At 43.8% G+C, this 230,686-nt stretch carries 250 protein-coding genes, 1 tRNA gene, 2 riboswitches and 1 other annotated feature (1 of these 254 only partly in view); of the genes, 202 read left to right on the top strand and 49 right to left on the bottom strand.

What is annotated here, in order from left to right; genetic code table 11:
• Window positions 1-11: 11 nt before the first annotated feature.
• The 21 genes from yqfC (at window position 12) to M3593_RS04645 (ending at window position 21,544) form a co-directional block, all read left to right on the top strand.
• On the top strand, window positions 12-296 hold the full coding sequence (gene yqfC, locus M3593_RS04745; RefSeq protein WP_079509795.1) for a sporulation protein YqfC: 285 nt from the start codon (window positions 12-14) through the stop codon (window positions 294-296).
• Between the two features lie 17 nt (window positions 297-313).
• Window positions 314-1,501 (top strand): sporulation protein YqfD, encoded by a 1,188-nt coding sequence (gene yqfD / locus M3593_RS04740; protein WP_251540934.1) that lies wholly within the window; start codon window positions 314-316, stop codon window positions 1,499-1,501.
• A gap of 2 nt (window positions 1,502-1,503) precedes the next feature.
• The gene (locus tag M3593_RS04735; protein WP_251540933.1) at window positions 1,504-2,463 is read left to right on the top strand and encodes a PhoH family protein; all 960 of its coding nucleotides are present in this window, start codon (window positions 1,504-1,506) and stop codon (window positions 2,461-2,463) included.
• Between the two features lie 203 nt (window positions 2,464-2,666).
• Window positions 2,667-4,847 (top strand): HD family phosphohydrolase, encoded by a 2,181-nt coding sequence (locus tag M3593_RS04730; protein ID WP_251541275.1) that lies wholly within the window; start codon window positions 2,667-2,669, stop codon window positions 4,845-4,847.
• Window positions 4,844-5,314, top strand: a complete 471-nt coding sequence (ybeY, locus tag M3593_RS04725; RefSeq protein WP_144476161.1) for an rRNA maturation RNase YbeY — start codon at window positions 4,844-4,846, stop codon at window positions 5,312-5,314. Before M3593_RS04730 ends, ybeY begins: the two co-directional genes overlap by 4 nt.
• A complete protein-coding gene (locus M3593_RS04720) occupies window positions 5,298-5,681 on the top strand; it encodes a diacylglycerol kinase family protein (RefSeq protein WP_144476162.1) in 384 nt (127 codons plus the stop codon). The genes ybeY and M3593_RS04720 overlap by 17 nt, the downstream gene beginning before the upstream one ends.
• A gap of 422 nt (window positions 5,682-6,103) precedes the next feature.
• On the top strand, window positions 6,104-7,033 hold the full coding sequence (gene era / locus M3593_RS04715) for a GTPase Era (RefSeq protein WP_144476163.1): 930 nt from the start codon (window positions 6,104-6,106) through the stop codon (window positions 7,031-7,033).
• Between the two features lie 170 nt (window positions 7,034-7,203).
• Window positions 7,204-7,347, top strand: a complete 144-nt coding sequence (locus M3593_RS04710; RefSeq protein ID WP_144476164.1) for a YqzL family protein — start codon at window positions 7,204-7,206, stop codon at window positions 7,345-7,347.
• Window positions 7,348-7,378: 31 nt separating this feature from the next.
• Window positions 7,379-8,131, top strand: coding sequence for a DNA repair protein RecO (gene recO / locus M3593_RS04705; protein WP_251540932.1), 753 nt, complete (start codon window positions 7,379-7,381; stop codon window positions 8,129-8,131).
• 72 nt (window positions 8,132-8,203) lie between these two features.
• Window positions 8,204-8,376, top strand: a binding site (T-box leader).
• A 91-nt stretch (window positions 8,377-8,467) separates the two neighbouring features.
• Entirely contained in the window at window positions 8,468-9,358 is an 891-nt protein-coding gene (glyQ, locus tag M3593_RS04700; RefSeq protein ID WP_144476166.1) for a glycine--tRNA ligase subunit alpha, read from the top strand.
• Window positions 9,351-11,426: a glycine--tRNA ligase subunit beta gene (gene glyS, locus M3593_RS04695; protein ID WP_251540931.1), complete on the top strand. Its 2,076-nt coding sequence runs from the start codon at window positions 9,351-9,353 to the stop codon at window positions 11,424-11,426. The genes glyQ and glyS overlap by 8 nt, the downstream gene beginning before the upstream one ends.
• Before the next feature lie 292 nt (window positions 11,427-11,718).
• Window positions 11,719-12,351, top strand: a complete 633-nt coding sequence (gene ccpN / locus M3593_RS04690; RefSeq protein WP_144476168.1) for a transcriptional regulator CcpN — start codon at window positions 11,719-11,721, stop codon at window positions 12,349-12,351.
• A 31-nt stretch (window positions 12,352-12,382) separates the two neighbouring features.
• Window positions 12,383-13,201: a pyruvate, water dikinase regulatory protein gene (locus M3593_RS04685; protein WP_251540930.1), complete on the top strand. Its 819-nt coding sequence runs from the start codon at window positions 12,383-12,385 to the stop codon at window positions 13,199-13,201.
• Between the two features lie 520 nt (window positions 13,202-13,721).
• A complete protein-coding gene (locus tag M3593_RS04680; protein ID WP_251540929.1) occupies window positions 13,722-14,171 on the top strand; it encodes a YaiI/YqxD family protein in 450 nt (149 codons plus the stop codon).
• A 15-nt stretch (window positions 14,172-14,186) separates the two neighbouring features.
• Window positions 14,187-15,992, top strand: coding sequence for a DNA primase (dnaG, locus tag M3593_RS04675; protein ID WP_251540928.1), 1,806 nt, complete (start codon window positions 14,187-14,189; stop codon window positions 15,990-15,992).
• 43 nt (window positions 15,993-16,035) lie between these two features.
• Window positions 16,036-17,166 carry an RNA polymerase sigma factor RpoD gene (gene rpoD / locus M3593_RS04670; protein WP_144476172.1) on the top strand — a complete coding sequence of 377 codons (1,131 nt, stop codon included), beginning with the start codon at window positions 16,036-16,038 and terminating at the stop codon, window positions 17,164-17,166.
• 88 nt (window positions 17,167-17,254) lie between these two features.
• Window positions 17,255-17,782, top strand: coding sequence for a hypothetical protein (locus tag M3593_RS04665; protein ID WP_144476173.1), 528 nt, complete (start codon window positions 17,255-17,257; stop codon window positions 17,780-17,782).
• Window positions 17,783-17,880: 98 nt separating this feature from the next.
• Window positions 17,881-19,020 carry an acyl-CoA dehydrogenase family protein gene (locus M3593_RS04660; RefSeq protein ID WP_251540927.1) on the top strand — a complete coding sequence of 380 codons (1,140 nt, stop codon included), beginning with the start codon at window positions 17,881-17,883 and terminating at the stop codon, window positions 19,018-19,020.
• Between the two features lie 182 nt (window positions 19,021-19,202).
• On the top strand, window positions 19,203-19,565 hold the full coding sequence (gene cccA, locus M3593_RS04655; RefSeq protein ID WP_144476899.1) for a cytochrome c550: 363 nt from the start codon (window positions 19,203-19,205) through the stop codon (window positions 19,563-19,565).
• Window positions 19,566-19,721: 156 nt separating this feature from the next.
• The gene (locus M3593_RS04650) at window positions 19,722-20,432 is read left to right on the top strand and encodes a tRNA (adenine(22)-N(1))-methyltransferase (RefSeq protein ID WP_251540925.1); all 711 of its coding nucleotides are present in this window, start codon (window positions 19,722-19,724) and stop codon (window positions 20,430-20,432) included.
• Window positions 20,429-21,544, top strand: a complete 1,116-nt coding sequence (locus M3593_RS04645; RefSeq protein WP_251540923.1) for a Nif3-like dinuclear metal center hexameric protein — start codon at window positions 20,429-20,431, stop codon at window positions 21,542-21,544. The genes M3593_RS04650 and M3593_RS04645 overlap by 4 nt, the downstream gene beginning before the upstream one ends.
• 107 nt (window positions 21,545-21,651) lie before the next feature.
• Here the strand turns inward: M3593_RS04645 and M3593_RS04640 are convergent, their stop codons facing one another.
• Window positions 21,652-22,605: a 4-hydroxy-3-methylbut-2-enyl diphosphate reductase gene (locus M3593_RS04640; RefSeq protein ID WP_251540921.1), complete on the bottom strand. Its 954-nt coding sequence runs from the start codon at window positions 22,603-22,605 to the stop codon at window positions 21,652-21,654.
• 107 nt (window positions 22,606-22,712) lie between these two features.
• A complete protein-coding gene (locus M3593_RS04635) occupies window positions 22,713-23,354 on the bottom strand; it encodes a YqfQ family protein (RefSeq protein ID WP_251540920.1) in 642 nt (213 codons plus the stop codon).
• Between the two features lie 246 nt (window positions 23,355-23,600).
• On the opposite strand from M3593_RS04635, the gene M3593_RS04630 reads away from it, so the two are divergent.
• Window positions 23,601-24,917 (top strand): DEAD/DEAH box helicase, encoded by a 1,317-nt coding sequence (locus tag M3593_RS04630; RefSeq protein ID WP_251540918.1) that lies wholly within the window; start codon window positions 23,601-23,603, stop codon window positions 24,915-24,917.
• Between the two features lie 21 nt (window positions 24,918-24,938).
• Window positions 24,939-25,829, top strand: coding sequence for a deoxyribonuclease IV (locus M3593_RS04625; RefSeq protein WP_251540915.1), 891 nt, complete (start codon window positions 24,939-24,941; stop codon window positions 25,827-25,829).
• A gap of 457 nt (window positions 25,830-26,286) precedes the next feature.
• Here the strand turns inward: M3593_RS04625 and M3593_RS04620 are convergent, their stop codons facing one another.
• Complete coding sequence (locus M3593_RS04620; protein WP_251540908.1) at window positions 26,287-26,541, bottom strand: DUF2624 domain-containing protein; 255 nt, start codon at window positions 26,539-26,541, stop codon at window positions 26,287-26,289.
• Window positions 26,542-26,692: 151 nt separating this feature from the next.
• Between M3593_RS04620 and M3593_RS04615 the strand changes: the two genes are divergently transcribed.
• Genes M3593_RS04615 through zur form a run of 3 tightly spaced genes read left to right on the top strand, consistent with a single transcriptional unit; the run spans window position 26,693 to window position 28,748 of the window.
• Window positions 26,693-27,487 (top strand): metal ABC transporter ATP-binding protein, encoded by a 795-nt coding sequence (locus M3593_RS04615; RefSeq protein WP_144476182.1) that lies wholly within the window; start codon window positions 26,693-26,695, stop codon window positions 27,485-27,487.
• A complete protein-coding gene (locus M3593_RS04610) occupies window positions 27,480-28,322 on the top strand; it encodes a metal ABC transporter permease (RefSeq protein ID WP_251540907.1) in 843 nt (280 codons plus the stop codon). The genes M3593_RS04615 and M3593_RS04610 overlap by 8 nt, the downstream gene beginning before the upstream one ends.
• A 12-nt stretch (window positions 28,323-28,334) precedes the next feature.
• Window positions 28,335-28,748: a zinc uptake transcriptional repressor Zur gene (zur, locus tag M3593_RS04605; RefSeq protein ID WP_144476184.1), complete on the top strand. Its 414-nt coding sequence runs from the start codon at window positions 28,335-28,337 to the stop codon at window positions 28,746-28,748.
• 41 nt (window positions 28,749-28,789) lie between these two features.
• Here the strand turns inward: zur and M3593_RS04600 are convergent, their stop codons facing one another.
• The gene (locus M3593_RS04600; RefSeq protein ID WP_144476185.1) at window positions 28,790-29,359 is read right to left on the bottom strand and encodes a 5' nucleotidase, NT5C type; all 570 of its coding nucleotides are present in this window, start codon (window positions 29,357-29,359) and stop codon (window positions 28,790-28,792) included.
• 159 nt (window positions 29,360-29,518) lie between these two features.
• On the opposite strand from M3593_RS04600, the gene M3593_RS04595 reads away from it, so the two are divergent.
• Window positions 29,519-30,073 carry a DUF308 domain-containing protein gene (locus M3593_RS04595; RefSeq protein ID WP_251540905.1) on the top strand — a complete coding sequence of 185 codons (555 nt, stop codon included), beginning with the start codon at window positions 29,519-29,521 and terminating at the stop codon, window positions 30,071-30,073.
• A gap of 49 nt (window positions 30,074-30,122) precedes the next feature.
• On the opposite strand, the gene ispG is transcribed toward M3593_RS04595, so the two are convergent.
• From ispG to M3593_RS04580, 3 genes are all read right to left on the bottom strand, one after another.
• Window positions 30,123-31,211, bottom strand: coding sequence for a flavodoxin-dependent (E)-4-hydroxy-3-methylbut-2-enyl-diphosphate synthase (ispG, locus tag M3593_RS04590; RefSeq protein WP_186326755.1), 1,089 nt, complete (start codon window positions 31,209-31,211; stop codon window positions 30,123-30,125).
• A gap of 126 nt (window positions 31,212-31,337) precedes the next feature.
• Window positions 31,338-31,685, bottom strand: a complete 348-nt coding sequence (locus tag M3593_RS04585) for a LysM peptidoglycan-binding domain-containing protein (RefSeq protein WP_251540903.1) — start codon at window positions 31,683-31,685, stop codon at window positions 31,338-31,340.
• Between the two features lie 174 nt (window positions 31,686-31,859).
• On the bottom strand, window positions 31,860-32,642 hold the full coding sequence (locus tag M3593_RS04580) for a DUF1189 domain-containing protein (protein WP_251540901.1): 783 nt from the start codon (window positions 32,640-32,642) through the stop codon (window positions 31,860-31,862).
• Between the two features lie 215 nt (window positions 32,643-32,857).
• Here M3593_RS04580 and M3593_RS04575 point away from each other — a divergent pair, with 215 nt between their 5' ends.
• Both M3593_RS04575 and M3593_RS04570 read left to right on the top strand, forming a co-directional pair.
• Entirely contained in the window at window positions 32,858-34,489 is a 1,632-nt protein-coding gene (locus M3593_RS04575) for a Na/Pi cotransporter family protein (RefSeq protein WP_251540900.1), read from the top strand.
• 79 nt (window positions 34,490-34,568) lie between these two features.
• Complete coding sequence (locus tag M3593_RS04570) at window positions 34,569-35,048, top strand: DUF456 domain-containing protein (protein WP_251540898.1); 480 nt, start codon at window positions 34,569-34,571, stop codon at window positions 35,046-35,048.
• 60 nt (window positions 35,049-35,108) lie between these two features.
• Here M3593_RS04570 and M3593_RS04565 read toward each other — a convergent pair whose 3' ends face one another.
• A complete protein-coding gene (locus M3593_RS04565) occupies window positions 35,109-35,801 on the bottom strand; it encodes a Crp/Fnr family transcriptional regulator (RefSeq protein WP_251540896.1) in 693 nt (230 codons plus the stop codon).
• 928 nt (window positions 35,802-36,729) lie between these two features.
• On the opposite strand from M3593_RS04565, the gene M3593_RS04560 reads away from it, so the two are divergent.
• The 8 genes from M3593_RS04560 to phoU all read left to right on the top strand — a co-directional run bounded on the left by M3593_RS04560 (window position 36,730) and on the right by phoU (window position 45,738).
• Window positions 36,730-37,338 (top strand): superoxide dismutase, encoded by a 609-nt coding sequence (locus M3593_RS04560; RefSeq protein WP_144476201.1) that lies wholly within the window; start codon window positions 36,730-36,732, stop codon window positions 37,336-37,338.
• Between the two features lie 140 nt (window positions 37,339-37,478).
• On the top strand, window positions 37,479-38,696 hold the full coding sequence (locus M3593_RS04555; protein ID WP_144476204.1) for an MFS transporter: 1,218 nt from the start codon (window positions 37,479-37,481) through the stop codon (window positions 38,694-38,696).
• Window positions 38,697-38,868: 172 nt separating this feature from the next.
• Entirely contained in the window at window positions 38,869-41,049 is a 2,181-nt protein-coding gene (locus tag M3593_RS04550; protein ID WP_251540894.1) for a peptidoglycan D,D-transpeptidase FtsI family protein, read from the top strand.
• Window positions 41,050-41,269: 220 nt separating this feature from the next.
• Window positions 41,270-42,223, top strand: a complete 954-nt coding sequence (locus tag M3593_RS04545; RefSeq protein ID WP_251540892.1) for a PstS family phosphate ABC transporter substrate-binding protein — start codon at window positions 41,270-41,272, stop codon at window positions 42,221-42,223.
• A 114-nt stretch (window positions 42,224-42,337) separates the two neighbouring features.
• Complete coding sequence (pstC, locus tag M3593_RS04540) at window positions 42,338-43,312, top strand: phosphate ABC transporter permease subunit PstC (protein ID WP_144476213.1); 975 nt, start codon at window positions 42,338-42,340, stop codon at window positions 43,310-43,312.
• Window position 43,313: 1 nt separating this feature from the next.
• Complete coding sequence (pstA, locus tag M3593_RS04535; protein WP_144476216.1) at window positions 43,314-44,198, top strand: phosphate ABC transporter permease PstA; 885 nt, start codon at window positions 43,314-43,316, stop codon at window positions 44,196-44,198.
• 18 nt (window positions 44,199-44,216) lie between these two features.
• Window positions 44,217-45,041, top strand: a complete 825-nt coding sequence (gene pstB / locus M3593_RS04530) for a phosphate ABC transporter ATP-binding protein PstB (protein ID WP_144476219.1) — start codon at window positions 44,217-44,219, stop codon at window positions 45,039-45,041.
• Window positions 45,042-45,078: 37 nt separating this feature from the next.
• Window positions 45,079-45,738 (top strand): phosphate signaling complex protein PhoU, encoded by a 660-nt coding sequence (gene phoU, locus M3593_RS04525; protein ID WP_144476222.1) that lies wholly within the window; start codon window positions 45,079-45,081, stop codon window positions 45,736-45,738.
• Window positions 45,739-45,988: 250 nt separating this feature from the next.
• Here the strand turns inward: phoU and M3593_RS04520 are convergent, their stop codons facing one another.
• Window positions 45,989-46,486, bottom strand: a complete 498-nt coding sequence (locus M3593_RS04520; protein WP_144476224.1) for an endolytic transglycosylase MltG — start codon at window positions 46,484-46,486, stop codon at window positions 45,989-45,991.
• Window positions 46,483-46,857: a hypothetical protein gene (locus M3593_RS04515; RefSeq protein WP_144476227.1), complete on the bottom strand. Its 375-nt coding sequence runs from the start codon at window positions 46,855-46,857 to the stop codon at window positions 46,483-46,485. Before M3593_RS04515 ends, M3593_RS04520 begins: the two co-directional genes overlap by 4 nt.
• A 329-nt stretch (window positions 46,858-47,186) precedes the next feature.
• On the opposite strand from M3593_RS04515, the gene M3593_RS04510 reads away from it, so the two are divergent.
• From M3593_RS04510 to M3593_RS04470, 9 genes are all read left to right on the top strand, one after another.
• Window positions 47,187-47,630, top strand: a complete 444-nt coding sequence (locus M3593_RS04510; RefSeq protein ID WP_144476230.1) for a DUF4912 domain-containing protein — start codon at window positions 47,187-47,189, stop codon at window positions 47,628-47,630.
• On the top strand, window positions 47,627-48,862 hold the full coding sequence (locus M3593_RS04505) for a glycosyltransferase family 4 protein (protein WP_251540891.1): 1,236 nt from the start codon (window positions 47,627-47,629) through the stop codon (window positions 48,860-48,862). The genes M3593_RS04510 and M3593_RS04505 overlap by 4 nt, the downstream gene beginning before the upstream one ends.
• Window positions 48,834-49,466, top strand: a complete 633-nt coding sequence (locus M3593_RS04500; protein WP_144476236.1) for a hypothetical protein — start codon at window positions 48,834-48,836, stop codon at window positions 49,464-49,466. The genes M3593_RS04505 and M3593_RS04500 overlap by 29 nt, the downstream gene beginning before the upstream one ends.
• A gap of 56 nt (window positions 49,467-49,522) precedes the next feature.
• Window positions 49,523-49,672: a 50S ribosomal protein L33 gene (gene rpmG, locus M3593_RS04495; protein WP_084221782.1), complete on the top strand. Its 150-nt coding sequence runs from the start codon at window positions 49,523-49,525 to the stop codon at window positions 49,670-49,672.
• Between the two features lie 247 nt (window positions 49,673-49,919).
• Window positions 49,920-50,489, top strand: coding sequence for a 5-formyltetrahydrofolate cyclo-ligase (locus tag M3593_RS04490; RefSeq protein ID WP_251540888.1), 570 nt, complete (start codon window positions 49,920-49,922; stop codon window positions 50,487-50,489).
• Complete coding sequence (locus M3593_RS04485; protein WP_251540885.1) at window positions 50,479-51,267, top strand: DUF92 domain-containing protein; 789 nt, start codon at window positions 50,479-50,481, stop codon at window positions 51,265-51,267. The genes M3593_RS04490 and M3593_RS04485 overlap by 11 nt, the downstream gene beginning before the upstream one ends.
• A gap of 163 nt (window positions 51,268-51,430) precedes the next feature.
• The gene (locus M3593_RS04480; RefSeq protein ID WP_144476242.1) at window positions 51,431-52,381 is read left to right on the top strand and encodes an L-lactate dehydrogenase; all 951 of its coding nucleotides are present in this window, start codon (window positions 51,431-51,433) and stop codon (window positions 52,379-52,381) included.
• Window positions 52,382-52,536: 155 nt separating this feature from the next.
• Complete coding sequence (locus M3593_RS04475) at window positions 52,537-52,734, top strand: hypothetical protein (RefSeq protein WP_144476247.1); 198 nt, start codon at window positions 52,537-52,539, stop codon at window positions 52,732-52,734.
• A 149-nt stretch (window positions 52,735-52,883) separates the two neighbouring features.
• The gene (locus M3593_RS04470; protein WP_349654824.1) at window positions 52,884-54,422 is read left to right on the top strand and encodes a rhomboid family intramembrane serine protease; all 1,539 of its coding nucleotides are present in this window, start codon (window positions 52,884-52,886) and stop codon (window positions 54,420-54,422) included.
• Here M3593_RS04470 and M3593_RS04465 read toward each other — a convergent pair.
• The gene (locus M3593_RS04465; RefSeq protein ID WP_144476253.1) at window positions 54,394-55,275 is read right to left on the bottom strand and encodes a hypothetical protein; all 882 of its coding nucleotides are present in this window, start codon (window positions 55,273-55,275) and stop codon (window positions 54,394-54,396) included. The two genes, M3593_RS04470 and M3593_RS04465, sit on opposite strands and share 29 nt — an antisense overlap.
• A gap of 166 nt (window positions 55,276-55,441) precedes the next feature.
• Between M3593_RS04465 and M3593_RS04460 the strand changes: the two genes are divergently transcribed.
• The 6 genes from M3593_RS04460 to M3593_RS04435 all read left to right on the top strand — a co-directional run bounded on the left by M3593_RS04460 (window position 55,442) and on the right by M3593_RS04435 (window position 62,150).
• A complete protein-coding gene (locus M3593_RS04460) occupies window positions 55,442-56,902 on the top strand; it encodes a spore germination protein (RefSeq protein WP_251541273.1) in 1,461 nt (486 codons plus the stop codon).
• Between the two features lie 166 nt (window positions 56,903-57,068).
• A complete protein-coding gene (locus M3593_RS04455) occupies window positions 57,069-57,284 on the top strand; it encodes a YqgQ family protein (RefSeq protein ID WP_144476256.1) in 216 nt (71 codons plus the stop codon).
• A gap of 6 nt (window positions 57,285-57,290) precedes the next feature.
• Window positions 57,291-58,268, top strand: coding sequence for an ROK family glucokinase (locus tag M3593_RS04450; RefSeq protein ID WP_144476259.1), 978 nt, complete (start codon window positions 57,291-57,293; stop codon window positions 58,266-58,268).
• Window positions 58,269-58,540: 272 nt separating this feature from the next.
• A complete protein-coding gene (locus M3593_RS04445; protein ID WP_144476262.1) occupies window positions 58,541-60,430 on the top strand; it encodes an LTA synthase family protein in 1,890 nt (629 codons plus the stop codon).
• 229 nt (window positions 60,431-60,659) lie between these two features.
• Window positions 60,660-61,811: a YqgU-like beta propeller domain-containing protein gene (locus M3593_RS04440; RefSeq protein ID WP_251540883.1), complete on the top strand. Its 1,152-nt coding sequence runs from the start codon at window positions 60,660-60,662 to the stop codon at window positions 61,809-61,811.
• Window positions 61,812-61,835: 24 nt separating this feature from the next.
• Window positions 61,836-62,150, top strand: coding sequence for an MTH1187 family thiamine-binding protein (locus M3593_RS04435; RefSeq protein ID WP_251540881.1), 315 nt, complete (start codon window positions 61,836-61,838; stop codon window positions 62,148-62,150).
• A gap of 62 nt (window positions 62,151-62,212) precedes the next feature.
• Here M3593_RS04435 and M3593_RS04430 read toward each other — a convergent pair whose 3' ends face one another.
• Both M3593_RS04430 and M3593_RS04425 read right to left on the bottom strand, forming a co-directional pair.
• Window positions 62,213-62,386 (bottom strand): DUF2759 domain-containing protein, encoded by a 174-nt coding sequence (locus tag M3593_RS04430; protein ID WP_144476271.1) that lies wholly within the window; start codon window positions 62,384-62,386, stop codon window positions 62,213-62,215.
• A gap of 115 nt (window positions 62,387-62,501) precedes the next feature.
• Window positions 62,502-62,981 carry a hypothetical protein gene (locus M3593_RS04425; RefSeq protein WP_251540873.1) on the bottom strand — a complete coding sequence of 160 codons (480 nt, stop codon included), beginning with the start codon at window positions 62,979-62,981 and terminating at the stop codon, window positions 62,502-62,504.
• Between the two features lie 150 nt (window positions 62,982-63,131).
• Here M3593_RS04425 and M3593_RS04420 point away from each other — a divergent pair, with 150 nt between their 5' ends.
• Window positions 63,132-63,767: an MBL fold metallo-hydrolase gene (locus tag M3593_RS04420; RefSeq protein ID WP_251540871.1), complete on the top strand. Its 636-nt coding sequence runs from the start codon at window positions 63,132-63,134 to the stop codon at window positions 63,765-63,767.
• 170 nt (window positions 63,768-63,937) lie between these two features.
• A complete protein-coding gene (locus M3593_RS04415) occupies window positions 63,938-65,029 on the top strand; it encodes a class I SAM-dependent methyltransferase (RefSeq protein ID WP_144476279.1) in 1,092 nt (363 codons plus the stop codon).
• Between the two features lie 56 nt (window positions 65,030-65,085).
• On the opposite strand, the gene M3593_RS04410 is transcribed toward M3593_RS04415, so the two are convergent.
• Both M3593_RS04410 and M3593_RS04405 read right to left on the bottom strand, forming a co-directional pair.
• The gene (locus M3593_RS04410; RefSeq protein ID WP_079509735.1) at window positions 65,086-65,331 is read right to left on the bottom strand and encodes a DUF2626 domain-containing protein; all 246 of its coding nucleotides are present in this window, start codon (window positions 65,329-65,331) and stop codon (window positions 65,086-65,088) included.
• Window positions 65,332-65,410: 79 nt separating this feature from the next.
• Window positions 65,411-66,112 (bottom strand): helix-turn-helix transcriptional regulator, encoded by a 702-nt coding sequence (locus M3593_RS04405; protein ID WP_144476282.1) that lies wholly within the window; start codon window positions 66,110-66,112, stop codon window positions 65,411-65,413.
• Window positions 66,113-66,305: 193 nt separating this feature from the next.
• Here M3593_RS04405 and M3593_RS04400 point away from each other — a divergent pair, with 193 nt between their 5' ends.
• On the top strand, window positions 66,306-66,659 hold the full coding sequence (locus M3593_RS04400) for a Spx/MgsR family RNA polymerase-binding regulatory protein (RefSeq protein ID WP_144476285.1): 354 nt from the start codon (window positions 66,306-66,308) through the stop codon (window positions 66,657-66,659).
• 54 nt (window positions 66,660-66,713) lie between these two features.
• Here M3593_RS04400 and M3593_RS04395 read toward each other — a convergent pair.
• A tRNA-Gln gene (locus M3593_RS04395) sits at window positions 66,714-66,785 on the bottom strand.
• A 159-nt stretch (window positions 66,786-66,944) separates the two neighbouring features.
• Here M3593_RS04395 and comGA point away from each other — a divergent pair.
• The 9 genes from comGA to M3593_RS04350 are packed head-to-tail and all read left to right on the top strand — an operon-like array spanning window position 66,945 to window position 71,663.
• Window positions 66,945-67,994, top strand: a complete 1,050-nt coding sequence (gene comGA / locus M3593_RS04390) for a competence type IV pilus ATPase ComGA (protein ID WP_283903834.1) — start codon at window positions 66,945-66,947, stop codon at window positions 67,992-67,994.
• A complete protein-coding gene (gene comGB / locus M3593_RS04385) occupies window positions 67,981-69,012 on the top strand; it encodes a competence type IV pilus assembly protein ComGB (protein ID WP_251540869.1) in 1,032 nt (343 codons plus the stop codon). The genes comGA and comGB overlap by 14 nt, the downstream gene beginning before the upstream one ends.
• Window positions 69,013-69,048: 36 nt before the next feature.
• Complete coding sequence (gene comGC, locus M3593_RS04380; RefSeq protein WP_144476293.1) at window positions 69,049-69,354, top strand: competence type IV pilus major pilin ComGC; 306 nt, start codon at window positions 69,049-69,051, stop codon at window positions 69,352-69,354.
• Window positions 69,351-69,803, top strand: coding sequence for a competence type IV pilus minor pilin ComGD (comGD, locus tag M3593_RS04375; protein WP_251540862.1), 453 nt, complete (start codon window positions 69,351-69,353; stop codon window positions 69,801-69,803). The genes comGC and comGD overlap by 4 nt, the downstream gene beginning before the upstream one ends.
• The gene (locus M3593_RS04370) at window positions 69,787-70,122 is read left to right on the top strand and encodes a hypothetical protein (protein ID WP_144476299.1); all 336 of its coding nucleotides are present in this window, start codon (window positions 69,787-69,789) and stop codon (window positions 70,120-70,122) included. The genes comGD and M3593_RS04370 overlap by 17 nt, the downstream gene beginning before the upstream one ends.
• Entirely contained in the window at window positions 70,076-70,549 is a 474-nt protein-coding gene (gene comGF, locus M3593_RS04365; RefSeq protein WP_251665100.1) for a competence type IV pilus minor pilin ComGF, read from the top strand. The genes M3593_RS04370 and comGF overlap by 47 nt, the downstream gene beginning before the upstream one ends.
• A 47-nt stretch (window positions 70,550-70,596) precedes the next feature.
• Window positions 70,597-70,920, top strand: a complete 324-nt coding sequence (gene comGG / locus M3593_RS04360) for a competence type IV pilus minor pilin ComGG (RefSeq protein ID WP_251665102.1) — start codon at window positions 70,597-70,599, stop codon at window positions 70,918-70,920.
• Window positions 70,921-70,935: 15 nt separating this feature from the next.
• A complete protein-coding gene (locus M3593_RS04355; RefSeq protein ID WP_251540860.1) occupies window positions 70,936-71,436 on the top strand; it encodes a shikimate kinase in 501 nt (166 codons plus the stop codon).
• Between the two features lie 41 nt (window positions 71,437-71,477).
• Complete coding sequence (locus M3593_RS04350; protein WP_144476310.1) at window positions 71,478-71,663, top strand: YqzE family protein; 186 nt, start codon at window positions 71,478-71,480, stop codon at window positions 71,661-71,663.
• 72 nt (window positions 71,664-71,735) lie between these two features.
• On the opposite strand, the gene M3593_RS04345 is transcribed toward M3593_RS04350, so the two are convergent.
• A complete protein-coding gene (locus tag M3593_RS04345; RefSeq protein WP_251540858.1) occupies window positions 71,736-72,527 on the bottom strand; it encodes a YqhG family protein in 792 nt (263 codons plus the stop codon).
• Window positions 72,505-74,193 carry a DEAD/DEAH box helicase gene (locus M3593_RS04340; protein ID WP_144476315.1) on the bottom strand — a complete coding sequence of 563 codons (1,689 nt, stop codon included), beginning with the start codon at window positions 74,191-74,193 and terminating at the stop codon, window positions 72,505-72,507. Before M3593_RS04340 ends, M3593_RS04345 begins: the two co-directional genes overlap by 23 nt.
• 172 nt (window positions 74,194-74,365) lie before the next feature.
• Window positions 74,366-74,453: riboswitch (glycine riboswitch) on the top strand.
• Window positions 74,454-74,658: 205 nt separating this feature from the next.
• Between M3593_RS04340 and gcvT the strand changes: the two genes are divergently transcribed.
• The 3 genes from gcvT to gcvPB are packed head-to-tail and all read left to right on the top strand — an operon-like array spanning window position 74,659 to window position 78,590.
• Window positions 74,659-75,765, top strand: a complete 1,107-nt coding sequence (gene gcvT, locus M3593_RS04335) for a glycine cleavage system aminomethyltransferase GcvT (protein ID WP_144476318.1) — start codon at window positions 74,659-74,661, stop codon at window positions 75,763-75,765.
• Window positions 75,766-75,787: 22 nt separating this feature from the next.
• The gene (gcvPA, locus tag M3593_RS04330; protein WP_144476321.1) at window positions 75,788-77,134 is read left to right on the top strand and encodes an aminomethyl-transferring glycine dehydrogenase subunit GcvPA; all 1,347 of its coding nucleotides are present in this window, start codon (window positions 75,788-75,790) and stop codon (window positions 77,132-77,134) included.
• Window positions 77,127-78,590 carry an aminomethyl-transferring glycine dehydrogenase subunit GcvPB gene (gcvPB, locus tag M3593_RS04325; RefSeq protein WP_144476324.1) on the top strand — a complete coding sequence of 488 codons (1,464 nt, stop codon included), beginning with the start codon at window positions 77,127-77,129 and terminating at the stop codon, window positions 78,588-78,590. The genes gcvPA and gcvPB overlap by 8 nt, the downstream gene beginning before the upstream one ends.
• Before the next feature lie 605 nt (window positions 78,591-79,195).
• Here the strand turns inward: gcvPB and M3593_RS04320 are convergent.
• Window positions 79,196-79,576, bottom strand: a complete 381-nt coding sequence (locus M3593_RS04320; RefSeq protein WP_144476327.1) for a rhodanese-like domain-containing protein — start codon at window positions 79,574-79,576, stop codon at window positions 79,196-79,198.
• 172 nt (window positions 79,577-79,748) lie between these two features.
• Here M3593_RS04320 and M3593_RS04315 point away from each other — a divergent pair, with 172 nt between their 5' ends.
• The 5 genes from M3593_RS04315 (at window position 79,749) to M3593_RS04295 (ending at window position 86,818) form a co-directional block, all read left to right on the top strand.
• Window positions 79,749-80,585 carry a lipoate--protein ligase family protein gene (locus tag M3593_RS04315; protein ID WP_144476330.1) on the top strand — a complete coding sequence of 279 codons (837 nt, stop codon included), beginning with the start codon at window positions 79,749-79,751 and terminating at the stop codon, window positions 80,583-80,585.
• 354 nt (window positions 80,586-80,939) lie between these two features.
• The gene (locus M3593_RS04310) at window positions 80,940-83,498 is read left to right on the top strand and encodes a vitamin B12-dependent ribonucleotide reductase (RefSeq protein ID WP_144476333.1); all 2,559 of its coding nucleotides are present in this window, start codon (window positions 80,940-80,942) and stop codon (window positions 83,496-83,498) included.
• A gap of 153 nt (window positions 83,499-83,651) precedes the next feature.
• Window positions 83,652-84,662, top strand: coding sequence for a DUF1646 family protein (locus M3593_RS04305; protein ID WP_251540856.1), 1,011 nt, complete (start codon window positions 83,652-83,654; stop codon window positions 84,660-84,662).
• 119 nt (window positions 84,663-84,781) lie between these two features.
• A complete protein-coding gene (gene splB / locus M3593_RS04300; RefSeq protein ID WP_251541267.1) occupies window positions 84,782-85,807 on the top strand; it encodes a spore photoproduct lyase in 1,026 nt (341 codons plus the stop codon).
• A 126-nt stretch (window positions 85,808-85,933) separates the two neighbouring features.
• Complete coding sequence (locus tag M3593_RS04295; RefSeq protein WP_251540854.1) at window positions 85,934-86,818, top strand: patatin-like phospholipase family protein; 885 nt, start codon at window positions 85,934-85,936, stop codon at window positions 86,816-86,818.
• Window positions 86,819-86,844: 26 nt separating this feature from the next.
• Here M3593_RS04295 and M3593_RS04290 read toward each other — a convergent pair whose 3' ends face one another.
• Complete coding sequence (locus tag M3593_RS04290) at window positions 86,845-87,210, bottom strand: SA1362 family protein (protein ID WP_144476342.1); 366 nt, start codon at window positions 87,208-87,210, stop codon at window positions 86,845-86,847.
• 310 nt (window positions 87,211-87,520) lie between these two features.
• Between M3593_RS04290 and M3593_RS04285 the strand changes: the two genes are divergently transcribed.
• The 4 genes from M3593_RS04285 (at window position 87,521) to efp (ending at window position 90,210) form a co-directional block, all read left to right on the top strand.
• The gene (locus tag M3593_RS04285; protein ID WP_144476345.1) at window positions 87,521-88,036 is read left to right on the top strand and encodes a YqhR family membrane protein; all 516 of its coding nucleotides are present in this window, start codon (window positions 87,521-87,523) and stop codon (window positions 88,034-88,036) included.
• Between the two features lie 79 nt (window positions 88,037-88,115).
• Entirely contained in the window at window positions 88,116-88,553 is a 438-nt protein-coding gene (gene aroQ / locus M3593_RS04280) for a type II 3-dehydroquinate dehydratase (RefSeq protein ID WP_251540852.1), read from the top strand.
• A gap of 15 nt (window positions 88,554-88,568) precedes the next feature.
• On the top strand, window positions 88,569-89,630 hold the full coding sequence (locus M3593_RS04275; protein ID WP_251540849.1) for a M24 family metallopeptidase: 1,062 nt from the start codon (window positions 88,569-88,571) through the stop codon (window positions 89,628-89,630).
• Window positions 89,631-89,652: 22 nt separating this feature from the next.
• Window positions 89,653-90,210 (top strand): elongation factor P, encoded by a 558-nt coding sequence (efp, locus tag M3593_RS04270; RefSeq protein WP_144476353.1) that lies wholly within the window; start codon window positions 89,653-89,655, stop codon window positions 90,208-90,210.
• A 91-nt stretch (window positions 90,211-90,301) separates the two neighbouring features.
• On the opposite strand, the gene M3593_RS04265 is transcribed toward efp, so the two are convergent.
• The 3 genes from M3593_RS04265 to M3593_RS04255 all read right to left on the bottom strand — a co-directional run bounded on the left by M3593_RS04265 (window position 90,302) and on the right by M3593_RS04255 (window position 91,774).
• The gene (locus tag M3593_RS04265; protein ID WP_251540847.1) at window positions 90,302-90,664 is read right to left on the bottom strand and encodes a rhodanese-like domain-containing protein; all 363 of its coding nucleotides are present in this window, start codon (window positions 90,662-90,664) and stop codon (window positions 90,302-90,304) included.
• A 189-nt stretch (window positions 90,665-90,853) separates the two neighbouring features.
• Window positions 90,854-91,525, bottom strand: coding sequence for an SIMPL domain-containing protein (locus M3593_RS04260; RefSeq protein WP_251540846.1), 672 nt, complete (start codon window positions 91,523-91,525; stop codon window positions 90,854-90,856).
• Window positions 91,526-91,621: 96 nt separating this feature from the next.
• Window positions 91,622-91,774 (bottom strand): hypothetical protein, encoded by a 153-nt coding sequence (locus M3593_RS04255; protein ID WP_251540841.1) that lies wholly within the window; start codon window positions 91,772-91,774, stop codon window positions 91,622-91,624.
• Between the two features lie 169 nt (window positions 91,775-91,943).
• Here M3593_RS04255 and spoIIIAA point away from each other — a divergent pair, with 169 nt between their 5' ends.
• The 8 genes from spoIIIAA to M3593_RS04215 are packed head-to-tail and all read left to right on the top strand — an operon-like array spanning window position 91,944 to window position 97,085.
• Window positions 91,944-92,867, top strand: a complete 924-nt coding sequence (gene spoIIIAA, locus M3593_RS04250; RefSeq protein ID WP_144476920.1) for a stage III sporulation protein AA — start codon at window positions 91,944-91,946, stop codon at window positions 92,865-92,867.
• Entirely contained in the window at window positions 92,868-93,383 is a 516-nt protein-coding gene (gene spoIIIAB / locus M3593_RS04245; protein ID WP_144476362.1) for a stage III sporulation protein SpoIIIAB, read from the top strand. It abuts the gene before it with no gap.
• Window positions 93,384-93,402: 19 nt separating this feature from the next.
• The gene (gene spoIIIAC, locus M3593_RS04240) at window positions 93,403-93,609 is read left to right on the top strand and encodes a stage III sporulation protein AC (protein WP_009794945.1); all 207 of its coding nucleotides are present in this window, start codon (window positions 93,403-93,405) and stop codon (window positions 93,607-93,609) included.
• Window positions 93,610-93,623: 14 nt separating this feature from the next.
• Window positions 93,624-94,013 (top strand): stage III sporulation protein AD, encoded by a 390-nt coding sequence (spoIIIAD, locus tag M3593_RS04235; protein ID WP_186326758.1) that lies wholly within the window; start codon window positions 93,624-93,626, stop codon window positions 94,011-94,013.
• A 32-nt stretch (window positions 94,014-94,045) separates the two neighbouring features.
• A complete protein-coding gene (spoIIIAE, locus tag M3593_RS04230) occupies window positions 94,046-95,245 on the top strand; it encodes a stage III sporulation protein AE (RefSeq protein ID WP_251540839.1) in 1,200 nt (399 codons plus the stop codon).
• A gap of 12 nt (window positions 95,246-95,257) precedes the next feature.
• On the top strand, window positions 95,258-95,887 hold the full coding sequence (spoIIIAF, locus tag M3593_RS04225; protein WP_144476370.1) for a stage III sporulation protein AF: 630 nt from the start codon (window positions 95,258-95,260) through the stop codon (window positions 95,885-95,887).
• Window positions 95,877-96,536, top strand: coding sequence for a stage III sporulation protein AG (spoIIIAG, locus tag M3593_RS04220; RefSeq protein ID WP_144476373.1), 660 nt, complete (start codon window positions 95,877-95,879; stop codon window positions 96,534-96,536). The genes spoIIIAF and spoIIIAG overlap by 11 nt, the downstream gene beginning before the upstream one ends.
• A gap of 3 nt (window positions 96,537-96,539) precedes the next feature.
• Window positions 96,540-97,085 (top strand): SpoIIIAH-like family protein, encoded by a 546-nt coding sequence (locus tag M3593_RS04215; protein WP_144476376.1) that lies wholly within the window; start codon window positions 96,540-96,542, stop codon window positions 97,083-97,085.
• 36 nt (window positions 97,086-97,121) lie between these two features.
• Here M3593_RS04215 and M3593_RS04210 read toward each other — a convergent pair whose 3' ends face one another.
• A complete protein-coding gene (locus tag M3593_RS04210; protein WP_251540830.1) occupies window positions 97,122-98,603 on the bottom strand; it encodes a methyl-accepting chemotaxis protein in 1,482 nt (493 codons plus the stop codon).
• A 208-nt stretch (window positions 98,604-98,811) separates the two neighbouring features.
• On the opposite strand from M3593_RS04210, the gene accB reads away from it, so the two are divergent.
• From accB to spo0A, 14 genes are all read left to right on the top strand, one after another.
• A complete protein-coding gene (gene accB / locus M3593_RS04205; protein WP_144476382.1) occupies window positions 98,812-99,318 on the top strand; it encodes an acetyl-CoA carboxylase biotin carboxyl carrier protein in 507 nt (168 codons plus the stop codon).
• A 12-nt stretch (window positions 99,319-99,330) separates the two neighbouring features.
• Entirely contained in the window at window positions 99,331-100,686 is a 1,356-nt protein-coding gene (gene accC / locus M3593_RS04200; RefSeq protein WP_144476385.1) for an acetyl-CoA carboxylase biotin carboxylase subunit, read from the top strand.
• A gap of 14 nt (window positions 100,687-100,700) precedes the next feature.
• A complete protein-coding gene (locus M3593_RS04195) occupies window positions 100,701-101,111 on the top strand; it encodes an Asp23/Gls24 family envelope stress response protein (RefSeq protein ID WP_144476388.1) in 411 nt (136 codons plus the stop codon).
• A 657-nt stretch (window positions 101,112-101,768) separates the two neighbouring features.
• A complete protein-coding gene (gene nusB, locus M3593_RS04190; protein WP_144476390.1) occupies window positions 101,769-102,161 on the top strand; it encodes a transcription antitermination factor NusB in 393 nt (130 codons plus the stop codon).
• Between the two features lie 53 nt (window positions 102,162-102,214).
• Window positions 102,215-103,087: a bifunctional methylenetetrahydrofolate dehydrogenase/methenyltetrahydrofolate cyclohydrolase FolD gene (gene folD, locus M3593_RS04185; protein WP_251540828.1), complete on the top strand. Its 873-nt coding sequence runs from the start codon at window positions 102,215-102,217 to the stop codon at window positions 103,085-103,087.
• A gap of 162 nt (window positions 103,088-103,249) precedes the next feature.
• Complete coding sequence (gene xseA / locus M3593_RS04180) at window positions 103,250-104,605, top strand: exodeoxyribonuclease VII large subunit (RefSeq protein ID WP_251540826.1); 1,356 nt, start codon at window positions 103,250-103,252, stop codon at window positions 104,603-104,605.
• Window positions 104,598-104,831, top strand: a complete 234-nt coding sequence (locus tag M3593_RS04175) for an exodeoxyribonuclease VII small subunit (protein WP_144476399.1) — start codon at window positions 104,598-104,600, stop codon at window positions 104,829-104,831. The genes xseA and M3593_RS04175 overlap by 8 nt, the downstream gene beginning before the upstream one ends.
• A 2-nt stretch (window positions 104,832-104,833) precedes the next feature.
• Window positions 104,834-105,727 (top strand): polyprenyl synthetase family protein, encoded by an 894-nt coding sequence (locus M3593_RS04170; RefSeq protein WP_251540817.1) that lies wholly within the window; start codon window positions 104,834-104,836, stop codon window positions 105,725-105,727.
• A gap of 301 nt (window positions 105,728-106,028) precedes the next feature.
• The gene (gene dxs, locus M3593_RS04165) at window positions 106,029-107,921 is read left to right on the top strand and encodes a 1-deoxy-D-xylulose-5-phosphate synthase (RefSeq protein WP_251540815.1); all 1,893 of its coding nucleotides are present in this window, start codon (window positions 106,029-106,031) and stop codon (window positions 107,919-107,921) included.
• A gap of 3 nt (window positions 107,922-107,924) precedes the next feature.
• Window positions 107,925-108,773: a TlyA family RNA methyltransferase gene (locus tag M3593_RS04160; RefSeq protein WP_251540811.1), complete on the top strand. Its 849-nt coding sequence runs from the start codon at window positions 107,925-107,927 to the stop codon at window positions 108,771-108,773.
• Window positions 108,774-108,941: 168 nt separating this feature from the next.
• A complete protein-coding gene (ahrC, locus tag M3593_RS04155; RefSeq protein ID WP_144476411.1) occupies window positions 108,942-109,391 on the top strand; it encodes a transcriptional regulator AhrC/ArgR in 450 nt (149 codons plus the stop codon).
• A 16-nt stretch (window positions 109,392-109,407) separates the two neighbouring features.
• Window positions 109,408-111,099 (top strand): DNA repair protein RecN, encoded by a 1,692-nt coding sequence (gene recN / locus M3593_RS04150; protein ID WP_251540810.1) that lies wholly within the window; start codon window positions 109,408-109,410, stop codon window positions 111,097-111,099.
• 124 nt (window positions 111,100-111,223) lie between these two features.
• Complete coding sequence (gene spoIVB, locus M3593_RS04145; RefSeq protein ID WP_251540809.1) at window positions 111,224-112,510, top strand: SpoIVB peptidase; 1,287 nt, start codon at window positions 111,224-111,226, stop codon at window positions 112,508-112,510.
• A gap of 264 nt (window positions 112,511-112,774) precedes the next feature.
• A complete protein-coding gene (spo0A, locus tag M3593_RS04140; protein WP_144476419.1) occupies window positions 112,775-113,569 on the top strand; it encodes a sporulation transcription factor Spo0A in 795 nt (264 codons plus the stop codon).
• Between the two features lie 202 nt (window positions 113,570-113,771).
• Here the strand turns inward: spo0A and M3593_RS04135 are convergent, their stop codons facing one another.
• Window positions 113,772-113,912, bottom strand: coding sequence for a YycC family protein (locus M3593_RS04135; protein ID WP_144476422.1), 141 nt, complete (start codon window positions 113,910-113,912; stop codon window positions 113,772-113,774).
• A gap of 39 nt (window positions 113,913-113,951) precedes the next feature.
• Here M3593_RS04135 and M3593_RS04130 point away from each other — a divergent pair, with 39 nt between their 5' ends.
• Window positions 113,952-114,686: a glycerophosphodiester phosphodiesterase gene (locus M3593_RS04130; RefSeq protein WP_251540808.1), complete on the top strand. Its 735-nt coding sequence runs from the start codon at window positions 113,952-113,954 to the stop codon at window positions 114,684-114,686.
• 5 nt (window positions 114,687-114,691) lie between these two features.
• Here M3593_RS04130 and M3593_RS04125 read toward each other — a convergent pair whose 3' ends face one another.
• On the bottom strand, window positions 114,692-114,955 hold the full coding sequence (locus tag M3593_RS04125; RefSeq protein WP_144476427.1) for a DUF2627 domain-containing protein: 264 nt from the start codon (window positions 114,953-114,955) through the stop codon (window positions 114,692-114,694).
• Window positions 114,956-115,168: 213 nt separating this feature from the next.
• Here M3593_RS04125 and M3593_RS04120 point away from each other — a divergent pair, with 213 nt between their 5' ends.
• The 17 genes from M3593_RS04120 to M3593_RS04040 all read left to right on the top strand — a co-directional run bounded on the left by M3593_RS04120 (window position 115,169) and on the right by M3593_RS04040 (window position 135,819).
• Window positions 115,169-117,229 (top strand): sigma 54-interacting transcriptional regulator, encoded by a 2,061-nt coding sequence (locus tag M3593_RS04120; RefSeq protein WP_251540807.1) that lies wholly within the window; start codon window positions 115,169-115,171, stop codon window positions 117,227-117,229.
• Between the two features lie 129 nt (window positions 117,230-117,358).
• The gene (gene yqiS, locus M3593_RS04115) at window positions 117,359-118,264 is read left to right on the top strand and encodes a phosphate butyryltransferase (protein ID WP_251540806.1); all 906 of its coding nucleotides are present in this window, start codon (window positions 117,359-117,361) and stop codon (window positions 118,262-118,264) included.
• A gap of 28 nt (window positions 118,265-118,292) precedes the next feature.
• Window positions 118,293-119,387 carry a branched-chain amino acid dehydrogenase gene (gene bcd, locus M3593_RS04110; RefSeq protein ID WP_041967922.1) on the top strand — a complete coding sequence of 365 codons (1,095 nt, stop codon included), beginning with the start codon at window positions 118,293-118,295 and terminating at the stop codon, window positions 119,385-119,387.
• A gap of 203 nt (window positions 119,388-119,590) precedes the next feature.
• Window positions 119,591-120,676, top strand: a complete 1,086-nt coding sequence (gene buk, locus M3593_RS04105) for a butyrate kinase (RefSeq protein ID WP_251540804.1) — start codon at window positions 119,591-119,593, stop codon at window positions 120,674-120,676.
• Window positions 120,677-120,732: 56 nt separating this feature from the next.
• Window positions 120,733-122,154: a dihydrolipoyl dehydrogenase gene (gene lpdA, locus M3593_RS04100; protein ID WP_144476439.1), complete on the top strand. Its 1,422-nt coding sequence runs from the start codon at window positions 120,733-120,735 to the stop codon at window positions 122,152-122,154.
• A 66-nt stretch (window positions 122,155-122,220) separates the two neighbouring features.
• The gene (locus M3593_RS04095; RefSeq protein ID WP_144476442.1) at window positions 122,221-123,216 is read left to right on the top strand and encodes a thiamine pyrophosphate-dependent dehydrogenase E1 component subunit alpha; all 996 of its coding nucleotides are present in this window, start codon (window positions 122,221-122,223) and stop codon (window positions 123,214-123,216) included.
• A 12-nt stretch (window positions 123,217-123,228) separates the two neighbouring features.
• Window positions 123,229-124,212 (top strand): alpha-ketoacid dehydrogenase subunit beta, encoded by a 984-nt coding sequence (locus M3593_RS04090; RefSeq protein ID WP_144476445.1) that lies wholly within the window; start codon window positions 123,229-123,231, stop codon window positions 124,210-124,212.
• Between the two features lie 46 nt (window positions 124,213-124,258).
• On the top strand, window positions 124,259-125,557 hold the full coding sequence (locus tag M3593_RS04085) for a dihydrolipoamide acetyltransferase family protein (RefSeq protein WP_251540803.1): 1,299 nt from the start codon (window positions 124,259-124,261) through the stop codon (window positions 125,555-125,557).
• Window positions 125,558-125,742: 185 nt separating this feature from the next.
• The gene (locus M3593_RS04080) at window positions 125,743-127,698 is read left to right on the top strand and encodes a methylmalonyl-CoA mutase family protein (protein WP_251540802.1); all 1,956 of its coding nucleotides are present in this window, start codon (window positions 125,743-125,745) and stop codon (window positions 127,696-127,698) included.
• Complete coding sequence (gene scpA, locus M3593_RS04075; protein ID WP_251540801.1) at window positions 127,685-129,865, top strand: methylmalonyl-CoA mutase; 2,181 nt, start codon at window positions 127,685-127,687, stop codon at window positions 129,863-129,865. Before M3593_RS04080 ends, scpA begins: the two co-directional genes overlap by 14 nt.
• Window positions 129,865-130,995 (top strand): methylmalonyl Co-A mutase-associated GTPase MeaB, encoded by a 1,131-nt coding sequence (gene meaB / locus M3593_RS04070; RefSeq protein ID WP_251540799.1) that lies wholly within the window; start codon window positions 129,865-129,867, stop codon window positions 130,993-130,995. Before scpA ends, meaB begins: the two co-directional genes overlap by 1 nt.
• Before the next feature lie 215 nt (window positions 130,996-131,210).
• Window positions 131,211-131,648: a BrxA/BrxB family bacilliredoxin gene (locus M3593_RS04065; protein WP_144476459.1), complete on the top strand. Its 438-nt coding sequence runs from the start codon at window positions 131,211-131,213 to the stop codon at window positions 131,646-131,648.
• 218 nt (window positions 131,649-131,866) lie between these two features.
• Complete coding sequence (locus M3593_RS04060) at window positions 131,867-132,664, top strand: transporter substrate-binding domain-containing protein (RefSeq protein ID WP_251540798.1); 798 nt, start codon at window positions 131,867-131,869, stop codon at window positions 132,662-132,664.
• Between the two features lie 83 nt (window positions 132,665-132,747).
• Entirely contained in the window at window positions 132,748-133,407 is a 660-nt protein-coding gene (locus M3593_RS04055; RefSeq protein WP_144476464.1) for an amino acid ABC transporter permease, read from the top strand.
• Window positions 133,400-134,122: an amino acid ABC transporter ATP-binding protein gene (locus M3593_RS04050; protein ID WP_144476467.1), complete on the top strand. Its 723-nt coding sequence runs from the start codon at window positions 133,400-133,402 to the stop codon at window positions 134,120-134,122. The genes M3593_RS04055 and M3593_RS04050 overlap by 8 nt, the downstream gene beginning before the upstream one ends.
• Before the next feature lie 165 nt (window positions 134,123-134,287).
• On the top strand, window positions 134,288-135,277 hold the full coding sequence (locus M3593_RS04045; protein WP_251540797.1) for an aromatic acid exporter family protein: 990 nt from the start codon (window positions 134,288-134,290) through the stop codon (window positions 135,275-135,277).
• A 26-nt stretch (window positions 135,278-135,303) separates the two neighbouring features.
• Window positions 135,304-135,819, top strand: a complete 516-nt coding sequence (locus M3593_RS04040; protein WP_144476473.1) for a L,D-transpeptidase — start codon at window positions 135,304-135,306, stop codon at window positions 135,817-135,819.
• Window positions 135,820-135,864: 45 nt separating this feature from the next.
• Here the strand turns inward: M3593_RS04040 and prli42 are convergent, their stop codons facing one another.
• The gene (gene prli42 / locus M3593_RS23985; protein WP_186326750.1) at window positions 135,865-135,960 is read right to left on the bottom strand and encodes a stressosome-associated protein Prli42; all 96 of its coding nucleotides are present in this window, start codon (window positions 135,958-135,960) and stop codon (window positions 135,865-135,867) included.
• Between the two features lie 219 nt (window positions 135,961-136,179).
• Here prli42 and mce point away from each other — a divergent pair, with 219 nt between their 5' ends.
• The 4 genes from mce to M3593_RS04015 all read left to right on the top strand — a co-directional run bounded on the left by mce (window position 136,180) and on the right by M3593_RS04015 (window position 140,277).
• Window positions 136,180-136,593, top strand: a complete 414-nt coding sequence (gene mce, locus M3593_RS04030) for a methylmalonyl-CoA epimerase (protein ID WP_251540796.1) — start codon at window positions 136,180-136,182, stop codon at window positions 136,591-136,593.
• Between the two features lies 1 nt (window position 136,594).
• The gene (locus M3593_RS04025; RefSeq protein ID WP_144476479.1) at window positions 136,595-138,145 is read left to right on the top strand and encodes an acyl-CoA carboxylase subunit beta; all 1,551 of its coding nucleotides are present in this window, start codon (window positions 136,595-136,597) and stop codon (window positions 138,143-138,145) included.
• A 74-nt stretch (window positions 138,146-138,219) separates the two neighbouring features.
• Window positions 138,220-139,341: a M20/M25/M40 family metallo-hydrolase gene (locus tag M3593_RS04020; protein ID WP_251540795.1), complete on the top strand. Its 1,122-nt coding sequence runs from the start codon at window positions 138,220-138,222 to the stop codon at window positions 139,339-139,341.
• 453 nt (window positions 139,342-139,794) lie between these two features.
• Window positions 139,795-140,277, top strand: a complete 483-nt coding sequence (locus tag M3593_RS04015) for a chemotaxis protein CheW (protein ID WP_144476485.1) — start codon at window positions 139,795-139,797, stop codon at window positions 140,275-140,277.
• Between the two features lie 46 nt (window positions 140,278-140,323).
• On the opposite strand, the gene M3593_RS04010 is transcribed toward M3593_RS04015, so the two are convergent.
• Window positions 140,324-142,036 (bottom strand): methyl-accepting chemotaxis protein, encoded by a 1,713-nt coding sequence (locus tag M3593_RS04010; protein WP_144476488.1) that lies wholly within the window; start codon window positions 142,034-142,036, stop codon window positions 140,324-140,326.
• Window positions 142,037-142,216: 180 nt separating this feature from the next.
• Here M3593_RS04010 and M3593_RS04005 point away from each other — a divergent pair, with 180 nt between their 5' ends.
• From M3593_RS04005 to M3593_RS03995, 3 genes are all read left to right on the top strand, one after another.
• Entirely contained in the window at window positions 142,217-143,509 is a 1,293-nt protein-coding gene (locus M3593_RS04005) for a DNA polymerase IV (RefSeq protein ID WP_144476491.1), read from the top strand.
• A 134-nt stretch (window positions 143,510-143,643) separates the two neighbouring features.
• A complete protein-coding gene (gndA, locus tag M3593_RS04000) occupies window positions 143,644-145,053 on the top strand; it encodes an NADP-dependent phosphogluconate dehydrogenase (RefSeq protein WP_144476924.1) in 1,410 nt (469 codons plus the stop codon).
• A gap of 131 nt (window positions 145,054-145,184) precedes the next feature.
• Window positions 145,185-145,928: an alpha/beta hydrolase gene (locus tag M3593_RS03995; protein ID WP_251540794.1), complete on the top strand. Its 744-nt coding sequence runs from the start codon at window positions 145,185-145,187 to the stop codon at window positions 145,926-145,928.
• Between the two features lie 41 nt (window positions 145,929-145,969).
• On the opposite strand, the gene M3593_RS03990 is transcribed toward M3593_RS03995, so the two are convergent.
• Entirely contained in the window at window positions 145,970-146,704 is a 735-nt protein-coding gene (locus M3593_RS03990; RefSeq protein ID WP_144476497.1) for a YwaF family protein, read from the bottom strand.
• A gap of 133 nt (window positions 146,705-146,837) precedes the next feature.
• On the opposite strand from M3593_RS03990, the gene M3593_RS03985 reads away from it, so the two are divergent.
• Window positions 146,838-147,044, top strand: coding sequence for a zinc ribbon domain-containing protein (locus tag M3593_RS03985; protein ID WP_251540792.1), 207 nt, complete (start codon window positions 146,838-146,840; stop codon window positions 147,042-147,044).
• A gap of 37 nt (window positions 147,045-147,081) precedes the next feature.
• On the opposite strand, the gene zwf is transcribed toward M3593_RS03985, so the two are convergent.
• Window positions 147,082-148,548, bottom strand: coding sequence for a glucose-6-phosphate dehydrogenase (gene zwf / locus M3593_RS03980; protein ID WP_222125067.1), 1,467 nt, complete (start codon window positions 148,546-148,548; stop codon window positions 147,082-147,084).
• A gap of 352 nt (window positions 148,549-148,900) precedes the next feature.
• Between zwf and rnz the strand changes: the two genes are divergently transcribed.
• The 4 genes from rnz (at window position 148,901) to M3593_RS03960 (ending at window position 151,701) form a co-directional block, all read left to right on the top strand.
• Window positions 148,901-149,830, top strand: coding sequence for a ribonuclease Z (rnz, locus tag M3593_RS03975; RefSeq protein ID WP_251540790.1), 930 nt, complete (start codon window positions 148,901-148,903; stop codon window positions 149,828-149,830).
• Window positions 149,831-149,848: 18 nt separating this feature from the next.
• Window positions 149,849-150,397: a histidine phosphatase family protein gene (locus tag M3593_RS03970; RefSeq protein WP_144476509.1), complete on the top strand. Its 549-nt coding sequence runs from the start codon at window positions 149,849-149,851 to the stop codon at window positions 150,395-150,397.
• An 87-nt stretch (window positions 150,398-150,484) separates the two neighbouring features.
• Window positions 150,485-150,769 (top strand): hypothetical protein, encoded by a 285-nt coding sequence (locus tag M3593_RS03965; protein ID WP_144476512.1) that lies wholly within the window; start codon window positions 150,485-150,487, stop codon window positions 150,767-150,769.
• Between the two features lie 302 nt (window positions 150,770-151,071).
• The gene (locus M3593_RS03960; protein ID WP_313959716.1) at window positions 151,072-151,701 is read left to right on the top strand and encodes a class I SAM-dependent methyltransferase; all 630 of its coding nucleotides are present in this window, start codon (window positions 151,072-151,074) and stop codon (window positions 151,699-151,701) included.
• Window positions 151,702-151,972: 271 nt separating this feature from the next.
• Here M3593_RS03960 and namA read toward each other — a convergent pair whose 3' ends face one another.
• The 3 genes from namA to proC all read right to left on the bottom strand — a co-directional run bounded on the left by namA (window position 151,973) and on the right by proC (window position 155,127).
• On the bottom strand, window positions 151,973-152,995 hold the full coding sequence (namA, locus tag M3593_RS03955) for an NADPH dehydrogenase NamA (protein ID WP_251540788.1): 1,023 nt from the start codon (window positions 152,993-152,995) through the stop codon (window positions 151,973-151,975).
• Between the two features lie 80 nt (window positions 152,996-153,075).
• Window positions 153,076-154,224: a glycosyltransferase family 2 protein gene (locus M3593_RS03950; protein ID WP_251540786.1), complete on the bottom strand. Its 1,149-nt coding sequence runs from the start codon at window positions 154,222-154,224 to the stop codon at window positions 153,076-153,078.
• Between the two features lie 57 nt (window positions 154,225-154,281).
• Window positions 154,282-155,127 (bottom strand): pyrroline-5-carboxylate reductase, encoded by an 846-nt coding sequence (proC, locus tag M3593_RS03945; protein WP_144476519.1) that lies wholly within the window; start codon window positions 155,125-155,127, stop codon window positions 154,282-154,284.
• 524 nt (window positions 155,128-155,651) lie between these two features.
• Here proC and M3593_RS03940 point away from each other — a divergent pair.
• Window positions 155,652-156,617: an MBL fold metallo-hydrolase gene (locus tag M3593_RS03940; RefSeq protein ID WP_144476522.1), complete on the top strand. Its 966-nt coding sequence runs from the start codon at window positions 155,652-155,654 to the stop codon at window positions 156,615-156,617.
• Between the two features lie 11 nt (window positions 156,618-156,628).
• On the top strand, window positions 156,629-157,420 hold the full coding sequence (locus M3593_RS03935) for an SDR family NAD(P)-dependent oxidoreductase (protein ID WP_251540784.1): 792 nt from the start codon (window positions 156,629-156,631) through the stop codon (window positions 157,418-157,420).
• A gap of 87 nt (window positions 157,421-157,507) precedes the next feature.
• On the opposite strand, the gene M3593_RS03930 is transcribed toward M3593_RS03935, so the two are convergent.
• On the bottom strand, window positions 157,508-157,699 hold the full coding sequence (locus M3593_RS03930) for a YqzH family protein (RefSeq protein WP_251540778.1): 192 nt from the start codon (window positions 157,697-157,699) through the stop codon (window positions 157,508-157,510).
• A 223-nt stretch (window positions 157,700-157,922) separates the two neighbouring features.
• On the opposite strand from M3593_RS03930, the gene M3593_RS03925 reads away from it, so the two are divergent.
• Complete coding sequence (locus M3593_RS03925; protein WP_144476531.1) at window positions 157,923-159,182, top strand: Y-family DNA polymerase; 1,260 nt, start codon at window positions 157,923-157,925, stop codon at window positions 159,180-159,182.
• Window positions 159,183-159,203: 21 nt separating this feature from the next.
• Window positions 159,204-159,542 (top strand): YolD-like family protein, encoded by a 339-nt coding sequence (locus M3593_RS03920; protein ID WP_144476534.1) that lies wholly within the window; start codon window positions 159,204-159,206, stop codon window positions 159,540-159,542.
• A gap of 53 nt (window positions 159,543-159,595) precedes the next feature.
• On the opposite strand, the gene M3593_RS03915 is transcribed toward M3593_RS03920, so the two are convergent.
• The gene (locus M3593_RS03915; RefSeq protein WP_144476537.1) at window positions 159,596-159,811 is read right to left on the bottom strand and encodes a CDGSH iron-sulfur domain-containing protein; all 216 of its coding nucleotides are present in this window, start codon (window positions 159,809-159,811) and stop codon (window positions 159,596-159,598) included.
• 146 nt (window positions 159,812-159,957) lie between these two features.
• Here M3593_RS03915 and M3593_RS03910 point away from each other — a divergent pair, with 146 nt between their 5' ends.
• Both M3593_RS03910 and M3593_RS03905 read left to right on the top strand, forming a co-directional pair.
• Window positions 159,958-160,287, top strand: a complete 330-nt coding sequence (locus M3593_RS03910) for an iron-sulfur cluster biosynthesis family protein (protein WP_144476540.1) — start codon at window positions 159,958-159,960, stop codon at window positions 160,285-160,287.
• 85 nt (window positions 160,288-160,372) lie between these two features.
• Window positions 160,373-160,918, top strand: a complete 546-nt coding sequence (locus M3593_RS03905; RefSeq protein ID WP_144476543.1) for a hypothetical protein — start codon at window positions 160,373-160,375, stop codon at window positions 160,916-160,918.
• A gap of 162 nt (window positions 160,919-161,080) precedes the next feature.
• Here the strand turns inward: M3593_RS03905 and M3593_RS03900 are convergent, their stop codons facing one another.
• From M3593_RS03900 to M3593_RS03895, 3 genes are all read right to left on the bottom strand, one after another.
• On the bottom strand, window positions 161,081-162,016 hold the full coding sequence (locus M3593_RS03900) for an alpha/beta hydrolase (protein WP_251540777.1): 936 nt from the start codon (window positions 162,014-162,016) through the stop codon (window positions 161,081-161,083).
• A 171-nt stretch (window positions 162,017-162,187) separates the two neighbouring features.
• On the bottom strand, window positions 162,188-162,319 hold the full coding sequence (locus tag M3593_RS23980) for a hypothetical protein (RefSeq protein ID WP_260983579.1): 132 nt from the start codon (window positions 162,317-162,319) through the stop codon (window positions 162,188-162,190).
• Between the two features lie 73 nt (window positions 162,320-162,392).
• A complete protein-coding gene (locus M3593_RS03895; RefSeq protein WP_251540776.1) occupies window positions 162,393-163,295 on the bottom strand; it encodes a hydroxymethylglutaryl-CoA lyase in 903 nt (300 codons plus the stop codon).
• Window positions 163,296-163,444: 149 nt separating this feature from the next.
• Between M3593_RS03895 and M3593_RS03890 the strand changes: the two genes are divergently transcribed.
• The 6 genes from M3593_RS03890 (at window position 163,445) to M3593_RS03865 (ending at window position 167,822) form a co-directional block, all read left to right on the top strand.
• Window positions 163,445-164,632, top strand: coding sequence for an acetyl-CoA C-acetyltransferase (locus tag M3593_RS03890; RefSeq protein ID WP_251540775.1), 1,188 nt, complete (start codon window positions 163,445-163,447; stop codon window positions 164,630-164,632).
• A gap of 82 nt (window positions 164,633-164,714) precedes the next feature.
• Window positions 164,715-165,404: a CoA transferase subunit A gene (locus M3593_RS03885; protein WP_251540774.1), complete on the top strand. Its 690-nt coding sequence runs from the start codon at window positions 164,715-164,717 to the stop codon at window positions 165,402-165,404.
• Window positions 165,405-165,433: 29 nt separating this feature from the next.
• The gene (locus M3593_RS03880; RefSeq protein WP_144476558.1) at window positions 165,434-166,102 is read left to right on the top strand and encodes a 3-oxoacid CoA-transferase subunit B; all 669 of its coding nucleotides are present in this window, start codon (window positions 165,434-165,436) and stop codon (window positions 166,100-166,102) included.
• A 152-nt stretch (window positions 166,103-166,254) separates the two neighbouring features.
• Entirely contained in the window at window positions 166,255-166,503 is a 249-nt protein-coding gene (locus M3593_RS03875; protein WP_144476561.1) for a YqkE family protein, read from the top strand.
• Window positions 166,500-167,024: a GrpB family protein gene (locus M3593_RS03870; RefSeq protein WP_144476564.1), complete on the top strand. Its 525-nt coding sequence runs from the start codon at window positions 166,500-166,502 to the stop codon at window positions 167,022-167,024. Before M3593_RS03875 ends, M3593_RS03870 begins: the two co-directional genes overlap by 4 nt.
• Window positions 167,025-167,087: 63 nt before the next feature.
• On the top strand, window positions 167,088-167,822 hold the full coding sequence (locus tag M3593_RS03865; protein ID WP_251540773.1) for a ZIP family transporter: 735 nt from the start codon (window positions 167,088-167,090) through the stop codon (window positions 167,820-167,822).
• A 65-nt stretch (window positions 167,823-167,887) separates the two neighbouring features.
• On the opposite strand, the gene M3593_RS03860 is transcribed toward M3593_RS03865, so the two are convergent.
• Together M3593_RS03860 and mciZ are read right to left on the bottom strand one after the other, a co-directional pair.
• Window positions 167,888-168,799 (bottom strand): aldo/keto reductase, encoded by a 912-nt coding sequence (locus tag M3593_RS03860; RefSeq protein WP_144476570.1) that lies wholly within the window; start codon window positions 168,797-168,799, stop codon window positions 167,888-167,890.
• A gap of 60 nt (window positions 168,800-168,859) precedes the next feature.
• Complete coding sequence (gene mciZ, locus M3593_RS03855) at window positions 168,860-169,006, bottom strand: Z-ring formation inhibitor MciZ (protein WP_144476573.1); 147 nt, start codon at window positions 169,004-169,006, stop codon at window positions 168,860-168,862.
• Between the two features lie 75 nt (window positions 169,007-169,081).
• On the opposite strand from mciZ, the gene M3593_RS03850 reads away from it, so the two are divergent.
• The 19 genes from M3593_RS03850 (at window position 169,082) to M3593_RS03760 (ending at window position 186,353) form a co-directional block, all read left to right on the top strand.
• A complete protein-coding gene (locus tag M3593_RS03850) occupies window positions 169,082-169,633 on the top strand; it encodes an NUDIX hydrolase (protein WP_144476576.1) in 552 nt (183 codons plus the stop codon).
• Window positions 169,634-170,800 carry an endonuclease Q family protein gene (locus M3593_RS03845; RefSeq protein ID WP_251540771.1) on the top strand — a complete coding sequence of 389 codons (1,167 nt, stop codon included), beginning with the start codon at window positions 169,634-169,636 and terminating at the stop codon, window positions 170,798-170,800. It begins immediately after the preceding gene.
• Between the two features lie 121 nt (window positions 170,801-170,921).
• Complete coding sequence (spoIIM, locus tag M3593_RS03840; RefSeq protein WP_251540769.1) at window positions 170,922-171,563, top strand: stage II sporulation protein M; 642 nt, start codon at window positions 170,922-170,924, stop codon at window positions 171,561-171,563.
• A gap of 115 nt (window positions 171,564-171,678) precedes the next feature.
• On the top strand, window positions 171,679-172,137 hold the full coding sequence (fur, locus tag M3593_RS03835) for a ferric iron uptake transcriptional regulator (protein ID WP_144476933.1): 459 nt from the start codon (window positions 171,679-171,681) through the stop codon (window positions 172,135-172,137).
• A 284-nt stretch (window positions 172,138-172,421) separates the two neighbouring features.
• A complete protein-coding gene (locus M3593_RS03830) occupies window positions 172,422-172,649 on the top strand; it encodes a YqzK family protein (RefSeq protein ID WP_144476585.1) in 228 nt (75 codons plus the stop codon).
• Window positions 172,650-172,654: 5 nt separating this feature from the next.
• Window positions 172,655-173,548, top strand: a complete 894-nt coding sequence (xerD, locus tag M3593_RS03825; protein WP_144476588.1) for a site-specific tyrosine recombinase XerD — start codon at window positions 172,655-172,657, stop codon at window positions 173,546-173,548.
• Window positions 173,549-173,785: 237 nt separating this feature from the next.
• Window positions 173,786-174,967 (top strand): phosphopentomutase, encoded by a 1,182-nt coding sequence (deoB, locus tag M3593_RS03820; RefSeq protein WP_251540768.1) that lies wholly within the window; start codon window positions 173,786-173,788, stop codon window positions 174,965-174,967.
• 12 nt (window positions 174,968-174,979) lie between these two features.
• On the top strand, window positions 174,980-175,804 hold the full coding sequence (locus M3593_RS03815; RefSeq protein ID WP_251540767.1) for a purine-nucleoside phosphorylase: 825 nt from the start codon (window positions 174,980-174,982) through the stop codon (window positions 175,802-175,804).
• A gap of 41 nt (window positions 175,805-175,845) precedes the next feature.
• A complete protein-coding gene (locus M3593_RS03810) occupies window positions 175,846-177,150 on the top strand; it encodes a pyrimidine-nucleoside phosphorylase (RefSeq protein ID WP_144476936.1) in 1,305 nt (434 codons plus the stop codon).
• Window positions 177,151-177,285: 135 nt separating this feature from the next.
• A complete protein-coding gene (locus M3593_RS03805) occupies window positions 177,286-178,464 on the top strand; it encodes a D-alanyl-D-alanine carboxypeptidase family protein (RefSeq protein WP_222125066.1) in 1,179 nt (392 codons plus the stop codon).
• A 143-nt stretch (window positions 178,465-178,607) separates the two neighbouring features.
• Window positions 178,608-178,958 (top strand): anti-sigma F factor antagonist, encoded by a 351-nt coding sequence (gene spoIIAA, locus M3593_RS03800; RefSeq protein ID WP_144476600.1) that lies wholly within the window; start codon window positions 178,608-178,610, stop codon window positions 178,956-178,958.
• 3 nt (window positions 178,959-178,961) lie between these two features.
• Window positions 178,962-179,402 carry an anti-sigma F factor gene (gene spoIIAB, locus M3593_RS03795; RefSeq protein WP_144476602.1) on the top strand — a complete coding sequence of 147 codons (441 nt, stop codon included), beginning with the start codon at window positions 178,962-178,964 and terminating at the stop codon, window positions 179,400-179,402.
• A gap of 13 nt (window positions 179,403-179,415) precedes the next feature.
• On the top strand, window positions 179,416-180,174 hold the full coding sequence (gene sigF / locus M3593_RS03790; protein ID WP_144476605.1) for an RNA polymerase sporulation sigma factor SigF: 759 nt from the start codon (window positions 179,416-179,418) through the stop codon (window positions 180,172-180,174).
• Between the two features lie 751 nt (window positions 180,175-180,925).
• Window positions 180,926-181,543, top strand: coding sequence for a stage V sporulation protein AA (locus M3593_RS03785; RefSeq protein ID WP_144476939.1), 618 nt, complete (start codon window positions 180,926-180,928; stop codon window positions 181,541-181,543).
• Window positions 181,533-181,955 carry a stage V sporulation protein AB gene (locus M3593_RS03780; protein ID WP_144476608.1) on the top strand — a complete coding sequence of 141 codons (423 nt, stop codon included), beginning with the start codon at window positions 181,533-181,535 and terminating at the stop codon, window positions 181,953-181,955. The genes M3593_RS03785 and M3593_RS03780 overlap by 11 nt, the downstream gene beginning before the upstream one ends.
• A 29-nt stretch (window positions 181,956-181,984) precedes the next feature.
• The gene (gene spoVAEA, locus M3593_RS03775; RefSeq protein WP_144476611.1) at window positions 181,985-182,563 is read left to right on the top strand and encodes a stage V sporulation protein SpoVABEA; all 579 of its coding nucleotides are present in this window, start codon (window positions 181,985-181,987) and stop codon (window positions 182,561-182,563) included.
• The gene (locus M3593_RS03770; protein WP_144476614.1) at window positions 182,547-184,025 is read left to right on the top strand and encodes a spore germination protein; all 1,479 of its coding nucleotides are present in this window, start codon (window positions 182,547-182,549) and stop codon (window positions 184,023-184,025) included. Before spoVAEA ends, M3593_RS03770 begins: the two co-directional genes overlap by 17 nt.
• Window positions 184,026-184,229: 204 nt before the next feature.
• A complete protein-coding gene (lysA, locus tag M3593_RS03765; RefSeq protein WP_251540766.1) occupies window positions 184,230-185,549 on the top strand; it encodes a diaminopimelate decarboxylase in 1,320 nt (439 codons plus the stop codon).
• Between the two features lie 426 nt (window positions 185,550-185,975).
• Window positions 185,976-186,353: a GNAT family N-acetyltransferase gene (locus tag M3593_RS03760; protein ID WP_251540765.1), complete on the top strand. Its 378-nt coding sequence runs from the start codon at window positions 185,976-185,978 to the stop codon at window positions 186,351-186,353.
• A gap of 43 nt (window positions 186,354-186,396) precedes the next feature.
• Here M3593_RS03760 and M3593_RS03755 read toward each other — a convergent pair whose 3' ends face one another.
• Window positions 186,397-186,921: a DUF309 domain-containing protein gene (locus M3593_RS03755; protein WP_251540764.1), complete on the bottom strand. Its 525-nt coding sequence runs from the start codon at window positions 186,919-186,921 to the stop codon at window positions 186,397-186,399.
• Between the two features lie 130 nt (window positions 186,922-187,051).
• Window positions 187,052-187,147: a YjcZ family sporulation protein gene (locus M3593_RS03750; RefSeq protein ID WP_144476626.1), complete on the bottom strand. Its 96-nt coding sequence runs from the start codon at window positions 187,145-187,147 to the stop codon at window positions 187,052-187,054.
• A 188-nt stretch (window positions 187,148-187,335) separates the two neighbouring features.
• Here M3593_RS03750 and M3593_RS03745 point away from each other — a divergent pair, with 188 nt between their 5' ends.
• From M3593_RS03745 to M3593_RS03665, 17 genes are all read left to right on the top strand, one after another.
• Window positions 187,336-188,079: a segregation/condensation protein A gene (locus M3593_RS03745; protein ID WP_144476942.1), complete on the top strand. Its 744-nt coding sequence runs from the start codon at window positions 187,336-187,338 to the stop codon at window positions 188,077-188,079.
• Window positions 188,080-188,083: 4 nt separating this feature from the next.
• Window positions 188,084-188,677: an SMC-Scp complex subunit ScpB gene (gene scpB, locus M3593_RS03740; RefSeq protein WP_144476629.1), complete on the top strand. Its 594-nt coding sequence runs from the start codon at window positions 188,084-188,086 to the stop codon at window positions 188,675-188,677.
• A gap of 136 nt (window positions 188,678-188,813) precedes the next feature.
• A complete protein-coding gene (locus tag M3593_RS03735; RefSeq protein ID WP_144476632.1) occupies window positions 188,814-189,233 on the top strand; it encodes a hypothetical protein in 420 nt (139 codons plus the stop codon).
• 81 nt (window positions 189,234-189,314) lie between these two features.
• Window positions 189,315-189,803 carry a YpuI family protein gene (locus M3593_RS03730; RefSeq protein ID WP_144476635.1) on the top strand — a complete coding sequence of 163 codons (489 nt, stop codon included), beginning with the start codon at window positions 189,315-189,317 and terminating at the stop codon, window positions 189,801-189,803.
• A gap of 165 nt (window positions 189,804-189,968) precedes the next feature.
• Entirely contained in the window at window positions 189,969-191,108 is a 1,140-nt protein-coding gene (locus M3593_RS03725; protein WP_251540763.1) for a D-alanyl-D-alanine carboxypeptidase family protein, read from the top strand.
• On the top strand, window positions 191,101-191,688 hold the full coding sequence (locus M3593_RS03720) for a nucleoside recognition domain-containing protein (protein ID WP_251540761.1): 588 nt from the start codon (window positions 191,101-191,103) through the stop codon (window positions 191,686-191,688). The genes M3593_RS03725 and M3593_RS03720 overlap by 8 nt, the downstream gene beginning before the upstream one ends.
• Before the next feature lie 6 nt (window positions 191,689-191,694).
• Window positions 191,695-192,228 (top strand): spore maturation protein, encoded by a 534-nt coding sequence (locus M3593_RS03715; protein WP_144476645.1) that lies wholly within the window; start codon window positions 191,695-191,697, stop codon window positions 192,226-192,228.
• 425 nt (window positions 192,229-192,653) lie between these two features.
• Window positions 192,654-193,379, top strand: coding sequence for a 23S rRNA pseudouridine(2605) synthase RluB (gene rluB / locus M3593_RS03710; RefSeq protein WP_251540760.1), 726 nt, complete (start codon window positions 192,654-192,656; stop codon window positions 193,377-193,379).
• Between the two features lie 64 nt (window positions 193,380-193,443).
• Window positions 193,444-193,965 (top strand): thiol-disulfide oxidoreductase ResA, encoded by a 522-nt coding sequence (resA, locus tag M3593_RS03705; RefSeq protein ID WP_144476651.1) that lies wholly within the window; start codon window positions 193,444-193,446, stop codon window positions 193,963-193,965.
• 26 nt (window positions 193,966-193,991) lie between these two features.
• A complete protein-coding gene (gene resB / locus M3593_RS03700; protein ID WP_144476654.1) occupies window positions 193,992-195,617 on the top strand; it encodes a cytochrome c biogenesis protein ResB in 1,626 nt (541 codons plus the stop codon).
• A gap of 12 nt (window positions 195,618-195,629) precedes the next feature.
• Window positions 195,630-196,817: a c-type cytochrome biogenesis protein CcsB gene (gene ccsB, locus M3593_RS03695; RefSeq protein WP_144476657.1), complete on the top strand. Its 1,188-nt coding sequence runs from the start codon at window positions 195,630-195,632 to the stop codon at window positions 196,815-196,817.
• 112 nt (window positions 196,818-196,929) lie between these two features.
• Complete coding sequence (locus M3593_RS03690) at window positions 196,930-197,646, top strand: response regulator transcription factor (RefSeq protein ID WP_079509602.1); 717 nt, start codon at window positions 196,930-196,932, stop codon at window positions 197,644-197,646.
• Window positions 197,643-199,430 (top strand): ATP-binding protein, encoded by a 1,788-nt coding sequence (locus tag M3593_RS03685; RefSeq protein WP_144476660.1) that lies wholly within the window; start codon window positions 197,643-197,645, stop codon window positions 199,428-199,430. The genes M3593_RS03690 and M3593_RS03685 overlap by 4 nt, the downstream gene beginning before the upstream one ends.
• Before the next feature lie 661 nt (window positions 199,431-200,091).
• Complete coding sequence (gene sigX / locus M3593_RS03680) at window positions 200,092-200,643, top strand: RNA polymerase sigma factor SigX (protein ID WP_144476663.1); 552 nt, start codon at window positions 200,092-200,094, stop codon at window positions 200,641-200,643.
• Window positions 200,618-201,859 carry a hypothetical protein gene (locus M3593_RS03675; protein WP_251540759.1) on the top strand — a complete coding sequence of 414 codons (1,242 nt, stop codon included), beginning with the start codon at window positions 200,618-200,620 and terminating at the stop codon, window positions 201,857-201,859. Before sigX ends, M3593_RS03675 begins: the two co-directional genes overlap by 26 nt.
• 238 nt (window positions 201,860-202,097) lie before the next feature.
• Window positions 202,098-203,060 (top strand): peptidoglycan DD-metalloendopeptidase family protein, encoded by a 963-nt coding sequence (locus M3593_RS03670; protein WP_251540758.1) that lies wholly within the window; start codon window positions 202,098-202,100, stop codon window positions 203,058-203,060.
• 68 nt (window positions 203,061-203,128) lie between these two features.
• A complete protein-coding gene (locus M3593_RS03665) occupies window positions 203,129-203,941 on the top strand; it encodes a histidinol-phosphatase (protein WP_144476672.1) in 813 nt (270 codons plus the stop codon).
• 63 nt (window positions 203,942-204,004) lie between these two features.
• Here the strand turns inward: M3593_RS03665 and serA are convergent, their stop codons facing one another.
• Window positions 204,005-205,579 (bottom strand): phosphoglycerate dehydrogenase, encoded by a 1,575-nt coding sequence (gene serA, locus M3593_RS03660; RefSeq protein WP_144476675.1) that lies wholly within the window; start codon window positions 205,577-205,579, stop codon window positions 204,005-204,007.
• Window positions 205,580-205,867: 288 nt separating this feature from the next.
• A riboswitch (FMN riboswitch) is annotated at window positions 205,868-205,999 on the top strand.
• Between the two features lie 163 nt (window positions 206,000-206,162).
• On the opposite strand from serA, the gene M3593_RS03655 reads away from it, so the two are divergent.
• Window positions 206,163-206,744, top strand: coding sequence for an ECF transporter S component (locus tag M3593_RS03655; RefSeq protein WP_251540757.1), 582 nt, complete (start codon window positions 206,163-206,165; stop codon window positions 206,742-206,744).
• Between the two features lie 110 nt (window positions 206,745-206,854).
• Here M3593_RS03655 and M3593_RS03650 read toward each other — a convergent pair whose 3' ends face one another.
• Window positions 206,855-207,103, bottom strand: a complete 249-nt coding sequence (locus M3593_RS03650) for a ferredoxin (RefSeq protein ID WP_079509594.1) — start codon at window positions 207,101-207,103, stop codon at window positions 206,855-206,857.
• A 368-nt stretch (window positions 207,104-207,471) separates the two neighbouring features.
• On the opposite strand from M3593_RS03650, the gene M3593_RS03645 reads away from it, so the two are divergent.
• The 5 genes from M3593_RS03645 (at window position 207,472) to M3593_RS03625 (ending at window position 211,913) form a co-directional block, all read left to right on the top strand.
• Complete coding sequence (locus tag M3593_RS03645) at window positions 207,472-208,503, top strand: YpbB family protein (RefSeq protein ID WP_251540756.1); 1,032 nt, start codon at window positions 207,472-207,474, stop codon at window positions 208,501-208,503.
• Complete coding sequence (locus M3593_RS03640) at window positions 208,494-209,996, top strand: RecQ family ATP-dependent DNA helicase (protein ID WP_251540755.1); 1,503 nt, start codon at window positions 208,494-208,496, stop codon at window positions 209,994-209,996. Before M3593_RS03645 ends, M3593_RS03640 begins: the two co-directional genes overlap by 10 nt.
• Window positions 209,993-210,595 carry a CPBP family intramembrane glutamic endopeptidase gene (locus tag M3593_RS03635; RefSeq protein WP_144476687.1) on the top strand — a complete coding sequence of 201 codons (603 nt, stop codon included), beginning with the start codon at window positions 209,993-209,995 and terminating at the stop codon, window positions 210,593-210,595. The genes M3593_RS03640 and M3593_RS03635 overlap by 4 nt, the downstream gene beginning before the upstream one ends.
• Complete coding sequence (locus tag M3593_RS24210) at window positions 210,588-211,328, top strand: LysM peptidoglycan-binding domain-containing protein (protein WP_251540753.1); 741 nt, start codon at window positions 210,588-210,590, stop codon at window positions 211,326-211,328. Before M3593_RS03635 ends, M3593_RS24210 begins: the two co-directional genes overlap by 8 nt.
• Before the next feature lie 126 nt (window positions 211,329-211,454).
• The gene (locus tag M3593_RS03625; protein ID WP_251540752.1) at window positions 211,455-211,913 is read left to right on the top strand and encodes a YpbF family protein; all 459 of its coding nucleotides are present in this window, start codon (window positions 211,455-211,457) and stop codon (window positions 211,911-211,913) included.
• A gap of 31 nt (window positions 211,914-211,944) precedes the next feature.
• Here the strand turns inward: M3593_RS03625 and M3593_RS03620 are convergent, their stop codons facing one another.
• From M3593_RS03620 to M3593_RS03610, 3 genes are read right to left on the bottom strand one after another with little or no spacing between them, the layout of a single operon-like run.
• Window positions 211,945-212,514 (bottom strand): manganese catalase family protein, encoded by a 570-nt coding sequence (locus M3593_RS03620; RefSeq protein ID WP_144476695.1) that lies wholly within the window; start codon window positions 212,512-212,514, stop codon window positions 211,945-211,947.
• Between the two features lie 26 nt (window positions 212,515-212,540).
• Window positions 212,541-212,801 carry a spore coat protein CotJB gene (locus tag M3593_RS03615; protein WP_251540750.1) on the bottom strand — a complete coding sequence of 87 codons (261 nt, stop codon included), beginning with the start codon at window positions 212,799-212,801 and terminating at the stop codon, window positions 212,541-212,543.
• Window positions 212,798-213,028, bottom strand: coding sequence for a spore coat associated protein CotJA (locus tag M3593_RS03610; protein ID WP_251540748.1), 231 nt, complete (start codon window positions 213,026-213,028; stop codon window positions 212,798-212,800). The genes M3593_RS03615 and M3593_RS03610 overlap by 4 nt, the downstream gene beginning before the upstream one ends.
• Before the next feature lie 144 nt (window positions 213,029-213,172).
• On the opposite strand from M3593_RS03610, the gene M3593_RS03605 reads away from it, so the two are divergent.
• From M3593_RS03605 to M3593_RS03575, 7 genes are all read left to right on the top strand, one after another.
• On the top strand, window positions 213,173-213,805 hold the full coding sequence (locus tag M3593_RS03605; RefSeq protein ID WP_144476701.1) for a CBS domain-containing protein: 633 nt from the start codon (window positions 213,173-213,175) through the stop codon (window positions 213,803-213,805).
• A gap of 59 nt (window positions 213,806-213,864) precedes the next feature.
• Window positions 213,865-214,257 (top strand): hypothetical protein, encoded by a 393-nt coding sequence (locus tag M3593_RS03600; RefSeq protein ID WP_251540746.1) that lies wholly within the window; start codon window positions 213,865-213,867, stop codon window positions 214,255-214,257.
• Between the two features lie 24 nt (window positions 214,258-214,281).
• Window positions 214,282-215,064, top strand: coding sequence for a metallophosphoesterase (locus M3593_RS03595; RefSeq protein WP_251541261.1), 783 nt, complete (start codon window positions 214,282-214,284; stop codon window positions 215,062-215,064).
• 63 nt (window positions 215,065-215,127) lie between these two features.
• Complete coding sequence (locus M3593_RS03590; RefSeq protein ID WP_251540744.1) at window positions 215,128-216,039, top strand: MerR family transcriptional regulator; 912 nt, start codon at window positions 215,128-215,130, stop codon at window positions 216,037-216,039.
• Window positions 216,040-216,105: 66 nt separating this feature from the next.
• Window positions 216,106-216,684 carry a genetic competence negative regulator gene (locus M3593_RS03585; protein ID WP_144476710.1) on the top strand — a complete coding sequence of 193 codons (579 nt, stop codon included), beginning with the start codon at window positions 216,106-216,108 and terminating at the stop codon, window positions 216,682-216,684.
• A 232-nt stretch (window positions 216,685-216,916) separates the two neighbouring features.
• Entirely contained in the window at window positions 216,917-218,194 is a 1,278-nt protein-coding gene (locus tag M3593_RS03580) for a Glu/Leu/Phe/Val family dehydrogenase (RefSeq protein WP_144476713.1), read from the top strand.
• Window positions 218,195-218,304: 110 nt separating this feature from the next.
• Complete coding sequence (locus M3593_RS03575; RefSeq protein WP_251540742.1) at window positions 218,305-219,276, top strand: YpdA family putative bacillithiol disulfide reductase; 972 nt, start codon at window positions 218,305-218,307, stop codon at window positions 219,274-219,276.
• Window positions 219,277-219,558: 282 nt separating this feature from the next.
• Here M3593_RS03575 and M3593_RS03570 read toward each other — a convergent pair whose 3' ends face one another.
• Window positions 219,559-220,530 (bottom strand): asparaginase, encoded by a 972-nt coding sequence (locus M3593_RS03570; protein WP_285847910.1) that lies wholly within the window; start codon window positions 220,528-220,530, stop codon window positions 219,559-219,561.
• A gap of 104 nt (window positions 220,531-220,634) precedes the next feature.
• On the opposite strand from M3593_RS03570, the gene prsW reads away from it, so the two are divergent.
• The 10 genes from prsW (at window position 220,635) to fni (ending at window position 228,742) form a co-directional block, all read left to right on the top strand.
• Window positions 220,635-221,306, top strand: coding sequence for a glutamic-type intramembrane protease PrsW (gene prsW / locus M3593_RS03565; RefSeq protein ID WP_144476720.1), 672 nt, complete (start codon window positions 220,635-220,637; stop codon window positions 221,304-221,306).
• A gap of 146 nt (window positions 221,307-221,452) precedes the next feature.
• The gene (sleB, locus tag M3593_RS03560; RefSeq protein WP_251541257.1) at window positions 221,453-222,199 is read left to right on the top strand and encodes a spore cortex-lytic enzyme; all 747 of its coding nucleotides are present in this window, start codon (window positions 221,453-221,455) and stop codon (window positions 222,197-222,199) included.
• A gap of 12 nt (window positions 222,200-222,211) precedes the next feature.
• Window positions 222,212-223,561: a germination protein YpeB gene (gene ypeB, locus M3593_RS03555; protein WP_251540740.1), complete on the top strand. Its 1,350-nt coding sequence runs from the start codon at window positions 222,212-222,214 to the stop codon at window positions 223,559-223,561.
• Window positions 223,562-223,767: 206 nt separating this feature from the next.
• The gene (locus M3593_RS03550; protein WP_251540736.1) at window positions 223,768-223,923 is read left to right on the top strand and encodes a hypothetical protein; all 156 of its coding nucleotides are present in this window, start codon (window positions 223,768-223,770) and stop codon (window positions 223,921-223,923) included.
• Window positions 223,924-224,050: 127 nt separating this feature from the next.
• Complete coding sequence (locus M3593_RS03545) at window positions 224,051-224,710, top strand: flagellar brake protein (RefSeq protein ID WP_251540735.1); 660 nt, start codon at window positions 224,051-224,053, stop codon at window positions 224,708-224,710.
• A 66-nt stretch (window positions 224,711-224,776) separates the two neighbouring features.
• A complete protein-coding gene (locus M3593_RS03540; RefSeq protein ID WP_144476731.1) occupies window positions 224,777-224,959 on the top strand; it encodes a YpfB family protein in 183 nt (60 codons plus the stop codon).
• A gap of 156 nt (window positions 224,960-225,115) precedes the next feature.
• A complete protein-coding gene (cmk, locus tag M3593_RS03535; RefSeq protein ID WP_251540733.1) occupies window positions 225,116-225,790 on the top strand; it encodes a (d)CMP kinase in 675 nt (224 codons plus the stop codon).
• A 2-nt stretch (window positions 225,791-225,792) separates the two neighbouring features.
• Window positions 225,793-226,374, top strand: a complete 582-nt coding sequence (locus tag M3593_RS03530) for a lysophospholipid acyltransferase family protein (protein ID WP_144476951.1) — start codon at window positions 225,793-225,795, stop codon at window positions 226,372-226,374.
• Between the two features lie 155 nt (window positions 226,375-226,529).
• Window positions 226,530-227,669 carry a 30S ribosomal protein S1 gene (rpsA, locus tag M3593_RS03525; protein WP_251540725.1) on the top strand — a complete coding sequence of 380 codons (1,140 nt, stop codon included), beginning with the start codon at window positions 226,530-226,532 and terminating at the stop codon, window positions 227,667-227,669.
• Between the two features lie 11 nt (window positions 227,670-227,680).
• A complete protein-coding gene (gene fni, locus M3593_RS03520) occupies window positions 227,681-228,742 on the top strand; it encodes a type 2 isopentenyl-diphosphate Delta-isomerase (RefSeq protein ID WP_251540723.1) in 1,062 nt (353 codons plus the stop codon).
• 72 nt (window positions 228,743-228,814) lie between these two features.
• Here fni and M3593_RS03515 read toward each other — a convergent pair whose 3' ends face one another.
• Entirely contained in the window at window positions 228,815-228,958 is a 144-nt protein-coding gene (locus tag M3593_RS03515; protein WP_144476742.1) for a YpzI family protein, read from the bottom strand.
• 213 nt (window positions 228,959-229,171) lie between these two features.
• Between M3593_RS03515 and M3593_RS03510 the strand changes: the two genes are divergently transcribed.
• The 3 genes in view from M3593_RS03510 to M3593_RS03500 are tightly spaced (each overlapping or abutting the next) and all read left to right on the top strand, a layout consistent with a single transcriptional unit that may run on beyond the window.
• Window positions 229,172-229,783: a YphA family membrane protein gene (locus M3593_RS03510; protein WP_251540716.1), complete on the top strand. Its 612-nt coding sequence runs from the start codon at window positions 229,172-229,174 to the stop codon at window positions 229,781-229,783.
• The gene (locus tag M3593_RS03505) at window positions 229,780-230,673 is read left to right on the top strand and encodes a YIEGIA family protein (protein WP_144476748.1); all 894 of its coding nucleotides are present in this window, start codon (window positions 229,780-229,782) and stop codon (window positions 230,671-230,673) included. Before M3593_RS03510 ends, M3593_RS03505 begins: the two co-directional genes overlap by 4 nt.
• Window positions 230,670-230,686: the start of a capping complex subunit for YIEGIA gene (locus M3593_RS03500; RefSeq protein WP_144476751.1), read on the top strand. 169 nt of this gene lie beyond the right edge of the window; the window shows 17 of its 186 coding nt (coding positions 1-17); the start codon lies at window positions 230,670-230,672; its stop codon lies beyond the right edge, outside the window. The genes M3593_RS03505 and M3593_RS03500 overlap by 4 nt, the downstream gene beginning before the upstream one ends.

Here is a 230,686-nt window from a genome sequence, read left to right as displayed (position 1 = left end):
TTCTTTTTTTTATGGCAAAAAAATGGGGCCAGTATGTACGCAAATGGATGACACAAAAAATGGATCTTCCTCAAGATGTCATGATGGATCTCCCTAGAATCACGATGATTGGGCAAGTCCATATTTATATAGAAAATCATCGGGGCCTGCTTGCTTTTTCAGATGGTGAAGTGAGGCTTATGATCAAAGGCGGCCAGCTTCTGGTCAAGGGCAAGGCGTTCGTTATCAAGACAATATTGCCTGAAGAGATACTGCTCGAAGGAAAAATCGATCAGGTTCTATATATAAATGATTGAAGTTGAGGGGGAGCCAAATGAAAAACCAATGGATACACACCTTTTCTGGCACTGTGAAGGTGAAATTGACAGGCAGGGGCATAGAAAGATTCCTGAACCAGCTGACACGTAATGGCGTGTCAATTTGGAATGTGAAGAAACATGGTTCAGAGGCGGTTACTTTTTATGTCAATCTGCAGGACGTGAAAAAGCTGCGGATCCCGGCGAGGGACAGTCACTGCAAGATCAGGTTCCTGGAGAGGGCGGGAGGCCCTTTCTTTTTAAAGAAGTTATGGACAAACAGTGGTTTTTTAGCAGGAGCAATTTTGTTTTTTGCGTTGATCGTGCTCCTCTCAAACATGGTTTGGGGAATTGAAATAAACGGTGCCAGCCCCGCGACTGAATATCAAATTCGCAAGGAATTGGACAAGATGGGAATTGGTGTCGGTAAAATGCAGTTTTCGATTGACAATGTCGAAAGCATCCAGAAGGAACTGACAGATAAGGTAGGGGCTTTGACGTGGATTGGTGTAGAGCTGAAGGGGACGACCTATCATTTTCAGGCTGTCGAGAAAAGTGAGCCGGAAAAAGCGGAAGCAATTGGTCCAAGGCATTTAGTTGCGAAAAAGAAGGCGGCCATTGTCAAAATTTTCGTGGAGAAAGGGGATCCGGTGGTGGAAGTGAATGATTTTGTGCAGCCCGGTCAGCTCCTTGTATCAGGCTTGTATGGTAAGGAGAATGAGCAAAAAGTGGTAGCGGCCACTGGTGAAATCCTTGGGGAGACCTGGTATTCAACCAAGGTGGAATTGCCTTTAAAAAGTACATTCCAGGTCTATAACGGAAATGAAAAAAGAATTTATTCTTTGAAAATAGCCGGAAAAGCAATACCTGTATGGGGTTTTGGGAAGAATGAATTCAAGGAGTATGAAACCGAAGTCTCAGAGCAGCCAATAAAATTTTTCAAATGGGAGCTTCCGGCTAAGATCGAAAAAAGGACGATCAGGGAGCGGGAACAGGTTACCCGCATCTATACAAGGGAAGAAGCGATCGAAAGTGCAAAAGAACTTGCCAGGAAGGATATAAAAAACATGCTGCCTGAAAATGCTATCATAAAAGGGGAAAAAATTTTACATCAGTCAATTGAGAATGATAAAGTAAGACTAATCACACATTTTACAATCATTGAAGATATTGCAGAAGGACAACCAATTATCCAAGGAGACTGAGAATGACAGAAGACCTAAAGACGACTGAAATCCAACTAGCGAATCCAACTGAAGCCGTTTCATTATTCGGCAATGCAGATATCAACCTGAAATTGATTGAACAGGAGCTTGGAGTCTCGATTGTGACACGCGGTGAGACGATAGGGATTTCCGGGCCTGAGGAGCAGGTCGCACTGGCCCAGGCTGTTTTGGAAAACCTGCTTGCGGTGATCCGTAAAGGCATAAGTGTTAGCCAGAGAGAAGCTGTTTACGCTATTCAAATGGCCGAAAAAGGGACCTTGGAATATTTCAGGGATTTATACGATGAAGAAATCAGTAAAAATGTAAAAGGTAAACCCATCAGGGTCAAGACACTTGGCCAGAGACATTATGTGAATGCCATCAAAAGCCGCGACCTTGTTTTTGGCATCGGACCGGCTGGTACTGGGAAAACATATCTAGCTGTCGTGATGGCCGTCACGGCACTGAAAAATGGAACGGTATCCAAAATCATTTTAACAAGACCGGCTGTAGAAGCAGGAGAAAGCCTCGGTTTCCTCCCTGGGGACTTGAAGGAAAAGGTCGACCCTTATCTCCGTCCGCTGTATGATGCTTTGCATGATATCCTGGGCACTGAACATACATTGCGTCTGATTGAAAGAGGAACGATCGAGATTGCACCCCTTGCTTATATGAGGGGAAGGACTCTTGATGATGCGTTCGTCATTCTCGATGAAGCCCAGAACACGACACAGGCTCAGATGAAGATGTTCCTGACGCGTCTGGGATTTGGATCCAAAATGATCATAACAGGTGATACCACCCAGATTGATTTGCCGAAAGGCGCTAAGTCAGGCCTGGTAGAGGCGGAGAATGTATTGCAGGATGTCTCCGGAATCTCTTTTGTGCACCTTGAACAGGCTGATGTGGTGCGTCATCCGCTTGTCGGACGGATCATTGAAGCATATGGAAAAAATGAATGAACAACCTCAGTCCGCTCCTGAAAAAATTGTGAGCGGACTTTTGCTTTTGCATGGAAAAGTACAATTTTACTCCTGTAAACGGCGGTTATTTCAATTAGTGATGAAACTTTGGATAAAAACTGATATGATGGTACTTAAAGTCAGGTGATTTCCCAGTTATTCTCAAACTGGCTCGATTTGTTTAGCGGGAGGGCAGTATGGATATGGAAAAGCTGCAGGTCCAATTAACAGCGATTTTAGACTTGTTGAATATAAAGATTTTCCGGGTTTTATTATTCTTGCTTATTGGTATTGTTATGTATTCTGCTATGTTCACCAATGTGAAGCCTGAAAAGCTTAATCTCGAGTTATTCTCTGTGGCAGAGAAAACCATCAGGTCCCCTATTACGATTGAGGATAAAGAAAGCACAGAAGCGAACCGCAGAGAAGCGGTCGAACAGGTCAATGACGTTTATCGGGTCAAGAGGGAATATGCCCAGAACAGGGTGGATCTGGTCACTTCGATATTTGGTTCTGTGTCTGAAGTCAATGCAGAAGCACAGGAAGAAATTGATAAACAGAAGACAGCCGCCGAGGCGGATGGGAAAGACGTTTCCGCACCTCAGGTCCCGACGATTGAGGAGAAAATCGAAAAGCTGAAAACCAAATTGACCGACAGTGAAACGAAGAGTCTTTCAGATGACGTATTCATTGCTTTACTGCAAGCCCCAAAGGAAGAACTGCAAGCTGCAAAGGACCTCACCGTCACGGCGATCAATAATACAATGAAGCATAGTGTTCCCGCGGATGAAGTGGAGAATGCAAAATTGAATGTTGAGGAAGAATTGAAGTATACCAGTCTAAACGGCGGCTTGAAAAGGGCTGTCATCGAAATTGGCCGTTATGCTGTCGTCCAGAATGAATTTTATGATCCTGAAGCTACCGAGGACCTGCGCCAGCAGACAATGGATAGTGTGGAACCAGTAAGGATTCTTGAAGGTCAAATTCTCGTGGATGAGGGACAACTGATCAGCAGGGATATCTATAAGAAACTGCAACTGGTCGGCCTGCTGGAAAGTGAAAATTCATATAAGCCGTTCATCGGGCTAGGGATGCTTACTGCATTAACCTTGTTTGGACTTTATGTCGTTTTTAATGAAATGGAAAACGCTGATAAAAAACAAAAGAACCTGTTGATTTTCAGTATTATTTTTATTACCGCGATTTTATTGATGAAACTGGTCAGCCTGTTCGATGAATTTGAATACTCCGAGATTGGATATATTTTCCCTGCAGCTATGGGAGCGATGCTGATCAAGATCCTGATCAACGAAAGGCTTGCCCTGCTGCAGGTGGCCATTCTTGCGGTGATCGGCACGATCATATTCAACGAAGGCATTACCGGGACATTGAATGTCTCCCTGGGAATTTATATTTTATTGAGCGGTTTGGCGGCGATCCTGTTTTTGCAAAAACAGAATCGGAGGTCCAAAATACTCCAGGCAGGTTTATTTGTCTCGGTGATCAACCTTATTGTCATTCTTTCAATTTTGTTCCTGAGGAATAGCCAGTATTCTGGATTGGAATATGGGTTTTATATTACTGCCGCGTTCGTTTCCGGAATTGTCTCGGCTGTACTGACAATTGGTCTGCTGCCGTTTTTTGAAGCGGGATTCGGCATTCTTTCTACCTTAAGGCTGATTGAACTGTCCAATCCTAATCACCCGCTCTTAAGAAAGATTCTTACTGAGGCTCCGGGAACATACCATCACAGTGTCATGGTCGCCAATCTATCGGAAGCCGCATGTGAGGCAATCGGTGCAAATGGCCTTCTTGCAAGGGTTGGATGCTATTATCACGATATCGGGAAGACGAAACGCCCGCAGTTTTTTATCGAAAACCAGATCAATATCGATAATCCTCATGATAAATTGCCAGCGCTGACAAGCAAAAATATCATCATCGCCCATGCGACGGATGGCGCAGAGATGCTTCGCAAACATCGTATGCCTAAAGAGATAATTGATATCGCTGAGCAGCATCATGGGACTACTTTGCTGAAATTCTTTTATCATAAAGCAAAACAAAATGGCCATGAAGTGAAGGAAGAAGATTTCCGCTATCCAGGGCCAAAGCCGCAGACAAAAGAGTCTGCGGTCATCGGAATTGCCGACAGTGTCGAAGCAGCCGTACGATCGATGAACCATCCAACCCATGAGCAGATCGAAACACTGGTCGACAACATTATCAGGGACCGGCTTCAGGATGACCAGCTGAGTGAATGTGATATCACCTTAAAAGAGCTGGACACCGTTGCTGATACTTTATGTGAGACATTAAAGGGAATTTTTCATTCCAGAATTGAATATCCAGAAATGAATAAACAGAAGGTGAAGCAGGCATGAGTTTAGAAATCGATTTTTTGGATGAAACAAATGAATTGGCAGAAGAGCAGATGATTGAAATTGAAAAACTTTTGAATCATGCTGCGGTGAATGAGAATGTCCAGGACGGAAGCGAGCTTTCTGTAACTTTCGTTTCAAATGAACGCATTCAGGAAATCAACAGGGAATATCGGGATAAAGACCGGCCGACAGATGTCATTTCTTTCGCATTAGAGGAAATGGGCGAAGGTGAATTGGAGATTGTCGGGGAGGATATCCCCCGCATCCTGGGGGATATCATCATCTCCATTCCTAAGGCAAGGGAACAAGCAGAGGAATACAACCATTCATTCATGAGAGAGCTTGGCTTTCTCACAGTCCATGGTTTCCTCCACTTATTGGGCTATGATCATATGAATGAAAATGATGAAAAACAGATGTTTGACAGGCAAAGGGAACTGCTCGAAGGATATGGCCTTGGACGCTGATAAACGGAGGAAGCATCCGTTGACTTCCTCCTTCAAATTTGGTTTTGAAGGAATTGCAGCAGCAGCCAGGGAACGAAATGTACAAATCCATTTCGGTATTTCAGTTTTCGTCGTTCTGTCTGGCTTCATTTTTGAGATTAACAAATACGAATGGATTGCGATTATTCTGTGTATTGGCGGAATGGTGTCGTTGGAGATGATGAATACGGCAATCGAGAGAACGGTTGATTTGTATACAGAAGAATTCCATCCGCTTGCGAAGCAGGCGAAAGACATTGCTGCCGGTGCTGTGCTCATTTTTGCGATTGCCAGCGTCATTATTGGTATGATCATCTTTTTGCCGAAAATTCCAGCATGGTTCAGTTAGTTGTCCGAACAGGGCAACTTTTCTTTTTTAAAGGCTGTTTTCGTAAAGATTGTTGTTAAAATCTTAAAGCCGATTTTAACGTGCTATAAGCAATTTTGCAGTTCGTTTTTAAGTGTGCAAGCTCTTTTCTCATAATAAGCTTGAATTTTATAAAGAAAACTAGGTCATTCAATCCAATTTAGTAGTCAATAGCAACAAAGTTTGAGAAAAGAGCCTTTTTAAAAGGCTCCTATCGCGACAATAGCCAGTTACATGTTAGAACGATTTGAAAATAGGAAAGAACTTGAGTAAAATATCATCACAGTGTACAAACAGTGCTTGAATGTTTTTAGAAAATTTAAAAATTTATATTTCATTTTCGCTACAAACGATGAAATCACACTGGAAATAAGTTAAAATAAAGTGGAGAAGGGAATTACAGGATGAACTTTAATAATCAAGACTCAAATAATAAATCGCACAAATCAGGATTCATATCAATCATTGGGAGACCAAATGTAGGAAAGTCGACCTTTCTTAACAGGGTAATCGGGCAAAAAATTGCGATCATGAGCGATAAGCCCCAAACGACCCGGAACAAGGTGCAGGGAGTATTGACACTCGATGATTCACAATTGATTTTCATCGACACTCCAGGAATCCATAAACCAAAGCACCGTCTTGGCGATTTCATGATGAAGGTTGCACAAAATACTTTAAAAGAAGTCGATTTGGTGTTATTTATGGTCAATGCCCAGGAAGGATATGGCCGCGGAGAAGAATTCATCATTGAAAAACTCCAAAATGTGAAGACGCCTGTTTTCCTTGTCATCAATAAAATCGATCTTATTCATCCGGATGAGCTGTTGAAACTGATCGAGTCCTACCAGCAGAAATTCAATTTTGCAGAAATTGTTCCGATTTCTGCGCTTGAAGGGAATAATATAGATCGGCTGCTTCAGCAAATCAAGGAAAAAATGCCGGAAGGACCACAGTTCTATCCAGCCGACCAGGTAACAGATCATCCGGAACGCTTCATCGTTTCTGAACTGATCAGGGAAAAAGCGTTGCACTTGACAAGGGAAGAAATTCCTCATTCACTCGCTGTCGTGATCGAAAAAATGGAACGCCAGCCTGAAAAGGAAATGGTGCATGTCATGGCAACGATCATTGTTGAGAGGGACTCCCAGAAGGGAATCATCATCGGCAAGCAGGGAGGCATGCTGAAGGAGATTGGCAAACGAGCCCGTCATGATATCGAAAGCCTCCTTGGATCAAAGGTATTCCTGGAGTTATGGGTCAAGGTCCAGAAGGATTGGAGAAACAAAGCCACTCAGCTTCGTGATTTCGGTTTCAGGGAAGACGAATATTAAGCCTGTTTGGCAAATGCTCCACCAATAACATATTAACGGATTCCAAATATTATTCATAAACAGGATTTACAATTTTTGCGTAACATGAAAATCTGATTGACAGGCTATGATATTCATAAGGATTTGGGATAGATGCATTGCTAGTGAAAAAATGAAAGGTGGGGTTTTCGATGTTGGATTTTACCTGGAAGGTGTTTTCGCAAACAGGTAACATTGACACGTATCTTCTCTTTAAGGAATTAGAGAAAGACAATCAAGAAATACCCGGTTATCAGGAGGATGAACTAGCACAAATTGATTTTCCAATCTCATAGGTTTGTCTGTAGTAATGGATGGTGACAACAGATGCTGCAGAAATGCGAAGGCATTGTCATTAGGACAACTGATTATGGCGAGAACAATAAAATTGTAACTTTATATACCAGGGAATTCGGAAAAGTTGGTGTGATGGCAAGAGGTGCGAAAAAGCCCAGCAGCAGGCTCGCTGCCGTCACCCAGCTTTTTACGTATGGCCACTATCTTTTCCAGGCAAGCTCAGGCCTGGGCGGACTGCAGCAGGGAGAGATGATTTCATCCATGCGGTCAATCCGGGAGGATATTTTTCTGACAGCCCATGCCAGTTATGTTGTAGATCTGACGGATAAAGTGACTGAGGATAAAAAATCGAATCCTTTTATGTTCGAATTGCTCCTTCAGACCCTCAACTATATGAATGAGGGCTATGATATGGAAATCCTCACATTTATCTATGAAATGAAAATGCTCAATGTCCAGGGACTGTATCCGGTTCTGGACAGGTGTACAAATTGCGGCAGCACAGAGGGAGAGTTCCACTTTTCAATCAGGGAGGGAGGGCTCCTGTGCCATCGGTGCTTTGAAACGGATCCGTACAGGATTAAAATCTCTCCTGGCACAGTCAGGCTGCTGCGGCTTTTTTATCTGCTGGACTTAAGCCGGCTGGGCAATATTTCGGTCAAACCAGAAACAAAAGCTGAATTGAAAAAGGTCATTTCCGCATACTATGATGAATATTCAGGTCTTTATCTAAAAACAAGAAAGTTTCTGGACCAAATGGATTCATTCAGGGACCGCCTTTAACTATTGACATTGCTGAATCTTTTCGCTATTATTCAAATCAATAGCTTTCTCAGATTTTTAATGACAATTACATATGTTGCTGTGAAGGAAAAGAGTACTTAACTCCCTCTGCATTAGCGAGTCCGGGTATGGTGTGAGCCGGGTGGCAGAAAGTAAGGAAGGCGTTCCGGAGCGACATCACTTTTAAAGTGGCTGCTTTCTGGCAGCAAATAGGGTGGAACCGCGGGTAAACTCTCGTCCCTATGCATGAAAACGATGCATAGGGGGCGGGAGTTTTTTTGTTGTAAAGATAATCGATCCATAAACTTGAACTGAAAATTTTCCGGAGGTGTAAAGATGAATATCCAAAACATGATTTTAACACTGCAAAAACACTGGTCTGAACAGGGATGCGTCCTTATGCAGGCTTATGACACCGAAAAAGGGGCAGGAACGATGAGCCCATATACTTTTTTGCGGGCAATTGGACCTGAGCCATGGAATGTCGCTTATGTAGAGCCATCACGCCGCCCGGCAGACGGCCGCTACGGAGAGAACCCGAACAGGCTTTATCAGCATCATCAATTCCAGGTGATCATGAAGCCTTCTCCAGACAATATCCAGGAACTTTACCTGGATTCCCTGAAAGCGCTCGGAATTGATCCGCTGGAACATGATATCCGTTTTGTAGAAGATAACTGGGAAAACCCGTCACTTGGCTGCGCTGGTCTTGGTTGGGAAGTATGGCTGGATGGAATGGAAATCACCCAATTCACCTATTTCCAGCAGGTAGGCGGGCTTGACTGCAAACCAGTATCTGTTGAAATTACTTACGGAATCGAACGCCTTGCGTCTTATATCCAGGATAAAGAAAATGTTTTTGACCTTGAGTGGACAAACGGTTTTACAGTGAGGGACATATTCGGTCAGCCTGAATATGAGCATTCCAAGTATACATTTGAAACTTCTGACAAAGATATGCTGTTCAACCTTTTCAATATTTACGAAAAGGAAGCGAATCGCCAGATGGATGAAGGGCTTGTCCATCCTGCCTATGATTATGTCCTGAAGTGTTCGCATACTTTTAACATTCTTGATGCGCGCGGTGCTATTTCCGTAACAGAAAGAACGGGTTATATTGCCCGTATCCGCAACCTTGCCAAGAAAGTTGCGAAGACTTTTTATGAAGAAAGAGAGAAACTGGGCTTCCCAATCATTAAAAGGAAGGAGCAGGTTAAAAATGACTAAACGGAATTTATTGCTTGAAATCGGTCTTGAAGAAATGCCTGCAAGATTCATTACCGACTCCATTAACCAGCTGGCTTCCAAAGTAGAGAACTGGCTGAATACAAATAATATTGGATTTGAGGGCATCAGCATCTTCTCGACACCTCGCAGGCTTGCCTTGCTTGTCGCGAATGTCGATGAGCGTCAGGAGGACAGCGAGGAAGAGGCAAAAGGACCTGCGAAAAAGATCGCTTTAACTGAGGATGGCAAGTGGTCCAAGGCAGCAATGGGCTTCACACGCGGACAGGGAATGACGGTCGAAGATATTTATTTCAAGGAAATCAACGGCGTAGAGTATGCCCATGTAAAGAAATTTATCAAGGGGCAGGAAACCTTTGATCTTCTTGTTGAGTTAAAAGCGATTATCACAGGGTTGACCTTTCCGAAAAACATGCGTTGGGCAGATCTTGAACTTCGTTATGTCCGCCCGATCAAATGGCTTGTGGCTATGTTCGGCAACGACATCATTCCTTTTGAAATAGCCGGTGTTCAAACAGGCAGTACGACAAGAGGCCATCGCTTTCTTGGAGAAGGGGAAATTCAGTTATCAGCTCCTGAAGAATATGAAGAAGTATTATTGGGCCAGTATGTGGTCGCAGATGCACAAAAGCGCAAAGACGCGATTACTTCCCAGCTTGAAAAAATTGAGGAAGAAAACGGATGGGTAATCCCAGTAGATGAAGACTTGCTGGAAGAGGTCAATAATCTGGTCGAATATCCAACAGCCTTATATGGCCGTTTTGAAGAAGAATTCCTCGAAATACCGAGTGAAGTCCTGATCACATCCATGAAGGAGCATCAGAGATATTTCCCTGTCAAGTCAGCAGAAGGGGAGCTTCTTCCTCATTTCATCACTGTCAGGAACGGTGACCACCTCCATATCGAAAAAGTGGCCCGCGGAAATGAAAAAGTATTAAGAGCAAGATTGGCTGATGCTGCGTTTTTCTATAAAGAAGATCAAAAAATGCAGATCGAATCAGCTTTAGAAAAATTAAAGAATGTTGTCTATCACGAAGAAATCGGCACAATCGCTGAAAAATCAGATCGTGTCCGCAAGCTTGTCAGATTGATTGCTGAAAGAATGGATTTTGCACCTGAGATCGTAAGCGCCGCAGACAGAGCAGCGGAAATCAGCAAATTCGACCTGGTTTCACAGATGGTCTACGAATTCCCGGAACTTCAGGGAATAATGGGAGAAAAATACGCTTTGCAAAAAGGCGAAAGCCGGGAGGTAGCAACTGCAATCAATGAGCATTATATGCCTCGCAATGCGGATGATTCTATTCCGGGATCACCTGCAGGTGCGCTGGTTGCAATCGCCGATAAGCTGGATACGATTGTTGCGTTTTTCTCACTGGGCATCATTCCAAGCGGCTCACAGGATCCTTATGCATTAAGGAGACAGGCGGCAGGGATTGTTCAGACGCTTATCGAAAAGCAGTGGGGAATTACCCTTGAAAACCTTGTCGGCTTATCGCTTAACCTTGTTTCTGAAGCAGGAATCGGCAAGCGCCCTGAAGAAGAGATATACCATGACCTTATCCAGTTCTTCAAGCTGAGGGTCAAGCACATGCTGCAGGAGCGGGGAATCCGCTACGATCTCATCGATGCCGTACTTGGCGGGGAAATCGGTAACGTTTCCGCCCTGGTTGATAAAGCAGCGGCACTTCAGGATGCCAGCGGCAGGGAAGACTTCAAGGAAAATATGGAAGCGTTGAGCCGTGTCTTGAATATTGCCAGCAAAAAAGAAGTGCTTGGTGAAATCGAACCGGAACGCTTCGAAAATGAGTATGAGCAAAAGTTGTATGAAAAGTATCTTGAACTCGGCAAGAAGGCTGATGACGGAATGGATGCAGCTTCCTATTATCAGCTGCTGGCTGAAATCAAGCCGGAAATCAATGATTATTTTGAGCATACCATGGTTATGGCAGAAAACCCTGATGTCCGGGAAAATCGCCTGAATCAAATGGCAGCACTAGCGGTTCTGATCATGAAACTTGGCAAGGTGAATGATATCGTCGTAAAATAGCATGCTTTATTCACAGAAACAGATCGGTGAACTGAAAGAGTGCCTTCCTGCATGGGAAGGCACTCTAATAAGTACTTTTTTATTAGGTATGATCTGTGAGTAGAGAAAAAGTCATTAGATTGATAAGAAGGTTATAAAAATTCTTTCTTTTGGTTACCTCATGTAGTATATAATAATCTTATTAAGCTTTTTTCGGGAAACCTGTAATACATAAATCCTCAGTGTCAGCTAATGAGGCTATCTCGGAAAAGCTGAAAACCAAGAATACGGGATAAATAGAAAATCCCGATGGGTGGTGAGGACAATCGAACTGAATAAACGACAGGAGCAGATCCTGCAAATCGTAAAGGATAACGGACCGATCACCGGAGAACATATAGCAGAAAAACTTAATCTGACCAGAGCTACCCTCAGGCCTGATCTTGCCATCCTGACAATGGCGGGATATTTGGATGCCAGACCTCGAGTCGGGTACTTCTATACCGGAAAATCCGGTAATCAGCTGCTTTCTGAGAATCTTAAAAAAATCCTTGTCAGGGATTATCAGTCCATTCCGGTCGTCGTCCCTGAAAATGTATCTGTCTATGATGCGATTGTTACGATGTTCCTTGAGGATGTAGGTACATTATTCGTGGTAGATAAGACTTCGAAACTCGTAGGTGTGCTGTCCCGGAAAGATTTATTGAGGGCAAGCATCGGGAATCAGGAGCTGTCCACGCTGCCAGTGAATATCATCATGACAAGGATGCCGAATATAACAGTTTGCAGGCGGGATGATCTGCTGATTGATGCTGCAAAGGAATTAATTGAAAAACAGATTGATGCCCTGCCGATCATCAAGGATACAGATGAAGGATATGAGATTGTTGGAAGATTGACAAAGACAAACATTACAAAGGCTTTTGTTGCCTTGGGAGAAGAATAAGAATCAAGGCGGAGAAGGGGTTGATTGGAGAATGAATAAAACACCTATTATTTATGTGGTTTCTGACTCTGTCGGCGAGACAGCAGAGCTCGTGACAAAGGCTGCCATCAGCCAATTCGAACATTTGGATGTATCTCTAAAAAGATTTCCTTATGTTGAGGATAAAATAAATATCGATGAAGTCATCTCCATGGCCAAGCATGATGACGGAATGATCGCTTACACATTGGTTAAGCCTGAAATCAGCGATTATTTGCAGGAGTCTGCCAGTAAAGAGGGAATTTATGCATGCGACATCATAGGTCCGCTCATGCAGCAGATCCAGGTAGTTAGCGGCGAGACACCATTATATGAACCTGGTCTTGTCCGTAAACTTGACGAAGATTACTTCAAGAAAGTCGAAGCCATCGAGTTTGCGGTTAAGTACGATGACGGCCGCGACCCAAGGGGCATACTTAAAGCAGATATCGTCCTTGTGGGGGTTTCAAGAACTTCCAAGACGCCTTTATCACAATACCTGGCCCATAAGCGATACAAAGTGGCGAATGTGCCGCTTGTACCTGAAGTTGATCCTCCGGAAGAATTATTCCTTGTTCCAAAGGAAAAATGCTTTGGCCTTAGAATTACGCCTGATAAGTTAAACCAGATCAGGCGAGAAAGACTGATTTCCCTTGGATTGAATGACCAGGCAATTTATGCCAATATCGAGAGAATAAAAGAAGAAATACAGTATTTTGACGGAATTGTTGAAAAAATCGGATGCCCAGTAATCGATGTGACAAATAAAGCCGTAGAAGAAACGGCCAATGTCATCCTCCATACCGTCCGAAACAGGCAGATAGGCAATTAGCACATATTTTGTATGTGCTTTCTTTTTGCTCTGTTAAATTTTATGTCCTGTTAATTTAGTGCAGCGCGGAGACTCCTCGAAAAGGTTTACGTATTTTCTTCGTTCGTGGACAAGTTCGTGGAAGTTTCTCATTGTCCTGCGGGTTAAGCGCCACCCTGAGGACAACTAAGTGGCTGGATTAAGAATCAACAGTCTTGTTTAACAGAGCATTCTTTTTATGAAGCCATTTTGTTCTCGAAAATTTCGCGCACCTCAGCTTCCACTTCTAAACACTGATGATTTTCGAGAAAAAATAATGGAAAAATAGGCGTTCTTATACTATAATAAAAAATTGTGATAAAAATGTATCTGTTTAGGTTTAGACTTGACAGATTACGAATAAACTATTTACTATCAGTTGTCAAGATGTAGACCGCGAAAAAATTCGACAAAATTCCCTGTAAAAAATACATTCCTGAAGAAGGAATATGCGGAGTGATGTAGAATTAATACTAGTGAAATCAACAGTCAGTCCCTTTTTGTGGATGCAGACTCTTGCCCGGTCATAAAGGAAATTGTCGAAATTGCTTCGAAGTTTTCCATCGAAGCTGTTTTTGTGGCTTCATACGCTCATATGAAGAATGATCTTCAGGGGCAGAACTGGGTTTTTGTCGATTCCAATAAGGAGGCTGTAGACCTTTATTTAATGAATCACGTTAAGAAAGGTGATTTTGCAGTGACGCAAGACATTGGGCTTGCATCTACACTCATTGCGAAAGGGGTTTACACAATCTCCCCGAGGGGAAGTTTATACGAAGAAAAAGGAATCCAGACTGCACTTGAGCTTAGGCATATTTCTGCCAAGGCCAGGAGGCAGGGTTTTTACGGGAAAGGCCCAAAACCTTTCACCGAAAAAGACAGAGAAAAATTCATGAAGGAATTGAACATGCTTTTGTCGAATTTTAAGATATGTTCAAGGAATCACAACTAATATGGGGTCATGCATATGGCAGAGAGGATTGCCGAGGAAAAAGTAAATGAAATCCGGCAGGCGGTTGAAATAGTCGATGTCATTGGTGATTATGTCCAATTGAAAAAGCAGGGCCGGAATTATTTTGGGCTTTGTCCATTTCATGGAGAAAATTCCCCATCATTTTCGGTTTCACCTGACAAGCAGATTTACCACTGCTTTGGTTGTGGAGCTGGAGGGAATGTGTTTTCATTCCTGATGGATATCGATGGACTGTCTTTTCAGGAAGCTGCAGTAAAACTTGCCGAATTGGCAAATATTGAACTGAAGCTAGAAGGCACAACAGCCAGCAGGAATCCGCAATTGCCTGAAGGTTCGAAGCAAATGATCGACGCGCATGAACTCTTGCGTAAATTCTACCATCATTTGCTGGTAAACACAAAAGAGGGCCAGGATGCCCTGGAGTACCTTCTGAATAGGGGATTCACCGAGGAATCTATAGACAGGTTCCAAATAGGCTATGCATTGCCGTCCTGGGATTTTGCAGTGAAACTTCTTGAAAAAAGAGGTTTTTCGCCTGGGGTGATGGCTAAGGCAGGATTGGTCATCCAGAGGGAAAACGATGGGACATACTTTGACAGGTTCCGGAACAGGATTATGTTCCCAATCCTGGACCATCAGGGTAATACGATTGCGTTTTCAGGGAGAGCAATGGGGGACGAAGAGCCCAAATATTTGAATAGTCCCGAGACGCAGATCTTTAATAAAAGTAAAATTTTATATAATTTTCATCTTGCGCGCGGCTCGATCCGGAAACAGCAGCAAGCTGTTCTATTCGAGGGATTCGCGGATGTCATCTCCGCCAACCGTGCAGGGGTAGAAAACGGAGTCGCCACGATGGGGACTTCGTTGACCGAAGAGCATATTTCCTTGCTCAAAAGAAATGTGCAGGCTGTAACGCTATGTTATGACTCGGATAAAGCCGGTATTGAAGCGGCATTCAGGGCCTCTAACATGCTGTCGAAAGCAGGGTTCGCTGTCAGGGTAGCGACCATGCCGGACGGGATGGACCCGGACGATTTCATAAAGATGCATGGCGAAGAAAAGTTCAGGAACGATATTATTGGGTCCAGCTCCACTTTGATGGCATTTAAATTACTATATTACCGTCGAGGAAAAAACCTTCAGAATGAAGGAGATCGCCTTCAATATATCGAAGAAGTACTTAAAGAAATCAGCAAACTTGATAAGGCAGTAGAAAAAGATTTGTATCTGCGTCAGCTGGCAAATGAATTCTCGCTGTCGCTTGATGCTCTGATCCAACAGCTTAACCAGTTGGATCAGGCTTCAGCTCCCAGAAAACAAAACCAGCCACGTCCCGAAACAAGACCAGCGGCCTATACAAGGAAAGCAGAGCTTAAGCCGGCATACCATACGGCTGAGAGACGGCTGATCTTCCATATGATGAGAGACGCAGACGTCACCTACAAGGTCCAGGGAATGCTGGCAGGAAGCATGATGAATATTGATGAACACCAGGCTATTATTACTTATTTATTTGCATACTATGAAAAAGGACATGACCCTGATCCAAGTGCGTTCTTAAATTATCTTCAGGATAATAAGCTAAAAAGGGTTGTTGCTGATATTGAGATGATGCCTCTGAACGAGGAAATCAGCGATCAGGAATTATCTGATTATATCAAGCAGGTCTTGAATTATCAAAAAATGTTAAAAATAAAGGAAAAAATGGCAGAACAAAAACAGGCAGAACGTCAAAACGACATTTTGCGCGCTGCGGCAATCGCAACAGAGATTATCCAATTGCGCAAGACATTATAAAGCTTATGCTGATTGTTTTTGATTTTTGGAAGGAGGGGGACATATGGCTGAAAAGTCAGCCCGTTCTAAAGAAGTCACCGAAAATGAAGTGACAGTTGAACAAGTGAAAGACCAGTTAACGGCACTGGGCAAGAAAACAGGTGTCCTTGCTTATGATGATATTGCAGAGAGGCTTTCAAGCTTCGAACTGGATTCCGATCAAATGGATGAGTTTTACGAATTCCTCGGTGAACAGGGAATTGAACTTGTCGGCGAAAGTGATGAAGAGGAAGATCCGGACATCAAACAGCTTGCCAAGGACGATGAAGAATTCGACCTGAATGATTTAAGTGTTCCTCCCGGTGTCAAAATTAATGACCCGGTAAGAATGTACCTGAAGGAAATTGGCCGAGTAGACCTTCTTTCTGCAGAGGAAGAAATCAACCTCGCTGAAAGAATCGAGCAGGGCGATGAAGAAGCGAAAAGACGGCTTGCTGAAGCAAACCTTCGACTTGTCGTAAGTATTGCGAAACGCTATGTAGGCAGAGGCATGCTATTCCTTGACCTGATTCAGGAAGGGAATATGGGCTTGATCAAGGCAGTTGAGAAATTCGACTACCGAAAAGGGTTCAAGTTCAGTACCTATGCTACCTGGTGGATTCGCCAGGCTATCACTCGTGCGATCGCTGACCAGGCGAGGACAATCAGGATCCCTGTCCATATGGTCGAAACAATCAACAAATTGATCCGTGTGCAAAGACAGCTCCTGCAGGACTTAGGACGCGAACCAACACCTGAAGAAATTGGTGAAGATATGGACCTTTCACCAGAAAAAGTTCGTGAAATCCTTAAAATCGCCCAGGAGCCGGTCTCACTTGAAACACCAATCGGTGAAGAGGATGATTCACACCTTGGAGATTTCATTGAAGACCAGGATGCTACATCTCCTTCAGAACACGCAGCATATGAGCTGCTGAAGGAACAGCTGGAGGATGTCCTAGATACGCTTACAGACCGTGAAGAGAACGTCCTGAGATTGCGTTTCGGCCTGGATGACGGGCGCACACGTACGCTTGAAGAAGTAGGTAAAGTTTTCGGGGTTACACGCGAACGGATCCGTCAGATCGAGGCTAAGGCTCTGCGTAAGCTAAGACACCCTAGCCGAAGCAAGCGATTAAAAGACTTTTTAGAATAGGATTGCCAAGGAATAATTTACTTTTTAAAATAAGAGTAAATTATTCCTTTTTTTCTGTATAAATGTTTGAGACAGGATGTGCCGATAAATGGATGACCATCGCAGGAAAATCATTACGAATGAAATCAAATACTGGAAAGAAAGCAGGCTGCTGCCGGATCATTATTGTGACTTTCTCCTGAACCTATATACTGAAGGAGGTTCAGAGGGGGAGCCAATCAGCAAAAATAGCCATAGACCTTTGAATCTTCTTAGGATAATTTTGATTGGATTGTTATCGCTTTCAGTTTTTTTATTTTATTTTACTGAATTGTCCCTTTTTTTGCAAATCGGTTTGACAATATTTTTTGGAATAACATCCGTTTTAATCGCTGTTTATATGCTGAAGAATTCTTATCTTGATTTAGTCATTTTGCTATCTTCGGGACTCCTCTTATTGATCACATCCATTCAGGCGGGTGAAATACTATTTCCAGACAAACATGCTATTCTCTATTTGATCACTGCTCTCAACTGTCTGTTATGGCTTGCAGCAGGCATGAAGTGGAAGATGGTGTCATTCAAAGTTTCGGGAATTGCAGGATTAATTGTCCTGCTAGTTGCTATATTCATATAATAATTCAAAATTTAAAAGTTTTTAAATGTTGAGAAAATTGTCTGTTCACCTTTATAATGTAGAATGTAAACGCATTCAATGTCTTGAGGGGGATGGAAATGAATTTTGATTTAACATCAGAACAGGCGATGATTAAAAGGACGATTAGAGAATTTGCCGAGGAAGAAGTAGCTCCTGGAGCGATTGAGAGGGATAAAACGAAACAGTTTCCGACAGAAATTTTTAAGAAGCTGGGTGAACTCGGTATGCTCGGGCTGCCTTTCCTTGAGGAATATAGTGGAGCAGGCGCTGATACGGTCAGCTTTGCCATTGTAACCGAGGAGTTGAGCAGGGCATGTGCTTCCACCGGCATTACTTATTCAGCACATATATCCCTTGGCGGAGCTCCTATTAACCTATTCGGCACAGAAGAACAAAAGCAGAAATACCTGACACCTATCTGTACAGGTGAATCTTTGGGCGCATTTGGGCTTACTGAACCTAATGCTGGCTCGGATGCAGGCGGGACACAGACTACAGCCAAAGAAGTGGATGGTGAATACATCATCAATGGAAGCAAGAACTTTATCACTAATGCAAGTTATGCGAAACATCTTGCAATGACTGCAATAACCGGCAATAAGGATGGAAATAAAGAAATCAGTGCAATTATTGTGCCTACAGATGCACCTGGCTTCACTGTCATCGATAATTATGAAAAAATGGGCCTGAATGCCTCGAATACAACACAGCTGGTGATGGAGGATGTCCATGTCCCGGTTGAAAACCTGCTTGGAAAGAAAGGGGAAGGCTTCAAGCAATTCCTTGTGACACTTGATGGCGGCAGGATTGGCATTGGTGCTATGGCAGTGGGAGTAGCACAGGCTGCTTATGAAAAGGCTTTGAAATATGCAAAGGAAAGACAGCAATTTGGAAGATCGATTTCCCAGTTCCAGGCAATCCAGTTCAAGCTTGCTGACATGGCAATGAAAATTGAACTTGCACGCAATATGGTCTATAAGGCGGCATGGCTGAAGGACCAGAAACGTCCGTTCTCGAAGGAAGCTTCGATGTGTAAGCTATATGCTTCAGAAATCGCGATGGAAGTTGCTGACCAGGCTGTACAGATTCATGGTGGATACGGATATATGCGGGAGTATGAGGTCGAGCGCTATATGCGGGATGCGAAATTGCTGGAGATTGGCGAAGGAACATCTGAAGTCCAAAGAATGGTGATTGCAAGATTAATTGGCTGCTAAAAGGGAAACCTAAATATGCCTTAATCATCAAAACTTCATCAATTGATGGAGTTTTTTGTCTAAATTGTGAACATGTGTGACAAAGTTTGCTTTTTTACTTTCCCTGTAAACGTTTTTCAAGTAAAATAATATCTGTGTGAAATCATTATTTAGTTGATGTTGTACATAAAGGAGGGTATATGATGAATCGTAATCCAATTATCCCGTTTGTATTGATCATGGTAATGGGGATCGGCTTGATGTTCCTGCTTTCTTTCAAAGGTCTTGGTGACGCTAAGGATCTTACGAAGGAAAAAGAAGGCGGCGGAAAGACCGAAGAAACTGCTGAAGTGAACCCAGAGGAGTTTTACCAGCAAACTTGTGCAGGCTGCCACGGCAACCAGTATGAAGGTGTATCTGGTCCCGCGCTAAAAGGTGTAGGCAGCAAGTACTCCAAAGACGAAATCAAAGACATTCTGACAAATGGTAAAGGCAACATGCCTCCTGGAATGGCTGCAGGCAAGGAAGAACAAATGGCTGAATGGATCGTAAAAGAATTGAAGTAATTTTTTAAAGGCTCTTTGCTTTTTGCAGAGGGCCTTTACTATTTTAAACAGTCCGCAATCCAGTTCTCTGCCATCATCTTTTTTCGATGATTGGACAAGGGGCGGGCGATTTTCATATACTTATAAAAGCAAAATATGATTTAGTAGGTGACTTTTATGAATGCTGGAAAGCTCTCAGATCGGCTGAATGCCGTTGCAAATAATATTCCGCAAGGTGCCAGGCTTGCCGATATCGGCTCTGATCATGCTTATCTACCTTGTTATGTAGTTAAAAAGGGGACTGTTCCGAAGGCCATTGCAGGTGAGGTCGCGAATGGACCGTTCCAATCTGCCCTTGAGCAGGTTCGGGTGGAAAATCTAACAGATTGGATCACAGTCCGTAAAGGTGACGGACTCGAAGTGATTGATCCAGGAGAAGTGGATTGTATTACGATTGCCGGCATGGGCGGAACATTGATCTCATCTATTTTGGAGAAAGGGAAATCGAAGCTCGAAGGAGTCGCCAGGCTGGTGTTACAGCCAAATGTGGGAAGTTTTGCAGTGCGCAGGTGGCTGATTGACAACGGATGGGAGCTTGTAGAAGAAGAAATCCTGAAAGAAGATGGAAAGATCTACGAAATCCTTGTTGCCGAAAAAGGCGAACCATTAAAAGCATATCAGGGCTTCAATCTCGAAAATGGCATTCTGTTTGGCCCATTTTTATTGAGTGAAAAATCTGCGGTATTCATGGAAAAATGGAACGCAGAGATAAAAAATTGGCAGCGGATATTAAAGCAGCTGGATGGAGCTGTACAAAATGAAGAAACAGAAAGCAAGAAGAGGGAATTAGAGAAGAAACTTAAAATGGCAGAGGAGGCGTTCCAGTGAAAAAAGTAAATGGACATGAAGTGATCCAGCTTTTCGAACAATTTTCACCCAAAGCCTTCGCGATGGAAGGCGACAAGATTGGCCTGCAAATTGGGGCATTGAACCAGACGGTTGAAAAGGTCCTGATCGCTCTCGATGTTACAGAGGAAGTGGTAGAAGAGGCGATCGCAAAGAATGTTCAGTTAATCATTGCCCACCACCCGCCGATTTTCCGGCCATTGAAAAAAATCGCGACGGACACACCAGCAGGCAGAATGATTGCCAGGCTGATCAAACATGACATCGCGGTTTATGCTGCACATACAAATCTTGATGTCGCAAAAGGCGGAGTGAATGACCTGCTTGCGGAGGCACTTGGCCTTAAGGATTCCCAGGTACTGGTTCCGACTTATGAAGACCAGCTGAAAAAACTGGTTGTTTTTGTACCTGAGGAAAATGCAGAGCAAATCCGTGAGGCATTAGGAAACGCAGGGGCAGGGGCGATCGGTGATTATAGCCATTGTTCCTTCACAGCCTCAGGAAAGGGACGATTCCTGCCAGGGGAAAACACGAACCCTCATATCGGCGAACAGGGAAAGCTTGAAGCAGTTATTGAAGTCCGGGTTGAAACGGTTTTTCCGCAGAGTATCGAAAAGAAGGTAATCCAGGCTATGATCAAAGCGCACCCTTATGAAGAGGTCGCCTATGATGTATATAGACTGGAGAATAGCGGAGAACAGCTTGGACTGGGCAGAATCGGAAAAGTCGAGGAGACAACTCTGGGAGATTATGCAAACTTTGTGAAGGAAGCGCTTGGTGTCAATAAAGTGCGAGTAGTCGGGGACTTGAATGCTAAAGTGAAAAAAGCAGCTGTCCTTGGCGGTGACGGGAATAAGTACTTCACTCAGGCAAAGTTCCGGGGAGCTGATGTGTACATAACAGGGGATATATATTATCACACTGCACATGACGCACTGATGGACGGCTTGAACATGATTGATCCCGGACATAATGTTGAAAAAATCATGAAAAAAGGAACCGCCAGCGTCATGGAACGGCTTAGTAAGGAAAAAGGGTATGATGTCCAGTTCTTGGCTTCAGAAATTGACACTGACCCTTTTACTTTTATCTAATGCATCTTTTGCAGAACTAGGAGCTAACCCAAATCCAGAATGGAAGTCGGGAGCAGTAGCCCCTGGTACCAAAAAAGCAGCCCGAATTCTTTCGGGCTGCTTTCATCTTATACACCTGCTTCGGTTTTCTTAACCTTCGGCAGAATTTTAGAGAGTGGCACCTTTTTCTCTTTTACCCAGGTTGCTTCGTTTTCCTGGTCAAACTGTTCAAGGAAAGTGATGACTTCTTTTGTGATTGGTGTCGGAGTCGATGCGCCAGAAGTGACGGCTACTGTTTCGGCATCCTTGATCCAATCAATTTCAAGTTCGGTAATATCGGCAATCCGATAGGCTTTTGTACCGGCGATTTCTTGTGATACCTGGGCAAGGCGGTTGGAGTTGTTGCTTTTCGGATCACCAACGACAATCAGGACATCCGCTACTTTCGCCTGCTCTGCCACTGCCTCCTGTCGTACCTGTGTTGCCATGCAGATTTCTCTGTGAACCTCTGCGTGTGGATACTTTTCTTTTACTTTTTCCATAATCTCGGCAACGTCCCACTGGCTCATGGTTGTCTGGTTGGTGACAATCAATTTCTCAGCATGTAAATTCAATGCTTCCACATCAGCTTCTGTTTCTACAAGATGGACGATTTCGGGAGCAACGCCTACGGCACCCTCTGGCTCTGGATGACCTTTTTTGCCAATGTAAATGACTTCGAAGCCTTCTTTTTCCTTATCGCGAATCAGATTATGGGTGTTCGTGACATCCGGACATGTAGCATCAATCGATACCAGCCCTTTTTTCCTGGCAAGCTCCCTGACCTCAGGGGAGATTCCATGCGCTGTGAAAATAACTGTCCCGCCCTCAACTTTTTCGAGGATCTCCTTACGGTTGTTTCCGTCCAGAGTGATGATGCCTTCTTCTTCAAATGCATCGGTAACATGCTTGTTATGGACAATCATTCCCAGTATATATATAGGTCGCGGCAAGCTTTTATCCAATGCAGCATTGCGGGCAATGACCATTGCGTCGACAACGCCGTAGCAATAGCCGCGCGGCGAAATTTTAATTACATTCATTGAGTCATCCTCCTAAGAATACCTCTGATTCTTTCTTTTATTATATAAGACTTATAGAAAGATTACAAAAGAGGATTTCCGGAAGGAAGAATTAACTATTCTTCAGACTAAATGAAAAGTTTTGGTGTTGATGCCCCGTTCTGCTTTTGGGCTGGTTTGTCTGATACAGCTGTGTTTTCGGCTTTCACTGGCTTCTTCTTGTTCTTACTCTTGCTCTTACTCTTGTTTTCGTTCTTGTTCTTTTCTGGCTGATCTGTCTCCGCTTCAGTTGTTTGTTCATCTGCATCCGGAAGATCCTTCAATCCTCGATAAAGCTTCCACATCGATGGCAGATTGCGGACAAGCGGACCATATTGCTGTACCATCGGACCGAACTGCTGCGCCGAGTTCAAAACTTTTTGCGTGTTTGTCAGAAAACCGCTCAGTGCGGATGGGTCAGCGAGTGATTTAAGGATTCCGCCGCCTGAGCCGGCTCCCCGTGTCGCTGTATTGGCTCCAGTTAAGAAACCTGCTGGACCATTTCGCTGGCCGGTGCCTCTTCCCAATATCTTCGAGAGCAGTCCGCCTCCCTGGCTTGAGCGCATATTCCTGCCCCCCATTCGCGGCATCTGGCCTGGCGGCATCATTGGGCCTTGGGCGAATGGATTGGAATACATCTGACGCTGGCCCATCCCTGGCCCTCCCATCATGCGGGGACCTTGAAAGCGATTCGGCATTCCGCCTGGATTCATACGGGGTCCTTGTAGCATTGAGACCCCTCCTTTCCCAATATAACTTCTCCTATTAGACTATGCGGGAAGTCCGGAATGGTTTAAGGAAAAAGTATGTAATGAAACAGGTTTGTTTTTTTCATAGGAAAGGTTAAGATAGTACTGATTGGAGATTTTCTGCAATCTTTATTATAATTACAGGATGAACCTGAAAAAGAACAGCTTACGGAACAGGCTGTAATCCTGGAAACACTTGCGGGACAGGGGAAAAGAAGGAGATTTTCAATGAGTGAAACGAAATTTACACGTTATGAACTGAAGCCGTTCATTATAGATGCAATCAATAAATTAGGCTTTTACGAGCCGACTGAGATTCAGGAACGTCTGATCCCGACTGTGCTGAAAGGTGACAGCGCGATCGGTCAATCACAGACAGGGACGGGAAAGACGCATGCCTATGTCCTGCCGATCATGGACAAGCTTGATCCTTCGCGCAATGAAGTACAGGCAGTCATCACGGCACCGACTCGTGAACTTGCCAACCAGATTTATCATGAAGTCCTTAAAATAGCTGAACATGCTCCGGAGGGAGAGCAGATCACTGCCCGCTGCTATATTGGCGGAACGGATAAGCAAAGAACAATCGAAAAGCTGAAGACCCAGCCGCAAATCGTGATTGGCACGCCAGGCAGGATCAACGACCTTGTGAAGGAAAACGCTTTGTTCGTGCATACAGCCAATATCCTTGTTATAGATGAGGCCGATTTGATGCTCGATATGGGATTCATCGAGGACATCGACCAATTTGCATCCCGAATGCCGGAAAAGCTTCAGATGCTGGTATTCTCGGCCACCATTCCTGAAAAGCTTAAACCGTTTTTGAAAAAGTACATGGAAAACCCTAAATATGTCCAGATCGACCCTAAGCAGGCCACAGCCGCGAAGATAGAGCATATTCTCCTTCCTGCAAGGCACCGTGATAAAATTGGCCTTGTGCACTCCGCCCTGCTCGCATTCAATCCATATTTGGGAATCGTTTTCGCGAATACAAAGAAAAAAGCAGATGAAATCGCGGATGGACTGATTCAAAAGGGCTTGAAGGTTGGCAGGATCCATGGTGACCTCAGTCCTCGCGAGCGAAAACGGGTCATGAAGCAAATCAAAGACCTTGAGTTTCAGTACCTGGTTGCGACTGACCTGGCAGCAAGAGGAATTGACATCGAGGGCATCAGCCATGTTATCAACTATGAGCTGCCTACGGACCTTGATTTTTATATCCACAGGGTCGGAAGGACAGCACGCGCCGGATCCTCAGGAGTTGCTTTGACAATTTATGAGCAAAGCGATGAAGATGCATTGATCCGCCTTGAAAAGATGGGAATCACTTTTAATAACATCGACTTGAAAAAAGGTGAATTCACCGAGATAGAGGAGCGCAACCGACGCCAAAACCGAAAAAAGAAGGAAACGGCAGGCGAAGCAAAGGCAAAGACACTTGTCTCCAAGCCTAAAAAGGTAAAACCAGGCTATAAAAAGAAGATGAAATACGAAATGGATAAAATCAAAAAACGTGAAAACCGTATCCAAAAGAGAAATAAATAAAGGGATTTAGGAGAGATCTAGATGTTAATTGGCTCACATGTTTCGATGAGCGGCAAGAAAATGCTGCTCGCAGCAAGTGAAGAAGCTGTCTCATATGGTGCAAATACTTTCATGATCTATACTGGAGCACCTCAGAATACTAGAAGGAAGAAAATCGAGGACCTGAATATTGAAGCAGGGCGCCTGCATATGGAGCAGAATGGCATCAGCGAGATCGTTGTCCATGCTCCATATATCATCAATATCGGGAACACCCAGAATCCTGCCACCTTCGATTTGGGAGTCAGGTTTTTGCGGAGTGAAATCGACAGGACTGAAGCCATTGGAGCGAAGCAAATTGTGCTGCATCCAGGTGCGCACGTAGGTGCAGGTTCAGACAAAGGAATCGAGAAAATCATTGAAGGCCTGAACGAGGTCCTTAGCGCGGAAGACAAAGTCCAAATCGCACTGGAAACCATGGCCGGAAAAGGATCAGAATGCGGGAAGTCTTTTGAGGAGCTTGCGATGATCATCGACGGTGTCAAATATAATGACAAGCTTTCTGTCTGCTTTGATACCTGCCATACCCATGACGCAGGTTATCGAATCGTCGAGGATTTCGATGGCGTGCTGAACGAATTCGATAAAATCATCGGACTCGACAGGCTTAAAGTCATGCACATCAATGACAGCAAAAATGAGTTCGGGACAAGAAAAGACCGCCATGAAAATATCGGTTTCGGCTATATCGGCTTTGAAGCATTAAACTACATCGTCCATCACCCGCAACTGACGCAAATACCAAAAATCCTTGAAACACCATTTGTCGGTCCTGACAAGAATAATAAAAAAGCGCCATACAAACATGAAATCAAGATGCTGAAAAACAAGCAATTCGAAGAAAACCTGCTAGACACAATCATGAATGACTAAACAAAAGCTGCGGACACTCCGCAGCTTTTTTCTTTTTGTTGGGTTAAACGATAATGAGTATTACCTTTTAGAGGAAATAATAACTGTGATGATGGACATAGAGGGTGGAAGTGTCCGTCCTCGGGTTGATGATGGACAGAAATAGTGGAGAGATGGAGAAAAGTGTCCGTCATCAGGTTCATGATGGACAAAAATGCTGGAGAGAAGGGAAAAAGTGTCCGTCATCAAGCTCATGATGGACAAAAATGCTAGAGAAAAGGGAAATAGTGTCCGTCATCAGGCTCATGATGGACAAAAATGCCGGAGAAAAGGGAAAAAGTGTCCGTCATCAGGTTCATGATGGACAAAAATGCCGGAGAGAAGGGAAAAAGTGTCCGGCATCAAACCCATGATGGACAAAAACCCTAAAGAAAGACGAAAAAATGTCCGTCATAGATTTCTACGACGGACACAAACCCTATTTCGTGAATTTCACAAACAATTTATTGACTTCCCTTGCGGTTTCCGGGTTGGTGATTCTGGCAATTTGCTTAATGAGTGCCGTTCTTTCTGAATCATTAAAGATATTGACCTTTTTACCGCGTAAGTATCCGGCGATCTTATCTGCTTGTGCCTCTGTTATGGATATATTGAATTGAGAGGCGTATCTCAGCAGCTCATCCGCCGTTATGCTGCTTATTTTATGGTTAATGATATTTTCAAAAATAGCCAAAGATCATCACTCCTTCATAGTAGGGTATGTGCCCAGTTCTAAATTCGTGACAATTTTCTGGCGTGGAAAGTTCTTTTGTTTACTTTATGGGCAGTAAGAGATATACTACTTAAAGTAAATCGGAATGATTCTTATTTTGCAGGTGATAAAAGTGGATACGAATGATTACATCGTCCAGGTACAGGATGTTTATTACCGATACGATAAAGAAAATGTACTTGAAAATATAAATCTGTCTATTCTTCGAGGGAGCTTTTTGGCAATCGTTGGTCCCAATGGATCCGGAAAGTCGACGCTGCTGAAGCTGATGCTTGGTCTCATCAAGCCGCAAACAGGCACAATCCGACTGTTTGGACAGGATATCAATAAGTTTAGGGAGCAGCATAAAATCGGGTTTGTGTCGCAAAAGGCCAATTCCTTCAACACGGGCTTCCCTGCTACTGTTTTTGAGGTGGTGGCCAGCGGGTTGACGAAAAAACTCGGGCTGTTCCATTTTTTAAAGAAGACAGACCATGCAAAGATTAAACTGGCGATTGAATCTGTCGGGATGGGAAAATTCCTGGACAGGAATATCGGTGAGCTATCCGGGGGCCAGCAGCAAAGAGTGTTCATTGCCAGGGCACTTGTGAGCGAACCTGAATTGCTGATTCTGGATGAGCCGACGGTCGGTGTCGACGTGCAGAATGTAAACTCCTTTTATGAAATGCTCGAAACACTTAACAAAGAGAAGGGAATTACTTTGCTTCTGGTGACACATGATATCGGCACGATTTCCGAAAAAGTCACAAATGTAGCATGCTTGAATAAAAATATGCATTTCCATGGAAGTGCCGAGGAATTCGAACAATTGAAGCTGAATGATGTATCAGAAATATATGGGCATGATGTGCATGTTTTGACTCATGACCATGATCATCATCACGGGGGAGGCCACCATCATGATTAGTGGACTGATGCAATACGAGTTTTTGCAGAATGCCTTTTTGACCGGCATGATCATTGGTGTGATCGCTCCCCTTCTCGGCGTTTTCATTGTTGTAAGAAGGCTTTCCCTTATAGCTGATGCCCTTAGCCATGTTACCTTGGCGGGAATCGCAGCAAGCCTGCTGCTTGAGAAAAAGTTCATGGTTTTCAGCGGCCTAAATCCGCTTTACATGGGGATGGCTTTTTCGGTTGGCGGATCGCTGTTCATTGAAAAACTCCGCACAGTTTATAAGCATTATCAGGAACTGGCAATTCCGATCATCCTTTCGGGTGGAATTGGACTCGGCGTTATTTTTATTTCACTTGCCGACGGCTTCAATACAGATTTGTTCAGTTATTTATTTGGAAGCGTCAGCGCTGTAAGCAGAGCGGATTTATGGACCATCCTGATTATTAGTATCCTGGTGATCGCACTCGTTGCTTTGCTGTACAAAGAACTGTTTCTGTTATCATTTGATGAAGAATATGCTAGGGCAACCGGAATTGCTGCAAAGTCATTGCACTTTATTTTCATCGTCATGGTGGCACTGGTGATTGCAGCTTCCATGAGGATCGTTGGCATCCTGCTTGTTTCGTCCCTTATGACTTTGCCGGTGGCAGCAAGCATCCGGTTCGCCAAAGGATTCAAGCAGACGATTTTCTTCTCCATCCTGTTCGGTGAAATTTCGGTGCTGGGGGGCTTATTCCTGTCATACTACATGGATCTCGCTCCCGGCGGAACCATTGTCATGATTTCTGTATTCATCCTTGTGCTGGCTATCTGGCTAAAAAAACGCAGTGCAACAAGATCCATTTAAAGAGGTGTTATCATGAATGTGAATGAAGCAATGAACCTGCTGAAGGAACAGGGGTATAAACATACAGGTAAGCGTGAGGACATGCTCCAGCTATTTTCCGAACATGATAAATATTTGACGGCACGTGATGTCCTTGAGCAAATGAAGGAGAATTACCCTGGATTGTCGTTTGATACGATCTATCGTAATTTAAGTGTGTTTGTAGAGCTGGGGATTCTGGAGATGACTGAGCTGTCAGGAGAAAAACATTTCCGTTTTACGTGTTCGCATAAAGAGCATCATCACCATTTCATCTGCCTTGACTGCGGAAAGACAAAAGAGATTGAGACCTGCCCAATGAGGAATATCGAATCAAGCTTTAAGGGCTATGATATTTCGGGCCATAAGTTTGAAATATACGGAAGATGCCCTGATTGCATACACTAGGGCATATTGAAATGGAAAAACGGCCATCCTCAAATGGCCGTTTAACTGTTTTCTATCCAATTTCTTACCCATTCATTGGCTTCCTGCCAGTTATTAACTCGAATGACGCCATCAGGGATTGGCTCCTGGTTATACGGGGTGTCAAAAAGGATGACTGGAATTTTCAGTTCTTCATGCAGATTGACCGCATTATCATGTTTATCCTCAAAGAAAATATCTACATCATACTTCCGTGCTGCCTGAATTTTATCATGTGAACCAATCAGGTGAATATCATGATATTTAAGTTCATTGGCAGTAAACCACTCTTGAGTTAGTTCAAGTAAATGTGTGCCCCTCGCGCTGATGAAATACAATTCATGTTCATTTTCCCAGCTCTTCAGGATTTCCTTTGCTCCTGCTGCTAAAGGGGATTTGGAATAGATAACCGGTTCCATTTTTTTGAACCAGGCTGCAAACTCTTTTTCACTTACTGTTACAAGCGGCATAAAATCATACTGCTTGATATCATCAAGGGTAATATCCAAATCGAATGCTTCGTTCAAATACGGTACAAATGTGGTGGGACAGGTGACTGTTCCATCTATATCTATGCCAAAACGTCTTTTCATCAGTCTGCTCCTTAACATTGATCTCCTATTAATTTTACCAAATATGGATAGCACGCAAAAGATTAACTTTTTCGTGCATCAGTCAAACATTGCCATGATGAAAATCAATCCACTCGTAAACAATAATAAATGCTCCACTTAAGAAAGCGAGGGATTAAAGTGGCAGACCAAGAGCGAAAACAGATTGGTACCGAATATATTACTGAACCTAAGCAGGATGTCATTACTATAAGGGATGCGCGTGACGAGATCTACCAGGAGGAAACAGCAACAGAGCTGTATACTCCTGAACGTGATGAGCATTATCAGGAAATGACGGCAATCGCCGGACCTGGACGTGATGAGCACTACCAGGAAATGACGGCTATCGCCGGAAGTGATCGTGATGATCACTATCAGGAGATGACAGCGATTGCGGTGCCTGTTCGTGAAGAACATTATCGTGAGGAGACAGCGGCTGAAATTGCTGCTCCTGCACCCCCTGCGATCAGAAGAAGGTCAGAAGAAGAAAGTACAACTGGAGGACGGGGGCTTGCATACTCGGCTCTTGCCCTATCGATCTTGTCGCTGTTTATTTTGCCTGTTCTTTTCGGAGCAGCTGGAATTGTCCTTGGCTTCATGGCCCGCCGTCGGGGTTCCGCTATCGGCAGCTGGGCGATTGGAATAGGGATAATCTCCATTCTGGTCGGCATCTTTATTCTTCCGTTCTTTTGACGGAAAATGCCAAAAAAATGCCCGGGATTCCCGGGCATTTTTTATATGCTTATTTTTGGAGGGCAGCTTCCTGAAGCTTCTCCTCGGCGATTTTATCGATTTCTTTCTTTAATTCTTCTACCATTGTTTCTTCAGGTACTTTACGGACAATTTCTCCTTTGCGGAAAAGCAGTCCTTCCCCTCTGGCGCCGGCAATACCGATGTCGGCTTCCCGTGCCTCACCAGGACCGTTTACAGCGCAGCCGAGCACGGCCACTTTGATCGGTGCTTTGATCTTTGAGATATATTCTTCCACCTCATTGGCGATGCTGATCAAATCGATCTCGATTCGTCCACACGTTGGGCACGAAATCAATGTTGCGGCATTGGCAGCCAGGCCGAAAGATTTTAACAGCTCTCTTGCTACCTTTACCTCCTCTACCGGGTCTGCACTTAGTGACACCCTAACCGTGTTCCCGATTCCTTTGCTAAGGATCGCCCCAAGGCCAGCGGCACTTTTTACAGTTCCGGCAAATAAAGTTCCTGATTCGGTGATTCCAAGGTGCAGCGGATAATCGAAGGCCTTTGCTGCTTTCTCATATGCTTCAATTGCAAGGTTCACGTCTGAAGCCTTCATGGAAACAATGATATTGTGGAAATCAAGATCCTCAAGGATTTTGATGTGGTGCAAAGCACTTTCCACCATGCCATCTGCAGTAGGGTAACCGTATTTTTCGAGGATTCGTCTCTCTAGTGATCCGGCATTTACACCGATTCTAATAGGGATACCCTTCTCTTTTGCTGCCTTTACAACAGCTTCTACCTTTTCGCGCTTGCCGATATTCCCGGGATTGATCCTGATCTTATCAGCTCCCCCTTCGATTGCTTTAAGCGCCAGGCGGTAATCAAAGTGGATATCAACTACCAAAGGTATATTGATTCGTTTTTTTATTTCAGAAATCGCATTAGCTGCTCTTTCATCCGGACATGCAACCCGGACAATCTGGCAGCCTGCTTCTTCAAGGCGTTTAATCTCGGCAACAGTCGCTTCGACATCATGTGTCTTGGTAGTTGTCATACTCTGGATGACAACTTCATTGTTACCGCCAATTGTTAAATTCCCAACCTTTATCGGGCGGGTTTTAGTACGATGTATGATTTCACTCAACAGTGATTCGCTCCTTTAAAAAATGGAATTCATGATAAATTTCCTTAAGATGCACAACCCCATTTTATCAATCTTTTGTTCAAATTGACAAGGAAAGACTTTCTTAGTTAGGCTTTGTTAATTTCGACTGCTGTAATCCGGGAATTTATAGGTATTGCCAAATTTGATTTTTTGGGGATCTGTCCCTCCATTAAGCTGTTTAAAGTCTTCTACCGCTTGGGAAACCGGGATTGCGAGAGGTTTTTTGGAATTGCTGTCGAGGACAGACAGTACTGTATCGCCAGGCTTGACTTCATGCTCGAAATAAGGAATCTTCTCCTCAGCCTGGCTTCCTGCTTCTTCCGATTCCGCTTCTACTAAAACTGGTTCTGACGTTCTCGCTGCGGGAAGCGTTCCTATGCTTAAATCATTATAAATCGCATATGCTAATACCAGGAAAACCAGGAATCCTGCCAATTTTTTCATGGAACCTTCCTCCTAAACAGCTTATACCATTATTTATGCAGGAAAAATAGAGTTAAGAACCAATTTGCTAGAAAAAATACCTATTAATTTATTTGGTCAGGAAGAAAGTGATTAAGATTTATTAAATCAGGGGAGATAGGTAGAAACTAAAAAAAATGCGCCCTTGGCGCATTTTTAAATCTCTTCATTCTTCTGTACAGTTGGTATTTCCTTTATAGCTAATAGAAGAATCATCGATGCTACAAACCAGTTAATCGCAAAACTAAATGGCACCGTCGTTTTAAGGAATGCCATCAATGTAAAAAATAGAGTAGGGAGAGTTGTACTATAGGCAGACATTCTCCATAAATGTCTGTATTGAAGTTTCCTTTCGGCAAGGTTTTTTAATAGTAAACCGAAAAGTGCAAGTATCGAGACCTCTATGAATTTCATTCCTGCAGAAAAGACAAAAATGATGATAAACAGTAATCCGAGCATGACTGGGAGAGAAGATTCCGCCGTTTCAATGAGGGATTGAACATCCTCTTTGGATAAGTTCCCAGTCGAGAAAAGGGAATAGGGCACCGTATGGGTTTGGCCGCCCGCACTAAGGACAACCTCATGCTCCAGCATTCCGATAGTAGTCTCCATATTTTTCATATCCTTTTCCTCTACGGCGCCCGTTGGATCGAAAATAATCGTGTAAAGATCTCTTTTCAAGGTGATCGGCGCCTTAATATCCGATTTTAGCACGCCTTCCTCTATGGAAAAGGGAGGCAGGTCATTTGAGACAACTTGCTTTGCCGAGTCAATTGCTCCAGAAATGGCAGTAAACATATAAAAAATAACTGGCAGAATGGATAGTAACGTTAATAAGAAAACAAATAGAATGGTTTTTCCGATGCCCTGAAAGCGGGTAATCGCAATATCTTTAGGTGAATACAGGCTTTTTGCCATTTGGGTAATAAGATTCATCATTACACGTCCTTTAATAGATTCCATTGTCTATTTTAGCTTTTTAAAGGAGATTATAACAAGCAATTCAAACTTCTCTTGTAACATTTCTGTAATATTACTCCTGAATGTTAAGGTATTGTAAATTCGGCTCTTAAACAGTTTACTTTTTATTAATAATTCCTTCATAATGATTGTGTTTGTAGATGTTTGTCGAAATAAATCTAGGGGTTGAAAAAATGGAATTGAATTTACAAGAAATGCTGTTTGAATTCTTTGGGGGTCTTGGAATTTTCTTATACGGCATTAAATTCATGGGAGATGGGCTGCAAAAATCAGCAGGGGATCGACTAAGGGATGTCCTGGACAAGTTCACGACCAACCCGGTAATGGGTGTACTGGCTGGTCTGATTGTTACGGTTTTAGTACAGAGCAGTTCAGCGACCACAGTTATTACGGTTGGACTGGTAAGTGCCGGTTTCATGACATTGCGCCAGGCAATTGGAGTCATCATGGGTGCGAACATTGGTACGACAATCACTGCATTTATCATCGGAATTGACGTAGGTGAATATGCGCTTCCAATCATTGCCGTTGGTTCAATACTTTTATTCTTCTTTAAAAGTAAAAAAGTCCATAACATCGGACAGATTGTTTTTGGATTCGGTGCGTTATTCTATGGATTGGAACTGATGAGTGGAGGAATGAAGCCTTTAAGGAGTCTTGAATCATTCCACGACTTGACTGTGGAATTAAGCTCAAATCCATTCCTTGGGGTTGTAATTGGTACTTTATTCACAGTGATTGTTCAGAGTTCGAGTGCGACGATCGGTATTCTTCAAGGTTTGCACGCTGAGAATCTGATCAATCTTCAGGGAGCTCTCCCTGTATTATTTGGTGATAATGTTGGGACAACCATTACAGCTGTGCTTGCTGCCATCGGTACTTCGGTTGCGGCAAAAAGAGCTGCTGCTACCCATGTATTATTCAATTTGATAGGTACAACGCTGTTTTTAATATTATTGAAGCCATTCACACTTTTAATAGAAATGCTCAGGGATCAACTTTCTCTTAACCCTGAAATGACAATAGCTTTTGCTCACGGTATTTTCAACTCAACGAATACGATAATTCAATTGCCATTTATTGCGGTTTTGGCTTTCATTGTGACAAAGCTGATTCCGGGAGAAGACTCAATTGTCGACTACAAGGCACAGCATCTTGATCCGGTATTCATCGAGCAATCACCGTCTATCGCTCTTGGCCAGGCTAAAGAAGAAGTTCTTCGCATGGGTAAGTTCGCATTAAAGGGACTTGAAGAAACGAATGAGTTTTTGAAAACAAAAAATACAAAGCATTCCGGGAATGCCTATCAGCTTGAGGAAGCCATCAATAATCTTGACCGCAAGATTACAGATTATCTGGTGGATCTTGCCACAAGCTCTCTATCTGAGCATGAGTCAGAAGAACACAGCATGTTGATCGACACTGTTCGGGATATTGAAAGAATCGGTGACCATTTTGAGAATATCATCGAACTTATTGAATACCAGCAGGCTAATAAAGTGAGAATGACAGACACAGCCATGGATGACCTGGAAACAATGTTTAACTTGACTGTCAGTACGGTCGAAGAGGCATTGCAGGCACTAGATCAGAAGAATCTTGATGCAGCCCGGGCTGTTGTAACAAAAGAAGATGAAATTGACGGCATGGAACGCAGATTAAGAAAGCAGCACATTATGCGTATGAATGAAGGTCAGTGTTCGGGCCAGGCTGGTATCGTGTTCGTCGATATCATCAGCAACCTTGAACGGATCGGCGACCATGCAGTAAATATCGCAGAGTACGTTTTGGGAGAACAAAAATAGTGGTAAAATAAGCAAGGGGAAACCCTTGCTTATTTTTTATCATTAGATTTCATAGTTTGCAGTGAAAAGGATGGATTGTATGGATGCATTATACTGGTCAATAATAGGGCTATTATTCGCAGGCGCATTTGCGAGCCTGGTAATACCGATTTTGCCTGGTGTTCTTTTCATGCTGGGCGGTTTTATTTTATATGGCGTTTTTTATTCCTTTGACCCATTTAACTGGTTTTTTTGGACGATTCAGGGTGCGTTCGTCGCCTTGTTGTTCGGTGCTGACTATATTGCGAACATCATAGGTGTGAAAAAGTATGGGGGAAGCAAGGCTGGTATCTGGGGAAGTACAATCGGACTGATCGTTGGACCTTTTGTCATCCCAATTGTCGGTATCCTTGTCGGTCCGTTTATCGGAGCGGCGATTGCGGAGTTGCTGGTCAATAAAAAGAACCTGAATGACGCGATCAAAATCGGTTTCGGTTCAGTGGTAGGATTTGTCAGCAGCGTAGTGACGAAAGGAATCATCATGGCAGTCATGCTTGTTTATTTCTTCCTGATCATATAAAAAAATCGTGCTGATGCAGCACGATTTTTTTATTCCATTTAGGTTGACCTGGCGCAGAGATCAATTTAATCCGCAGATTTCAAATGAACAATTCTGGCAATCGACTTCCCGCTTTAAATAGCTAAGGTTTTTAACAGTGAATTTTAGCTGGTCGTAGGCAATGATGTCTTTTTCGCGCAATTCCTTCAGCATCCTTTGGATTACTTCACGCGTTCCATAGGTCAGATTGGCAAGTTCCTGGTGTGTGAGCGGCAAATCAATCAGGATGCCCTCATCTGTCATCACTCCGTAGCTGTTGCACAGCCTGATCAAAATGGAATACAATCCGCCTTTTTTACCGTTCATGATCAGATCCTGGCACTTCATTTGCGCCTTGAGGTATCTTGTGCTCAGCCAATTCACCAGTGCATTCATGGCGGTGTTATCATTAAGGACGAATTCCTCGAACTGTTCCCTTTTGATCATCAGGACCTCACAGTCTGTGAGAGTTTTTGCAGAAAAATGGTATCGTGGAGTATGTTTGAACAATTCATATTCTATGATCATTTCTTCGCCGTTCAGGATTTTGAGGATGAATTCCTTTCCCTTCATGTGGACGCGTCCGACAGAGACACTTCCGCTCAGGATAATATAAACGTTCTGAACATTTTCGTCTTCCTGAAAAAGGAGGGTATCTGCTTTAATTTTTTGGATTGTTTCCTTATCAATGAAGTTTTGTAAAATTAAACTGTATAATGATATATTTTTGTCCATCAGGATCGTCTCCTTATTATTCCTCTCTATACTTTGATTTAAAAGAATTGTTGCTACTGTGTCAATTGTGTTTTGGAAATAAATGGGTGTGTTTTTGGTGAGGTGCGACAAATATCGTTGACACGACTGCATTCGGGGAATATTGACGATTTTCTGAAACTTGTTTTAATTGGCTCAGGTAAAGATGAATGTAGATTTATAAACCCTGTGGATTGAAAAGAAAGGTGCGTAGACTGCTCCAAAAATGAACCTGTCTGAAATTAACTCTGCTTCGGACAGGTTTTCGCTGGTTTCCCCCAAACCTGTCTGAAGTTAGCTCTGGTTCGGACAGCTTTTGCTGCTTTTCCGCCAAAGCTGTCTGAAGTTGCCTCTGGTTCAGACAGGTTTTGCTGCTTTTCCGCCAAACCAGTCCGAAGTTAGCTCTGGTTCGGGCAGCTTTTCGTTGGTTTCCTCCAAACTAGTCTGAAGTTGCCTCTAGTTCGGCCAGCTTCCGCTTCTTTTCCCTCAAACCTGTCTGAATTTAGCTCTACTTCGGCCAGTTTTGCATCCTTTCACCAAAACCTGTCTGAAGTCGCCGCTGGTTCCTTATTTTCCTCGCGCGTGGGCAAGTTCGAGGCAGCTTCTTAATGACCCGGTGTCGCAGCTCTAGTGGGACTCCACAGGAGGAAAGCGGCGAGGAAAATCCGCTCCAGCCCTGCGGAACGCGAAGCGACTGGAGAGAAAATCATCAGCCTTGTTTAATAAAACCTTATGAATAAAAGTAGGGGGATCGGGGAAGTTTAATCTCGTTAAGCCAAAGCATTTTATTTGAAACCATTACCGTTCTTTGGTAATCTAATCATGAAGCACTTTTAGAACAATTCTAATTACTGAATTGTATGAAAGATTGTTCCGAAAGTGAAACACGATACATAGGAGGATGTTAAAAATGGCATTTGAATTACCGCAATTACCTTACGCATATGATGCACTTGAGCCACACATCGACAAGGAAACAATGAATATCCACCACACAAAGCACCACAACACTTACGTTACAAATCTTAACAACGCTTTGGAAGGAAACGAAGAGCTTCTATCTAAATCTGTTGAAGAAGTCGTTTCTAACCTGGATGCTGTTCCTGAAGCAGCACGTACTGCAGTTCGCAACAATGGCGGCGGCCATGCGAACCACTCTCTATTCTGGCAAGTCATTTCTCCAAACGGAGGCGGCGAGCCTACTGGTGAATTGGCTGAAGCAATCAACTCAAAGTTCGGCGGCTTTGAAGGCTTCAAAGAAGAATTCTCTAAAGCAGCAACTACTCGCTTTGGCTCTGGCTGGGCTTGGCTAGTTGTTAACAATGGCGAGCTAGAAGTGACTAGCACTCCAAACCAGGACTCTCCTTTAATGGAAGGCAAGACGCCTATCCTTGGATTGGATGTTTGGGAGCATGCTTACTACCTGAACTACCAAAACAGAAGACCAGAATACATCGGTGCATTCTGGAACGTTGTTAACTGGGAAGAAGTTAGCAAGCGTTTCGCTTCTGCGAAATAATAGAGTGAATATGCGAGAGGCTGCAGTTATTGCAGCCTCTCTATTTGTTTTGTCAGGTTTTCCTTTCAAAGACCCTCCAGAAAACTGAATAACCCCGATTGCTTTGTAAGAAACTACCCAAGAGAAAAGGGGAGTCGATCATGAGCAAAGTAAACAAATTATTAGGAGACATTGAACTGACAAAGGATTTGGCGCTCCTATTGATTATTGGGGGTTTGTACTCATTAAGCATTGCCCTTTCCAATACTTTTGTTAATATCTATTTATGGAAGCAATCCGGCGAGCTATCGGATTTGGCAATGTATAATCTATCGATTGTCGTTGCCCAGCCTCTCACCTTTATCCTTGCTGGGAGATGGGCAAAGAAGGTCGACAGAGTCATTGTGCTTCGCATTGGTGTCATCTTTCTGGCGCTTTTTTATGTCACGGTATTGTTTGTGGGCACAAAAGCGTCCGACTTCTTATTACTGCTGGGTATCCTTTTGGGAATCGGCTATGGTTTCTATTGGCTTGCCTACAATGTTCTCACCTTTGAGATCACCGAGCCGGAAACACGTGATTTCTTTAATGGGTTTCTTGGAATTCTCGGTTCTGTTGGAGGTATGATCGGACCGGTGGCTGCAGGCTTCATCATATCAAGATTAGAAAAGCTGACAGGTTATACAGTGGTTTTCGGACTTTCATTGGGATTGTTTTCAATCGCTGTTTTATTGAGCTTTTTCCTGAAGCGCCGGCCAGCCCATGGCAAGTATTGGTTCAGGCGGATTATTACTGAAAGGAAGCATGACAAAAATTGGCGGATGGTTACAAATGCGCATTTCTTCCAGGGACTCAGAGAAGGGGTATTTGTATTCATTGTATCTGTTTTTGTTTTCATTGCCACAGACAGCGAAATGGCTTTGGGTACTTATGGATTGATTAATTCCGGGATATCCTTTCTTGCTTATTACTTTGTATCCCGTACCCTGAAAAAAGAATATCGGAAACAGGCAATTCTGGTTGGCGGACTGATTCTGTTCCTGGCGATCTTCCTGATTATATTTGACCTCAGTTACTTCCGGCTTCTATTATATGCTGCCATGATTGCAGTTGCTTACCCGCTGCTCCTTGTTCCATATGCTTCAATGACCTACGACGTGATTGGGCGCGGCTGGAAAGCGGCTGAAATGAGGGTCGAATATATTGTCGTCCGGGAATTATTCCTGAATCTTGGCCGTGTCGCATCGATTTTATTATTTCTGCTGGCAACTCACCTGTTCAGCGAAAAACAGGCGATCCCGATCCTTTTGGTCATCCTTGGAAGCGGGCATACATTGATTTACTTCTTTATAAGGAAAATTCATTTAAAACCTGCATAGCCGGGACTTATGAAATTACCAGCAAATGGACCGGGCGTAAAGCCCAGTTTTTCGTTCTGTTTGAAAAATGGAAAAATATTCTGTAGTTGTTTATTGATAGAAAATGATGAGGATTTTAGTTAAAATAAAGGATAGTGAATAAAGCCATGGACATATAAAAGGTGGGAGAGGCTTGAACAAAAAGAAAAAGAAGAAAACGCATGTGCCATTCAGGCTGAATATGGTGTTTTTTGCGGTGTTTGTATTATTTTCGATGCTTATTCTAAGGCTTGGCATCGTTCAGATTGTTTACGGTGAGGACTTCAAAAGGGAAATCGAACGGACAGAAGATGTGACCGTTAATAATCCTGTTCCAAGAGGGAAAATGTATGATCGGAATATGAAAGCTATTGTCGACAATACGCCGAGCAATGCAATCACGTATACAAAGAGCCAGAGCACCCAAACGAAGGAAATGCTAATGGTTGCAGAACGAGTAGCAAAATTAATCGTCAAGGATACAGAAAATGACCTGAAGAAAGTCCGTGAAAGGGATAAAAAGGACTACTGGATTTTAAGGAATGAAGAGCGCGCACGAGAAAAAATCACAGAAAAAGAATGGGCGCAGTATGAGGAAAAAAAGCTTGATGATAAAGCAATATACAATCTTCAGCTTGAGCGCATCACTGAAAATGAATTGAAAGAGTTAAAGAAGGATGATCTGGAAATCCTTGCAATTTTACGCGAGATGATGAGCGGATATGCTTTGTCCCCGCAAATCGTCAAAAAAGATTTAACACCTGAAGAGTTTGCCATTGTAAGCGAAAATCTTGAAATGCTACCTGGTGTGGACACCACTACAGACTGGGAGCGTCAATATAGCTATGATAAAACACTCAAAACAATCCTGGGGAAGGTTAGTGATTCCGAAAAGGGACTTCCTAAAGAAAAACTTGAGTATTATCTCGCCAGAGGCTATAGCAGGAATGACAGGGTTGGTTTAAGTTATATCGAGCAGCAATATGAAGATGTCCTGCACGGACAGAAAGCAAAGGTAAAGAACATCACCGATAAAGGCGGCAATGTTCTTGATACCCAGGTGATATCCGAAGGACAGCGGGGAAAGGACCTTGTGCTGACAATTGACATGGATCTGCAGCTTGCTGTTGATAAAATTATTGAAGAAGAATTACTGAAGGCGAAGCAGACATCAAGAACAGGGCTTCTTGACAGGGCATTTGTCGTGTTGATGGATCCTAATACTGGGGAAATTTTGACACTTGCAGGGAAACAGATTGTCAAGGATGAAGACACAGGCAAGGATGTCATGCAGGATTTTGCGAGCGGCAATTTCACAACTTCTTATAATGTCGGGTCTGCGGTAAAAGGTGCCACGATTTTGACAGGTTTTAGCACCGGTGCGATCAGTCCGGGGACGCAATTTTATGACACGCCTATAAAAATTAAAGGCACGAACCCTAAGAAGTCCTGGAAAGCGGGATTGGGTACTCTTGATGACCGTAATGCCTTGAAGGTATCCTCGAATGTATATATGTTCAGGACTGCGATCAATATTGGTAAAGGAAATTATAAGTATGATCAGCCATTGTATCTAGAGCCCGAGGCTTTTGATACCATGAGGAATCATTTCAGCCAATTCGGACTTGGTGCAAGAACGGGAATCGACTTGCCAAACGAAATGATCGGTTTTAAAGGAACAGAGAAAAGGCCAGGTCTCTTGCTCGACTTTGCCATCGGCCAGTATGACACGTATACTCCGCTGCAATTGGCACAATATGTTTCAACGATCGCAAATGGCGGAAATAGAATCCAGCCGAGAATTGTCAAGGAAATCAGGGAACCGGTCATGAAAAATGATGAGGTAGGTCCTGTCGTGAATGAATTTGAACCTGTCATCCTGAATAAGGTCGATGCCAAGCCTGAATGGTTTGACCGAGTGCAGGAAGGTTTCAGGAGAGTCATGCAGGAACCGGGCGGTACGGCATATGGAGCATTTCATTCTGCGGAATATAAGCCAGCGGGAAAAACAGGGACTGCACAGGCATTCTATGATGGCCCAAAAAGGAAAAAATATGACATGCCGCCAGAAGTCATGAACTTAAGCCTTGTTGGATATGCCCCCTATGATAATCCTGAAATTGCCCTGGCAGTCATGGTCCCATGGGCGTATGAAGGCAATACGGGTCACCATGCAAATAATGATATCGGCCGAAGAGTCCTTGATACGTATTTTGATTTGAAAAAGAAACGTATGGAAGGGAACATGAACCCGGAACAACCGATACAGGAAGTTGAAAAGAAGGAAGCAGGAACTGAACTTTTAGAAGAAATTGCAGAAGATACCGAGCAATAAGAGTTTTTAAAAACTGTCTCACATGAGGCAGTTTTTTTTATCGTTTGGGAATACTATGCTTAACCGGCAAACCATACAATGCTTGTTTTTCGTCAATAGTATGCATCAATCCCGCAAATTTACAAAACCTTTACATTAAGTTAAAACATCCTTAAAAGAAAAACAGTATTCTTGGTCTTGTAGGACAAAACAACCACATCTCGTAGGGGGAATTCAAGAAATGAAGAGTCTTAAAAAGATGAGCCTGTTTTTAATGCTTGCAGCTGTTATGGTATTCACGGCAGCCTGCGGCGGTGGAGATAACGAAGGTGGAAACGGAGAAGAACTTGAAGGCAGCGTCGTAATAGACGGATCTGGCACAGTTTATCCTTTAATGGCACGTATGGCTGAGAACTATATGGGTGAACAGGAAAACGTATCAGTAGAAGTTAGCCGCTCCGGAACTTCAGCAGGTTTCAAGAAATTCCTTGCTAAAAACGGAACTGACTTCAACGATGCTTCCCGTCAGATTAAGGATGAGGAAAAAGCAAAAGCAGAAGAGCTTGGCATCGAAGTACAGGAAATGAAGGTTGCGCTAGATGGTATCACAATCGTCATCAATAAAGACAATGATTGGGCTACAGACCTAACTGAACAAGAAGTGAAAGATATTTTCCTTGCAAGTGCTGGAAAGAAGAAATGGTCTGATGTTCGCGCTGATTTCCCAGATGAAGAAATCAAGACTTATGGACCTAATGAAAACCACGGAACGTACGAATTCATGTTTGAAACAATCCTGGAAGAGCAGGATCTGCCGGAAAACATTAACTTACAGCAAGATTACTCTACTTTAGTAGACCTAGTTTCAAAAGATAAAAACGCGATTGGTTTCTTCGGATATGGTTACTATGAAAGCAATAAAGACAAGCTTTCAGCGGTTAAAGTAGACTTTGGCAACGGTCCTGTTGAACCTTCACTCGATACGATCAAAGAAGATGGCGACTATGCACCATTCACTCGTCCAGTGTTCACATATTTGAATGTAAATCAAGCTAAAGAGAAGCCACAAGTGCTTGATTATGCAATCTATACAATGAACAATGCACAGGATGTAGCAAAAGAAACTGGTTTCGCACCATTATCTGATAAAGACATCAAATCAACACTGGACACATTGAACGGCCTTAAGAAGTAAAGCCTTTACTAACGGGAGATGAGAGGTAAGACCTTCTCATCTCTTGCGTGTGTTTTTAATTATTAGATGGTCCCTGGGGTACTATAAGGGAAAGTTCTTTCTTGGATGAGAAGGATGAAAGGGGTTTTTTGCGTGGCAAAAAGCGTTGTTCACGAAGACGGCAAAAAGTTGAATGTTCGTGAAATGATATCAGAAAAGAAAAAGACAAAGAGCTTTACAAATTATACTGAAAAGTTCATACCAAAAATATTATTAGGGATTGCAGCAATCTCTGTCCTGACGACAATCGGAATTGTTCTTACATTATTAACGGAAACTATCGCCTTTTTTAAAGACGTTCCATTCATAGATTTCTTTACTGGCACTAAATTGAAGCCGCTAGGGGAAAATGCGGTATTCGGTGTTTTGCCTTTGCTGACCGGAACTCTCATTTCAACTGCTATCGCGATGCTTGTCGCGATTCCTGTTGGATTAATGACCGCCGTGTTCCTGAGTGAGTATGCTTCTGAAAAGACTCGAAGGCTGCTAAAACCAATTCTTGAAATTCTGGCAGGTATTCCAACGATTGTATATGGTTTCTTTGCCTTTACTTTCGTAACACCTTTATTAAGGTCATTCGTACCCGGACTGGAACCAACGAATATCCTTAGCCCGGGAATTGTCATGGGAATCATGATCATCCCGATGGTTGCTTCACTGTCGGAGGATGCAATGAGTTCAGTGCCAAATGCGATGAGGGAAGGAGCATTGGCCCTTGGTGCAACCAAGCTTGAGGTAACCTGGAAGGTTGTCATCCCTGCTGCGATTTCTGGTATTATTGCATCGTTCGTCCTTGGAATTTCCAGAGCTATAGGTGAGACGATGATTGTGACAATCGCGAGTGGCAGCTCCAAGAATTTTACTTTTGATGTCACGCAATCGATGCAGACAATGACAGCCTATATTGTAGAAGTAACCGGCGGAGAAGCAGCGGCAGGCTCAACTTTATACTACAGCCTATATGCAGTTGCCATGACTTTGTTTGTTTTTACATTGATCATGAACCTGGTCGCCCAGTTTATCTCTCGAAAGTTTAGGGAGGAATATTAATATGAAATATGTAGATTCCACTCAAGTCCAGAAAAAAATGGGCACACGGCTATTAGCGAATAATCTGGCAAAGGCACTCTTTTTCCTTGCGACCATGTTCGGACTTATGGTACTGATCGTTTTGATTTATCGAGTTCTTAAAGACGGATTACCTTGGATCAATATGGATTTTCTTATGAATCGATTATCGACTGATCCAGAAAGAGCAGGTATTTGGGGAGCAATCACAGGCACGTTTTGGCTTATGCTCGTAGTTGCCCCGGTAACAATGCTGCTTGGTATCGGTACTGCGATTTATCTGGAAGAATATGCGGCAAAAGGCCGTATAGCATCTTTCATTAAAACGAATATTTCCAACTTGGCCGGTGTTCCTTCCGTTGTGTTCGGAATCCTTGGATTAACAGTCTTTGCCAGAGCTCTCGATTTGGGATCCGTAGTTCTTGCCGGAGGATTGACAATGGCATTGCTGGTACTGCCAGTAGTAGTTGTGGCAAGCCAGGAAGCCATTCGCGCAGTACCACAATTCCTGCGGGAAGCTTCTTACGGTATGGGCGCCACAAAATGGCAGACAATCAAAAATGTTGTTTTGCCAGCTGCAATTCCGGGAATTCTTACTGGTGTAATACTGGCGCTTTCACGGGCAATCGGAGAAACAGCGCCACTTGTTGTTATTGGTATTCCAGCACTGTTAATACCTATTCCAGACGGAATCTTTGATAAGTTCACGATTCTGCCGGTGCAAATTTATTATTGGACAATTGACTCTGCCCTTGTTGCCGAATATGCCAACCTGGCAGCTGCGACAATTGTGATTCTGTTACTAGTGTTATTTGTGATGAATTCAATTGCCATTTTAATACGCAATAAATTCCAAAAGAGATATTAGTCTGGGAGGTTTTAACTTATGTCAGCAGTGACAGAGAAAACAAAAGCAACAGTACAATCCGACGCGGTGAATAATGCGCCAGAAAATTCAAAGGTTGTATATGAAACAAAAGACCTTAATCTTTGGTATGGTGAAGGACACGCATTAAAAAATATCAACTTAGCGATCAACGAAAATGAAGTAACGGCAATCATCGGCCCTTCCGGATGTGGTAAGTCAACTTACATCAAAACTTTGAACCGGATGGTTGAACTGGTTCCTTCTGTCAAGATTTCCGGTGAGATTTTATACAGGGGACGGAATATCCTTGAAAAGTCCTATCAAGTTGAGGATCTTAGAACGAGTGTAGGGATGGTCTTCCAAAAACCGAATCCATTCCCGAAATCAATCTATGACAATATTGCATATGGACCAAAAATCCACGGAATCCGTGATAAGAAAGTACTAGACGAAATTGTTGAGAAAAGCTTGCGAGGTGCCGCAATCTGGGATGATGTAAAAGATCGTCTGAATCAGAACGCTTACGGCCTGTCGGGCGGACAGCAGCAGCGTATCTGTATCGCAAGGGCACTGGCAATTGAACCGGATGTCATCCTCATGGACGAACCGACATCAGCTCTTGACCCAATTTCGACCTTGAAAGTAGAGGAACTTGTACAGGAATTAAAGAAGGATTACAGCATCATCATTGTTACGCATAATATGCAGCAGGCTGCGCGTATTTCCGACAAGACTGCATTCTTCCTGAATGGAGAAGTCATCGAGTTTGCTGAGACGGATAAGATTTTCTCAAACCCGTCAGATAAGAGGACGGAAGATTATATTACAGGCCGTTTTGGTTGATGAACTAACTTGAAATTTGATTGGAAGGATGAGGACAATGGTAGTAAGAGGGAAATTTGACGAAGACCTGAAAACACTGCATGGAAAATTGCTTGAGCTCGGGAATTTTGCTGTCCATGCGCTAAACCAGTCACTGGTGGCACTTGAAAACAAGGATATCGAACTTGCACTGAAAATCCTTGAAGATGATGCCGAAGCAAATATCATGGAAGAGGAAATCAATGATTTTGCGATTCTGTTAATCGCAAAGCAACAGCCGGTTGCTGTCGATTTAAGAAGGCTGATTGTTGCGATCAAAATCGCGACTGATATTGAGAGAATGGCGGATTTCGCGGTAAATATTGCGAAATCGACAATCAGGATAGGAAAAGAACCGCTTGTAAAACCGATTGAGCACATCAAACAGATGCATCAATTATCAGTTGAAATGCTTAAACTTTCATTGGAAGCTTATAATGAAGAGGATCTCGGTAAAGCGAGACAGGTTGCGCAGATGGACGATCAAGTCGACGACCTGTATGGACAAACAATCAAGGAGCTGTTGAGCCTGGCCCAGACCAAGCCTGAACAGCTGGCCCAAATCACACAACTTTCATTCATCAGCCGTTATCTCGAACGAGCAGCTGACCATGTTACAAATATAGCAGAAAATGTTTTTTACTTAGTCAAAGGTAAGAGATATGATCTGAATCAATAAGGCGAAAGAGCAGGGGAATCCTTGCTCTTTTTATCATGGCTCTGTAAACAAGACTGTTTGATTTTAGTTCAAGGCTTCACTTTCCGTGAGGCTGCGCTAAGCCTCCACGAACTTGCCCACGCACGATGAAAATGCTTTGATTTTCGGAGGAGCCATTGCCTTCCACTACAAGCAACATTGGGCTTTAACAGTGCCTAAGCATAAAAAAAGACCCTCTAAATTGAGGGTCTTTTGCGTTTGTGGATTGTTATTATCTGTTTTTTGTAATGATCTTGGCAATTTGGTCGTAATCAAGACCGCTTTTTAATTCGTACTTGCCGATTTGTACCTTTGTATGGTAGCCCTTATCAATCAGGAATCTCTCGAATTTATTCTCATCATCGACGATTCCCTGGCTTGCTAGCATCGTGGCTACATCACCTGGTGACATGCCGCCTGCAATGATCAGTGTGAATGGTTTCTCCTCTTTTACTTCTTCCGCCTTCTCTGCAGGGGCTTCTTCTTTAGTTGTTTCTTCTTTTGGCTTATCTTCTTTAACAACTTCTGTTTTCTTTTCGTTAAGCTTCGCAAATTCGTTGTTGTTCAGCACCTTGTATCCTTTTTCTTCAAGAATCTTCTTAGCGTCTGAAACGGCAACTTTCTTTTCAGGTTCTTTTTCTTTTCCAGCGATCACGCTGCTGCCGGCCCATAGGAACACGGCTGCGAAAAGCAATCCTAATGCAAATGCTTGAGCTGTTCGTTTATTCATACGATCTGTCCTTTATCAACGAATTCATTAATGATTTCCTGAACTTCCTGAGTTGAAAGTGATGATTGCTTTGCGATCTGATTCAGATCCATCCCCTGCTGGGCAAGCGACCATACCTGGTTTTTGATGATCTCGTGAATTTGCTTTTTTCCTGTATTAAATGAAGATTGCCTGTCCAGGTTCGCATCGCCTACGAGCAATTCTTCTTCCAGTACTTTTAGTTTTTTCTTGATCTGGTAAAGATCTTGAATTTGCTGGATTGTCAGCTGGTCGATTTCCTCGCGCAATTCCTTGTATGGATCTTTCAAAAAGAAAGAAAGAGCGAAAAGGAGCGCGGCCAGGACAACCAGGCTAATGATGATGTAGCCCATCTATTATTCCTCCCGAGCTGTTATTAGAACACATAGAATAAGTTTACCATTCAAAATTCGAAAATTCGATTGATATTTTTTTCCTGAAAAAAAATGATAGTTTTGTCTTATTATGATTTCCATTCGTTGTAAACACTGTCGAATCACCGCCATATTTGTAATTCTAAATGACTATGGAAAAATAAATGGGCGTTTCTGCAAAGTGGATAAAGGACGCTGCAAATTACGACAATTTGCGTTCATTGTAGCAGTCATGAGAACGTGCTAACATAAATTTAATGAATATAATTCAATTTTCAATCATATAATGATGGTTTTGGAGGTCTGTCGTGACAAATAGCAATCAACAACTAAACAAGATTGAGGATCATTTAAAGGCGAAAATCCTCTCACCAGGCAAGTTATTTGTTTACTGGCACCTGCAGGAGGAAAAAGTACGTTTCATAGGCAAGTATTTTCTGATACCTGATGAACAGCTGATTCTGGCTTTACGCTTATCTGATCATGGCTCCCGAGCTGTCATCCATGAAGCAATCCTTCGCCCAGGAGTATCAAGCTGGCTGTTCAAGGGAGTCAACGCAACAAGCAACTACCAGGTTGAGTTGGGGCTCAGACACCAAACAGAAACATTCTTTCCAATGCTTCGATCAAATGTCATTATACAAAATCCCAACATCCAGATAGAGGAAGACAAACCGCTTTTGCCTGGATGGTCTGGAAAGGTGAGCACTTATACTTATTATGAAAACCTTGAAGGGAGCATCAACAAGTGAAGGGGTGGGGAGATCATGAAAAGAAAAAGATCCTTATGCTCACATGGGAGTATCCGCCGCAGATTATAGGCGGACTTGCGAGACATGTCCATGCTCTCGCAACAGAACTGGCAGCCATCCATCAGCAAATTCATGTTGTGACCAGCAAACAATCCTTCCAGTCAGATTATGCAAGAGATGGCCGTGTCCACATTCACCGTGTAGCACCACTAAATGCCCAGGATCCTGATTTCCTTTCATGGATAGGCGGATTCAATCTGGCTGTCATCGAAGAAGGATTGAAGTTGGCTAAACATGTTCAATTCGACCTTGTCCATGCTCATGACTGGATGACAGGTCCTGCAGCGGAATTTATCAGCAAAAAATTGGGGATTCCACTGATCGCAACAATCCATGGTACGGAATATGGCCGAAATAAAGGCATCTTTTCTGATCTCCAGCAATTCATATTCAAAAAAGAAAATGAACTCTGCCATCAGGCTGATGAAGTCATTGTCTGCAGCGATTATATGGAAGATGAGGTTAATACATTATTTAAAGTTTCAAAGGATAGAATCAATGTTATTCCGAATGGGACTAGATTAGAAGAAAAGCACAATCAGGATGTCGAGATTACAGAGATGTACCCATTTTTAACCAGAAAGAAACTGATATTTTCAATGGGAAGGATCGTCACGGAAAAAGGATTCGATACATTGCTTTCTGCGGCTGGACTTATGAGAAAGCATCATGATGTGTGTTTTGTGATTGCGGGGAATGGACCTTTATTGGAAACCTACAGGGATCAAGCAAGTAAGCTGGGACTTAAAGATTCTGTTCATTTTATCGGCTTCGTAAATGAAACAATCCGTGATGCGTTACTTATGAAAGCGGATATCGCTGTTTTTCCAAGTGAATATGAACCATTCGGACTTGCAGCAGCTGAGGCCCTTACCGCAGGGGTCCCGACTGTCCTGGCGAAAACAGGAGGCATGCAGGATCTGATTGAAGATTATAAAACCGGATTTTATATGCAGCCGGGTAATGAAAAAGATCTTGCGCTAACACTGGAATGGATTCTTGAAAATCAAACTGCGGCAAAGGAAATCGCCCGGACAGGAAGGATGAAAGTCCTTGAGAGGTTCAGCTGGGCACAAAATGCAAAGTCAACAGATAGTCTATATAAAAAGGTATTATCAAACAATCACAGAAGGAGGGTATTTAATGAAGATGAATGCTTATCTCCAAATTGACAATGAAGAGACTTACGAGCCAATCAAGAAACCATTGATATTCAGCCCTGGTTTATGGGTCAATGGAAAAGTGTACTGGCTAGGGAATATGTCGGAAAAACTTTTACCGCAGGAAGAATTATCAATAAAAATCAAGCTTGCAAATGTTCATTCAAAGGTTGAATTTTTTGAACTTTATGTTACGAACCATTCCAAAACTGAAAAGGAAGCCAAGCTGATCCTGATGCAGCGCCATGCTGAAAGTGCAAATGAACAATTCAGCTTTGTATCGCCGAATGAGAATGTCATTTATCACTTTGCGGATAAAAGAATCTACCTTGTCAATGGACTGAACAGCAGTGGCAGGATGAAGCAGTGCACTGTCCAGCCGATTTGGAATGTAAGCACTGAACGCCTTTGGAATTGCAGGGAGTCAGGGAAACTGAACTATCAACCAATGGCAAAAGGTTCTGCAGCCAGCCTGTTCTCGCTTGATCTGAAAATGAACCCCCGGGAAACCCAAAAAAGCAGCTGTTGGATCATTGAAGGAACGGAAAAAAACGCCGTTGTTCATTTGAATGCGCTCCTTTTAAAAAACACACTAGCAATCCCCGACAAAAAGTGATATTATAGAAAAGTCGTATGCACGAACCTAGCTTGAATAGTTTGGAGGGAAAATACATGCGTGTAAACATTACATTAGCTTGCACAGAATGCGGAGAGCGCAACTATATTTCTAAAAAAAATAAGCGTAACAACCCAGATCGTCTTGAGCTTAAGAAATACTGCTCTAGAGATAAGCGCGCGACAGTACATCGCGAAACAAAATAAGCAGCGGGATTTTTCCCAGCTGCTTTTTTGTTTGCCAAATTTCCATAGAGTGTTGGTCTTCCATGCACCATCGCATTTTAGGGTTTCAAGGCAAATACCGAAAGACTTCTGAACTGAACTATCTAAAAAGGCAGTCAATTTGCACATGAGCCTATCCAAAACCCTTTTTCCCACATGGTGTGAATGGTATTGTTAATACATAGATGTCAGGTACAAACAAAATAGCAAAGGGTTGGGGGAAAGAAGCATGGATACCAAAAAAAATCTCAGACAGTCGACAAAGGAAAAACTGTCAAAACTTAACCTGCCAGAATATGAAGATCAGTCCTATCAAATCGCACAGCAGCTGTTTCGTTCTGATGAGTGGATTTCAGCGACAACAGTAGCTCTCACTGTGTCGAAGGCTCCTGAAGTTGATACTTTTCAGCTCATCAGGAAGGGCTGGGAGCAGGGCAAAAGAATCGTTGTCCCTAAATGTGAACCTAAAACGAGGGGCCTTGATTTCAGGGAACTGAAGCGATTCTCACAGCTCGAAACCGTTTTTTATGGGCTGTTGGAGCCAATTGTCTCCGAGACCGTTTCAGTGGGCCGGGGAGAAATCGATTTGGTTGTGGTTCCTGGACTTGCGTTTTCGCATAACGGTTATAGACTTGGTTTTGGAGGAGGTTACTATGACCGTTTCCTGGCAGACTTCCAGGGAATGACAGTCTCCCTGGCTTTTAAAGATCAACTGGTTGATGAAGTCCCCGTTGAAAGCCATGACATACCCGTACAGAAAATCATTCACAGCGAAGGGGTAATCCATATTGGGAATTGATCAGATTTTGATCATAGGGTTTATCGCAGGAGTTGCTGGCATGTCTGCCTATTTTCAGCTTCTTAAACCATCTGGGGCTTTCGCGGCTTTTTTGACGGGTATATTGATATGGGCGGGATTTGGAATTAAGGGAATGATGTTATTGGGGGTTTTCTTCCTCACCTCCAGCCTGCTGTCCAAATATAAAAGCCAGCGCAAGGAACAATTGGGTGAATTACATGAAAAGGGCTCGGCAAGGGATTGGGCGCAGGTAGCAGCGAATGGGGGAACTGCAGCATTTGCTGGTCTGGCTAATTTCATATCCCCCGATCCTGTGTGGTTCATTGTTCTGGCGAGCTCCCTTGCCAGTGCTAATGGTGATACATGGGCTTCGGAATTAGGCGTATTGAGCAAAGTACAGCCATTATCGATCAAATCTTTTAAAAGGGTGCCAAGAGGAACTTCAGGTGCGATTTCAACTGTTGGAACAGCTGCAGCTGCGGGAGGTGCCTTGTTGATTGCCCTGACTGCTGATTACCTGTTTGCGATGGGCGCAGGGTGGACAGTGGCGGTTTTTCTGTTGGGTGTGACGGGAACGATGATCGATACCCTGCTCGGGGCTTATGTCCAGGCGGGATTCACATGCGTCAAATGCAATTTGCTCACAGAGAAAATACAACATTGCTCGGAACCAACCCGTCATGTTTCCGGGCTGGTCATGATGAATAATGATGCAGTCAATTTTCTCTCATGTTTTACAGCGGCCTTGGGGGGAATGTTATTATATAGCATCCTCTAACACACAGCTGAAAAGCTTTGATTTTTCTTCCATAAATAAACTGGATTGAATTGTAACAAAGTGTTTATAATGATAACGTTTACTCTGTATAACAGCAATACATAATCATTGTGAAAAAAAGTACAATTAAGTCATCAATTATAATCTTAGGGGGAGATGCGATATGAAAAATCGTGTAAACCGTGTTGTTCTGGTTGGTACCGGCTTCGTTGGATCGAGTTATGCATTTGCGATGGTCAACCAGGGTGTAACAGAGGAATTAGTTCTTGTCGATCTGAATAAAGAAAAATCTGAAGGGGACGCAATGGACTTAAATCACGGGATGGCGTTCGCTCCTTCACAGACGAAAATATGGTTCGGTTCCTATTCTGACTGCAAGGATGCAGACCTGGTGGTACTCTGTGCAGGCGCAAACCAAAAGCCTGGCGAAACAAGACTGGATCTTGTGGAGAAAAACACGAGGATTTTTAAAAGCATAGTAGATGAAATTATGGCCAGCGGTTTTGACGGTATTTTTCTTGTCGCGACCAATCCGGTTGATATCCTTACCTATGCTGTCTGGAAATACTCGGGACTTCCAAAGGAACGAGTCATTGGCTCAGGGACCATCCTTGATACAGCCAGATTCAGATTCTTGCTTGGGGACTACTTCAAGGTGGATTCACGTAATGTCCATGCTTATATCATAGGGGAACATGGGGATACCGAACTGCCAGTATGGAGCCATGCGGATATTGGCGGGAAGCCGATTGCCAAGATGATTAAAGATCAGGAAGATTACAGGCATGATGACCTGGAGGAAATCTTCACGAATGTACGGGATGCCGCCTATCACATCATCCAGCGTAAAGGCGCAACCTATTATGGAATCGCCATGGGTCTTGTTCGATTGACAAAGGCCATCCTGCAGGATGAGAACTCCATCCTGACTGTATCCGCCCATCTGGATGGCGAGTACGGACACGATGATATCTACATTGGTGTACCAGCGATCGTCAATCGTAATGGAATCAGGGAGATCGTTGAATTGCCGCTGGAAAAAGAAGAACAGCAAAAATTTGACCATTCTGTAGAGGTTTTAAGAAAGGTCATGGATCCTGTCCTGAAGGCGTAAAAAAATGGGCTGTCCGTAAAGCAGCCCTTGTAACTTTTTTAAAAATTGAAACCGCTTTCTTCTATTATATATGGAACATTTTCTAACCCATCTTTTTTTGGTATGAAAGGATAAAAATGTGCTTTTATTCCTAAAATAAAAAGGGAGGGATATATATGGCAAGAAAAGTGGTTTCGATTTTTATGCTTGGCCTGGCGGGATACCTTGTATTCGGTAATAGATACCGGGTCATGAATATGCTTCTGGGAAACAGGTTCCTGCGCCGTGTGGCAGTGGGTTCGATCATGGGACTGCCCGGAATCAGAAGCAAGATGATGGGTTCATTATTTTCAGGACCTTCGGAATTCCAGTAAAAAGACCTTAAAAGGTCTTTTTCTGCTTTAAAGGCCTCTTTATATCTGGTATGAAGTTATTTGGTTTATAATAATTTTGGAGAGGAAAAAATATAGATAATACATAGTGGCCGGATTTTGGCGGGAAAGTAGGGGAGAAGTTGGCTTTTTTGGAAGAGTATTTGTTTTGGAAAGTTGCTGAATTCCTGATTGTAAAAAAGGAATACCGTATCCTGCAAGCATCACAGGATCAGGGAGAATTGTGGCTGGAGAAGACAGAAAACAAGCAAACGCAGGTTATTCGCCTGCTTCAATATAATCTTGACTGGAGCAACTGGCTTCAACGTGACATCATTTTGATTGCTGAAAATGGCGAGAGAATCCGCAGGAAGTTTGCTAAAAAGGACTTAAAGATCCTAAACCTATACTTTAGTGCATATCCACCTGTGGATGATTATGAATTCCGTCTTGCGGAGCCTTATCTTTCTGTAAATGGAAAGGTGACTGTTGAGTCCATTTTGGTAGAAAGGGCCAAGGCGGAGGAAGCTTTAGGAAAACTTGAAAGCAGGTTCAATGACCAATTAAGAATTGATCTTGCTGAGGAACATTCTGGAGAAGTAATCGAGGCCATTAAAAAAAATGCCCTTTTAAACGCAGTAGAAAGGGCAAAGGAAGAACAATCTGTTTTTCACTATGGAAAACCCTTTTTCACCTATATATTCATTGCCATCCAGGTATTAATGTTTCTCGTCCTTGAGGCAGCGGGGGGAAGCACGGATACTTCCACCCTGATTAAGTTTGGCGCAAAATTCAACCCTTTGATTCTTGAAGGTGAATGGTGGCGCTTTTTCACGCCGATATTCATCCATATAGGCCTGCTCCATTTGTTCATGAATACACTGGCTTTATATTATTTAGGAACAATGGTTGAAAGGCTGTATGGTAATTTTCGATTTTTGGTTATTTACATCCTGGCAGGATTCAGTGGAGTGCTTGCCAGTTTTATATACAGCCCGAATCTTTCGGCTGGTGCAAGCGGAGCGATTTTTGGCTGCTTTGGTGCCTTGCTGTATTTCGGTGTAGCAAAACCAAGGTTGTTTTGGCGGACACTGGGCCTGAATATACTTGTCGTACTTGGCATCAACCTGGCATTCGGATTTACCATTCCAGGAATCGATAATGCGGGCCATATAGGAGGCCTGATTGGAGGATTTGCAGCAGCAGGAATCTTCCATCTGCCAAAGAAAAGACGTATTTTGCTTCAAACCACCTTTCTGGCAGTGACGATTGGGGCTATCTTTTTCTCATTACAATATGGTTTTAGCGAAAAAGCAGATCTGGTCGATGAAAGGTCCATTTTAGTGCTTGCCCAGCAGCATGTTAAAGAAGAGGAATATCAGCAGGCAAATGACCTGCTTACAGAGTATGGCAAGTCGGAGCAGCTCTCATCAGAATCCTTATTCATGCTTTCTTTTACCGAAATCAAGCTGGGAAGGCTGGAAGAGGCCAAATCGAATCTCCTTAAAGTAATCGAGATGGAACCGAATTTCCATGAAGCGTACTATAATCTTGCCTTAATCTTTTTTGATGAAAAAAATCTTGATCTGGCACGTATATACGCTAAAAAAGCAGTAGAGCTGAATCCTGGAAAAGAAAGCTATAAAAAGACACTTGAGCAGATTAATTTCTATCTTGAAGAAGCTGCTTGAGGACGATGCTTTCTCCGGTCCTTGTCTGGGTGACAACCAGCAGATGGCTTTTATCCTTCGCAATCAAAATCAATGGCATGGTACTTCCATTTGGGTCAATGGCAGTGCCATCGCTTTTTTTTATGCCCAGATAATAATTCTTATACAATCCTTCCCACAATTTTCCCAGTATGTTGGCGGTTTCCTTTTTCGTAAAACCTGTTATAGACTGATCTTCATATTTCCTGATTGTGTCCAGGGGGACGGATAGATAATCTGCCGCCTTGAACCTGAAGGTGTTTTCAGCTATTTTCAAACTTCGGTTAAGCCTGTTCCTTACACTTTGGTCAAGCACTCTTTTCCATTCCTTCTCCTGCTTGCTTTTGGCGATGGTGAATGATTGGAGCGGGCTGAACTGAGAGTCGACCACATAGATCATGTCATCAGACATTTTTTGGGCACTTGTGATCCGGTTCCCGTCACCATGCAGCTCAGCATAGTGAAAAGAAATCGCGTCATATCTGGCGCTTTCTCCATATGAGATGAGTTCTTCCTGGGATAAATCTGACGTATCCTGCTCCCATTTGGCAAATTTCCCTTTTAAAAGCCCATTGACGAACAAAAGTCCCATATCCTGCCGGAGGTAAGCCTCACGGTCCAAACTTGAATGGACCTTCCAGTCAACCTGATGCTGATTGTTTACTTTATCTTTTAAAAGCGTTAGTGAGGTACTGGCACTTTTATACTTAACCGCATCATTCAAGGGGAAAAATGTGATTGTCTCGATGGAAGTGTTGCCAATCTGGAATTGGATCAAAAATGCGGAGACCATAATTGCCAATACACTTATACTCAAAAACCATAACTTTTTCATCCTGCTCATCCTTTTCCGATAATAGGGTATGTCGGTATAACCACTATATGATACTTGTCCGGATCACATGCCTTTAAGTATTTTTTTAGATTCTTTTGGCTAAGATGGAAAAAGGAATCGACAGGAAAATAATGGTCGGTGGTAATGAGAGGTGTTAGTAGATTATATGGCAGAAAAAAAGAAGCATCCGGTCCATACGAACTTGAAAGAAAATATCGCTTACTTAAGAGAAGAATTAGGAGTCGATAAAAGTTTCGACGTGATCCAGCTTGATGTCGAATATGCCGGAAGAGATATGGCGCTGTTCCTTGTAGATGGATTTGTCAAGGACGACATCATGCTCTATATCATGCAGTTACTGGCCAAGCTGGAACCAGGCGCCCTTGAAGCTGATACATTAAAAAAACTGGTCAAGACTTATATTCCATATGTAGAGGTAGAGACGACTGACAACCTTGATAAAGTTGTCGATATGGTACTGGCCGGCCCGACCGCTCTTGCAGTGGACGGGTTAACAGAAATCATCCTGATTGATGCGAGGACATATCCTGTACGCGGTCCACAGGAGCCCGATACAGAAAGGGTAGTGCGAGGGTCCAGGGACGGCTTCGTGGAGACTTTGGTCTTCAATACGTCGCTTACGAGAAGGAGAATCCGCGACCGTACATTGAGAATGGAATACATGCAGGTCGGCAGAAGATCTCAAACAGATATTGTTATTTGTTATATTGAGGATATCGCTGATCCTGAGATGGTAGAGAAAGTAAAAGACTCAATCAGCAAAATTGATACGGACGGGCTGCCAATGGCTGAGAAAACCATCGAGGAATTTATCTCGGGACGACATTGGAATCCATTTCCGACGGTAAGATACACGGAACGGCCTGATACAGCAGCTACTCATTTATATGAAGGGCATGTTTGCATTATCGTCGATGGTTCACCAAGCGTACTGATTACACCAACAACATTCTGGCACCATCTGCAGCATGCGGAGGAGTACCGCAATAAGCCTCTCGTCGGCGCGTATTTAAGGATGGTACGCTTCCTGGCAGTATGGTCTTCCTTATTTCTGCTGCCGTTATGGTATTTATTCGCCGTCAAGCCGGAACTGCTGCCAAAAGCGATGTCATTTATCGGACCAAATGACACCGGAGAGATTCCGCTGTTTTTACAGTTTTTCCTGATTGAAATTGGTATAGATGTTCTAAGAATGGCGGCCATCCATACACCAACCTCGCTGGCAACTGCCCTTGGCCTGGTGGCTGCGCTGATGATCGGGCAGGTGGCCGTGGAAGTAGGGCTCCTGACAAATGAAGTTATTCTGTATCTGGCTATCGCAGCGATTGGTACATTTGCGACGCCAAGTTACGAAATGAGTCTTGCAAACCGGCTCGTGAGGATTTTCTTATTGGTCATGACTGCGGCATTCCATCTTTATGGTTTCCTGATCGGCATTGTGATTTTCATCCTTTTACTGGCCAGGATGAAATCGTTTGGTGTACCGTATCTCTGGCCATTCATTCCCTTCAATCCACGGGCATTCAGGGATGTCCTTATCCGGTCACCGATCCCTCTGAAAAACAGGAGACCAAGGATATTGAAACCGCAGGACCCAGACCGTTAAACTATTTCTGTGAGAAGCAGCAATTCCGATTGCTGCTTTTTCCTTTTGCAAACTTGTGCAGGTTTTGTCAGAAAATCTTGTCCAGCCTACTTGAGAGGGCAAAAGGTATCCTTTATACTTAGTATGGTAACGCATGCTCTTATTTTCACAAATAGAGGGGATTAAGTTGAAGACAATTTATGATATCCAGCAGTTCCTTAAAAATTACGGGACATTCATTTACATAGGCGACAGGGTGGCGGATTTGGAACTCATGCACGCGGAGCTGAAGGAACTTTATAATTCCCAATTGATTGAGACGAAAGAATACCAATCTGCGGTTTTGCTCTTGAGGCAGGAAATTCGGATGGAACAAGAAAAAAAAGCAAAAGAGAAAAGGTGACGTTTGATGGCTGAAAAATGGCTTGTTGGTGTAGATTTAGGAGGAACGACAACGAAACTTGCTTTCATCAGTTTGTATGGAGAAATTCTTCATAAATGGGAAATTCCCACTGATGTTTCTAACGAAGGGAAAAACATAACTGTCAATATCGCAAAAACTATTGACACGAAATTGGAGGAGCTAGGGCATTCTAAAAGTGAAATCCTCGGAATTGGCATGGGAGCCCCTGGCCCTGTTGACCTGGCTACCGGCGTTATTTTTGAAGCGGTGAATCTTGGGTGGCGAGAGCCTTATCCGCTAAAGGACTTGCTTGAAGTGGAAACCTCGCTTCCGGCAGTAATCGATAATGATGCAAACTGTGCGGCTCTTGGTGAAATGTGGAAAGGCGCCGGGAATGGCGCAAAGGATCTGGTATGTGTAACCCTTGGTACAGGTGTTGGCGGAGGAGTCATTACCAATGGCGATATTGTCCACGGAGTGAGTGGCGCTGCAGGTGAGATTGGCCATATTACTTCACTTGCAGAAGGCGGGGCTCCTTGTAACTGCGGAAAAACTGGCTGTCTTGAAACCCTTGCATCGGCTACAGGCATTGTAAGAATCGCTGTTGAATTATTGAATGCTCATTCTTCTAAAGGTGATCTTGCAGCAGTGTTCAAGGAAACGGGCATTGTAACGGCCAAGGACGTATTCGATTCAGCGAAACGGAATGATGAGTTGGCCCTGAAAGTCATTGATACAGTTGCCTTGCATTTGGGAATCGCCCTTGCAAATATAGCCAATACCCTCAATCCGGAGAAAATCGTTCTTGGGGGCGGAGTTTCAAAAGCTGGGGATGTCTTGCTCAACCCAGTAAAAGAACAATTCTTGCGTAATTCCTTTCCGCGTGTAGCGCAATCGACCGAAATCAGCATCGCTACCCTGGGGAATGATGCCGGCGTGATTGGTGCTGCCTGGCTTGTTAAAAATAAAATTGGACACAACTAAAATGTTGAAGGAGTTTTTTAGGAGAAAACTCCTTATTTTTTTGTGTTAAAAGTTTCAATTTTCGGAAATTGAACATATTTGAAACTTTTCCATGTTTAAGTCGTCTATAATAGTGGAAAATTACAATGAATGGTCTACGCTTTTTTAGCTTCTAATTTTGTTTGCTTTTTAGGAAAAAAAGTATTAAGATTATCTTTGATTCTTGAGAGAATGGAAAAATAAACCTAAAAATTCCCGGATCTGTTTATTATTAACAGGGAGGTACCAATCGGATGAAAAACAATAAATGGCCTAAAGTTTCTTTAGTTGCCATCGCCACAATCCTGCTTTGGCTGAAGACTTATATAGCCTATAAGACCAGCTTCGATATTAAAATTGAAAATTGGAGACAGGAGCTTATCCTGTTCATAAATCCATTGAGTTTCCTAATGATACTTTTCGGACTCAGCATGTTCATGAAAGAAAAAGCGCAGAAACGCTATATCATGGTTACTAGTTTCATAGTATCAGCAGTTTTGTTCGCAAATGTCGTGTTTTACCGCTTTTTCAATGACTTCCTGACCATTCCTGTGCTTTTCCAAACAAGCAATATGAGCGATCTGGGAAGCAGTGTGACCGAGCTGATCAACTTCAGTGATTTATTTTATTTTGCGGATATAATCCTTTTAGCCGTCCTCATGAAATTTAAACCAGCTCTTTTGGGATGGCGGGAATATAGCAAAGTGGACCGCCGGGCCTATTTCCTTGTTGCTGTCGCAATTGCTTTATTCAATATGGGAATGGCTGAAACAGAGCGTCCACAACTCTTGACAAGAACTTTCGACAGAGAAATGCTGGTCAAGAATATCGGGACATACAATTACCACCTTTATGATGCCTTCCTGCAGTCGAAGTCTTCTGCGCAGCGTGCAATGGCCGACGGAAGTGAACTGGCTGACATCGACAACTATGTGCGAGCCAACTATCTGCCGCCGAATGATGAGATGTTTGGAATTGCGAAAGGCAAGAACGTAATCCTGATTTCGCTTGAATCGACACAGGATTTTGTCATTAATCAAACCGTGAATGGCCAGGAAATTACGCCATTCCTGAATGATTTCATCAAGGAAAGTTATTACTTCAATAATTTCTATCACCAGACGGGTCAGGGCAAGACTTCGGATTCTGAATTCCTGGTGGAAAACTCCCTGTATCCATTAAGCCGCGGAGCAGTATTCTTTACGCACTCTGGAAATGAATATACCGCCACACCGGAAATCCTGAATGAAAACGGATATTTCACCGCTTCCTTGCATGCGAATAACAAGAGCTTCTGGAACCGGGACATTATGTATCAATCATTAGGATATCAGCGGTTCTACTCACTGCCGGATTATGAGGTGAATGAAGAAAACTCTGTTGGCTGGGGCTTAAAGGATATTGACTTCCTGCAGCAGTCCGTTGATCACTTGAAGGCGATGCCAAAGCCGTTCTATTCGAAGTTCATCACATTGACGAACCATTTCCCATTCGAGTTGAGTGAGGAAGATCAATATATACAGCCATATACGTCAAATGATAAGACAGTCAACAATTATTTCCCGACTGTCAGGTATGAGGATGAAGCCATTAAGCAGTTCATCCAGAAATTAAAAGATGAAGGCTTGTATGAAGATTCGATCATTATTCTATACGGAGACCATTACGGAATCTCTGATAACCATAATAAAGCGATGAGTGAGTATCTTGGCAAGGAAATCACGCCATTTGAAAGCACGCAGCTGCAGCAGGTGCCGTTGATCATCCATATCCCTGGGCAGGAGGGCAAGACAATGACAACAGTCGGAGGACAGATAGACATCAAACCGACAATCTTGCACTTACTGGGAATCGACACTAAGAATAATATCGATTTCGGATCTGACCTGTTTGCCAAGGACCGGCGTGACTTTGCTGTTCTTCGCGATGGCAGCTTCATCACCAAGGATCATGTGTTCACTCGTGAGACCTGCTATGATAAAGACACAGGTGAACCGACAGATCAGGATGCGTGCGCACCTTATTTTGAATCTGCGGATAGTGAACTTGAGTACTCCGATAAAATTATTTACGGAGATTTACTGAGATTCTATGGTGAGCAAAGTCAAGGCAATGATCTTTCTGATTCGAATTCAAAAGAGTAATACCTGTAAAAAACCTGCGCCCCTGGAGCGCAGGTTTTTGTTATGCAAAGAAAATCAAATTGACTTGTGTTTTTTAAAATTGAGTTTTTACCTAAAGAGGTGTATGTTATCATCAATGGCGGTAACAAATGTAAATTTTATTGGATTTTTCAAAAATCATTGAAACATTTAGCTGTTCTTAACGTACAGATATATACATTGTCAAAAAGGTGGTGTAGGAGTGCAGCAAATGAAGGAAAATACATATAAAACACCTTATGTCAGATGGATTGTGCTCATTATCGCCACTTCTGCATACATCCTTTCCGGGTGCTCTCAGCAGCTGGATGTATCACTCCATAAAGATGCCAGTCACAGCCTTGATCGAATAAAAGAAACTCCAGGGATATCCTTTTTAGGATCTGAGGTCATTCCGATCAAGCTAGGCGTGCAAGAGGAATTTAGTAAGGCTTCAGGATGGCTGAGTAATACAGAGATACTTTATATTTCAAATAAAAACGAAAGCAGTTCAATCCTTTATTCTTACAGCCTTATAACAGGACAATCGACAATGCTGTACAAAAGCGGCCAGCCAATCATCACGGCTGAGATCAGTCCCAAAAAGGATAAGGTAATGATTCACAGTTCCGCATCTGAAGAAGGGGTTCTTACTGTCATCGATTTATCAGGAAAGGAATTATATTCTGGGAAAATTGAATCATATGAATTGTCCTTTGAATGGAATCCTTTCAATGACGATTTACTTATTGTTTCTGCTTTTACAGAAGAATGGGATTTCAACACATATTTATTAAATTTAAAGGAGAACAGCCTGAAAGAACTCCAATTGCCTGAGCCTTTTGTCAGGTGGATTTCGGAGGATATGCTTATATATCAACAATGGGATGAGAATGAAATATCGTTAAAGGCGCCGTTGAAGTCTTTTTCTATCAGCGGGAATCATTCTAAAACATTGTTTGAGGACGTGTATCAATTTGATTCATTAGGAAAGTATTTATTGACCATCGAGGTAGCTGAAGGCGAAAATCCAGGATTGGGATTATACACCTTCACCAGGGAAGGGATCCATTCTGCTGGCAGTTTAACCGCTCCTTTGCTGACATCTTTTTCTGGATGGGTTGTTCCTTTTTATGATTTAATGGATGATGGAAAGGCTTTTATGTATCTGCGGGCGAAGGAGCAGGGTGAGGCAGATCTTTATGAAGGCGGTTTTGACTTAATGAAGTATCAGTTTGGGGAGGATAAAGAGGAAATGGTTTTCTCTGAACTGGCAAATGAACCACTTTCCTGCTCGCCTTCCGGTGAAATGTGCCTGTATGGTTTCCAGTTAGAAAGAGTGATGAATATCGATACGAAGGAGATCATTGAACTCGTTCAATAATTCGTTCAGTAAGGAGAGATTAAGATGGCAATTGTAGATGTAACAGTGATTCCAATCGGAACTGAGACACCAAGTGTCAGTTCCTATGTGGCTGATATCCAGCGGATCCTAAAAAATTATGAAGAGCACGGTAAAATCCGTTATCAACTTACTCCCATGAATACATTGATTGAGGGTGAGCTGCCTGTTTTATTTGAAGTGGTCCAGGCAATCCATGAAGCGCCGTTCAATAAGGGCATTCAGCGGGTGGCCACTAATATCCGGATTGATGACAGACGGGATGTAAAAAGAAAGATGGAGGATAAAGTCAACAGGGTTAACGAATTGCTCAAGCAATAGCTTGAAATATGTAACAAATATAAAAGACCACCTGAGAAAGGTGGTCTTTTATTGTGGTTCGATTAGTGTGCTGTCGGGAATCCGTGGTTAAGGACTGTCATGACCGTGAACCAGCCAATAACGAGGAATGTTCCTCCGCCGAATACGATTCCAAGAATGTTTTTGTTTTTAAGTGCCGAGAAAGTTGCGTAACCGGCTAGCAGAGTAACTAAAGCGAAGATAATTGCCAATCCCATGATAAAGCCCCCTTCATAAATTAGGCAGACAATAAGTCTGTTTTTTGAAAAAATGTTTGGTTGTAATTTAGGCGGCAGCCTGTATGTAATGACAAGCATACACTCGTTTTTTATTTTATATTTTTTTACACCATTTGTCGAGGTCTAAAAATTCAACTTTCACGCCATATGCTTTTACTATACCCATTATTAGTTCAGTATAGTGGTTTGCCGCAAAATAAATTCCATTTGCAGCCTTAAATACGAGATGTTCCTCCAATTGAATCAGGGCCATCTCCATTTGAATGCCGGTGCCATCCAAAATTCGGAACGCTGACAGTTCATCAGCGAATAAATAGGTTTCGCCATCCACTTGGAAACCATAGTCGAAGAAATCTTCCCCGGCGCAGCCTTCTGTTTTGACCAGGAGATGAGTTGATTCAAGCAAGTCAGCTTCCCTGAGTAATCCAATCGCTTCATCTGCATCCTTTTGCTCGATATATATATAGTAATTTTCATAAATTAGATGCGGTGGAGCAACCTGCAAAAGTACTTCCTGAAAATCGGACAGCTGCTCAATAAAAGGGTTTGCTTCCATAGCAATGACAAAATTCATTTGTTTTCTCCTTATCCAATCAAGATCAATCCGAAAATTTCATGAGCACCCTTCCCGGCTTATGCTTTCTTATAAATTCTTAAAACTTGTCTAACATTAGTGTAAAATAAAAATATACATATTACAAAGAAGAAGCGGAGGCTGCTTACAATGAAATGGAAACAGATTCCTCTGGGTCCTTTGCAGACGAATTGTTATGTCGTTTACGATGAAAATCATTCATGCCTGATTGTGGATCCTGGTGAAAACCCAAGGAAGTTGAGTGCGGTAATCGAACAGCTCGAACTCAAGCCTGAAGCGATTGTATTGACACATGCACATTTCGACCATATCGGTGCAGTTGATAGAATAAGGGATAAGTATGGCATAAAGGTCTTTATCCATGAAAAAGAAAAAGACTGGCTCACCGATCCTGCACTTAATGGATCAAAACACTTTATGCTGAACGAGCCAATCAAAGCCAGAGCAGCGGACCATTTGTTCAAAGATGAAGGTGAGATGTTCATCGGGGGTTTCAAGTTCGAAGTTTTGGAGACACCAGGGCATTCACCGGGGAGTGTATCCTTTTACTTCCCGAAGGCGAATTTTGTGCTGGCAGGTGATGCCCTCTTTCAGGGAAGCATCGGCAGAACCGACTTGCCGGGAGGAAACCATAACCAGTTAATTAAAAGCATTCACGATAAACTGCTGGTATTGCCTGAGGAAACCGAGGTACTGCCTGGTCATGGACCAGCAACGACGATTGGTATGGAAATGGACTCAAATCCATTTTTGAATGGGTTTTAATTTTTGAAAAATTGGGCTTGAAAACTAGAAAAACCCTTCTCGACTGAGAAGGGCTTTTCTGGGGGATGTTCTATTCATATCATGGGAGGGGATATAGTTAAGCTACTAGTAAAACTTTATAATAAAGAATACACTATGTCAATAGTGAAAACCTTTTTCAAGGAGTCATTATGAAAGAAATAATCAAAGAGTTTATTGCAGTCTCGCCAAAAAGGATGATCACATATGCGGACTATATGCAGCTTGCACTCTATCATCCAGAGGAAGGTTATTATATCAAGGAACGCCAAAAAATCGGAAAAAAAGGGGATTTTTACACATCAAGCAATGTATCTGATGTGTTTGGCAAATTAATAGGGAAGTGGTATGCGAAAAAATGGAGTGATTTCGGCCTTCCGCCATCTGTTTGTGAAATCGGAGCTGGAAACGGCCGTTTTGCACGGGCATTCATTGAAGGTTGGAAGGAAATGAACGCAGAAACACTGACATATTATATTGTTGAAAAAAGTCCTTATCATCGAAGTCTGCAGAATGCAGAGCTGGCAGGGCTTGAAGATGTCATCATCGTACATGGTGATACATATGCAGAAACAGAAATGCATAAGGGAATGATCTTTTCCAATGAGTTATTTGATGCCTTTCCTGTCCATGTCGTTGAAAAGATTGAAGGCATCGTGCACGAGGTCTTTGTTGCCAGCGAGGATGATCAATTGAAAGAAATAAAAGTTCCTGTTTCGGATGAACGGATTATTAGATTTCTTAATGATCAGCAATTCGTGCTTGCTGAAGGACAAAGGATCGAAATTCCACTTGCCATGGAACCATTCATTAACTCGATAGCAAAAAAACTGGATAAAGGCTTATTGGTGACGGTGGATTACGGATATACAAAGGATGAATGGATGCATCCATCACGGAGACAGGGGAGCTTAAGAGGCTATTACAATCATCAGATGTACCATGACATCCTGGAGCATCCCGGCGAAATGGACCTCACCAGCCACGTGCATTTTGATGCTCTCAAAGATATCGGTGAATCATTCGGTTTGGAATTCCTGGAGAAAATGAGGCAGGATGAATTCCTGATTGCTGCTGGCATCCTCGATGAACTAGGGCAGCATCAAGACCCGAATCCATTTTCCGAGGCAAGCAAAAGAAATCGTGCAATACGCAGCCTGATCCTCCCGGGCGGAATCAGCCAGTCATTTGATGTCGTCATCCAGGGGAAGGGCCTGGGGGAATCGGTACAAAAATTATTCTAAGAAATAAAAAAAGCGATGGATGACCATCGCTTTTTTTATTGAGCGTGCACAATGGATCAATGTCCAGCTCCACCTAGTGGCATCATAAATGTTGACCAGTAAGTAAAACCTGCAAAGAAAACCGTTAAGTATGCGCCGAAGACGTAGATGTACATACGCTCAGACAGTTTCAAGTAACTTAAAAGCAAGAAAAATCCAGTTTGACCAAAGAAAATCAAGGACGTTGTATACATGTCACCCAAGAAAAACATGACAGCAAAGATTCCCGTCCAGAATCCTAAAACTCTGTACATACGATCCAAAGATATCCCTCCTTTACCCTACATGTCCATCACTATCATATTATAAAGTAAAGTGGAGTGAAAAGTAAACAAGGATTGATTATTGTGCGATAACAGCCTGGTATGAACAAGAATCACAGCCTGTGAACATATTTTCTTTTTCAATCAGTTCAATTTCCCCAAACAGGGATTCAAACATTCCCCGCAAAAACTCATAATGCATATTGCACACCGTTTCAGTATGCTCCATGGCAACTTCCTTGAAAGGGCAGTTGAAAATCTGGAAATAAATTTTTGTCTTCTCACTATTAGGTTCAAATTCTGGATAGAAACCAGCAAGCGTGGCAGCATTCTTAATTGAGTTCAGTTTATGTTCAAACGTCATTTCTTCTGACAATTGCGGGTGACGTGACATCTCCTGTTCCATGAGTTCTGTGCCAAATCGCTTTCCGGTCAGATACAAAGCCTTCTTTCCGGCTTCACCGAGTGACATCATTGTCGTCATGGCGATTTTTGACAGCAGCTGATAATCACGGAATGGGAAATGCAGCTGGATGACTTCGTCTGACAAGCGGTATAGCCTGCTAGGGCGTCCCCCCTTGCCAGTCTTTTTTGTCTCCGAAATCAGCATGTTCACGTCTTCGAGCTTTGATAAATGCAGCCTTGCTACATTGGGATGAATTTCAAAATTGTCGGCGATTTCCTGCACAGTCACATCTTTATGCCTTTTTGTGATGTATTGATAAATATAATAACGCGTTGGATCAGACAAAACACTTGTAATTTTTAATGTTTGCTCCACCTTATTTCACCTCAGACCACTAATTTGCCTTCATTATAATACAAGGGAAAATAAGGTTTACACTGTTTACACTATATGTTTAGAAAATGTTCACAACTAAATGGCGAAATGATGACAAAATACTATACAAAACTTATACAAAGGTTATACAATGTATTCAGAAGATAATTTTGTTCGCCAGGAGGTAACCTTAATGGAAGAGCTGACGTTTTTTTCTTATCCGAGCTGTACTTCATGTCGTAAAACGAAAAAGTGGCTGATTTCGAACAGCGTGAAATTCAATGAACGTCATTTGTTCAAAGATACCCCAAACCAGAAGGAATTGATGGAGATATTGACGTTGACGACAGAAGGCGTCGATGAACTGCTTGCGACCAGGGGAGAAACCTTTAAAAATCTCAAACTTAATGTCGATGAATTATCACTTTCAGAAGTGATCAATCTTGTGATTGAAGAACCCAAGCTTCTAAGGCGTCCAATTTTGACTGATGGGAAAAAGCTAATTGTTGGATTCAATCCTGATGCGCTGAAAAAAATCGCCAAATAAAAAAACGGAAGGAATGCTTCCGTTTTTTTTTTTTGGAATAAAATCCAATAATAGCTGGGCTAGCTGGATTCGAACCAACGCATGACGGAGTCAAAGTCCGTTGCCTTACCGCTTGGCTATAGCCCAATGATGAGGATATTGATGGTACGGTAGTTATTATGAATCGAACTGTCACTAATTATACACATTTACTCCATTTTTTTCGCAGGAACAGGAAGTGCTATGTAGAATCCCTTTGTATAACAAAAAAGGTGGTGCATCCCTATTGTAAAATCAATTGAACTATTGGCGGAAAATATTTTAAAAGATGCTTTAAAGAGCGGCGCTTCGGACATTCATATTATCCCGCGAGAGAGAGACACCCTGGTAAAATTCAGGCTTGGCAATCAGCTGCTGCCCCGGTACACCCTAGAACAGGTTGATTGCGAACGGCTCATTTCCCATTTTAAATTCACCGCTTCGATGGATATAGGCGAAAAGAGAAGGCCGCAAAGTGGAGCCTTTACTTACCAGGACCACGATCGAAAAATTGGTTTGAGAATCTCCACACTGCCAGCCTACCAGAACGAAAGCATGGTCATACGTCTCCTTCCCGAACAAAACCATATTCCTTCATACCAAATATCATTATTCCCATCCACATCGAAAAAATTAATTTCCCTTTTAAAACATGCACATGGTCTGATTATTTTTACCGGCCCTACAGGCAGCGGCAAAACCACAACATTGTATTCTATGCTGTCCGAAACATCGGAAATGGTTAATCGCAACGTCATCACACTCGAAGATCCCATTGAAAAACCGAGTGAATCAGTGCTTCAGGTCCAGGTCAATGAACGGGCCGGAATCTCTTATTCTGCCGGCTTAAAGGCAATCCTCAGACATGATCCGGATATCATTATGGTCGGGGAAATCAGGGATAAGGAGACTGCAGAGACAGCGATAAGGGCATCCTTGACTGGGCATTTGGTGCTGACTACGATGCATACACGGGATGCAAGGGGAGCAATCTACAGGCTGATTGAATTCGGGATCAATTGGCTTGAAATCGAACAGACCTTGATCGCAGTAACCGCACAAAGGCTTGTTGAACTGACATGTCCTTATTGTGAAGATGCTTGCTCGCCGTTTTGCTATTCCTCAGGAAGCGGCAAAAGAGGAAATGTGTTTGAAATTCTTACGGGACGGGATTTATCTGCTGTATTGAAGGAAGCAAAAGGTGAACATCAGAATTACCACTACAAAACGCTCAAAGATGCTATCAAGAAAGGCATCGCTCTCGGATTTATCAAGGAATCGGAATACCAGAGGTGGGTTCTAAATGAAGGAGAATAAGTGGCCTGTCGCAGAACAGGCCAGATTCCTGAAAAGGACAGGGGAGCTGCTTTCGCAGGGATATTCTTTAGCAGAAGCGATTGAATCGATGACTTTCCATCTGGAGATGAAGAGGAAAGCGGATATCAAAAGAAGTCTCGATAAGCTGCGTGAAGGCTTTCCTCTATATTTAATCCTTGCTGAATTAAATTTCAAAAGAGATTTGATCAGCTATGTTTATTTTGCCGAGCAGCACGGCGGGCTGGCCCATGCGGTCACTGAAGGATCAGATATGGTATTGAAACGTGAAGCCGATTATCAGAGGTTGAAAAAGCTGGCCGCTTATCCATTGTTCCTGGCAGCACTCACATTCATCTTATTTTTCTTCGTCAACAAGGTGTTGCTGCCGAAATTCACCTCTCTTTTTTCGGATATGAACATGGCACCGAATATTTTTATGGCAGCCATTGGTGCTGCTGATGACATTGTTCCCTTCCTATTTTATTTTCTTCTCAGCCTCTCTGTGCTGCTAACCCTCTATTACAAAATGAAATTCAGGAAACTCCCAGTCTTACAACAAAAAACGAAACTGGTGAAGCTTCCGTTTGCAGGCGGGTTGATCAAACTTCTTTATTCCCATTCCTTCGCAGTCCAGCTAAGCTATCTGTTTTCAGGAGGGCTTCCGGTTCACGATGCCTTAAAGGTCTTTGAGCAAAATCACCATGAACCATTTTCAAGTGAAATCGGAAAGGATATTATCTTGAAATTGGCAGCTGGTGAGGATTTTGACAGGGCGGTGGGTGATTATCCGTTCTTTGAAGCTGAATTGCCAAGAATCATCAGACACGGTCAAAAGAATGGAAAGCTGGATCAGGAGCTTTATTTTTACAGCCGGCATTGCCTTAAAGAACTTGAAGAAAAAATGGAGAAATCAATGAAAACGGTGCAGCCAGTGTTATACAGCTTCATTGGCCTGCTGGTCATCTCCCTGTATCTGGCTATCCTGCTGCCAATGTTCCAGATGATGAAAGGGATTTAAATCAGGTCAATTAGTTAAAAAAAGGAGAAATGAATAATGAAAAATCAAAAGGGTTTTACCCTGATTGAGATGATGATCGTGCTATTGGTCATTTCTGTGTTATTAATCATTACGGTGCCGAATATTGCTTCGCATAATAATAATATCAACAAGAAAGGCTGCGAGGGGTATATAAAACTTGTAGAAGCCCAGGTACAAGCTTATAAGATGGATAAGAAAGTCACTCCTACTTTTCAGCAGCTAAATGACGAAAAATATCTAAAAAGCCCTGATGCCGCATGTCCTGATGGTACAAAAATCGAGATTTTATCCGACGGGACTGTCCAGAAATCTGCGTCATGATCTGGAAAATAAAGAACTCCGGCGGATTCACCATGGTTGAAATGCTCATAGTCCTATCAGCTTTCCTGGTGCTCTCTAGTACAACGGCCTTTCTTTTTACTCCGCATAATGACATCCTCGCAAAGGACCTTTTCTTCACCCAGTTTGAATCCGACCTCCTGTACAGCCAGCAATATGCTATTTCCCATCAGGAACAAATTACTGTCCACTTGATGCCAGAGTATAATCACTACTATATCCGCGGTACCGATTATGGATCGCCTTATCTGGTCAAAAGATATTATTCACCAGAAGTAAAAGTCAAAAAAGGGACAATGCAGTTACTGTTTCACTATATGCCGGATGGGAATATCGATAGCTTCGGCTCTATCTATATTACTGCCGGATCAAAGAAGTTTCGGATGATGTTCCTGATCGGGAAGGGTCGATTTTATGTTGTGGAAGAATGATCACGGTTTTTTCCTGGCAGACATGCTATTGTCCTTGGCTGCCTTTCTAATGGCCAGTGCGGTTTTGCTCCCATTGGCAATTGTGGTGATGGGAAAGACAGCAGATGTAAGGACCGAGGGAGACGCAGGCTCTATTTTATTTGACGAACTGATGTACTTGAAAGTTGCGGGATCAGCTTCTGGAAGAGACTGGATTACTCAAAACGGGAATCAGTATGAAGTGACAGTGACAAAGGATGAAAATGAGTCCGCATGGGAGGTATGTGTTCATTATGAAAGCGACCAGCAACATAAAAAAAAATGTTCCTCGACTGAATGAACTGGGATTTACCATGCTGGAGATGCTTTTATCATTGGTGGTGTTTTTATTGATTACATCAATGCTTCCTTTAGGGTTTAGAATCATCCTTGATGATAGTGTCACTGAAAAGGGAATAAGAAGGATGGAATGGGAAGTTTTCAGCAGCCAGGCAAGAAAGGAAATTCGTACTGCTGAACAGCTGACAGTCCAGCCTGATAAGCTGTTATTGAAAGTCAATGGCCAATTTATCCTTTACGAAAAGTACGGTTCCAGCATGAGAAGGAGAGTGGATTACCAAGGACACGAGATTTTAATGCAGAACCTTTCAAGCTTTACTTTTGAAAAAATTGCTGATGGCGTGATGATAAATGCAGTGGCTCTGGATGGAACCCACTATTCGGTTAAAGTCCACCAGTTTATTCAAACCGGGGGTGTTCAGCCATAAATGAAAAAGGGTTTATCTATCCATTAACGATGATCTTTTTACTCTTGATGTCCTTCTTTCTGTTGATTTTGACAGAGCAGCATATCGCAGAGAAAAAGTTTGCCAAAGAAACGAATAGCATTCGGCTCCAAGAATATTATATGCTGTGCTCTATCAAAGAAGCTGAGCATTTGTTAAGGGAAGGTAATTTGCCCGCTAGCGGTTTACTGTATTATAAATTTGGAAAAGTTGGCTTCCTGACCCAGTCTTTATCTGCCAACGTCGATGAAGTGACATTCACCCTTGAGCTCGACAGCGGAGAAAAAGGGGTCGGTTTTGGCCAATATGACAAGGAAAAGGGCATGATGATAAAATGGAGGGAAAAGAACTGACAGGGGATTAAAGATATGAGAGCAATTTATTTAATTGGGTTCATGGGTTCAGGAAAGACGACTGTCTCTCAGGAATTGGCCCGGAGACTGAATGTGGCAGTATATGATTCAGATGAGGAAATCGTTAAAAGAACAGGGAAGTCGATTAATGAGATCTTCGCTGCAGATGGGGAAGAAAAGTTCCGCCTTTTGGAGTCTGAGGTGCTGCGATCAATGCCTTCTAACGATGCCGTTATTGCAACCGGAGGAGGGATCATAGGATCGGAAGAAAACAGACGGTATCTAAAGGAAAAAGTGAATGTTGTCTATCTGCATGCAGACCTTGAAAACATCTTGGAAAGACTGAAGGATGACAATTCCCGGCCTTTATTGAGAAAGGACAAAATGAAAACAGCTGAAGCACTGTACATGAACCGACTTCCGTTGTATCGTGAAGCAGCGGGAATTGAAATCGATACCTCTGAGAAAACAATTCAGCAAATTGTCGATGGCATCACCCAGCGTATGAAAAAATAACACCTGGTTATACTTGATAACGTATGAAGGATGGTGTAACCATGAAAACAAATGATTACGTAAAATACCTTACCCAGACCGTTGTGAAATATATTGACCAGCCAAAAGAGGAACGACGGAAAATCAAACAGGCAAAAAAGGAAGCAGAGGCGACCTTTTTATTCAGATGGTTCGGTATACTTCCATTTATGCTGATGTCCGGAGTGAAAAAGAAAAAGAACAAATGACTTAAAGCCCGGCTAGAATGATAAGCCGGGCTTTACTATGTGCTTTTTCTGTTTGCAGGCAGTTCCTGAGTTTCACTTAATCGCGTTTTCAGTTAAATAAAACAGTCCGCCATTGATGATGGATAGTTGGACTTTTGGTTCATATTGTTCTTTTAAAGCTGTTTTTTCTGTTTCAAAACTATCGGATTTTTCTTCTGCATCTTCGTAAAAATGATGAAGTAAATCGAGGTCCTTCTGCCAGCGTTTTCGCGCATCCGCTGCCCAGGAATGGTCCTCTTGCTCGATATCGGATGTCAAATAAGCCTGGATCCTGTTTACGCCGCTCTTTGGCTTTATTAAAGGAGAAAGCGTATAGGCATAATCAGGTATTTTTGTTGTTAAAGGCAAGGTCAATAAACGTTCATGAAAGTTTTCTACCATCCTGCCGTTGATCAGGTGAAGTCCAATAGAATGGAAAACATCCCGTTTTCTGTCACATTGATAAGATACTTTTATATTGATTCCGATCCAGGGAATCAAAGCAGTTTGTGCAGGGTAGTGATTGTTTTCATATAACCGGATGAAGCCGGCAAGGTTCTTGGTCGATTCAAAGATTTGATGAAGACGGGGAGAACCAAAATGGACAATCTCCCCTTTCAAATCATCTGGAGCCTGTTGTTTGTCAGTAATGAAGGTAAGCTTCATTGGATTCGGTACTCCACCAGTTTTCTCAAGGTAATGCCAGTAAAACGGACGGTTCATTAATTCCTTATCAAGCTCTATGGTGAGCTGGACATGCATGTATCCTTTGTCATTTTCAATCAGTTCACAATTATTAGCTGTGAAATACCTTTCCAGAAAATTATGGATTTCCTGTTGCTGCACGCTGATTTTCCCCCTTCATTTCTTCCGCGAACTGAATCATCGATGTCAAGTTTTCCATCTTGATTCGAATTTCCCCCTCTGATGAAGACTTTCCGAAGATATCAACCAAGTGGTCTTCGATATTGCCAAACTCCAATTTTGTCAGGATATCATCAAGTTCCCCGATCACTTTTTCGAACAGGTTGATCTTCTCGTAAAGCAGTTTCATAACATGTTCTTCAACCGTATCTTTCGTTGCGAAGTTGTATATTTTCACATCTTTTTCTTGTCCAAGACGGTGGATCCTGCCGATCCTTTGTTCCAGTCTCATTGGGTTCCAGGGAAGGTCAAAGTTGATGATATGACTGCAGAATTGCAGGTTGATTCCTTCGCCCCCAGCCTCGGTCGCGATCAGCACCTGGACATTCTTCTGGAAGAGTTCTCTCATCCAGTCCTTTTTACCGCGTTTGAACCCTCCGCGAAAGGGAACTGAGGTGATGCCATTTTGCTTAAGGAACCACTGAAGGTAAAGCTGGGTGGCCCGATATTCGGTAAATATGATGACTTTGTCATCAATTTGTTTGATCAACTCAAGTGCTTTTTCGGCTTTGGAGTTTTTTGTTACTGCCTCCACTCGTTTGATAAGCTCGGCAATCGTATTTTGGAAACCGACGGAGGGGTTTTCCTGCCGCTGCAGCATATTTCTCAGTGTATAAAAAACCGCCTCCCTGCTGCTGCAAGCCTCACGCTGGAGAGTCATCAGCGAGAACTGGCTTGAGGCTAGCCCGCCAGCAGAACCTCTTAAGTCCATGATTGAGTCATATAAAGCCCTCTCCTCATTGGAAAAATGGATAGGAATGGTTTCTACATGTCGCTTTGTCCACTCGATTCCGGTATCCGAACGCCTGTTGCGGATCATCACTTTATTCACAAGTTCCCTCAGATGCTCATCATCATTGACAGACCGGGCATCCTTTTTGTATTTGTCAAAAAACGCTGTTTCACTGCCGAGATGACCGGGCTTCAACAGAGATACAAGATTAAATATTTCTTCGATCCGGTTTTGGATTGGAGTTGCGGTCAGCAGCAGACAGAACCGTTTTTTTAGGTTTTGGACAAATTCATAGTTTTTTGTTTTATTATTTTTCAATTTATGAGCTTCATCAATTATGATAAGGTCATAATTTAAATTGTTGATGATGTCACTGTGAGGGGCACGTTTGGCTGTATCAATCGAAGAAACCACCACATCGCATTGCTCCCACACATAGCTTTTCTTCTGGGCGATTGCGGGGATATGGAATTTGGTGTTCAATTCCATTGCCCATTGCGAGACCAGCGAAGCAGGGACTAAAATCAGGACCTTTTTCACCAGTCCCCTGATCATATATTCTTTCAAAATTAATCCGGCCTCGATCGTTTTCCCCAGTCCCACTTCATCAGCAAGGATCGCTTTTCCATTCATATTTTCGACAACCTGTTTTGCCACTTCAAGCTGATGCGGCAATGGGGTTAGTTCGGGAAGATGAACTGGTGCCTGGAGACCTTCAAATTCAGGGATAATGGTATGTTTTTCTATTTCGACGGCAAGTTTATACAGCTCCCAATTTCCCCAGGGTCCGTCCTTCTCAATTCTTTCAGCCATTTCGTCCTGCCAGAGAGAATCATAGTTAATTTGCACGGTCATTTTATCCACCTCTTTTAATATAAAAAATATTGCCCAAATCGCCTTTCTAATGGTAGGATGAAGGTAGCTTTTGAATGTTTTGAAATTTGTCACTTTATGGCCGAAAGCATCAGTTTGCAGACATAGGTAATAACGTCTAGCATGCCCAAATGTGAAAATAATATAAATGCGGATGACAACAAGGGGAGAGACTACTCCGGTAGCGCCGAAGGAGCAAGCAAAATTGTGAATCTCTCAGGCAAAAGAACTCTTGTTTGACGCATCTCTGGAGAGCGCTTCCATATGTGTAAGCCACCAAAGGGGAAAGCCTTTACAAGGTAAACTTTCAGGTGAAAGGACAGAGACCTTCTCAGATTAAGAGGGGGTGCTCTGTCCTTTTCTGCTTTCTTGACCGAATGCGCTGTCAAGAATGGTGCTGGGATGGATGTAAACTGATATTTTGGCGGAGACGAAGGGGGATACATAATGACGGAATTAAAACGGACACCGCTTTTTGAAGTGTATAAGGAATATGGCGGGAAGACAGTTGATTTTGGCGGCTGGGAATTGCCTGTCCAGTTTTCAAGCATCAAGGAAGAACACGAAGCAGTAAGAACAAAAGCAGGTTTATTCGATGTTTCCCATATGGGGGAAATCGAGGTGAAGGGCCCCGATAGTCTGGATTACTTACAAAAATTGATGACAAACGATGTTTCAAAGCTTAAGAACGGCGGTGCCCAGTACACAGCCATGTGTTATGAGAACGGCGGCACTGTGGATGATTTGCTTGTTTATAAAATCGAAGATGACCATTACCTCCTTGTAGTGAATGCCTCCAATATTGAAAAGGATTACGATTGGATGCAGAAACACCTTGAAGGTAATGTGAAAATTGAAAACTTATCCGAAGGTATGGCCCAGATTGCTATACAGGGACCGAAGGCCGAAGGGATCCTTCAAAAGCTGTCCGCGGAACATGATCTCGGCACTATTGGCTTTTTCAAGTTCAGTGAAGAAGTCGATCTGAACGGCAAGAAGGCGCTTGTATCTCGTACAGGGTATACAGGTGAAGACGGATTCGAAATTTACTGCGATTCCAATGACGCGGTCAGCCTCTGGAAAGAAATTCTTGTGGCCGGCAAAGAAGATGGCGTCATCCCATGTGGTCTTGGTGCCAGGGATACACTTCGTTTCGAAGCGAACCTTGCATTGTACGGCCAGGAGCTGTCGCCGGAAATCAGCCCGCTTGAAGCAGGGATTGGCTTTGCGGTCAAGCTTAACAAAGAAGCTGATTTCATTGGAAAAGATGCGCTAAAGCAGCAAAAAGAAAATGGCCTGCCTAGAAAGATTGTCGGCATAGAAATGATCGACCGGGGCATTCCGCGCCATGGCTACCCTGTTTATAAAGGGGATGTCAGGATTGGTGAGGTTACCACTGGAACGCAATCCCCAACGCTCAAAAAGAACATCGGGCTTGCACTCATTGATACAAAGGAAACTGAGTTAGGCAACGAAGTAGAAGTTGAAATCCGCGGCAAACGCTTGAAAGCTGCTGTTTCAGCTACACCTTTTTATAAAAGAGACAAAAAGTAAAAGCCGGAGAGGGGAAAGAGTTATGAAGCATCGCTATTTACCGCTGACGGAAAGTGACAAAAACGCAATGTTGGAAAGCATCGGCGTATCATCGATCGATGAACTGTTCAGCGATATTCCTGAAAAGGTCCGTTTTGCCGGAGAATACAATATTAAAAAAGCTAAGCCGGAAACAGCTCTTATGAAGGAGCTTGCCCAGATGGCTTCCAAAAATGCTGATTTAAAAATGAATACTTCATTCATTGGTGCAGGCGTATATGATCATTATATTCCGGTCATTGTCGACCATGTTCTGTCACGTTCGGAATTTTACACTGCCTACACTCCATATCAGCCGGAAATCTCACAGGGGGAACTTCAGGCTATCTTTGAATTCCAGACGATGATCTCCGAATTGACTGGCATGGAGGTAGCGAACTCTTCCATGTATGATGGCGGTACTGCACTGGCAGAAGCAGCTATGCTTAGTGCGGGCCATACCAGAAGGAAGAAGGTATTGATCTCAAGTGCTGTCCATCCGGAATATAAGGATGTCGTCAAAACTTATGCAAAAGGACAATACATTGATGTAGTCGAAGTGCCTCATAAAGATGGTGTAACAGACCTGGATGCATTGAAGGATATGGCAAGCGAAGATGTCGCTGCTGTCATCGTCCAGTATCCGAACTTCTTTGGCGGTCTTGAGTCAATGAAGGAAATTGAAGAAATTGTCCATGAGAACAAATCTCTTTTCGTAGTTTCGAGCAATCCGCTAGCGCTGGGGGCGTTGACACCTCCAGGCAAATTCGGCGCTGACATTGTGACGGGAGACGCACAGCCATTCGGGATCCCGACAGCATTCGGCGGCCCTCACTGTGGATACTTTGCAGTAACTGGAAAGCTGATGAGGAAGGTTCCAGGAAGACTTGTCGGCCAGACTAAGGACGATCAGGGACGCCGAGGATTTGTATTGACACTTCAGGCGAGGGAACAGCATATCCGCCGTGATAAAGCGACATCCAATATCTGCTCGAACCAGGCATTAAATGCACTTGCTGCCTCTGTGGCGATGACTGCAATCGGTAAAAAAGGCGTTCGTGAAATGGCTGTCGCCAATATCCAGAAAGCTCATTACGCTAAAAAGGCATTCAAGGAAAATGGCTTTGAGATTGCATTTGAAGGCCCATCCTTCAATGAATTCGTTGTCAAGCTGAATAAGCCGGTCAAAGAAGTGAACCAGAAGCTCCTCGAAAAGGCCATCATAGGCGGCTATGACCTTGGCCGTGATTATTCCGGACTTGAGAATCACATGCTTGTTGCAGTGACTGAGTTAAGGACAAAAGAAGAAATCGATACATTTGTAAAGGAAATGGGGGATATCAATGCATAAGGAAGATCAGCCACTCATTTTTGAATTAAGCACACCAGGCCGTGTCGGCTACAGCCTTCCGGAAATGGATGTTCCAGAAGCGGATTTATCAGAGCTTTTGCCTGAAGGATTCCTTCGTGAAGAGGAACCAGAACTTCCTGAGGCTTCCGAGCTTGATATCATGCGCCATTATACAGCATTGTCGAAACGCAACCACGGTGTTGATTCCGGATTCTATCCGCTTGGATCATGTACAATGAAATACAATCCGAAGATGAATGAAAATGTCGCTCGTTTCAACGGATTTGCACACTTGCATCCATTGCAGGATGAGAGTTCAGTGCAGGGGGCGCTTGAATTGATGTACGATCTGCAGGAACACTTGATTGAAATCACCGGTATGGATGAAGTTACCCTGCAGCCAGCAGCTGGTGCACACGGTGAGTGGACGGGATTGATGATGATCCGCGCTTTCCATGAAGCCAATGGTGACCAAAACCGTACGAAGGTCATCGTTCCTGATTCCGCTCACGGAACCAATCCTGCTTCTGCTACAGTCGCTGGTTTTGAAACGATTACGGTAAAATCTGATGAAAACGGCCTTGTTGACCTTGAAGACCTTAAAAAGGTTGTTGGGGAAGATACTGCTGCGTTGATGCTTACAAACCCGAACACGTTGGGATTATTTGAAGAAAATATCCTAGAGATGGCCGAGATAGTCCACGGCGCAGGCGGAAAGCTTTATTACGATGGAGCGAACCTGAACGCTGTAATGTCCAAGGCTCGCCCTGGCGACATGGGCTTTGATGTTGTTCACTTGAACCTTCACAAGACATTCACCGGCCCACACGGCGGCGGCGGCCCGGGATCAGGCCCAGTCGGCGTAAAAGCAGACCTTATTCCATTCCTGCCAAAGCCTATCGTTACAAAGCAGGATGGCGTATACAAATTCGATTACGACCGCCCGCAATCAATCGGAAGGGTTAAACCTTTCTACGGAAACTTCGGCATCAATGTCCGTGCCTATACATATATTCGGACAATGGGACCAGACGGCTTGAAGGCTGTAACAGAGTACGCGGTACTAAATGCCAACTATATGATGAGAAGGCTTGCTGAATATTATGATCTGCCATTCAACAGGCACTGCAAACACGAATTCGTCCTTAGCGGCAAGCGCCAGAAAAAGCTTGGCGTCCGTACATTGGATATTGCCAAACGCCTGCTTGACTTCGGTTATCATCCGCCAACCATCTACTTCCCATTGAATGTAGAAGAAGCGATCATGATCGAGCCGACAGAAACAGAATCCAAGGAAACCCTTGATGCGTTCATCGACGCGATGATCCAGATCGCACGTGAAGCAGAGGAGAACCCGGAAATCGTTCAGGAAGCACCTCACTCTACTGTTGTAGGCCGCCTGGATGAAACAACAGCTGCAAGGAAGCCAATCCTGCGCTATCAAAAAGCTGAATAGTTTTTTAAAAGTCCTGCCGGTTTGAAATTGGCAGGACTTTTTTTGATAATGATTATTTTTGGTAGCTGAGCCCGGTAGACTTCGGACAGATTTGGAGGGAATCAGCGAAAAGCTGTCTGAACAAGGTGCAACTTCGGACAGGTTTGGAGGGAATCAACGGAAAGCTGTCCGAACTTGGTGTAACTTCGGACAGGTTTGGAGGAAATCAGAAGAAAGCTGTCCGAACTAGGTCCAACTTCGGACAGGTTAGAAGGGAATCAGAGGAAAGCTGTCCGAACTAGGAGCAACTTCGGACAGGTTTGAAGGAAATAAGCAAAAAGCTGTCCGAACTAGGAGCAACTTCGGACAGGTTTGAAAGGAATCATCAGAAAGCTGTCCGAACTAGGTGCAACTTCGGACAGGTTTGGAGGTAATCAGTAGAAAGCTGTCCGAACCAGGAGCAACTTCGGACAGGTTTGGAGGAAATCAGCAAAAAGCTGTCCGAACCTAAGATGCAAAAGACATTTATTTTAGAACTAAAAGAAGCTAAACCGAAAAGAGTGTTATGACTTTAAAAGCTAACCCCCCAGCATTTCTGCTGAGGGGTGATTTTATGGAAAGATTGCTTATTTAGCTTTGATTTTGCCGCCCCATTTTTTGAAGCCGCCTTCAAGATGGGATAAGTCTTTATAGCCTTTTTTGTGAAGCAGCTGTGCAGCACGGCCGCTGCGTGATCCGCTCTGGCAATAAAGATAGACTGGCTTGTCCGGTCTGACTTCCTTCAGACGTGCCTTTAGCTGGGTAAGCGGGATGTTTCTTGCGCCAAGAATATGTCCGTTGGCAAATTCATTTGGTTCACGGACATCAATGAGCTGCGCTTTACGGTACCCTGCTTTGAATTCTTCCTCTGACAAAGTCTTCAGGATTTTCTTTTGGCGGAAATACATAAACACAGAGTAAAGAATCACCGCAACTGTCAGGACGATTAAAAAAATAAGTGTATCCAAAACATATTTCTCCTTTCAAGCTTAGCTGAGCCACCTTTAATTATATAAGCCTTCCTGGATAAGAGCAAAGGAATTTAACAAAATTCTTTCGAACAAGCTGCTTTGCTTTTGAAAATTTATTTGTTAGACTAAAAAAATCGTAGCTTTGAACAATTTTAAATGGGGTAATGCAATGGAAAAAGAGGTATGGAGATTTATTGATTCAGGAGACAATTCACCGTCATTCAATATGGCGCTGGATGAGGCGTTGCTCGATTGGCATGGTGCCGGAAAAATCCCGCCTGTTGTCCGCTTTTATGGCTGGAACCCGGCGACACTTTCAGTTGGCTATTTCCAGAGGATCGAGCGCGAGATTGATATGGATGCGGTACAGCATCATGGTCTCGGATTTGTGCGCAGGCCCACTGGAGGCAGGGGTGTCCTGCATGAACACGAACTTACATATAGTGTCATCGTTACAGAAGACCACCCTGAAATGCCGAAAACAGTCACTGAGGCATATCGCGTCATTTCAGAGGGGATTTTACTAGGGTTCCAGAAACTTGGACTGGAAGCTTATTTTGCCGTGCCAAAAACATCTGCCGAAAAAGATGCACTGAAGAACCCGAGATCTGCGGTTTGTTTTGATGCACCAAGCTGGTACGAGCTGGTTGTCGAGGGAAGGAAGGTCGCCGGAAGTGCCCAGACACGTCAGAAAGGTGTCATCCTTCAGCATGGATCCATATTGCTGGATTTGGATGAAGATAAACTTTTCAGCTTATTCAAGTACCCGAATGACAGAATCAAAGAAAGAATGCAGCGAGCCTTCAAGACCAAGGCAGTGGCAATCAATGAGATCAGCGGCCGGAAAATTGAACTAGAAGAAGCGAAGAAAGCCTTCAAAGAAGGTTTCGAGGACGGGCTTGGAATTATTTTGGAGCCTTATACCTTAAGTGAAGAGGAATTGGATTATGTGAATGCACTTGCCAAAAACAAGTACGAATCTGATGACTGGAATTTTAAAAGATAAAAAATTTTTAAAGCGGTTGAACCGCTTTTTTTCTTTTATCCAGTATTTTCTAGAGGTCGGGGGGATTGTAAAAAGTGCAACCCTCGAAATTTGTTGTTTTTTATCGTTTAAGGGAAAAATTCTATCTTTCTCTCTTTTTATCTCTCATTTTTAGTAGTTTTCATGTTTGACAAAATAAAGTTCTTTTGTCCTGAACACCATATATAGTATTGTCGAAAATAAAAAATACACTATATATTGATTTTTAATGTTTCGATATGATAACGTAAGGGTAATTCAAAAAAAGCAGCTAGAATTACATATTTCTAGTATCACATTAAAGAATGGATTTAAACCTTTGAAGGAGTTGTAGAAATGTCTGTTACTATTGGACAAAAAATGAGCCTGAATGTTGAAAGTCTGAATGAGGATATCAAGTTGTTCCCGCAGGTTCACCCCATCACACCTGAAATGAAACTTACCCACAAAGGCGTCTCCCGACTTGTCATGCTGGACCGCTATACTTTTAAAGACACCGAAAAAATCACACTCTCTAGTGGGGATTTTGTCGTCCTCACGATCAAGGAAGATCCAAAGTTCCCGGCACGCGGACTTGGATTCATACAAGATATTGATTGGGAGAACAAGACAGCGAAAGTTCTTGTAGAAGAAGAGTTTCGCGGAGTACTTGATGATCCCGAAGAATCAGCCACTGGCATTATCAAGCGTTCCCTGGACGTGATTGAAAAGCCGCTGGAAGTATTCTACGAGCAAATCGCAAAACGGAATGCGACGGGGCTGGCAGCTGTTGAAAAAACAGAAGAGAAGCGCCAGGAGTGGTTTGAAAAGTTCTATCAGGAACTAGTATCAATGAACTTCATTCCTGCAGGGCGTGTCCTTTACGGAGCAGGCGCAGACACAGACGTAACCTACTTCAACTGCTATGTAATGCCTTTCGTAAAAGATTCCCGCGAAGGCATCTCTGAGCATCGCAAGCAGGTCATGGAAATCATGAGCCGCGGCGGCGGAGTCGGAACGAACGGATCAACATTAAGACCGCGCAACACACTGGCCAGAGGCGTAAACGGAAAATCATCCGGATCGGTTTCATGGCTTGATGACATCGCCAAGCTTACACATTTAGTTGAGCAGGGCGGGTCAAGAAGGGGAGCGCAGATGATCATGCTTTCTGACTGGCATCCTGACATTGTGGAATTCATCATTTCAAAAATGCAGAACCCAAGAATCCTTCGCTTCCTGATAGAAAACACAAACGATGAGTCAATCAAGAAAATGGCTAAGGAAAAACTTAAATTCACGCCGATGACACTTCAGGAAGAAGCAATGTACCAGGGAATTGTGAACTACAAAACGATCCCAGGCTACGGTGGATTCAGCGCTGATATCATTAAATCTGCTGAAGAAAAGCTTGCAACAGGCGGAACTTATACTGTCCATAACTCAGAATTCCTGACTGGTGCAAATATCTCAGTCACATTGACAAAAGATTTCATGGATGCAGTCGACAACGATGCAGACTATGAACTTCGCTTCCCAGATGTAGAAAGCTACGATGCTGAGACGATGAAAATTTATAATGAAGAGTGGCATAAAGTAGGGGATGTTCGCGAGTGGGAAAAGCTTGGCTATAAAGTCCGTACCTATAGAAAAATCAAAGCCAAAGAACTATGGAACCTGATCAATATCTGTGCGACGTATTCTGCGGAGCCTGGCATTTTCTTCATCGACAATGCCAACGACATGACGAACGCACAGGCATATGGACAGAAGGTTGTAGCGACCAACCCGTGTGGGGAACAGCCTCTCGCACCAAACTCTGTCTGCAACCTGGCTGCTGTTAACCTTGCAGAAATGGCGGACAAGGAAACCAAAACAGTTAATTTTGAAAAATTGAAGCGTACTGTTGAAGTTGGTGTGCGCATGCAGGACAATGTCATCGATGCGACTCCATATTTCCTTGAAGATAATAAGAGACAAGCCCTGGGCGAACGCCGTGTCGGTCTAGGGGTAATGGGTCTTCATGATTTACTGATCTACTGTGAAACAGAATACGGTTCAGAGGAAGGTAACCAGCTTGTCGATAAGGTTTTTGAAACCATCGCGACATCAGCGTACCGTGCATCTGTTGAACTTGGAAAGGAAAAAGGAAGCTTCCCATTCCTTCAGGGCGGCACAGAAGAAGAAACAAACAGACTTCGTAAGGCATTCACAAATACTGGTTTCATGAAGAAAATGCCTGAGGATATTCGTGAATCAATCCTTGAAAATGGAATTCGCAACTCGCACTTGCTGACTGTTGCTCCGACAGGATCTACTGGTACAATGGTTGGCGTATCAACAGGCCTTGAGCCATACTTCAGCTTCTCTTACTTCAGAAGCGGCCGACTAGGCAAGTTCATCGAGGTGAAGGCGGATATCGTCCAGGAATACCTCGACCGTCATCCGGAGGCAGATCCTGAGAACCTGCCGAACTGGTTCGTATCTGCGATGGAACTGGCCCCTGAAGCCCATGCTGATGTGCAGTGTGTCATCCAGCGCTGGATTGACAGCTCGATCAGCAAAACGGTCAACGCACCGAAGGGTTACAGCGTTGAGCAGGTGGAAAAGGTATATGAGCGCCTTTATAAAGGAGGAGCAAAAGGCGGAACCGTTTATGTAGACGGCTCCCGCGATTCCCAGGTATTGACGCTTAAAGCTGAAGAGAACTCAATGGATGATGAAGTTGAAAAGAAAGAAAAACAAAAGCAGCATGTTGTGCTTGTCGATACGATCAATGAATTGCGATCAACCAATGTGACGATTGGCTCTGAAGTCGGCAACACATGCCCGGTCTGCCGCAAAGGTGAGGTAAAAGAAATCGGCGGCTGCAATACTTGTACAAACTGTAACGCGCAATTAAAGTGTGGTTTATAATATAGAATCAATAGTTTAGCCACGGCCCAGGCCGTGGCTATTTCTATGGGTAAATTCTGGTTTACCTCCATGAACCAAAAAACTCCATGTTCTAAATATTAGGATTGCTCCTATTATATAGTAATAGAAGCAGAAAAAAGGACAGGGGAAGCGATGATTGGGTTAATTATTATTTTGCTGCTGGTTTTATTTTTGCCTTTTTCCATTAAAATGATTGAACATAATTTGGAACTATTTTTATTTACTATGGGCTTTGCTGCAGCAATTATTAGTGGTGAGATGGACCGTCCGCTCATTGAAAAAGCGGTGACTGAACCTATTGATATCACGATTGCAGTATTAGCTGCTGGTTTGCTTGCCAAGTGGTTTAAGGAGGAATTGGAAAAATCGATCCTATGGGGAAGCAGACTACTGACTCCCAGGTTATTTTTCGGATTGACTGTTGTTTTTCTTGGACTGGCATCTAGTATTATGACTGCGATCATTGCTGCTATTATATTGGTTATGATTATAAAGGTCCTTCCGCTCGACCGAAGATCTGAAGTTCGTTTTACCGTATTGGCGTGCTTCTCGATCGGACTTGGTGCTGCCTTGACACCGATTGGTGAGCCATTAGCCACGATCACAATCAGCAGATTGGACAAGGACTTCTTTTATTTACTGGAGTTGATTGGGAAAGAAGTTCTTCCAGCATTATTTATTTTTGGTGTGATGTCTATTATCCTTGTAAGGCCCGTTTGGGGAAAAAAAAGTTTGAAATCGGCTTTCCGTCCTGAGTCGTACGAGGAAATTGCTGTTCGGTCAATTAAAATCTATATATTTGTAATGGGCCTTACCTTTCTTGGACATGGGTTTGAGCCACTTATCAAAACATATATTATAGGACTTTCTCCGGGGCTGTTATATTGGATTAACATGATATCCGCAATCCTCGATAATGCTACCCTTGCTGCAGCAGAAATCAGTCCTGCAATGGACTCTGGAACAACCCGTGCGGTTTTGCTTGGCCTGGTCATTAGCGGAGGCATGCTGATCCCGGGTAATATCCCGAATATTATCGCTGCAGGAAAACTGAACATAACGAGCAAGGAATGGGCGGCATTCGGGGTTCCTGTCGGCCTGATTACAATGTTCCTTTATTATATTGTCCTGTTTATTTTCTAACTGGTTGCCTATTCTGTAATCAAAATGAGCCAAAAGGATGGAAATATTTTTTCCATCCTCTTTTTTCATTTCTGCCCATACTAACACTACTGACATATGGAATGAAATGAGGACTGATGATGAAAGCTTTTGTACCACAGCTTGTTTATATCGAGCCGAGGGCATTGGAATATCCGCTCGGGCGGGAATTAAAAGAAAAGTTCGAGAAAATGGGATTGGAAATCAGGGAGACGACTTCACATAATCAGGTGCGAAATATCCCTGGCGAAAATGAACTCCAGCAGTACCGGAATGCCAAATCGACATTGGTTGTTGGTGTCAGGAAAACGCTGAAATTTGACACCTCCAAACCTTCTGCTGAATACGCCATACCGCTTGCAACCGGCTGCATGGGCCATTGCCACTATTGCTATTTGCAGACGACACTTGGCAGTAAGCCATATATCCGCACGTATGTGAATCTCGAGGAGATTTTCGATCAGGCACAAAAGTACATGGATGAGAGAAAGCCTGAAATCACCAGGTTTGAAGCTGCATGTACATCAGATATCGTTGGCATTGATCATTTAACTCATGCTTTAAAACAAACAATTGAATTTTTCGGACAAACTGAATATGGGCAATTGCGTTTTGTCACGAAGTATCATCATGTTGACCATTTGCTTGATGCAAAACATAATGGCAGAACAAGATTCCGTTTCAGCGTCAATGCCCGTTTCGTAATCAAAAACTTTGAACCTGGAACATCAACCTTTGATGAAAGGCTGGAGGCGGCCAGAAAAGTGGCACAGGCTGGATACCCGCTTGGCTTCATCGTTGCGCCAATCTATATCCATGAAGGCTGGAGAGAAGGCTATCAGGAATTGTTCGAAAGGCTTAGCCATTCGCTGGAAGGAATCGACCTGAATGGACTAAGCTTCGAGCTGATTCAGCACCGCTTCACCAAACCTGCAAAAAATGTCATTCAGAAGCGTTATCCTAAATCGAAGCTGGAAATGGATGAGGAGAAACGGAAATACAAATGGGGAAGGTACGGAATTGGCAAGTATGTCTATCAGACTGATGAAGCAAAAGATCTTGAAGAAACAATCCGCGGCTATATCCATTCATTTTTTCCGGAAGCAGAAATACAATATTTCACTTGAGAAGAGTTTAGGGATTTAATTCGCTTGTGTCCTTGAACCGAAATTTTCTACTTGTACGCCGTACTATTTTACAAATGAAGCGCTTAAAGATGTAAAAATGGGATTACATCGACGGGAGTGGCTCATATGTATATTGACGGCGTTTTTTCCGGCGGAGGAATCAAAGGGTTGGCACTGGTTGGTGCCTGTGCCGCGATTGAGGAGCGAGGGTTCCGTTTTAAACGGGTCGCAGGAACCAGTGCTGGTTCATTGATCGCTGGCTTGCTTGCTGCCGGTTACACGAGTACGGAAATGGCCGGCATTCTGGATGGATTAGACCTGAAAAAATTTCTCGATTCAAGGAAAACACTCTTCCCATCAGCCTTGACTAAATGGCTTTTTGTATACTGGCGGCTGGGACTCTATAAAGGCGACGAATTAGAATGCTGGATATCGGAGGTGCTGGCTGCCAGAGGGCTTCGTACCTTTGGCGATCTCGCCCCTGATGCATTGCGGATCATCGCCTCAGACCTTACAAACGGCAGATTACTGATCCTGCCGGATGATCTTCCTAAGTATGGTGTTGATCCAAGGACTTTCCCTGTGGCAAGGGCAATCAGGATGAGCTGCAGTCTTCCGTTCTTTTTCGAACCGGTAAAACTGCGGGACCGGGTCGGTGCGAATATCGTGGTGGATGGAGGAGTGCTTAGCAATTTTCCGATGTGGTTATTCGACCAGGAGAATGTGAAAAAAGTACGTCCTGTACTTGGTGTCAAGCTAAGCCAAAACCTGATCCAGCAGCCAACGAATAAAATAAAAAATGCGCTGCAATTATTTGAAGCATTATTTGAGACGATGAAGGATGCCCATGACTCCAGATATATTTCGCGAAAGCATGAAAAGAATATAATATTCATTCCAATGGAGGGGAATTTGACAACCGAATTCCAACTCTCGGATGAAAAAAAACTAGAGTTGATTGAACTGGGAAAGAAGAATGCGGAGAAATTTTTCAAATCATGGTGCTACTGATTCCTCATAAAGCAAAAAATCGAGCTTTAAAAGGAAGCCCGATTTTTTTTTCTGCTTTTTTTACCGTCTATGACTGTTAAGTGCGAAGCGTCCTTCTTTTTCCGTGCCGATGCGAGGGATTTTATCTTAGAACGTTTAGAGGATGCATTCGCTTCTTTTGCCTGGTACCGTTTCTTGGACCGCTTTGCTGCCTTTTGGAAAGCACGCTTTTGCTCTCTGCCCGCACTTGATCCCGACAGGCGGGTCACAAGGAAATAGATTGCGGCACCAATCAATGCAATTGTTGCCAGTGTAACAAGAATACTTACAGGATCGGTAAACAACTGAAAGGCGAAACCAAAGATTGCAAGGACAATCAGCCCTGAAAAAATATACTTAAAAGTTCTACTCATCGAAGAAAGCCACCTCCCTACTAGCATCATGAGCAATTTCAACTGTTTTTAAACTTACCAACGATTACTTTATACAAATTCTTCGATATTATACTCTTCTCCTGCTACTTTTACCTTTTTAAAAGCGACTTAAACGAAAGATTTCCATTTTCATGGCATTTGGACACAAAGACGAGAAAGATTTCTGTTAATTTCATTTTACTAAAAATCAATAAAAACCTCTATATGAAGAACAGGCCTCCGTAACATTTTTTCCAGATATGCAATTCATTTGCACAACAGGGACATACTAAAACCGGAGGTGCAATATATGGCAGAAAATCATGGCAATTTAGAACAGGATCAAAGGGAAAAACCGATGTCATTCATTGCGATGAGTATAGTTACGGGATTGTTCGGCGGGATCTTTTGGAGTGCTCTGGCTTATTTGGCCTATATATTTAATTTTACCGAGATCCGCCCAAACGTGATCCTGGAACCCTGGGCATTGGGAGAGTGGAAGCAGCAGTGGCTTGGGACAGTCATATCGATCATAGCGATTGGCATTTTTTCAGCAGGTGCCGCCATGGTCTATTATGTGGCAATGAGGAAGCTGAATTCCATCTGGGCTGGTGCAGCCTTCGGAATTGCGCTGTTTTTCCTTGTATTCTATGTGCTCAATCCGCTGTTCCCCGGGATCAAACCTTTCTGGGACCTGTCAAAAAACACCTTGGTCACTTCGCTTTGTTTCTATGTTCTATATGGTGTGTTTGTCGGTTATTCTATATCCTATGAAGAAAATGAGAATCGCAACAAGGAGAAAAATCGTCAGGAGATCACCTCTTGAGCGGCTGAAAGTAGTTTTCACAAAAATAGTTATGATAGAATGTTCTTAGTGAACATTCTTTTTTTACGGGAGCCTGAACATGAAAAAAATACTTATGCTCAATGGTCCGAACTTGAACCGGCTTGGGAAAAGAGAGCCCGGAATTTATGGTGTCAGCACTTTGAGTGATTTGGAAAAACGGATGATCCAGCTAGGTGCTGAGAAGCAGATGGAGGTTGTCTGTTTTCAATCCAATCATGAAGGGGAACTGATTGACAAACTCCATGAGGCAGAGGACACTGCTATAGACGGAATTATCTTTAATCCCGGAGCATTCACCCACTATAGCTATGCCATCAGGGACGCGATAGCAGGAATTAGCTGTCCGGTTATCGAAGTACATATCTCGAATGTATATCAGAGGGAAGAATTCAGGCACAAATCAGTGATTGCCCCTGTATCCACGGGGCAGATTGCAGGCCTGGGGCTTCTTGGCTATGAACTGGCGCTTGAAGCGTTCAAAAGAGTAGAAGGATAAGAGGAGGAAGAGGTTATGGGAAAAATACAAAAATTGCGTGAAAGCTTCCAAAGGCTTGGAATTGATGGAATGCTCGTTACAAGCGATTACAATCGCCGATATATGACGGGTTTCACTGGCTCGGCGGGCATGGTGCTGATCAGTGCTGATAAAGCTTTATTCATCACCGATTTCAGGTATACAGAGCAGGCAGCCAAGCAATGTGAAGGTTATGAAGTCGTCCTGCATAAAGGTTTGGTCCAGGATGAGGTTGCCGAGCAGGCAAAAAAGCTGGGGATTAAAAAGCTCGGCTTTGAAGAAAATCATGTTACATACTCAGCTTACAAAACCTTCGATAAAGCCGTGGAAGCTGAATTAGTGCCTGTATCGGGTGAAATTGAAAAGTTACGCTTGATAAAGACTGATTCAGAGATTAAGATATTAAAGGAAGCAGCAGCCATCGCAGATGCTGCGTTTACACATATACTTGAGTTTATCCGTCCTGGAAGAACAGAGCTTGAAGTATCGAATGAACTTGAATTTTTTATGAGAAAGCAGGGGGCAACCTCGTCATCATTTGATATTATTGTGGCTTCCGGCTATCGTTCAGCCCTTCCGCACGGAGTAGCAAGTGACAAGGTGATTGAAACAGGAGACTTTGTAACCCTGGATTATGGGGCATATTATAATGGGTATGTATCTGATATCACTCGTACAGTATCGATGGGAAATCCTTCCGAAAAGCTGATGGAAATCTATAATATTGTGCTTGAAGCCCAGCTTCGTGGTATGGCAGGCATCAAACCTGGAATGACGGGCAAAGAAGCGGATGCTTTAACAAGGAACTTTATTACCGAAAAAGGATATGGCGAGTATTTTGGCCATTCTACAGGCCACGGAATCGGTCTTGAAGTACATGAAGGACCTGGTCTTTCATTCCGTTCAGACACCATTCTTGAAACAGGCATGGTTGTGACTGTTGAGCCAGGAATTTACATCGCCGGCCTTGGCGGGGTAAGGATTGAAGATGATACTGTGATTACACTTGACCATAATGAGTCACTGACGCATTCTACGAAAGAACTCATCATTCTATAAGACGACCTTAGGAGGACAAACAATGATTTCAGTAAACGATTTCCGTACGGGCCTAACGATTGAAGTTGATAACGGCATTTGGCGTGTACTTGATTTCCAACACGTAAAGCCAGGAAAAGGAGCGGCTTTCGTTCGTTCAAAGCTTCGTAATCTTCGTACTGGAGCAATCCAGGAAAAAACTTTCCGTGCAGGTGAAAAGGTAGCGAAAGCACAAATCGAGAACCGCAAAATGCAGTATCTGTATGCTAGCGGCGACCAGCACGTATTCATGGACAATGAGTCTTACGAGCAAATCGAATTGCCAGGAACTTCTATTGAATATGAGTTGAAATTCCTTAAGGAAAACATGGAAGTCTACATCATGCAATTCGGCCATGAAACTCTTGGTGTCGAGCTTCCAAACACTGTTGAATTGGAAGTAACAGAAACAGAACCAGGTATCAAAGGTGACACTGCTTCCGGCGGTACTAAGCCTGCGACACTGGAGACTGGCCTTACTGTACAGGTTCCATTCTTTGTAAACCAGGGAGACAGACTTATCATCAATACAACAGATTCTTCTTATGTATCTCGCGCATAATTTTTCAGGAACCTGCTGCATTTGCCAGCAGGTTCTTTTTAATTCAAGCATAAAAAAAGCATCTCATGAATATTCACGAGATTCTTTTAATTTATTGTTCAAGATCAAACTTCCACTCATTCAATCCGCCAGTCATATTGTAAATATTCTTAAATCCGTTTTCTGCCAGAATTCCGCTAGCCTGGGTTGAACGGTTGCCGCTTCGGCATACAACCAGATACTTTTCATCTTGATCAAGCTCTGAAAGCATGCTTTCGATGACTTGCAGCGGAACTAATTTTGCGCCGGGAATATGGCCAGCAGCGAACTCATCCGGTGTACGGACATCCAGGACCTGAACTTCTCCGCTATCAATCAATTCTTTTGCCTTGTCGACTGAAACATCGGTATAAGAGCCGCCAGAACAGCCGGTGATTAACAAGACGAAAAGAAATGCTGCGAATAATTTCTTCATGATGAACCTCCTAAAAATACTTATAGAGGTATTTTAACTTAAAAATCAAAAAGTGGATATAGACAAATTGTGTCAGGAGATAAAGGTCATCCATTTTTGGTGAGGGCTCTTTTTTCATTCGATAAGTGATTATCAGTCAAGTTATCAAGCAATGCAGAAGCCAGGCAGACAGCTTGGCTTTGCTTTTTATCAAGTAATATACGTTCCTGTCACGGTTGCTTTGATCTCCAGCTTGCCCGGTTCTATGGGCGTTCCTTTTGCGCTGCTAGTGTCCATTGAAGCAACCAGGAAGGGGCCGGGAGATCCCTTTTGGGTTTCCTCGGTAATGGAGAGAGGGGAAATGGAAGTATGGAATCCCAGTGTCCGGGCGATGGTTTGTGCTTTGTTGTATGAATCGATTACTGCAATTGAAAGTGCCTGGTTATATAAGGCCTGAGGCTCTGCGACTGAGAATTGGATGTTCATTACCTCATTCGCTCCATTGGCCACAGCCGTATCGATGGCCAATCCCGCCTGGGCAAGATTCCTGATCGTGACAGTATACAAATGGGTGACACGATACCCCTGAAATAACTGCTTGCCTTCCTCATAGGTATAGATGGGATCGATCCGAAAATCTGCCGTTTTTATATCATCCTTTGCTATCCCGAGGTTCTGTAATGAATTTAACATTGAAGTTGACTTTTCCGCATTCTCTGTCTGGGCGGCTTGGAGGTTTGGATTTTCTGTCCGAACCCCTACTGTAGCTGTTGCCCTGTTGGGTGCGGAGTAAACAATCCCTTCGCCGCTGACTGTGATTTTTCTATTGTTTCCAGCATTGTTCGTATTATAGGCACCATATCCTCCATTAACCATCATCATCCCTCCACATTTATTGTCTCTTACCCATATCTATGTAAGAAAAGAAAAACAAATAACGAGGAGGGATCATATTGGAGAATTTTGAGAAAAAGTCAATTACTTGCCGGCTCCGGGTGCTTTGTCCGTATCATTTTTGTTGTTATATTTTGGGTCGGTCATTGGCGATTCCTTGAGACTCCTGCCTCCTCCGAGGTAAGTAGCGCGGTCGGCCCTTTGCACTTTCTGGAACTTCTGATGATCCTCATTCATTTTGATCAACTCCTTTCGATACTAGTCTTTTCATTCAAAACTGAATTTATTTTTTCGTTTTGATCTTTACTGAAAAATCGATTGTGAAGCGGTTCTGAATGAATCTGCAGGTCATAAAGTGGCCAAGCAGGCATACATATTAAGTAAGCGAAAATCAGGAGGATCAATGATGGATGATATCTTATCTTTTTTGCCGAAACGGATTGCTGAATTGCTGGACGCAGTGCCTCCTAATGACAAAGATGGGATGGAAGAAGTGCGGATCCGGATCAACCGGCCGCTTGAAATAACGGTAAGAGGAAAGCCGAACTTCCTGCCGTATATCATTCCCCCTGAGGATGCTGTCCAGCTGTTGAATAAGCTCGGGCATTTTTCTATGTATACCCTGGAGGAAGAATTGAAGCGCGGTTATATTACTATTGCCGGCGGCCATCGAGTCGGGCTTGCCGGGAAGGTCATTCTTGAAAATGGCTCTGTAAAAGCAATCAGGGATATTTCTTCTTTCAATTTCAGGATTGCAAGGGAGAAAATCGGGATTGCTGACCCGCTGATGCCATATATATACCAAAACGGCTGGAAGCATACGATGATCATCGGTCCCCCGCAGACAGGCAAAACAACATTGCTCAGGGATATAGCCAGGATGATTTCAAGTGGTGTTCCTGACAAAAAAGTACCGCCTTTAAAAGCGGGGATTGTCGATGAAAGATCAGAAATTGCCGGATGTGTTAAGGGAGTCCCGCAGCTAACCTTTGGACCAAGGGTGGATATATTGGACTCATGTCCGAAAGCAGAAGGCATGATGATGATGATTCGTTCAATGAGTCCGGATATTCTTGTCGTGGATGAAATTGGCCGGAAAGAAGATGCCGATGCGATCCTTGAAGCTGTCAACGCAGGAATCAAGCTGATCATGACCACGCATGGGGAATCTCTTGAGGATATCCAAAAAAGGCCAACCTTGAAACCAATCCTAGAAATGGGCATCTTTGACCGGTTTGTGGAACTTGGAAGAATTTCAGGCCCTGGGACAATCACTTCGATTCGTGATGTAAGCGGAAATGAGATCCGCCAAAAAGTGAGAGTGACATAAATGATAAAAATAATCGGTGCTATATTGATTATCCTGTCGACAACCTGGACAGGTTTTGAGGCTTCGAGGCATCTTAGTGAACGGCCAAGACAGCTCCGGCTTTTGAAGTCGGCCTTGCAGTCACTGGAAGCGGAAATCATGTACGGGCATACACCTCTCCATGAAGCTTCAAGGAAGCTGTCTGAACAAATGGCGAAGCCCCTCTCATGGTTTTTTGAGACATTTTCCAAAAAGCTGACTGAATCTGAAACCACAGTCAAATCAGCATGGGAAGAGAGCCTGAAAGAAGTCTGGAAATTGACAGCCTTCAAACAGGGAGAATTTGAAATCATGAAGCAATTTGGAGAAACGCTTGGCAGGCATGACAGGCATTCTCAGCAAAAACAAATTCTCCTGACGATTTCCCATCTTGAACGAGAAGAAGCAGATGCCTGCGAGAAACAGATGAAATACGAAAAAATGGTGAAAAGCATCGGCTTTTTATCTGGCTTATTATTAATCATCTTACTGATGTAGCGTTTAGGAGGAGGACAAGATGGGTCTAGAAGTGGATATCATTTTTAAAATAGCAGGTGTAGGCATTGTTGTGGCATTTTTGCACACGATTCTCGATCAGGTGGGGAAGAAGGAATATGCACAGTGGGTAACGTTGTTTGGATTCATCTATATCCTTTTCATGGTTGCATCGATTGTTGATGATCTTTTTCAAAAAATCAAATCGGTATTCCTATTTCAGGGGTAAGGGAGGGCTTTGCGATTGAAATCCTTCAAATAACAGGTGTAGCACTGATCGCGACATTTCTGGCACTGATTGTCAAAGAGCAAAAGCCCAACTTTGCCTTTTTGCTGATTGTGTTCACAGGTTCAGCTATCTTCCTTTTTCTGGTAGATCAAATTTATCAGATCATTTCCATGATTCAGAAGCTGGCTGCCAATGCCAGGGTGAATGTTGTTTATGTGGAAACAATCCTAAAAATAATCGGCATCGCCTATATTGCCGAATTTGCGGCCCAAATCACAAAGGATGCTGGTCAAGGCGCAATCGCCTCAAAGATCGAACTTGGCGGCAAAATCCTTATTCTGGCCATGGCAATTCCGATTCTTACTGTAATGATTGAAACGATCATTCGCTTGATTCCGGGCTGACTAAATTCCCGCCCCTAAAGAGGTGAAAGAAGTTGAAGCAGCGTCTGCAGTTCATACTTGGCATTCTATTGATCCAGCTATTTTTTTTCATCCCGGGTGTACAAGCTGAGGGTAATGAACCGGAAATAAACCCGGTGGTCAACCCGGATAAAATCGCAAGAGCCCAGCTTGAAGATTTGAATATCGATGAGCTTAAGGGATTCTGGGAAGATATCATCAATAAATATGATGGTTATCTGCCAGAAAGCCAGAAAGGAAGCCTGTATGATTTTATAAGCGGTGAAAAGAAGTTCTCGTTGAAAGAGTGGTTCAAAGGCATCGTGAATTTCGCCTTTCATGAGTTCATAGTAAACGGAAAATTGCTGGGATCCTTGATCCTGCTGACTATTTTCAGCATGTTTCTTCAAGCACTGCAAAACTCCTTCGAAAAAAGTACGATCAGCAAGGTAGCCTACTCCATTGTGTTCATGGTTCTCATCATTATTGCGCTCAACAGCTTCCATGTAGTCGTAGATTACACGAATGACGCGATTGGGACAATGATCCAGTTCATCCTTGCCCTGATCCCGCTGCTGCTGGCATTGATGGCCACTTCCGGAGGTTTGATTTCAGCAGCATTTTTCCATCCCGTCATTCTGTTTATGATGAACACCAGCGGGATGTTCATCCAATATGTTGTTTTGCCATTGTTATTCTTATCAACACTTTTGAGCATCGTCAGTATCCTGTCCGAACATTACAAGGTCACGCAGCTGGCCAGCATGCTCCGTAATTGGAGCGTCGGCCTGCTGGGGATCCTGCTGACAGTGTTCCTCGGCGTCATTTCCGTCCAAGGGGCATCTTCAGCGATTACGGATGGAGTGACTGTCAAAACAGCAAAATTCATTACAGGCAATTTTGTTCCTGTTATTGGCCGCGTTTTTACAGATGCGACAGACACGGTCATCAGTGCTTCCATGCTTCTGAAAAATACGGTTGGAATAGCCGGTGTTGCCATTCTGCTAATCATCGCAGCCTTTCCGGCAATAAAGATCCTCATGGTTGCCTTTATCTATAAATTTGCAGCAGCAATCCTCCAGCCGCTTGGCGGCGGACCAGTCATAACCTGTCTCGATATTATCAGTAAGAGCATCATCTATGTCTTTGCTGCGCTGGGCATTGTTTCCTTGATGTTTTTCCTGACGATCACAGTCATTATTGCAGCAGGAAACTTAACAATGATGGTGAGGTAAGGAGGGGAAGAAATGGATTTTATAAAAGAGTGGGTCACGAATATTATCATCTTCATTCTCCTGGCGACCGTCCTGGATATGCTGCTGCCCAATTCGAGTTTCCAGAAATACACCAAAATTGTGACAGGGCTGATTTTGATCGCTATCATCCTGTCTCCGGTCATGAAACTTTTCAGTTCTGATTTTGAAACTGCAATCGCTAAAATGGGCCAGTTCAGCGGCCAGGGGGATGAAAAGATAAAAAATTCAATAGAAATTCAGAAAAAAGAAATACAAGCCTCTCAGCATGCATATATTTTAGAAACAATGGCTGTCCAATTGCAAACAGCCGCAGAGGAGGAGTTGATGGAACAGCAAGGAATGGAGATTGCTAATATCGAGCTTGAAGTAAATGATCAGGATCGGCGGCCTTTCCCAGAGAACCTGGAGTATATCATCGTCCATCTGAAAAAAGCAGAGGATGAGGGAGAGGCTGTGGCAGTAGTAAGAGAAGTAGAAATTGATACGAATGCACCCCTTCCATCAAAACAAACCTCTCAGAATACAGATCAAATATCTTCTCTTCTGTCAGAAAAATGGAATGTTCCTGAAAAGTCTATTCAAATAATGATAGAAGGGGGGAGTGACGAGCATGGACAATGAGAAAGGTCCGTTGAGCTGGCTCAAGAAACAACTGGGCAGCAAGGATGGGCCGCCGGACAAGAAATCCGGCAAATACCAATACTTAATAATTGTCGTCCTATTCGGCGCAGCCATCATGCTGATCGGCAATATCATCGGCGACCAGAATCCCGATTTGGCTGTTACTGCCACCAAGGAGGCGGAGACTGAAGAGGACACGGCTGTATTCGGTCAGAAAAAATCAGCAGGAAACGATGTCATTTCCGAATATGAAGAAGCATATGAAGCCCAGTTGACCGAAATCCTGGAAGGCATCAATGGCGTAGGGGATGTCACTGTTTTGGTGAATGTGGATGCTACTGAAAAGAAGGTTCTTGAGAAAAACACCGTCATCCAATCACAGACGACCGATGAAACTGACCGGGAAGGCGGCAAACGAAAAGTCCAGGATGCATCGCAAGACGAGCAGCTGGTCATCATCAGAAATGGTGAGAAAGAGGTGCCAATCGTACTCGAGACAAAAAAGCCTGAAATCAGAGGCGTGCTCGTGGTTGCGAAAGGTGCAGAAAATATACAAGTGAAAAAATGGATTATCGAGGCGGTCACAAGGGCATTGGATGTTCCGAACCACCGGGTGGCTGTCATGCCTAAAAAATCTAAGGGGGAATAATAGATGTTATTGAAAAAGCAAACAGTTTGGTTACTGACTATGTTGAGTCTTGTGGTTGTATTATCGGTGTATTATATCACTTCACCAGAGCAGCAGAAGTCCGATCTTGCAGGGGTTGAAGAGAAGAAAGCAGAAGGTAAGGAAACAGCAGCGACTGAAACGAAGGATGGCAAGACTGTAGTTTCCGGTGTCGCGAGCGATGAGAAGTTCGAAGCGCTTCGAATGAAGCTTGAAGAACAGCGCACAAAGCAAAAAGAAGAGCTGCAGACGGTAGCCGCAACAACTGACTTGCCAGCAGAAGAAAGAAGCGAAGCAATCGATAAAATGAATCAGCTTGATGCGATTTCACAAAAGGAACAGATTCTAGAAACATTGATTACATCAATGGGCTATGAAGACGCACTAGTGCGTGCGGATGGTGAAAATGTCAGGATCACAGTGAAAGCCAAGGAACATTCAGCTTCTGCTGCAAACGAAATCATCCAGATGGTCAGAACAGAGTTAGGCTCTTTCCAGCCTGTAGCAGTTCAGTTTGATCCTGCAAAATAAATCAATAAAGCATAAGGGAAGGCAAATGCCTTCCCTTTAATTTTGCTGCAGCCTTATTAATTGATCCAAAGATTGGTGAGCAACTTCGACTGATTTGAAAAGTTGTTCATGATGTTCGGTTTGCGAGACGGCTGAGGAGGAAATCTCCTCTAGTGCTGCACTGGCCTGCTGGATGACGGAGCTGAAGCCAGCAATTGAACTTTCGATTGCCACCGATGAATCGAGTATTGTTCTAGTCAGTTCATCCTGCTCCGAAATATCCGCCTTCAGGTCCTTGAAGGTCTGGTGGATACTCTTGAATGCCTCCATTGTTTCCGCAGCGAGTTCCAGGTTCTCCGTGAGCTTTTCGGCTGTCAGGTTAACGCCTGTTTTCGTATTTGATGTGTCACTCATGACACTTTTAAGGTTTTCAGTAATCTGGGTTGCTGTGTTGCTTGTGATGTCGGCGAGTTTTCTTACTTCTTCGGCAACAACGGCAAAACCCTTGCCGCTGTCTCCGGCCCTGGCAGCTTCAATCGATGCGTTCAGTGCCAGCAAATTAGTTTGTGAAGCGATACCCTGGATGTCAGATGCGAAGCTGGCTGTCTCCTTGATCAATGAAGATAGAGACAGGATATGTTCGTTGACATTCCTCATATTGTCATAAGATGCGGTCAATTCTTTTATCAGGTTGGACATCAACTCATCACCTCTTTCGGTGACACTCGCTGCTGCCACTGAATCGTGATGGAGTTTTTCGACAAGTGTCGATGTTCTGGCAATCACCTCGTTCGTCCTTTCAAGGGATTGAGTGATATCCGCAACAGAATCTGATTGAATGTTGATTCCTGCAGATATTTCTGTCACCGATTGGGTCATTTCAATAGAAGATTCGTAGTTCTCACGGCTTTTGAACTTCACTTCATCTATGAGGGTTGCGATACTCCTGGTACTGGATTTAATGACTTCTTTCGTCTCTAAATCCTTCGCTAATAGTCTCTCTGTTTCCTGCTGGGCAGAAACGATGGTCTCTGCAAGCTTTTTTGAGATCGAAAATTGAAACCCAAGCATGACTGTAACTAACATGTACAGAAGGTAGATGGTCACATAATTTTTAGGCTCCAATGGCAGTTCTTGCCCGTGTAGAAGCGTGAAAATCGTAATGAGCACAAAACCCAGCCCAGAAGCAAGAAACAGCAATTTCCTGTCCATGTAGATTGCAGCAGCCGCCAGGATAAAATATAGAAGTGAGAAGGCAGCGGGGGAAACACTGGTTTCCATAATCAGGTACAAAACGCCTGATACAATGAACACAGATAGATAGGGAATGAAGTTTGCCAGCTTGTTAGAATAGTGAAGCAAGGCGACCAGCCCCACACCCAATCCGCCGCCTACAATAATAGAGAGGATGACGGCAAGTTCTTTTTGCATGGCGATATCCACTGCAGCGGCCAAAATAACGGATACAAAAGTGGCTTTGACGGTTAAGGAATTTTTCCTTTGTAGATCCTCATGTTTAATTTCTTCGATTGTTTTCATATGTTCTAGTCTCCTCGCAAAAACAAACTAATGTTATATTCGCTAGAAATTTCGGGATTCCTGTCGTATGAATTCACTTTTTTTTCAGAAAATATTAAAATAGAGAAGGAAGACAAGAAACAGTGTTACATGTTGAATTTTTACATGGTATTATCGTATAGTGTTAGTATCTAGTCTTAATTATGAAATGGACAAGGGGTGCCTAAAGATGTTAAAAGTACAGGAAATCAGAGAGTTAATTAAATTAGTGGACCAATCAAGCATTGACGAGTTTTCATATGAATATGAAGGATCAAAGATCAAAATGAAGAAGCACGGAGCAGTGAAATCTGTGGTTGAACATGTTCAGCCAGCTGCAACGGCGCCTGCGCAGCAGCCAGTGCCGGCAGTACAGGAAGCTCCACGCCCTGAGCCTAAAGTTGAAGCGGCAGCAGTCCAGGAAGTGAAGCAGGAAGAAGTGCAGGATACTTCAAATTTACATAAGATTGTTTCACCAATGGTGGGGACCTTCTATGCATCCTCATCCCCAGAAGCAGATGCATATGTGAAAGCGGGATCCAAAGTGAGCAAGGATTCAGTTGTATGTATCGTCGAGGCGATGAAACTTTTCAATGAAATTGAAGCAGAAGTGAATGGGGAAATCGTAGAAATTTTAGTTAAAGATGGACAGCTTGTAGAATACGGCCAGCCTTTATTCCTGGTTAAGCCCGAATAAGGAGCGATATTGATGATAAAAAAAGTACTTATAGCCAACAGAGGAGAAATAGCCGTCCGCGTCATCCGTGCGTGCAGGGAATTGGGGGTTGAATCCGTCGCTGTTTATTCAGAAGCTGACAAAGAATCTCTCCATGTACAGCTAGCTGATGAGGCATACTGCATCGGACCAAAGGCTTCAAAGGACAGCTATTTGAATTTCACAAATATTATCAGCGTGGCCAAGCTAACAGGCTGCGATGCCATTCATCCTGGGTACGGTTTCCTTTCCGAGAATGCCGATTTCGCCGAGCTTTGCAGGGAGTGCAATATTACTTTCATTGGCCCTTCTCCTGAAGCAATCCAGAAAATGGGGACTAAGGATGTTGCAAGGGAAACGATGAAGCACGCGAATGTGCCGATCGTGCCGGGTTCACAGGGAATCGTTGAAAGCACGGAGGATGCGGTCAGCCTGGCGAATGATATCGGATACCCGGTCATCATCAAGGCGACGGCAGGCGGAGGCGGTAAAGGAATCCGTGTTGCCCGGACCGAGCAGGAGCTGATCAAAGGGATCAATATTACCCAGCAGGAAGCGATGACAGCGTTCGGAAATCCTGGAGTGTATATTGAAAAATATATTGAAGACTTCCGTCATGTTGAAATCCAGGTTCTTGCTGACAGCTACGGCCACACCATCCACCTGGGAGAGCGTGATTGCTCAATCCAAAGACGCCTGCAAAAACTGCTTGAAGAAACACCATCTCCGGCGCTTGACGGTGAAATCAGGGCAGAAATGGGTGAGGCAGCGGTAAAGGCTGCAAAAGCAGTTGATTATACCGGTGCAGGCACTGTAGAATTTATATATGACTATCGTGACCGCAAATTTTATTTCATGGAGATGAATACCCGCATCCAGGTTGAACATCCTGTAACTGAAATGGTAACGGGCGTCGATTTGATCAAGGAACAGATCAAGATTGCCTCCGGCGAAAGGCTGAGCCTTAAGCAGGAAGACGTCCAGTTCAATGGATGGGCGATTGAATGCCGGATCAATGCAGAAAACCCAGCGAAAAATTTCATGCCATCGGCGGGCAAAATCAAAATGTATCTCCCTCCAGGCGGTTTTGGTGTTAGAATAGATTCAGCGGCATATCCTGGTTATACAATCCCGCCTTACTATGATTCAATGATTGCGAAAGTCATTACTTATGGAAGCAGCAGGGAAGAAGCGATTGACCGCATGAAGAGGGCACTTGGAGAGTTTGTGGTAGAAGGAATCCACACAACCATCCCGTTCCATCTCAAGCTGCTGAATCACGAAAAATTCGTGGAAGGGCAGTTCAATACGAAATTCCTGGAAATGTATGACGTGATGTCAGAAGAATAATAGGAGGTCTAGCCATGAGTGAACAGCAACATTTACTTGAAATGAGCCATGATGAAAACGGCTTGGGCAAAGTAGAAATTGCACCCGAAGTAATTGAAGTCATTGCAAGCATCGCTGCATCAGAAGTAGAAGGTGTCATGCAGATGCGCGGCAGCTTCGCAGCTGGTGTAGTCGAAAGACTTGGAAAGAAAAACCACGGCAAAGGTGTAAAAGTTGAGCTTGTAGAAGACGGAATCAAGGTTGACGTATATTGCGTCATGAAGTTTGGCGTATCAATTCCTGTGGTAGCACAGAAAATCCAGGATAACATCCGCCAGGCATTATTGAACATGACAGCACTTGATGCTACAGAAGTCAATATCCATGTAGTCGGCGTTCAGTTCGAAAACCAAAAAGTAGAACCAGAAGTCGAACAGGAAGTCTAATCACCGAACCAAAGGCATAAATATACATGCCTTTGGTTTTTTTTATAGATTTGGTAGGTTAGGGCGAATTTTTTTAAAGCTGTACGAAGTAGGTTCAAGTTCGGACAGGATTGCGTATTTTCCGGTAAAAGCAGTCCGAAGCAGGCCGAAGTTCGGACAGGATATCGGTTTTAGCAGTGAAAGCTGTCCGAAGTAAGCCCGTATTCGGACAGGATTCCGGGTTTTCTAGTAAAAGCTGTCCGAAGTAGGTCCAAGTTCGGACAGGATCCCGGGTTTCCCAGTAAAAGCTGTCCGAAGTAGACCCGTGTTCGGACAGGATTCCGGGTTTTCTAGTAAAGCTGTCCGAAGTAGACCCGTGTTCGGACAGGATTTCAGTTTTTCTAGGAAAAGCTGTCCGAAGTGGACCGGAGTTCAGACACCATACTAGTTTTAGCAATAAAAGCTGTCCGAACCGAGCACACATAACCCCATCAATCAACCCAAGCACAGAAATGGAAAATAGCATCTGCAATTCTTTGCTTTGACCAGATATTTCCCTTTGTTTTGATTAACTTTTTTCTAAAAAGTGAAAAATAATAGGAAACCATGCTTTATCAGATGTGATATGCTATTATTTTGTTAGAATCAGACAAGCGATAAAAGGAGCTAAAGAATTTCATGAAAAGAAGAACAGCAAGAGAAAAGGCACTGCAAGCCTTATTCCAGATTGATATAAGCAAGGTGGAAGCATCGGATGCGATTGAGCATGTGCTCGAGGAAGAAGCCGGGGATGACTATCTGAACAAACTTGTGTATGGTACAGTGGAACATCAGCCGGAAATTGATGAGGAGATCAAGGTATATTTGGAAAAATGGTCCCTCGACCGTCTGGCAGCTGTAGACCGTAATCTGCTTCGCCTGGCCGTATACGAATTGAAATATTGCAATGAAGAGGTACCTATGAATGTCGTTCTTGATGAAGCGATTGAAATTGCTAAATTATATGGGGATGACCAATCAAGCCGGTTCATCAATGGTGTTCTGTCAAAAGTAAAACAAAGCATTTCCTGACACCATTGAAACATGCAGGTTGGCCTTTCCCTGATCACATAGGGGGAGAAAGTATGGCTGCTATAATTATTGATGGGAAAGAAATTGCTAAAAAGAAAAGACTCGAAATTGCGGATCAGGTTCAGGAGCTAAAAAAGCAGGGTATCACCCCAGGCCTGGCTGTCATTCTTGTCGGAGATAATCAGGCTTCAAGAACCTATGTCAACAGTAAGCAAAAAACAGCTAAAGAACTGGGTATGCACAATGTGCTGATAGAGTATCCCGTATCGATTACTGAACAGGAGCTTTTGGCAAAAATCGATGAATTGAATAATGATGAGGCCATCCACGGCATTTTGGTACAGCTGCCTCTTCCAGGTCATATCAGTGAAAAGAAACTGATCGAAGCCATTTCCCCTGAAAAAGATGTCGATGGCTTCCATCCAATCAATATCGGCCGGATGATGACCGGCCAGGATGCTTTTTTGCCATGTACTCCATACGGCGTGATGGTAATGATGGAGGATATCGGAATCGACCTGTCCGGCAAGCATGTAGTAGTGGTTGGCAGGAGCAATATTGTTGGGAAGCCGGCAGGACAATTGTTTTTAAATGAAAATGCAACGGTTACATATTGCCATTCGAGAACCAAGGATTTGAAAGAACACACAAAGCAGGCGGATGTCATTGTAGCAGCTGTTGGAAAAGCCGGATTGATTACAGCGGAACATATAAAGCCAGGAGCTGTGGTAATCGATGTGGGCATGAACCGGAATGATGCAGGCAAACTTTGCGGAGATGTCGCTTTTGAGGAAGTAAAAGAAACGGCCGGCTATATCACTCCAGTACCGGGCGGTGTCGGGCCAATGACCATTGCCATGCTGATGTACAATACCCTTAAGTCGGCAAAAAATCATATGAACAGACTTCAAAATTCAAATCTATAAGGCATGATCCTGTCCATATCTGTTATGGTTAGAAACTGAAAATCCACTTATGTTAAGTGACGAATCGGGATTCTAAACTTATAATGGATATGGGCAGTTTTTTATGAAGCCTGAATCAATCTTTAACGGAATATTCATTAGTTCTACCAAAGGAGTTTTCCAATGGAGCAACAGCGTTATCTTACCGTCAATGCGTTAACTAAATACATAAAACGAAAATTCGATGCTGATCCGCATTTGCAGGGTGTTTATCTTAAAGGGGAAATTTCCAACTTCAAAAGGCATTCCAGCGGACATATGTATTTTACACTCAAGGACGAGAAAGCCCGAATCCTTGCTGTCATGTTTGCTGGATCTGCCCGAAACATGAAGTTCAGGCCCGAGAATGGGATGAAGGTGCTTGTCAGAGGAGATATCTCTGTATATGAAGGCAGCGGCCAGTATCAGATATACATAAAGGATATGAAAACCGATGGAGTGGGCGATTTATTCGTTGCTTATGAGCAGCTCAAGAAAAAGCTTGAGCAAGAAGGTCTTTTTTCACCGAAATTTAAACAGCCTTTACCCAAATACCCAAAAGCTGTCGGGATTGTCACATCCCCAACAGGGGCGGCGATACGTGATATTTTGACGACGATCAAAAGAAGGTATCCGATAACCAAGGTACTGATCTTTCCAGCCCTCGTACAGGGTGACCAGGGCGGCCCTTCTATAGTGAAGGCAATCGAGAAGGCGAATGAGCGGGGAGATCTAGATGTTCTGATCATCGGACGCGGAGGCGGATCGATTGAAGAGTTGTGGAATTTCAATGAGGAAACCGTCGCAAGGGCAATTTTTGCCTCTCGAATACCGATCATTTCGGCAGTTGGACATGAAACAGATTTCACGATTGCGGATTTCGTTGCAGATATGAGAGCGCCGACGCCAACAGGTGCGGCTGAACTGGCTGTCCCTCATATCCAGGAATTGATCGAGAGGGTAATGAACAGGGAAACCAGACTGATGAGGGCTATGCGGGAAAAGGTGTTCTTCCAGCAGGAGCGCTACCAGCGGCTGATCAGGTCTTACGCCTTCCGCTATCCGAGGAAATTGTATGAGCAAAAGCTTGAACAAGTGGACAAACTGACTGAATCACTTACCCGCGGAGCAAAGAAGTTATATTCCTCAAAACACGATTCGCTGATTCAATTGAAACGAAGATTGGAGCGCAGCCATCCAGAGGAATTGAGGAAAATCTCTGCGGATAGACATATAAGAACAACGCGGGCATTAAACAGAGCCATGACAGCTGTTGTTTCAGAAAAGCGAAAAGAGTTCAACGGTATCTTATCTACACTTGAAGCATTGAGTCCGCTGAAAATCATGGACCGTGGATATAGTCTGGCCTACACTGAGGATGGAAGTTTAATCAAGACTGTCAATCAGGTAAAGCCTGAACGAAAAATATTCGTAAAGCTTTCTGATGGAAGCATTGAATGCGTCGTCACAGATATTGAGGAGAGTGAAAACAATGGCTGAAGAAAAAAAACTGAGCTTTGAACAGGCGATGGACCAACTGGAAAGCATCGTTGAAAAATTGGAAGAGGGCGATGTGCCATTGGAGGAAGCCATCTCGTTTTATAAAGAAGGAATGGAATTATCCAAGCTTTGCCATGATAAGCTAAAGAATGTGGAAGAACAACTGGCCCAGATCATTACTGAAGATGGACGGACTGAGAGCTTCTCCATAAATGAGGAGGAATAGTATTGCATCCTGTTTCACTAGAATCTTTTACAAAGAAATATAAGGCTCTTCTTGAGGAGCGGCTAAGGGATGCGGTTGGCTCCCTGGAGACTCCGGAAAACCTTGCAAAGGCCATGCTCTATTCTCTTGAAGCAGGCGGGAAGAGAATCCGTCCACTCCTGGTCTTTGCGGTGATTGACGCTTTTGGAAAAGACCCGATCCATGGACTTGATGCTGCTGCGGCAATTGAAATGGTCCATACTTATTCTTTGATCCATGATGATCTTCCTAGCATGGATGATGATGATCTAAGAAGAGGAAAGCCGACGAATCATAAAGTGTTCGGCGAAGCCACTGCCATTCTTGCAGGGGATGCATTATTGACGCTTAGCTTCAGAATGATCGCTGAAATGCCAGAGGGCTCAGCATCCGACAAAGTCAAGCTGGCATTGATCACCAGGTTATCAACTGCCGCGGGAGCCAATGGTATGGTTGGCGGACAAGTAGCGGATATGGAAGGGGAGCACAGGAAACTGACGCTCGAACAGCTGGAATATATCCATATCCATAAAACAGGGAAATTGCTTGAGTACAGTATCATTGCCGGAGCAGAGATTGCAGGGGCAACCGCTGCACAAAAGGAAATACTGGCCAAGTTCGCTTATCATATTGGCCTTGCTTTCCAGATTCGTGACGATATCCTGGACCTTGAAGGAACAGAAGAGACGATTGGCAAACCCGTCGGCAGCGATACAGCGAACGAAAAAAGCACTTATCCAGCTTTGCTTGGATTGGATGGAGCCAAACAAGCCCTGCAGGATCACCTGCACAGTGCTAAGGATGCTCTGGAATCAACTGGACTTCAAGTGGGCGTCCTTTCACAAATTACCGATTTGATTGGATTAAGGAACCATTAGAAACCTTTGCCTCGTTGAAGCATTCTTCATTCGTGTGCTATAATAAGCTGTTAGCACCTTGGTGTTGGCGGCTTTTTTTATACATATTGTAAAAAATAGATGCCATATTTTAAGGTATAGCTTGAAAACCGTTCTTTATTTAATATATGTTATTACTAACAACTTTTTTAGAATAAGGTTAATTTAACCATATTGCTTGTAATGCGGTGTGATGCGAAGCAGGCAAAGCAATAGTCTTTAAAGGTACAGCCTAAATAAAAATGGCGGAATGATAAGTCAGAAATGAAAGTGAGTGGTCCGAATGGATCTTTTATCGATAAAAGACCCTTCCTTCTTGAAAAATCTTTCGAAAAAGGAATTGGAAGAGTTAAGCAGGGAGATTCGGCAGTTTTTGATAGAAAAATTATCGGTCACAGGCGGACATATTGGACCAAACCTTGGGGTTGTCGAATTAACGATTGCACTCCATAAATGCTTTGACAGCCCGAAGGATAAATTCCTCTGGGATGTTGGCCACCAGTCCTATGTCCATAAAATCCTGACAGGAAGAGCCTGTCAATTCGATACATTGCGGCAGCATAAAGGCCTCTGCGGATTTCCAAAAATGGTGGAAAGCGAACATGATGTCTGGGAAACCGGCCATAGTTCAACCTCCTTATCAGCCGCAATGGGAATGGCAATCGCCCGTGATCTGAAGGGTGAAAACTCCCATATCGTACCGATCATCGGCGATGGTGCCCTTACAGGGGGAATGGCTTTAGAGGCGTTGAACCATATCGGTCATGAGAAAAAAAAGCTGATCGTAATTCTGAATGATAATGAAATGTCCATTGCGCCAAATGTAGGAGCCCTGCATAATGTGCTTGGACGTCTCCGGACCGCAGGTAAATACCACTGGGTAAAAGATGAACTCGAATACCTGCTGAAAAAAGTCCCTGCCATTGGCGGCCAACTGGCGGCCACAGCCGAGCGGATCAAGGACAGCTTAAAATATCTCTTCGTTTCAGGCATCTTTTTCGAAGAGCTGGGTTTCACTTATCTTGGACCAGTTGATGGTCATGATTATGATGCTCTTTTCGAAAATCTTGCGTATGCAAAAAAGCAGGAAGGACCTGTATTGCTTCATGTCATCACGAAAAAAGGCAAGGGATACAATCCGGCTGAAAACGATAAAATCGGTACATGGCATGGAACCGGCCCTTATAAAATGGAAACGGGTGATTTTGTAAAACCTGAATTTTCACCGCCTGCCTGGAGCAAGCTTGTCAGTGAAACTGTGAGGGAAATTGCGCGTACCGACGAGCGGATCGTGGCAGTGACACCAGCGATGCCAGTTGGTTCAAAACTGGAGGGATTCGCAAGTGAGTTCCCGGACAGGATGATTGATGTCGGAATTGCTGAGCAGCATGCAGCGACTTTTGCCGCAGGTCTTGCGACACAAAAGATGAAGCCATTCCTGGCGATTTATTCAACCTTCCTGCAGCGTGCTTATGATCAGGTGGTTCATGACATCTGCCGCCAGAACCTGAATGTGTTCATTGGCATCGACCGTGCCGGACTTGTAGGAGCGGATGGTGAAACGCATCAGGGTGTATTCGATATAGCCTTTTTGAGGCATTTGCCGAATATCGTACTGATGATGCCTAAAGATGAAAATGAAGGGCAGCATATGGTAAACACTGCAATCAAGTATGATGATGGGCCGATTGCGATGCGTTATCCTAGAGGCAATGGTCTCGGTGTACCAATGGATGAGAAATTGAAAGAAATCCCGATTGGCAGCTGGGAAGTACTGCGCGAAGGAGAAGATGCAGCCATCCTAACATTCGGAACCACGATTCCAATGGCAATGGAAGCGGCAGATATCCTCGAAAAGCAAGGTGTATCCATCAAAGTTGTCAATGCACGCTTTATCAAGCCGCTTGATGAAGAAATGCTTACCGGGATTTTGAGAGAAAACATGCCGATCCTGACCATCGAGGAAGCTGTCCTCCAGGGCGGATTCGGAAGTTTTGTGCTTGAAACGGCACACGACCTTGGCTATCAGCACGTCGAAATCGACAGGATGGGGATTCCGGACAAGTTCATCGAACATGGCAGCGTCGACAAGCTGCTTCAGGAAATTGGCATGACAACAGAAGATGTTGTCCTAAGAATGCAAAAGCTTGCAAGACAGAAACAAAAAAGGGCGTAAGCAATGAAAATAAAAAAGGAACGTTTAGATGTTCTGCTAGTCGACCGCGGACTTGCTGAAACAAGAGAGAAAGCGAAACGGACAATCATGGCAGGACTCGTCTATACAAATGAAAACAGGCTTGACAAGCCAGGTGAAAAGGTTAATATCGATATTCCCTTGACGGTGAAAGGAAATCTCCTTCCGTATGTCAGCAGGGGCGGGCTGAAGCTTGAAAAGGCTTTGAAGGTTTTTGACCTTGATGTCAATGGAAAAAAACTACTCGATATCGGGGCTTCTACCGGCGGATTTACTGATTGTGCTCTTCAAAATGGTGCTGAAATGTCCTATGCGCTTGATGTTGGCTACAATCAGCTCGCCTGGAAGCTCCGCCAGGATGAAAGAGTCGTCGTGATGGAGCGTACGAATTTCCGTTACGTTAAACCAGAAGATCTTGTAAAAGGGATGCCGGATTTCGCAAGCATTGATGTTTCATTTATTTCACTTCGTCTCATCCTGCCAGTCCTTAAAACATTGCTGGTGACCGGGAGCGATGTTGTTGCCCTTGTTAAACCGCAGTTTGAGGCAGGAAGGGAACAGGTAGGTAAAAAAGGAATCGTCCGCGACAGGAAGGTCCACGAACAAGTCTTGGACAGGATTATTTCTTTTTCGATGGAAGAGGGCTATGATGTCATGGACTTAAGCTTCTCGCCAATCACCGGCGGCGACGGCAATATCGAATTCCTCCTCCATCTCACGTGGAACAATCCAGAGGATGAGAAAGGCAAATCAATGTTAAGGATCCTGCCTGAGGCAGTTGTGACGAATGCGCATGATGAACTAAAATCAAAACAAACCAGTGAGGAAGAATAGACTTTGACAGTCTGTTCTTTTTTTTATTTCAAGTGCTAATAGATGTTCACCACTTTGTCAATTCTGTCATGATCTTCTGATGAAAAACCACGAAAGATTGTACATTCTGTTGAAATCGGCTAACATATGAGTATATAAATGTTTCGGATTTATCCAGAGGTGATATGAATGAATAAAGGACAAAGACATATTAAAATCCGTGAGTTGATTGCGAGCAGGGATATCGAGACGCAGGATGAACTGGTCGACCGTTTGAAGGCGGCGGGTTTTAATGTTACACAGGCAACAGTTTCCCGTGATATTAAAGAGCTGCATCTTGTAAAGGTTCCTTTGATTGACGGAAGGTATAAATACAGCCTGCCAGCTGATCAGCGTTTCAACCCACTGCAAAAATTAAAAAGATCGCTGATGGATGCATTTATCCGGATCGACCAGGCTGGACATCTGTTAGTCATGAAAACATTGCCCGGCAATGCGAATGCGATTGGGGCGCTGATTGATAATCTTGATTGGGATGATATATTAGGTACGATTTGTGGAGACGATACCATCTTGATTATTTGCCGTACTCCAGAGGATACGGAGCAGGTCACAAATCGTTTTCTTGACATGCTGTAAATGAGGTGACGTTTGCTTGTTAAATGAATTATCAATACGTAATTTCGCCATTATCGAATCTTTATCTATATCTTTCAATAAAGGTCTTACTGTTCTGACTGGAGAAACCGGTGCCGGTAAATCCATTATCATTGATGCAGTCCACTTGCTTGTCGGCGGGAGAGGTTCAGCTGAATTTGTCCGGCACGGCGAGGATAAAGCAGAGATTGAAGGACTGTTTTTTATTGAAGGCGAAAACCATCCCTGTAAGTCGAAAGCAGCAGAATTCGGCATTGAAATTGAGGATGGGATGATCGTTTTAAGGAGGGATATCGCAGCCAGTGGCAAAAGTGTTTGCAGAATCAATGGCAAACTTGTCACCATCGCTGTCTTGAGGGAAGTCGGCTCAACGCTGATTGACATCCATGGCCAGCACGAACATCAGGAACTAATGGATGAAACAAGGCATATCAATCTTCTTGACCAGTTTGGCTCAGAGGAAATCCTGCCTGCCCTCCAGGAATATCAACAGGTATACAGATCATTTGAACTAACACTCAAAAAACTTAAGAGCCTCAGTGAAAATGAGCAGCAAATGGCCCACAGGCTGGACCTGATTCAGTTCCAGCATGATGAAATCCTGTCAGCGAACCTGATGATGAACGAAGATGAGGAACTGCTCGAAGAAAGGCGGAAGCTTGCCAATTTCGAACGGATTTTCGAAAGCATCCAGACAAGCTACAATGCGCTGCACGGCGATCAGAAAGGGCTGGATTGGATCGGGATGGCTATGGATAATCTGCAGACGGCTGCTGAATTGGATCCTGAATATAAAACTGTCGCAGAATCTGTTGCAAACAGCTTCTATATGCTCGAGGATGCTGCGAGAACGATCAGAAATGACCTCGATTCCCTAGAGTATGACCCTCAGCGTTTGCTGGAGATAGAAGACAGATTGAATGAAATCAACCAGCTTAAGAGAAAATATGGGAAAACGATTGAAGAGATCCTTGAATATGCTTCAAAGATCGAAGAAGAAATCGAAACGCTTCAAAACAAGGAAGTCCATATCGGCCAGATGGAAAAGGAATTGGCATCGCTCAAAAAAGATTTGCGCATCGAAGCCGATAACTTAACCGAAACACGCAAAAAATGGGCCAAGAAACTGACGAAGCTGATTCATAAAGAATTAAAAGAGCTTTATATGGAAAAAGCCGTATTTGAACTAAAGATCGATTCAGACCTCGATGCTTTCCATAAAAATGGAGCAGACAAAGTTGAATTTTATATTTCAACAAATCCCGGAGAGCCATTGAAGCCATTGTCCAAGGTTGCTTCCGGCGGAGAATTGTCAAGAATCATGCTGGCTCTAAAAAGTATCTTCTCCAAACATCAGGGTGTTACATCCATAATTTTTGATGAAGTGGATACAGGAGTGAGCGGGAGGGTCGCACAATCGATCGCTGAAAAGATCTACAATGTGTCGACAGGTTCCCAGGTGCTTTGTATTTCTCACTTACCTCAGGTAGCTGCTATGGCGGATACCCATCTATATATTGCAAAGGTCATAAAAAATGGGCGGACAAAAACTTCCGTGACTCCGCTATCCTCATCTGATAAGGTGAAGGAAATCGGGAGGATGATTTCCGGAGTGGAAATCACGGAGCTTACAAAACAGCATGCAGAAGAATTGCTGCAGCTGGCACAGAATATGAAGGCTGTCACATGAAAAGCTATCCATAAAGGGTAGCTTTTTTATTTTTATACCGGTTATAAATGAGGCGAGTCGAGGCAAAATTAAAGGTGTAGCCATTTTTGATGTGTGTGGACTAGAAGCGAGGAGAGTGAATGGATTGAAAAAAGATTTTCTCAGAAAATTTATTGGTGGAATTCTCCTTGTTTCATTAATTGCTTTAGGATTTGCAAAGCCAGTACACGAATATTTATCTATTCCAGGAGATATAACTTTATTCGAGGGGCAAAAGCTTGATTTCAAGGCGAATGCAGTTCAAGTAACGGCTCCCTTAAATGATTCCGGCATCACGGTTGACCAGAAGGATCAAACGGTTTCTATTGAGGCTAAAAGGCATGGAAAGGATGAAATGGTCCTCGAGCTGGCCGGTTTCCCGGTGAAAAAGGTCGATGTGAATGTCCTTAAGGATTTCAAGGTCAGGCCAGGCGGTCAATCAATAGGAGTAAAACTTAATACGGTTGGTGTCCTTGTGGTCGGACATCATCAGGTTCAGGCAGATGAAGGAAGGGTATCACCAGGAGAATTGGCTGGTATCAAAAAAGGCGACATCATCACAGAAATCAATGGACAGCAAATAGAAAAAATGGCAGACGTCGGCCCTTTTGTAAAACAAGCTGGAGCGGATGGAAAGTCATTGGATGTAGTTATTAAGCGGGAAAATGAAAAAATCAAAACCCAGCTGCAGCCTAAGAAGGATGTAAACGAGAACACGTATAAACTTGGTTTGTATATACGTGATTCGGCAGCGGGAATCGGGACGATGACTTTTTATCATCCTCAGTCAAAAAAATATGGAGCACTTGGACATGTCATTTCCGACATGGATACAAAAAAGCCGATTGTGGTTGAAGATGGACAAATCGTTAGATCGACAGTTACTTCCATCGAAAAAGGCGGAAAAGGCAATCCTGGTGAAAAACTTGCACGCTTTTCATCTGACAGAGAAGTAATTGGAAATATCCGCAGGAACAGTCCTTTTGGGATCTTCGGTGAACTGAACAAGGATATTACGAATGGAGTATTTGATAAGCCATTGCCTATTGCCCTTTCTCATCAGGTGAAAGAAGGGCCGGCGAAAATCCTTACGGTTGTGAATAATGACGAAGTCAATCTTTTTGATATAGAGATTGTCAGCACCATCCCGCAAAAATTCCCGGCAACAAAGGGTATGGTTATAAAGGTAACGGATCCAGAGCTTCTGGAGAAAACAGGCGGGATTGTACAGGGAATGAGCGGCAGCCCGATCATTCAGGACAACAAGCTGGTAGGTGCTGTGACGCATGTGTTCGTAAATGACCCAACAAGCGGATACGGAGTCCATATTGAATGGATGCTGAATGAAGCCGGGATTGACATCTACGAAAAACCAAGAGAGCAGGCAAGTTAAGCAGGAATTCGGCGGCGGCGTATGCCGCCTTTTCTTTGTTTCATTTTAAAGATTATTCGACAAATTCCCACTTGCTTTTTTGTCAACTATCGAAATAAGTCGAAAAACAAAGGAAATTGAAGCAAATATAAGAAAATATTACTTTTTTAAGAAAAAATTAAAAATAAGAGGAATTTCTGTTGCATTGTCGAATTAGTCATTTAGAATAGAATTTAGAGAAGATAATATTTGTGATCATAATTGGATTTGAGGAGGAACCAAGCAGTGAACAAAATAAAAGTATGTGTTGTAGATGACAACAGAGAATTGGTAGGTCTTTTGGAAGAATATATTTCTTCCCAGGAGGATATGGAAATTGTAGGGGTTGCCCATAATGGCCAGGAATGTTTGGAAATGCTGGAAGACACAGACCCTGATGTCTTGCTTTTAGATATTATCATGCCTCATCTTGATGGTCTGGCGGTGCTTGAAAAACTCCGTGAAATGAAAAAAGGAATCATCCCAAATGTGATCATGCTGACAGCCTTCGGTCAGGAAGATGTTACGAAAAAAGCTGTAGAGCTTGGAGCATCCTACTTCATCCTGAAACCATTTGACATGGAGCATCTTGCAGGCCATATCCGCCAGGTAAGCGGCAAGGCGAAATCAGTAGCAAGAAAGCCTTCTTCCATCAATTACGGAAGGTCAAATGCTGAACAGAAGCCTAAGAATCTGGATGCCAGCATTACAAGCATCATTCATGAAATTGGTGTTCCTGCCCATATTAAAGGCTATATGTACCTGCGTGAAGCTATTTCAATGGTATACAACGATATTGAACTCCTTGGCTCGATCACAAAAGTACTCTACCCGGATATCGCGAAAAAATTCAATACAACGGCCAGCCGTGTAGAACGTGCGATCCGACATGCTATTGAGGTTGCGTGGAGCAGAGGTAACATCGACTCGATTTCTTCACTATTCGGCTATACAGTAAGCATGTCAAAAGCGAAGCCTACAAATTCCGAGTTCATTGCGATGGTTGCTGACAAGCTGCGTCTGGAGCATAAAGCTTCTTGAAAGAGTTAGACAAGATTTAGCTATTTTTTCATATTTCATAACGACATCTTACTTGATTTCGATAAAAGTCGAAATCAAGTAAGATGTTTTTATTTTTTTAGAGGGTGAAGGTTTGTCTATGGCATGTCTGCATATTATGATATATATTGTGACCGGAGATGACTAACAAATAAAAAAAACGCCCATAGGCGCCTTAAAAAAGTCAGTTCTCCTTATCCTTGTCAAGTTCGGCAAGTTTTTGCAAAAGGATATGCTGTGGCATATGCATGATCTGTTCAACTGGAACTCCTAATTTTTCTGAGAGTTTGATTGCCGTCTCGGCAGAAATATGAAGTGGTCTCATTGTTACTACCTCCAAATAAAAAGATGGGTGTGATGGTTTATGACTTTAATTTTAGCACATCGTGGCTATGCTGCTGAATATCCGGAAAATACAATGCTTGCTTTTAAAGAAGCCGAAAAGGCAGGTGCCGATGGACTTGAGCTTGATGTCCAGATGACGAAAGACGGTGAGCTGGTAGTCATACATGATGAAAAGGTCGATCGGACAACGGGTGGGACGGGATTGGTTAAGGATTATAATTATAAGGAATTAAGGAAATTGGATGCTCGTTTTAAGTTCACTAAGCTATCTGAAAAACAGCAGATTCCTGCTCTCGATGAAGTCCTTGAGTGGCTGGCAGGTACGGCTTTGAACTGCAATGTAGAACTTAAAAACACCATTATTCCATATGAAGGCATGGAAGAAAAAGTGATAAATATGATAAGGGATTATCAATTATCTGACAGGATCATTATTTCATCCTTTAATCATTATAGCATTGTACATAGCTATATGATGGCACCTGATATTGAAATTGCTCCTTTGCTTTCTGAAGGCTTATATATGCCCTGGGTTTACGCGCAATCAATCAGGGCAAAAGGTTTCCATCCTCATTGGAGAGCGGCGCCGGACGAAATCATCAAAGCGTCACTTGAAAGCGGGATTGAAGTGAGGCCATATACTGTCAATAATGATGCCGAACTGGATAGATTGTTCAGGGTAAATTGCAGTGCGGTCATCACAGATGACCCGGCAAAGGCGTTCCAAATAAGGGGAAATAAAAAACAGGCCTGAGAAACTCAAGGCCTGTTTTGCTTTTTATTGCTATCAGGTATACGGAAGAATGCCTGTACCTTATTCCTCTTACGGTCACGATGCAGAATGAAACCTGCGATGAATCCCAGTCCGGCCAGGAAAAAGATGAGTCCGGCCAGGAACTGAAGCCATAAATAGGGAAAGGGTGACTGCAAAATCCCGAAAACCATATCGCGCATCAGTTTTACACCCAAAGCAGCAATGACACCTGGTATCAGCATGACGATTAATGCTACAATCCTGATCATTTGGTAACCCCTCGTAATTTGTCCTCTTAAGAAAGTATACTTAACGGGCGGTTTTTCCGCAATATATGTTGCTCATGGTATATTATCCGCATAAAAGTTAAAAAACAAAGAAATTTGTCAGCCCATTCAAAAAGCATTACAATATATTTGAAAGAATTTGCAGACTATAAAATGCAATCCATGAAATATTTTTCCGACATGTGGTGGACAATTATGCAAAGAATAATGATTGTAGGTGCAGGTAAGGGTGGGACGGCCATCCTGGACATTTTTAAACAAACGGCCGATGTAGCCGCTGTGGTGGACATTAATCCGAATGCTCCTGGAATACTGGCTGCGAAGGAAGCTGGTATTCCAACCGGGACAGACTGGCAAGCATATATGTCCGATGAATTGGACATTGTCATTGAAGTGACCGGGGATGAAAAAGTTTTCCGTGAATTAAGAGATGCACGCAGTAAAAACACTGTGCTGATCCCAGGAAGTGTCGCCTTTCTCCTTGCTACCTTGTTAGAAGAAAAGGAAGAGTTGATCAAGACTCTCAGAAAAATTACATATGAACACGATTTAATCTTTAATTCCTCAGGAGATGGCATGGTCGTCATCAATACAGAGGGAACGGTAACTTTGTTCAATAAGAGCGCAGAAAAAATCATCGGGAACAAAAGGGAGCTTGCTGAAGGACGGCATGTACTTGAGATTATTCCGACCAGCAAACTTCCGAGAGTCCTCCATACGAGGAAGGTAGAGTCCAATCAGGAATTATTGCTGCCCAATGGGTCGAAGATCATCACGACAAGAATTCCGATCATTGATGAGAATGACCAGCTGATTGGTGCGTTTTCCGTCTTCAAGGATATTACAGATGTAGTCAATCTTGCGGAAGAAATAACAAACCTGAAAGAAATCCAAACGATGCTCCAGGCAATCATTCATTCCAGTGATGAGGCGATATCCGTAGTAGATGAAGATGGCCGGGGCATTATGATTAATCCTGCCTACACTAGAATAACCGGGCTAAAAGAAGAAGAAGTAATCGGACAGCCGGCAACTGCAGATATCTCCGAGGGAGAAAGCATGCATATGAAGGTTCTGAAGACAAGAAGGCCTGTTCGCGGAGCTGCCATGAGGGTTGGTCCGAATAAAAAGGAAGTAGTCGTGAATGTAGCCCCAATCATTGTGGATGGGAAACTGAAGGGCAGTGTCGGGGTCATCCATGATATGTCTGAGATCCAGAGTCTGAACAGGGAACTCAATCGCGCAAGGCAAATCATCAGGACCCTTGAAGCGAAATATTCGTTTGAGGATATAATCGGCCAATCGGAAGAAATGACGATTCCGATTGAACAGGCGAAGCTTGGTGCGAAAACACCTGCCACTGTCCTCCTCCGGGGCGAGTCAGGTACAGGAAAGGAGCTTTTTGCCCATGCGATCCACAATGCCAGTGACCGCAAGTTCAACAAGTTCATTCGCGTAAATTGTGCCGCTATTTCTGAGTCGCTGCTGGAAAGTGAACTTTTTGGTTATGAAGAAGGGGCTTTCTCAGGTGCTAAAAGAGGCGGGAAACGCGGTTTCTTTGAAGAAGCCAATAACGGAAGCATCTTTCTTGATGAAATCGGTGAGTTGCCGGCAAATACACAGGCTAAGTTGCTTCGGGTCCTGCAGGAAAGGGAAATTGTCCGTGTTGGAGGCACGAAACCGGTGCCAATCAATGTCCGGGTCATCGCTGCAACCAATATGAATCTTGAAAAAGGGATAGCGAATGGCAGTTTTAGGGAAGATTTATACTATCGTCTGAACAGAATGCCGATCCATATACCTCCTCTCAGGAGAAGGAAAGATGATATTCCGCTGCTTTGCGAAAGGCTGATCCGAAAAATTAATCAGGACTATGGACGAAATGTTGATGGTGTCTCTGATGAGGCCATCAAGAAACTAATGCAATATGACTGGCCAGGGAATGTCAGGGAACTGGAGAATGTGTTGGGCAGAGCGATCATCTTCCTTAATTACAACGAAACAATCATCCAGGAAGAACATCTACCGGAACTCCAGAATAGCCAGGCGAAGGAAAAGGAAGATGACTATGGCCAAACAATCCGTTCAGAGACTCTGGCGGTCCAGTTGGAAAGATACGAAGCAAAAGTAATAAGATCTACCCTTAATGCGGTGAATGGCAATAAAACAGCTGCTTCTAAATTACTGGGCATCTCTGTAAGGAATCTGTATTATAAACTCGAAAAATATGGTATTGAAATGAATGGCATGCAATAAATTTCATACCATGCAATTTATTGCATAATACTTTTCGGGAAAAGTAAAGCGTTTTCACGATTTTTTGTTGGCACGCTTCTTGCATATATAATAACGGGTGATGCGCAAAAGAAAGGGTTGACTCAACACATGAAACTTGACTCACTAATCAGCATGGCATCCCAAAATGGCAGGAAAACCATTGCTGTGGCAGCAGCAGAGGATACAGAGATATTAGAAGCGGTTGCCGAGGCTGTTAAGAGGAACCTGGCCGATTTCCTTCTTTATGGAGATGAAGAGGAAATCAAAAGGATCATTGCCGTACAGCATCCTGAACTAGCAAGTCATAAAGGGATTGAAATTATCTCTGCACCTAATAATAATTTGGCCGCAGAGATGGCAGTGAAAGCTGTCACTTCGAATGAAGCACAGGTAGTGATGAAGGGGAATATCCCGACGGCGGCAATCCTGAAGGCTGTCCTGAATAAGGAGTATGGCCTCAGAACGGGTGCGGTATTATCCCATGTAGCAGTGTTTGAAGTGCCGGGATATGATCGCTACACAATCGTTACCGATGCTGCGATGAATATAGCGCCGGATCTTGAACAAAAAGCGCAAATCATAAAAAATGCCGTCCGGGTAGCTCATTCAATCGGTATTGATATGCCAAAAGTAGCACCACTTGCAGCGGTGGAAGTAGTCAATCCCGCCATGCAGGCCACACTTGATGCAGCAGCATTGACGGTCATGAATCAAAGAGGGCAAATTTCCGGTTGTATTGTGGACGGCCCGCTCGCGCTTGATAACGCGGTTTCACAGCTGGCTGCAGAGCACAAGGGAATCAAGAGTGATGTTGCAGGGAAAGCTGATATCCTTTTAGTCCCTGCGATCGAAGTCGGCAATGTACTTTATAAATCATTAGTTTATTTTGCCAATGCAAAAGTTGGCGCAGTCATATCAGGGGCGAAAGCTCCAATCGTGTTAACATCCAGGGCAGATACAGCCGAAAGCAAGCTTTATTCTCTTGCGCTGGCGTTATGCTCTGCTGAAAAATAACCTACATAAATCAGAGGGGGAACTAGAAATGGAAATTTTCAAGTATCTTGAACAGTATGATTATGAGCAGGTAGTGTTTTGCCAGGATAAGCAATCAGGTTTGAAAGCGATTATCGCAATCCATGATACAACTTTAGGGCCAGCTTTGGGCGGTACCCGTATGTGGACTTACGCTTCAGAAGAAGCAGCGATCGAAGATGCTCTTAGACTGGCAAAGGGCATGACTTATAAGAATGCGGCAGCCGGCCTCAACCTTGGCGGTGGAAAAACGGTCATCATCGGCGACCCTCGCAAGGACAAGAACGAAGAAATGTTCCGTGCCTTTGGCCGTTATATCCAGGGATTGAATGGCAGATACATCACTGCTGAAGATGTTGGTACAACCGTGGCTGACATGGACCTTATCCATGAAGAAACAGACTATGTAACAGGTATTTCACCAGCATTCGGTTCATCAGGCAATCCATCACCAGTAACTGCTTACGGAGTATACAGAGGAATGAAGGCAGCTGCGAAGGAAGCATTCGGCACTGATTCACTTGAAGGTAAGACGATCGCCGTCCAGGGTGTAGGGAATGTCGCATATAATCTATGCCGCCACCTTCATGAAGAAGGCGCTCAGCTGATCGTGACTGACATCAATAAAGAAGCAGTCCAGAGAGCGGTTGAGGAATTCGGGGCAAAGGCAGTTGAACCAGATGAGATCTATAGTGTTGACTGTGATATATATGCTCCTTGTGCATTAGGCGCGGTCATCAATGATGAAACGATTCCTCAAATTAAGGCAAAGGTTATTGCCGGTGCAGCAAATAACCAGTTGAAGGATACCAAGCATGGCGACATCATCCACGAAATGGGCATTGTTTACGCTCCGGATTATGTCATCAACGCAGGCGGAGTAATCAACGTAGCGGATGAGCTGTATGGCTACAATGCGGAGAGAGCAATGAAAAAGGTTGAAACGATTTATAACAATATTGAAAAAGTTATTGAAATTGCCAAGAGGGACGGTATCCCTACGTATAAAGCGGCAGACCGTATGGCAGAAGAACGCATTGAGAGAATGCGCAATTCCCGCAGCCAGTTCCTGCAAAACGGCCACCATATCTTAAGCCGCCGCTAATCCGGGGGTTTTCAAGGAATGTTCTTTTCTCCATCTGTGTGAATATCAGCATGATTTCTGCGATGCGAAAAAAAGAAAACATGCCTTAATCAAAAATGATTTGCAGAGTGCGCTGAATCGACCCTTCGGCGCCTCTGCTGTTTCCTAAATGCTACTGACATTACGGATTGGAACCAGCCCGTAAGCAAATTGGAGGTTTAACTGTGCAACAAACAGAACATCGGATTCTAGTCATTAATCCAGGATCTACATCAACGAAAATAGGTGTTTTTGATAACGAAGTATCGATTTTCGAAAAAACAATCCGGCATGATTCAGCTGTCATCAACTCCTATGAAACCATCATCGATCAATACGAATTCAGGAAGAATACGATACTTGAAACGCTTGATACCGAAGGCATCAACATTTCAAAATTGAGTGCTGTTTGTGGGCGCGGCGGTCTTTTACGGCCAATTGAAGGCGGAACATATGCAGTTAACAATAAGATGCTTGAAGACCTGCGGGCAGGTTACTCTGGCCAGCACGCATCAAATCTGGGCGGTATATTGGCTTATGAAATCGCTTCAGGCTTGAACATTCCTTCATTTATTGTAGACCCGGTCGTGGTCGATGAACTTGACCCGATCGCACGAGTTTCAGGGTTCTCGCTGATTGAACGGAAGAGCATTTTCCATGCTCTGAACCAGAAGGCGGTTGCGCGAAGGGTTGCCAGAGAGCTTGGCCAGAAGTATGAAGAGCTTAACCTCATCATTACCCATCTTGGCGGAGGTATCACTGTAGGAGCCCATAAAAGGGGCAGGGTTGTTGATGTGAACAATGGTCTGCATGGTGATGGTCCATTCAGTCCCGAACGCGCAGGCACAGTACCTGCTGGAGACCTGGTTCAGCTATGCTTCTCAGGAGATTTCTTCCGGGATGAAGTCATGAAAAAGCTTGTCGGCCAGGGAGGTCTTGTTGGCTACCTGGGCACGAATGATGCTGTCAAGGTCGAAAAGATGATCAAGCAGGGGAATGAAAAAGCGAAGCTTGTATATGACGCGATGGCATATCAGGTAGCCAAAGAAATCGGTTCTGCCAGCGCGGTCCTATCAGGAAAAGTAGACGCAATCGTCCTTACAGGCGGACTTGCGTACGGCAAAGAGTTCGTACAGGAAATTTCAGAACGGATCAACTGGATCGCAGACGTAATCGTCCATCCCGGTGAAAACGAATTGCAGGCCCTTGCAGAGGGAGCTCTTCGAATTTTACGGAACGAGGAAGATGTAAAGGAATATCCTGGCCGATAATCATGCATGGCTGAAGTTGAACAAAATTAGTTGATTTATATAGAGGAGGGATTCAGATGGCTCAAGAATATGATTTAGTCATTCTCGGAGGCGGTACAGGAGGATACGTAGCAGCAATCAGGGCTTCTCAGCTTGGGTTGAAAACTGCCATCGTTGAAAAGGGTAAGCTGGGTGGTACATGCCTTCATAAAGGCTGTATTCCAAGCAAGGCTTTACTAAGAAGTGCTGAAGTGTATGCAACTGCAAAGAAAAGTGAAAACTTCGGGATAACAGTTGGCGAGGTTGCGGTGAATTTCACCAAGGTGCAGGAAAGGAAAGAGAAGATTGTCGAGCAGCTCCATAAAGGAGTCCAGCACCTGATGAAACAGGGGAAAATCGATGTCTATGAAGGTTTGGGAAGAATCCTGGGGCCTTCTATTTTCTCACCTATGCCGGGTACGATTTCTGTAGAAATGAACAATGGCGAAGAAAACGAGATGCTAATCCCTAAAAATGTGATTGTAGCGACAGGGTCACGTCCAAGGACTCTGCCAGGGCTTGAAGCAGACGGCCAATATGTCATGACCTCTGATGAAGCACTTATCATGGAAGATCTTCCAAAGTCGATCATCATCGTTGGCGGAGGCGTCATTGGGATTGAGTGGGCTTCCATGCTTGCTGATTTCGGAACAGAAGTTACAGTCATTGAGTATGCTGATCGAATTGTCCCAACAGAAGACAAGGAAGTTTCAAGAGAGATGCAGCGCGCGATGAAGAAAAAGGGCGTGAAAATCATTACAAGCGCCAAAGTATTATCTGAGACACTTCAAAAAGGTGATGGAGTCACGATCAGTGCCGAGGTTAAAGGTGAAACGAAAGAATTCACCGCTGAAAAATTACTGGTCTCTGTTGGACGCCAGGCTAATGTTGAAGGAATTGGACTTGAGAATACAGAAATCCAGCTTGAAAGAGGCTTCATCCAGACAAACGAATTTTTCCAGACGAAGGAATCCCATATTTATGCGATTGGTGATGTCATTGGCGGACTACAGCTTGCGCACGTAGCATCTCATGAAGGGATTGTAGCTGTCGAGCATATTGCCGGGGAAAATCCTCATCCAATCGATTATACGCTAGTCTCTAAATGCATCTACAGCTCTCCAGAAGCTGCGAGCGTCGGTCTGACAGAGGATGAAGCAAAAGAAAAAGGCTTTGAAGTAAAGACTGGGAAATTCTCTTTTAAAGCAATTGGCAAGGCACTTGTTTATGGCGAATCTGACGGTTTTGTAAAAATTGTGGCTGATAAAGAAACGGATGATATTCTTGGAGTCCATATGATCGGGCCGCATGTTACTGACATGATCTCAGAAGCTGGCCTGGCAAAAGTTCTTGATGCAACTCCGTGGGAAGTTGCCCATACAATCCATCCTCACCCAACGTTGTCAGAGGCAATCGGTGAAGCGGCCCTGGCTGTGGATGGAAAAGCAATCCATTCTTAATTTTTTTTTGGGACAGAAACTCTTTTCCGAGGAGAAGAGCTGTACGAACAAATGGGAGGTATAAAAATGGCAGAAAATCGTCACGCTGCACTTGGCTTAAGTGATGAAAAGGTTATGGAAATGTATGAAACAATGCTTTTGGCCCGCCGGCTGGATGAGCGGATGTGGCTTTTGAACCGTGCCGGGAAAATTCCTTTTGTGATTTCCTGTCAGGGGCAGGAAGCAGCACAGGTAGGAGCTGCCTTTGCACTTGATCGCGAGAAAGACTATGTGCTTCCTTATTACCGTGACATGGGTGTGGTCTTAACTTTTGGCATGACGGCAAAAGATTTGATGCTTTCAGGTTTTGCCAAAGCGGAAGACCCTAACTCTGGAGGCCGGCAGATGCCTGGACACTTTGGGCAGAAGAAAAACAGGATCGTAACAGGTTCTTCACCGGTAACAACACAGGTACCTCATGCTGTTGGAATCGCACTTGCAGGTAAAATGGAGAAGAAGGACTTAGTGACATTCGTTACCTTCGGAGAAGGATCTTCCAACCAGGGCGATTTCCACGAAGGAGCTAACTTTGCGGGAGTCCATAAGCTTCCTGTCATTTTCATGGTTGAAAACAATAAATATGCAATCTCGATACCATATGAAAGACAAGTCGCTGCCGAAAAAGTATCGGATCGTGCAATTGGTTATGGCATGCCAGGAGTCACTGTGGATGGAAATGATCCATTAGAAGTTTATAAAGTGGTAAAGGAAGCTGCTGACCGCGGACGCCTTGGTGAAGGACCAACTCTTGTCGAGGCAGTATCCTACCGTCTGACTCCACACTCATCAGATGATGACGATCGAAGCTACCGTGCGCCTGATGAAGTTGCACAGGCAAAGACGAAGGACCCTATCATTACCTTCGGCGCATATTTAAAGGAAAATGGCCTCATGAACGATGAGAGTGAAAAGGAAATCAACGATCGAATCATGAAGCTGGTCAATGAAGCAACAGATTATGCTGAAAATGCACCGTATGCAGAGCCAGAACATGCTTTGAAATACGTATATGCTGAAGAGTAAGGGGGAACGAAAATGGCGGTAATTTCTTATATAGATGCAGTGACATTGGCAATCAAAGAAGAGATGGAAAGAGACCCGAGAGTTTTTGTCCTCGGTGAAGACGTTGGTAAAAAAGGCGGGGTTTTCAAGGCTACGCAGGGCTTATACGAAAAGTTCGGGGAAGACAGGGTCATCGATGCACCGCTTGCGGAATCGGCGATTGCTGGTGTCGGAATCGGTGCGGCAATGTACGGCATGCGCCCGATTGCAGAGATGCAGTTCGCAGATTTCATCATGCCCGCTGTAAACCAGATCATCTCTGAGGCGGCAAGGATCCGTTATCGCTCAAACAATGACTGGAGCTGTCCGATGGTCATCCGTGCTCCTTATGGCGGAGGGGTCCATGGTGCACTTTACCACTCCCAGTCTGTTGAGGCCGTATTTGCGAACCAGCCTGGACTGAAAATCGTGATGCCTTCTACACCTTATGATGTTAAAGGTTTGTTGAAAGCTGCGATCAGGGATGAAGATCCGGTTTTGTTCTTTGAACACAAGCGCGCCTATCGATTGATCAAAGGCGAAGTTCCTGAGGACGATTATGTGCTACCAATCGGCAAAGCTGACGTAAAACGCGAGGGTGAAGATATCACCGTCATCACTTATGGCCTGGCAGTTCATTTTGCTCTTCAGGCAGCTGAAAGACTTGCGAAGGATGGAATTTCTGCTCACATTCTGGATCTTCGTACAGTATATCCATTGGACAAAGAAGCGATCATCGAAGCTGCATCCAAGACTGGAAAAGTCCTTCTTGTAACGGAAGACAATAAAGAAGGAAGCATCATGAGCGAAGTTTCTGCGATTATTGCTGAACACTGCTTATTCGAACTTGATGCACCGATCAAGAGGCTGGCTGGCCCGGATGTTCCTGCTATGCCGTACGCTCCTACTATGGAGAAATACTTCATGATCAACCCTGATAAAGTTGAAAAAGCAATGAGAGAGCTTGCTGAATTTTAACATAATCATATTGGAAATAGAGTGAATGGAGAAGGAGGGTCAACCTGTGGCGATCGAACAAATCAAAATGCCTCAATTAGGCGAGAGTGTTACAGAAGGAACAATCAGCAAATGGCTGGTTTCTGTAGGTGATAAAGTAAATAAATACGATCCGCTGGCCGAAGTCATGACTGACAAGGTAAATGCTGAAGTACCATCATCTTTTTCAGGAACAATCAAGGAATTGATTGCGAATGAAGGAGATACTTTTGCGGTTGGTGAAATCATTTGCACTATTGAAATAGAAGGCGGCAGCACCGAGGAAGCTCCAGCTGCAGAGAAACCTGCAGCAGAAGCTTCAACAGGTACTGCTGCACCAGCAGTATCCGGCAATGATGGAAACAGAGCAAGGTACTCACCGGCAGTACTGAAGCTTGCCCAAGAACATAATATCGACTTGACCATAGTTAATGGCACCGGGGCAGGCGGAAGGATTACCCGTAAAGATCTTCAGCAGATCATTCAATCCGGAAATATTCCTCAGCCGTCAGCCGAAGCACCTAAGGCTCAAGCTGCTGCACTGACAGAGGCTCCGGACAAGCCGGCTGCACCATCTCAGCCAACAGCATCAGCTCCGGAATCTCCTTCAGTACCAGTTGCTGCAGGTGATATCGAGATCCCAGTAACTGGAGTACGCAAGGCGATCGCTGCGAATATGCTGCGCAGCAAGCATGAAGCTCCGCATGCCTGGACAATGGTGGAAGTGGACGTTACAAACCTTGTAGAATACAGAAATGGTCTTAAGGATGATTTCAAGAAGAAAGAAGGCTTCAACCTTACTTTCTTTGCTTTCTTCGTTAAAGCTGTCGCACAGGCACTGAAAGAATTCCCGCAAGTCAATTCTATGTGGGCTGGCGACAAGATCATCCAGAAAAAAGATATCAATCTTTCAATTGCAGTAGCGACAGATGATGCCTTGTTCGTGCCTGTCATTAAAAATGCAGACGAAAAGACAATTAAAGGCATCGGCCGTGAAATCAATGAACTTGCCCAGAAGGTACGTACTGGCAAGCTTCGTTCCGAGGACATGCAAGGCGGAACCTTCACTGTCAACAACACAGGTTCCTTCGGTTCTGTCCAATCAATGGGAATCATCAATTACCCACAGGCTGCAATCCTTCAGGTCGAGTCAATCGTTAAGCGCCCTGTCGTAATGAACAATGGCATGATCGCGGTTCGCGATATGGTGAACCTGTGCCTGTCACTTGACCATCGTGTACTGGACGGCCTTGGTTGCGGACGTTTCCTTGCAAGGGTAAAAGAAATCCTGGAAAACACATCAAAAGAGACGACATCAATCTATTAATTCAATCTAGCTAAAGACGCCCAGAACCATTCTGGGCGTTTTCCTATACGGAGTTAGATCGTTAATGTCCCTTCGTTGCTAGAATAGCATTCGTATACTAAAATAAAAGTGGAATATAAAAATTAGAATTTTATCACAATTTCATGAAGGGGGGAAGGCTGTCTGAACTTCGGACAGTGAAGTATATGACAATAGAGAGTATGAAGGCTGCCTCGTTCAATGATGCATTTTTTGGGGACTGGCAAAAGAAAGCTGCTGCTTCATTAAAAGGAAAGCCGATTGAATCACTTTATACCAATACATATGAAGATATCATTCTTAAGCCGCTTTACACAAAAGAAGATTTCCCGGATCAATTGGCTGGAGCTCTTCCGGGTGAACCAGGCTACAGGCGCGGCATCCATCCATTCGGGTATCAATCTGAGTCATGGCATATCTCGAATCGCCTTTTTTACAAGGATTTGACGGAACTGAAAGAAAAAATGGACTCTGCATTAGCAAAAGGACAAAACGCGATTTCTTTTGAGGTAAAACCTGATTTGTTCCTTGATCCTCGTGGATTGGCCGAATTCTTCGCTTCTTATAAAAATGACTACCCTTTAAGTTTGAATGCAGGATTGCTTCAAACACCGCTTCTTGCTGCATTGTCAGTTTCCTGCAAGGAGGCAGGGGCTTCAAGTGAGGTTTCAGGTTTTGTCGCAGCGGATCCTGTTGCCGAAGCGAGCCTAAATGGGGGACTTCCGAAAGAGGAAAAGGAATTTTTTGCAGAATGGGCAAAGGTGCTGGAGGAAGCAGACCAGCAATTGCCACAATTAAAAACAGTGCTCGCCAATACCGTCCCTTATCATGACAGCGGAGCAAGTGCGGTTCAGGAACTTGCTGCCGGCATTTCCACCGGGGTATACCTGCTGCAGCAACTGCTTGACCAGGGCTGGGAATTGAAGAAAGCGTTGTCAAAATTCGTGTTCCACTTTGCGATAGGCTCGAACTTCTTCATGGAAACAGCCAAGCTCAGGGCTGCCAGGATTCTATGGAGTAAAATAGCGGAAGCATACGGTGCCGAACCAGGAGACCAGAAAATGGTTCTATCAGCTGAGACTTCAAGGTACACGAAAACGATCTTTGATCCATATGTAAACATGCTCAGGACTGGGAATGAGGCCTTTGCTGCAGTACTGGGAGGCATACAGTACCTGCACACTGGAAGCTTCGAGGAAGCAACAGGAACAGTTAGTGCCTTCTCTGAAAGGGTTGCCCGCAATACACAGCTGGTCCTTAAATCAGAGGCGCATCTCGAAAAAGTAGCCGACCCTGCAGGAGGATCGTGGTATATTGAATCGTTGACAAATGAACTGGCTGAAAAGGCGTGGAATCTTTTCCTTGAGCTGGATGGCATGGGAGGGATTTATGAGGCTCTGAGGTCCGGATGGCTCCAGGAACAGATTGCAAAGACGGCTGATGCCCGTGAACAGGATGTTTTTAAGAGGAAAAAGAGCATCATCGGGACAAATTTTTATGCCAATCTTTCGGAAGCTGTCAGCCAGCCTCTAGTTAAGGATAGAAAAAGCCAATATTTTGGAGGCACCCTTGCGGACAGTGTGAGAATGATTGAGTCAGGGGATTCTCTATTAAAAAGATTGGAAGAGATAGAACAAAGCTTCACGCCATTAGAATCCAAACGTTTATCACAACCATTTGAAAAACTGAGATTCAGGGCAAATGGACTTGAGAAAATGGGGCAGCGTCCGGTGGTTGGCTTAATCTGCCTGGATCAGCTGAAAAAGCACAAGCCAAGGGCGGATTTTATTTCGGGTCTTTTATCAGCGGGTGGCATTCATGCACTAAGGAGCGACGAAATCCATACAGTTCAGGAAGCGCTGGAATTCATCAAAGCATCGAGTGCAAAACAATTTATCATTTGCGGTGACCAGACTTCCTACAATTCATTCGGACCCGAGCTGGCGCTGGAAATCAAGAAAGAGTATGATGTAAAGCTTTATCTGGCAGGTATCCCAGAGGAAAGAGAAAGCGAATGGCACACTGCCGGAATCCAGAATTTCCTGCATGTAAGAAGCAATGCTTACCAGTCGCTATCATCGATCCTTCAAGAAATGGAGGCAGGCACCAATGCAAAAGCCTGATTTTACAAAAGTCACTTTATTTGCTGATGAGAAAAAGGAAGGCAAGGAGCAGGTTGACACTCATATAAAAGAAAAGCTCGAAGATTTGTTATTTGAGACAAATGAACAGATCAAAGTGAAGGCTGTATATACAAAAGAAGATGTGGAGTCTGTTAAGCATCTGGATGGTATGCCCGGTCTGCCGCCTTACACAAGGGGACCGTATCCAGCGATGTATGTAAACCGCCCATGGACGGTAAGACAGTATGCGGGATTTTCAACTGCTGAAGAAAGCAACGCATTCTACAGACGGAACCTTGCGATGGGACAAAAAGGTTTGTCTGTTGCCTTTGACCTTGCGACCCACAGGGGATACGATTCAGACCATCCTCGGGTGGAAGGTGATGTCGGCAAAGCCGGTGTCGCGATCGACTCCATCCTGGATATGAAAATCCTGTTTGATGGAATTCCGCTAGACCAGATGTCTGTGTCAATGACAATGAACGGAGCTGTCCTGCCGATCATGGCATTCTTTATAGTGACAGCCGAGGAACAGGGCGTGACGCAGGATCAATTATCCGGTACGATCCAGAATGATATCCTGAAGGAATACATGGTCAGGAACACCTATATTTACCCGCCGGAAATGTCAATGAAGATCATCGCTGATATTTTCGAATACACGTCCAAATACATGCCTAAATTCAATTCAATCAGTATTTCAGGCTATCATATGCAGGAAGCCGGAGCACCGGCGGATATTGAACTGGCATATACCCTGGCAGATGGCCTTGAATATGTGCGGACAGGCCTGAAAGCCGGCATTGATATCGATTCATTCGCTCCGAGATTAAGTTTCTTCTGGGCGATCGGCATGAACTATTTCATGGAAGTCGCCAAAATGAGGGCGGCGAGATTTATTTGGGCAAAAATGATCAAGACGTTCAATCCGAAAAACGAAAAGTCAATGGCTTTGAGGACACATTCACAGACATCTGGATGGAGCCTGACCGAGCAGGATCCATATAATAACGTAATCCGTACATTGGTGGAGGCACATGCCGCTGCGATGGGCCATACACAATCCTTGCACACCAACGCACTTGATGAAGCAATCGCGCTGCCAACGGATTTTTCTGCCCGTATTGCCCGCAACACACAATTGTTTTTGCAGGAAGAGACCGGGATAACAAAAGTGATTGATCCATGGGCAGGAAGCAATTATGTAGAAAGCCTGACAGACGCACTGATTGAGAGAGCCTGGGAGCATATTGAAGAGATTGAAAGTCTTGGCGGGATGGCCAAGGCAATCGAAACGGGTTTGCCTAAGATGCGCATTGAAGAAGCAGCTGCAAGACGCCAGGCTCAAATTGACTCTGGTAAGGAAACAATTATCGGGGTGAATAAATACAGGCTTGAACAGGAGGATCCTCTTGAAATACTAGATATTGATAACTCCGCTGTTCGCGCGAAACAGATTGAAAGGCTCAAGCAGTTAAAAGAAAATCGTGATGATGAAAAAGTAGAATCCGCTTTGAATGATCTGGCTGCTGTGGCTGAAACTGGAGAAGGCAATCTTCTCGAGTATGCAGTAAGGGCAGCACGGGCAAGGGCGACACTGGGAGAGATTTCAGATGCCATCGAAAAAGCGGCAGGAAGGCATAAAGCAGTGATTCGGTCAGTTAGCGGGGTATACAGTGCAGCCTTCACGAATGAAGAAGAAATTTCCGAAGTACAGCAAATGACGGCAGAGTTCCTCGAAAATGAAGGACGCAGACCGCGAATCATGATTGCAAAGATGGGTCAGGATGGCCATGACCGGGGGGCTAAAGTCATTTCAACCGCTTTTGCAGACTTAGGCTTTGATGTCGATATCGGGCCGCTTTTCCAGACACCGGAAGAAACAGCCATCCAGGCAGTGGAAAACGATGTTCACGCCATTGGGATCAGCTCTCTGGCAGCTGGGCATAAAACGCTATTGCCACAGCTTGTAAATGAGCTGAAAAAGCTTGGACGTGATGACATTGTCGTCATCGTTGGCGGAGTCATCCCTGCCCAGGACTACCAGTTTTTATATGATAATGGAGCCAGCGCGATTTTTGGGCCGGGAACTATCATTCCGGTTGCAGCCCAAAAAGTGTTGCGGACCATCTATGAGCGCCTGGGCTACGAGGAAGTGTCCCGCTAATGAAGGACGAAAAAAAGCCTGAATGGTTTGACCCGGGGAAGGCTGATTCCTTTTCAAGCACCGTGAAGCCGGGAGTATCAGGGAATGGTCATGGTAATGAACTTCCTGCAAAAGCAGGACGTTTCATAAAAAAAACAGCAGCACGTAAAATAGATCCTGATTCTCTGGCGGCTGAAATCATGGATGGGAACAGGACGGCACTGGCAAAAGGAATCACCTTGATTGAAAGCAATGCGGAGCATGATTTTCAATACGCGCAATCTCTTTTGCAAAGCCTTCTTCCTCGATCAGGAAAATCCATCAGGATTGGCATCACAGGTGTACCGGGAGCTGGGAAGAGCACCTTTATCGAAAGCTTCGGCAGCTATCTGTGCGAGCTGGGACACAATGTTGCAGTACTCGCTGTGGATCCTACCTCAAGTTTGACGGGCGGAAGTATCCTGGGAGATAAGACTCGGATGGAAAAGCTTGCGAGAAATCCGCGGGCATTCATCCGTCCCTCTCCATCCGGAGGGAAACTTGGGGGTGTACACCGTAAAACGAGGGAAACGATGCTTGTCTGTGAAGCAGCAGGCTTTGATGTCATCCTGGTTGAAACGGTCGGTGTCGGACAGAGCGAAGTCATAGTCAGGGATATGGTCGATTTCTTCATGCTGCTTGTCCTCACGGGTGCAGGTGACGAACTCCAGGGCATGAAAAAAGGAATCATGGAACTTGCGGATTCCGTTATTGTCAATAAAGCAGATGGTCAAAATGAACAGGCTGCCAAAAAGACAAAAGAAGAATATAATAGGATTCTTCATTTCCTGCAGCCGGCAACGAAGGGTTGGCAAACGACCGCTTTAACGAGTTCTGCGCTGTATGATAAAGGGAACGACGAGATATGGAAAATGATTTCTGACTTCTCGAGCCTTACAAAGAAAAGCGGGATTTTTGAGATGAGAAGAAGGTCGCAGACTAAGGAGTGGCTGAATGATCTGATCATCGACCAGCTTCAGATGAATTTTTTTCAGCACTCAGCAATCAAAAGTTTGCTGCCGAAAATAGAAAATGAAGTGATTTCAGGAAACAGGCCAGTCGCCTCTGGAGTCGATGAGTTATTCAAGGCCTTTTTCGAAGCGAAAAAATAAGCTGTCCAATGTGGACAGCTTATTGATTTTCATCAAAAAAAAGCGGACAACGGAATATGCCGTTGTCCTTCATCTAGGGAGTTTAGGGGTATGGATCTAGCTGTATTGTTACCTTTCCCGGATTTCCTCTCAGTTAAACATACTTTGAAAAATTTATTTTAATTGGTATCATTATTTATGTACTATTTAATTCCGAGCAGAGGAGAGATTGATCAATGAGCATGGATTTTAATTTTTTCATGAATGATGTAGTCCGCCAGGCACGCCAGGAAATCTCGGCAGCTGGATATACAGAACTGACCACTAGTGAAGAAGTAGAAGAGGCTTTGGCTAAAGAGGGTACGACACTTGTAATGGTGAATTCCGTTTGTGGATGTGCCGGGGGCATCGCCCGTCCAGCGGCAGCGCATTCTCTTCACTACGATAAGCGCCCTGACCAACTTGTTACAGTTTTTGCAGGCCAGGATAAGGAAGCTACTGAAAAGGCTCGGAGTTATTTCACAGGATTTCCGCCTTCATCTCCTTCCTTTGCGCTTTTGAAGGATGGAAAGCTTTGCAGGATGATCGAGCGCCACGAAATCGAAGGCCACGATCCAATGCAGGTAGTGAATAAACTTCAGGATGCGTTCGAAGAATATTGCGAAGAAGTTTAATTTTTGGTTAGAATCCCATACTAAATGGGGTTCTTTTTTATTTTATTAGAATTATATTTAAAAATCATATTGCATAAATATAAGGATGTGTTAAAATGCATTATGTTGAATATTTATTATCAATTGTTTCTGCTTGAAAAAGTAATGAGTTTCGATAATAATATATTTATTATTTTAAAAAATAAGAAATTTTCGAAAAAATTATAGGAGGAAAACAAGTGAAAAAGTCATTATCTATTCTTATGATTACGATTTTAATGGTGGGAGTTTTAGCTGCATGCGGTACCGCTACTGAAGAAAAAGAAAACGCAGGCGGAAATGGTGAAGAAAAGAAAGTTCTAACAATGGGAACTTCAGCTGACTACCCGCCATTTGAATACGTCGAAACAGCCAAAAGCGATGAAATTATCGGTTTCGATGTTGATCTCGCGAACCTGATCGCAAATGAATTAGGATACGAAGTAGAAATCAAGGACATGGACTTCAATGGATTGATCGGTGCTATCCAGGCTGACCGTGTCGACTTTGTCATGGCAGGTATGACTCCAACAGAAGAACGTAAAGAGAGCGTCGACTTTTCCGATGTGTATTACACAGCGAAGCATATGATCGTCTCAGCAAAAGACAGCAACATAAAGTCAATTGAAGACCTTGAAGGCAAAACAGTTGGCGTTCAGCTTTCTTCAATCCAGGAAGGCAAAGCAGAAGAAATCGGAAAAACAGTGAAAATCAAAGTTGAAAAACGCACAAGAATTCCTGAACTGGTACAGGAAATCAAGGCTGGACGCATTGACGCAGCAATCATCGAGGATACAGTTGCAGAAGGATACTTCAAGAACAATCCTGATCTTGCAGGTTTCACAATCGAAGACGGAAATGAAGAAGAAGCCGGTTCAGCAATCGCATTCCCTAAAGGAAGCAAGCTTACTGAAGAGTTCAACAAAGTCCTTAAAGAAAAAATGGAAAATGGCGAAGTAGAAAAGCTGGTTATTAAATGGTTTGGCGGAGAAAAGTAAAATGGAAACTGGGCGTTCAGAGTGCATTTGACTTCTGGGCGCCTTTCTCCTTCATGAAATAAAAAGAGAGGGCTGTTACGATTATGAATCTCGATTTTACCGCCATACTTCCTTCAATGCCATATATATTGAAGGGAATTGGCGTCACACTAAAAATAGTATTGGTTGCAGGCCTTCTTGGCTTTGCGTTTGGTATCATTCTTGCAATTTTTAAAATCAGCAAATTTAAAGCACTCAACTGGTTTGCTGATATTTATACATCGATTTTCCGCGGAACACCGCTTATTTTGCAGCTTATGATCATTTATTACGGAGCCCCGCAGATTATTGGCTTTGAGATTTCATCTTACACTGCAGCAGTTGCGTCTTTTTCTTTGAATTCTGCAGCATACATTTCTGAAATCATCCGTGCCGGAATTTTGGCGGTTGATAAAGGTCAGAAGGAAGCTGCAATGGCTCTTGGTGTACCTGGGAATAGAATGATGAAGGATATCATCCTGCCTCAAGCAATGAAAAATATCCTCCCTGCATTGATGAATGAATTCATCACTCTTACAAAGGAATCTGCAATCGTTACAGTCATTGCCGTTGATGATATCATGCGAAGGGCGTATATTGTTGGCGGTGAGCAGTATAGATTTTTTGAGCCGTTCATTTTTGCCGGTCTCATCTACTATCTCATGGTCATCTCCTTAACATTCATCGGTAAGCTAGTTGAAAGGAGAATGAGACAAAGTGATTAAAGTACAAAATCTTAATAAATCATTTGGCAAGCTTGAAGTTCTAAAAGGAATCTCAACGACAATCGATAACGGGGAGGTCGTTGCCATCGTCGGGCCTTCAGGATCAGGGAAATCAACGTTCCTCCGCTGCCTGAATTTACTTGAGCAGCCGACTAGCGGACAAATCCTGATTGGCGCCGATGATGTTACTGATAAGAAAACGAACATTATGAAAGTCCGTGAAAATGTCGGCATGGTGTTCCAGCACTTTCATCTGTTCCCGCATATGACCGTTTTGCAAAACATTACCTATGCGCCGATAAAGGTTAAAGGTATGTCCAAGGCAGAAGCAGAAAAGCATGGTCTTGAACTTCTTAAAAAAGTGGGACTCTCTGAAAAAGCAAATGAATATCCGAACAGATTGTCTGGAGGGCAAAAGCAGCGTGTAGCAATCGCCCGGGCGCTGGCGATGAACCCTGAAGTCATGCTTTTCGATGAGCCTACTTCTGCACTGGATCCGGAAATGGTCAAAGAGGTGCTTGAGGTCATGAAGTCTCTGGCTCACACTGGCATGACGATGGCCATTGTCACACATGAAATGGGCTTTGCACGTGAAGTGGCTGACCGCGTTCTTTTCCTGGATGGCGGTGTACTGGTGGAAGATGCTCCTCCAGCAGAATTCTTCAGCAGTCCGAAAAGCAGCAGGGCAAAAGAGTTTCTTGAGAAAATGCTGTAAATCCCTGCGGCTTGCTTTTATAAACGATGACGTATCTGATAAACTATGGATGATCATATCTGAATGGTATGATCATTTTTTTATTTGGTTTGATGATCAGCAATGAGACTGAAAGGACTCGCTTTCGTTGATCCAGTAAAAGTTTGATTGATAGGAGAATATACGGTGAAATTCAGAATTGGTTATCGGACTTTAAAAACAGCACTTGGTACGGCGCTCTCCATCGTCGTTGCCCAGCTTTTTGGCTTCGAGAATTACGTTTCAGCAGGCATCCTGACCATCCTCTGTATCCAGGTGACAAAAAAGAGGTCGCTGCAGGCATCATGGCACCGGTTCCTCGCCTGCATCATTGCGATGGCCTTCTCAGCGGTGTTTTTTGAGGGCATTGCCTACCATCCGCTTGTGATTGGATTGCTGCTGTTGTTCTTCATCCCGACCGTCGTCATGTTCAGAGCAAAAGAGGGAGTGGTATCCAGCAGTGTCATCATCATGCATATCTACTCTGCTGGAAAAGTAACAGGTGCTCTTTTATTCAACGAATTGGGAATCATCACAATTGGAATAGGTGTAGCGTTGATCATGAACCTTTATATGCCAAGTGTCGATTACAAGCTGGAGCATTATCAAAGAGAAATCGAGGCCCAGTTCAAGAAAATTTTCAGCGAAATTGCCAATTACCTTAAAAATAATGATTCCAGCTGGGATGGAAGGGAACTGACGGAGACTGCCGTGCTGATTGAAAAAGCAAAAGGCCTGGCGATCCAGGATGTCGAAAACAATATTTTGAGAGATGAGAACTTGTATTATCAGTATTTTAAAATAAGAGAAAAGCAATTTGAAATAATCGAGCGGGTGCTGCCATCGATCACCTCGATCCCTCAGCATGTGGAGCAGGCTAATATGGTCGCGGGGTTTATCGAGGATCTGGCTAAAGGAATCCATCCGGGTAATACGGTATTATTTTACCTGGAAAAATTGTTGAGGATGAAATCCGTATTTGAGAATATGGAACTGCCGAAAACCAGGGAGGAATTCGAGGCGAGGGCTGCCCTGCTTCATTTCGTCAATGAAATGGAACAGTTCCTTTTGTTGAAACGATCATTTAAAGGCCTGAATACTGGCAAGGATAAAAGTCAGCCTGCCGCGGCAAACTAACGGAAAAAGACGACGGAGGGATTAGCATGCCGGTGTTTATCTCCATGCTTCTAGCAGTTTTCATCTTTTCGCCTGTCTGGCCGCTGGGAACAAATCCGCTGCCGGGGGACCCATTTGTGATTGTGAATAAAAAAACGAACGAGGTCGCATTGATCAATGAGAACAGAGTGCAGACAGTTGTCAGCGCGGCAACTGGGAAATCAGAGGACCTGACACCTGAAGGTCTTTTCACAGTAACAGTTAAAGCTCCTGACCCGTATTATCGCAAGAAGGATATTCCGGGAGGTGACCCTAAAAATCCGCTGGGCAGCAGATGGATTGGGTTTGACGCTGAGAACACAGATGGCCGAACATATGGAATTCATGGAACGAATGACCCGGCAAGTATCGGCAAAAAAGTTTCCGGAGGGTGTATAAGGCTGCAGAACGAGGCAGTCGAATCACTATATGATTACATACCATTAGGCACAAAGATCCTCATTACATCATCACAGAAAAGCTTCATAGAACTGGGGCAGGAGCACGGCGCCATCAGTAAATAAAATAAAGGGCTGCCAGCTGGCAGCCCTTTGCTTATTTTATATACATTATAGGAAAGTAGCTAATCCCATTAGAAGGGTTGAAGCTAGCATAGTAAAAAGCATGACATATACTACGACCTTTCTGATATTCGGCTTTCGCATTAAAGAGATCCCCCTTCCAAAGCTTCAAATTCTATCTCTATTATTTTACATCCCCAGAACCATTTCAACAACCCTTTTAGTGGAAGCATTTAGACACGGTATAAAAGTATTATGTCAATCATAATGCAGAAATTACTATTTAAATAAGGAGGATTTGTGACATTTTTGTCGAATAATATAACAGTTAAATATATTTAAATAATATTTGGAGGGGATTACATGATTAAAAAGGTCGACCATATCGGCATTGCTGTCAAATCTATTGAGCATGCCCTCCCATTTTATACAGATGTGCTGAAACTGCCATTACTGGGGATCGAGGAAGTAGACAGCGAAATGGTGAAAGTGGCTTTCCTGAAAGCCGGAGAAACGAAGCTTGAGCTTCTTGAGCCTCTATCGGAGGAAAGCGCAATCGCACGTTTTATTGAAAAGCGTGGAGAAGGAATTCACCATGTTGCACTTGGTGTGGAATCAATCGAGGAAAGAATCAGAGATATGAAGGAAAGCGGAATCAAGATGATACAGGATGTTCCGAAAAAAGGTGCTGGGGGAGCGCTTGTAGCATTCATGCACCCGAAATCTACCGGCAGCATTTTATACGAACTTTGCGAGAAAAACAGGGAGGCTGAATAAAATGCCAGACATCTATGAAAAAATCAATGAACTATATGATAGACGCAGGGAAATTGAATTGGGCGGCGGCGACGACCGGATTGAAAAGCAGCATGAAAAAGGCAAGCTGACAGCTCGTGAACGAATTGAACTTCTTGTCGATCCAGGAAGTTTTGTGGAATTGAATCCTTTTATTCAGCATCGGAGCACTGACTTTGGGCTTGAGAATCAGAAGGGTCCCGGAGATGGAGTGGTAACCGGTTATGGAAAAGTGAATGGCAGGCCTATCTATCTGTTTTCACAGGATTTCACCGTGTTTGGCGGAGCTTTGGGTGAAATGCATGCAAAGAAAATCGCCAATGTCATGGATCTGGCAGCCAAGAATGGTGCTCCCTTTGTCGGACTGAATGATTCCGGCGGGGCAAGAATCCAAGAGGGTGTTGTTTCTCTTGATGGGTACGGCCATATTTTCTACCGGAATTCGATTTATTCAGGGGTCATTCCGCAGATTTCTGTCATCATGGGACCATGCGCAGGGGGAGCCGTTTATTCACCGGCTATCACTGATTTTGTGTTCATGGTTGAAAAAACAAGTCAGATGTTCATCACCGGCCCTAAAGTAATTGAAACAGTTACGGGTGAAAAGATCTCCGCAGAAGATTTAGGCGGTGCAATCGTACATAATACAATCAGCGGCAACGCTCATTTCCATGGCCAGTCTGAAGAAGAAACATTGGGGCAGGTAAGATTGCTGCTGAGCTATCTGCCGCAAAGCTATGAAGAAAAGCCGCCGCGTCTTGAAGCGGATGAGCAGGATGATTACCGTCCGGACCTGACAGACGTGATTCCATTTGACGCTATCAGACCATATGATGTGCGCAAAGTAATCGAGCAGGTAGTGGATGCGGATTCGTTCCTGGAAATACAGAAGGACTTTGCCAAAAACATCGTGATTGGACTTGCAAGAATCAAAGGGGAGGTTGTCGGCCTAGTCTGCAACCAGCCAAAGGTGATGGCAGGAGGACTTGATATCGATTCTTCCGATAAAGCGTCTCGATTCATCAGATTCTGCGATTCATTCAATATCCCGATCATTACATTTGAAGATGTGACAGGATTTTTCCCTGGAATTAAGCAGGAGCATGGCGGCATCATCCGACACGGCGCAAAAATCCTCTACGCCTATTCAGAAGCGACTGTTCCTAAACTTACCGTAATTTTACGGAAAGCATATGGCGGCGCGTATGTTGCATTGAATAGTAAATCCATTGGGGCGGACCTTGTTTTTGCGTGGCCAAATGCCGAAATTGCAGTTATGGGGCCGCAGGGCGCCGCGAATATTATTTTTGCGAAGGAAATCCAGAACAGTGAAAATCCAGAACAGACAAGACAGCAAAAAATCGATGAGTATCGTGAAAAATTTGCGAATCCATATGTCGCTGCCAGCCAGGGCATGGTCGATGACGTCATTGATCCGCGTGACACACGAATCAAACTGATTCAGGCCCTTGAGATGCTTCGGACAAAGAAAGAAGATAGACCGGGCAAAAAGCATGGCAACATTCCGCTATAGGATTTAGGATTTGGTGTTGCCATTCAATTAGCGTTATACTCAAGTAGTATATACATAATTGGAGGTAGGCTTTGATGATTAACAACGAACGTTTATTGAATGAGTTTTTAGAGCTTGTCCAAATTGATTCTGAAACAAAGTATGAAACTGAAATCGCCCGCGTTCTCAAGCAAAAATTCGAGGATCTTGGGGTTGAAGTATTCGAAGATGATACGACAGCGCAAACGGGTCATGGTGCAGGAAATCTAATCTGCACATTGGAAGGGACAAAAGAAGGTGTTGATACCATCTACTTCACTTCCCACATGGATACAGTCGTACCCGCAAAGGGTGTAAAGCCATCCATCAAAGATGGTTATGTCGTAACAGATGGAACAACCATTCTTGGTGCGGATGACAAAACGGGACTTGCGGTCATGCTTGAAACAATCCGTGTCCTGAAAGAACAATCCATTCCTCATGGAACGATCCAGTTCATCATTACTGTCGGGGAAGAATCGGGACTTGTTGGTGCCAAGGCATTGGATTCTTCTCTGGTAAAAGCGAAATATGGATATGCACTCGACAGTGATGGCAAGGTAGGAAACATCATTGTCGCAGCTCCTACTCAGGCGAAAGTGTCGGCTGTCATCCATGGCAAAACCGCACACGCTGGTGTTGCTCCTGAAAAAGGTGTATCCGCAATCACAATTGCAGCCAAAGCAGTTGCCAGAATGCCGCTTGGCCGCATTGATGAAGAAACAACTGCAAACATTGGCCGTTTCCAGGGCGGAACACAGACAAACATCGTTGCCGACCGAGCAGAAATCCTTGCTGAAGCCCGTTCCCTTATCCCTGAAAAAATGGAAGCGCAAGTGGCGAAAATGAAGGAAGCATTCGAGTCAGCTGCGCAGGAAATGGGCGGAAAAGCAGAAGTTGATATCCAGGTCATGTATCCAGGCTTCAAATTCGGCGAAGGTGACCTGGTAGTCGAACTTGCTAAAAAAGCTGCCGCAAAAATCGGCAGAAGCTCTGAATTGCTTCACAGCGGCGGCGGAAGTGATGCAAACGTCATTGCTGGCTTTGGTATTCCGACAGTCAACCTTGCTGTAGGATATGAAGAAATCCACACAACGAATGAAAGAATGCCAATCGAAGAGCTGGAGAAGCTTGCCGAAATGGTCATCGCTTTGATTCAAGAAGTAGCAGCACAATAAACCAAAGGGCTTCCCTGCAGGGGGAAGCCCTTTTTTATACGAAAATACAGTGTTTAATAGACAATTTGAAGAATGGCGATAGGCAAAATGTCCAAGAACAGAGCTTTAATAGACATTTCAGGGAAAGCGGCAGTCAAAATGTCCAAGAACAGAGTTTTAATAGACATTTTAGAGAGAAATGATGATTAAAATGTCCAAGAAACCAGTCTTAATAGACATTTTGGGGAAAAGCTGCAGTCAAAATGTCCAAGTAATGTGTTTTTTAGACATTTCAAGGAGTAGTAATCGGCTAAATGTCCATATCCCCTTACTCATTTTTCATTAGTTCTAAAGATCGAACTGAAGAATCCGATATAATACTTGAAATGATCGACCTGATCAATCACCATGAACCCATTTTTAAAATCTATTATTACATAGGGATAGAACTATAAATAAAGGAAGTGTACTCCAATGGCTGAAAGTACTAAGACGGTTGTGTTCCAGGCAGGGAATGAAGAATATGCTTTTCCGATTCTTTTCGTCATATCGATTGAAAAAATGGAAGGGATGACTGCGATCCCCCATATGCCTGATTATGTCACCGGAATTACGAAGGTAAGGGGAGATCTAATTCCAGTTATAGATTTGGAAAAGGTCCTCTATAATCGGGATATTCAGGCGGACGACAAGACGAGACTGATTGTACTGGAGACATCGGATATCTCGTTGGGAGTCCTGGTCAGGGATGCGAAGGAAATCCTTGAGATACCTCAGGAGAATTTAAAACAACCAGGTCTGATCGCATATCAAAATACTAAATTCATCACAGGCATCGCCAATTTTGAGAAACGGATGATCATGGTCATTGATCCAGAAACCTTGATCCAGTCACTCGAGGGAATCAAAGAGATTAAGGACTATATGAAAAATCAAAAACAGGAATTACATAACTAGTGTGATATAAAAACAAGCTGACCCCACGCGGGTCAGCTTGTTTTAGTTATAGTTTGAAACTGGAGAATGACTTTCTCAGGTTCTCGGCCATGCTGGACAATTTGCTGGATGATTCCAACAGTTCTTGCATGGTTGCGTTTTGTTCCTCTGTTGTAGCTGCTACCTGCTCGAGGAATTGCGCAGACTTTGAAGATGCAGTGATGACCTCGGTCGCAGACTGCGCCATGAATTCAATCTTTTCATTCGCACTCGTGACAGCACTGCTGACAGTGTCTCCCTTCAAGCTGACTTCCTCGATTGATTGAGCTATTTCTGTGAAGGTGGCCGCAACTTTCTCAACAAGTTCATTGCCTTTTTGGACGGTCACCTGGCTTTCATCCATGACATTTACGGCCAGGTTCGTTTCTTTTCCAGTTTGTTCAAGGATTGTGCGGATGCTGTCTGCCGCTCCAGCTGATTGTTCTGCAAGTTTGCGCACTTCCTGGGCCACCACACCGAAGCCTTTCCCATGCTCCCCGGCTCTTGCCGCTTCAATCGCTGCATTCAATGCCAATAAATTTGTCTGGTTTGATATATCAGTGATAATTTCAATGATTCGATGAATTTCCTGAGAATTGTTTTTCAGGGAGTGAATCACTTTGGCCAGTTCTGTTACTTTTCCATTGATTTCATCCATTTGTTCCGTCACATTGATAGCATATAGTTTTCCCTGTTCAATCTTTTGCTTCGTATCTGAAGTCGTTTGCAGGGTCTCCTGCATTGATCCAGTAACTTCGATTAATTGTGAAGACACATTTTCGACTGCTTCATTGGTGCGTTCCGAAATCTTAACCTGCTCATCTGAGGCAGAGGCAACCTGCATGATTGATGTCGTAATTTCATTGTTTGCTTCTGTGGTGGCCTCCGCATTTTCCTTTAGATTTCTCGACATTTCATTTACCTGGTCAGATGACAAAAGTATGCTGGAAATGGAAGCTTTAAGGTTACCGGATAATTGATTCATTGCTTGGATGATCTGGCCGACTTCGTCCTTGTTCTTTGCCTGCAGCGCTTTTACATTCAGTTCCCCGGCTGCGAGCTTCTTGCAGTAAGCAACAACATCCTTAAGATTTTTGCTGATGCTGCGGGAGACAAAGTACATTGCCACAGAAGAGATGATAAAGGCGATGATGATAAGGATGAAAGTATTACGGATCATGGAAGCAATTGAAGAATGAGTTTCATTCATGATTGTCGTCCTGTCATCCAGGATTGCCGTCTGTAACTGGTTTAATTTCTCGATATTCATATCCCTGATGGTTTCAGCTTTGTTCGCAAGACTGATTTGGGTGAAGATATCAACCTGTTCTCCGTTTTGCCTAAATTCATCCACAGTCTTTAAAATTTCATCAGACCAGATTTTGTCCATATGCTTATCTGTTTTGACGATTGCCTCGAATAGCGTTTGTGCATTTTCCGTTTTCACATTTGCTTTCAGTTTTTCAGCTGAGGCATCAAACTGTTCCGCTTCTTTTTTATAAAGTGTAAGAAGCTCTGGTTTTGGTTCGGTTATGTAGTCAGTAATAATAATGTATTTCTGGCGAAAAGTGGCCCCCATTTCGCTGATCATGATAGCGTAATCACTTTTCTCCTCTGCAAGGTCGATCGCATCTTGTAGGTTGCTCAAAACACTGGACAAATAAATAAAGCTGCCCAGGAAAATGACCATGATAAATGCGAAAACGCTTGCATACTTTCTGCCAATGGACCAATGCTGCATAAAAACTCCCCCGTCTTTGTATATCTATTTATTGATTTTATCGGGTTTCCCAGCGGAATCTTTAATCTTTTCCATTTTATCTTCACATAAAATTCACATTTGCCATCCAAACTTCGATTAAGTATATGATCGCTATTTTTGATAAACTAGAAGGGAACGTATATTTGGGAAGTGGCTGATATGAAAGAGATGTATCCAAAAAAGGGCAGAGTCATTTTACATGTTGATATGAACAGTTTCTATGCTTCCGTAGAAATGGCTTATGATTCTGAACTGAAGGGAAAACCCCTGGCCATTGCAGGCAACCCTGAGGAACGGCGGGGAATCATTGTAACTTGCAGCTATGAAGCAAGGAAATTCGGAGTAAAGACAACCATGCCGTTGTGGGAAGCAAAAAAGCTCTGCCCTGAGTTAATCATAAAAACACCGAATTTTGACAGGTACCGGGCTGCGTCTGGTGCTATGTTCGATATTTTACGCCAATATACCGAGCTGGTGGAACCTGTTTCCATTGATGAAGGGTATATGGATATTACGGATTGCGCTGACATCGGGGCACCATTGGAGATAGCTGAGAGCATTCAGAAACGGATTCTCGAGCAGCTTGATTTGCCATGCAGCATTGGAATCGCCCCTAATAAATTCCTGGCGAAAACAGCTTCCGATATGAAAAAACCATTGGGGATCACGATTTTAAGAAAACGGGATATCCCTCGGATCCTATGGCCGCTCGGAGCCGGAGAGATGCATGGAGTAGGAACGAAAACCGCGGACAAACTAAAAAGCATCGGTATTCAATCTATTGGCGACCTGGCAAAAGCAAATGATATCCAATTGAAAGCCCTGTTAGGGATTAATGGCCTGAAGCTGAAAAATAGAGCCAACGGTCAGGATAATAGAATGGTGGATCCCGAATCCGTCTATGACTTCAAGAGTATCGGCAATTCAACAACCCTGCCGAGAGATCTCTCGAATCAGCATGAACTCCTGAAGGTCCTTGATGGCTTATCAGAGCAGGTAGCTGCCAGGATGAAGAGAAAGGAAGCTGTCGCAACCACCATTAGCATCATGATCCGCTTTAAGGACAGAAAAACGATCACAAGAAGCCAAAAGCTCCCGAACCCGGTTTCAAAGAAAGACGAAATTGCTGCTGCGGCAAAAGCTTTATTTTTAAAGCATTGGAACGGTGATCCTGTCCGCTTGCTCGGAATCACCGGAACAGATCTGCTAGAGGCAGATCAGGCTGTTAAGCAGCTCGACTTGTTTTCTTACGAACAGGATGCAAAAAAAGAGCCTTTGATCAATACAATGAGCCAACTGCGTGAAAAATACGGTAAAAGTATTATCGAAAGCGCTGGTTTACAGGTGAAGAAGCACTCTTCAAGGGAAAACCCCAAGGCTGGCACAAGCTTTAATAAGGATTTTCTTCAGGACCGCAAAAGAAATGGCGATACCGAGAAAAAAGACTATTAAAGTTGTTTAGCTTCCAGAGGTTAAGTCAAAATATAGAGGGATGAAGCCTATTGTTTGCACCACCCTGGATTCATTGTTACATTAGTTTGTAAGTTTTTAAAAACCAGTTATGAAAAAGGAAGGAAGTTGGAATGATGTCAAAACAGCAAATCGGAGTCATTGGCCTCGCTGTTATGGGGAAAAACCTTGCGATGAATATTGAAAGCCGTGGGTATTCTGTTTCCGTTTATAATCGTTCTAGAGAAAAGACGGATGAAATGCTCGCCGAAACGGAAGGCAAGAACATTTACGGAACGTTTACAATCGAAGAATTTGTTGAATCCCTCGAGAAACCGCGGAAAATCTTGCTGATGGTAAAGGCCGGGGCTGCGACCGACGCGACAATCGATCAATTGAAGCCTCATCTTGAAAAGGGCGATATCATCATCGATGGCGGTAATACATATTTTGCCGATACACAGCGGCGGAACAAAGAATTGAGCGAGCTTGGACTTCACTTCATTGGCACCGGGGTATCTGGAGGGGAGGAAGGCGCACTGCATGGACCTTCCATCATGCCTGGTGGGCAAAAGGAGGCATATGAGCTGGTTTCGCCGATCTTCCAGGATATTGCTGCTAAGGTCAATGGGGATGCGTGCACAACATATATTGGTCCTGATGGAGCGGGCCATTATGTAAAAATGGTCCACAATGGAATCGAGTATGGCGACATGCAGCTGATCGCAGAATCTTATTTCATGCTGAAGCATGTTCTTGGCTTGAGTGCTGAAGAGCTGCATGAAGTGTTCGCTGAATGGAATAAAGGTGAGCTGGACAGCTACTTGATTGAAATCACAGCTGATATTTTCACAAAAAAGGACGACGAAACAGGCAAACCGCTTGTCGACGTAATCCTTGATACTGCAGGCCAAAAAGGAACAGGAAAATGGACAAGCCAGAGTGCGCTAGACCTTGGGGTTCCGCTGCCTATCATTACGGAATCCGTTTTCGCGCGTTTTATTTCGGCCATGAAGCAAGAGCGGGTTGAGGCAAGCAAGGTACTTTCCGGACCAGAAGCGAAACCATTTGATGGTGACAAAAAGGGATTCATTGAATCGATTCGAAAGGCACTGTATCTGAGCAAAATTTGTTCTTATGCACAGGGCTTCGCCCAGATGAGAGCGGCATCAGAAGAATATGACTGGAACCTGAACTACGGAGAAATCGCGATGATTTTCCGCGGAGGCTGCATTATCAGAGCCCAGTTCCTACAGAAAATCAAGGAAGCGTACGATCGCGACCCTGAGTTGAAAAATTTGCTGCTTGATCCTTATTTCAAGGAAATCACTGAAGGCTATCAGCAGTCACTGCGGGAAATCATCTCCGCTGCTGTTCTTAACGGAATTCCGGTTCCGAGCTTCTCTGCTGCCCTTTCCTATTTCGACAGCTACCGGACAGAAACGCTGCCGGCCAACTTGATACAGGCGCAGCGCGATTATTTTGGCGCCCACACCTATCAGCGCATTGACAAAGAAGGAATCTTCCACACTGAGTGGATGGAATAAGACACTGTAACAGCGGATTTTGTATCCGCTGTTTTTTATTGTAAATAAAGGTGTTTTTCTTATGAAAGGAAGGGTTTGCCTCAAGATGAGTCGAAATCTTTTAAGTAGATAATTAGATTGGAGGGAATAGCATGGCAGATCGTTACCCTGTTCTTGAGGGAGCTGAACCATTCTATTTTGAAGGAAATAGAGTTGGTATCCTTGTATCTCATGGTTTTACAGGCTCTACACAGAGTATGAGGCCACTAGGGGAGGCGTATGCTGAGGCAGGATATACCGTATGTGGTCCCCGCTTGAAGGGACATGGTACACATTATGAAGACATGGAACAAACCTCTTATCGTGATTGGATTGCTTCGGTGGAAGAGGGATTTCAGTGGTTAAAAGATAGGTGTGACACGATTTTTGTGACAGGCCTGTCAATGGGCGGAACGCTGACGTTGTACATGGCTGAAAAATATCCTGAATTCCGGGGGATTGTCCTGGTCAATGCCGCTGTTGATATCCCGGCAATGGAGCCTGTCCGCCAATTGGAAGGCACCAGGTTTTTGGATGCAATTGGATCTGACATTAAAAAAGCGGGAGTAACGGAACTAGCTTATGAAAAAACGCCGGTCCAATCAGTAAAAGAAATTTTAACCTTCATGAAAGAAGTTAAAGATGACCTGCCGAAAATATCTTGCCCAGCTTTGATCTTTGTTTCTGAGGAAGACCATGTGGTGCCGCCGGATAATTCTCAAACCATTTATGAAAATATCAGCTCTGAAACAAAAGAAATCTATCCCTTAAAAGAAAGCTATCATGTTGCAACTCTTGACAATGATCAGCACATTATTATTGAAAAGACACTGCAGTTTATCAAAAGGAATCTTTAGAGGGCATTCAATTGCCTTCTTTTTTTTGGAAAAAGGAATGTTTAAGTCTCAGAATAAGAACTCCTTTTCTCTCCTCTTAGCCATAACCGCAAGCAGAGCCATGCAAGGAGACTTAATAAGACCAGCAAACTTTCCAGGGAAAAAATATACCATGGATAGGGACCGAGTAAATCCATGAAACTGGGGCTATCAGGTTTATGGCGCAAAAACCAATAGTTCCCGTCAGCGGTTTTATTAATTAACAGGATTACGGGCAGAAGCAGATTGATGAATAGAATGACCTTTAAAACTGAACTGAATGTAGGGTGAAATCCCTTTGCCAGAGTGAAATAAAGGGTCACCCATACAATCATCATATGGGCATAGAAAAAGTGAAAAAAGCGAAAATGAGGGAAGCCATAGGTTAAAGCAGGTGTGATGATCGCCTGGGTCGCACCCAATAAGGCAATGAAAAACAATAGCTCAAAAAAGAGTTTCTTTCTGGTTAACAGTAAACCAATAGCCAGGAAGAGACCTATATTACATAGTTCCAAGGGCATGGAGCGTCCTAGCTTCCAGACAGCATGTTTATACATCCAGTAATGATTGAAGAGCTCGATCAATATTAATGAGAATGCTGTCAGCAGCTCAGCTTTCCGCCACTTTTCATTACTTAATTTCCGCCTGTTTAAAAAAATTGCCGTATTTACAAATATGAAGATCGCTAAAATGGCAAGATGGCTCTCTGAAAACATGGCAAAGCTGAATGTCTTGTTGCTGTGTCCGAACCATCCCATACCTTTCACCTCTGTTTAGTTAATAAGACAAATATAAGTTTTCCTTTTCAGGATTTTTTTATGTGAAAAGGTGAAACCAATCTTTGGCAGATACGTAAAAGAAGTATAGTTAAAAAAAGGGAGTTGGAAGACAATGACCGACAAAGGGTGCATAAAATGCGGGAGCACGGACGCAGCACAGAAGGATGTCGCGATGACTGGAACGGGATTATCCAAGATGTTTGATATCCAGAATAACCAGTTTACTGTTGTGTATTGCAAGAAGTGCGGATACTCCGAGTTCTATAACAAAGAGGCATCTGCAGGCTCGAATATCCTTGATTTCTTTTTTGGAGGTTAAACAAAAGGCCCGCCATGTAACAGGCGGGCCTTTTTGATCAGCAATTTTCTACATCGATTTCGGTGATTGGCCACCAGAAGAATCCATCTTTTTCGAGCAGCTTGTCTGCTGCATCAGGACCCATTAAGCCAGATTCATAGTTCGGGAAGGTCGGTTCTTTCGTGTTTTCCCATACTTCTGAGATGTTATCGACGAAACTCCAGGAGAGTGCCACTTCATCCCAATGAGTAAAGTTTGTTGCGTCACCGCGCAATGAATCATACAGAAGCTTCTCATATGCTTCCGGTGTATTCAGTCCATCGATCCCTTTATTGGCATAATTCAGTTTCACAGGTGTAGCATCTGTCCCCTGGCCGGATTTCTTGGCGTTCAAATGAAGCGTGATTCCTTCTTCAGGCTGGATATGGATCACAAGCAGATTTGGGTTGACCGTTTTTTCTGGTTTGTAATACAAATCCATCGGGATATCTTTGAATTGAATCACGATTTTTGTTGATTTTGCCTTCATTCTTTTGCCTGTCCGGATATAGAAAGGTACTCCAGCCCAGCGGAAGTTATCAATCATCAGCTTGCCAGCTACGAACGTCTCGGTATTGGAATCAGGGTCAACCATTTCCTCCTGACGGTAAGCAGGAACATCTTTCTCATTCATCGTGCCTTTACCATATTGGCCACGGACAAAATAGTCGTTTACTGCCTCTCCCGTGATCGGTCGGAGTGCACGGAACACTCTTACTTTTTCGGAACGGATTTCATCCGTTGTCAGCTTGATAGGCGGTTCCATCGCCAGCAAAGAGACCATCTGAAGCATATGGTTCTGGACCATGTCCCGGAGTGCACCGCTCTTTTCATAATAGCGGCCGCGTTCTTCTACTCCAAGTGTTTCACTGGATGTTACCTGGATGTTGGAAATGTAACGGTTATTCCAGAGTGGCTCGAACATCGCGTTCGCAAAACGGATGACTTCGATATTTTGAACCATTTCCTTTCCGAGGTAATGGTCGATCCTGTAGATTTCATCCTCGGAAAAAGCAGTTCGGATTTGCTTGTTCAGCACTTTTGCCGATTCAAGGTCATGTCCGAATGGCTTCTCGATGACGAGTCTCTTGAAACCAGGAACATTCGTCAGGTTGTCATTCTTTAAATGTTCAGCAATCGTTCCGAAGAATTCGGGTGCCATTGCCAGGTAGAAAATTCTATTGCCATCAAGTCCGTAATGTCCGTCGAGCTCTTCTGCCAGCTTGCCAAGTGCGATATAGGAGCTTGAGTCAGTAACATCATGGGAATGATAATAAAACTTGGAGACGAACTCATCAAGATTTGCTTCTGATTTTCCATGTTCAGTTACAGACTCTTTTACCCTAAGCTGAAATTCTTCATTTGTCAGTGAACGACGGGCAACGCCAACGACCGCGAACTTGTCCAGTTTCCCTTTTGCATACAAATTGTAAAGGGAAGGAAATAGTTTTCGGTTTGCCAGGTCTCCTGTAGCCCCGAAGATCATGATTAAAGCTGTTGGTTTTTCGGTGTGTGCCACAATATAGAACCTCTCTTTTATGTGAATTTAGAAATATGTAGAAGGCTTTTTCTGTTAACTTTTCCGCTTTCTCGCCTGGAAAATGGAAAGCAACAATCTCTGAGAATAAAAAACACTTTACAAATACAGAATTGTATCGGTTTCGAGAACAATTAGCAACTCTTTTGGCCTGTATTAGTTTCTGCAAATTGTATCGGACTATCCCATTCTCATCAAATCAACGATCTGTTTAGATGGACGCTGATACATATGATATATTGAAAGGAATAATGAAATGGATTTGCGTTTGCAAGCGTATTGACAGGAGGATGTAAGGGATATGGATGTTTTTTTTCTGGGGACAGGTGCAGGGGTTCCAGCAAAATTAAGGAATGTGACTTCAATTGCACTGAAGTTACTCGAGGAACGGGGAGTTGTCTGGCTGTTTGACTGTGGGGAAGCAACCCAGCACCAGATTTTACATACAAGCATAAAGCCGAGAAGAATCGAGAAAATTTTTATCACCCATTTGCATGGTGATCATATCTATGGATTGCCGGGCTTGCTGTCCAGCCGTTCCTTCCAGGGAGGGGACTCCTTGGTTACTGTATACGGGCCGCCGGGGATCAAGGAGTATATTGAAGTATCCCTGAAGATTAGCAAATCGTATTTGAAGTATCCTATCGAAATTATTGAACTGGAAGAAGGAATCATATTCGAGGATGATCAGTTTATTGTGGAAGCAAGGCTGCTTGAGCATGGAATTCCTTCATATGGGTATAGAATCATTGAAAAGGACCGACCGGGCACCCTCCTTGCAGATAAGCTTCAGGCTGCAGGTGTAAAGCCTGGACCTGATTACAGGAAAATCAAAAATGGCGAAGAGGTCATATTGGACAACGGTACGGTGATTGACCCTGCTGAATTCGTCGGTCCCCCGCAGAAAGGCCGAATAATCTCCATTTTAGGAGACACAAGAGTTTGCCAAAATGCTCAATTACTTGCCCATAAGGCGGATTTACTTGTCCATGAGGCCACTTTTTCAGCAGGTGAAGAGTCGCTTGCTCATGAGTATTTCCATTCCTCTACACTGCAGGCAGCTGAAACTGCCTTGAATGCGGATGCAAAAAAACTGTGTCTTACCCATATAAGTTCGAGATATGACCGCAATGACTGGCAGCAGTTAGAAGCGGAAGCCAAGACGATTTTTGCCAATACTGTCATATCAGAGGACTTCATGGAAATCACGGTTCCGTATGACCACGACTGAATAAAAGGGGTGTGACGATTGAAAACAATCTATCTAGTACGTCATGCTAGTGCAGCTGGACAGCCAGTAGACTCGCCATTGACCGAACATGGCCGGAAGCAGGCGCTGGCGCTGGTTGACTTTTTTAAACATAAGGAAATAGATAGCATCTATTCAAGTCCATTTAAAAGAGCGATCGATACAATAAAGCCTTTGGCCAATTCCAAAGGAATAGAGGTTCTTGAGGATGAAAGACTTGGTGAAAGAGTGCTGAGCACAGTGAATCTGGAAGACTGGCGGGAAAAGCTGAAACAAACCTTCGAAGACTTCGAGCTTGTTTTTGAGGGTGGAGAGTCTACTTCTGCCGCGATGAAACGGGCTAAATCCCTGATTGAAGACTTACTATGTTCGGACGATGGTCATATCCTCCTTGTCAGCCATGGAAACATGACCACATTGCTCATGAGATATTTCAACGAAAGTTTCGGATACGATTGCCTGATGGAAATGACCAATCCAGATGTTTTTGAACTGGTTGTTTCAAGTGAAAGCACACTCCTGAATCGAATATGGGATGACCGGATTTAAAACCGTTTAAAAAATGACCCAGAGGGAAATGGAAGGTGATGGAACTATTTCCATCCATTCTTTCTATACGAAACTGGGGGAGTACGCTTGGAATTCTTACTTTTATTCGGTCTTCATTTTTTCATTATGGGTTCACTGGTCATGTTGTTTAGCGGGATTATCACTTTTCTCCTGCCGAGAATGCATTTCCTGATCACTATTTCCTTATTCGGGATTGTTGGGTTACTGTATGCTGTCATTTTTGAAGTGATGGATCTTGCAATATTCGCGGTTTTCTACAATATGATCTTTTCCCTGATCGCGGTTGGTCTCGTTAAATTAGGATTTTATTTTAAAAAGGTTGCTGACCGGCAGAGAGAAAAAATAGCCTAATCTTTAAAACCAGGAGAGAATCCTGGTTTTTTTATTGACATTCAAACGGTGGTTTGAATATTATATACTCAAATGATTATTTGAATGAGGTGGATGATAAGTTGAAGGAGCGGGATGTCTGTCAGGTCAATTGTGTCCATAGTGATAAGGTTGAAGAGGTAGCTGGGAAGTTTAAGGAACAAAATACTGCAGATTGTTATTCCTGGAGAAAAGATTGCTCTGGATGGAGAAGTGGTTGCTGGCTGCTGGGCTGCTTTTAGAGTCAAAAGTAATTAGAACTTTGCATTTGGGATCAGATTGGGGTGGACGCTATTAATAATTCCTGGAATAAGATCATTTACAAAGGCTGGGCGCCGATTTATGATGCGATTTTCAATGCCGGCCCTTTTTCCAAGGCGAGAGAGAAACTTTTTAAAGACTTACACTTGCAGCCTGGGGACAAAGTGCTTTTTGTTGGTGCAGGCACAGGAGCCGACATCGAGCGCTTGCCCTATGAACAGCTGGATATCACTGCAATCGATTATTCAGAGGATATGCTTCAGAAAGCAAAGGATAAATTCCAGGGCTCAAAGATTACTTTTTTAAAAATGGATGCCCAGCAGCTGGACTTTGCTGATGATGCCTTTGATTATGTTGTGGGAAGTTTAATTTTATCCGTCGTCCCCGACCATAGAAGGGCGTTTGCCGAGATGGTAAGAGTATGCCGGGAGGATGGCCTGGTGCTGGTCTTCGATAAGTTTGCTCAGCCAGGGAAAGGACTTTCCTTCGTCAAGAAAGCCTTCAGGCATGTGATCAAGCTGCTTGGGACCGACATCGGCGTATCCTTTGAGGAAGCCTGCTCAACAGAAAAAGACAGAATCCGATTGATTGCTGATGAAGGCGTTATGTTCGGGGATATGTACCGCAGGATTTTGCTGGTGAAGGGCAGTTAAATAAATGATTTCATGGAAAGAGGGGCTGTTTTGATGACAGTCTCTTTTTCTATGGGGTTACTGTATTAGTAAACTGATCTAAGACATATGACGGACAGAAATTCATGAAAAGCGCACGAAAGTGTCCGTCATCAAGGCTATGACGGACAGAAATTGGTGAAAAGCGCAGGAAAGTGTCCGTCATTCATATTAAACTCGTTTTAAGCAAAAAGAGGCATCCAGAGTATTATTCTGGATGCCTCTTTAGACACAATGATTATTTTAGTTTTGCTTAAAATATCCATCCTCGTTCATATTGCTTAGGCGATTCGATGCTTGTTCCAAGCTCTTTGGCCGCAGTTCTTGGCCAATATGGATCGCGAAGCAGTTCTCGGGCTATGAAAATCAGATCGGAGCGATCATTCTGCAGGATTTCTTCAGCCTGGATACCGGTTGTGATCAACCCGACAGCTCCGGTAGCCACATCGGCTCCATGTTTGATTTTTTCAGCAAACTTGACCTGGTAGCCTGGGTAGGCGTGGATTCTTGCTGGCACAACCGCGCCGGAGCTGACATCAATTAAATCAACCCCAAATTCTTTCATGGATGCACCAATTTTTACATAATCATCGGCAGTCAGGCCATCTTCCTGATAATCGCATGCAGAAACACGGACAAACAGAGGGCCGTCCCACACTGTTTTTACCTCTTCAAGGATTTCGCTAAGGAAGCGGAAACGGTTCTCGTCAGTGCCGCCGTATTCGTCTTCCCGTTTGTTTGTAAGAGGGGAGAGGAACTGGTTGATCAAATACCCGTGTGCCGCATGAATTTCTATCACATCGAAGCCTGCACGCTTAGCTCTTTCAGCAGCCTTCCTGAATGCCTCGACAGTTTCCTTGATTTCTTCCGCCGTCATTTCCTTTGGTTCCTTATACTTTTCATCAAAAGCGATTGCAGAAGGGGCGATGATTTCATCACGCAATGCTGCTTTTCGGCCGGCATGTGCCAGCTGGATACCAGCTGCGGCGCCGTTCTGCTTGATTTGTTCAGTCAGTCTTGTAAGCCCGGGAACATGCTCATCGCTCCAGATACCCAGGTCCTGATGCGAAATCCGGCCCTGCGGTGTGACTGCAGTTGCTTCGAGAATGACCAAGCCTACCTGGCCGACAGCACGGCTTACATAGTGAGTCATATGGAAGTCTGTGACGATCCCGTCTTCTTTTTCACATGAATACATGCACATCGGTGCCATGACAATCCTGTTTTTCAGGGTTAAATCTTTGATTTTATAAGGGGAAAATAATTTCTTTTCCAATCCAGCAGCCTCCTTTTATTTCGCTATCCAAAATATATTTTTAGTATAACAGGGCTTTAAGAGGAAAGGAAAAATTGTACTCACCGTAATGTGTTTTTTCTTAATTCCGCCAGCGTATATTTCGTTCCGCGCCAGATGATGCCGCCTCTTTTCATAGTCAGGTAGCTTGCTCTTAAGATGGAGAAAATGAACAGCAGGGCCGTAAAGGGCAGGACAAGGAACAGCCATGGTGAAAATTGGGTCATTTTCTTGGTTACCATCACATACAGAACAGCCAAGAATGCGAGATTAACAGCACTAAGGATTGCAACAGACTGGTTACCCGAAAAAACAGTGAAGAACGGTAAGACCTGTGAAACAAAGACACCGAACACCGAAAACAGCACCATGCTGATCCTGTAGTGAAGGCCGGCGAAGGTGTTTTTCTCCAGCCCGCCTAAAGCCTCGCCGAGGGTTTGGTACCATTCCACTTCAATTAACGTCATAGCCGTGACAATCCGCTGCTTAAGACCCTGGCGCTTTACCATCATTCCCAGCTGCAAATCATCATCAGGCCGCATTTTTATATATTCATGTGTGCCGACTTTTTCATAAGCCGACCGGGTCATCATATTGAATGCACCGATGCCGACTCCCGTCTTCGCCCGGGGGTTATTGCCGAGCCACGGTCGCTTGTAATAAGAAAAGCCAAATAAGAAAAACGCTACGAAGGCCTTCAGCCAGAAGGGCTTTGCACTAAGGTTCGGGGCGGCGGTCAAATGATCGAGGCTATGTTCCTCAAAATAACCGACCGCTCTTGAAAAAGCCTCGGGATGATACATGACATCAGCGTCGGTAAATAAGATCAGGCGGCCCGACGCGAGCTGAAAGCCTTTATAGAGAGCGTGGTTCTTGCCGAGCCACCCTTCTGGCAGACTCTCGATATGAATCACTTGAATTCTTGTATCCGTGCCTTTCAGGTTTTCCATCACATTTCCGGTACCATCCTCGGATCGGTCATTGACAAGGATCCACTCGGTATTTTTATAGGTTTGCGCCAGCTGGGTGCGGACGCTTTGTGTTATATTTTCTTCTTCATTCCTGGCAGCCACGATCACGCTGAGGAGCGGTTCTTGGTCAGCACCCCCTGCTTTTTCGAGGGAATCCAATTTCCTGAAGCCAATCAAGGCATCGATTGTTGCCAATATCCAGATGACTAAAGTTAAAGACAGTAAAATTACAAGCACCATTCACACGTCCCTGTGTTTTTTCTCCATTGTAGAGAAACAGGGGACCGGTTTGCAATTTTAAAGGGGCCGGTTTGCGGCTGCCAGTTCATTGCCCAGCAGACGGCCAAGCTTTTTTGATTGGGAGGTGGCTTCCTTGATGCAGGATACAAAAGCGGACTGTACTCCGTGCTGTTCAAGTACCTTGATGCCTGCCTCAGTCGTTCCACCTGGGCTGGTTACCTCAAAGCGGAGCTGTGCAGGTTCCTTATCAGAGTGTGTCAGCATTTCCGCTGCGCCCAGCAGCGTCTGGATAATCAGCTGCTTTGCTGTCTGTTTTTCAAGACCTATTTCGGCAGCGCTTTTTTCCATTGCTTCGACAAGGTAATATATATAGGCTGGCCCGCTGCCAGATAATCCTGTAACGGCGTCCAGCTGATATTCCTCAACGATTGTCGTCAGGCCGATTGTGTTAAAAAGCTCCTGAACAAGCGTCTTCTGTACTTCACTTACACCGGAATTCACGGCCAGGGCTGTTGCCGATTTGCCAATCGCAGCTGAGGTGTTTGGCATTGCCCTGACCACGGCAAGGGACTTTTCGGCAGCCGTTTCAATGGCGTCAATCGAAACGCCAGCTAGGACGGAAATGATCAGCATCCCTTCAGATAAATATGGCTTAATCTCCTCTATCGCTCCTGCTGCATCCTTTGGCTTCATTGCCAGGACAATAGCATCCGCGTCCTTAAAAAGAATTCCACTATCATATGTCGCCTTTATTCCATATTTCTGCTCCAATGTTTTCAATCTGTCACTATCTTGTTTGTTTGTAACCCATATTTGCTCTCCCGGAAGAAGCCCGCTTGCCCCTATCCCGGAAATCATTGCTTCCGCCATCGATCCTGCTCCAACAAAAACAAGCTTCTTCATCAGATTCGCCTCCATAAGTTTATGTTTTCGGTTATTGAAATACAAAAAGGCCCTTCATCCATAAAAGGACGAAAGGCCATGCTTCCGTGGTACCACCTTCATTCACTTTTTCGGCGTTTGCCGAATAAGTGCAGCTCAACATCCGTTAACGCCGGTATACGTCCAGGTTTGCCTGGCAGCTCGCAAGGTAGGTTTCAACATGAAGAGGGCCGCGGAGCCTTTCAGCCGGTGGACTCCACTCTCTAACACCATTCCTGTCTACTCGTCTTGCTCAAGTGCTTTTGAAAAGTTTACGAAATTTTAATAGTGATTATGCAAGAAAGACAACCTCTGTGTCAAGAGAAAATTAAAAAGTTTTTAGTTTTTTCTGAAAGTAAAAGTTGAAAATAATGACTTTTGTTCATTTTAAAGGTAAACTTTATTTTATATTGAAAAAATACCAGGACCAATAAAGTTGAATGATTTCTTGAACAAACAATCACTTTACCTTATAGAAAAATAATGTTTTGGGGTGTATAGATAATATGGCTGAATGGAAAGATGGAATTGCCAAACTGACTTTGCCGACTCCTTTCCCGGTCGGTGATGTGAACGCATATTTAGTAAAAGGGGACAGGTTGACACTTGTTGACGCGGGTACAAAAACGGAAGAGTCCTGGGAGTCGTTCAAATCCCAGCTGGCTGATTTGAAACTGAAGCCGGAAGATATCGAGCAGGTCATCCTGACACATGATCATCCGGACCATGTAGGAATGCTGGACTACCTTTCACAAGATCTTGAGGTCTATGGACATCATCTGAATGAAAGGTGGATTAACAGGACTTCGGAATTCGAGAAGAAACATCAGGAATTCTATGAGAACTTCTTCTTGCAGTCGGCAATACCTGATCATTTTTTTGTGCCATCGATGAAAATCATGAAAAAGACATTAGTATTTTCTTGCAATCGCTCGTTGACCGGGACTATTTCAGAAAATGACATTCCCCCGGCACTGCCGGGATGGAGGGTGATCGAGACACCGGGACATGCACAGAGCCATATTGTGCTGCTGCGTGAAAAAGACGGCACAATGATTGCCGGTGATACGATTCTTGCCGGAATTTCGCCAAATCCATTGCTCGAACCGCCGCTGCCAGGTGAAACAGAAAGACCGAAGCCGCTGGTCCAATATAATGCAACCTTGAAAAAATTGCAGCAGTACCCGATAGGATTGGTATACACTGGTCATGGAACGGAGATAACGGATTTGCACAACTTGATTGAAAAGAGGCTCGCCCGCCAGCACGACCGTGCCATGCAGGTCAGAGGAATGCTCGGGGGCAGGGAGCTTACTGTTTTTGAGATCTGCAAATTGCTTTTCCCGACGGTATATGAACGTGAACTGAACCTGACGATTTCGGAAACCGTCGGACAACTTGATTATTTACAATCCCTGGACGCCATTTCAGCCAGGGAAGAAGGAACCTCCTTCGTTTATACAGCAAAATGAGGTGAAAGTGGATGCAATCTTTAAAAGGGAAAAATATTATTATCACCGGTGCCTCGGGCGGAATCGGGGCTGAGATTGCCAGGCTTTGCGCTGCGCGTGGAGCGAATCTTGTCCTTTTGGCCCGGAGTATCGATAAACTGGAAATATTAAAAAAAGAATTGCAATCGAAGTACGCCATTAATATCCATGCACGGCAGCTGGATGTTTCAGACCCAGAAGCAGTCAAGAAAGTTTTTTTTGAGGTGCTTTCTGACATCCGCTATGTCGACATATTGGTCAATAATGCCGGGTTCGGCGTTTTTGATTTTGCCCACGAAGTGAAAATGGATGAAATAAAATCGATGTTCGATGTCAATGTGGTCGGCTTGATTGCTTGCACTTCCATGGTTCTTCCAGGCATGAAGCAGCGGCAGAGCGGCCATATCATCAACATCGCTTCCCAGGCAGGCAAAATAGCTACGCCAAAATCAAGTGTCTACTCGGCAACAAAGCATGCGGTGCTCGGCTACACGAACAGTCTTCGCATGGAGGTTGCTGATGACCGAATCTTTGTCACTTCTGTCAATCCGGGACCGATTGAGACCAACTTCTTTAATATTGCGGATAAGCAGGGGACGTATGTGAAAAGTGTCAAAAGGTTTATGCTCAAGCCGGAATATGTGGCGAAGCAGGTAGTCGACAGGATGATGACAAATTCAAGGGAAATCAATCTGCCGCGATGGATGAACGCAGGCAGCAAATTCTATGCCCTGTTTCCCCGGACTTTTGAATTATTTGGCAAAAATATCTTCAATAAAAAGTAAACTTCCAGACCGCCAGATTTTTTGGCGGTTTTTTAAATTGATGAACGGACGGTATTAAAGATTAATCTATTCTATGTTGGCCCTATTTTAGGTAACAATAAATTCATAAACCGCATCATTGATGATGTCATGCAAATCCGCCTCGGGATCCTCGTTTTTCATTCCAGCGACCTTTTCATATATTTCTTCGAATTCAGCTTCTCCAAATGGGAGCGATTCATCATGCCGATACTGCACAAAGCACTTTTGGACCATTTTGCGAATGAGTTTTTTATCCATCGTCATACACCTCTTTCCCTGATTATAATCGGAAATCCTCATGGGAAACACCCTTCGCAAAAATCTCCAATCCTGGAACGACTCCCCATTTTCACCTTAATTAAGTCAGTCACCCGGAAAATTTCCATTGAAACCGAACGCATATTCGCTTAATATAATGGGTATAATGATACGGAACAAACGTTCTTATTTTTTGAAAACTTGCCGAAAGGAGAGGGAAGACATGCTCGATTACAGCGAAATGCCGCAAAACAAAATTTTATGTGTGGATATGAAAAGCTTCTATGCGAGCTGTTCTGCCGTGATGCTCGGCCTTGATCCTCTTGATTGTTACCTGGCTGTCGTCGGGAATCTCGATCGTCCCGGGAGTGTCGTCCTCGCAGCCTCACCTCGTTTGAAAAAGGAGTTTGGCATCAAGACCGGATCACGCAAGTTTGAAATTCCCGACGATCCGCGAATTGTCGTCGTTGATCCGCAAATGTCAACATACCTGCGAATCTCCACTGAAATCTCCCGCGTATTCAATCGCTATGTCCCAAAGGAAGCGATCCATACCTACAGTGTCGATGAAAGCTTCATAAAAGTGGACGGTGCCTCTAAGCTTTGGGGTGACGCTGCTTCCATCGCAAAAAAAATCAAAGATGATATCGAGCGCGAGTTCCAGCTTCCGTGCGCAGTCGGGATCGGCCCGAATATGCTGATGTCGAAATTATGCCTTGACCTTGATGCCAAGCACAAAGGGATTGCTGAATGGACCTATGATGATGTCCAGACAAAGCTGTGGAATGTCTCACCGCTGAGGGATATGTGGGGAATTGGCCGCCGCGTCGAAAAAACACTAAACAGCATGGGGATTTTCACAGTCGGCCAGCTCGCCCGTTATGACCTTGAAATCCTGGAGAAAAAATTCGGCATCATGGGCAACCAGATGTACTGGCATGCATGGGGAATCGATTTTTCCGATATTGGCGCTCCGATCATGGAAGGGCAGATCAGCTTCGGAAAAAGCCAAATCCTGCTTCGGGATTACAAAGAAGAGGAAGAAATCAAGCATGTCATCCTCGAAATGTGTGAAGAAGTCGCACGCAGGGCCAGAAGCCATGGAAAAGCAGGCCGGACAATCAGCTTCGGGGTCGGCTACAGCCAGGATGAATTTGGCGGCGGCTTCCACCGGTCAAGGACGATTGAGGAGCCGACCAATATTACAATGGACGTGTATCGTGTCTGCCTTGAACTTTTTGCAGAGAACTACGTTGGAAAAACGGTGCGGAGCATCTCGATATCGATTGGGAATCTCGTTACGGACAGTGAGTTCCAGCTCGATTTATTCGAGAAGAATGGCTGGAAAAAGAAAGAACTTGGCTATGCGATGGACCGGATCCGCAGCCGTTATGGATCCACGGCTCTCCTGAGGGCGGTTTCCTATACGGCAGCCGGAACAGCAAGGCACCGGGCTGCACTCGTTGGCGGACATAAGGGCTGATAATTTGAAGGAGGAGAAAAGATGATACGTGACCGCGGAAGAATCAAGTGGACATCGATGATGCTGCCTGAACATGTGAAAATGCTCCGTGACTGGGCACAGGAAGATCAATATGAAAAAGAGAAGCAGCTGGATGAACAGCAGCTTGAACAATTGAATGAAACGATTCTCGAAGCGATGGAATATAACCGGCCCGTCAGCATCACTTATTTACGCCACCGCAAGTATGAACTGGTGATCGGGAAAATCCATTACTGGAACGAGCTTGGGCAGAAACTCCATATTATTGATCGTTTTGAGGAGATTCATCGCATTGGAATCTCGGCAATTGCGGATGTCAGGCTTGCAGACGAATGGTAGCCAGCAACCCACCCCACAAAAAAGAGCAATGGATGTCCATTGCCCTCAGTACATTATTCCGTTTCTTCAGCTTGCGGCGCGCGCACAGCCGACTCGAATTTCCCTTTATGAGAAGCATCGCAGAACGGCATATTTTTGCTCATACCGCAGCGGCAAAGCGAGAACGCCGGCTTTGTCTCATACTTATTTCCGGCTCCATCCAGCAGCTCTACATCGCCGGAAATCCTTAAAGATCCATTATCATTCACCTTAATTGTCACTTTTGACAAAAAAAAGCACCCCTTTCAAGTTGTCAGAATTATCTTTGATACTAAAAGTTAAACAGAAAAATTGCAAGACATTTTCACATAAGGGCTGTGAAACGTAAAAAAGTCACCTGTATGGTAAAATGAAATCTCGGAAAGGGAGTGCAATCATGAAATTGAAAATCACCGAAGCAGCATCAAATAAACTGAGCGAAAAAATCGCAGACAAAAAAGGGTATGTGAAATTAAAATACGATATAGACGGATGCGGCTGTGCAGTGAATGGCGTGGCTGCCCTCTGGTTTGAAAGTGAAAAAGAAGGGGAAGAGCACCGAATAGAAACAGGAGGTATCCCAATCTATATCGAAAAAGCGAAGGAAGTCTTCTTTGCTGAGGAAATGACGCTGGACTTCAAAGAAACCAACGGATGCTTCCAGTTGAAAAGCCCGAACGAGTATCTGAATCCAAGAATGAGTTTTTATGATAAAACAAAACTATAAGTTTACAAAAAATTGAAAAAAAGGGTAAAATAGAGAGAGAGTTGTAGAATTACATAGAAGTTTGGTGCAAAGGCAGGGGAGAGAGATGAGGAGATTGTGGAAAGCAGCCATGATCATGATCTGCACGTTTGTACTGTCAGCGTGTGCTTATAAAACTGCAGGAGAAGCAATCGAAAACGATATTCCGTTCAACATCAAACAAATCATCCACAAAGAAGAAGTGGAGGATGGCTGGCTCCTCTTTTACACAACAGAACAAAAAGAGGGCTCAAAAACATTCGATGCGCTGGCCGTCGCCTATATCAAGGGCAGCGAAAAAGAAGGCTGGGAAAATGCAGGGCACAACCACTGGACTTATTATAAAAATGATTTCATGCTCCTGTATGTCGATGCCTTCACGGTTTTTAAAGAAGATGGCAATTTGGATGTAAAAATTCCGGTTATTTTCGGGAAAGTATTGAATCCGGATATCAAAGCAATTGAAGCTGCAGGACCAGACGGCAAATTCACCAAAATAGAAATCGTTGAAAAAGAAAACGAACGCTACTATTACGCCATTGGCGACTATAAAGAAGTCAGGGCATTGAACGCTGAAGGCAAAGAAATCGACCGCCAGGGAGAAAAGCAGTAAAAGATTGGCTCCAGTTGAGCCAGTCTTTTTTTATCGGCAAAACGGAAGCCGGAACGAAAGAAAAGTGTCCGATAGAAAGATGTCCGATAGAACAGAGCTATCGGACATACAGAACCCGAAAACGAACAAAAGTGTCCGAGACAGGCGAGTTATATCGTGTTATTAGTCCGAGGCAACAATTCCATCACCCGCAAAGACGTATTCCTCAAGGAATTCATCGAGTACCTTTTCGTATTGTTCCCGATTTTGGCTGTAGGATTGGGCATGGAGGCCGTTTTCGGCCATGAACAGCTTCTTCGGTCCTTGTTTCTGTTCAAACAAAGCCTCGGTCATGGATGGCAGAATGAAATCGTCCATGCGGCTGTGGATGAACAGGATTGGGTTCTTGATATTTTCGATAACCGCAATCGGCGATACCTCACTCAAGGAGTATTTATCACGGATGCGGACAAACAGATTGGCAACCGGCAGCAATAGTTTTGGCGGCAGCAGCTTGACTTCTTCCTTGATGCGGTAGGCGAGCTGTTCGCTGAAGTCGGAAAATGGGCAATCAGCTACATAGAAATCGGCACCATCCTCAAGCATCCCGGCATACAGAAGCAAGGTCGCAGCACCCATGGATTCTCCATGAATGCCAAGCAGGAGGTCCGGTCCTTTTTCTTTTCTTAGCCAGTTTACCACTGATTGTAAGTCGAATTTCTCGTAATAGCCATAGCTTGTGGTTTTTCCGCCGGATTCACCGTGGCGGCGATGGTCGTAAATAACCGCGTTGAAGCCTCTGTTCAAGAACAAATTCATATATTTTACGGAATTCGTCTTGCTCTGGGTAACACCGTGGGCAATGATAATATAACGGTTTGTGTCATGCGGTTCAACAAGGACAGCCTTCAATGCATAGCCAAAGGATGAAGGGATGGTAACTTCCCTTTTTGGCAGGGCATCGTACTCGTCAGGCACCAAATGGCCGGCCTCCGTTTCCCGGTTGAAAATCTCCTCGTCATCCTTCTTTTTTAAAAACATGACTTTATTTGATATGAATACGCCAAGTGAGGCAAGTAACAGTAAAAATGAAAATAACACACGGAACGCCTTCTTCATGCTAACCCCTCCGATCAACGGATATTCCCAGATGAACCAATGCCGATAAAGGCAGGCATTCCTGTTGTTTCGACTTTAAAAGGAACACTTCTTTATTTTACCATTATATGTGAAATACAAACATGAAAAAACCGCCGGCCAGGGCGGTCAGAAAAATCTTATTAATTACGCTTATTGCTGGGAATTTTGTCCCTTTGTCGGATGGATGGCTTTTTCGAGATCCTCAGCAGCAATTTGCTGCTTGACTGTGTCAGCATTTGGTTTGCCTTGCTGGCTGTAACCCTTGTCACGTTTTTGGCTCATGTTAAAGGCTCCCTTCATCAAAATGACTTCATCTAATAAGATGGATTCAGGGACAGGAGCTTATGCAAAAAAGTTAAACATTGACGGAATTGAGCTTGAAATAACTGCTTTCGATCGGCCTCGAGATATGAGGCTGAATGACTTCTATTGCCTGGGTGAGTTTATCAAGATCAACACCGGTTTGGATGCCCATCCTTTGAAGCATATAGACAACATCTTCCGTCGCAGCATTTCCGGCAGCGCCAGGGGCGAACGGACAGCCGCCAAGTCCCCCGGCAGACGTATCAAAACGAGTGACACCAGCCTGAAGTGCGGCCAGGATATTGGACAGCGCGAGTTTCCTTGTATCATGGAAATGCGCGGTCATGAGCACATCCGGATACACATCAATCAATTTGGAAAATAAAGAATAAGACTCGTGGGGAGCCGCCATGCCAATCGTGTCGGCAACACTCAGTTCATCCACTCCAGCTTTAACGAATTCACCGCACAGTGCGAGAACTTCTTCTTCAGCAATCTTGCCTTCATATGGACAATAAAAGGCGGTAGAGATGCAGGCGCGTACAAAATAATCCTTTGCTTTCAGCTCAGAAATCAGCGGGAGCACTTCGGCAAGGCTTTCGGCCGTTGTTTTATTGATATTCTTTTGATTGAAAGTGTTGCTGACACCGACGAATACAGCAACGGCTTTGCAATCCGTCATATAGACACGTTCAATTCCCTTTTTATTTGGAGCGAGCACAATATTCCTGGTGTTTTCATCAAGGCAATCTGAGACAATCTCCGCCGCATCCCCCATTTGCGGTACCCATTTGGGAGATACAAAGGATGTAAGCTCCATTTCTTTGATTCCGGCATCCTTCAAGGAACCGATAAATACTTTTTTAACTTCAGTTGGAACAAAATTCTTCTCATTTTGCAGCCCGTCTCTTGGGCCGACTTCAATAATTTCTACCTTCTTGGGAAGCTGCAGCATTAGACATACCCTCCTCTTAAGATATCTTAATTGTAAATAGAATATTTTTAAAAATGCAAGAATAAATAAAATTTTGATAAAATAAAAGGGATTTGATTCAAATCAATCGAAGTAATAAAAATGTGAAGATCTGAGAAAGGGTGAGCACTTTGAGCAAGACTGAAGCAGTAATCGTGGCTGCAGTAAGAACAGCAATTGGCAGCTTTAATGGAAGCTTGAAAAATATCTCCGCTCCGGAGCTAGGGGCTGCGGTCATCAAAGACGCATTGAAGCAGGCAGGAGTCAAACCGGAACAGGTAGATGAAATCATCATGGGTAACGTGCTCCAGGCTGGACTTGGACAAAACCCTGCGAGACAGGCAGCCATTAAGGCGGGAGTTCCTGAAAGCGCTTCCTCTATGACCATCAATAAAGTCTGTGGTTCAGGCTTGAAGGCTGTCCATCTGGCTGCACAGGCGATTATCGCCGGAGATGCTGATGTTGTCGTAGCCGGCGGTATGGAGAATATGAGCCAGGCGCCTTATTTACTGAAAAATGCCCGGGATGGGTTCAAGATGGGCGACCAGAAGCTCGTGGACAGCATGATTTCCGATGGTCTGTGGTGTGCGTTCAATGACTACCATATGGGGGTTACAGCTGAAAACCTTTGTGCCAAGTATGAGATTGGCAGGGGAGAGCAGGACGAGTTTGCCGCTTCCAGCCAGGAAAAGGCAGCCAAGGCCATTGAGGAAGGCAAATTTAAGGACGAGATTGTCCCGATAGAAATTCCGCAGCGAAAAGGCGATCCAGTCGTATTTGACACAGATGAATATCCGAAAAAGGGGACAACGGCCGAAAAGCTTGGCGGACTGCGTCCTGCATTCAAAAAAGATGGCAGCGTAACAGCAGGTAACGCGTCAGGAATCAATGATGGAGCTGCTGCTCTGGTTGTCATGAGCCGGGCAAAGGCGGATGAACTTGGACTTAAACCGCTTGTCGTGATCAAAGGGAACGCAAGCGCGGGTGTCGACCCAAGCATCATGGGGATCGGTCCGGTTGACGCGGTAAAGAAAGCATTGAAGAAATCGGGCATGACAATGGACCAGATGGAGCTGATTGAAGCGAATGAAGCGTTCGCTGCCCAGTCACTTGCAGTTGACCGCGAACTGAATTTCAATAAGGAAATTTTAAATGTCAACGGAGGCGCAATCGCATTGGGCCACCCAATTGGGGCGAGCGGTGCGAGGATCCTTGTTACGCTGATTCATGAAATGAAACGCAGACAGGCAAAGACTGGCCTTGCGACACTATGCATTGGCGGCGGACAGGGTGTCGCTACTGTAGTGGAACTCGTCTGATTCTATCACTTTTTAAAAGATTAATAGTCATTCCGGCACGAAAATAGTGCAGGTGCGAACATAGTCAAAAGGGGGAAGAACGATGAAAAAAATTTGTGCATCCTTTCAAGACGCCATGGCGGATATCCATGATGGTGCAACCTTAATGGTTGGCGGCTTTGGTCTCTGCGGGATTCCTGAGAACGCAATCCTCGCGCTTGTTGAAAAAGGGGTAAAAGACCTGACCGTCATTTCGAATAACTGCGGAGTTGACGATTGGGGGCTTGGACTGCTCCTTAAAAATAAGCAGATCAAAAAAATGGTAGGTTCATATGTTGGCGAAAACAAAGAATTCGAGCGTCAGGTGCTGTCTGGCGAAATCGAGGTCGAATTGATTCCGCAGGGTACGCTTGCTGAGAAAATCAGGGCCGGCGGTGCCGGTATACCTGCTTTTTATACGCCGGCTGGTGTGGGAACGCCAATCGCTGAAGGAAAAGAAACCCGCATGTTCAATGGCAAGGAATACCTCCTTGAAGAAGCGCTGACAGCGGATTTCAGCATTGTACGTGCCTGGAAGGGCGATAAAATGGGCAACCTCGTCTACCATAAAACCGCTAGGAACTTTAATCCGATGATCGCTGCTGCCGGCAGAGTCACGATTGCCGAGGTAGAGAACCTGTATGAAGTGGGCGAATTGGACCCAAACAGTATCCATACTCCAAGCATTTATGTCCAGACACTGATTGAGGGCAATCAGGAGAAAAGGATTGAAAGGCTGACAGTGAGAAGTTAAATCTGGCTGATCATGAAAGGAGAAGGCATATGATTAAAAATAAAGGGAATGTCCGGGAAAAAATCGCGCGCCGGGCTGAAAAAGAAATCGAGAATGGTTTTTACGTAAACCTCGGGATCGGGATGCCGACATTGGTGGCAAACTTCATTTCTGACGATAAACAGGTTGTCCTCCAGTCCGAAAACGGACTGCTTGGAATCGGGCCTTATCCGTCAGAAGAAAGCGTTGATCCCGATCTGATCAACGCTGGAAAAGAAACGGTCACAGCCATTCCAGGATCAGCTTATTTTGATTCTGCAGAGTCCTTTGCGATGATCCGCGGAGGGCACATCAATATTGCCATCCTTGGCGGCATGGAAGTTTCTGAAGCTGGTGACCTCGCGAACTGGATGATTCCGGGGAAGATGATCAAGGGAATGGGAGGCGCCATGGATCTGGTCCACGGTGCACAGAAGATCATCGTGATCATGGAACATGTCAACAAAAATGGGGACGCGAAAATCCTCAAGGAATGCAGCCTGCCGTTAACAGGCAAAAACGTGGTGAACCGCATCATCACCGATATGGCGGTCATCGATGTGACGCCATTCGGGCTGAAACTCGTTGAGGTAGCAACAGGATACACAGTGGAGGATGTTATTAAATCAACTGGACCAGAACTGCAGGTGGATGATGCGGTAAAACTGGACGCATACTGATTATCGGGAACGCCCTTTAATATAAAGGGGCGTTCCTTCTTTATTAGCGGCAGCTGATTTCAAAAATGAGCTTCCGGTGGTATAATCTTTTAACAAAACGGCTTTGCCAAATGAGCCGAACTCAGTAAATGCATAGAACCGGGGGATCAATCATGAAGAAAAAACAAAAACGCCAGCAGCCAGTAAAAAAAGACGAGAAACCGGCAACATTAGGTGACCTGCTGAATCAGGATATCATGCAAAAACTAAAAGCTCAGCAGCAAGAGCTGAAAGAAGAAGAAGAAAAGAAAAAGCAGGCCGACTTGCAGCGGAAAAAAGAAGAACAACGGTTAAAAGAGAAGAACAAGTCCTTTGAAGAACTGCTTTCCGAAAGTGATATGGATTGGAAAAAGTTCAAATGAAAAAACGAAGGGTAGAAGTTGTCCCGTATCGTGCCGAATGGAAAACTCTTTTTGAGAAAGAGAAAAACCTGATTGCCGAAGTTTTTAACCAGACAGAGGCTGAAATCCACCATATTGGCAGTACCTCTGTCCCCGGGCTGAGCGCCAAGCCAATCATTGACATCATGCTAGCTGCAGAAAGCCTCGAATCAGTAGAAAAGGCCACCCCTGCACTTGAGACTGCCGGATACGATGCCCGGGGAGAAAATGGCATTCCAGGCCGGCGATATTTTCAAAAATGTGATGAAAAAGGGATTCGAAAAGTGCATCTGCATGCGTTTGAAAAAGGCAGCCATCAACTATACAGGCATTTAGTTTTCCGTGATTACTTGAGGTCCCATCCAGAAGAAGCAGCCAGGTACGCAAGTGTGAAGGAAGAAGCAGCCCGTCAATATGAATATGAGATTGAATCCTATATTGCTGCAAAGTCTCCAACTGTATTGGAGATAGAGGAAAAAGCGAGACTCTGGAAACCCTTGTAAAGAACATGTTTTGCTTCCAATGCTAAAGGGCAACTAAATAAAAAGCGGCAAAGGAGCAATAACATGATTTTTACAACTTTCATCCTGGCAGCAGGTTTTGTTGCCGTTCATCTATTTTCTAGATATTTACCATTTCTTGATAACGTACCGAGAAGCAGGCTGCTGTCAGCAGCCGGCGGCATTTCGGTGGCGTACGTCTTCATCCACTTGCTTCCTGAACTGAATAAGCATAATGAGATACTGGATCGTAATATTCAGTCACAAGCCCTCATGTTCTTTGAGAACCATACATATATTGTCGCAATGCTTGGTTTGGCTTTTTTTTATGGACTGGAGCGCATGGTTAAAACATCAAAGAAAAAACAGCAGGAAGAGAATAATCTGAACCGGACATCAAAGGGTGTGTTCTGGATTCATATAACCTCCTTTTTCCTTTACAACGGATTGATTGGATATCTATTGCTGCATGGAGAACAAGAGTCCATCAAAGGGCTGGTTTTGTACTTCATCGCCCTTGCGGTACACTTCATCACAAGTGATCATGCTCTCAGGGAGGCACATAAGGAGATTTATGATAGGATTGGAAGATGGCTGCTGGCTGGTGCAATCATAACTGGATGGGCGATTGGCGTAATGGTGGAAGTGCATGAAAATATCATTGCCGTCCTCTTCGCATTGCTGGCCGGCGGTGTCATTCTGAATGTCATGAAGGAAGAGCTGCCGGAAGAGAGGGAAAGCAACTTTTGGTCCTTTGCGGCAGGCCTGGCAGCTTATACAATCTTGCTGCTGCTGGCTTAAAGAAAAGCTAGAATTTAAAAAGGACATACTCGCCGAAAAGACGAATATGTCCAAAACTTTATTGTTTATCTATGCTGATCATACTGGTTTGCTTTCGTAAGCGATTTGATTAAACGGATTTCTTCCGGAGAAAGTGGATTAGCTCTTGCTGCCCGGGCGTTTTCTCTTATTTGCCCGGGGCTGCTTGCGCCGGCGACAATCGAAGCAACAGCGGGGTCTGCCAGGTTATACTGAATCGCTGCTTCTGTAAGAGAATGGGAAGATGCCAGTTTTTCCTTCAATAACGGCAATACTTCCTGCAATTCATCATAGCTGTAATCAAGAAATCCTTTGGGAGGGGCCTTTTCAAGCAGCCTGTCGCTGAGCATCCCTTTTGCGACGGTTCCTCGGGTTACAACGCTGATCCCTTTTTCATCAAGAAGCGGAAGTGCTTCTTCTTCCGGACGTCTGTCGAGCATGCTGTATTGCATCATGACAGAGACAATATTGGATTTTTGTGCATATTCGCGGATGACATTGGGTCTGATCGAGGAAATGCCATAATGCTTTATAAAGCCCTCAGCTTTTAACTCTTCAAAAGCCTCGATCGTTTCGTCAATAGGATCCTCAATCGTCCCGCCATGAAGCTGATAAAGGTCAATATAATCGGTATCCAATCTTTTCAGACTTTGTTTGACAGCCTCTTTGATATGGCTTTTTGAGGGGTCCCAGGTCCAGCTGTCCTTCGTCTCGGTCCAGCGATTGCCGGCTTTCGTTGCAATGACAACCTGGTCCCTGACACTCCTCAGTGCCTGTCCGACAATCCTTTCATTTTCTCCAAAGTCATATAAATCGGCGGTATCGAAATAATTGATCCCTTCCTCGAGGGCAGCTTCGACCACTGCCTGTGCCTTGGAATAATCTGTACCAAGCGACATGCAGCCAAGACCAATTTCACTAACAAATAATCCAGAAGACCCTAATTGCCTTTTTTTCATTCCATCACTCCGTTCCACAATAATATCTCCATTTTATCGGAATGGAAGGAGCGGGTTCAACTAATCTGGACGGCCCACCGACTGACTGACTGCTTCAACCCAGTCTTTCACAAGATGATGCTTTTTGCCATACTCTTTTAAAATCGCTTTGATTTCCCACGCTTTGCCAGCAATCGTGAAGCCTTGACCATGCACGTACACTTTCATCGCCATACCCCTTTCAGATAAGTATGGTAAAATGTATGAGCATTTGATCTCGGATTAGAACAGGAGTGGACATGTATGAAATCTCTTGAAGAAAAAACATTGAAGACAGAACAGATTTTTACTGGAAAAGTCATCAGCCTGCAGGTAGACGAGGTGGAATTGCCGAACGGGAAAACTTCTAAACGGGAAATCATCAAGCATCCCGGTGCAGTGGCGGTGATTCCGGTTACTGATGACAATAAAATCATCATGGTCGAACAATACAGAAAGGCGCTTGAAAGGACCATCGTCGAAATACCGGCAGGAAAGCTCGAGGCTGGTGAAAAGCCGGAAATATGCGCTGCCCGTGAGCTTGAAGAAGAAACCGGTTATGAATGCGCCAGCATGGAGTGGATGATCTCCTTCTATACGTCTCCAGGGTTCGCAGATGAAATCATCCATGTCTATAAAGCAACCGGACTTGCGAAAAAAGCCAACCCGGCAGCAGCAGACGAAGACGAATTTGTCAATTTGATTGAAGTAAGTCTTGAAGAAGCCATCCAACTGGTAAAAGAACAAAAAATATATGATGCAAAAACGGCATATGCTGTACAGCATTTGCAATTGCAAGAGGCATTGGGTAAATAAATGCGGGAATACTTTGTCGATCTTCATATCCATATAGGCAGGACGAAATCGGGCAGGGCAGTGAAAATCACCGGAGCAAAGTCATTGACCTTCAGCAATATTATCCGGCATGCCAGGGATTATAAAGGGATGGACATGATCGGGATCATTGACAGCCATTCACCTGAGGTACTTGATGAAATGCAGGATTTGCTAATCGCAGGTGAACTTGAGGAACATCCCGATGGCGGCTTGAACTATGGCGGGATGAGCATCATACTCGGGTCGGAACTTGAGATCAATGATGAGAGCACACAGGGGCCACTCCATGTCCTGTGCTACCTGCCAACCCTAAAAACCATGAGGATATTTTCGATGTGGCTGGAGAATCACTTGAAAAACATTACTTTAAGCTCGCAGAGAATATATGTTACCGGGCGTGAATTGCAGAGGAAAGTAAAGGAACTTGGGGGGATTTTCATTCCTGCACATGTTTTTACTCCTTTTAAAAGCTTGTATGGAAAAGGTGTAAAACATTCTTTAACAGAAGTATTTGATCCCGAGATGATTGATGGCATCGAGCTGGGGTTAAGCTCGGATACAATGATGGCCGATCAGCTTTCCGAAATCCATCGTTATCCTTTTGTCACGAACTCGGATGCCCATTCACTTGCGAAAATCGCTAGAGAATACCAGAAGATTGAAATGAAAGAGCCTTCTTTTGGTGAATTGGCACTAGCACTAAAGGAATCTGCAGGAAGACGGATAAAAGCAAATTACGGCCTGGATCCTCAACTCGGAAAATACCATCGTACCGTCTGTGCAAACTGCCTGACTCCTATTCCGACCATTGATGAGGTCTGCAGGCAATGTGGCTCTGGCAAAATCGTCAAAGGGGTTGCTGACAGGATACGCGAACTCAAGACAGCAGATGGGAATAAGCCTGGGAGGCCGCCATATATCCATCAGGTTCCACTAGAGTTCATTCCTGGTCTTGGGCCGAAAATGCTGGAAAAGCTAATGGATCATTTCGGAACAGAAATGGCAGTCCTTCACTCTGTCCCTCTAGACTCCTTGAAACAGCTGATTCCTGAAAAGACGGCAATCACAATAGACAAGGCAAGAAAAGGACAACTTGGCTTCCTGGCTGGGGGCGGAGGAAAGTATGGGAAAATAGCAGATATGTAAATCCGGTCCAGACAGGCCGGATTTTTGTTTCTATTAAATAAAGCGAAAATTCTTCTTCCAGAGTCATAGACTTCCCGTCCAAGCATATGATGGTAGTAACCAATATGCAGGAGGAAAAGAGATGAAGAAACGAAGGTACCAGGACGTCGCAGTAAGCCATTTACGAGAATATTCCTCAATCTATCTTTTTGTCGTTGTCCTTTTTCTGATGGGCGTCATCTTTGGGGCAGTAATTGTGAATAGCCTCAGTTTCACTCAAAAGGAAGATTTATTCTATTATCTATCACAATTTTTTGGCCAGGCTGCTTCCGGTAAAGTAGCTGATGGACAGGATTTGTTTTTGCAAAGCTTTATGCATAATGGAAAGTTCATAGGCCTGATCTGGATTTTGGGGGTTTCCATCATCGGGCTTCCGGTTATCCTGGTTCTTTTATTCATGAAAGGAATGGTGGTCGGTTTTACAGTCGGCTTTCTTGTGAACCAGATGCAGTGGGACGGTTTCATGCTGTCATTTGTATCCATCCTGCCGCAAAACTTCATCATCATTCCTGTTTTCATCATTACTGCAGCGATGGCAGTCACATTTTCCTTGAAAATGATCAGGAATCAGTTCATGAAAAAAATCAGCCAGCCGATCATGCCTCAATTTTTTAGATATATCTTTTCTTTTTTAGCAGCACTTGTGTTTCTGGCAGTGGCAGCCGGAATCGAAGCATATTTATCCCCGTCATTATTGAAGGCTGTTATCAACTCGCTAAATTAAAATTATTATCAGTTTAAAATAACTGTTGTTTCTTATTTGTAATAATTTTATTTTGAATCTCATTTCCGTTCTGATATAATAAAAGAACAGTGGCGGGGGAGTGAGTACTATCGAAATGGAAAACAGGATCGAGAGAATTAAGAAACAGCTGCATTCGTCCAGCTATAAATTAACGCCGCAGCGCGAGGCTACCGTCCGCGTATTGCTTGAACATGAAGAAGACCACTTAAGTGCTGAAGATGTTTATTTGCTTGTCAAAGAGAAATCTCCTGAAATCGGACTGGCGACAGTTTACCGGACACTTGAACTGCTGACTGAACTGAAAATTGTTGATAAAATCAATTTCGGGGATGGTGTGTCCCGATATGATCTCCGCCAGGAAGGCGCTGCCCATTTCCATCATCACCTTGTCTGCATTGAGTGCGGAGCTGTAGATGAAATCCAGGACGATCTTCTGGAGGATGTTGAAGAAATCGTTGAAAGAGACTGGAAATTCAAGATTAAAGACCACCGCCTTACTTTCCACGGCATTTGTCACAGATGCCAGGAGAAAGATACGGCAGAAACAGAATAATTCGAGGCCCTTTTTCCGAATGGAGAAAGGGCTTTTTATTTATAATGGGAGCTGTTTCGCATGTTATGCGCTTGATCCTAACTAACCGCCTGCTTAATGGTATCAAGAAGGCTTACGAATCAGATAAGCCAAAGGTCCGTATTCTTTGATACTGAACGCAAAGAGCCACAATTATCCACTTATATCAGGTATAATTCTTGTCCAAATTGGCATACAGATTAATAAATAAGTATAGTCGTGTGGACAGGGAATCTCTCTGTTACAACGAGTATGGAGGCAAGAAGATGAAATCGTGGTTTGGAATGGTCATGCATACATTAAAGGTGTTCATTTTGTTCACTGGATGCACAATTCTATTTTATTATGGTATCATGTGGATTAACGAAGAATATGAAAGTTATCATCGGTATGATGCACCTGAAGGGGCAGCCATCAAGGTGTCAGGAACCTTTGATGAAAAAGAAGGAAGCATGCTTGAAAGGCTGATACTGTTTTATCTGAATGGAGAGTAATAGAAATGGAAGACAGGCTTGACGACTTTATCCACTTTCTGGTTGTTGAAAAGGGACTATCAAAGAATACGATTGTCTCCTATAAACGCGATTTGAATAGTTATATTCACTATCTGAAAAATGTTGAACAGCTTGGGGAATTAAATGGAGTCCAGCGGCCGCAAATTGTACACTTCCTTAAGTTTTTAAAAGACTCGGGTAAATCCTCGAAGACCCTGGCCAGGCATATTGCCTCCATCCGGGCTTTTCATCATTTTCTCCTGCGGGAAAAGGCGGTCGACCATGATCCAACCGTCCATATTGAAAGTCCACAGCATGAGCGTTCTTTGCCTAAGGTGCTGAGCATGGAAGAGGTCGAGACGCTTTTAGAAAGCCCGAAACTTTCCGACCCTTTTGGGTATCGGGACAAAGCGATGCTTGAGATGATGTATGCTACGGGTATCCGTGTCAGTGAACTGATCGGACTAAAGCTGTCCGATGTGCACCTGACGATGGGATTTGTCCGCTGCATGGGCAAAGGGAGTAAGGAAAGGATCATTCCGATAGGGAAGACGGCTTCAGATGCGATCGAAGAGTACCTCGAAAAAGGAAGGCCAAAACTGGCTTCGAAAAAACATAAGGATGACTCTTTATTCTTAAATCATCATGGAAAAGGGTTGTCACGACAAGGGTTCTGGAAAATCCTCAAGCGGCTGACAGCAGACGCAGGAATCGAAAAAGAATTGACACCGCATACGCTGAGGCATTCATTTGCAACCCACCTGCTTGAAAATGGAGCAGATCTTCGCGCAGTCCAGGAAATGCTGGGACATGCAGACATATCAACGACCCAAATCTATACCCATGTTACAAAGACAAGGTTGAAGGATGTTTATACGAAGTTCCATCCCCGAGCATAGTTTGGGTTATTGGACGTGATTTTAAAGAGAACAGACAGATAGTTTCATAGAATTGTCAAAAAAGCCGCCGGAAAAGCCGGCTTTTTTTCTTGTGTTTTTAGATATATCTAGTAAAATGGAGATGTCAGACTTCTGACAAATGTAAACGCACGCATCCGATTATCATAAGCAAAAAAGGGTAACATAAAATTGTAAAATTGTAAGTAACGCATTCATACTTTTTAAGGAGGAGAAAGAATGTCGAATACATATAAAAGAGTATTTTTGATTGTGATGGATTCAGTCGGGATCGGAGAGGCTCCTGATGCAGAGAAGTTTGGAGACAATGGTTCCCATACACTTGGCCATATCGGAGAGAAAATGAACGGACTGAACATGCCGAATATGGGCAAGCTGGGCCTTAGCAATATCGAAGAAATTAAAGGTATCAGCCCTGCTGCGAAGCCAATGGCGTTCTATACAAAGATGCAAGAGGCATCGAACGGCAAGGATACCATGACAGGACATTGGGAAATTATGGGCTTGAACATCCAGACTCCTTTCCAGGTTTTCCCTGATGGTTTCCCTGATGAACTGATTTCCGAACTGGAATCACGCACTGGCAGAAAGGTCATCGGAAACAAGCCGGCAAGCGGAACCGAGATCCTTGTTGAACTAGGTGAGGAGCATATGAAGACAGGAGCTTTGATAGTGTACACGTCCGCAGATTCAGTGTTGCAGATTGCGGCACACGAAGAGATTGTCCCGATCGAAGAACTGTATGATATTTGCAAGATCGCCCGGGAACTGACACTCGATGAAAAGTACATGGTAGGCAGAGTCATCGCAAGACCTTTCCTTGGTCAGCCAGGTGACTTCAAACGTACTTCCAATCGCCATGATTATGCGCTCAAGCCATTTGGCAGAACGGTCATGAATGAGTTGAAGGATGAAGGTCTTGATGTGCTGGCGATTGGTAAAATTTCCGATATCTATGATGGTGAAGGTGTAACAGAATCCCTTCGTACAGTTTCAAATATGGACGGAATGGATAAGCTGCTCCAGACTTTGGGTCAGGACTTCACAGGACTGAGCTTCCTGAACCTTGTTGATTTCGATGCACTGTTCGGACATCGCCGCGACCCGGAAGGCTACGGTAAAGCCCTTGAAGAGTACGATGCCCGACTTCCTGAAGTCTTTGAAAAATTGAAAGAAGATGACCTGCTCATTATCACTGCAGATCACGGTAATGATCCTGTTCACTACGGAACAGACCACACACGCGAATATGTGCCGCTCCTTGTTTATTCAAAGGGAATGCAAGAAGGAAAAGAACTGCCGGTACGTAAGACCTTTGCTGACATTGGAGCGACGGTTGCGGAAAACTTTAACGTAAAAATGCCTGAGCACGGAACTAGCTTCCTGAAGGAATTGAACTAAGGAGTGGAATTCATGGATTATAATCAAATTCAAACAGCAGCATCGTATATCAATGAGAAATTAACTCAGCAGCCTAAAATCGGTTTGATTCTTGGCTCTGGGCTGGGAGTCCTGGCAGACGACATTGTGAACCCGGTCAAGATTCCTTACAACGAAATCCCGGGATTCCCGGTTTCAACAGTTGAGGGGCATGCCGGACAGTTAGTTTGCGGACAGCTTAGCGGCGTTGAAGTTATCGCAATGCAGGGGCGCTTCCATTATTATGAAGGCTATAGCATGGATAAGGTCACTTTCCCAATCCGTGTCATGAAGGAACTAGGGATAGAAAAGCTCATTGTTACAAACGCAGCTGGAGGAGTGAATGAAAGCTTCGAACCAGGAGATTTGATGATCATTACTGACCATATAAACAATATGGGCACAAACCCATTGATCGGGCCGAATGATTCACGTTTTGGCGTTCGCTTCCCGGATATGAGTGAAGCTTATTCCAAGAATTTAAGAGCGGTTGCGAAAGAAGTTGCTGAAAAGAACAACCTTACAATCAAAGAGGGCGTTTATCTTGGAAATCCTGGACCAGTCTATGAAACGCCTGCCGAAGTAAGAATGATTCGTACGCTAGGCGGAGACGCAGTCGGAATGTCAACAGTGCCTGAAGTCATTGTGGCAAAACATTCCGGAATTGAAGTGCTTGGCATTTCCTGCATTTCAAACATGGCAGCAGGAATCCTTGATCAGCCATTAAGCCATGATGAAGTAATTGAGACAACTGAAAAAGTGAAATCCAGCTTTCTTTTACTTGTGAATGAGATTGTAAAAACAGTAGGCCAAAAATAATCCATAGCTCTCCAGCTAAATAATGATAAGTGGTGATAATGATGAGAATGGTCGATGTGATAGAGAAAAAACGTGACGGACATGAGTTATCAACGGAAGAAATCCAGTTTTTCATTGACGGCTATACAGATGGCAGCATTCCTGACTACCAGGTAAGCGCGCTGACAATGGCGATTTTCTTTCAGGGAATGACTGAAAAAGAACGCGCAGACTTAACGATGGCAATGGTGAAGTCTGGAGACCAGATTGATCTTTCTGCGATCGAAGGTGTGAAAGTCGATAAGCACTCTACAGGGGGCGTAGGTGATACAACGACACTGGTACTGGGCCCATTAGTAGCGGCTTTAGGTGTGCCGGTAGCAAAAATGTCAGGGCGCGGGCTCGGACATACAGGCGGAACCATCGACAAGCTGGAAGCAGTAGAAGGTTTCCATGTCGAGATTGATAATGAGGAATTCATCAATCTTGTGAATAAAAATAAAATTGCGGTCATCGGTCAGAGCGGGAATCTGACTCCAGCTGATAAAAAGCTCTATTCATTACGTGATGTAACTGCAACTGTGGACAGCATCCCATTGATTGCCAGCTCGATCATGAGCAAAAAAATCGCTGCTGGTGCAGATGCAATCGTCCTCGATGTAAAAACAGGAGCAGGCGCATTCATGAAGACGCTTGAAGATTCTCGTGAACTGGCAAAAGCAATGGTTAGAATCGGGAACAATGTCGGCCGCAGGACGATGGCTGTCATTTCTGATATGAGCCAGCCGCTGGGCTTTGCAATCGGGAATGCCCTTGAGGTCAAGGAAGCAATCGATACCCTGAAGGGAGAGGGTCCTGAAGATTTAACTGAACTTTGCCTGACACTTGGAAGCCACATGGTCTTCCTGGCCGGAAAGGCAGAGTCCCTTGGAGACGCACGAAGCAAGCTTGAAGAAGTCATCAAGAACGGCACTGCTCTCGAAACCTTCAAAGTATTCCTTGCATCCCAGGGCGGAGATGCATCGGTCGTCGATCATCCCGAAAACCTGCCACAGGCGAAATACAAGTTTGAACTTGAAGCGAAAGAGGCAGGCTATGTATCCGAAATCGTCGCTGATGAAGTAGGAACAGCCGCCATGCTTCTTGGAGCAGGAAGGGCAACGAAGGAATCCGAAATCGATCTGGCAGTAGGGCTTATGCTGCACAAAAAAATTGGCGACAAGGTAGAAAAGGGAGAATCCCTTCTCACCATCTACAGTAACTTTGAAGATGTGAATGAAGTAAGAGAAATGCTGTATGAGAACATCAAAATCTCGAGTGAACATGTTGAAGCACCAATCCTCGTACATGGAGAAATAACAGAATAAAATCTTTGAACGAAAGCGGAGAGCTGACTCTCCGCTTTTTTATATGCAAAAAATACCGGTTTTATCTGCCTTACCTGTATAAAAGTGGATTGGTTGGATAAAAATAGAGCCTATAAAGATAGGAGGGTTATGGCCATGAATCTAAAAAAGTTTACGAGTTTACTGCTTGTTTTTATGCTGGGTGCAGCATTTATATCCCCTAAAGGATATGCCAATGAAGGAGACAAAGGACTGGCCAATGATGCCAGTTCAGCTATTCTGATTGAGCGTGATACAGGGCAGGTACTGTTTGATAAAAACAGCCATGAAAAGCTTCCGCCGGCAAGCATGACAAAAATCATGACAATGCTATTGATCATGGAAGCTTTGGATGAAGGAAGGCTGAAGCTCGACGAAAAAGTCCGCGCAAGTGAATATGCTGCTTCGATGGGAGGATCCCAGATATTCCTGGAGCCAGGAGAAGAGATGACAGTTGAGCAATTGCTAAAAGGAATCGCTATCGGGTCAGGTAATGATGCAGCAGTGGCAATGGCTGAGCGTATCGGTGGATCTGAAGAGGCATTTGTGAAAATGATGAACAAGAAGGTAAAGGAACTTGGCTTGAAGGATACCTTTTTTAAAAATACTACTGGCCTGCCTGTAGATGGACATTATAGCTCGTCATATGATATGGCCATGATGGCAAAAGAGTTGCTTAAGTACGAAAAAATAACCAAATACACGGGTACGTATGAAGATTACCTCCGTGAGGATTCGGAAAAGAAATTCTGGCTTGTGAATACGAATAAGCTTGTTCGTTTTTACCCGGGAGTGGATGGCCTAAAGACCGGCTTTACTAATGAAGCAAAATATTGTTTGACAGCTACTGCTCAAAAGGATGGCATGCGTGCGATCGCGGTCGTGTTTGGAGCACCGACATCCAAGGCGAGGAATGCGCAGGTAACGAAGATGCTCGACTATGCTTTCAGCCAGTATCAGACGCATCCAATGTTCAAAAAAGGGCATCCGCTCGGTAAAGCAGTCATCAGCAAGGGTGACAAAAAGTCAATCAACGCGGTCACCTCTGAAAGTGTTTCCCTCCTTACAAAAAAAGGAGTTGACATCAAGGATGTCAAACAGAAGATCACACTGAACAAAAGCCTTAAGGCTCCTGTCGAAAAAGGGGACAAGGTAGGAACTCTTAAGCTTGTGAAAGACGGCAAAACCGTAGCGGAAACCACACTTGTTGCGGATGCAAAGGTTAAAGAAGCAAGCTGGTGGATCCTGTATAAGCGCTCATTCGGAATGTTCACCAGGGCTGGAAGCCAAAAATAATGTCAGCCAGGTTCATGATTGTGTCGAAAACTCTGCCATTCCATCTAGTTTTAGCGAATTGGCACTAGTTTTGTTCTGAAGAAGGAATTGGCTGATTCAATGGAGAATTTGACTCACTATACCAGATAAGGAGGCTTTGGATAGTGAGTCTTAACATTGATATGGAAGTGAAGCATGACGTCTTATTGATAAGAATCAGTGGTGAATTGGATCACCACACTGCAGACCAGCTTCGCGAGCAGGCAACAAAAGCCATTGAGAACGAAGGAATCCGCCACATTGTCATGAACCTCGAACATCTCACCTTTATGGATAGTTCGGGACTCGGTGTAGTTTTGGGAAGATATAAACAAATCAAACAGCTTCATGGAGAAATGGTTGTTTGCGCAATCTCGCCGCCAATCAAACGGTTATTTGATATGTCGGGCTTATTCAAGATCATCCGTCTTGATCCGACGGAAGAATTTGCATTAGAGAGATTGGGGGTTGCATGATCCATGAAGAATGAAATGAATCTTCATTTTAGCGCGTTAAGTCAAAACGAATCATTCGCCCGCGTTACCGTTGCTGCCTTCATTGCGCAGCTGGATCCAACGATGGACGAATTGACGGAAATCAAAACCGTTGTATCCGAAGCGGTGACAAATGCGATTATCCATGGATATGAAAGCAATCCGGACGGAAAAGTGTTCATTTCCGTATTGCTCCAGGATGGGATGATCGAAATGCTCATTAAAGATGAAGGAATAGGCATTCCTGATATCGATGAAGCCATGCAGCCACTTTATACTTCAAAGCCAGAGCTGGAACGGTCCGGTATGGGCTTTACGATTATGGAAAATTTCATGGACGAAGTACAAGTGAGATCAGAGCCCGGCTTTGGGACAGAGATTCGTTTGAAAAAGCACCTGTCAAAGAGCAAAGCGCTGTGCAATTAAGGGAGTTCTGCCGATGGATGTGGAGGTAAAAAAGGATAATAGCCAAACGTATCTTAAGGACCATGAAGTCAAAGAACTGATTTTGAGAAGCCAGCAGGGAGACCAGGCTGCCAGGGATTTGATTGTCCAGAAGAACATGCGTCTCGTCTGGTCCGTCGTCCAGCGTTTCCTCAACAGAGGATATGAGCCAGACGACCTGTTTCAAATTGGCAGCATCGGCCTCTTAAAATCAGTTGATAAATTTGACCTCTCGTACGACGTAAAATTTTCAACATATGCCGTTCCAATGATCATTGGTGAAATCCAGCGTTTCATCAGGGATGACGGGACCGTGAAAGTCAGCAGGTCGCTGAAGGAGACTGGCAATAAAATCAGGAAGGCAAAAGACGAACTTTCCAAAACCCTGGGCAGGGTGCCGACTGTCAATGAAATTGCCGAATATCTTGAATTATCGCCTGAAGATGTAATCATGGCCCAGGAGGCAAGCCGAAGCCCGGCCTCCATCCATGAAACCGTCTATGAGAATGATGGCGATCCAATTACTCTGCTGGACCAAATCGATAATGGCGAAGAAGGACGCTGGTTCGATAAAATCGCCTTGAAAGAGGCTATCAACGAACTGGAAGAACGGGAAAAACTGATCGTTTATTTGAGGTATTATAAAGATCAAACCCAATCAGAAGTCGCAGCCCGGCTTGGCATCTCCCAGGTCCAGGTCTCGCGCCTCGAAAAGAAAATACTTCAGCAAATGAAAGGCCGTATGGATCTTTGAATCCATACGGCTTTTTGTTTTTCTGAAAATCTTGTAGGTGGGGACGAATTGGTGCCCTAAACACGGGAATTCGAAAAAAAGAGGTCACCCTTAGAGCTGATTGGTGCCCTGAAACACCAGAAACTGGGAATGTATTGCACCAATAAAGCCGATTGGAGCCCTGAAATACCAGAAACTAGGAAAGTGGTACACCAATAAAGCTGATTGGAGCCCTGAAACACCAGAAACTGGGAAAACAGTACACCAATAAAGCTGATTGGTGCCCTAAAACACCAGAAACTGGAAAAGTGGTACACCAATAAAACTGATTGGTGCCCTTAAACACCAGTAACTGGGAAAAGAGTGCATCAATTAAGCTAATTGGGACTCTGAAACACCAGTAACTGGGAAACCAGTACACCAATAAAGCCGATTGGTGTCACGAAACACCAGTAACTGGGAAACCAGTGCACCAATAATGCTTATAGGCGCTCTGGTACACCAGTAACTGGAAAATTAGTGCGCCAATAAAGCTGATTGGTACCTTAAAACACCAGTAACTGGGAAAACGTGATACCAATAAAGCCAGGTGAAGCCCTAATACACCTGTAACTGGAAAAAAGTACACCGATGAGTCCGTTAAATTCCCCAAATAAATCAACATCCCGGATTTATAAAGCACTCCTTCTTAACCAATTATTGGACTTCATGAAAAGCACATAGCAATACATACTAAATATACGAGGAAAACACTGTGTTGGAAGTGAATCTGATGGAAAAAACGATTTATATCCGCATGCGGAATCGCGTACAGGTCAAGCCTGAGGAATCACTTTTATTGAAGGATATTGCCCAAATTATTGCCAGCGAAGAAATATACCAAGACCTGGCATCGCTTGAAGTAAAAAGAATTTCTCCAAAGGACCATATCCATATCATCGATGTCATGAAGGTCATTCATTTCATTACAGGGATATATCCGGATCATGAAGTCCAGGCTGTTGGACCGGCTCAAACGATTATTGAGGTGATCTACAAGAAAAAAGGAATGTCGATACCATTTTTTATCCTTGTGTGGTTTTTGCTATTTTTCGGTGCAGCATTAACCATCATGAACTTCCACGAGGATGTCAGCATGCAAACGGTGCATGAGCGGCTCTATTTTATCATGACGGGAAAAGAAGTCGCAAAGCCGCTGTTATTCCAGATACCTTATTCAATCGGCATTGGTGTTGGCATGATCTTATTTTTTAACCATGTATTCAAAAAGCGGCTTAATGAAGAGCCGAGCCCGCTTGAGGTTGAAATGTTCAATTATCAGCAATCACTTGATCAATATGTCATTCTGCATGAAAACAAGGAAAGTGTGAAACATCTCGATGACGATTAACATCTTGTTCATTATCCTTATTGGGCTGGCTAGCGGGCTTGCAGTAGGATCGGGTTTTGTAGCATTCTTATCGGTTCTGGGCGTGATTCCCAGGCTGACCCAGCTCACAAAGACAATGAAGCTGATTTCCTGGTATGAATGGGCTGTTGTCCTCGGTGCTTTGCTGGGAACTGCGGGAAGTTTGAGGGATCCCGTATTGAGCTTTTCTCCATACGTCACCATTCCTCTTGGACTCGCTGGCGGCATATTTGTCGGGATGCTGGCAGCTGCGTTAACAGAAGTATTGAATGTACTGCCTATCCTGGCAAAAAGGGTGAGGGTTGATGACAAGCTTGAAACATTGCTGATGGCCATTGTGCTCGGAAAAGTATTCGGGTCATTGTTTCACTGGATTTATTTTGTAGGGCAATAAAAATGAGGGAAGAGAAAGGACGGCAAATAATGGCCGAAAAAAGGAAGGTAATCCTAATTACAGATGGTGATGACTATGCACGGCGAGCTGTTGAGCGTGTTGCTGCCGATATTGGCGGACGGTGCATCTCTCTTTCTCACGGGAACCCTTCCGTCCTTTCTGGGCCCCACCTTGTTAAGTTAATCAAAAAAGCCACAAAGGATCCGGTGTTGGTCATGTTTGATGATAGTGGTTTTCTTGGAGAAGGAGCAGGAGAAAAGGCACTGAAATACGTAGCTGAGCATGAGGACATCCAGGTTCTCGGCGTTATCGCGGTTGCCTCGAAAACGCATATGGAAGAATGGAGCCGGGTGGATTTCTGCATCGACCGGGATGGTGAACTCACTCCCTATGGTGTCGATAAACATGGCCTTCCAGAGTTGGAAATGGGAAGGATCAATGGTGATACAGTTTATTGTCTGGACACGCTTGATGTCCCGTTGATCATCGGGATAGGTGATATCGGCAAAATGGCCAGGCGTGACCATTATAAAATAGGATCACCCATCACGAAGAAAGCAGTGGAAATCATCCTTGAAAGGAGCGGATTCTATGCCAAAGAAGAATGACAAACAGCCAATCCCGCTATCGTTGGACGAAGCTGAAAAGTACATGAAAGAGAAGGTTGGCCTGGGGGATAGTTTTGATCTGGGTGTCAGGAAGCTGAAAATCCTGAAAAAGGATGTTCACTTTTACTATGTAAATGGGTTGTGTGATACTAGCTTCATCGTACATATCGTTGAAGAGTTGGTGGATATCAATGATAATGAAAAACTTTCGACCCATTTGCAGGCTATTGTAGAAAACAGGATAACCCATCAATCTGTTGAAAAAATCAAAACAATGGATGAGCTCGTCGACCAGGTCCTTTCAGGTCTTATTGTCATCGTAGTGGAAGGGGAAGCGTCCGGATTAGTTGTGGACGTACGGAGCTATCCGGGAAGGCAGCCTCAGGAGCCAGATACTGAAAAAGTAGTGCGCGGGTCACGTGATGGCTTTGTCGAAAATATCATCGTCAATACGGCGTTGACCCGACGAAGAATCAGGGATGAGAATCTTCGTTTTGAGATGATGAAGATAGGCGAAAGGTCTAAGGCGGATGTTGCCCTTGGCTATATTAAAGATATTGCAAATCCAGGAATGATTGAGGTCATCAAAAAAGAACTTAATTCGATAAAAATCGATGGAATCACGATGGCCGATAAAACAATTGAAGAATTTTTGGTCAAGCAAGGATATAATCCATATCCGCTCGTCAGGTACACAGAACGTGCCGACGTCGCCGCTACCCACTTGCTAGAAGGACATATCCTTATATATGTTGACACTTCCCCAAGTGTCATCATCACACCAACGACCTATTTCCATCATCTTCAGCATGCTGAAGAGTACAGGCAGTCACCGGCGGTCGGAACAATGGTCCGATGGGTGCGATTCCTGGGGGTCCTTGCCTCACTGCTGCTTTTGCCTTTATGGTATTTATTTGTGCAGAACCCTGACTTGCTCCCTGAAAAAATATCTTTCATTGGACCCAATGAAAAATCCAATATACCGGTCTTCCTGCAAATCATGATGGCGGATGGCGGCATCGAGTTCCTGAGGATGGCGGCCATCCATACACCGACACCGCTCTCTACAGCGATGGGTTTGATCGCTGCCGTCCTGATTGGACAAATCGCCATCGATGTTGGAATGTTCGTGCCTGAAGTCATACTTTATGTCGCTGTGGCTGCAATCGGTACTTATGCGACGCCAAGTTATGAATTGAGTGTAGCAAACAAAATAGGAAGAGTATTTTTGCTGATTGTAACTGCCATATTCCATGTCCCAGGGTTTATGATTGGTACAACCATTTGGCTGTTGTTTCTGGCACATATAAAATCATTGAACACTCCATATCTGTGGCCATTTATTCCTTTCCATCCTGTTGCCTTTATGCAGATTCTGATTAGAAGGACCGTTCCTGGCTCAAAAATCCGTCCAAGTATTGTGCATGCAAGGAATCGCTTCAAACAGCCTTCGAACTCTTGACGAGATTACGATTGCGCGTTGCCAGGAATTGTGGTAAAGTGTTTTTAATTTACTAAAGTCTTAAAGCGAAAAATAAATAGACAGTTCATCAAATGAACTGTCTTTTTGTTTATTAGATGCCCGAAAAGTGCAGGCTTCTTTTGAAAAAATGTGAAAATATTGTACCAGGGAATTGAATATTTTGGCAAGGGATGAGGGGACAACATGGAATTTCATGGAACGGCAAAAACTAACCGACTGGGACATTTGGAGATAGGCGGTGTAGATACAGTCCAATTGGCTGAAAAATATGGGACCCCGCTATATGTTTATGATGTAGCTTTAATCCGGGAACGGGCAAAAGCTTTTAAAAGAACTTTTGAAAATGCTGGAATCACCGCACAAGTAGCATATGCCAGCAAAGCTTTTTCAACGGTGGCGATGGTTCAATTGGCCGCTGAGGAAGGTCTCTCGCTTGATGTTGTTTCTGGCGGGGAGCTGTACACGGCACTTGCAGCCGGATTTCCAACAGAAAAAATCCACTTTCATGGAAATAATAAAAGCTATGAAGAGCTGGTCATGGCTATAGAGCACAATATTGGCTGCATTGTGGTTGATAATTTTTATGAACTTGACATGCTGAAGGATATTTGCAAGGAAAAGAACACGCCCACCAAGGTTTTATTAAGAGTTACACCTGGAATTGAAGCACATACTCATGATTATATTTTAACAGGCCAGGAAGACTCTAAATTTGGCTTCGATTTACAGAATGGACAGGCTGACGAGGCGATGCGCATTTCCCTGGAAGAAAAACTGATCGATGTGCTGGGATTGCATTGCCACATAGGTTCACAAATTTTTGAAACGACAGGATTCATCCTAGCTGCCCAAAAAATCTTTGAAAAATTGCATCAATGGAAGAATGAATTGTCCTTCGAATCCACTGTCCTTAATCTTGGCGGTGGTTTTGGGATCCGTTATACAGATGAAGATGATCCGATTCCAGCAGCGCAATATGTGGAAGAAATAATTATTGAGGTGAAAAAGCAGGCTTCCCGATATTCAATGAAAACGCCTGAAATCTGGATCGAGCCGGGACGTTCGCTTGTAGGAGATGCTGGTACTACACTTTACCGCATAGGCTCCAGGAAGGATGTTCCAAATGTCCGCAAGTATGTCGCGGTTGACGGCGGGATGAGTGACAATATCCGGCCAGCTTTGTATCAGGCTAAGTACGAAGCAGTCCTTGCAAATAGAGTAATGGATAAACCTGAGGAGACGGTTTCGATCGCCGGGAAATGCTGTGAATCAGGGGATATGCTAATCTGGGACCTTCCGCTGCCAAAGACTGGCAACCACGACATCCTCGCAGTATTTTGTACGGGAGCATACGGCTATTCAATGGCAAACAACTATAACCGCCTTCCAAGGCCAGCAGTCGTGTTTCTTGAAAATTCAAAAGATACGCTGGTTGTCCGCCGTGAAACATACGAGGATATGGTGAAATTAGACCTTCCGCTTAAAGAAAAGGTTAACAGTTAAAGCTGCATTTCCGCAGCTTTTTTAGCTGTTCATAGGGTGTTATTTAAAAATTGGCTAAAACCCCGGTCTTATTGTAGAATAACAGATTGGAGGGATTCTGTATGAAAAAGAATAACTGGCTATTGTTTCTGTTATTGCTATTGATGTCTGTTGGATGGGGAGCCTACTACTGGTTTTTTATTGTGCCAGGACAATAGAGCACAGATAAAATTTGAAGTATCTGCCCGGATTATGTATGATTATATCAATTCAATTTATATATGAACCAGAAAATGCAGAAAAACATATAATATCAAAATGGTGAATAGCATTTGATTACTGCGGTACTCGGTCTTGAGTAGCGAAGGTTTAAATTAGAAGGAAAATGGAAAAAATGGTGTTGGTATCATTCCGTTTATTACTGTCAAACCACGATGAGGGATATTTATGTTAATTCGATATAAAAAGGCATTCGAAAAGATTGCAATGGGCTTGTTATCTTTCATGCCAAATGAGAAGGATTTAAAAAAACTTCAGCAGACGATGAGGAATTACGAAACAGATGATTCATGGCAGCTGTTTTTATGGAAGGAAGGTGAAGATATCATCGGGCTTTTGGGTGTTAACTTCGCTGAGGATAAAATGATGCAGCTTCTCCACATATCTGTGAATCCATCCCATCGTCATCAGGGAATTGGGAAACGCATGGTCAATGCATTGCAGGAGATGTTTCCGGAATGGACGGCAATCGCAAATGCTGAGACGGCATCCTTTTTTGAAAAATGCAGCCAGGAAGATAATAGTGTTGAAGGCAGTGGATGTTAAATCCCTGCCTTTTCTTACTTTTTGGAGATGAAAACCTTCTATTTTACCTGCTTTTTCTTTCCTCCTGAGCCATCCTGCGTTCGGAGATCACCTCGGTCCGATCCCTTGTTGAGTGCCTGTGGATCAAGTCTGGATTGTCCATATCACTAGTCTTTCCCCATGTAAAACCATTCTGTTTGCATTCTTCAAGGCAAAGCTTTTTCAACTCAGCGTCAATTATGGGCAGATTGAAGCTTGTATATGGTACATTGTTGAACAAGTTTTTTCTCCTCTTGCCGAGGAATTCGGTCAGCAGATCAGCGTCGATTCCCAAGCGGCGTATTGCCTGCATGTCTGACGAAAATAGCTCGATTGCTTTACCTAAAGTCCTAATAGCCCCTGAAAAGTTTTTCCGGCGATGGTGGTAATTAGAAACAGCGAGCAGAATCAGTGCGACCCAGATCGATTTTTTATTTCCAGCATCTGTAGCTTTCCAATATTCCTCTAAAATTTCATGGCATTCAAAATAATCCCTGTCTCCATGGAAATGGGCGAGATATTGTATATAGGAAACTGGATACTTAGTCATAATTAAACCCCCAATCAACTAACAATAGCTTAGCATATATTCCACCTATTCGTAGCATGGAAAAGCTGATTTAAAGAGGAAAATGCCCGGCTTTTGCCGGGCATTCCACAATTTTCACTGTTGCCTGGTTTTATAACCACGCTGCACCAATGATGATGAGCAAAATGAAAAGCACGATGATTAAAGCGAAACCTGCTCCGTAGCCATAGCCTTTACCATCAGACATTTAACATACCTCCTAATAGTGAAATAGCCTAATATACATTTTCAGCATATGCAGCAGGAAAGGAAATGGTTTGGGCGCTTGCGGATTTCTGAACGGAGCTGCTTCTAAATTAGTGATGGATAACATGGAGTTAATCTACTATACTTATATAATGATGCAGTTCAATATAGGAATTTTGGTGGGAAATGATGCAATATAATGTGAAAATCGAGGCCTTTGAGGGTCCGCTGGATTTACTTCTGCACTTAATCAATACTTTGGAGATAGATATTTACGACATACCGGTAGCGAAAATCACAGAACAATACTTAATGTATATTCATGCGATGAAGGAATTGCAGCTTGACGTGGCAAGTGAATACCTTGTGATGGCAGCAACACTTTTAGCAATCAAAAGCAAGATGCTGCTTCCGAAGCATGAAGAAGAGCTGGAAGATGAATTTGAATACGATCAGGAAGATGATCCCCGTAATGAGCTTGTCGAGAGATTGATTGAATATAAAAAATTCAAAGAGGCTGCCAGTGATTTGAAGTCACTTGAAGAGGAAAGAGGGCTTATGTACACGAAGCCTCCAAGTGATCTTACTGAGTACTCTAATGATAGTAAGAGCGATAACGCTGATCTTGATATCTCTTTATATGATATGCTGGGTGCTTTTCAGAAGCTTTTAAGAAGGAAAAAGCTCCAAAGGCCGATGTCCACCAAGATCGCGCGGCAGGAAATATCGATTGAAAAAAGAATGGACGAGGTCCTGACCTTCCTGAAAGAAAGCGGAACAAGGAAAAAATTCAATGATTTGTTCCCTGAATCTGACCGTGAGCATATTGTCGTTACGTTCCTGGCAATACTTGAGCTGATCAAGCGGAAGGAAATCGATGTCGAGCAGGAACAAAACTTTGCTGAAATTTATATGACATCAAGAAAGGAGTAAAGCGGTGGGAATTGTGAAGTGGAAAGGAATATTGGAGAGCCTGCTTTTTGCAGCTGGAGATGAAGGCTTGAGCCTTAAGCAAATCACCTCCGTGCTTGAGGTCGATGAAATCCAGGCCAATGAAATAATTGTCGGACTGCAGAGTGACTATGACCGGGATGAACACCGCGGCATTACCATTGTCCAACTGGCAGGAGTATATCAGCTAGCTACAAAAAAAGAACATGCTGTATACCTTAAAAAGCTGGTTGAATCGCCTGGTACCGCTCATTTATCCCAGGCAGCCCTGGAAACCCTTGCGATTGTCGCATATAAACAGCCGATTACGCGCGCCGAAATCGAGGAAATCCGCGGAGTAAAAACAGAGAGGCCGCTTCATACGCTTTCTTCACGAGCCCTGATCAAGGAAGTTGGAAGGGCAGAAGGAACAGGCCGTGCCATTTTGTACGGGACAACAAAAGAATTCCTCGATTACTTCGGCTTGAAAAACATAAACGAACTTCCGCCACTGCCGGAAAATATTGAAGAAGACGAACTGCAGGATGATGCAGATCTGTTCTTCGAGAAATTCCAGGAAACAATGGAAATGGACCAATAGCAGTTGTGCACAAAGTTTGGAATTTATGATAAAATCAAAATAATCATTCAGGAAGTGCTTTGAATGTGAGACCAGTCTTTAAAGCATTTCTTGCTACATAAGGATTTAAGAATGAATGTCCAACGGGAGGAATAACATGCTTATAAAGCAATGTGTTGGTTATGAACTTGAAAAGGAAAAATCAAACACCTCAGAGGATTTTTTCAACCGGAGTGAAGTCACTTTTGCAGAAGATGGCACAGAGAAAACCCTGCATGTATTGTATGTCAGGTATTTTGATGAGCTGGTTGGAAGCATTACTCCATTCACTGAAAACCCAGTCTTTAAAGCAGGTAATAAGGAAGTATTCATGAAGGACCTGGTAGCACTTGCAGCACTTTTGAAAAATCCGGGATACAGACATCGTAAAAGGGTATATATAAATGAACAGAAAGAGTTCGCGGAAATTTTCAAGGGCCTGGATTTCAGCAAGATTCCCGGAATTTATGAGGGCATCGAGCAAAAAGGCGCATTTGAGGTGCGCTCTCCTTTAGATTATATTGTCCAGCCGGTATAAAGGACGGAGTGCGAAGGGGATAGGTGAAAAACATCACCTTAGCTATAACAGACATGGTCAAAATCCATTGGGGGTGTCATTTTGGGGAATACAATCGTAAAAACACAAATTGAAGAAGTAAGAGAATTCCTGTCCGCTACAGTCGTTAAGCTTGAGGGCTTTCTGAATGGAACAACGCTGGAGGGCTTAAAACAGGGCCAGCCAGCTGATGAGGAATATTATAAGTCCATCCTGTCAAGTCTCCGTAAGCTTGCGGTTTATTGTGAAGAAGGGCTGGATGCCTGCAAGGTAATCCTGCAGGCCGAAGTGTTTTCAAAACCAGCAGCGGAAAAGACATTATACAGAATCTACTATCAGTGCATTGAAGAATTCTTCTCTCCAAAAAATGATGCCTGGTACGAAGACAGCCGATCCGCTTATACCGGCAAGAATGCAATCAAGTTCAGGCAGCCAGTGGCAGCTGAACTAAGCGACTTGCTCGTCAGCCTGGAAAGCGGCTTCCAGAGGATTCGTGAAGAACTTGAATACTATGAAACGGATTACCGGACAAAAATGCTTCAATCAAGATAATCTTTCTAAGGAACAGCCAATATCAGGCTGTTCCTTTTCTTATTCCAACTGCCGAAAGCAGAAGTACAGAGCGTGAACATAGAGTTAAAACACTCCTTTTATGTCATAACATGCCTTGTCCCGCATAAACTTGTACAAACTGCCAAAGGAGACGAGGGTCAATCAATGAAAAGGATTTTGATGAAACTATTAATGATCGTCACTCTGTTGATATACGGCATACCCGGAACAGTCCAGGCCTCTGTTTCCGTAAGTGCCCGGAGTGCTATTTTAATGGAACAGGAATCTGGAAGGGTGTTATTCGAAAAAGATGCGCACAAGGTGAGCAGGATTGCCAGTATTACCAAAATCATGACAGCGATCCTCGCGATTGAATCGGGCAAGTTGGATGAAATGGTAAAAGTAAGTGATCGGGCAGTCCGGGCTGAGGGATCATCGGTTTATTTGAAGCCAGGTGAAAAAATCAGGCTCGAGGACCTGGTGTATGGACTGATGCTGAGATCAGGGAATGACGCAGCCGTCGCCATTGCGGAACATGTGGGTGGCAGTGTCGATGGGTTTGTATTCATGATGAATGAGAAAGCGCAGCAAATCGGAATGACAGATACTCATTTTGCCAATCCGCATGGCCTGGATGATCATGAAAATCATGTATCAACTGCATATGATATGGCGTTATTGACTCGCTATGCGATGAATAATGAGGAATACAAGAAGATTTCGGGAACGAAGATCCACCGGGCTCCAAACCCGACAGAAACCTGGGATAGGGTGTGGAAAAATAAGAACAGGCTCCTGACAGAAAAATACAAGTACAGCACAGGAGGGAAAACAGGTTATACAAAACGGGCAAAAAGGACGCTGGTATCTACTGCAAAAAGAGGCGACTTTGAAATGATCGCCGTCACTCTCAATGCACCCGATGATTGGAATGACCATATCCAGATGTTTGAAACGGCATTTTCCGATTATGATATCGCGGAAATTCTTTCGAAAGGTAAAGTGGATGGAATCAAGGAATCTCAATATAAAACCAAAGTCTATCTGGACCATTCCTTTGTTTACCCGCTTACTTCAGAAGAAGAAGAACTAGTGAGGGTTGAATATCGATTAAAAAAACTGGGGAAGGACCAGCGTGATCTGCAGAATCAGAAGATTGCCGGCCGGGCAAATGTTTTCCTTGATGATAAACAGATTGCCAGTTTGCCTGTTTATTTCAAACTTGAAGAAAAAGAGCAAAAGTCATTTTTTGATTTTTTTAAAAATATTTTCACATCAATAGCAGGGGTCAAGGATCATGGTTAACTATATCTGGGTCGTAATGATCTTAATTGGCCTGGGATTTGCGATGATCAACGGCACAATGACAGAGGTGAACGAAGCGGTCTTTACAGGGGCGAAGGAAGCGATCACGCTGAGTATCGGCTTGATCAGCATCCTTGTTTTCTGGCTGGGCATGATGCGGATCGCTGAGGATTCAGGATTATTGTCCAAGCTTTCCAGCTTATTTAAGCCATTTATCTCCAGGCTGTTCCCGGAAGTTCCTCCAAGCCATCCTGCGATGGGCTATATCCTTTCCAACATGATCGCGAATATGTTTGGTCTTGGGAATGCGGCTACACCACTCGGAATCAAAGCAATGGAAGAACTGAAAGAGTTGAATGATGGGAAAAACGAAGCCAGCCGTTCGATGATCACCTTCCTGGCGATCAATACAGCGAGTATTACTTTCATCCCGACCACTGTAATTGCGATCAGGATGAATTATGATTCCGCAAATCCAACAGATATAGTGGGACCTACCCTTGTGGCAACTGCGGTTTCAGCAGTTGCAGCGGTACTGATTGACCGGTTCTTTTACTATAGACGGAGCAAAAAGGGGTAAATCAAAATGGAAATTGTATCCGCAATATCACTATGGTTCATCCCTGTCTTGATCGCTTTCATCCTGATTTATGGAACGTATAAAAAAGTCCCCACATATGAAAGTTTTGTAGAAGGGGGCAAGGAAGGGATCAAAATGGCCGTCTCCATCATGCCGTTCCTGGTAGGGATGATGGTCGCAATCGCAGTCTTCAGGGCATCGGGAGCACTTGATGTGATGGTGAGCTGGATTCGTCCCGGACTGGAGATGGCAGGGATACCTGCTGAAATCGTTCCGCTCGCGCTGATCAGGCCAATTTCAGGGACAGCGGCACTAGGAATAACGAGCGACCTGATTAGTGTCCATGGACCGGATTCATTTATTGGTACCCTTGCTGCCACACTGCAGGGAAGTACGGACACTACCTTTTATGTCCTCACTGTATATTTCGGTGCGGTTGGGATCAAAAAGATGGGTGATGCTCTCAAAGTCGGCCTCCTTGCTGACGCAGTGGCAATTATAACAGCAATCATTGTTGTGACATTAATGTTTTCAAAATAAGATATACGAATATGCAAAAAGAATAGTCAAATAGAAAATAGAGAAGCTTAGAATATATAATGTTCTGAGCTTCTCTATTTTTGTTAGCAATTAGGAACGTTTCCGCTCTTTTTGAATTCCCCACCCTTTTCTGCCTGCCTGTAATGTAATATTTTAACATAGGGAACTCCATGTTTATGTTCCTTTTTTAAATATGGACATAGCTTTGTTTAAAGCTGGATTTTCGCCAATTTGTGACCAAATCGACATTAGGAAGGTGAAGTTAGCGAAACAATGTTAAAAAAGTATTAACATTCCCGATTTATTTTTCGCTTTTTACACCATTGCTTACTTTGAAATAAGCGAAAGTTATGTCATAATTCATAAGGATGGATTAGATATTTACATAACCCACGGTTAATTGATATTAATTAGGAGTGACCTTCATGGAAAGACTGCAAAAAGTGATTGCTCATGCAGGAATAGCATCGAGAAGAAAAGCCGAGGAAATGATCCTCGAAGGCAGAATCAAGGTAAATGGCAGTGTAGTCAAAGAACTTGGCCGCAAGGTGACTTCCTCTGACCGAGTCGAAGTGGATGGAGTACAAATTGAGGGTGAAGAACCGGTATATTTCTTGTTCTATAAACCTCGCGGAGTCATTTCAAGTGTCCAGGATGACAAAGGGCGAAAAGTCGTGACTGACTTTTTCCAGACCATCGAACAGCGCATATATCCTGTAGGGCGGCTGGATTTTGATACATCGGGCCTGCTTTTGTTGACGAACGACGGGGAATTCGCGAATTTGCTCATGCATCCCAGCAATGAAATTGACAAGGTTTATGTTGCAAAGGTTAAAGGGATTCCGTCGCGAGAAAAGCTGACAAGCCTGGCGCGAGGCATTATGCTCGAAGATGGCAAAACCGCACCGGCAAGAACCAAGATGCTGAGTGTGGATAAAAAGAAAGATACTGCTATTGTTGAAATCACGATTCATGAGGGTCGGAACAGGCAGGTCAGAAGAATGTTCGAGGCAATTGGCCATCCTGTATTGAAACTCAAACGCGAAAAATACGGATTCCTCACTTTGAATGGTCTGAGAACGGGGGAAATCAGGGAGCTTACACATCACGAAGTGAAACAGCTGCGTGTATTGGCAATGAAAAAATCCTGACTTTTCAACATGTAAATAGGTATAATGATATAATAAGGGAGAAATACGGTGGGAGGTTTAGGGAATGAAAAAAAAACGACTAATCACTCGGACAATCATTCTCGCAGTAATGGCTTTGGCTGTCGGTTATACCCTATATGCCAACATGAATAAGGATAAGAATCACAAAATCGTAGTTGGGAAACCTGCTCCAGACTTTGTCCTCGTTGATATGGAAGGCAATAAGCACAGGCTTTCTGAATATAAAGGGCAAGGGGTGTTCCTGAACTTCTGGGCAACCTGGTGCAAACCTTGCGAAAGGGAAATGCCTTATATCGAAAATCAGTACCAGCAGTTCAAGGATCAGGGTGTACAGGTGCTTGCGGTTGATTCAGGTGAAACAGAGCTGGTTGTCAACAGATTCATAGACCGAAAAGGACTGAGTTTCCCTGTCATGATAGACGATGGAGCAGTCCAGGCAGCATACGGAATCAATCCGCTTCCAATCACTTTTCTGATTGACAAAGAAGGCAATGTAGTGAAAAGTCATACCGGGGAATTAACTGAAGAAACAGTCCGTGAATTCATGGAACAGATTAAACCTTAAAGTAAGGGGAACAGGGAGTTTTTACTATGAAAGAAGTAAAATGTGAGTGCGGCCATGTCAATCCGCAGGGAACGATCCTTTGTGAATCTTGCGGAAGAGTGCTTGAGGAAAAAGAGAAAGAAAAGCAGCTTCTTGACATGCGCTATGAGGGAAGCGCCCGTCGTTCACAAACTTATAACAAGACGATAATCGATAAGATCTGGAATTTCTTTTCATCGGTGAAAGTGGGGGTATGGCTGATTGTCATCCTCCTGATTGCATCTTCATTAGGGACAATTTTCCCGCAGGAAATGTACATTCCGCCTGTAATGCCTGCCTCGGAATACTATGAAGAAAAATATGGCTGGCTTGGCAAGCTTTATTATGATCTTGGATTCCATAACTTATACAGTTCCTGGTGGTATTTGATCCTGATCGCTGCTCTTGGCATTTCACTTGTAATTGCTAGTCTTGACAGGGTGGTTCCATTATATAGGTCCCTGAAAAAACAAAGGGTATCAAGACATGAGAGTTTCTTGAAACGCCAGAGAATGTTCAGTGTGCATGAAGCTGAATTGTCCGGTGAGGGAACGGAGAAAATCAAAGGGAATTTAGCGAAAAAGGGATATAAACTGCGTGAGGAAAACGGTGATCTCCTTGCTGAAAAAAACCGCTTTTCCAGGTGGGGGCCTTATGTTAACCACCTCGGCCTGATCATTTTTTTGATTGGCGGTATGCTCCGCTTCGTACCGGGAATGTATGTAGATGAAATTCTTTGGTTAAGGGAAGGCGAAACGAAATCGATTCCTGGTACTGAAGGACGTTATTATCTGAAAAACAATCAATTTATCTTCGAAGTATATGACAAGGATAAAGATGAGAAAGTCTTCAAGGATGCCATCAATAAGGTTGGTACGGTTGTTAAAAACTATCAGACGAATGCCACTCTATACGAGAGGCAGGGGGATATTGTCCCTGGAGAAAAACCTGAGCTTGAAAAGGTCCGTGACCAGGCGATTCAGGTTAATAAGCCTTTGAAAGTAGATGGTTACGCCCTGTACCAGGTGGATTATAAGCTTGGTGAAATGAGCAAGATGGCATTCAAGCTCGAGAATAAAAAGACAAAAGAACAATTTGGCGATGTCCAAGTAGATTTATATGATCCTAAAATGAACTATGATTTAGGAAATGGATACAAGGTTGAAGTCATGAGCTATTTCCCGGATTTTGAGTTCAATGAAGATGGGGAGCCTGCGACGAAATCACGTATTCCAAATAATCCTGCCTTCATTTTCAAAATGTTCACCCCTGAAAAGCCGGATGGCGAAGTCAGCTTTGTTGCGATCAGGCAGAATCTTGAGCCTTTAGGCGAAAATGATTACAAGATGTCATTTGCAGGAATCGAAACGAAGAATGTAACGGCCCTGACTGTCAGAAAAGACCTCACACTGTGGATTATCGGTCTTGGAGGATTGATTTTCATGATCGGCGTCGTCCAGGGTGCATACTGGAACCATCGTCGCCTATGGTTAAGAAGAATCAATGGCCAGATTTGGACAGCCGCTCACACAAATAAAAACTGGCATGGTTTGAAGAGGGAGCTTGATGATGTCTTTGCTGATTCAGGAATCGATGCTCCAGAAGACCAGGACGCCGAAGATAAAAAGGAGTAAGGAGGGAATATAATGGTTGAGTTAAGTTCGAACTTTCTGTTTACAGCTTTTATCCTCTATTTAGTCGGTATTTTGTTTTTTGGGGGAGCGATCAAGGATAAGAGACATGCCGATAAAAAAGGTGGCCCGAATAGATGGGCAAAGATTGGAATCATTGTAACGATTGCAGGTTTCCTCTCCCAGTTGACATTTTTCATCTTAAGATGGATTGCATCCGGCCACGCGCCGGTCAGCAATCTGTTCGAGTTTACGACATTCTTCGGCATGTCATTGGTAGGCGCCTTTATCATTATTTATTTCATGTATAAAACGCCATTGCTGGGCTTGTTCACACTGCCGGTAGCTGCTTTGATCATTGCTTATGGAAGTATGTTCCCAAGGGATGTCACACCATTGATTCCGGCATTGCAGAGTTATTGGCTTCATATTCACGTAACCACCACAGCGATCGGGCAGGCAATCCTGGCAGTGAGTTTTGCTGCCGGCCTGATTTACCTTGTTAAAAGTGTAGACCAGACGAAGAGAACCAAAAGTAACATCTGGCTGGAAGTTGTCTTGTTTGGGTTGATCAGTACACTCGGATTTGTGTTTGTATCAAGCTACTTTGCAGCAACGGACTATTCAGCGAACTTCAACTATGTAAATAAAGAAGGTCAGCCTGCGACAGAGAAATACACGATTCCTGCCATCGTTGGACCTCATCAGTATGAACTTACTGACAAAAATCGTTTTGAACCAATGTTCGAGACACCTGCCATCATCAGTGCGAAGAAATTGAATACGGTTATTTGGTCACTTGCAGCGGGTATAGTATTATATGCTTTAATTAGACTTATCCTGCGTAAGCGCGTAGCAGCTGCCCTTCAGCCTTGGACGAAGAATATCAACCTGGATCTTGTTGATGAAATCGGCTATCGTTCCGTGCTGATCGGATTCCCGGTCTTTACGCTCGGAGGCCTGATTTTTGCCATGATCTGGGCACAAATTGCCTGGACAAGATTCTGGGGTTGGGACCCGAAAGAGGTTTGGGCACTGATCACCTGGCTGTTCTATGCAGCGTTCCTTCATTTGCGCCTTTCAAAAGGGTGGCATGGAGAAAAATCAGCATGGCTTGCGGTCATCGGTTTTATCATCATCATGTTCAATCTTGTAGCGGTTAACCTTGTTATCGCAGGACTGCATTCATACGCAGGTTCCTGATTTGTGTCAAAATATTGACAGCCTTCACTGTTTTAAGTGAAGGCCTTTTTTAAAAAAGCATGGAAAGAATACTCTTGTTTATGTAAAATAATCGCAGGGAGGGATATACCTTATGGAAAAAGAAGTGAAGATTTTAGTAGTTGATGATGAAGAAAGAATCAGAAGATTATTGAAGATGTATCTTGAAAGAGAGAACTATATAATTGATGAAGCAGAAGACGGAAATGAAGCGCTGGCGAAATCGCTTGCAAACGATTACGACGTCATCCTGCTTGATTTGATGATGCCAGGGAAAGACGGAATCGAGGTTTGTCGTGACCTTCGTGAAAAGAAGTCGACTCCTGTCATCATGCTCACAGCTAAAGGTGAGGAAGTGAACAGGGTACAGGGGTTCGAGGTTGGAACAGATGATTACATCGTTAAACCATTCAGCCCGCGTGAGGTCGTATTGCGTGTCAAGGCGATGCTCCGACGTTCTTCCAGCACCAGCTACCTGCAGACTGAAACGACTGCAAAAGATGTGATTGTTTTCCCTCATTTAACCATTGATAATGATGCCCATAGGGTTTTAGCAGATGGCAAAGAGGTTAGCTTGACTCCTAAGGAATATGAATTGCTTTATTTCCTTGCAAAAGCTCCGGATAAAGTTTTTGACAGGGAGCAATTATTGAAGGAAGTATGGCATTATGAATTCTTTGGTGATTTGCGCACAGTAGACACGCATGTAAAAAGATTACGTGAGAAGTTGAATAAAGTATCTGAACAGGCTGCTAAAATGATTGTTACAGTCTGGGGGGTTGGCTACAAGTTCGAGGTAGTCAATGAATGATGTTTTGGCGAAGCGTAGTAGGTAAGCTTTGGATTACCATTCTTTTGCTCGTTTCATTCGTATTGTTCATCCTGACAGTCATGCTGATGGAATTCTTTGAAAACTATCATATAAATGAGACTCGTAAAGATATGACCAATACGGCTGAAAAAATCGCCAGGGTGCTTGAAGACCACCCTGGCAACGAAGAAGGTCTAGGCCTTGAGATTGCATGGGAAATGGTCGATGACAATGCAAGGGTCACGGTCATCAGGGATCAAAATACTTATTTTTATTCCCCTGGCAGTGAGGAAGCAGCTCATGTGCCGATATCCTTTTTTACAAAAGACAAAGATCTTTCTGAAGTTTTCGAAAGAGACAAGACAGTGGATATTATTACTTCATTGCCCGGTGTTTCTAATAAGGTAGATGATACCCAATATTTAATGATTGGGGTACCGCTGCATCAGTATGAAAAAGGAAATGGCGCTGTTTTTATTTATCAGTCCTTAGCTGTCATGCAAGAAACAACACGCCTGACCACGAAGTTCATCCTGCTTGCAGCAGGTGTTGCGATTGTCCTTACGACCATCTTTGCTTTCTTCTTATCGACAAGGATTACCTCTCCATTAAGGAAAATGAGAGAGGCGGCCTTTGAAGTCGCCAGGGGTAAGTTTGACACTAAGGTGCCGATCCTCACCCATGATGAAATTGGCGAATTAGCCACGGCCTTCAATCAGATGGGCCGGCAGCTGAAATTCAACATGAACGCACTGAGCCAGGAAAAGGAACAGCTGACAAGCATCCTGAGCTCTATGGCGGATGGGGTAATCACCTTCAATCGCGACGGAACGATCCTGATTACGAATCCTCCTGCGGAGATTTTCCTAAGATATTGGTATTATGAGCAAGGCCTTGCATCAGAGAATACAGATGCGGTCCCTTCCGAAGTCATGGAGTTATTCCAGCTGGCAGTCAATACGGAGAAAGAACAAGTTGGCGAAATCACTGCCCAGGGAAGGACATGGGTCATCATTGTCAGTCCCCTTTATAATAAGCGGTTCATCCGTGGTGCAGTGGCCGTAGTAAGGGACATGACCGAGGAAAGAAAGCTCGACAAAATGAGGGAAGATTTTATCGCAAATGTTTCGCATGAACTGCGAACACCGATTTCGATGATGCAGGGGTACAGTGAAGCGATTGTCGATGATATCGCCCAGACAGATGAAGAGAAGAAGGAAATGGCTAAAGTCATTTACGATGAGTCCCTCAGAATGGGCCGTCTCGTTAATGAACTCCTTGATTTAGCCCGCATGCAAGCAGGACATATCCTGCTTAATGTGGAGTCAGTCGAATTGGAACCATATATCAACCGGGTCATCCGCAAGTTCCAAGGTCTTGCGAAGGATAAAGGAATTGACCTGTCTGCACAGCTTGAAGCAGAGGAACCGCACTTCCGCTTTGACCCCGACAGAATCGAGCAGGTACTGACGAATCTAATCGATAATGCCATCAGGCATGTGCCGGATTCAGCGGCAGTTGATATCAAAGCGAGAACCGACGAACGCGGCTTGTATTTCGAAGTCAGCGACCAGGGGCCAGGCATTCCTGAAGAAGACTTGCCGTTCCTGTTCGAACGCTTTTACAAGGGTGATAAGTCAAGAACACGAGGAGTTTCCGGAACGGGTCTGGGACTGGCTATCGCCAAAAATATCATCGACGCACATCGAGGTATTATCTCTGTAAAAAGCAAACTAGGACAAGGTACGACATTTTCCTTTTTCATCCCTCGAAATATCGAATAACTTGCCGACTATTCTTGATTCACAAGGAACAATGATTATTCCCGCAAGAGGCTGCCCAAATCTCATCAGATTGTGGAAGCCTCTTTGTATTTTCATCAGCTTATTTCGCTCCGTTATATTTTGGTGTTCGCGTATTGCTCTTGGCGAAGGGGATATTGTCCCACTGCCGGACAGGACCGGGAAAGAATCAGGAAAAGTGTCCGTCATCCAGGCTATGATGGACAGAAATAGCGAAGAATTCTGGAAAAATGTCCGTCATAATGGTGATGACGGACGGAAATACCGGAGAATCCTGCAAAAGTGTCCATCATAAAGGTGATGACGGACGGAAATAGTGAAGAATCCTGAAAAAAGTGTCCATCATAATGGTGATGACGGACGGAAATAGCGAAGAATCATGAAAAACTGTCCATCATGAAGGTGATGACGGCCAGAATTAGCAAAGAATCCAGGAAAAGTGTCCCTCGTCTACGCGCTGACGGACAAAAACACTAAAAAAGCAAGAAAAAGTGTCCGTCATGTATTCAACCACTCACTACAAGACAAATATATTTCCCTTCGGAAAAACCCTTTCATTTCCAATCTAAAAATAATATAGTTAATATGAAACTTTCTTATCTATTTTACGACTAATCTAATGAATGCGGAGGCGAAAAGACCTATGAACTCCGTTTTTGATGAATTGTATCAAAAATATCATCATGACGTTTTTCAATTTTTATTTTATATGGTGAAAAGCAGGGAATTGGCAGAGGACCTTGTTCAGGAAGTATACATCCGTGTTCTCAAGGCTTATGACAGGTTCGAAGGGAAAAGCAGTGAAAAAACCTGGCTGTTTTCTATCGCGAAGAATGTCGCGATCGATCATTTCCGAAAACAGAAGGGCTGGAAGCAGCGATTGCTTGAAACCTTCGATATGTCTGCACGGCAGGTAAGGGATGAGCAGCCGCTGCCGGAGGAAATGGCGCTTCAAAGTGAAGAAATCCAAATGATGTACAAGTGCCTCGATCAATGCACAGTCGACCAGCGTATGGTCATCATCATGCGCTATATACATGAACTGACGATATCCGAGACGGCCGAAGCTTTATCGTGGACGGAAAGCAAGGTCAAGACTACACAGCACCGTGCTTTGAAGACACTGAAAAAGCTTATGGAAGAAATGATTGAAAAGGAAGGGATGACTAGTGAAAAAGTCACAGCTAAGCGATAAGCAGCTAGAAGATCTCCTCGGCCAGATGCCAAAGATAAAAGACCATCGCGACTCTCGTGACATTTATCAGAATATCGCCCATCGAGTGGAAAAAAGAAAGAAAATGCCCGCATGGATCATTCCAGGTGCGGCTCTCGCTGCGGTACTCTTCCTCGCCTTTATTCTTTCCCCAGGATTGTTGGGAAACAATACTTCTGAACAAATGAGCATGGACAGTAAATCTGCTACGGGAGAAAAATCATCCATGGAAATGGATACTGCAATCAGCGATGATTCAGCAAAGAAAAGTGCTGTTGAGAAGGAAAACACACTCTTGAGGGATTCAGCAGATAAGAAAGAAGAGGCTGAGGAATTCATCAAAATGGATAAAGCCAATCCATATGACGGGCTGATTTCTGTATATCCAGATGAGTTCGATACTGAGGCTTCAGAAATCTTCACCTATGCAATTCCCGACCAGCAGGCGCAGGCTGTTGTGCCAGTTACGGTAACAAGGCCGAAGGAAACGGGGAAAACCTGGATCGAGAGCTATACGGAAACAATGCAAATGCTTAAGGAAGTGGACTGGGGGCTTACTGATTATTACCCAATGGATGCTTCCTGGAGCTATGAGGAAGCGACAAAAACATTGAGCATAGATGTTAAAGAAGATCACCCTTTTAGAAATGGAAGTACACCAAACGTAATTTTCGTTGATGCAATGACACAAAATTTTTCTCGAAAAGGCATCGAGAGAATGATGTTGACAACAGAGGGTAACCCGGGGATTGACTTAGGGAACTATGGTCAAATGGAAGAACTTCCACTTAATGCCAAAACAACAAAAAGAAGAGCATACTTGTTCTTGTCGGTGGAAGGGATGTCAAATCCATACCTTGTACCGACAAAAGAACAGCATAAGACAATTGACGAAGCATTTGCGCAGATGTGGAAGGGAGATGAAATCGGGTATCTTTCACCTTCACTTCCGGAAAATTTCAAGCTTGCAAAAACTGAATCTAATGATAAAGTGCTCGAGATTACCTTGACGGATGAAACGAAGCTGCAGGAAGATTTCATGCCGAATCTCGAGGCAATCCTGATGACAGCGAGCGAGTTTGATTATAAAGGTGTAAGGTTTACTAATGCAAACATTGACCAGCTTGGGCCTTTCAATTTGAAAGAAGTACTACCGCTGCCACTTGCTCCAAACAAAAAGAATATCGAAAGTGAATAAATGAGCTGCTGTCTTTGAAAAAGCAGCTGAATATTTTTTGAAAAAGGAAGGCCGTGCAGGTCTTCCTTTTTTGCGTTGTAGTGAATGCAACTAATTTTCCTTCTTTTGCATAAAAAAGCAGCTAACCACCAATTATAACGAATGTGCTTTTTAGCTGCTGCTTTTCCATACCGCAGTTCTATTTTCGTACAGGCTGTCATAGGGATGGAAAGGGAGTAAAAAGTTAAGGAGGAAGAAAATGCAGGATTATATAAAGCGATTGCTCATTGCCGGGTTAATGGCACTCTGTATCAGCTTGCTGTTTCTTGGCGGAAAGCACTCTCAGGCAGAAATGCTCGATATACCGGAACTGACTTCAGACTGGGTATGGCCGGCAGAAGGGGTCATTACAGACCTTTACGGAACACGCCATGGCCATCATAAAGGAATTGATATCGCAGGTGAGCTCAAAACACCTATACATAGTGTTGATCAAGGGATCGTTACAAAATCATATTATTCTGGTTCATACGGTCATGTTGTATTCATTAAGCACGATAACAACCTGGAAACTGTTTATGCGCATTTAAATAAAAGGAATGTTGAGGAAGGACAGGCTGTCAAGCAGGGAGATATCATCGGCCTTATGGGCAATACGGGAGATTCCTCAGGTGTCCATCTTCACTTTGAAATCCATAAGGAAAAATGGACATATGAAAAAGAAAATGCTGTGGACCCCGTTTTGGCGCTGGGAGACACCGCTGTAGGAGAGCCAGTTGACGCTTTGGCGAAGGTGGAAGAAGTGACAATGGAAACAGTCGCCAGACTGCGGTTAGCTGATGATATTGCGATTAATGATCAGCATGGCAGTCTGAAAGCTGAATCTAAGGAAAAGGATCAACAGAAGTCAGCGGAAGCCATTCCGCAGCAACCCGAAATAAAGCATACAGTCAAAGCTGGAGAGACTCTTTGGTCGATCGCAAAAATCTATCATACATCAGTAAATTCAATCAAGCATAGTAATCAGCTTGATGGAGATCAAATATCCCGTGGTACTGTTTTGGTCATCGGGAAACCTGCTGACAATAAGTACGTCGTAGTTTCCGGGGACACTTTGATTTCGATTGCCAGGAAGACAAATTCAACTGTCAGCCAGTTGAAAGCATTGAACAACTTGACTACGGACACAATCAAGCCGCAGCAAATATTGGATACCCGATAAGCAATTTCTTGTTCCTATCATCACTTGAAAGTATAATGGGGAAAAGAGTCGCAAAGGGGATGGGGACGATGCTGACGGATTATCATAATCATCTGGAAAGAGGCACATTGACACTCGATTATTTGAAGCAGTTTACGGATACAGCGAGCTCAAAAGGAATTCAGCATTTCGGGATATCAGAACATGCATATCACTTTTATCAAACAGCGGACATTTTGCGGAATAGCTGGGTGGATGAACGAAGATTTTATGATATGGCTGATTATGTCGGTCTATTCGAAGAAGCCTGGAGAAATGAAATTGACGTGAAGATGTCCATTGAGATGGATTACACCCCAGGCAAACATGAAGAAATGGAACGATTCATCAAAAGCTACGATTTTGATTATGTAATCGGATCGATTCATTGGATTGGCGATTTTGGGATTGACCTGGCTGAATATCGAAAAGAATGGGATAAAAGGGACTTAAAGGATGTATACCGAAACTACTTTGACCAGGTCGTGACCCTTGCGCAGTCTGACTTGTTTGATATTATTGGACATATTGATCTTGTGAAAATCTTTAACTATGTCCCCGAAGATGAAAGTTTTCTATTGGAACAGTATGACAGGGCGACAACAGCACTGGCGCAATCAAAGACTTGCGTCGAAATAAGTACTGCTGGATTACGGAAACCTACTCAAACATTGTATCCAGATAAAAGGCTATTGCAAATGTGCCTTGATAAAAAAATTCCGATCGTATTATCATCGGATGCCCATGTCCCTGAACATGTTGGCGCGGATTTTGATCAGGCTCTTGAGCTTGCGAAAGAGGTTGGCTACAAAGAGATCATGACTTTTTCAAAAGGAGAACGAAAAGCTTTTCCGCTGGGTTAAGCCTGATTGACAGACGAATAAAAAACAGGCCTCCAATTCAGATTCGAGGCCTGCTTCGTGTATTTAGAGAATGATGCTATTGATTGTTACGATATCTTGCAGTGACCCGAGCTTGGCGATCATATCATTCGAAAGCGGCTTGTCAAAGGATAGGACCATTATCGCTTCTCCGCCAGCTTCCTTTCTGCCAACCTGCATGGTTGCGATGTTCACATCATGGTCGCCAAGTATCCTTCCTACATGGCCGATTACACCAGGACGGTCCATATGCTGGATATATAGCAGGTTGCCTGATGGATGGAAATCAATGTTAAATCCATCGAGACTGACAATCCTTGGGCCGTAGTTTTCTATATAAGTTCCTCTCACTGTAAAATCATCTCCGTCTCCGCTTGCGGTGATGGTCACGGTGTTTGCATAGCCGAACGAGTTTCCGGTCACTTTTTCCCCGACCATGATTCCACGCTCTTTCGCGATATGAATCGCATTCACTTCATTCACCTTCACATCAATTCGATTTTCGAAAAAACCTGAAAGTAGTGCTTTTGTCAAAAAGGAGGTTTCAAGTTCAGCAGCCGTCCCTGAATAGGTGGCTGTCAATTCATTTACGCCTTTGTTATGGCATTCCGATACGATTTTCCCCATTTCCTTTGCAAGCTGGTGGAAAGGCTGTATTTTTTCATAAATTTCTTTGGACATGGCCGGCAGATTAATTGAGTTGGCAACAGGATTATTTTCAAAAAAAGTCCTGATTTCCCTGGCAACCTGAGTAGCGACATTCAACTGTGCTTCTTTCGTTGAGGCGCCAAGGTGTGGGGTGACAATGACGGAATCAAATTTAAGTAAAGGGTGTTCCCCTGGGGGTTCGACTTCGAAAACATCGAGGGCAGCACCTGCTACGTGGCCTTTTTCGATAAAGTGGGCGAGGGCCATCTCATCGATGATTCCGCCTCTGGCGCAATTGAGGAGATAGACCCCTTTTTTCGTCTGGCTCAAAGTCCTTTCGTTAAGAAGCCCTTTTGTTTCTTTCGTCAAAGGAGTGTGGACGGAGATGATATCCGCTTCCTGAAGAACGTTGTCGAAAGTAGATAATTGTACTCCTAAGACATCTGCTCGTTCTTTCGTTAAAAATGGATCGTACACCTTAACGGACATGCCGAAAGCCCTTGCCCTTTTGGCAAGCTCGGATCCGATCCTTCCTAATCCGATGATTCCCAATGTTTTGCTGTGAAGTTCATTCCCGATAAACTGATTTCTTTTCCATTCCCCATTTTTTACGGTTGAGTGTGCCTGCGGGATATTCCTCATCAATGCAGACATCATCGCAAAAGTATGTTCAGCAGTGGAAATCGTATTGCCGTCTGGGGCGTTGACGACGACAATCCCTCTTTTCGTCGCTGCGGCAATATCAATATTATCAACACCGACACCTGCACGTCCGATGATTTTCAGTGAAGGCATGGAGTCGAGCAGCTCGGCCGTCACCTTTGTCGCACTTCTTACTAATAACGCGTCGACTTTTTCCAAACTGACAAGTCCGGAATCAATTCCCCCTGTGTACACTTCTGCCTGCTCCCACTCCAGCAATGGCTGCAAGCCTTGTTCTTTGATTGAATCAGCAGCTAACACTTGAAACATTTTTGCCCACTCCCTTATGTAAATAAAAATAATTTTCTGATTATTTTACAAGACGAATATTCTTTTGTCAAATCCTCTTAATGTTCTTGAATTCAATGTAAACGCTCCCATAAAAAGAAGTCACTATTGGGATTTAAGCTTGATTTTCCGAATTTTGCAGGCTTTTCCTAATCATATTCAGCCAGGAAGGAGTATAGGATTGATTTGGTGCGGACATAAAAACGTCACAAGCAAACATCTTCACAAAAATTCTTTTTTTCAGTATAATAAACATGTTAATTAAATATGGTCTATCTTCGGGGCAGGGTGAAATTCCCGATCGGCGGTAATGAGTATCTTCTCTAAGCCCGCGAGCCTTTTGAGGCAGGATTTGGTGCGATTCCAAAGCCGACAGTATAGTCTGGATGGGAGAAGATGGAGGTTCTGCAGACGTTCAAAAAATGCAGGTTTGAACGTTTATTAAGCATGCCTTAGTCAATTCTCCCTCAAGCATAAAACTTGGGGGATTTTATTTGTCTATGGGTATGTGAATGCTGAACCTTTCTTCTTTATGTGAGATGGATCTCTATAAGGAGAGAGGGAAATGAAAAAATTTAGTGTAAAAGCAATGGTTTCAATTGGAATGTTGAGCAGTATATCTTATGTTTTAATGTTGCTGAATTTTCCGCTGCCGCCGTTTCCAAAATTCTTGATGGTCGATTTCAGTGATATTCCTGCATTGATCGCTGCTTTGATCTTCGGTCCGGCAGCTGGTATTTTAGTAGAACTTATAAAGAATATCCTTGATTACTTCATGACAGGCAGTGAAACTGGAGTGCCAGTAGGCCATTCTGCCAACTTTGCTGCAGGAGTTTTATTCATTCTGCCAACTTACTATCTGTATCAGCGGGTAAAAACTAAAAAGGGAATGACATTTGCCTTAGTGGCAGGGACGATCAGCATGGCCATTCTGATGAGTGTCCTTAATTACTATGTATTCCTGCCTGCTTATACATTGTTCCTGAATATGCCGGCAATGTCTGGTCCAGAAACAAAACAGTTTATTGTGGCGGGTATCCTGCCTTTCAACTTTGTTAAAGGCCTGATGATGTCTATTGTGTTCATGCTAATGTTCACGAGAATGAAAACGTGGATCGAAAGACAGCAAAATTATAAGAGTGCCTAATTTTATAATTGACGATATAAAGCAACGGCCTGCACCGTTGCTTTTTTGGTGCTTTTTCCCAGACACAATAAAAAAATTCCCGCTTAGGAAGCGGGAATTTATGTATGGTCTTATTCGAACTTCGTTGCGTCTCCGTCGAATGGCTCGTCAGCAACCTTGATTGAGTCAGTCGGGCATCCTTCAAATGCATCCATCATGTCATCGATCAATACGTCTGGAATTTCAACGATACCTTCGTTGTCATCAAGTGTTACGAATGCGATGCCTTCATCGTCGTAATCATAGATATCTGGAGCAGCTGCACCGCAAGCTCCACATGCAATACAAGTTTCTTTGTCAACAATTGTGTACTTAGCCATGATATAATTCCTCCCAAGTGTTTAACAATAATATGCTGTTTTCACCAATATCAGTGAAAACGTATTCCTCATATCTATTGTAAAACTGTATCGCCAACATTTCAATAAAAAAAGTATTGAGAATGCTTATCAGATAAGGCGTTGAATGGATTTTACGCTGAAAATAAAACATTCTGCTCGACATTTTCATGTTAAAATAATGGTATATTATTTTTCTGCTATAGCAGGACAGGAATTTTTTCCGTCAGCTTTGTTTATTATACCCAAAAAAATGTGGCAGGCAAATGGATGGAAAAATGTTTTAAGCCATCATAGGCATTAATTTCAAGGGTGATAGTATGAGGATAACCTATTTGGAGTCTGTTATTTTGTCGATATTGAAAAGAATCAATGGTGAGAGGACGATTTATTCTGTGTTTCACCTTTTACAGGGCAAACGCTCATCACAGACTATCCAGGATGCTCATCTATATAAAATCACCCCGTATTTCTCTACATACTCTTCTGTTACCCGGGATGGACTGGAAAAAATGGTCGAAAGGCTGAAGCACAGCGGTTTGGTAGAGGAGATAGCAGAATCGAAAGTTAAATTAACGTCCGGAGGGGAAGAGGTACTTGAACAGCGTTTATCTCAATGTACTCTCCCGAAATTTTTAAATGGCTGGAAGTACCATCAGGTAACTGAGTCCTTCTGGGAAAGATTGACTCTGCTCATCCAGGTGATTTCGAATCTGATCAATCAAGAACGATCCTATATCCCCATCAGGAATAAACCGGAAACACTTAGCTGGGTGAAGAGATATATCAGACAGCAAAATGAAGATCGCTATTTACTGGCTGAAAGGCTGTATGAAGAACTTATTTCAGCACTTGAGAATGAGGGGACCAGACCGGAATTGGTCGTATTAAGGTTAACCGGTTTCAAGAAGATCGGCTTGACGATCATGCAGGCTTCTGAACGGACTGGCATAGAACCGGCTCATTATCATTATGAGTTTCTGAATTGTATGCATGCCATGTTCGACAAGATTACCGGTGACCCATACGTATATCCGCTTTTGAGTGGATTGTTGAATAAGGCAGAACGAGAGGTGCCATTGACGCTTTCAACCGACAAAACGTATAAATTTCTTAAAAGGGGCTACAGCCTTGATGAAATAGCCGCTGTCAGAAACCTTAAGCACAGCACGATCGAGGATCATATTGTAGAAATTGTGCTTACAATAAAGGAATTTGATATAGATCACTTTGTACCATCTGATAAAAAGGAAAGAATATTGATGGCTGCACAGCAAAATTCCGCAAAAAAACTGAAACAAATTAAAGAACGCGTGGCTGATGCCTCTTATTTTGAAATCAGGCTTGTTCTCGCTAAATATGGTGATGCCGAATGGAACTGAAACATTATCTGGCTAAATATTTTCATTTTACTGATTTCCGTCCGGGACAGCGTGAAACAATTGAAGCTGTCTTAGAGAAAAATCATACTATATCGATGCTGCCGACAGGTACAGGAAAGTCACTTTGCTATCAGTTACCAGGTTACCTGCTTGATGGTCCAGTTTTGGTTGTATCACCACTTCTGTCGCTGATGCAGGACCAGGTTGAGCAAATGATGGCCATGGGTGAAAAGAGAGTGATTGCCTTAAATTCCTTCTTATCTCCGCGGCAAAAGGCCCAGGGACTTGAGCAACTCGAAAAATTCAAATATATTTTCATATCTCCTGAAATGCTGGGGATTGATTCAATATTGGATCGGCTGATGAAGCTGTCTGTGTCCCTTTTTGTTGTGGATGAGGCCCACTGTATCTCACAGTGGGGTTATGATTTCAGGCCTGACTATCTTAAGCTTGGGGAATACCGCAAGAAGCTTGGACAACCGTTGACGCTTGCATTAACAGCCACTGCCACAAAGGAAGTTCGCAGAGATATTGCTGAAAAGCTTTGTCTTGAGGAATGGAATGAGATAGTCTATTCGGTGGACCGTCCATCTATTTCGCTCACTCTCGAACAAGCATCGTCATTCCAGGAAAAGCTGGAAAGGACAACCGAGCTGGTGAAATACCTAAAAGGGCCTGGGATCATCTACTTTTCAAGCAAGAAAGTGGCTGAACAAACAGCCGCACATTTGAGGGAGAAGGGCAGCAAGAATGTCATGGCTTATCACGGAGGACTTGATTCGGAAAGCCGGGTCCTGATCCAGCAGCAGTTCATCAATGGTCAGCTTGATGTGGTTTGTGCCACCAGCGCTTTTGGAATGGGCATCAATAAAGATAATGTACGGTATGTAATCCATTTTCACATGCCAATGCAAATCGAATCGTATCTTCAGGAAATCGGCAGAGCCGCAAGAGATGGTTTGGATTCCATCGCCGTTTTGCTGTATTCTCCAGGAGATGAACAGCTGGCGTACCAGCTCGCCGAGGCAGAACTTCCAGATCAGTACCAGGTGGAACGATTGTTCGGATTTTTAATTGAACATCAAATACCTTACCATGATTTGGACCATCGGGCCGAAGAGCTATCAATGATATGCGGATTCACGGAGATACAATGGAGGATTGTCGAAGAATACCTGTCCAGTCTTGGGAATGTAAATTATAAAGCCGATTCGGAAAATATGATTCAATTGATTGATAACCGTTTGTCTGTGAAAAAGCAGAAGATCCGGAGCATGCTTGAATGGATCCAGACAAAGGAATGCAAAAGAGCATTTATCCTGGAAACATTCAATGAACAACTGGCAGGAAAGCCTGAGAATTGCTGCAGCTGCTGTGGTATAAATATGGAGCATTATAAAGAAACCAAATCATCCATTGAACATGTGGAAACTGTGATGGATTGGAAGCGTGATTTGGCTTCAATTTTATTGATAAGTGAGCGGATAGAATGAAAGATCGGTATAAGGAAACCGTGGCGGGGCTTACTGAAAAGGAACTGCTTTTCCATCTTGCGGCTACTCAAATTTTACTATTAACGATTTCGTCCATTTTGGGTATGATAGTGTTTGATAGTATAAAAGAATTCACGGAATTATTCGTTTGGGATGATCAGAATATTTTGACGTACGGTTTAGGGGCAGGGGCGGCAGTTGTCGCGCTGGACGTCGTCCTTATGAAATATCTGCCGAAATCGTATTATGACGATGGTGGGCTGAACGAAAGAATATTCAGGAATAGAAGCGTCTCCCAGATCATGCTGATTGCAGCGGTGGTTGCTGCCAGTGAGGAAATACTCTTTCGGGGAGTCATCCAGACAAATACAGGTCTGATCATTTCGAGCATCATTTTTGCAGTCGTTCATTACCGTTATTTGTTCAATTGGTTTTTGTTTACTAATATTATCTTATTGAGTTTCTTGATTGGCTTTATATATATGGTCACGCACAACCTGGCAGTGACCATTATCATGCATTTTGTTATTGATTTCATCTTAGGTTTGATCATAAAATTCAGGACTCATGCAGCAAATGGGGGTACAGGAAGTGAATAAGGAAAAACCGATCAGGGACCAGGCGGAGCGGCTGAGAAAAAGGGTAGAACGCAAGTCTGATAGTAAAGTTGAGAAAAAGGATGCACTGCCGCCAAGAAGTGAGATCCATAGACAAAAACAGAAAAAAACGAAAGTGAAAGTTAAATACCCGGTGATCAGGCTGATGGCATTATTTTTCATTTTGCTGCCCATTACCTTTTTCAGCATCCTTTCCTATCTGGATGGTGAAGGTGGACCCTTGAATAAAACGCTTGAACGGGCTGGCGTGGAAATGATCAATGTGGAGAGTAAAGAAGACTGGAAAGACATAAAACAGGAAGAAGAAGATGCGGCACCGGTGTTAGAAGAAGTTTCCGAACCAACAGATGAAATCGAGGCAGCAGCAGCTGCTGCGCCTTCACCTTCACCTGCATCTTCCAATAACAGCGACAAGGACTCAACAGACACTGGTGCGGGTGGAGAGAAGGAAACGGTGGAGGGACAAGCGGCAGCCACTCCTGATCATAAGGATGAACAGGCATCCCCGACGACCTCATCCAACTCTGATGAAGGAGAAACCGCAAGCGAAGAAACAATCCTCTATCATACAGTAAAACCGAGTGAAACTTTATTCAGGGTGGCGATGACCTATTATAAGTCCCAGGATGGGATTCCGATCATCCAGAAAGCGAACAACCTGAAGGGCAATGAAATCAAGGCAGGACAAGTTCTTAAAATACCGATTAAAAATTAGCCGGAGTGAAAACTTCCGGCATTTTTTATTTCCCAAACTGAAGTAATCCGAAGGCATGATTTTTTTTGCTGAACAACATAACTTCATGGACAAGTTCATAAAAATGTAATGAGGGGAGGGCTTGCCATGGAACAGGAAATCATGAATCTGGATGACCGTACAGATCCTGCGACTAAAAGGATGCTGCAAAATGTAATAGACCGGAAGAAAAAGTTCGAACGGTATAAATCAAGACATCTTTTATCCGTTTGGGCAACTATAGGGTTGATTTCGATTTATTTCTACTATCTTTATATAACGGTGATGAAGCCGTATTCTTATTCATTCGCCGAGATTTTTTCTGTTTATGTACAGAATTCTGCAAATCTATATTTCCTCATTTTTACGGTAGGAACCTACGGATTAATGATTCTGTTGAAGGAGAAGCGTGAAAAGGCCGAGAAAGAATATCAGGCTTTACGATGTGAGATTGTTGACCGCAGCAAGGATTTATGGAAAAAAGAAGAGGAATGGAAGAGCCGGCATATTGTATTCGATATGATGAAAAAGAAATATGATATTAATCTTTATCATGAAAACAAATAAGAAGCATCCAGTTCGGATGCTTCGGCGTTGTCTAGAAAACTTTCTTTTTGCCCTGGTCCTCCTTGATGATTTCCACTGCCTCACGGAAACGCTGGGAATGGATGATTTCACGTTCCCGAAGGTACCGCAACCCATCATTAAGGTCAGGGTCATCGCTCAAATTGATAATCCACTGGTAGGTTGCTCTCGCTTTTTCTTCTGCCGCTATATCCTCATATAAATCGGCGATAGGATCACCCTTTGCGGCGATATAGGATGCTGTCCAAGGTACTCCTGCAGCATTATGGTAAAAAATAGCACTATCATGATTCGCATAGTGAGCATCGAGTCCTGCCTGTTTCATCTGATCAGGGGTTGCATCCTTGGTCAATTTGTAAATCATAGTCGCAATCATTTCCAAATGGGCGAATTCTTCTGTGCCTATATCTGTCAATAATCCTATTACTTTATCAGGAATGGAATAACGCTGGTTCAGGTATCTGAGTGCCGCGGCCAATTCGCCGTCGGCCCCGCCATATTGTTCAACCAGAAATTTGGCGAGCATGGGGTTACAGGTGCTTACTTTAACGGGATATTGCAATTTCTTTTCATAAAGCCACATTTTCCTTACCCCCTCCTAAGTTGAATTTAAATTTGCCAAGGCCACGGACCTTCTGACCAGTTCCATGGATAACCGGAATAGCTGTTGCCATATTGCTGGAGAGGACCATACATGCTTTCAACAACCTTTTTCAATCTGCGCCTTTCTTTAGCGAACTGGTTGAACTGGTTGATGGCATCATAATCATCAGGGTGTGTATCGAGATACAGGGTAAGTTCAACAAGAACAAAATCAACCGCCTGAAGTTCTTCCATCGCCGCATAAAATTCCTTCGGCAATTGTTTCATGAGTGGTCCTCCTCCGTTGGAGCCTCGTATGGTGAATACCAGGGATCATAGAAAACCTTCCACAGGGTCCCTGTCCTCAATGCTTGCATTGGTGTGAACTGTTCAAGATTGGGCGGCTGGAAGCCCAGGAATAGATTCGGTGGTGTGGAATACGTTTTCGCCTTGATAGGCGGACAAGGATCGAAGGGACTGGCGTATGGATACCAAACTCTTCTGTATGATGACAAGCTAAGCCCTCCTCTATATAAACTTCATTTCATTTTATGAGCAAAGTTTAGTTTCATGTTAAATTTATATCTTCAAGAAGGGATTTTTAAAGATATGCAGAAATATATAAGGTATGGCAGTACTTTAAATTTGAGGTGAATGGAATGTTCGTTAAAAGTATCATGATACCGAAGTACAAATGTATAACTGCACAACTTGGTGATACACTGCAAGATGTGCTTGAAAAGCTTGATGGGAATGAAATTGATGGGGTTCCGGTTCTGGATGGCGACAAATATGCTGGTGTCGTCACAAGATATGGGATTTACCAGGAATACTTCAAGACAGGCGGAGATAAGGACGAATTCCTGCAAAAGAAGGTGGCCGGGGATATACTATGCCTTCAGGATCAAATTCTCCATGGCATCGAGATTTTTGAAAACACCCTGGTCAAATTGAAGGATATCCCGCTTCTGGCTGTTATAGATGAACATGGGAAATTCCAGGGAGCTGTAACTCGCTCCGATGCCCTGGACCAATTCCAAAGTGCTTTTGGAGTACAAAGGGAGGGTGTCAGGATTGCGTTCACTTCTGTTGAAACAGAGGGAAGAATTGCTAGACTGGCTGATATTGCCCACCAGTTCCATGAACATATCATTTCATTGGTTACTTTCGATGAGACAGACAAGCTTGTCCGACGGATTGTCATGAAGATTGAAAAGAAAGACAATATTGACAAGTTTATCAAAAAGCTGGAGGATTCAGGTTTCCGGATCCTCGACATCCATGAAGTTTGATTTCCGATACGGAAATAAAGACAAGGGCCTTTCATACATTGAGTATGGGAGGTTTTTGTATGCTTTGGAAAGTGTTAAGGCTGGTAATCGGACTGGTTTCGGGTTACCTGGTGATCAATTGGATGACGACTGTCATCCCTCTCCACTCTGATGAATTTGTGAGTGAGTCCATCTTAAATCCTTTTGGGTTCCTTGCTGGTACGATGATGCTGGCAGTCGGCATGCTTTCACTGGGCGGCTTGATTGGTACCGGCATTTTAGCAATCAAGAATATTGTTAAGGGAGATGAAGGATCGGTTACGGATATAACACTGGCAATTATCTGTTTCGGCGGCTTTTTTCTGCTGTTTACCCTTGGGTGGTGGCAGGCAGCTATTTTTTTCGTTTTCTGTTTGCTTTATGGTATGATTTCACTTAGCTCAACTGGGAACAAAGAAAAAGGCCGGATTTAGTATTTGCAGGAGGAAGAGATGGAGATCATTTATATTCTACTGGGGATGCTGCTGTTTGGCGGCTTCCTTCTACTATATATGTATATGCAGGCATTTGAGGACAGAGTTTTAAAGCAGGAAATCAGGCTGAAGGATTTCCCGGCAAGTTTTGGTACTGTGAGAATCTTTTTTATTTCAGATATTCATAAGCGTATTATTTCAGATTCAATCATCAATGAAGTAAAAGGAAAGCCCGACCTCGTCATCATTGGAGGGGACCTTGCGGAAAAAGGGGTTTCCCTTGAACGGATTTCCGCAAATCTTGAGAAGCTGAAAACAGTAGGTCCTGTATTTTTTGTTTGGGGAAACAATGATTATGAATTCAATTCCCATGAATTGGACTCTCTTTTGTACCATTCTGGGGTAAAGGTCCTGGACAATACTGCGGTTAAATTTGAATCAGCGGCTGGGGATATCCTGTATCTTTTAGGTATAGACGATTTCGGCCTTGGCAAAAGCAGGCTGGATCTGGCTGTGCGTGATGCTGAAGAAGAAGGGTTTCGCATTCTTGTAAGCCATAATCCTGCCATCGCCAACAGTTTAAAGTCAGAGGATGAGATCAGTCTTTTATTAAGCGGACATACCCATGGAGGGCAAATCAGGATCTTTGGATTCGGCCCTTATGAGTTGGGCGGGATAAAAAAGAAAAATGGCACTACGGTGCTGACAAGCAATGGATATGGCACGACAGGAGTTCCATTCAGGCTGGGAGCAAAAGCCGAGACCCATTTGATTACATTGGCTCCTGAACTTAATCCAGCAGATTGAAGTTTTACAACGAAATATATACCCGGATATAATCGGTACAACAGGTATATACGGAGGTTTTATATGGGGAACAGCACAGGGAAATACAATATTAAAGCAGCAGCGAATATGCTTGGAATCCAGCCTGGGACACTGAGGGCCTGGGAGAGAAGATACCAGATGATTGCTCCTGCCAGGAATGAGTCCGGCCATCGCTTATATACGGAGGAACACTTAAAAATCTTACGTTGGCTGATTTCCAAAGTGAATCAAGGCTTCACGATCAGCCAGGCTGTTTCCCTGCTTGAGAACACTGAGCCATTAATGGGACCTTCTGAAAGGCCGAAAAAGGACAAGCAGGATGAATTCAGGGAAGAGATTTTAACTGCACTTTTGGGGTTCAATAGTTCAAAAGCCCATGAATTGATCAACCAGGCCTTCAGTATTTTTACGATTGATAAAACGGTCATTGATTTATTAGGGCCAATTTTGATTAAAGTAGGCGATTTATGGGAAGAGGGAAGTATAACGACTGCACATGAGCATTTTGCTTCTTCGTTTCTTCGTTCAAGGGTTGAAGGATTATCTAGTTCATTTCCGCATAGTTCGTTTCTTCCTAAGGTAATTGCTGTATGCGGACCAGGGGAGAGGCACGAGCTAGGTTTGCTGATCTACACAATGTACCTGAGGAGAAAGGGGTTCGAGGTTATCTTTCTTGGCACAAGTCTTGCTGAAAATGATATTGAAGCAGTGCTGGATAAGGTAAAACCCAGGTTCTTATTCTTATCATGCACATTGGAGGAAAACAGGGAAGCAACCTTGGAACTTGCCGGGACCATAAAGAAGAATTATCCTGGTCTTCATATCGGGCTCGGTGGCATAGCAATTGATTCCATGCCTGAAGGGCTGCAGAAAGAACATCAGGAACGCATTGTAGGGATCACAAGGGCGGAGTGGGAGAAATGGTTGAAAAAGCGCATCGATTCACTTAAATAACTCACCAACCTGCATTATTTTCATAAACTAAAATAAGAGCTTTGTCGATGGCAGGGGGCATGATTTATGCGCTTAGAACGATTAACCACCAATAAAATAAAGATATTCCTTACGATAGATGACTTATCCGACCGGGGTTTGACCAAAGAGGATATTTGGAAGGATTCTTTGAAGTGGCACCAGCTTTTTCACGATATGCTCGAGGAGGCCAGCGAGGAATTCGATTTGGACATAATCGGTTCAGTTGCAGTGGAAATTTTCTCATTGCATACACAAGGAATGGTCATGATTATCACGATGATTGAACAGGATGAAGACGAAGAACAATTTGAAGATGGGATCATTGAAATGCAGGTAACGGTCGATGGAAGCGAAGAGATTCTATTTCAATTCGATAACATCGAGGATGTAATCCAGCTGGCCAAGAGATTGATGCAGTCTGGTATTACGGGAGGCAGCCTGCACTATATGAATGATCAGTACTATCTGCTAATGAATGGAATCTTGCCTGAAGATGCAGAGAAGACCGTGTCTTTATTGGCTGAGTATGGGGTTCCATCCATTTTGAGCATCCACAGACTGCTCGAATATGGGAAGGAAATTATGGAGGAATCTGCAGTCGAAACTCTTGTCCATTATTTTTGATAATGATGGAAAGAGCTTCGGCTTTTTTATTACCTTCGCCCTTGCACAATGTCTTATAATTCAGTCAATTCCAAAGAGGTCAATCGTGATAAGGGCTTGGATGGCAGCGTTTTCATTTAATGGTCAAAAAATGCTGAAAACGGTTTTTTTCTTCTTGCATAAAAAAAACAAAGGTGTATACTAATCCATGAAAGCAGACAACATCCGCAAAAGTGATTTAGGAGGTTTATCAATGGTAGCCGCAAACGGTAATGAAAATCCAAATAAAGAAGACAAACATGACGTCTTACGATCTACACAAACTGTTATTCACAAGGCTTTGGAAAAACTCGGATACCCAGATGAGGTTTATGAGCTTTTAAAGGAGCCGCTCAGAATGATGACAGTGAAAATCCCTGTCAGAATGGATGACGGATCTGTTAAAGTCTTTACTGGCTACCGGGCGCAGCACAATGATGCAGTGGGTCCAACAAAGGGAGGAATACGTTTCCATCCAAACGTAACGGAGAAGGAAGTCAAAGCCTTATCAATCTGGATGAGTTTGAAATGCGGCATCGTCGACCTGCCTTATGGCGGTGGTAAAGGCGGGATTGTTTGTGATCCTCGCGATATGTCGTTCAGGGAACTGGAAAGATTAAGCCGGGGGTATGTTCGTGCGATCAGCCAGATCGTAGGACCAACAAAGGATATTCCCGCACCTGATGTTTTCACGAACTCGCAGATTATGGCTTGGATGATGGATGAATACAGTCGTATAGATGAATTTAACTCTCCAGGATTCATTACAGGCAAACCGCTGGTACTCGGTGGATCACATGGTCGTGAATCGGCAACTGCAAAAGGGGTCACGATTTGTATCCGTGAAGCTGCAAAGAAAAGAGACATCGAACTGGAAGGTGCAAGAGTAGTCGTACAGGGGTTTGGTAATGCCGGAAGCTACTTGGCCAAATTCATGCATGATGCCGGCGCAAAAATCATCGGTATTTCAGATGCATATGGTGCACTCCATGATCCGGATGGACTCGATATCGATTACTTGCTTGACCGTCGGGACAGCTTTGGAACAGTAACTAAATTATTCAATAATACCATTACAAATAAAGAATTGTTGGAACTTGATTGTGATATTCTTGTTCCAGCTGCGATAGAAAACCAGATTACTGAAGAAAACGCCCATAATATCAGGGCAAGCATCGTCGTAGAGGCTGCTAACGGACCGACAACATTGGAAGCAACCCAGATCCTTACGGAACGCGGCATCCTGCTTGTACCCGACGTCCTTGCATCTGCTGGCGGGGTAACTGTTTCTTACTTTGAGTGGGTACAGAACAACCAGGGATATTACTGGACAGAAGAGGAAGTCGAAGAGAAGCTTGAAAAGGTTATGGTGAAATCCTTTGACAGCATCTATGAGACGGCCCAGACACGCAGAGTAGACATGCGCCTGGCTGCTTACATGGTCGGAGTCAGAAAAATGGCAGAAGCAAGCAGATTCAGGGGCTGGATCTAAAGAAAAGGGTTCTTCATTGAATCTGAAGATAAAATCTCCTATCATTTAATGATGGGAGATTTATTATTTTCCGGTCGATCAGTTAGAGTGATAAGGAGTGTTTCTAATATATGAAAAACGAAGATGTCATCATTATCGGCGGGGGGCCATGCGGACTTGCTGCAGCCATTGCCCTTAAGAAGAAGGGAATGAATCCGCTCATCATCGAAAAGGGAAATATCGTGAATGCGATATATAATTATCCTACTCATCAAACATTCTTCAGCAGCAGTGAAAAGCTGGCAATTGGAGATGTCCCATTCATTACCGAGAATCTGAAACCGAAACGGAACCAGGCGCTGGTATATTACCGTGAGGTGGTCAAGCGCGAAAAGCTCAGAATCCATAAATACGAAAAGGTGACGGAAGTTGTAAAACAAAGCGAATTCCTTTTTAAAGTAACAACAAATAAACAGCAGTACACCGCAGAAAATATCGTCATCGCGACAGGGTACTATGACCATCCAAATCTCATGGGAATACCTGGCGAAGAGCTGACCAAGGTTTCCCATTACTTCAAAGAAGCACATCCTTTCTTCGATATGGATGTCGCCGTCATAGGGGGCAAAAACTCGAGTGTGGATGCAGCCATCGAGCTGGAAAAGGCTGGAGCGCGAGTGACCGTCCTTTACAGGGGGGCAGAATATTCTTCGAGCATCAAACCGTGGGTACTGCCGGAATTTGAAGCGCTTGTAAGAGCAGGGTCAGTCCAAATGGTGTTTAACGCAGAAGTAAAAAAAATCACTGACAGTACAGTGGTTTATGAACATGAAGGGGAAACGGTGAATTTAAAAAATGATCATGTTTTTGCGATGACTGGTTACCGGCCGGACCATGCTTTCCTTCAGAAAATGGGAGTGGGAATCGATGCTGAAACAGGTCGGCCAGACTTTGACCCAGAAACCATGGAAACAAATATACCAGGCATATTTATTGCCGGTGTGATAGCTGCCGGGAACAATGCAAATGAAATCTTTATCGAAAATGGACGATTCCACGGAGGTCAGATTGCAGAAGCGATATCAAATAAGAGTGAAAAGTGACTTCAATCAAAAATATAAGCTGAATCACTGAAAGAAAGCGGTGCCTGATTGCATGCAAGGCACCGCTTTTTCATATACTTATGTTGTTGTTAAAGGCTGTTTTCGTAAAGGGTGTTGTTAAAATCTTGAAGCCGATTTTAACGTGCTAATAAAGCCATTTTGCTGTTCGTTTTTAAGTGTGCAAGCTCTTTTCTCATAATAGCATTAATTTTATGAAGAAAACTAGGTCATTCAATCCCAATTTAGTAGTCAATAGCAACTAAGTTTGAGAAAAGAGCTTTGTTAAAACATGAACATCTCAGCTATTTCATCCATTCTGTCCGTTTTGGCAAGGGCGACGAGCAGTTTGATCCTCGCTTTCTGTCCGTTGAGGCCGTTTGAGAAGATGACACCCATTTCTTTCAGGTGTTTTCCTCCGCCTTTATAGCCGTATACATCCTGGACGATTCCAGCGTAACTTCGGGATACGATCACCACCGGGATATTATTCTCGATGAACTTTTTCACTCCAGGAAGAGCAGCCGGGGGGAGATTTCCCTGTCCAAGTGCTTCGATAACGACACCATCCACTTCCAGGCCGAGAATGACATTCAAGAGAGAGGAGTCCATCCCTGCATGCGCCTTAATCAGGAATACGTTTTTGCTGATGTCCTGCACAGGGTAATTTTCATGCTTCGTAGGAGTGTGATGGAAAAGAACCCCTCTTTTAGTCACAATGCCAAGTGGTCCATATTGCGGACTTTGGAAAGTTGAGATATTGCTTGTATGCGTTTTTGTAACGTTGACTGCTGTGTGGATTTCATCATTAAGAACAACAAGTACACCTTGTCCAATTGCCTCGGGACTGGAAGCGACCCGGATTGATGATATCAGATTATAAAGACCATCAGAACCTATTTCATTGCTGGAACGCATCGCGCCGGTTACAACAATCGGGAAGCCTGCCTGGCAGGTAAGGTCTAAAAAATAGGCTGTTTCTTCGAGTGTATCTGTGCCGTGGGTGATCACAGCTCCATCGATATCCCCTTTTCTGCCATATTCCTCAAGGATAAGTTTTAACCTCATCATCTCTTTTGGAGTGATATGCGGTGAGGGCAAATTAAAAGGTTCTTCGATGATTAGATTGGCAATGCCTGACAGAAGTTCAGTGCCTTGTGTCAAAGGATTGTTTCTGCCAGGTTTTACTGCGCCGCTTGTATCCTCGCTCATGGAAATGGTTCCGCCTGTGTGGATCAATAAAATATTTTTCTTCAAGACTATTACCTCCGATAAGACCAATCGAGAAAGAATAATAATCCATTTTCTTTCTTCTAATTACATGATACGATTAAAAAAACAAATTGAAAAGAGGACAGCATATGCTGGGAATAGTTACTGCCGGGGTAGCTCCGGGTCTGGCGCTGTTAAGCTATTTTTATTTGAAGGACCAATATGACTCAGAACCGCTATCTCTGGTGTTTAAAATGTTTATATTCGGTGCATTGCTTGTATTTCCCCTTATGTTCATCCAATACGTCCTTGCTGCTGAAGGACTGTTCCAGGGGGACTTTTCCAAGGCGTTTGGTACAGTTGGTCTTTTAGAAGAATTTTTCAAGTGGTTTATCCTTTACTACACTATTTTCCAGCATATTGCATTTGATGAGCATTATGATGGAATCATTTACAGCGTTTCTGTTTCGCTTGGATTCGCGTCTGCGGAAAATATCTTTTACCTGCTTGCCAATGGACTCCAGGATGCAATAGGGAGAGCGTTGCTGCCGGTTTCCAGCCATGCGCTCTTTGGTGTCATCATGGGGTATTATATAGGGAAAGCAAAATTCGCCCCAGACTCACCAAAGAAATGGGTGTTGCTTTCGTTGTCAGTTCCAGTCCTGCTCCATGGGATTTATGATTTTATCCTGATGACGAGGGAAGACTGGATGGTACTGATGATCCCATTCATGATATTCCTCTGGTGGCTGGGCCTTAGGAAAGTGAAAAAAGCAAGAGTGCTGACACTGCAACACATTGATAAACAATTTCCTATCTAAAAAACTCTTCATTTATAAAAAATGGAGGGTTTTTTTGTTTTGTGGAATAAAAGTCATCTCTTAACAAAAAATAAGAGTAATCTTTTAAGTTCACATCTTTGGAGGTTGGCAAATCAATGAAGAATTATCGGTCTATCTTGAAGGTGATGGCCGCGTTGGCTTTGGTTTTGACTTTAGTGCAATTCAACAAGGTCGATCAACGGGCTGAAGCGTTTACGAGCCAGGTGCTGCAACAGGGGGCAGTAGGAGAGGATGTAATTGAACTTCAATCACGCCTTAAGCATATTGGCTTTTATACTGGCAAAATCGACGGAGTTTTTGGCTGGGGTACCTATTGGGCTCTGAGGAATTTCCAATATGAGTTTGGCATGAAGGTGGATGGGATTGCCGGATGGCAGACCAAAATCAAGCTGGCAAACGCGACTCCTAATGCCAAGATTGCCTGGGGAGGCGAAACTTCCGGCGCGGGAAAAGCAGCAGGCGGCCAAAGTCAGGCAGCACCCAAACCAGCAGCGGCGACGAATACTCCGAAGGGGTTTTCACAGAATGATATTCAGCTTATGGCCAATGCAGTATATGGAGAATCAAGGGGTGAACCGTATACAGGGCAGGTTGCTGTTGCTGCAGTGATCTTGAACAGGCTGGACAGTGCAACTTTTCCAAATACCATTTCAGGGGTCATCTTTGAACCTCGGGCTTTTACTGCTGTTGCGGATGGCCAGATCTGGCTGACACCAAATGAGACGGCGAAAAAGGCCGTCCTTGATGCAATCAATGGCTGGGACCCGACTGGAAATGCTTTGTACTATTTCAATCCCGATACTGCGACCAGCGCCTGGATATGGGGAAGGCCGCAAATCAAGAAGATTGGGAAACATATTTTTTGCAAATAGGGGTGAGTTGAAATGCTAAGAGGAATAGCCATTGCAGTCCTCGTCATTGGGATTGCCGGAACTGCGTTTTGGGGTTATCAGGAGCACAGGGAAAAAACAGCCGTACTGATTAATGCTGAGAATAATTACCAAAGAGCTTTTCATGATCTGACCTATCAAATGGATGTATTGAACGAAAAAATTGGCACAACACTTGCGATGAATTCCAGGAGCTCCCTGTCACCTCAGTTAGCAGAAGTCTGGAAAATCACATCAGAGGCTCATAGTGATGTCGGGCAGCTTCCCCTGACTCTTCTGCCCTTCAATAAAACGGAAGAGTTCCTTGCGAATATCGGGAACTTCAGCTATAAAACGGCTGTTCGGGACCTGGATAAAGAGCCGTTGAGCGATAAAGAATATGAAACACTAAAAACTCTATACGAGCAATCAGGTGAAATTCAGCAGGATTTAAGAGAAGTTCAGCATATGGTTCTCGAGAATAATCTTCGCTGGATGGATGTAGAGCTTGCTCTTGCTACCGAAAAAGGCCAATCGGATAACACTATCATCGATGGATTCAAGACGGTAGAAAAGACAGTGGAAAGCTATTCTGAAACAGATTTTGGGCCCGCACAGATCAATCTTCAGAAAAAAGATGAAAACTTTAAGAAGCTGCCAGGTAAAAAAATCTCAAAAGATGAAGCGGTCCGGATCACTCGGAAATATGCACCTGTCGGAAATGCGGGTGATGTGAAGGTCACACAAAATGGAAAAGGATCGGACTATGGTTTTTATAGCGTATCGATCCAGGATCCCAAAACAAAGCTTGAGGCAAATATGGATATCACCAAGAAAGGCGGATATCCAATCTGGTTTTTACTTAACCGTGATGTGAAAAATCAAAAATTGAGTCTGAATGATGCATCCAACAAGGCAATCGCCTTCCTGAAAGAGCATAATTTTGAAAACCTGGACCTGTTCGAAAGTGCCCAATATGATAATATCGGTGTCTTTACTTTTGTCGGTGTACAGGATGATGTCAGAATCTATCCTGACGCGATCAATATGAAGGTAGCGCTGGATAATGGTGATATCATCGGCTTCTCAGCCGAGGACTATTTAAAATCCAATAAAGCAAGGGAAATTCCACAACCAGGAATTACGAATGAAGAGGCAAAGAAGAAGGTCAATCCAAACCTGAAAATAATGGATGAGAAAAAGGCAATAATCATGAACGATCTTAATGAAGAGGTGTTGTGCTATGAATTCACAGGAACTCTCGGAAATGATACGTTCAGGATCTACATTAATGCAGAAGATGGCACGGAAGAAAAAGTAGATAAGCTTCATAATGCAGAACCCGTTTATGAAAATGTAGTATAGGGATAGCCAAGCTGCTTTCCCTTTTTTTGTTTTATGGCTCTGTTGAATCTGAATGTTGATTTCTAAATCCTGTTGATTGTAGTGGAAGGCGCGTAGAATCCTCGAAAATGCTAACGCATTTCCTTCGTGCGTGGGCAGGTTCGAGGAAGCTAATCAATGTCCTGCGGGCGCAGCTGGTCAGGTGAGACCTAGGTGAAATGATTCGCGTGAGGAATCATTTGCACCCCGCAGGAGCAAAGCGGCGAGGACTCAGCGCCAGCCCCAAGGAAGAATTGCTTATGAAAAAGACGGCAGTTGGTATTTTTCATATTCTTCCAGCGGAAAGCGAAGCGACTGGAACGAAAATCAACAGCTTTTTTTAAAAAGTTGATCTTGTCAAATTAATCCAATAAAGGACTATTGCACCAACTCGATGCAGCATGTCATAATAAAAATGATATAGACATAATGAACAACAGCCTAGACAGAATGTGGGGAAGTGGATTAGCAATGATAAAAATCGGTGACAACATAATCCTTGAGCATAAGTATTCCGATAGCTTTGAACAATATAAATGTAAACTTGTAGAAAGAAAAGGAAATGACCTGTATATTGATTATCCTGTGAATATGAAAACAAATAGAACAGTTTTCCTGCTTGAAGGAACGCCATTGAAAGCTAATTTTGTCACTGAATCGGGTTCGAGCTACACCTTTCATACAGAAGTAAAAGGAAGGATCAAGCTCAACATCCCAATGGTGATCCTTTCCTATCCAGGCAAGGACCATTTAATCAAGGTCCAGAGACGGCAATATGTACGGGTGGAAACTTCCGTCGATGTGGCTGTCCATTCTGACAAAGGAGAATTCGCTCCTTTCACAACTGTCACTGATGATATCAGCGCTGGAGGATCAGCGCTGCTAATCGATAAGAATAGCAGCTTGAAACAGGGTATGGAGCTTGCGTGCTGGTTTGTCCTGCCGATGCAAAATGGTGAGTATGAATACCGGAAGTTCCGCGGAAGGATTGTGAGGATCATTGAGGGCCAAGGCCATATGAACAAGGCTTCTGTCCAGTTTTTTGACACTTCTGGCACCGATAGGCAGGTTCTGCTAAGATTCTGTTTCGAACGACAGCTTGAAATGAAGAAAAAAGGACTCCCGATTTAAATTGGAATAAATGTTTCAGTTTGCTCCAATAATAGAATAAAAGTTTTAATACGGGAGCAAAAAGATATGAAAACATTTGAAAGAATCTTAATCAAAATCGCGATCATTCAATTTATCTTTCTCATAATAGCCCAGATATTTTTCCATAAACTCGATGCTTTTCCAGAACTGAAACAGATTACCCAGTACGAGGGAGTTACTGACAATAATCATTCAGAAGTCCTGAATTCAATCCGAAGCAAAGAATAAGCAGGTGGAAAGCCTGCTTATTTTAATGCACAGAAAACGAAACGGGTAAGTTTTCTAAAGTGACTTAAAAAAAGTCATGATGGACGAGGATGAACAGATTTTTGTGTTAAAATATAAGAGAATATAAATGAACAACAAGGAGTACCAGGAGGAAATATGAATAAACGAATTTCAATTGCCATTGATGGCCCTGCTGCAGCAGGTAAAAGCACGGTAGCTAAAATTGTGGCTGAAAAACTGACATATGTATATATTGATACAGGTGCAATGTACAGGGCTCTTACATACAAAGCTCTGCAAAAAGGAGCCCGGCTTGATCATGAAGCCCAGTTGATTGATATCTTAAATAATACGGTAATTGAACTTCAGCCAGGACAAATGGGCCAGAAGGTGTTATTGGATGGAATCGAGGTCACTAATGACATAAGAAGCTCAGAGGTCACCAACCAGGTTTCTTATGTAGCCGTCCATGAATTGGTCAGGAAGGAAATGGTCAAGCGTCAGCAGGCCTTTGCCCGAGATGGCGGAGTAGTTATGGATGGAAGGGATATTGGCACACATGTACTGCCAAATGCGGAAGTAAAGGTCTTTTTGCTTGCAAGTGTTGAGGAAAGGGCACAGCGCCGACTTGACGAAAACATCCAGAAAGGCTTCCCATCCGATCTTGAAAAGCTAAAAGAAGAAATCGCCGCACGGGACAAGATTGATTCCGAGCGGGAAGTAGCTCCTTTGAAAAAGGCAGACGATGCAGTCGAAATAGATACCACTTCGCTCACGATTGCTGATGTAGTGGAAAAAATAATGGGTTTGGCGCTTGAAAGGATCGGATGAAAGTGACGGTTTATTCCTTTGTTAGGTCTTTAGTGAATGCTGTATTAAAACCAGTTTATCGTATTGAGGTAATCGGCAGGGAGAATGTACCTGCCGATGGCGGTGTACTGCTATGTGCCAATCACATCGACAATCTTGATCCCCCGGTTGTTGGCATTACCGCACCCCGTCCAGTCTATTTCATGGCAAAAGAGGAATTATTCTCCGTTCCCGTACTTGGGAAAATTGTTCCGCACTTGAATGCTTTTCCGGTCAAGAGGGGTATGAGCGACAGGGAAGCGTTAAGGAAGGGTCTTGGAATTTTAAAGGATGGAAAGGTTTTAGGTTTGTTTCCAGAGGGAACAAGAAGCAAGACAGGTGAAATGGGCAAAGGTCTAGCAGGTGCAGGCTTCTTTGCTCTCCGATCCGATGCACATGTTGTTCCGTGCGCGGTCATCGGTCCATACAAAGCATTCAAGAAATTGAAGGTGGTATATGGTAAGCCAATTGATATGGAATCCATTAAGGAAAAAAAATTAAATGCCGAACAGACCACTGATTTGATTATGGGAGAAATCCAGAAACTGATCAACGAGTACAAGTAAGGTTTCTTGCTTGACAAAAATGTCTGTTTGTAAGAAGTTATTAAGAAGAGATATTTTTAGAATTTTCACTTAGTGGCTAATTTAATGTGTTTTTAAATGGCGTTTTCGCCATAATGCATATATTTGCAGCAGTCATGGATTAAGGAGGAGTACATATGTCAGAAGATATGAATCAAGTAGAAGTAAAGAATTTTGAGGCTGGCGACCGTGTCAAGGGCCAGGTAACAAAAGTGGAAGAAAAGCAGGTATTAGTAGATATCGAAGGAAGCAAGCTCGATGGAATCATTCCGATCAGTGAGCTTTCAAGCCTTCATGTTGAAAAAGCTGAAGATGCAGTTTCGGTAGGGGATGAACTGGAACTGGAAGTACAGAAGGTTGAAGAGGAAGCTTTAATCCTTTCGAAAAGAAAAGTTGACGCCGAGAAAGCATGGGAAGAGCTTAAAGGCAAGTTCGAAAGCGGAGAAGTTTTCGATGCTGAAGTTAAAGATGTCGTTAAAGGCGGCTTGGTTGTCGATCTTGGTGTCCGCGGTTTTGTACCGGCATCCCTGGTGGAATCCCATTTTGTCGAAGATTTCTCTGACTATAAAGGAAAAACGCTAAGCTTTAAAATCGTGGAGCTCGAGAAGGAGAAAAACCGTCTGATCCTTTCTCATCGCGCTGTCGTTGAGGAAGAGCAAGGGAAGAAAAAGCAGGACCTGCTCGCTTCCATCCAATCAGGACAGGTTATCGAAGGTACAGTCCAAAGGATTACTGACTTCGGTGCCTTCGTTGATATTGGCGGAGTTGATGGACTTGTTCATATTTCACAGCTATCCCACGAGCATGTAGAAAAACCATCCGATGTTGTCCAGGAAGGGCAGCAGGTCCAGGTAAAAGTCTTGAGCATGGACCGTGACAATGAGCGTATTTCTCTATCAATTAAAGAAACACTGCCTGGACCATGGGCTGATATCGATGATAAGGCACCAAAGGGGAGCACACTGGAAGGTACGGTCAAGCGTTTGGTTTCTTATGGAGCGTTTGTCGAAGTATTCCCTGGAGTAGAAGGTCTGGTGCATATTTCACAAATTTCGCATAAACACATCGGGACACCGCATGAAGTTCTCCAGGAAGGGCAGACTGTAAAGGTAAAAGTCCTCGATGTAAACAAGGAAGACCAACGATTATCACTCAGCATGAAGGAGTTCGAGGAAAGAGAAAGCAATGAAGCTTTTGACTACGAACTTCCTGAAGAAACAAAAGGTTTCAGCCTTGGTGATATGATTGGAGACAAGCTGAAGAATCTTAAACAGTAATGGTGATAGATTTGTCGAGATCAAAAAGGAAATGGGACCATATTCAATATGCCCTCGAAACGGGCCAGAAGCGGCTAACCGGTTTTGATGATATTAAGTTTGTAAATCAAAGCTTGCCTGGAACTGATCTTGATTCAGTAAAATTGCAGACACAAATTGGCGAACTTTCTTTAAGTTCGCCAATTTTTATAAATGCAATGACAGGTGGCGGCGGGGAACGGACCTTCAGGATCAACCGTGAATTAGCTATCGCTGCAAGAGAGACCGGGTCGGCTATCGCTGTAGGGTCGCAAATGTCAGCCTTAAGAAATCCGGAAGAGCGGAGGACTTATGAGATTGTCAGGGAAATGCACCCTGACGGCATCCTGCTTGCCAATCTGGGCAGTGAAGCAACGGTCGAGCAGGCAAGAGCCGCGGTCGAAATGATCAAGGCCAATGGTCTGCAAATACATTTAAATGTTGTACAGGAATTGACAATGCCCGAGGGAGACAGAAAATTCAGCGGTGCATTGGATAGGATTGCTGAAATTGAACAGAATATCGGCGTCCCTGTGATTGTCAAAGAGGTCGGGTTTGGCATAAGCGCAGAGACTGCAGCCAAACTTTTTGCACATGGGATTCGTTGTATTGATGTAGGCGGTTTTGGCGGTACCAATTTTGCGGAAATCGAAAACAAGCGAAGGGACAGGCTGCTCACATTTTTTGAGGATTGGGGAATCCCGACTGCAGCATCCATCATTGAAGCGAAGTCCGCTGTTCAGGACCTATCCGTCATTGCTTCAGGAGGAATCCAGACAAGCCTCGATATCGTTAAAGGGCTTGCCTCAGGTGCAGCCGCAGCTGCAATGGCAGGATCCCTTCTGAAAATTTTGATGGAGCATGGAACAGAGGGATTGGTCAAAGAAATTTCAATGATAAAAGAAGAGATTGCCTTCATCATGACGGCCCTTGGTGTACATACAATCGATGAACTTCATCAGGTCCCTATTGTTATCTCAGGAGAAACACATCACTGGCTTGTCCAAAGAGGAATCGACACAAGAGCATATGCTCAAAGAAGAAGTTTTTACTAGGGAACGCCCTCTGCCAATTGGCAGAGGGCCTTTTTTGGTTGCCTTGCATCCAAATTTGAAATTCCAAAAACCTTAGCTATACTTTCCGTCATTCATAGATCGAGCTTCCTCGGGACTTTGCAATTTTGTCGCTCCAGGATAGTGCAGTGCCTGGTCGCGGTCAGATTCTACTCGTCCGCTTTTTTTCAGTTTCTTTTCCTGTCTATCTCGGCCCATCTAAGCACCTCCTTGTCATGGAATCCATACAAACCATAGCAGGGTGCGGCCAGTTTAAAGGATTTTCATCCCTTTGGTTTCTTCGATTCTGCCCGTTTTCCCTGCAGTATTAAAAATACTGCTTTTCTTAACATGGAACAGGCAAAAAATCTTATTCAAAAAAGATTAAATTACATAACAAATTACCATAATGGAAATGATAGGAGGGGTTGAATGGAAGGTCTTTACTTTTACTGGCTGGCCTGGATAGCGTGGATTTGGGTTACATTCATCATGGGTAAGAATCATCCTAACAGGCTGAAATGGGCCATTTGTCTGTTAGCTGTCATTATAGCTTCACCTTATAAAGTTGATTTCCTGTTTTTTAAGTTCCACTTGTCCGCTTTTCCGATCGCCATTTTCATTTTTATGGAAACAAAACGGAAGAAAACTGGTTCATTCCTGTACTTATTTTTAACTTCCTTCATCATTATGCTTGCCTACACAAGTTTTCTGATGTTCGAATTGTTTGATCCCGTCTGGGTATTGTTTGACCGGAAATTGATGCTTGGCGCGGCAGGTTTTTATTTGGCAATCTTGCTGCACAAAGGTGGACAGGATCGAATGCTGGCATTGGTGACAGGTTTTTTGCAGGGTGACATTTTATATTCCGCTGTTTTATGGCGATTTAATTTCCCATATGAAGTCGCTTCGATGACCTTTATGGACATATTGTTCATTTCCAGTGGAATGCTTATCGCCTGGTCTGCTGTCGAATCACTCATCTCAATCATGTCCAAAACTACATTAAGTGAAGCAGAAGGGGAGGAACAGAAGACTTCATGAATGAATACACGATACCAATTGTTTTTGGAATTGCTATTGGAACAATGTCGAGGCTCCTGATGCTCCGGACTGATTATCGCCAATACCCTACATATTTGCATGGGAAAATCATTCACATAGCTCTCGGTTTCATTGCCGCAGCTCTTGGAACGGTTGCAGGGCCTGCGATCATGGAAGAGGAATTTACGGCGGTGACTTTCTTGACCCTTGCCGCATCGCAATTCAGGGAAGTTAGGAATATGGAGAGAAATACGCTTACGGAACTTGACAGCTATGAACTTGTCTCTCGAGGGAAAACGTATATCGAGGGCATTGCGATAGCATTTGAAAGCCGCAATTATCTTGTCATTTTCACTTCGCTTGTCAGCACACTTGCCTATCTGATCTTTAATATTTGGGCAGGGCTCATTGCCGCGGTTTTGGCAGTGCTGATTTCAAAGAAGTTAATGGCGGGCGGCAAACTGAAAGATATCGTCGAGATCGAATATGTAGAACCAAGATTTGATGGTGCAGGATTGTATGTGGATAATATTTACATCATGAACATTGGTCTTCCAGAACGACAAAAAGAAGTGCTTCGCTACGGAATGGGATTTATCTTAAAACCGAAAAACATGAATGCACGGTCCACAATCGCTAATCTTGGCCAGAGGCAGGCTGTTCTTCACGATTTATCCACTGCACTCGGGGTATATCGTGATTCTGGAACACCTGCACTAGTACCACTGGCAAAGAGGGACCTCGATGATGGAAGAGTTGGGGTATTCGTTCTGCCGCAGGAACGGGATATCGAGCATGCCATAACGGTGATCGGTGATGTGCCGACATTGGAGAACGCAATCAGGATGCCTTCTGAGAAAAAAGACCGAGAAGGGAGTGGTTCTCAATGATGCTTGAAAAATT

It is taken from the genome of Mesobacillus sp. MER 48, from assembly GCF_023714225.1.
GTDB classification, from domain to species: Bacteria; Bacillota; Bacilli; order Bacillales; family Cytobacillaceae; genus Mesobacillus; species Mesobacillus oceanisediminis_A.
The sequence above is the reverse complement of the archived record's forward strand: the minus strand, read 5'-3'. Positions and strand labels throughout refer to the sequence as shown.

Bases quoted from the DNA above. Each gene is read 5' to 3' on its own strand.
- pstC (WP_144476213.1), top strand. From the start codon at position 42,338: ATGAAAGGGGTTTTTTGCGTGGCAAAAAGCGTTGTTCACGAAGACGGC.
- ybeY (WP_144476161.1), top strand. From the start codon at position 4,844: ATGAGTTTAGAAATCGATTTTTTGGATGAAACAAATGAATTGGCAGAA.
- rpsA (WP_251540725.1), top strand. From the start codon at position 226,530: ATGTCAGAAGATATGAATCAAGTAGAAGTAAAGAATTTTGAGGCTGGC.
- rluB (WP_251540760.1), top strand. From the start codon at position 192,654: ATGGAAAGACTGCAAAAAGTGATTGCTCATGCAGGAATAGCATCGAGA.
- rpoD (WP_144476172.1), top strand. From the start codon at position 16,036: ATGGCTGAAAAGTCAGCCCGTTCTAAAGAAGTCACCGAAAATGAAGTG.
- M3593_RS04515 (WP_144476227.1), bottom strand. From the start codon at position 46,857: ATGGGCTACATCATCATTAGCCTGGTTGTCCTGGCCGCGCTCCTTTTC.
- M3593_RS04175 (WP_144476399.1), top strand. From the start codon at position 104,598: ATGGCTGAAGAAAAAAAACTGAGCTTTGAACAGGCGATGGACCAACTG.
- M3593_RS03845 (WP_251540771.1), top strand. From the start codon at position 169,634: ATGCGGGAATACTTTGTCGATCTTCATATCCATATAGGCAGGACGAAA.
- M3593_RS04575 (WP_251540900.1), top strand. From the start codon at position 32,858: ATGGAATTGAATTTACAAGAAATGCTGTTTGAATTCTTTGGGGGTCTT.
- cmk (WP_251540733.1), top strand. From the start codon at position 225,116: ATGAATAAACGAATTTCAATTGCCATTGATGGCCCTGCTGCAGCAGGT.
- nusB (WP_144476390.1), top strand. From the start codon at position 101,769: ATGAAAAGAAGAACAGCAAGAGAAAAGGCACTGCAAGCCTTATTCCAG.
- M3593_RS03670 (WP_251540758.1), top strand. From the start codon at position 202,098: ATGCAGGATTATATAAAGCGATTGCTCATTGCCGGGTTAATGGCACTC.
- M3593_RS03870 (WP_144476564.1), top strand. From the start codon at position 166,500: ATGAAAAAACGAAGGGTAGAAGTTGTCCCGTATCGTGCCGAATGGAAA.
- M3593_RS04090 (WP_144476445.1), top strand. From the start codon at position 123,229: ATGGCGGTAATTTCTTATATAGATGCAGTGACATTGGCAATCAAAGAA.
- M3593_RS03990 (WP_144476497.1), bottom strand. From the start codon at position 146,704: ATGGGATGGTTCGGACACAGCAACAAGACATTCAGCTTTGCCATGTTT.
- spoVAEA (WP_144476611.1), top strand. From the start codon at position 181,985: ATGGCCGAAAAAAGGAAGGTAATCCTAATTACAGATGGTGATGACTAT.
- ccsB (WP_144476657.1), top strand. From the start codon at position 195,630: ATGGTTGAGTTAAGTTCGAACTTTCTGTTTACAGCTTTTATCCTCTAT.
- sigF (WP_144476605.1), top strand. From the start codon at position 179,416: ATGGATGTGGAGGTAAAAAAGGATAATAGCCAAACGTATCTTAAGGAC.
- M3593_RS03880 (WP_144476558.1), top strand. From the start codon at position 165,434: ATGATTAAAAATAAAGGGAATGTCCGGGAAAAAATCGCGCGCCGGGCT.
- M3593_RS04480 (WP_144476242.1), top strand. From the start codon at position 51,431: ATGAAAAATCGTGTAAACCGTGTTGTTCTGGTTGGTACCGGCTTCGTT.
- spoIIIAG (WP_144476373.1), top strand. From the start codon at position 95,877: ATGGACAATGAGAAAGGTCCGTTGAGCTGGCTCAAGAAACAACTGGGC.
- M3593_RS03625 (WP_251540752.1), top strand. From the start codon at position 211,455: ATGGAACAGGAAATCATGAATCTGGATGACCGTACAGATCCTGCGACT.
- M3593_RS04585 (WP_251540903.1), bottom strand. From the start codon at position 31,685: ATGAAAAAATTGGCAGGATTCCTGGTTTTCCTGGTATTAGCATATGCG.
- M3593_RS03540 (WP_144476731.1), top strand. From the start codon at position 224,777: ATGAAAACATTTGAAAGAATCTTAATCAAAATCGCGATCATTCAATTT.
- mce (WP_251540796.1), top strand. From the start codon at position 136,180: ATGATTAAAAAGGTCGACCATATCGGCATTGCTGTCAAATCTATTGAG.
- M3593_RS04255 (WP_251540841.1), bottom strand. From the start codon at position 91,774: ATGAATGAGGATCATCAGAAGTTCCAGAAAGTGCAAAGGGCCGACCGC.
- accC (WP_144476385.1), top strand. From the start codon at position 99,331: ATGATAAAAAAAGTACTTATAGCCAACAGAGGAGAAATAGCCGTCCGC.
- M3593_RS04660 (WP_251540927.1), top strand. From the start codon at position 17,881: ATGAATTTTGATTTAACATCAGAACAGGCGATGATTAAAAGGACGATT.
- M3593_RS04500 (WP_144476236.1), top strand. From the start codon at position 48,834: ATGAAGATGAATGCTTATCTCCAAATTGACAATGAAGAGACTTACGAG.
- zur (WP_144476184.1), top strand. From the start codon at position 28,335: ATGAATGTGAATGAAGCAATGAACCTGCTGAAGGAACAGGGGTATAAA.
- M3593_RS03605 (WP_144476701.1), top strand. From the start codon at position 213,173: ATGTTCGTTAAAAGTATCATGATACCGAAGTACAAATGTATAACTGCA.
- M3593_RS04355 (WP_251540860.1), top strand. From the start codon at position 70,936: ATGAGAGCAATTTATTTAATTGGGTTCATGGGTTCAGGAAAGACGACT.
- meaB (WP_251540799.1), top strand. From the start codon at position 129,865: ATGAAGGACGAAAAAAAGCCTGAATGGTTTGACCCGGGGAAGGCTGAT.
- M3593_RS03655 (WP_251540757.1), top strand. From the start codon at position 206,163: ATGAAAAAATTTAGTGTAAAAGCAATGGTTTCAATTGGAATGTTGAGC.
- M3593_RS03620 (WP_144476695.1), bottom strand. From the start codon at position 212,514: ATGTGGCTTTATGAAAAGAAATTGCAATATCCCGTTAAAGTAAGCACC.
- M3593_RS04635 (WP_251540920.1), bottom strand. From the start codon at position 23,354: ATGCTACAAGGACCCCGTATGAATCCAGGCGGAATGCCGAATCGCTTT.
- splB (WP_251541267.1), top strand. From the start codon at position 84,782: ATGAAAGCTTTTGTACCACAGCTTGTTTATATCGAGCCGAGGGCATTG.
- M3593_RS04310 (WP_144476333.1), top strand. From the start codon at position 80,940: ATGTCTGTTACTATTGGACAAAAAATGAGCCTGAATGTTGAAAGTCTG.
- zwf (WP_222125067.1), bottom strand. From the start codon at position 148,548: ATGATCTTCGGGGCTACAGGAGACCTGGCAAACCGAAAACTATTTCCT.
- M3593_RS03685 (WP_144476660.1), top strand. From the start codon at position 197,643: ATGATGTTTTGGCGAAGCGTAGTAGGTAAGCTTTGGATTACCATTCTT.
- M3593_RS03850 (WP_144476576.1), top strand. From the start codon at position 169,082: ATGAAATCTCTTGAAGAAAAAACATTGAAGACAGAACAGATTTTTACT.
- M3593_RS03505 (WP_144476748.1), top strand. From the start codon at position 229,780: ATGAATGAATACACGATACCAATTGTTTTTGGAATTGCTATTGGAACA.
- M3593_RS04710 (WP_144476164.1), top strand. From the start codon at position 7,204: ATGTTGGATTTTACCTGGAAGGTGTTTTCGCAAACAGGTAACATTGAC.
- M3593_RS03815 (WP_251540767.1), top strand. From the start codon at position 174,980: ATGGATTATAATCAAATTCAAACAGCAGCATCGTATATCAATGAGAAA.
- M3593_RS04420 (WP_251540871.1), top strand. From the start codon at position 63,132: ATGAAATGGAAACAGATTCCTCTGGGTCCTTTGCAGACGAATTGTTAT.
- M3593_RS04560 (WP_144476201.1), top strand. From the start codon at position 36,730: ATGGCATTTGAATTACCGCAATTACCTTACGCATATGATGCACTTGAG.
- M3593_RS04290 (WP_144476342.1), bottom strand. From the start codon at position 87,210: ATGAGTAGAACTTTTAAGTATATTTTTTCAGGGCTGATTGTCCTTGCA.
- M3593_RS04685 (WP_251540930.1), top strand. From the start codon at position 12,383: ATGAATAAAACACCTATTATTTATGTGGTTTCTGACTCTGTCGGCGAG.
- M3593_RS03640 (WP_251540755.1), top strand. From the start codon at position 208,494: ATGGAACTGAAACATTATCTGGCTAAATATTTTCATTTTACTGATTTC.
- M3593_RS04630 (WP_251540918.1), top strand. From the start codon at position 23,601: ATGAGTGAAACGAAATTTACACGTTATGAACTGAAGCCGTTCATTATA.
- M3593_RS04305 (WP_251540856.1), top strand. From the start codon at position 83,652: ATGATTGGGTTAATTATTATTTTGCTGCTGGTTTTATTTTTGCCTTTT.
- M3593_RS23980 (WP_260983579.1), bottom strand. From the start codon at position 162,319: ATGAGCCAAAAACGTGACAAGGGTTACAGCCAGCAAGGCAAACCAAAT.
- sleB (WP_251541257.1), top strand. From the start codon at position 221,453: ATGGCCGCGTTGGCTTTGGTTTTGACTTTAGTGCAATTCAACAAGGTC.
- M3593_RS03860 (WP_144476570.1), bottom strand. From the start codon at position 168,799: ATGAAAAAAAGGCAATTAGGGTCTTCTGGATTATTTGTTAGTGAAATT.
- rpmG (WP_084221782.1), top strand. From the start codon at position 49,523: ATGCGTGTAAACATTACATTAGCTTGCACAGAATGCGGAGAGCGCAAC.
- M3593_RS03725 (WP_251540763.1), top strand. From the start codon at position 189,969: ATGAAAAGGATTTTGATGAAACTATTAATGATCGTCACTCTGTTGATA.
- M3593_RS04160 (WP_251540811.1), top strand. From the start codon at position 107,925: ATGAAAATAAAAAAGGAACGTTTAGATGTTCTGCTAGTCGACCGCGGA.
- M3593_RS03770 (WP_144476614.1), top strand. From the start codon at position 182,547: ATGCCAAAGAAGAATGACAAACAGCCAATCCCGCTATCGTTGGACGAA.
- M3593_RS03750 (WP_144476626.1), bottom strand. From the start codon at position 187,147: ATGTCTGATGGTAAAGGCTATGGCTACGGAGCAGGTTTCGCTTTAATC.
- accB (WP_144476382.1), top strand. From the start codon at position 98,812: ATGTTAAAAGTACAGGAAATCAGAGAGTTAATTAAATTAGTGGACCAA.
- M3593_RS03545 (WP_251540735.1), top strand. From the start codon at position 224,051: ATGATAAAAATCGGTGACAACATAATCCTTGAGCATAAGTATTCCGAT.
- M3593_RS03875 (WP_144476561.1), top strand. From the start codon at position 166,255: ATGAAGAAAAAACAAAAACGCCAGCAGCCAGTAAAAAAAGACGAGAAA.
- bcd (WP_041967922.1), top strand. From the start codon at position 118,293: ATGGAAATTTTCAAGTATCTTGAACAGTATGATTATGAGCAGGTAGTG.
- M3593_RS04265 (WP_251540847.1), bottom strand. From the start codon at position 90,664: ATGAAGAAATTATTCGCAGCATTTCTTTTCGTCTTGTTAATCACCGGC.
- era (WP_144476163.1), top strand. From the start codon at position 6,104: ATGAACTTTAATAATCAAGACTCAAATAATAAATCGCACAAATCAGGA.
- M3593_RS03950 (WP_251540786.1), bottom strand. From the start codon at position 154,224: ATGGTGCTTGTAATTTTACTGTCTTTAACTTTAGTCATCTGGATATTG.
- M3593_RS03600 (WP_251540746.1), top strand. From the start codon at position 213,865: ATGCTTTGGAAAGTGTTAAGGCTGGTAATCGGACTGGTTTCGGGTTAC.
- M3593_RS03755 (WP_251540764.1), bottom strand. From the start codon at position 186,921: ATGACTAAGTATCCAGTTTCCTATATACAATATCTCGCCCATTTCCAT.
- comGF (WP_251665100.1), top strand. From the start codon at position 70,076: ATGAAAGCGACCAGCAACATAAAAAAAAATGTTCCTCGACTGAATGAA.
- M3593_RS03745 (WP_144476942.1), top strand. From the start codon at position 187,336: ATGCAATATAATGTGAAAATCGAGGCCTTTGAGGGTCCGCTGGATTTA.
- M3593_RS03760 (WP_251540765.1), top strand. From the start codon at position 185,976: ATGTTAATTCGATATAAAAAGGCATTCGAAAAGATTGCAATGGGCTTG.
- mciZ (WP_144476573.1), bottom strand. From the start codon at position 169,006: ATGAAAGTGTACGTGCATGGTCAAGGCTTCACGATTGCTGGCAAAGCG.
- cccA (WP_144476899.1), top strand. From the start codon at position 19,203: ATGAATCGTAATCCAATTATCCCGTTTGTATTGATCATGGTAATGGGG.
- M3593_RS04430 (WP_144476271.1), bottom strand. From the start codon at position 62,386: ATGGGATTGGCAATTATCTTCGCTTTAGTTACTCTGCTAGCCGGTTAC.
- M3593_RS04650 (WP_251540925.1), top strand. From the start codon at position 19,722: ATGAATGCTGGAAAGCTCTCAGATCGGCTGAATGCCGTTGCAAATAAT.
- M3593_RS03575 (WP_251540742.1), top strand. From the start codon at position 218,305: ATGAAAAACGAAGATGTCATCATTATCGGCGGGGGGCCATGCGGACTT.
- M3593_RS04350 (WP_144476310.1), top strand. From the start codon at position 71,478: ATGAAAACAAATGATTACGTAAAATACCTTACCCAGACCGTTGTGAAA.
- M3593_RS04570 (WP_251540898.1), top strand. From the start codon at position 34,569: ATGGATGCATTATACTGGTCAATAATAGGGCTATTATTCGCAGGCGCA.
- M3593_RS03940 (WP_144476522.1), top strand. From the start codon at position 155,652: ATGGCTGAATGGAAAGATGGAATTGCCAAACTGACTTTGCCGACTCCT.
- prli42 (WP_186326750.1), bottom strand. From the start codon at position 135,960: ATGCGAAAGCCGAATATCAGAAAGGTCGTAGTATATGTCATGCTTTTT.
- rnz (WP_251540790.1), top strand. From the start codon at position 148,901: ATGGATGTTTTTTTTCTGGGGACAGGTGCAGGGGTTCCAGCAAAATTA.
- M3593_RS04005 (WP_144476491.1), top strand. From the start codon at position 142,217: ATGAAAGAGATGTATCCAAAAAAGGGCAGAGTCATTTTACATGTTGAT.
- phoU (WP_144476222.1), top strand. From the start codon at position 45,079: ATGGTAGTAAGAGGGAAATTTGACGAAGACCTGAAAACACTGCATGGA.
- gndA (WP_144476924.1), top strand. From the start codon at position 143,644: ATGTCAAAACAGCAAATCGGAGTCATTGGCCTCGCTGTTATGGGGAAA.
- M3593_RS03690 (WP_079509602.1), top strand. From the start codon at position 196,930: ATGGAAAAAGAAGTGAAGATTTTAGTAGTTGATGATGAAGAAAGAATC.
- comGC (WP_144476293.1), top strand. From the start codon at position 69,049: ATGAAAAATCAAAAGGGTTTTACCCTGATTGAGATGATGATCGTGCTA.
- folD (WP_251540828.1), top strand. From the start codon at position 102,215: ATGGCTGCTATAATTATTGATGGGAAAGAAATTGCTAAAAAGAAAAGA.
- M3593_RS04415 (WP_144476279.1), top strand. From the start codon at position 63,938: ATGAAAGAAATAATCAAAGAGTTTATTGCAGTCTCGCCAAAAAGGATG.
- M3593_RS04025 (WP_144476479.1), top strand. From the start codon at position 136,595: ATGCCAGACATCTATGAAAAAATCAATGAACTATATGATAGACGCAGG.
- glyS (WP_251540931.1), top strand. From the start codon at position 9,351: ATGACTAAACGGAATTTATTGCTTGAAATCGGTCTTGAAGAAATGCCT.
- M3593_RS04260 (WP_251540846.1), bottom strand. From the start codon at position 91,525: ATGATGATGGTTAATGGAGGATATGGTGCCTATAATACGAACAATGCT.
- M3593_RS04555 (WP_144476204.1), top strand. From the start codon at position 37,479: ATGAGCAAAGTAAACAAATTATTAGGAGACATTGAACTGACAAAGGAT.
- M3593_RS04730 (WP_251541275.1), top strand. From the start codon at position 2,667: ATGGAAAAGCTGCAGGTCCAATTAACAGCGATTTTAGACTTGTTGAAT.
- ahrC (WP_144476411.1), top strand. From the start codon at position 108,942: ATGAATAAAGGACAAAGACATATTAAAATCCGTGAGTTGATTGCGAGC.
- M3593_RS04475 (WP_144476247.1), top strand. From the start codon at position 52,537: ATGGCAAGAAAAGTGGTTTCGATTTTTATGCTTGGCCTGGCGGGATAC.
- comGB (WP_251540869.1), top strand. From the start codon at position 67,981: ATGAAGGAGAATAAGTGGCCTGTCGCAGAACAGGCCAGATTCCTGAAA.
- M3593_RS04720 (WP_144476162.1), top strand. From the start codon at position 5,298: ATGGCCTTGGACGCTGATAAACGGAGGAAGCATCCGTTGACTTCCTCC.
- pstA (WP_144476216.1), top strand. From the start codon at position 43,314: ATGAAATATGTAGATTCCACTCAAGTCCAGAAAAAAATGGGCACACGG.
- M3593_RS04640 (WP_251540921.1), bottom strand. From the start codon at position 22,605: ATGAATGTAATTAAAATTTCGCCGCGCGGCTATTGCTACGGCGTTGTC.
- M3593_RS03910 (WP_144476540.1), top strand. From the start codon at position 159,958: ATGAAATTGAAAATCACCGAAGCAGCATCAAATAAACTGAGCGAAAAA.
- spoIIM (WP_251540769.1), top strand. From the start codon at position 170,922: ATGAAGAAACGAAGGTACCAGGACGTCGCAGTAAGCCATTTACGAGAA.
- M3593_RS04445 (WP_144476262.1), top strand. From the start codon at position 58,541: ATGAAAAACAATAAATGGCCTAAAGTTTCTTTAGTTGCCATCGCCACA.
- fur (WP_144476933.1), top strand. From the start codon at position 171,679: ATGGAAAACAGGATCGAGAGAATTAAGAAACAGCTGCATTCGTCCAGC.
- M3593_RS04465 (WP_144476253.1), bottom strand. From the start codon at position 55,275: ATGAAAAAGTTATGGTTTTTGAGTATAAGTGTATTGGCAATTATGGTC.
- M3593_RS04565 (WP_251540896.1), bottom strand. From the start codon at position 35,801: ATGGACAAAAATATATCATTATACAGTTTAATTTTACAAAACTTCATT.
- M3593_RS03735 (WP_144476632.1), top strand. From the start codon at position 188,814: ATGCTTATAAAGCAATGTGTTGGTTATGAACTTGAAAAGGAAAAATCA.
- M3593_RS03615 (WP_251540750.1), bottom strand. From the start codon at position 212,801: ATGAAACAATTGCCGAAGGAATTTTATGCGGCGATGGAAGAACTTCAG.
- dxs (WP_251540815.1), top strand. From the start codon at position 106,029: ATGGATCTTTTATCGATAAAAGACCCTTCCTTCTTGAAAAATCTTTCG.
- M3593_RS04340 (WP_144476315.1), bottom strand. From the start codon at position 74,193: ATGACCGTGCAAATTAACTATGATTCTCTCTGGCAGGACGAAATGGCT.
- aroQ (WP_251540852.1), top strand. From the start codon at position 88,116: ATGAAAAAAATACTTATGCTCAATGGTCCGAACTTGAACCGGCTTGGG.
- M3593_RS03780 (WP_144476608.1), top strand. From the start codon at position 181,533: ATGACGATTAACATCTTGTTCATTATCCTTATTGGGCTGGCTAGCGGG.
- M3593_RS04580 (WP_251540901.1), bottom strand. From the start codon at position 32,642: ATGATGAATCTTATTACCCAAATGGCAAAAAGCCTGTATTCACCTAAA.
- spoIIIAA (WP_144476920.1), top strand. From the start codon at position 91,944: ATGGATGATATCTTATCTTTTTTGCCGAAACGGATTGCTGAATTGCTG.
- spoIIIAB (WP_144476362.1), top strand. From the start codon at position 92,868: ATGATAAAAATAATCGGTGCTATATTGATTATCCTGTCGACAACCTGG.
- M3593_RS04440 (WP_251540883.1), top strand. From the start codon at position 60,660: ATGAAGGAAAATACATATAAAACACCTTATGTCAGATGGATTGTGCTC.
- M3593_RS03830 (WP_144476585.1), top strand. From the start codon at position 172,422: ATGAAATCGTGGTTTGGAATGGTCATGCATACATTAAAGGTGTTCATT.
- M3593_RS04135 (WP_144476422.1), bottom strand. From the start codon at position 113,912: ATGAGACCACTTCATATTTCTGCCGAGACGGCAATCAAACTCTCAGAA.
- M3593_RS03905 (WP_144476543.1), top strand. From the start codon at position 160,373: ATGAGGAGATTGTGGAAAGCAGCCATGATCATGATCTGCACGTTTGTA.
- M3593_RS04055 (WP_144476464.1), top strand. From the start codon at position 132,748: ATGAATCTCGATTTTACCGCCATACTTCCTTCAATGCCATATATATTG.
- gcvPA (WP_144476321.1), top strand. From the start codon at position 75,788: ATGAAGCATCGCTATTTACCGCTGACGGAAAGTGACAAAAACGCAATG.
- M3593_RS03985 (WP_251540792.1), top strand. From the start codon at position 146,838: ATGACCGACAAAGGGTGCATAAAATGCGGGAGCACGGACGCAGCACAG.
- M3593_RS04735 (WP_251540933.1), top strand. From the start codon at position 1,504: ATGACAGAAGACCTAAAGACGACTGAAATCCAACTAGCGAATCCAACT.
- M3593_RS04285 (WP_144476345.1), top strand. From the start codon at position 87,521: ATGGCAGAAAATCATGGCAATTTAGAACAGGATCAAAGGGAAAAACCG.
- deoB (WP_251540768.1), top strand. From the start codon at position 173,786: ATGTCGAATACATATAAAAGAGTATTTTTGATTGTGATGGATTCAGTC.
- M3593_RS03665 (WP_144476672.1), top strand. From the start codon at position 203,129: ATGCTGACGGATTATCATAATCATCTGGAAAGAGGCACATTGACACTC.
- xerD (WP_144476588.1), top strand. From the start codon at position 172,655: ATGGAAGACAGGCTTGACGACTTTATCCACTTTCTGGTTGTTGAAAAG.
- gcvT (WP_144476318.1), top strand. From the start codon at position 74,659: ATGACGGAATTAAAACGGACACCGCTTTTTGAAGTGTATAAGGAATAT.
- lpdA (WP_144476439.1), top strand. From the start codon at position 120,733: ATGGCTCAAGAATATGATTTAGTCATTCTCGGAGGCGGTACAGGAGGA.
- M3593_RS04215 (WP_144476376.1), top strand. From the start codon at position 96,540: ATGTTATTGAAAAAGCAAACAGTTTGGTTACTGACTATGTTGAGTCTT.
- spoIIIAC (WP_009794945.1), top strand. From the start codon at position 93,403: ATGGGTCTAGAAGTGGATATCATTTTTAAAATAGCAGGTGTAGGCATT.
- M3593_RS04545 (WP_251540892.1), top strand. From the start codon at position 41,270: ATGAAGAGTCTTAAAAAGATGAGCCTGTTTTTAATGCTTGCAGCTGTT.
- prsW (WP_144476720.1), top strand. From the start codon at position 220,635: ATGCTGGGAATAGTTACTGCCGGGGTAGCTCCGGGTCTGGCGCTGTTA.
- M3593_RS04095 (WP_144476442.1), top strand. From the start codon at position 122,221: ATGGCAGAAAATCGTCACGCTGCACTTGGCTTAAGTGATGAAAAGGTT.
- M3593_RS04435 (WP_251540881.1), top strand. From the start codon at position 61,836: ATGGCAATTGTAGATGTAACAGTGATTCCAATCGGAACTGAGACACCA.
- M3593_RS04520 (WP_144476224.1), bottom strand. From the start codon at position 46,486: ATGAATAAACGAACAGCTCAAGCATTTGCATTAGGATTGCTTTTCGCA.
- gcvPB (WP_144476324.1), top strand. From the start codon at position 77,127: ATGCATAAGGAAGATCAGCCACTCATTTTTGAATTAAGCACACCAGGC.
- M3593_RS04125 (WP_144476427.1), bottom strand. From the start codon at position 114,955: ATGATCAGGATTGTAGCATTAATCGTCATGCTGATACCAGGTGTCATT.
- proC (WP_144476519.1), bottom strand. From the start codon at position 155,127: ATGAAGAAGCTTGTTTTTGTTGGAGCAGGATCGATGGCGGAAGCAATG.
- M3593_RS04295 (WP_251540854.1), top strand. From the start codon at position 85,934: ATGTATATTGACGGCGTTTTTTCCGGCGGAGGAATCAAAGGGTTGGCA.
- M3593_RS03580 (WP_144476713.1), top strand. From the start codon at position 216,917: ATGGTAGCCGCAAACGGTAATGAAAATCCAAATAAAGAAGACAAACAT.
- M3593_RS04080 (WP_251540802.1), top strand. From the start codon at position 125,743: ATGACAATAGAGAGTATGAAGGCTGCCTCGTTCAATGATGCATTTTTT.
- M3593_RS03515 (WP_144476742.1), bottom strand. From the start codon at position 228,958: ATGGGCCGAGATAGACAGGAAAAGAAACTGAAAAAAAGCGGACGAGTA.
- M3593_RS04020 (WP_251540795.1), top strand. From the start codon at position 138,220: ATGATTAACAACGAACGTTTATTGAATGAGTTTTTAGAGCTTGTCCAA.
- M3593_RS04450 (WP_144476259.1), top strand. From the start codon at position 57,291: ATGGCTGAAAAATGGCTTGTTGGTGTAGATTTAGGAGGAACGACAACG.
- M3593_RS04600 (WP_144476185.1), bottom strand. From the start codon at position 29,359: ATGAAAAGACGTTTTGGCATAGATATAGATGGAACAGTCACCTGTCCC.
- lysA (WP_251540766.1), top strand. From the start codon at position 184,230: ATGGAATTTCATGGAACGGCAAAAACTAACCGACTGGGACATTTGGAG.
- M3593_RS04610 (WP_251540907.1), top strand. From the start codon at position 27,480: ATGATTAGTGGACTGATGCAATACGAGTTTTTGCAGAATGCCTTTTTG.
- resA (WP_144476651.1), top strand. From the start codon at position 193,444: ATGAAAAAAAAACGACTAATCACTCGGACAATCATTCTCGCAGTAATG.
- M3593_RS04425 (WP_251540873.1), bottom strand. From the start codon at position 62,981: ATGAATTTTGTCATTGCTATGGAAGCAAACCCTTTTATTGAGCAGCTG.
- M3593_RS03865 (WP_251540773.1), top strand. From the start codon at position 167,088: ATGATTTTTACAACTTTCATCCTGGCAGCAGGTTTTGTTGCCGTTCAT.
- M3593_RS04015 (WP_144476485.1), top strand. From the start codon at position 139,795: ATGGCTGAAAGTACTAAGACGGTTGTGTTCCAGGCAGGGAATGAAGAA.
- spoIIAB (WP_144476602.1), top strand. From the start codon at position 178,962: ATGAAGAATGAAATGAATCTTCATTTTAGCGCGTTAAGTCAAAACGAA.
- M3593_RS04010 (WP_144476488.1), bottom strand. From the start codon at position 142,036: ATGCAGCATTGGTCCATTGGCAGAAAGTATGCAAGCGTTTTCGCATTT.
- pstB (WP_144476219.1), top strand. From the start codon at position 44,217: ATGTCAGCAGTGACAGAGAAAACAAAAGCAACAGTACAATCCGACGCG.
- M3593_RS04665 (WP_144476173.1), top strand. From the start codon at position 17,255: ATGGATGACCATCGCAGGAAAATCATTACGAATGAAATCAAATACTGG.
- M3593_RS04130 (WP_251540808.1), top strand. From the start codon at position 113,952: ATGACTTTAATTTTAGCACATCGTGGCTATGCTGCTGAATATCCGGAA.
- M3593_RS04625 (WP_251540915.1), top strand. From the start codon at position 24,939: ATGTTAATTGGCTCACATGTTTCGATGAGCGGCAAGAAAATGCTGCTC.
- M3593_RS03935 (WP_251540784.1), top strand. From the start codon at position 156,629: ATGCAATCTTTAAAAGGGAAAAATATTATTATCACCGGTGCCTCGGGC.
- resB (WP_144476654.1), top strand. From the start codon at position 193,992: ATGAAAGAAGTAAAATGTGAGTGCGGCCATGTCAATCCGCAGGGAACG.
- yqfC (WP_079509795.1), top strand. From the start codon at position 12: ATGGCAAAAAAATGGGGCCAGTATGTACGCAAATGGATGACACAAAAA.
- M3593_RS03925 (WP_144476531.1), top strand. From the start codon at position 157,923: ATGCTCGATTACAGCGAAATGCCGCAAAACAAAATTTTATGTGTGGAT.
- spoIIIAF (WP_144476370.1), top strand. From the start codon at position 95,258: ATGGATTTTATAAAAGAGTGGGTCACGAATATTATCATCTTCATTCTC.
- M3593_RS03805 (WP_222125066.1), top strand. From the start codon at position 177,286: ATGAATCTAAAAAAGTTTACGAGTTTACTGCTTGTTTTTATGCTGGGT.
- M3593_RS03785 (WP_144476939.1), top strand. From the start codon at position 180,926: ATGGAAAAAACGATTTATATCCGCATGCGGAATCGCGTACAGGTCAAG.
- M3593_RS04490 (WP_251540888.1), top strand. From the start codon at position 49,920: ATGGATACCAAAAAAAATCTCAGACAGTCGACAAAGGAAAAACTGTCA.
- xseA (WP_251540826.1), top strand. From the start codon at position 103,250: ATGGAGCAACAGCGTTATCTTACCGTCAATGCGTTAACTAAATACATA.
- M3593_RS03590 (WP_251540744.1), top strand. From the start codon at position 215,128: ATGGGGAACAGCACAGGGAAATACAATATTAAAGCAGCAGCGAATATG.
- M3593_RS04210 (WP_251540830.1), bottom strand. From the start codon at position 98,603: ATGAAAACAATCGAAGAAATTAAACATGAGGATCTACAAAGGAAAAAT.
- M3593_RS04315 (WP_144476330.1), top strand. From the start codon at position 79,749: ATGGAAAAAGAGGTATGGAGATTTATTGATTCAGGAGACAATTCACCG.
- yqiS (WP_251540806.1), top strand. From the start codon at position 117,359: ATGAAACTTGACTCACTAATCAGCATGGCATCCCAAAATGGCAGGAAA.
- scpA (WP_251540801.1), top strand. From the start codon at position 127,685: ATGCAAAAGCCTGATTTTACAAAAGTCACTTTATTTGCTGATGAGAAA.
- ypeB (WP_251540740.1), top strand. From the start codon at position 222,212: ATGCTAAGAGGAATAGCCATTGCAGTCCTCGTCATTGGGATTGCCGGA.
- M3593_RS03810 (WP_144476936.1), top strand. From the start codon at position 175,846: ATGAGAATGGTCGATGTGATAGAGAAAAAACGTGACGGACATGAGTTA.
- comGG (WP_251665102.1), top strand. From the start codon at position 70,597: ATGTCCTTCTTTCTGTTGATTTTGACAGAGCAGCATATCGCAGAGAAA.
- M3593_RS03885 (WP_251540774.1), top strand. From the start codon at position 164,715: ATGAAAAAAATTTGTGCATCCTTTCAAGACGCCATGGCGGATATCCAT.
- M3593_RS04275 (WP_251540849.1), top strand. From the start codon at position 88,569: ATGGGAAAAATACAAAAATTGCGTGAAAGCTTCCAAAGGCTTGGAATT.
- M3593_RS04400 (WP_144476285.1), top strand. From the start codon at position 66,306: ATGGAAGAGCTGACGTTTTTTTCTTATCCGAGCTGTACTTCATGTCGT.
- M3593_RS03900 (WP_251540777.1), bottom strand. From the start codon at position 162,016: ATGAAGAAGGCGTTCCGTGTGTTATTTTCATTTTTACTGTTACTTGCC.
- M3593_RS04195 (WP_144476388.1), top strand. From the start codon at position 100,701: ATGAGTGAACAGCAACATTTACTTGAAATGAGCCATGATGAAAACGGC.
- sigX (WP_144476663.1), top strand. From the start codon at position 200,092: ATGAACTCCGTTTTTGATGAATTGTATCAAAAATATCATCATGACGTT.
- M3593_RS03720 (WP_251540761.1), top strand. From the start codon at position 191,101: ATGGTTAACTATATCTGGGTCGTAATGATCTTAATTGGCCTGGGATTT.
- M3593_RS03510 (WP_251540716.1), top strand. From the start codon at position 229,172: ATGGAAGGTCTTTACTTTTACTGGCTGGCCTGGATAGCGTGGATTTGG.
- M3593_RS04065 (WP_144476459.1), top strand. From the start codon at position 131,211: ATGAGCATGGATTTTAATTTTTTCATGAATGATGTAGTCCGCCAGGCA.
- yqfD (WP_251540934.1), top strand. From the start codon at position 314: ATGAAAAACCAATGGATACACACCTTTTCTGGCACTGTGAAGGTGAAA.
- M3593_RS03650 (WP_079509594.1), bottom strand. From the start codon at position 207,103: ATGGCTAAGTACACAATTGTTGACAAAGAAACTTGTATTGCATGTGGA.
- M3593_RS03715 (WP_144476645.1), top strand. From the start codon at position 191,695: ATGGAAATTGTATCCGCAATATCACTATGGTTCATCCCTGTCTTGATC.
- M3593_RS03930 (WP_251540778.1), bottom strand. From the start codon at position 157,699: ATGGATAAAAAACTCATTCGCAAAATGGTCCAAAAGTGCTTTGTGCAG.
- M3593_RS04460 (WP_251541273.1), top strand. From the start codon at position 55,442: ATGGCAGAAAAAAAGAAGCATCCGGTCCATACGAACTTGAAAGAAAAT.
- recO (WP_251540932.1), top strand. From the start codon at position 7,379: ATGCTGCAGAAATGCGAAGGCATTGTCATTAGGACAACTGATTATGGC.
- M3593_RS04120 (WP_251540807.1), top strand. From the start codon at position 115,169: ATGCAAAGAATAATGATTGTAGGTGCAGGTAAGGGTGGGACGGCCATC.
- M3593_RS03585 (WP_144476710.1), top strand. From the start codon at position 216,106: ATGCGCTTAGAACGATTAACCACCAATAAAATAAAGATATTCCTTACG.
- serA (WP_144476675.1), bottom strand. From the start codon at position 205,579: ATGTTTCAAGTGTTAGCTGCTGATTCAATCAAAGAACAAGGCTTGCAG.
- dnaG (WP_251540928.1), top strand. From the start codon at position 14,187: ATGGCAGAGAGGATTGCCGAGGAAAAAGTAAATGAAATCCGGCAGGCG.
- M3593_RS03995 (WP_251540794.1), top strand. From the start codon at position 145,185: ATGGCAGATCGTTACCCTGTTCTTGAGGGAGCTGAACCATTCTATTTT.
- M3593_RS04370 (WP_144476299.1), top strand. From the start codon at position 69,787: ATGTTGTGGAAGAATGATCACGGTTTTTTCCTGGCAGACATGCTATTG.
- M3593_RS04040 (WP_144476473.1), top strand. From the start codon at position 135,304: ATGCCGGTGTTTATCTCCATGCTTCTAGCAGTTTTCATCTTTTCGCCT.
- efp (WP_144476353.1), top strand. From the start codon at position 89,653: ATGATTTCAGTAAACGATTTCCGTACGGGCCTAACGATTGAAGTTGAT.
- M3593_RS03895 (WP_251540776.1), bottom strand. From the start codon at position 163,295: ATGCTGCAGCTTCCCAAGAAGGTAGAAATTATTGAAGTCGGCCCAAGA.
- comGD (WP_251540862.1), top strand. From the start codon at position 69,351: ATGATCTGGAAAATAAAGAACTCCGGCGGATTCACCATGGTTGAAATG.
- glyQ (WP_144476166.1), top strand. From the start codon at position 8,468: ATGAATATCCAAAACATGATTTTAACACTGCAAAAACACTGGTCTGAA.
- M3593_RS03635 (WP_144476687.1), top strand. From the start codon at position 209,993: ATGAAAGATCGGTATAAGGAAACCGTGGCGGGGCTTACTGAAAAGGAA.
- M3593_RS03920 (WP_144476534.1), top strand. From the start codon at position 159,204: ATGATACGTGACCGCGGAAGAATCAAGTGGACATCGATGATGCTGCCT.